We start from the raw sequence: 218,232 nt of genomic DNA, 5'->3' as shown, positions 1-218,232 counted from the left end.
GCGGTGGCGTAGGAGGCGATGCGCGCCAAAGGCTCGATCCCGCGCTTGGACGCCGCGTCGGCGGACATCAGCAGCGTGGCGGCGGCGCCGTCGTTCAATCCGCTCGCGTTGGCCGCCGTGACGGTCCCGTCCTTGGTGAAGGCGGGGCGCAGGCCGGACATCTTGTCGATGGTGGCGCCGTGGCGGATGTACTCGTCGTCCTCGACCACGGTTTCGCCCTTGCGGCCCTTCACGGTGAAGGCGGCGATCTCGTCGCGGAACTTCCCGGACTTCTGCGCGGCCTCGGCCTTGTTCTGAGAGCCCACGGCGAACTCGTCCTGCGCCTCGCGGGTGATCTGCCACTGCTCGGCCACGTTCTCGGCGGTCTGGCCCATGTGGTAGCCGTTGAACGCGTCCCACAGCCCGTCGCGGATCATCGTGTCCACGAGCTTGAGGTCGCCCATCTTCTGGCCGCCGCGGATCGCCTGCGCGTGGGGCGACAGCGACATGCTCTCCTGCCCGCCGGCCACGACGATGGCCGCGTCGCCCAGTTGGATGTGCTGGGCGCCCAGCGCCACGGCGCGCAGGCCGGAGCCGCAGACCTGGTTGATGCCCCACGCCGACGCTTCCTTGGGAAGGCCCGCGTTGATCGCCGCCTGGCGGGCCGGGTTCTGGCCCTGCGCGGCGGTCAGCACCTGACCGAGGATCGTCTCGGACACCTCCGCCTTGTCCACGCCCGCGCGCTCGACCACCGCCTCGATCACGGCGGTGCCGAGGTCGTGGGCGGGGGTGTTGGCGAAGCTGCCGAGGAAACTGCCCACGGGGGTGCGGGCGGCGGAGGCGATCACGACGTTGGTCATTCCCGGTCCTTTCGGTTCGCGCCGGGATCGTGTCGTCGGGCAAGGGCCCACACCGGCGTTCGCCCGGGCGGATAGCGCGGGCGGGCGGCACAGTCCAATGCGCGGTTCGGCGCAAGGCGGGTTCGCGGGAACCCCGGCGGCGTCAGGCGGCCCCCGTCCAGTCCGGGCGCAGGCTCGGGCCGCCGCAGTGCCAGCCCTGCATCCCGTCGACGCCGGCCCGCGTCAGGACGGCCGCCTCGGCCCCGCGCTCGACGCCTTGGGCGACGACGTGGGCGTCGAGATGGGTGCCGAGCGAGACCATGATGTCGATCAGGCACTGGGCGTCGGCGTCCGCGTCGCAGCCCGCCACGAGGCTGCCGTCGATCTTGAGGATGTCGAACAGGAACGCGCGCAGGTGGCGGAAGGAGGTCATCCCCGCCCCGAGGTGGTCGAGCGCGAAGGAGACGCCGCGCGGGGACAGGTCGCGCATGAAGGCGAGGGTGATCTCGGGCACCTGCATGGCCGACGGCTCCGAGATCTCGAGGATCAGCCGCTCGCCCGGCGCGTCCCGCCCCTCCAGCCCCTCGTGCAGCAGCCGCCGCCACGGGCCGTAGCCGATGGACCGCGCCGACATGTTCACCGACAGGCGCAGGCCGGGCGTGCGGCGCAGCGCGCGCAGCGCGAGGCGCAGGGCCGCGCAGTCGATCTCCCGCCCGAGGTCCAGCCCCTCGACCGCGCCGATGAACTGGGCGGCGGGGATGACGCGCCCGGTCCCGTCCGTCAGCCGGACGAGCGACTCGTGGAAGGCGGTCTCGCCGCCCGCCGCCACGACCGGCTGGAACGCGAGGGTGACGTCGTCGCGGGCGAGCGCGGCGCGGACCATGTCCAGCACGTCGCGGTCGCGGGACCGGGTGGCGTAGTCGAACGGGCTGGGCGCGTCCGGGTCGATCCCGGGCGCGCCGTCGTCGGGCAGTTCGGGGGCGGGGGTGATGTCCTTCATGGGCGGTCCTCCGCCCCCGCCCTTGGCATGCCGCGGGTTGCCAGACCGTTAAGCGGCGGCACGCCCCGCGCCGGTCAGCGCGCGCGCGATGGCGTCGACGAAGGCGTCGAGGTCGTCGGGGTTGCGCGCGGTGACGATGTTGCCGTCGGTGACCACCTCGTCCACCACCTCGGCGCCCGCGTTGCGCAGGTCGGTGCGGATCGAGGTGTAGGACGTCATGCGCCGCCCCTCGGCCAGCCCCGCCTCGATCAGGAGCCACGGCGCGTGGCAGATCGCGGCGACGGGCTTGCCCGCCGCGTGCACCGCGCGGATCAGGGCGAGCGCGGCCTCCTCCGTGCGCAGCACGTCGGGGTTGATCTGCCCGCCCGGCAGCACGAGCGCGTCGTATTCGCCGGCCCCCGCCTCGGCGAGGTCGACGTCCACGGGGACCGCATCGCCCCAGTCGTCCTCGTCCCAGCCGCGGATCGACTCGACGCCGCCGGGCGCGACGACGTCCACGGTCGCGCCCATCCCGCGGAGCTTCTCGAGGGGGGTCTCCAGCTCGGACTGCTCGAAGCCGTCGGTCGAGAGGATGGCGATGCGGGTGCCGGTGAGGTCGGTCATGGGGAACTCCGTTTGCAGGTCTCGGCGCCGCAACGCGCCGCGCCCGCCGCCGTTCCGTCACAGGCCCGGCGGCCCCTTCAGCTCCAGCCGGTTGCCCCACGGGTCGTGGATGTAGACCGCCCGCCCCACGCCCCGCGCGCCGACCTGCACCTCCTCCTTGTGGACGGGGACGCCGTGGGCGGCGAGATGGGCCATCAGCGCGCCGCGCTCGAACGGTCCCACCGCGAGGGCCAGATGATCGACGTTGGTGCCGCCCCGCACCTTCGGCAGGGCGTAGGCCGCGCGGGGGTCGTCCGCGTCCCACAACCCGAGGATGATCCCCCCGAACCACAGATGCGCCATCCCGATCTCCGGGTAGTCGAAGGCCGGGACGCAGCCCAGCACGTCGCGATACCACGCGACCGCGCGGGGCAGGTCGCGGACCCACAGCACGGCGTGGTCGAGGCCCAAGGGGCGGATCGGGTTCGGCATACCGGGACCTCCGGTCGCGGGGGGGGGATCGGAACGCCACCCCCGGGGGAGCGGGTTCGTCGGGTGACCTAGCTCATCCCGTGGAGGCCCAAATGGCCGAGATCATCGTCGCCCTCAACATCGCGCTCACCTTCGGCGTGGTCCTGTTCTTCCTGTTCCGCTCCAAGAAGCGGACGAAGGACCGGCTGGACCACGAGACGCCCAAGTCGGCCTTGGCCAAGGACGGCCCCACCGGCGACGTGGAGGACCGGGCGCGGGTCTGACCGCTAGCCCCGCTCGTCCTTGGGCGAGCCCATGACCACGTAGGTCGTCAGCCGCGCTACCTGCGGCAGCACGCCCAGCACGTCGGTATGGAAGCGCTTGTAGTCGGCGAGGTCGCGTGCCTCGATGCGCAGCAGGTACTCCACCGTGCCCGTGATGTTGTGGCACTCCCGCACCTCGTCTGAGCGCGCCACGGCGCGCTCGAAGGCTTCCTGGCCGTGCTTGGTGTGGTCGTTGAGCCCGACCGCGATGTAGGCGGTGAAGCCCACCCCCGTCGCCTCGGGCCCCAGCACCGCGCGGTAGCCGCGGATCGCGCCCGTCGCCTCCAGCCGCTGGACCCGGCGCAGGGTGGCGGAGGGGGACAGCCCGACCTTGGCGGCGAGCGACTGGTTGCTCAGCCGCCCGTCGGCGGCCAGCTCGCGCAAGATGCTGCGGTCGAAAGGGTCGAGATCAGGCATTCCTTGCGGAGGTTGGCGGGTAGGCGCGCCGTTCGCAAGCACCTTGCGCGCCGGATGGGGCAATCCTGCGGCCATGACCATCGAGATGCTCCTCGCCCTCGCGGGCTTCGCCTTCGTCACCTCGATCACGCCGGGGCCGAACAATCTGATGCTGATGGCCTCGGGGGTGAACTTCGGGCTGCGGCGGACGGTGCCGCACATGCTGGGCGTGGGTCTGGGCTTCGGGTTCATGGTGGTCTGCGTCGGCATGGGGCTGGCCGCGCTGTTCGACCTCTACCCCCCGCTCAAGGTCGCGCTGGCGGTCGTCGCGGTGGCCTACCTGCTGTGGCTCGCGTGGCGGATCGCCAACGCGGGGGCGCCGAAGGGGGCCGAGGCGGGGGCGCGGCCGATGACCTTCCTCGAGGCGGCGGCCTTCCAGTGGGTGAACCCGAAGGCGTGGACGATGGCGCTGGGGGCGGTGTCGGTCTACTCGACCGGGTCGCTCGGATCGGTGGTCGCGGTGGCGGCGGTGTTCACGGCGGTCAACATCCCCTCCGTCGGCTCGTGGACGCTGCTCGGGCAGGAGATGCGGCACGTGCTGACCTCGCCCGCCCGCCTGCGCGCCTTCAACTGGACGATGGCGGCCCTGCTGGTCGCGACGCTCTGGCCGACGGTGGCGGGGCTCGTCTGACGGGTGCCTCCGGCGGGAGTATTTCGGGGAACATCGAGGGCACGCGTCCCCGGAAGAGTGGGCTCCTCCGGTGCACCGATGGTCCGCCAGCGACCGGGGACGCGCCGTTCATCGACGTTCACTGCCATCGGCTCTCCAGCCTGTACCGCGCCCATTGGGTAGGAGGCGACCGATTAAGGCCGGGTGAAGGGCCCCCTCGATGTTCCCCGAAATACTCCCGCCGGAGGCACCCGTCACTGCAGGTCGCCGAACGCCTCCGCGAGGCGGGCCACGGCGGTCTCCACGTTGGCGCGGGGCGTGGCCATGTTGAACCGCAGGAAGCTGTCGCCGCCCTTGCCGAAGGTGGGGCCGTGGTTGACGGCGATGCGGGCGTCGCCCTCGACCCGGCGGGTGAACTCCGCGCGGTCCATGCCCGTCCCTGAGAAGTCGACCCACGCGAGGTAGGTGGCCTGCATCGGCACGCTCCGCAGGCCGGGGATCGCGTCCACCGCCTCGTCGAAGAGGCGCCGGTTGCCGTCGAGGTACCGCATCAGGTCGTCCACCCACGCCGCGCCCTCGGGTGAGTAGGCGGCGGTGGTCATGTGCAGGCCGAAGGAGTTGGGCGAGAGCCCCAGCCCCAGCATCCGGGCGCCGAACTGGGCGCGGAGCCCCTCGTCCTCGACGATGACGTTGCCGGTATGCGCCCCCGCGATGTTGAAGGTCTTGGTGGGCGCCGTCATCATCACGAGGCGGGCCGGGTCCATGACCTTGGACATCGGCACGTGCGTCTCGCCCGGATAGACGAGGTCGTGGTGGATCTCGTCGGACACCAGCAGCAGGCCGTGGCGCTCGGCCAAGGCGGCGAAGCCCTCCAGCTCCTCGCGCGTCCAGACCCGCCCGTTCGGGTTGTGGGGCGAGCAGAGGATGGCCATCGTCGCCCCCTCGCGCGCGATCACCGCGTCCCACGCGTCCCAGTCGGGCGTGTAGCGCCCGTCCTCGTAGGCCAATTCGCATTCGACCACGCGGCGCCCGTTGCCGCGGATCACCTTGGCGAAGGCGTGGTAGACCGGGGTGAACAGCACGACCCCGTCGCCGGGCGCGGTCCACGTGTCGACGCACAGCGCGGTGCCGTTCACGAGGCCGTGGGTCGTGAAGATCGCGCCCGGGTCCACCTCCCAGCCGTGCCGCTCGGCCATCCACCAGCGGATCGCGTCGCGGTAGGGGCCGTCGTTGCCGAAGTAGCCGTAGACGTTGTGGGAGGTCATCGCGCGCAGGGCGTCCGTCACCACCGCCGGCGGCTCGAAGTCCATGTCGGCGACCCACATGGCGAGCCCGTCCGAGGCCGGTACCCCGTAGATCGCCTCCATCATGTCCCACTTCATGCAGTGCGTGCCACGGCGGTCGATCTCGGCATCGAAGCGGGGGTCGAGGTCGCGGGGCATGGGCGTCTCCGGGCGTTGGGTCCGGGGCGTTCCTCGCAAGGGGCGCGGGGCGGGGCAAGGCGCGGTTGCGCCGCAGGCGCCGCAAATCCATATGCGGGGGCATGAAACGGCCGATCCTGCTCCACCCCGACCCGCGCCTGAAGAAGGTCTGCGACCCCGTCGCCGACCTGTCGGACGACCTCCGCGCCTTGGCCGACGACATGCTCGAGACGATGTACGACGCGCCGGGCATCGGGCTGGCCGCGCCGCAGGTGGGGGTGAACGCGCGCCTGCTGGTGATGGACTGCGTCAAGGACGAGGAGGAGGCGCCCCGCCCCCTCGTGATGTTCAACCCCGAGATCGTGGCCGCCTCCGACGAGACCAGCGTCTACGAGGAGGGCTGCCTGTCGATCCCCGAGCAGTATGCCGACGTGACCCGCCCCGCCGAGGTGACCGTGCGGTGGATGGACCGGGACGGCAACGCGGTGCAGGAGGACATGGCCGGCCTCTGGGCCACCTGCGTGCAGCACGAGGTGGACCATCTCGACGGCACGCTCTTCATCGACCGCATCGGGCCGATGAAGCGGCAGATGATCACCCGGCGCATGGTCAAGCTGAAGCGCGAGCGGGCCAAGGAGCGCGCGCGCGCGTGACCGGGGGGCGCCGCATCTGGTCCGACGGGCCGATGTGGGCCGAGCACTCCCCCGCGCGGCGCGCCCGCGCGGCGGGCGATCGGGGGAGTGGCGGGCCGGTCGAGGGTCTGCCCCCGCTCGCCGTGTGCTTCACCGTGGACGCGTCGAACGCGTTCGGGCGCGACTTCCTCCTCGGACTCGGCTGGGAGGTGATCCTCGTCCGGCACCGGCCCCGCACGTGGCCGCGCCACCCGCCGCCGGGCCTCGCCGAGGCGCTGCGCCCGCGCCTCGCGGGGCGCGGCGCGGTGACCTACGGCTCGTCGCAGGGCGCGACGGCGGCGCTGCTCTACGCGCGTGCGCTCGGGGCCGCGCGGGTCGTGGCGATCTCCCCGCGGGCCAGCCGCACGGTGACGGGCGGCCCGGCGGGCACGGGGCGCTGGGCGGAGGCCGCGCCCGAGGTGGACTGGCGCTACGCCGCCACGCCCGAGGAGGTGGCCGCGCCGCTGCGGGTGGCGCTGCTCTACGACGACGCCAACCCGCTGGACGCGCCCATCGCGGACCAGATCGCGGAGGCGATGGGCGACCCCGCGCGCCTGACGCGGGTCCGCGTGCCGCTGGCGGGGCACCCGGCGGGCCGGTTCCTCAAGGAGACGGGGCAGCTCGCCCCCGTGGCCCGCGCGCTGCTGGAGCAGGCCCCCGTGCCGCCGGTGCGGACCGGGTGGAGCGTCGGGCGGCGGTCCTCGGCATGGCTGACGGCGGTCGCGCAGGTCGCGCTGGGGCGGGGGCGGCTCGACCTGTCGGAGCGTCTGCTACGCCGCAGCATCGCGCTGGGGCCGGACGCGCCGCTCCCCTACGTCCGGATGGTGCAGGTCCTGCTGGCCAAGGGGGAGACGGGCGCGGCGGTCGAGATGGCGCGGCGCGTGCGGCGCGACTGGCCCCGCCACCAAGGCGGCGCGGACCTCTTGGAGCGGGCGCTCGCGGCGGACGCGCGGGCGCGGGGGCGGTCATGGGCCGGACGCCTGCTCCGGGGCCTGCGCGGCGGCGGGGCGGCGAAAGGCCCGTCCTGACCCGCGGCGCGACCCCCGTCGGGGTCAGCGCGCCGAGGCGGGGAGCGGCGGCAGTTCGCCGGGATCGATCCGGCGGTGGCTCTCGTCGCGCCACTCGCTCCATCGCGAATCGCCGAGCCTGTAGACCACGCGCGTCCACGTGGACCCGTCGCTCATGGCGAAGCGGCTCTGGCGGGCGGTGAGCACGTCCGCGCAGGGCGGCGCCACGCAGGTGCCGCTCAGCGCGAAGGTGGCGTGGGTGGGCGGCACGGGGGCGAAGGCCATGGCGCCCTCGTCCCCGCGCGCCGCGCTCCCCGAGCGGTAGGCCCCGGCGCAGGCGGTCGCGGCCGAGAGCGCGAGCGGCAGGAGCCACCGGACGCGGGCGCGCGCGGCGCGCGGCACGGCGGCCGCGTCGGGGGCGTCGATCAGCGGGGCGGGAGTGGCGGTCGGGGTCATGGGGGCACCTCTTGGCGGGCTTGGTCTGGGCTCGATCTGCCCGTCCGAGGGTGCGCCGCTTCTGGACCGGAAAGCGTCCGGAATGCGGCATCCGCGGGGAGGCCCTGTTGAGACGCCGTTGCGCGATCGCGCGGGAACCTTTCGATCCCGCCCGGCCTGTCCCGCCTCCGCCCTTGACCCGTCGGGACAGGCATGGTGGCGACGGCCATGGCCCTCTCGATCCGCCTCCACCCCGACCCCGTGCTGCGCGCGGCCTGCGCGCCCTTCGCCGGCGACGCGACGCCGCTCGCGCGCGCCATGCTGGACGCGATGTACGCCGCGCCCGGGCGGGGCCTCGCCGCCCCGCAGGTGGGCGAGGCCGTGCGCCTCTTCGTGATGGACGCGACGTGGAAGGACGGGCTGCCGGATCCGCGCGTGTTCGTGAACCCCGAGGTGACGTGGACCGCTCCCGAGACGGCGGTGGTGGAGGAGGCATGCCTCTCGATCCCGGGGCGCCCGCGCCGGGTGCGCCGTCCGGTGGCCTGCCGCCTCGCCTTCGACGGCCCGGAAGGGCGGCGCGAGGAGACGTTCGAGGGCGGGGCCGCCCGCTGCGCGCTGCACGAGATGGACCATCTCGACGGGATCCTCATCCTCGACCACCCCGAACCCGGCCCGGAGGCGGCATGACCCATCGACCCTTCCTCATGTGGCCGGACAGGCGGCTGCGGACCTCGGCCGCCCCGGTGGGCGAGATCGACGACGCGGTGCGCGCGATCTGGGAGGAGATGCTGGAGGCGATGTACGCGATGCCGGGCGTGGGGCTCGCGGCGCCGCAATTGGGGATCATGAGGCGGCTGGCCGTGGTGGACGCGGGCGACGGGTCGGGGCCGGTCCGGCTGGCCGACCCGGTGATCGTCGCGGCGTCCGAGATCCCGTCCGAATGGGACGAGGGCTCGCCCAACCTGCCGGGCGTGCGCGCCACGATCACGCGGCCCCGCGCGGTGACGGTCGCCTACACCGACCATCACGGGATGCGGGTGCGGGGCGAGTTCGTGAAGCTGCGCGCGACGAGCGTCCAGCACCAGATCGACCATCTCGACGGCAGGATGTTCTTCGACCGGCTGTCCAAGACGAAGCGCGACATGCTGCTGCGGCGCGCGCGGAAGCGGGCGTGAGCGGGGCGATGAGGGTCGTGTTCATGGGCACGCCGGACTTCGCGGTCCCCGTCCTCGACGCGCTGGTCGCCGCGGGCCACGACGTCGCCTGCGCCTACACCCAGCCGCCGCGCCCGGCGGGGCGGGGCAAGAAGGACCGCCCCTCCCCGGTGCAAGTGCGCGCGGAGGCGCTGGGGGTGGACGTGCGCGCCCCCCGGTCGCTGAGGGGCGAGGCGGAGCAGGCGGCCTTCGCGGCGCTGGGCGCGGACGTGGCGGTGGTCGTGGCCTACGGGCTGATCCTGCCGGTCCCGGTGCTGGAGGCGCCGCGCCACGGCTGCCTGAACGTCCACGCCTCGCTGCTGCCGCGCTGGCGCGGGGCGGCGCCGATCCACCGGGCGGTGATGGCGGGCGACGCCGAGACGGGCGTGTGCATCATGGAGATGGAGGCGGGGCTCGACACCGGCCCGGTCCTCTTGCGCGAGGCGGTGCCGATCGGGCCGACCGACACGACGGGGGACCTGCACGACCGGCTGGCGGCGCTGGGCGCGCGGCTGGCGGTGGAGGCGCTGTCCCGGCTCGACGCCCTCGCCCCCGAGCCGCAGCCGGAGGCGGGCGTCACCTACGCCGCCAAGATCGACAAGGCGGAGGCGGCGGTCGACTGGACCCGCCCCGCCGCCGAGGTCGCGCGCCACGTCAACGGCCTGTCGCCGTTCCCCGGCGCCTTCCTCGAGATCGCCGGGGGCCGCCTGAAGCTGCTGCGCGCGCGGGCCGTTGACGGGGCGGGGGTGCCCGGCGCGGTCACCGGGGCCGAGGGCCTGACCGTCGCGGCGGGGCAGGGCCTCGTGGAGGTGCTGGAGGTGCAGCCGGCGGGCAAGCGGGCGATGTCCGCCGCCGACTGGCGGCGTGGCGCGGGGCTGGCCGAAGGGGCGGTCGTCTGATGTTCCCGACCCTGATCGGCACGGTCGTGATCGCGGGGATCGTCGGCTACGCCTCCGAGCGGTCGGGCTTCACCCACAACGGCTACGTGCCGTCGATCGTCATCGCGGTGGGCGGCGCGTTCCTGTTCTACTTCGTGTCGATCATGTTCGGCATCGGCTTCCGCTGGCAGGGGTGGAACGCGATCCTCTCCGCTGCAGGTGCACTGGTCCTCGTGCCGACGCACTGGCGGAAATGACGTACAGAATGTGAAGATCGGCCTCCGGGCTTCGTACGAAACGTGAAGAAGGACCCCCGGATGGACGCGGACATCGCCATCGTGGGCGCGGGCACCGCCGGGTGCCTGCTGGCCAACCGGCTGTCGGCGGACCCGGCCACGCGTGTCGTGCTGATGGAGGCGGGGGGCCGCGACTCGTGGCACTGGATCCACGTTCCGGCCGGATACCTCTACACCATGGGCGACCCGCGCACCGACTGGGGCTTCCGCACGGAGGCGGTGCCGGGGCTGGCGGGCCGGTCGCTCAAGTATCCGCGGGGCCGGGTGCTGGGCGGCTGCTCCAGCATCAACGGCATGATCTACATGCGCGGGCAGGCCGCCGACTGGGACGGCTGGGCGCAGATGGGCCACCGGGGCTGGGGCTGGGACGACATGCTGCCCCGGTTCAAGCGGCACGAGGCGTTCGCGGGCGGCGCGGACGACGCGCATGGGGCGGAGGGCGAAGTTTCGGTGGGGCCGCAGCGACTTAGCTGGCCCGTCCTCGACGCGGTGCGGGATGCGATGGTGGCCTCGGGCGTGCCCGCCACGTCCGACTTCAACCGCGGCGACAACGAGGGCGTCGGCTACTACCACGTCACCCAGCGGCGGGGGCGCAGGCTCTCGGCGGCGGGGGCGTTCCTGCGGCCCGCGCTGCGGCGGGCGAACCTGCGGGTGGAGGTGGGCGCGCCGGTGGCGCGGGTGCTGATCGAGGGCGGGCGGGCCGTGGGCGTGGCGCGGGTGGACGGCACGGCGGTGCGGGCGCGGCGCGTGATCCTCTGCGCGGGGTCCATCGGCTCGCCGCACCTGCTGGAGCTGTCGGGCGTGGGCGATCCTGCGCGGCTGCGGCGGCTCGGCGTGGAGGTGGCGCATGCGAATCCCGACGTGGGCGAGCACATGCAGGACCACCTGCAGATGCGGCCCGTCTTCCGGGTCGACGCGCTCACGCTGAACCGGCTTGCGGCGACGTGGCACGGCAAGGCGCGGATCGGCCTCGACTACCTGCTCCGGCGGCGCGGGCCGCTGACGATGGCGCCGTCGCAGCTGGGCGCCTTCGTGCGGTCCGGCGACCACGTGGCGACGCCCGACCTGCAGTATCACTTCCAGCCCCTCTCGCTGGAGCAGTTCGGCGAGCCGCTGGACCGATTCGACGCGGTCACCGCCAGCGTCTGCAACCTGCGCCCACAGTCGCGCGGCGCGGTCCACGCCGCGTCGCCCGACCCCCGCGCGGCGCCCTCGATCCAGCCGAACTACCTCGCCGCCGAGGCGGACCGCGCGACGGCGCTCCGCGCGATGGAGACGACGCGCGCGCTGTTCCGCCGGCCCGAGCTGGCGGCGCTCTCGCCCGAGGAGGTGCGGCCCGGCGACGTCCACACGGACCGCGAGGCACTGCTGGCCGAGGTGGCGCGCAACGCGTCGAGCATCTTCCACCCCACGGGCACCTGCGGGATGGGACGCGTGGTGGACGACCGCCTGCGCGTGAAGGGGGTCGAGGGGCTGCGCGTGGTGGACGCGAGCGTCATGCCGTCGATCACCAGCGGGAACACCAACGCGCCGGTCATGGCCATCGCGGAGAAGGCGGCGGAGATGGTGCTGGAGGACGGGTAGGGGGCTTCGCTGACCGGAGTAATTCGGGACCATCGAAGGGCCCGGGCTGGACGGGGTGGGGGCCGCCTCATAGGTCAGGCGGGACGGAGGGACGCGCCCATGACCAGCACGACCGACACCAAGCCGCCGCTCACCATCCTGCGCGCCGCCCCGCGCGGCTTCTGCGCGGGCGTGGACCGGGCGATCAAGATCGTGGAGATGGCGCTCGAGAAGTGGGGGGCGCCCGTCTACGTCCGCCACGAGATCGTCCACAACAAATACGTCGTCGACGGGCTGCGCGAGAAGGGCGCGGTCTTCGTCGAGGAGCTGGACGAGTGCCCGCCCGACCGGCCGGTGATCTTCTCGGCCCACGGCGTGCCCAAGTCGGTGCCAAAGGCGGCGCAGGCCCGCGAGATGACCTTCGTGGACGCGACCTGCCCGCTGGTCTCGAAGGTCCATATCGAGGCGGCGCGCCATCACGAGAACGGGCTGCAGATGGTGATGATCGGCCATGCGGGCCACCCCGAGACCGTGGGCACGATGGGCCAGCTCCCCGAGGGCGAGGTGCTGCTGGTGGAGGAGCCGGAGGACGTGGCCACGCTGCAGGTGCGCGACCCCGGGCGGCTGGCCTTCGTCACCCAGACGACGCTGTCGGTGGACGACACGGCGGCGGTGGTGGAGGCGCTCAAGGCGCGGTTCCCGGCGATCGTGGGGCCGCACAAGGAGGACATCTGCTACGCCACCACCAACCGGCAGGAGGCCGTGAAGGCGATGGCGCCCCGCGCCGACGCGATCCTCGTGGTGGGGGCGCCCAACAGCAGCAACTCCAAGCGGCTGGTCGAGGTGGGGGCGGCCAACGGCTGCGCCTACGCGCAGTTGGTGCGCGACGCCTCCGACATCGACTGGCGCGCGCTGGAGGGGGTGCGGGTGCTCGCCCTCACCGCCGGGGCCTCGGCGCCCGAGGTGCTGGTCGAGGGAGTGGTCGACGCGTTCCGCGCCCGCTTCGACGTGACCGTCGAGGATGTCGTGACGGCGGAGGAGAACGTCGAGTTCAAGGTGCCCCGCGTCCTGCGGGTGCCCGCCTGACCGGCCCGCTCCGCCTGATCGGGCACGCGCCCAGCATCTACACGTGGACGGCGCGGCTGGTTCTGGCGCATCTGCGCCTGCCCTACGCCTACGCCGAGGCCGACCCCTTCGCGGGCGACCCCGTGCCGCATCCGATGGGGCGCGTGCCGGTGCTGCGGTGCGGCGAGCGGGTGCTCTACGAGACGGGGGCGATCACGCGCCATCTCGACCGGCGGGCGGGCGGGACGATGACGCCCGCCGATCCGTGGGCGGCGGCGCGGATGGATCAGGTGATCGGGATCGTGGACGCCTACGCCTACTGGCCCATGGTCCGGCAGGTCTACGCCCACGCGGTGTTCCGCCCCGCCCACGGCGAGGCGGGCGACCCGGAGGCGGTGGCTGCCGGGCTGGCGGCGGCGGGGCCGGTGCTCGACATGCTGGAGGAGATCGCCGCCGAGGGGGCGGCGCTCGGGGCGGAGCGGACGCTGGCCTGCGCGCATCTGGCGCCGGTGCTGGCGGCGTTCGGCACCGCGCCGACAGGCGGGGCGATGATCGCGGCGCGGCCCGCCTTGGCGCGCTGGGCGGGGGGGCTGCGCGGCTGGCCCGCCTTCGCGGCGACGGTGGACGCGGCGCTGCCCCGGCGAGGATCGACCTAGGATCCCGCCGCCCCGCGCCGCCGCCGGGCCCGGGATCGCGGATCGGGCGTTGCACGGCGCCGCGCGGCGGGCCACGGTCCGCCGATGATCTCCGCGCAGTTCCTCCTCACCGCCCTCGTCGTCGTGATCGCGCCGGGCACGGGCGTCGTCTACACGCTGGCCCTCGGCCTCGGGCGGGGGCGCCGCGCCGCGCTCGCCGCCGCGACGGGCTGCACCTTCGGGATCGTGCCGCACCTCGCCGCCGCGACCTTGGGGCTGGCCGCCGTCCTCCACACCTCCGCGGTGCTGTTCAATGCGGTGAAGTGGGCGGGCGTGGCCTACCTGCTGTGGATGGCGTGGGGCGCGCTGCGCCAGACCGGCGCGCTGGCCGTGAAGCCCGCCGCGCCGTCCGCCGACGGCCTGATCCGCATCGCGGTGCGCGGCGCACTGATCAACGTGCTGAACCCGAAGCTCTCGATCTTCTTCCTCGCCCTCCTGCCTCCCTTCCTGTCGGGCGACCCGGCCACCGCGACCTTGGAGATGGCCGGCTTGGGCGCGGTGTTCATGGCGATGACGTGGGGGGTGTTCGTCCTCTACGGCCTCTTCGCGAGCGCGTTCCGCGACCGCGTCCTGTCGTCGGCCCGCGCGATGGCGTGGCTGAACCGCGCCTTCGCCGGGGTGTTCGCGGCCTTGGCCGTGCGGCTTGCGACCGAGCGTGCGTGACGGGCTGGGTCGCGTTCGAGGGCGCGGTCGTGCCGATGGAATGGGGGCGCAGCACCTACACCGTGCTCCCGGTGCCGGACGCGGTCATGGCCGCGCTGGGCGAGCCGAGGCGCGTCGAGGGCGAGATCGCGGACCACCCCGTCAACCTCGCCCCGACCCGTGCCCCGGTGCGCGACGGGGCGTTCCTGTGGACGGGCAAGGCGCTGCTGGCCGAGATCGGGATCGCGCCGGGCGAGGTGGTCGAGGTGCGCCTGCGGCCCGCCGATCCCTCCGAGGTCGAGGTGCCGGACGACGTGGCCGCCGCCCTGCGCGCGGCGGACCGGACGGCGGCGTGGGAGGCGACGACGCCGGGCCGCCGCCGGGGGATGCTGCAGGCGGTGGCGACGGCCAAGCGGGCGGAGACGCGGGCCAAGCGGATCGCGGCGCTGGTGGCGGGGCTCTAGAGCCGACGCAAGCGCATCGCCGTGCCGTGGGAACGGCCCGGCGATGCGCGGCTCGCTGGCGCTCGCGTTCCGCGCGGGCGCTCCGCTCGACCGGACCTTCACCCCCTTCCCCCCACGGCCCCGGCGGGGCATGACCGCCCCCATGTTCGACGCCCCCATCCCCCGCAGCGCGCTGCTCCTCGGCCTCGCCGGGCTGCTGCCCTTCGCGTGGGGCGCCGTCACGATCTGGTCGCCGCAGGCCGCGCTCTACACGACGGCCTATGTCGGACCGCGCTTCATCGGCCCCTATGTCGGCCTGTTCTACGGCGCGATCATCCTGTCGTTCATGTCCGGCGTGCTCTGGGGTTTCGCCACCAAGGCGGAGGGGCAGGTCGCCGCCTCCGGCTACGCGCTCTCCACGCTGCCCGCCCTGTGGGCCTTCTTCACCACCGGCGGCGGGTCGGAGGCGGCGGCGGTCGCGCTGATCGCGGGCTTCGTGGGGCTGCTCGGCCTCGACTGGCTGTTCTGGCGCCACGGGCTCGCGCCGCCGTGGTGGATGAAGCTGCGCCTGATCCTCACGGCCGGGGTCGTCCTCTGCTTGGCTCCGGTGGCCCTGTGACCGATCGCGAGACCCTCTCCGTCTACGACGCGCAGGCCGACCGCTACGCCCGCGACCACGGCCACGTGCCGCCCGACCTCGCGCCCTTCGCCGCGCTGCTGCCCGAGGGCGGGCGCGTCCTCGACCTCGGCTGCGGGCCGGGCCACTGCGCCGGCTGGCTGGCGGAGCAGGGGTTCGAGGCGCACGCGTGGGACGCCGCGCCCGCGATGGTCGCCCATGCCGCCGCCCGTCCGGGCGTCCACGCCCGGCGCGCCACCTTCGACGAGGTGGAGGACGGCTGGGACGGCGTGTGGGCGTCGTTCTCCTTCCTCCACGCGCCCCGCGCCGAGGTCGGCGACCTGATCCGCCGCTGGGCCGGGACGCTGCGGCCCGGGGGGGCGTTCTTCGTCGGCATGAAGACGGGCGAGGGCGAGGCGCGCGACACGCTCGGGCGGCGCTATTCCTACGTCACCGAGGCGGAGCTGCGCGACTATCTCGAGCGCGCGGGCCTGCGCATCCACGCGGTGCGCCGGGGCCGCGAGCCGGGCCTGTCGGGCGAGGCGGCGGACTACGCCTGCCTGACGGCGGTGGCGCCCGGGGGGACGGCATGACGGACCTCGTCGCCTACACCGACGGCGCGTGCAGCGGGAATCCCGGCCCCGGCGGCTGGGGCGCGCTCTTGCAGGCCACCCGCGACGGGAAGGTGCTGAAGGAGCGCGAGCTCTGCGGGGGCGAGCCCGACACCACCAACAACCGCATGGAGCTGATGGCCGCGATCTCCGCCTTGGAGGCGCTGGAGCGGCCCTCGACCCTGACCGTCGTCACCGACAGCGCCTACGTGAAGGGCGGGATCACCGCGTGGCTGCGCGGGTGGAAGCGCAACGGCTGGCGGACCTCGACCAAGAAGCCCGTCAAGAACGAGGATCTCTGGCGCCGGTTGGACGAGGCGCAGGCCCGCCACGACGTCCGCTGGGAATGGGTCAAGGGCCACGCCGGCCACCCCGGCAACGAGGCGGCGGACCGGCTGGCCAACGAGGGCATGGCCCCGTTCAAGCCCAAGAAGCGATGACCGGGATCGTCGCGCCCATCGTCTCCGTCGTGGCGATGCGCCCCGGCGCGGACGGGCCGGAGGTGCTGCTGCTGCGCCGCGTCCATCCCCCCGTCGGCGCGTGGTGCCAGGTCGCGGGCAAGGTCGAGCCGGGCGAGACCGCGTGGGCCGCCGCCCTGCGCGAGCTGCGCGAGGAGACGGGCCTCGTGCCCAAGCGGTTCTGGTCCGCCGACGTGCTGGAGCAGTTCTACGAGGCCCGCCGCGACGCCATCGTCATGGCCCCGGTCTTCCTCGCCGAGGTGGGGGAGGGGGCCGAGCCGACGCTCGACCCCGAGCACGACGCCCATCGCTGGCTCGCGTTCGGCGCGGCCGCGGACGCCGTCTCCTTCCCCGGCCAGCGCCGGATGCTGCGCGAGATCGAGGACACCTTCGTGCGCCGCGCCCCGCATCCCGACCTGCTGATCGTCCCGTGACCGCGCCGCGCGCCATGCCCGTGCTGCGCCGCGACGGACGGGTCCTCGCCTTCCGCCACCCGCAGGCGGGGCTGCAGCTGCCCAAGGGACGGATCGAGCCGCGCGAGCGGCCCGTCGACGCCGCCATCCGCGAGCTGCACGAGGAGGCGGGAATCTTCGCCCGCGCCGTGCGGGCGCGGGGGCGCGTCCCCGGCCTCGGCTGGCACCTCGTGGAGATGGAGGCGGGGCCGCTCCCGCCGCGCTGGACGCACCGCTGCGCGGACGACGGCGGCCACCTGTTCGCCTACTTCTGGCACCCGCTCGACGCCCCGCCGCGGGGCTTCGCCGCCCCCTACCGCCGGGCCCTCGCCGCGATCGCCCGCTGGACCTGAGCCGATGGACCTGAGCGCCGCGCTCCTCCTCGACCTCGCCTCCGTCGCGGTCTTCGCCGTCACCGGCGCGCTGGTGGCCGCGCGCGCGCAGCTCGACCCGGTCGGGTTCGTCTTCGTCGCCTGCCTCACGGCGGTGGGCGGCGGCACCGTGCGCGACCTGCTGCTCGACCGCCCGGTCTTCTGGCTGGCCGACCCGCGCCCGGTGGCCCTCGCGGGGGCACTCGCCATGGCGGTGTTCTTCACCCACCACCTGCTCGCCAGCCGCATCCGCGTGATCGTCTGGCTCGACGCGCTGGCCCTCGCGGTCGCGGTGGCGGCGGGCGTGGCGGCGGCGCACGGGACGGGCGCCGCCCCGTGGGCGCAGGTGGTGATGGGCGTGGTGACCGGCTGCCTCGGCGGGCTGATGCGCGACGTGGTGGTGGGCGAGGTGCCGCTCGTGCTGCGGCAGGGCGAGCTCTACGTGACCGCCGCCTTGGCCGGGGCGGTGGCCGCCGTGGCGGCGCGGACCGTCCTGGGCGACGGCTGGCCCCCCGCGCTGGCCTGCGCGGCGACCACCTTCGCGCTGCGGGCGGGATCGATCCGTCTGGGCTGGCGCCTGCCGGGCTTCAGGCCCCGGCCGCCACGCTGACGTCGCGCCGACCGTCGGTCGCGTCCTCCTCGCGCGCCGCGCGGGGCGGGCGCCCGATCACGTCGCGCAGGTCGTCGAGGTCGATAAAGTTGTCCGCTTGGCGCCGGAGCTCGTCGGAGACCATGGAGGGCTGCGAGCGGATCGTGGAGGCCACCGACACCCGCACGCCCCGGCGCTGCAGCGCCTCGACCAGGGCGCGGAAGTCGCCGTCGCCCGAGAACAGGACCACGTGGTCCACGTGCTGCGCCGCCTCGAGGGCGTCGACGCAGAGCTCGATGTCCATGTTGCCCTTCACGCGGCGGCGGCCCTCGCGGTCGATGAACTCGCGCGCGGGCTTCGTCACGATCGAGAAGCCGTTGTACTGCAGCCAGTCGACCAGTGGACGGAGGGGCGAGTATTCCTCGTTCTCGAGGATCGCGGTGTAGTAGGAGGCCCGCAGGAGCTTGCCGCGGCGGGCGAACTCGGCGCGCAGGAGCTTGTAGTCGACGTCGAATTGAAGCGCTTTGGCCGCCGCGTGGAGGTTGGCGCCGTCGATGAAGAGCGCGAGGCGCTCGTCGCGATAGAACATTATCGAACAACCTTCCGCGGGCTGGTATGCTCGTCGGAGTGCGGATCCCGGAGCACAATCTGTTTCCCCCATTTCGGCTTCTTCCCCCTTTATCGCAAGGGCCCGGCGCAGGCGACGCCGCGAAGGCGGGCTTTCGCCACCTGCGGTTGAGGGGGTCGGCGGCCTCTCGCGCGGTCACGGCGCTCGTCGCGCTCGGGGGGAACGCGGGCGGGCCCGAGGCGGCGGCGGCGCGGCTCCGCCGGGCGATGGGGGCGCTGGAGCGGCTCGGCGCCGTGCGCCGGTCGCGGATCTGGCGGTCGGCCGCCTTCCCGCCGGGCAGCGGGCCGGACTACGCCAACGCGGCCTGCGCGGTGACGACCGGCCTCGGGCCCGACGCGCTGCTGCGCGCGCTCCATGCCATCGAGCGGAGGGCCGGGCGCGGGCGGACGCGGCGCTGGGGGGTGCGGACGCTCGACCTCGACCTCGTCGCGTGGGGCGGCGCGATCGCGCCGGACCGGGGCACGCTGCGCGCGTGGATCGACCTCCCGGCCCCGGCCCAGGGCAGGCGCGCCCCGCGGCGCCTGATCCTGCCGCACCCGCGGATGCAGGACCGGCCCTTCGTGCTGCGCCCCTTGGCCGAGGTCGCCCCCGGCTGGCGGCACCCGCTGCTGGGCCGGACGGTGGCAGAGATGGCCGCCGCGCGACCGTCCGGTCCGGACCTGCGCCCCTTGGGGTGACGGCCCGTCCCGGCGGCCCGCACCGCCTTGTCTTTGCCTAGGTCGATGCGTAAGTGAACGCTCTCCCCACCCGCCCGGAGGATGCCCCATGGCCCGCGTCACCGTCGAGGATTGCGTCGACAAGGTTCCCAACCGCTTCGAGTTGGTCCTGCTCGCCGCCCACCGCGCCCGCGAGATCGCCACCGGCGGCGCGCCCACCGTGGACCGCGACAACGACAAGAACCCGGTCGTCGCCCTGCGCGAGATCGCCGAGGAGACGCAGTCCGCCGACGACCTGCGCGAGCGCCTGATCGAGTCGAACCAGACCCAGATCGAGGTCGACGAGCCGGAGGAGGACAAGATGGCCCTCCTGATGGGCGTCGAGAAGGACGCGCCCGCCGAGGACGACATGAACGAGGAGAAGCTGCTCCGCGCCCTCATGGAGGCCCAGAGCCAGCGCTGACGCGATGATGGACGAAGGCGCCCCCCGCAGCGCGGCGGCCCCTTCGGACCTGCCGCAGGCCGACCCGCCCGCCCCCGCGCGGGCGTCCCTGCCGCGCGAGCGTCCCGCCGCCTTGCGCGGCCCCGACGACCTCATCGCCCTCGTGCGCGGCTACAACCCGCGCACCGACGAGGGGCTGCTGCGCCGCGCGTGGTCCTACGGCGAGGCGATGCACGCGGGCCAGATGCGCCGCTCGGGCGAGCCCTACTTCACCCATCCCGTCGAGGTGGCGCGCCTGCTGGCGCAGCAGCATCTCGACGACGCCACCCTCGTGACCGCGCTGCTCCACGACACCGTCGAGGACACCCGCGCGTCCCGCGACGAGGTGGAGGCGGGGTTCGGGCGCGAGGTGGCCGACCTCGTGGACGGGGTCACCAAGCTGACGAAGATGGAGCTCGCGGGCGGCGGCGACGAGCAGGCCGAGAACTTCCGCAAGCTCTTCATGGCGATGTCGCGCGACCTGCGCGTCATCCTCGTGAAGCTGACGGACCGGCTGCACAACATGCGCACGCTGCGCCACATGCCGCCCGAGAAGCAGGCCAAGAAGGCCCGCGAGACCATGGAGATCTACGCGCCGCTCGCGGGCCGCATGGGCATGCAGTGGATGCGCGAGGAACTGGAGGACCTCTGCTTCGCGGTCCTCAACCCCGTCGCCCGCCGCTCCATCCTGCGCCGCTTCGCCACGCTGGAGGCCGCGTCGGGCGACGTGATCGCCCGGATCGGCGAGGACATCGAGACGGTGCTCGCCCGCGCGGGCATCGCCGCCGAGGTGTCCGGCCGGATCAAGCGGCCCTTCTCCGTCTGGCGCAAGATGGAGCAGAAGGAGATCGGCTTCTCGCGGCTTTCGGACATCTACGGATTCCGCATCGTGACGCGCGGCGCGGCGGCGACCGACGACTGCTACCGCGCGCTGGGCGCCGTGCACCGCCGCTGGAAGGCCGTGCCGGGCCGGTTCAAGGACTACATCAGCCAGCCCAAGTCGAACGGCTACCGCTCGCTCCACACCACCGTGTCGGGCCGCGACGGCAAGATCGTCGAGGTGCAGATCCGCACCCAGGAGATGCACGAGGTCGCCGAGAGCGGCGTCGCCGCCCACTGGGCCTACCGCGACGGGGTGCGCGCGGGGAACCGCTTCGCGGTCGATCCGACCGAATGGGTGGCGCAGGTCTCCAAGGCCTTCGACGAGGCCTCCTCCCACGAGGAGTTCCTCGAGGCGGTGAAGCTGGAGATGTACGTCGACCAGGTCTTCTGCTTCACGCCGAAGGGCGACGTCATCAAGCTGCCGCGCGGGGCCACCCCGCTCGACTTCGCCTACGCCATCCACACCCGCATCGGCCACCGCACCGTGGGCGCCAAGGTCGACGGGATGCGCGCGCCGCTCTGGACGCGCCTGCGCAACGGCCAGCAGGTCGAGATCGTCACCGCCGAGGCCTCGGCCCCGCAGGCCACGTGGATCGACATCGTCGCCACGGGCCGCGCCAAGGCCGCCATCCGTCGCGCCCTCAAGGCCGAGCGGCGCGCGGGCCACGTGCGCCTCGGGCGGGAGCTGGCCCGCGTCGCCTTCGCCGCCGCCGGGCGCAACGCCACGGAGAAGGCGTTCCGCGCCGCCGCGCGCCCCTTGGGCTACGACGACGCCGAGCACCTGCTCGCCGCGATCGGCGCCTCGGAGGTCGCCGCGTCGCGCGTGATCGAGGCCCTCTGGCCCGAGGCCGCGGACGGCGCCGCCGACGCCGAGGCCCCCGTCGCCGCCGCCGAGGCCATCATCGGCCCCGAGGCCGGAACGGAGTTCACCCGCGCGCCCTGCTGCTGCCCGGTGCCGGGCGAGCGGATCGTCGGCATCACCTACCGGGGCGACGGGGTCGTGGCCCACGCCATCGACTGCCCCCGCCTCGCGGACTTCGCCGAGCAGACCGAGCGCTGGGTCGACCTCCACTGGCACCCCGGCCGCCACCCGGCCCGCTACGCGGTCCCCTTGGAGATGACGATCGCCAACGACGCGGGCGTGCTGGGCCGGATCTGCACCTCCATCGGCCTCGCCGGGGCGAACATCGCGGACCTGCGCTTCGAGGACACCAAGCCCGACTTCTTCCGCATCGCCGCCGACGTCGAGGTGCGGGACGTCGAGCACCTCCATGCCGTCATGCAGGCGGTCGAGATCGACGCCGACGTGGCCGCCCTGCGGCGGATCCGGGCGGCGGAATAGGGTGTTCAAGCGCCGGGACACCCTTCCCGTCTGGGAGCGCGCCGCGCGGATGCTCTGGCCCAAGGGGGGCTGGCACCGCGCCGCGCTCTACGTGAAGCACCGCCTCCGCCGCCTGCCCGACACGCCGCGCAAGATCGCGCGGGGGATCATGGCGGGCGTGATGACCACCTTCACCCCGTTCTACGGCCTCCACTTCGTGATGGCCGCCGCCCTCGCCGTGGTGATGCGCGGCAACGTCATGGCGGCGCTGCTCGGGACGTTCTTCGGCAACCCGCTGACCTACGTGCCGATCGCGGTGGTCTCGCTCAACTTCGGGCACTGGATGCTCGGCACGGAGATGCGCGGCGAGGTGGACGAGGGGCTGACCGCCAAGTTCTTCGACGCCAGCGGCGACCTGCTCTGGAACAGCTGGGCGGCGCTGCGCGGGCAGGACGTGGACTGGACCGCCACGGCGGTGTTCTGGAACGACGTCGTCTGGCCGTGGACCGTGGGCGGCATCGTGCCGGGGATCGTCACCGGCATCGCGGCCTACGCGGTCTCGCTGCCGCTGATCGAGGCCTACCAGCGCCGCCGCCGCGGCATCCTCGCCAAGCGGCTGGAGACGATCCGCGCCAAGGCCGCCCAGCGCGCCGCGGGCCGGGCCGAGGCGAAGGCGGCCCGCAAGGACGCCAAGCGCGGGGCGGGGGACGCGGCCTCCTAGCGCCCCGCCACCCGTCCGGCCCCGTCCGGTCCGGCCCTCCGGGGTGGAGCCCCACCCGCACCTCCGCTATCGCTTCCCCACGGGAGGATCCGCCATGCACCGCCTTCGCCTCGGGGTGAACATCGACCACGTCGCCACGCTGCGGAACGCCCGCGGCGGGCGCGACCCCGACCCCGTCCGCGCCGCGCTCCTCGCCCAGTCCGCCGGGGCGGACGGCATCACCGCGCACCTGCGCGAGGACCGGCGCCACATCCGCGACGCCGACATCCCCGCGATCATGGCCGCCATCCGCATCCCGCTGAACTTCGAGATGGCCGCGACCGAGGAGATGCGCGACCTCGCCGTCGCCTACTGCCCCCACGCCGTCTGCCTCGTGCCCGAGCGCCGCGAGGAGCGCACGACCGAGGGCGGGCTGGACGTGGCCGGGTCCAACGTGCTGGCGGACATGGTGCCCGTGCTGGCCCGGAGCAGCCGCGTCTCCCTCTTCATCGCCGCCGACCCGGCGCAGGTCGAGGCGTCCGCCTCCGTCGGCGCGCAGGTCGTCGAGCTCCACACCGGCGCCTTCTGCGACGCCGTCGCGGACGGGCACGAGGCCGAGGCCGCGGAGGAGCTGGAGCGTCTCCGCGCCGCCGCCGCCCAAGCGCACGGCCTCGGGCTGGAGGTCCATCTCGGCCACGGCATCGCCTTCGACAGCGTGGCGCCGCTGGCCGCGATACCCGAGGCGGTGGAACTGAACATCGGCCACTTCCTGATGGGGGAGGCGCTGTTCGTCGGCCTCCCCGCCGCCTTGGCCGAGATGCGCCGCCGCATGGACGACGCGCGGCGGGCGGCGTGATGGACGTGCTGCTGATCGGGCTGGCGACCTTCTCGGTCGTCTGCGCCACGCCCGGTCCCGCCATCCTGACGGTGATCGGCACCGCGATGGCCCAAGGCCTCGGCACCGCCTTGCGCCTGTCGCTCGGCCTCTCGCTCGCGCTGGGGCTCTGGGGCGTGCTCGCGGCGGCGGGCTTCGGCGCGCTCCTCGCCGCCGCGCCCACCGCGCTGGCCGTCCTCAAGGCCGGGGGCGGCGTCTACCTCCTTTGGCTGGCGTGGAGCGCGGGACGGGCCGCGCTGCGCGTGCGCGCGGGGACGGCCGCGGGGGGCGGGGGCTTCCGGGCGGGCCTCCTGCTCAACCTGTCGAATCCCAAGTCGGTCTTCGCGTGGACCGCCGCCATCGCCGTGGGCACCCCGCCCGAGGCGCCGGCGCTCGCGTGGCTGCTCGTGCCGATGGCGACCGTCGCGGCGGTGGCGATCAATGGCACCTACGCGGTCGTGTTCTCCCGCCCGGCCTTCCGGACCGCCTACGCCCGTGCCCGCCGCTGGCTCGACGGGATCGCCGCCACCGTGTTCGCCGCCTTCGGGGCGGGCCTCCTCTCCGAAGGACTCCGCAGATGATCCGCATCCGCCTCGGCGCGCTCGCCCTCGCCGCCTCCGCCATCCCCGCCGCCGCGCAGGAGGTCACGGACTGCGACGGCTTCCGCGGCTCCGCGCGGAACGTGGACTGGACCTACCCGACGCGCACCTACGCGAACGGGGACGTCCGCCTCGTCGCCCTCGACGTGGGCGAGCCCGCGCTGGCCGCCCGCCACCTCATGGTGCTGCTCCCGGATCCCGAGATGGGCTTCCAGACCTGCGCCCTCGTCAGCCGGTTCCGAGGGTCGGGCTGGGCGGGCATGGCGCTGCGCGACGCCACGGCCGCCTACGACCCCGCCACGGGCCTCGTGATCCGCGTCCCCGTCACCACGGGCGAGGACGGCACGTTCCGCGGCGAGACGCTCACCGTGACCGTGAACCAGCAGTCGGGCGTGGTGACGGCGGAATGATCCTCGGGATCGGCACCGACCTCGCCAACATCGAGCGGATCGAGGGCGTCCTCGACCGCTTCGGCGACCGCTTCCGTGACCGCGTCTTCACCGAGCGCGAGAAGCGCCGCGCCCTTCGGCGGGTGGACGACGAGGCCGCGACGCTGGCCAAGCGGTGGGCCGCCAAGGAGGCCTGCTCGAAGGCGCTCGGCACCGGGCTCAGGATGGGCATCGCGTGGCGCGACATGGCGGTCGCCAACCTCCACACCGGCCAGCCGGTGATGCACCTGACGGGCTGGGCGGCCGAGCGGCTGGAGCGGATGACCCCGGACGGCCACGAGGCGACGGTCCACGTGTCGCTGACCGACGACCACCCGTGGGCCCATGCGATGGTCGTGATCGAGGCGAGGCCCTTCGCCTGAGCGGGCGGGGGCCGCGCGGCCCCGGAGGGCGTGCGGCGGTGCACGGGGGGCGCCCCCCACGGGAACTCGCGCGACGCGCGCCCGCTCACCCTCGTCCGTCGGCGCGCGCCCCCGTTGACCCCGCGCCCCCCCACGGGCAGGGAGGCGCCCGAACCGGGCGGGGACAGGCCCGGCGGAGGGGTGCGGATGGCGATCTTCTCGAAGTCGAAGCAGAAGGAGGAGGGCCTCTTGGAGACCCTCAAGACCGTGCTCTGGGCGCTGGTCATCGCCGGCCTCTTTCGCACCCTCCTGTTCCAGCCGTTCTGGATCCCCTCGGGGTCGATGAAGGACACGCTGCTGATCGGCGACTTCCTGTTCGTCAACAAGATGGCCTACGGCTACTCCCGCCATTCCTGCCCGTTCTCGATGTGCCCCTTCTCGGGCCGCCTCCTCGGCTCCGAGCCCGAGCGCGGCGACGTCATCGTGTTCCGGCATCCGGGCAACGGGCAGGACTTCATCAAGCGCGTCGTCGGCCTGCCGGGCGAGACGGTCCAGCTCAAGGACGGCGTCCTGTTCATCGACGGCGTCGCCGCCCCGCAGGAGGCCGTGGAGCCCTTCGCCGAGATCAAGGAGCCGCAGGGCCCGCAGGGCCGCCTGCCGGCCTGCGCCAACGAGCCCGTGGGCCTCGGCGGCACCTGCCTCAAGGCCCGCTTCATCGAGACCCTGCCCAACGGCCTCTCCCACTCCATCCTCGACATCCGCGACAACCGCTCCGATCCCCGCGCGGACAACACGCCGCTCTACACGGTGCCGGAGGGGCATTACTTCTTCCTCGGCGACAACCGCGACAACTCGGGCGACAGCCGGGTGCAGGGCGGCGGGGGCGTGGGCTTCGTGCCCTACGAGAACCTCATCGGACGCGCCGACCGGGTGATCTTCTCCTCCGCGGGCAGCCGCATGATCTACTTCTGGACGTGGCGCCTCGACCGCTTCTTCGAGGAGATCGTCTGAGCGTGAAGCTCTCCGCCGACCTCGCCGCCTTCCAAGACCGGATCGGGCACGACTTCGCGGACCCGGACCTCCTCGTGCGGGCGATGACCCACTCCTCCTTCGCGGGCGGCGCGCGCCCGTCGAACGAGCGGCTGGAGTTCCTCGGGGACCGGGTGCTGGGCCTCGTGATGGCCCAGCGCCTGATGGCCGACGACCGCGACGCCGCCGAGGGGCAGCTGGCGCCCCGCTTCAACGCGCTGGTGCGCAAGGAGGCCTGCGCCGACGTGGCGGGACAGATCGACCTCGGCGCCGTGCTCAAGCTGGGGCGGTCCGAGCGGATGTCGGGCGGGCGGCGCAAGGCGGCGCTCTTGGCGGACGGGATGGAGGCGCTGATCGCCGCCGTCTACCTCGACGCCGGGCTGGAGGCGGCGCGCGACCTGATCCTGCGGCTCTGGGGCGACCGGGTCGACGGCGTGGCCGAGGACGCGCGCGACGCCAAGACGACGCTGCAGGAATGGGCGCAGGGGCGGAAGATGGCCCCCCCGTCCTACGCGGTGGTGGACCGGACCGGGCCGGACCACGCGCCCTGCTTCGTGATCGAGGCCAAGCTGCAGGACGGGCGCGCGGCGCGGGGCGAGGCCACGTCCAAGCGCGCGGCCGAGCAGGCGGCGGCGCAGGCGCTGCTGGACGACCTGTAGGGCGGGCGCCCTACACACGCCCCGCGACCTCGCCTATGTGGCGCCCATGACAGACGCCCCCACCCGCGCCGGCTTCGCCGCGCTCATCGGCGAGCCCAACGCGGGCAAGTCCACGCTGCTCAACGCGATGGTGGGGGCCAAGGTCTCCATCGTCACCCACAAGGTCCAGACCACCCGCGCCCGCATCCGCGGCGTCGCGATGGAGGGCCGCTCCCAGATCGTCTTCGTCGACACGCCCGGCCTGTTCCGCCCGCGCCGCCGCCTCGACCGCGCGATGGTCGCGGCCGCGTGGGGCGGGGCGGCGGACGCCGACGTGATCGTCCTGATGGTCGAGGCGCATCGCGGCGTGACCGAGGGCGTGGAGGCGATCCTCGACGGCTTGGACGAGCGGGCGGGCGACACCCCCGTCTGGCTGGCCATCAACAAGATCGACCGCGTGAAGTCCGAGGTGCTGCTCGGCCTGACGGCGGACCTCAACGCCCGCCGCCCCTTCGCGCAGACGTTCATGATCTCCGCCGAGAAGGGCCATGGCGTGCCCGCGCTCAAGGCCGCGCTGGCCGAGGCGATGCCCGAGGGCCCCTACCTCTACCCCGAGGACCAGATCGCGGACCTGCCCACCCGCATGATCGCCGCCGAGATCACGCGCGAGAAGCTGACGCTGCGCCTGCATCAGGAATTGCCCTACCAGCTGACCGTCGAGACGGAGGGTTGGGAGGAGCGCAAGGACGGGTCCGTCCGGATCGACCAGCTGATCTACGTCCAGCGCGACGGTCACAAGGGCATCGTGCTGGGCAACAAGGGCGAGACGGTGAAGGCCGTGGGCAAGGCCGCGCGCGAGGAGCTCGAGGGCTTCCTCGACCGGCGGGTCCACCTCTTCCTGCAGGTGAAGGTCCGCCCGAACTGGCTGGACGAGGCCGAGCGGTTCGACGCGATGGGCCTCGATTTCAAGGACGGCGCTTGAGCCTCGCCACCTCCCTCTGGGTCGACGCCTACCGCCGCCGGATCGAGCAGGAAGGCGCCTTCGCCCATGTCGTCCGCCGCGGCGACGCGGAGAACGGCGCCGTCCTCGTGACCGTGGCGACGATGGATGGGCGGGCCACGCTCTACCAGCGGTCGTTCGACCTGATGACCGGGGACCGCCGCTGGGTCGTGCTGGCCGAGGGGACCGAGGCCGAGGCAGCCGACGCCGTCCGGCGGCAGGCGGGGTTCGACCCCGACCTCTGGGTCGTCGAGGTGGAGGATCCCAAGGGGCGGCACCTGCTGGACGACGAGTCCTTGGCCTGAGGGGGCGCTGCCCCCGGCCCCGCGGACCTCCCCCCGGGATATTTCCCGCCGGACGAGGCCGCGATCCCGTGCGCGGCGCAGCCGCGATCCCTATATTCCCCGCATGGATTGGCGTGACGAAGGCACCGTTCTGGCCGCCCGCCCCCACGGGGAGACGGCGGCCATCGTGGACGTGCTGACCCCCGCGCGGGGGCGGTGGACGGCCGTGGTGCATGGCGGCATCTCGCGGCGCATGAAACCCGTGCTGCTGCCGGGCAACCGCGTCTCCGTCGCATGGCGCGCGCGGCTGGAGGGGCACATGGGCTCCTTCGCCTTGGAGCTGGTGAAGGGCCGCGCCGGGGTGGTGATGGGCGACCCGCTCCGCCTCGCCGCCTTGTCCTCCACCTGCGCGCTCACCGCCTACGCCCTGCCGGAACGGGAGGCGGTGCCGTCGCTCGCCACGCTGACCGACGAGTTGTGCGACGCGATCGCGGCGAACGAGGGGTGGCTGCCCGGCTACGTGGCCTTCGAGGTGGCGCTGCTGGAGGCGGCGGGCTTCGGGATGGACCTGTCCACCTGCGCGGCGGGCGGGCAGGGGGCGCTGACCCACGTGTCCCCGCGCACGGGGCGCGCGGTCAGCGCGGGCGCGGCGGTGGGCTACGAGGACCGGCTGCTTCCGCTGCCGGAGGTGCTGGCCGGGGGCGAGGCGACGCTGGAGGGCGTGGCGGCCGCGCTCAGGACGACGGGTCACTTCCTCGAGCGGATCGCCGAGCAGATGGGCCGTCCGGTCCCGGCGGCGCGGGACCGCTTCGTCCGGGCGGTGGGGCGCGAGGCGAAGATGGGGTGAAACCCCATCCTACATCGCCGCGAGGGCGCGCCGGTAGGATGGGGTTCTACCCCATCACGCCAGCAGGCGGCGGGCGATGACCTGCGCTTGGATCTCGGCGGCGCCCTCGAAGATCGACAGGATGCGCGCGTCGCAGAGCACCCGGCTGATCGGATATTCGAGCGCGAACCCGTTGCCGCCGTGGATCTGCAGCGCCGCATCCGCCGCCGACCACGCCACGCGGGCGGCCAGCAGCTTGGCCATCCCCGCCTCGAGGTCGCAGCGCCGCCCCTCGTCCTTCTCGCGGGCCGAGAAGTAGGTGATCTGGCGCGCCACCGCGATCTCGACGGCCATCATGGCGATCTTGTCGGCCACGCGCGGGAACTCCGCGATGGGCTTGCCGAAGGCGGCGCGGTCCTCGGCATAGGCGAGGCTGAGATCCAGCGCGTTCTGCGCCACGCCCACGGCGCGGGCGGCGGTCTGGATGCGGGCGGACTCGAAGGTCTGCATGAGCTGCTTGAAGCCTTGGCCCGTCTCGCCGCCCAGCAGGTTGTCCCCATCGACGCGGAAGCCGTCGAAGGAGAGCGTGTACTCCTTCATCCCCCGGTAGCCGAGCACCTCGATCTCGCCGCCCGAAAGCCCCTCGTCCGGGAAGGGCGCGGCGTCGGTGCCCGGCGTCTTCTCGGCGAGGAACATGGACAGGCCGCGCCAGTCCTCCGTCCCCGGCTCGGTCCGGGCCAGAACGGTCATCACGTGGGTCCGCGCGGCATGGGTGATCCACGTCTTGGCCCCGGTGACGGACCAGTCGCCCCCGTCGCGCACCGCGCGGGTCTTGAGCGCGCCGAGGTCGGAGCCGGTGTTCGGCTCGGTGAACACGGCGGTGGGCAGCGTCTCGCCGGAGGCGAGGCGCGGCAGCCACTTGGCCTTCTGCGCCTCCGTCCCGCCCGCGAGCACCAGCTCGGCCGCGATCTCGGACCGGGTGCCGAGGCTCCCCACGCCGATATAGGCGCGCGACAGTTCCTCGGAGACCACGCACATCGCCGCCTTGGGCAGGCCGAGGCCCCCGTGCTCCTCGGGGATGGTCAGGCCGAACACGCCCAACTCCGCCATCTCGTCGATGACGTCCATCGGGATCAGCTCGTCCTTGAGGTGCCATTCGTGGGCGTGGGGCGTGACCTTGTCGGCGGCCCAGCGGGCGAACTGGTCGCGGATCATCTCCATCTCGTCGTCCAGCCCCGTGGCGGGGGTCGCCCCGTCGCGGATCAGGCGGGCGAGGCGGGCGCGGGCGGCGGGGGTGTTGCCCTCCTGGGTCAGGCGCATGACCTCCGGCGCCATCAGCGCGCGCTGGTCCTCTTGGCTCAGCCCCATGTCCTGCGGGCGGACGATCTCGGACTGGCCCATCGGCAGGCCGCCGTAGAGCTGCCAGAGGTACTCGCCGAACGCGACCTGCAGGATCAGCGCCTCGACCTCGCCGAAGGCGTCCTCCGCCTCCAGCCGCGTCGCCCAGCCGTCGAGCTGGCGCAGCGCCTCCACGTAGGTGGCCGTCCATGCAAGGGCGTGGGCGGCGGTCTGGTGGCGGTCCAGCAGGGCCGGATCGACGCCGCCGTCGGGGCGGACGAGGGCCGAGACCGAGGCTCGGCAGGCGGCGAGATGGGCCTCGGCCGCGGCGACGGCCGGACCGGTCAGGGCGCGCAGGTCGGCGAGGAGGGGCGCGTCGGCGAAGGCGGGCATGGCGCCGTCATGGGGCATCGGAGGGTCTCCTGTCGAATCGCCGAGACGTGGGACGGCCTGTTTGCAGTTGCAGCGAAACTTAGTTGCGCACCTTAGGTCAGACAAGCCGCAATCGTGTCGCGCGCGATTTCCGTCGCGGGGCGGCGGGGAGGCGGGTAGGGGAGGGCGGATGGACGCGCTCACCCCCCTCGACTGGACCCTCGCGCTGGGTCTCGCGCTGGCGGCGGGGACGATCAAGGGGGCCATCGGCTTCGCGCTGCCCCTGATCATGGTCTCGGGCCTGTCCTCCTTCCTGCCCCCGCCCGTCGCGCTGGCCGGCCTGCTGATCCCGGTGCTGGTCACGAACGGCATGCAGGTGCTGCGGCAGGGCGTGCGCCCCGCGCTGGACGCCTCGCGGCACCACTGGCGCTACATCGTCACGGTCGTGGTGGCGATCTTCGTGACGGCGCAGTTCGTCGCCTACCTGTCCCCGCGGGCCTTCTACTTCGTGCTGGGAGTGCCGGTGGTGCTCCTGTCGGTGATCCAGCTGACGGGCGTCCGCCTCTCGATCCCGCGCCGCCTGCACGTGGCGGCGGAATGGGGCATCGGCCTGATCTCCGGCATCCTCGGGGGGCTGGCGGGGACGTGGGGGCCGACGACGGTGCTCTACCTCTTGGCCATCGACACCCCCAAGGCGCGGCAGATGGTGGTGCAGGGCGTGATCTACGGCGCGGGGTCGGTGGCGCTCGTGGCGGGGCACCTCCGCTCGGGGCTGCTCAACGCGGAGACGGCGCCGTTCTCGGCGGCGCTGCTGGTCCCGGCGGTGATCGGCATGTGGATCGGCTTCAGGCTGCAGGACCGCATGAACCAAGACCTGTTCCGCCGGGTCACGCTCGTGGTCCTCGTGATCGCGGGGGTGAACCTGATCCGCAAGGGGATCATGGGCTAGGACGACAGGTTCCCGAGGCAGACGGCGTCCACCCGCGCGTTGCCGAACCGGCCCACCACGTCGAACGGCACCTCGAGCAGCACGTCGCCGGACAGCGCCTCGATGGCGAAGGTCCAGCGGCCCTCGACCATCTCGTAGCCGTGGTCGAACGTGTAGATGCGCAGCGACGCCGCGCCGGGGGCGAGGTCGCTCTCGTAGGTCTGCCGGGTGACGCCGCGCGGCCCCATCGGCGGATGCGTCGTCACCACGCGGATCGGCAGGAGCGGCGCGCCGTCCTTGAGGCCCACCCGGATGCCGAAGGACAGCTTCTCCATCACCGGCACGACGCGATCGGGCAGGTCGAAGGCGATCCCCTCTTCGATGGAGGTGATGAACCCCGCCTCCGTGCCGGGGGCCGCCGTGGGGACGCCGTCCCGCTCGCCGGGACAGACGACCCCCGCCTCGACCAGGCGGACCTGGGCCGCGGCGGGCAGGCCCGCGAGGCAGAGCAGGAGGGTGAGGGCGCGCATCTTCGCACCCTCGCCCCCGGCCCAGAGCGTGTCCAGTCAGCCGAGCGCGGCTTGGCGGGTCTCCGCGTCGAGCGCGTGCTCGTACTGGGCGAAGTTCTCTGTGAACATGGCTACGAGCTTGGCGGCCTGCGCGTCGTAGGCGTCCTTGTCGGCCCACGTCCCGCGGGGATCGAGCAGGGCGTCGTCGACGCCGGGGCAGGCGGTGGGCACGTCGAAGCCGAAGTTCGGGTCCCTGCGGAAGCGTCCCTTCGACAGCGTCCCGTCGAGCGCGGCCCGGAGCAGCGCGCGGGTCGCCTTGATCGGCATCCGTTCCCCGGTGCCGTAGGCGCCGCCGGTCCAGCCGGTGTTGACCAGCCAGCACTCCGACCCGTGCTGCGCGATCTTCTCGCGGAGCAGGTTGCCGTAGACCTCGGGGCGGCGCGGCAGGAAGGGCGCCCCGAAGCAGGTGGAGAAGGTGGGCGTCGGCTCCGTCACGCCGCGCTCGGTCCCCGCGACCTTGGAGGTGAAGCCCGACAGGAAGTGATACATCGCCTGCGCGTCGCTGAGCCGGGCGATCGGGGGCAGCACCCCGAACGCGTCGCAGGTCAGCATGACCACGTGGGTCGGGTGGCCGCCGCGCCCGCTCTCGGAGGCGGTCTTGATTGCCTTGAGCGGATAGGCGCACCGCATGTTCGCGGTCAGCGAGTCGTCCTCGAAGTCGAGGGCGCGGGTCTCGGGGTCGAAGACCATGTTCTCGATCACGGTGCCGAACATCTCGCAGGTGTCGAAGATGTCCGGCTCCGCCTCGCGGGTGAGGCCGATCGTCTTGGCGTAGCAGCCGCCCTCGAAGTTGAATGCGCCGTCGTCGGACCAGCCGTGCTCGTCGTCGCCGATCAGGACGCGGTCGGGATCGGCGGACAGCGTGGTCTTGCCGGTGCCCGACAGGCCGAAGAACACGGCCGTGTTGGACGTGTCGTCGGGGGCGTGGTTGGCCGAGCAGTGCATCGGCATGACGCCCTTCTCGGGGAGCAGCCAGTTCAGCAGGGTGAAGACCGACTTCTTGTTCTCGCCCGCATACTCGGTGCCCGCGATGAGGATCGTCTTGGCGTCGATGTTGATCGCGATGACCGTGTCGGAGCGGCAGCCGTGGCGCTCCGGGTCGGCCTTGAAGGACGGGCAGTTGAGGATCGTGAACTCGGGCACGAAGCCGTCCAGCTCGGCGCGCTCGGGACGGCGCAGGAGGTGGCGGATGAACAGGGAGTGCCATGCCAGCTCAGTGATGACCCGGACGTCGAGGCGGTGGGACGGGTCCGCGCCGCCGTAGAGATCCTGCACGTAGAGCTCGCGGCCCTTCACGTGCGCGCGCATGTCGGCATGGAGGCGGTCGAAGGCGTCCGGCTCCATCGCCGCGTTGGTCTCCCACCAGACGTGGTCCTCGGTCGAGGGGGTGCGCACGACGTGCTTGTCCTTGGGGGAGCGGCCGGTGAACTTGCCGGTCTCCACGAGCAGCGTGCCGCCTTGGCCGAGCGTGCCCTCCCCGCCGCAGATCGCGTTCTGGATCAGGGCCGGCTCCAGCAGGTTGTAGTGCACCGCCCCGAGGTCGGAGAAGCCTTGGTGGGCCAAGGTATGGTCGGGGTTCACCCGCCCCGTGGGGGTCGTCGCGTCGAGGGCCATCGCCTGTCTCCTCCGGTGCCGGATCGTCGTCCGGATGCAGGACGCACGATCTGCGGGTCCGGTTCGGCCGGACCACCTTCTGGTTGCGCTAACGGAAAGATGTTTACGCTAACGAGTGACCGGTGGAGCTTCGTGAGCGGACCGGTGCGCGCCCCGACGTTAACGGTTGAGCAATGCAGGAACGCCACAGTTCGGCCCATCGGCCGGGTGATTCGCGATAACGCTTGCCCGGTCGGGTCCGATTGGAAAGGATACGCCCAAAAATAGGCGTCGCCCCAAGGCGGCCGGGCAGCACAGAAGGAAACAGGCGATGTCCAAGATCGCGCTCGTCGATGACGACCGGAATATCCTGACCTCCGTCTCCATGACGCTGGAAGCCGAGGGCTTCGAGGTCTCGACCTACAACGACGGCCAGTCGGCGCTCGACGCCTTCTCCCGCGACATGCCGGACCTCGGCGTGTTCGACATCAAGATGCCCCGCATGGACGGCATGGACCTGCTCCAGCGGCTCCGCCAGAAGTCCTCGGTGCCGGTCATCTTCCTGACCTCCAAGGACGACGAGATCGACGAGGTGCTCGGCCTGCGGATGGGCGCGGACGACTACGTCCGCAAGCCGTTCTCCCAGCGCCTCCTCGTCGAGCGCATCCGCGCCATCCTCCGCCGTCAGGAGGCCGTCGCCTCCGACGCGACGGAGACCCCCGAGGAGACGCAGGCGATGGTCCGCGGCTCGCTCTCGATGGACCCGCTGCGCCACGCGGTGAAGTGGAAGGGCGACGACGTCACCCTCACCGTGACCGAGTTCCTGCTGCTGCAGGCGCTCGCCCAGCGTCCCGGCTTCGTGAAGTCGCGCGACCAGCTGATGGACGTGGCCTACGACGATCAGGTCTACGTCGACGACCGCACGATCGACAGCCACATCAAGCGCCTGCGCAAGAAGATGCGCTCCGTCGACCCCGAGTTCTCGGCCATCGAGACGCTCTACGGCATCGGCTACCGCTACAACGAGGAATGACGTGAACGCCTTGGCGGACATGGACGGACCCGTGGAGGCCGCGCCGACGCGGCGGCCCCGCCGGCGCTCCACCGACGTGGTGGAGGGCGGCGAGGTCGTGCTCGGCGAGGACTGGGAGGCCCCCGAGGGCACCGTCGAGGCGGAGCTCGCCCATGCCCGCCGCCGCCGCGGCCTGATCTCGCTCGACCGCTCGCCGCTGGCGCGCAAGATCATCCTGTTCAACCTGCTCGCCATCCTGCTCCTCGTGGTCGGGGTGCTGTTCCTGAACCCGTCGCGCGACAGCCTCGTGCACCAGCGCGAGCTCGCCCTCGTCAGCGAGGCCCAGCTCGTCGCCGACGTGTTCGAGGCCTCGCTGCCGGCGGGCGCCCCGGTCTCGCTCGCCTCCGGCGACGGGGTGGACGCGCGCGAGGTCCTCGCGGGCGTGGACCTGCCCGCTGGGGCCGAGGTCCACGTGTTCGACACCGGCGGCACCCTCGTGGCGCAGGCCTCGGGCGTCGGCGACCCGCCCGCCGTGGCGGGGCTCGACGCGCCCGTCGCGCGCACGACCTTCATCACCAGCTTCCTCGCGGGCGTCTGGGAGGCGTTGGCCGGATGGATCGCCACCGACGCGCCCGCCACCCCCGTGGCCGAGGTCGCCGCCGCGGCGGCCGCGGCCGCCGGGCCGGGCGGGATGGCGATCCGCAAGGACGTCGTCGACGGCGGTCCCGCCCATACCGTCGCCACCCCGATCGAGGCCGGCGGCACCGTGCTCGGCATGATCGCGGTGACCACGGGCGCGGGCGAGATCGACGCGCTGGTCCGCGCCGAGCGCGAGCAGCTCCTGCAGATGTTCGTGATCGCGATCCTGATCTCGACCGGCCTGTCGCTGCTCCTCGCGTCGACCATCGCGAACCCGCTGGCCGACCTCGCCCAAGCCGCCGAACTGGGGCGGGACAAGAACGCCCGCAAGATGTCGCCCCAACGGGTGCGCATCCCCGACCTGACGGCCCGCCCCGACGAGATCGGGCGCCTGTCGGGCGCGCTGCGCGGCATGGTCGGCGCGCTCTACGACCGGATCGACTCGAACGAGCAGTTCGCGGCGGACGTGGCCCACGAGATCAAGAACCCGCTGGCTAGCCTGCGCTCCGCCGTGGGGACGATGCGGCTCGCCAAGACGGAGGAGCAGCGCGGGCGCCTGCTCGACGTGATCGAGCACGACGTGCGTCGCCTCGACCGCCTCGTCTCTGACATCTCCAACGCCTCCCGCCTCGACAGCGAGCTGGTCAAGGAGGAGGAGGAGCCCTTCGACCTCGTGAAGCTGGTCCGCAACCTCGCGGTCTACCATGCCGAGGAGGCGTCGGCGCAGGGCGTGGACTTCATCACGGACCTGCCCGAGGTGCCGGTGCAGATCATGGGCCTCGAGGCGAGGCTCGCGCAGGTCTTCGTCAACCTCATCACCAACGCCCTGTCCTTCAGCCAAGAGGGCGACGCCGTCCGCGTGTGGATGCGCCGCCGCGACAACCGCGTCCTCGTCGTGGTCGAGGACACGGGCCCCGGCATCCCCGACAGCGCGCTGCACAAGATCTTCAACCGCTTCTACTCCGAGCGCCCCGAGCAGCAGTTCGGCGACCATTCCGGCCTCGGCCTCGCGATCTCCAAGCAGATCGTGGAGGCGCATGGCGGCGTGATCTGGGCCGAGAACATCCGCCCGACCGAGGTGGACGCGGCCTCCGACCCCTTGGGTGCGCGCTTCGTGGTGGGCCTCCCACTCTGATCCTCTCCGGACCGGGCCCGGACGGGTCCGACCGCCTGACGGGCCGTCCTCCGGGGCGGCCCGTCCGCGTTCGCGGGAGCGAGGGTCCGGCGCGGACGGACCGGCCCCCGCGCGGTCGCGGGCGCGAGCAACAGCGCGGCGCGGTCCGGCCGGTGCATCCGAGCCGCGATCGGCGGACGCCGCCCCGGCCACCCCGCCTTCACCGCCGTCCGGTCCGGCCCCCCGCCGGGCCTCGGCGCCAGCCGAGGCGCGCGGACGGGGCCGCATCGCCCCGCGCGACCGCCCCGCCTCTTCCCGCCGCCTCGGGCTTCCGTGCCTCCCCCCCGCCCGCTAGTCCGTCGCCATGCCGTCCGCCTCCCTCCACGCCACCGCCGTCGCCGCCTCGGGCCGCGCCCTCCTGATCGTGGGGCCGAGCGGGAGCGGGAAGTCCTCCGTCGCGGCCGGCATGGTGGCGTTGGGGGCGGGGCTGATCGCGGACGACCTCGTCGTGGTCGAGGCGGACGGCGCCGGGGTCGTGGCCGCCGCCCTGCCCGCCGCGATCGCGGGGATCGAGGTGCGGGGGTGGGGCGTCGTTCCGGTCCCGCTCGCGGCGGCCGCGCCCGTGGCCGGGATCCTGCGCCTCGAGCCCGCGCCCGCGCGGATGCCGCCGGACGCGACGGAGCCGCTCCTCGGACGCCCCGTCCCGCTCCTGCGCCACCCGGCGACGCCGGATCTGGCGGCCAAGGCGCTGCTCTGGCTGCGCGCACAAGCCCGTGATCCCCTTCCCGCGCCGCCCCGCGCACCCTAGCTGCGGGCCATGGGCGCGGTGGAGATCACGGGCACGACGGCGGCGGACGGGGAAACCGGCCGCAGGGACGACGTCGTGCTCGTGACCGGCCCCTCCGGCGCGGGCCGCACGACGGCGATCCACGCGCTGGAGGATCTCGGCTTCGAGGCCATCGACAACATGCCCTTGGGCCTCCTCGGTCGCGTGGTGGAGCCGGAGGCGGGCACGCCGCGCCGCGTGGCGTTGGGCTTCGCCCTCTCGACCCGGGGGGTCACGGCGGACGCGCTCGGCGCGGCGGTCGGCGACCTGCGGGCCGGGGGGGCGACCGTGCGGCTCGTCTATCTCGACGCCGACCCCGAGGTGCTGCTGCGCCGCTTCTCCGAGTCGCGGCGGCGCCACCCCCTGTCTCCCGGCGGCGACCCGGAGCGGGGCATCGCGCGCGAGCGGGCACTCCTCGCCCCGCTGATGGACCGCGCCGACGACATCGTGGACACGTCGCGTCTCTCGCCGCACGACCTCAAGGCGCGCCTGGGCGAGATGTTCGGGCAGGCGGGGCAGGGCCTGTCGCTTCAGGTCGAGAGCTTCAGCTACAAGCGCGGCGCGCCGCGCGGGCTCGACATGATGATCGACCTGCGGTTCCTGTCGAACCCGCACTGGGTCGAGGCGCTGCGCCCGCTCACGGGGCTGGACGCCCCCGTCCGCGCGCACGTGGCCGCCGATCCCCGCTTCGCCCCGTTCTTCGAGAAGCTCGTCGCCCTCGTGCGGGAGGTGCTGCCCGCGCACCGGGCCGAGGGGCGGGCCTACCTGACGCTGGGGCTCGGCTGCACCGGCGGACGTCACAGGTCCGTTGCCGTTGCGGAAACGCTCGGCGCCGCCCTTGCGGCGGACGGGTGGCGGGTGTCTATTCGTCATCGTGACCTGGAGCGGGCCGTCGGGGGGACGGGGCGCGCGCCGGGCCGGAAGGGGACGAGATGATCGGCATCGTGATCGTGGCCCACGGGGGCCTCGCCGAGGAATACCGTCGCGCCGTGGAGCACGTGATCGGGCCCCAGGACGGGGTACGCGCCATCTCGGTGGGCGCCTCGTGCGACCGCGCCGCCAAGGAGCGCGAGATCTGCGGGGCCGCCGACGCGGTCGACCAAGGCGACGGCGTGGTGGTGGTGACCGACATCTTCGGCGGCTCGCCCTCGAACCTCTCGCTGCCCGCCTGCGCGGCGCGCGACCGGGTGATCTTCTTCGGGGCCAACCTGCCCGCGCTCATTAAGCTGGCACGCTCCCGCGCCAAGCCGGTGGCGGAGGCCGTGGCGTTGGCCAAGGCCGCCGGAACCCGTTACATGGACGTCGCGCAAGGGCCCGCGCCCGCCGCGTGAACCCGTGCGGGGAGGCACGGGCGGGGGAGGGGACATGGCGCGCAGGGTGCTTCAGATCGTCAACGAGAAGGGCCTGCACGCGCGCGCGTCGGCCAAGTTCGCCGAGTGCGTCGAGCGGTTCGACGCCACCGCCACCGTGCGCAAGGACGGGCTGGACGCGGCGGGGGATTCGATCATGGGCCTGCTGATGCTCGCCGCCCACAAGGGCACCGAGATCGAGGTCGAGACCGCCGGCCCCGACGCGGAGCCCGCGATGGAGGCGCTCGCCGCGCTGGTGGCCGACCGCTTCGGCGAGGGGATGTGACGATGAACGCGCCCCGCACCGTCGCGCCGCCCGACCTGCCGGAGGCCGTCCCGGGCTACGTGCCCTACGACGTGAAGCGGCTGTCCTACGCCTCGACCTTCGACGACCCGCTGCGCGCCCGCGTGATCCGGGGGATGGAGTGGGCGACGGGGAAGGTGCGGCTCCTGCGCCTGATCCGCCGGTTCGAGAGCGAGGGCGTGGAGCACGGGCAGGGCTTCTTCGACCACGCCTTCCGGGTGATGGGCATCGACCTGCGGACCCCGGCGGACCGGATCGCGCGCATCCCGGCGCGCGGGCCCGTGATCGTGGTGGCGAACCATCCCCACGGGCTGGTGGACGGGATGGCGCTCGCCAACCTGATCGGGCGGGTGCGGACGGACTACCGGATCATGACGCGGTCCCTGCTGACCGGCATCCCCGAGATCGAGCGGTTCATGATCCCCGTGCCCTTCGCCCACGAGGCGGAGGCGCTGCGCGGCAACCTCGCGGCGCGGGACATGGCGCGCGCGCAGCTCGCGGCGGGCGGCGTGGTGGCCCTGTTCCCGTCGGGGGCCGTGGCGGCGGCGCGGACGCCCTTCGGCGCGGCCGAGGAGGGGGCGTGGTCGCCCTTCACCGCCAAGCTGATCCGCTCGTCCGGGGCGACGGTCGTGCCGATCCGCTTCACGGGGCAGAACAGCCGCGCCTACCAGATCGCCAACCTCGTCTCGGCGACGCTGCGGCAGGGGCTCCTGCTGCACGAGGTGGTGCACGCGCTGGACAAGGCGCAGGCGCCCGTGGTGGGCGAGCCGATCCCGCCGTCGGCCTGGGCGGAGCGGGCCGGCGACCCGCGCGCGTTCATGGCGTGGCTCCGGGCGCGGACGCTGGCGCTCTAGCGGGTCGGGACCGGGTCGCCCTCGCCCCGGTAGTCGTAGAACCCGCGCCCCGCCTTGCGGCCCAGCCAGCCGGCCTCGACGTACTTCACGAGGAGCGGGCAGGGCCGGTACTTGGTGTCCGCCAGCCCGTCGTGCAGCACGTTCATGATGGCGAGGCAGGTGTCGAGCCCGATGAAGTCGGCCAGCTCCAAGGGCCCCATCGGGTGGTTCGCGCCCAGCTTCAGCGCCTTGTCGATGGAGGCCACGTTGCCCACGCCCTCGTAGAGCGTGTAGCAGGCCTCGTTGATCATCGGGATCAGGACGCGGTTGACGATGAAGGCGGGGTAGTCCTCGGCCACGGCGGCCGTCTTGTTCAGCCGGTCCACCACGCCGCGGCAGGCCTCGTAGGTCTCGTCGGAGGTGGCGATCCCCCGGATCAGCTCGACCAGCTGCATCACCGGCACGGGGTTCATGAAGTGGAAGCCCATGAACCGCTCGGGCCGGTCCGTCGCGGCCGCGAGGCGGGTGATCGAGATCGACGACGTGTTCGACGTCAGGATCGTGTCCGGCCCCAGCGCGGGCACGAGCTCGGCGAAGATCGCGTGCTTGATCGCCTCCTTCTCCGTCGCCGCCTCGATCACGAGGTCGGCCGAGGCGAGGTCTGTCAGGGTGCCCGTGCCGGTGATCCGCGCGAGCGCCGCGTCGCGGTCGGCCTCGGGCACGCGGCCCTTCTCGACCTGCCGGGCCATGTTGCGCTCGATCGTAGCCCGCGCGGCCGCCAGCGCGTCCGCGCTCACGTCCGTCAGCACCACGTCGTAGCCCGCCAAGGCGCAGACATGGGCGATGCCGTTGCCCATCTGGCCGGCGCCCACGACGCCGATCGTGCGGATGTCCATGGGATCCTCCGGTCCGGTCGACCCTTGCATGACAGGGGCGCGGGGCATCCGCAATTAGGTGGCATTCGAGCATTGAGGATTTGGCAAGGCGGCGGCGCGCAGCGTGGCGGGGACCAGACGAATCAGGGGGTCCGCATGAGTTTCGAGCCGTCCGACCTGCCGGGGGAGGAGACCTTCGGCCACGTCCTGCCGGGGACGGCGCTCCGGCTGCGCGCGCCGCTGCCCGATCCGGACGCGCCCCACGTCGCGGTGATCGGCGGGGCGGAGGTGCGGGGCCGCTTCGCGCCCGAGCCGTTCTGCGACCGCCTCGCCGGGCGGCTGAGGATGCCGGTGGCCAACCTCGGCGTGCAGAACGCGGGCCTCGACGTCTTCGTGCAGGACGAGGCGGTGCTCGACCACGTGGCCCGCGCCTCGGCCAGCGTGGTGCAGGTGATGGGCGCGCATCTGCTGTCGAACCGCTTCTACACCGTGCATCCCCGCCGGAACGACCGCTTCCTGCGCCACTCCAAGGTTCTGGGGAACCTCTACGGCGACATCGACTTCACCGAGTTCGCCTTCGTCCGCCACATGCTGCTCGACCTGTCCCGCGCGGCGCCGGGCAAGTTCCCCCTCGTCATCCGCGAGCTCGAGGCGGCGTGGGTCGCGCGGATGCGGCTGATGCTCCACCGCCTCCCCGGCCCGCGCGTCCTGCTCTGGACCACGGGCTACGCGCCGGGCTCGTGCGCCGACCTCGGGACGGAGCCGCTCTTCGTGACGCGCGCCATGGTGGACCGCGTCGCGCAGATGGCGGATGCCGTGGTCGAGGTCGACCTCTCGGGGCGCTACGGGCGCGACGATCCCCTCGGGCTGGACGTGCCGCCGGGCGGTGAGGCCGCCGCCGAGGAGATGCTGGGCGCGGCGGGCCACGCCTTGGTGGCCGCCCGGCTCGGCGAGGCGCTGGAGGGCTTGGGCGTCGGGATGCGGACGGGCCGCGCCGCCTAGCGCGGGCGCGGACGGACCGGGCCGCCCGGGCGGGGCGGAGGGCGCGCGGCCGCCCGACGCGAACGGCAGGACGGCGGAAGGCCCGCCACGGGGGCGGGCCTTCGCATCTCGTCCGTCGCCATGCCCGCGCGCGCGGGTCAGAGCTTGCTTGTCAGCTCCGGCACGGCGGTGAAGAGGTCCGCCACGAGGCCGTAATCGGCCACTTGGAAGATCGGGGCCTCCTCGTCCTTGTTGATCGCGACGATCACCTTCGAGTCCTTCATCCCCGCGAGGTGCTGGATCGCCCCCGAGATGCCGACCGCGATGTAGAGGTCCGGCGCCACGACCTTGCCGGTCTGGCCGACCTGCCAGTCGTTGGGCGCGTAGCCCGAGTCGACCGCCGCGCGCGACGCGCCGACGGCCGCGCCCAGCTTGTCGGCCAGCGCCTCGACGATCTTGAAGTCGTCCTCCGACCCGATCCCGCGCCCGCCCGAGACCACGATCCCGGCGGAGGTCAGCTCCGGCCGGTCGCTCTCGGCCACCTTGTCCTCGACCCACGAGGACAGGCCCGGATTCTCGCCCACGGCCACGGTCTCGACAGCCGCCGACCCGCCCTCGGGGGCGGCGTCGAAGGTCGAGGTGCGGATCGTCATCACCTTGGTGGCGTCCGAGGACTTCACCGTCTGGACCGCGTTGCCCGCGTAGATCGGGCGCTCGAACGTGTCGGCGTCCACGATGCCGGTCACGTCCGACAGCACCATCACGTCGAGCAGCGCGGCCACGCGGGGCATCACGTTCTTGGCGTCCGTCGTCGCGGGCGCGACGATGTGGCCGTAGTCGCCCGCCATCCCCGCGATCAGCGCGGCGGTCGGCTCGGCGAGGCGGTGGCCCAGCGAGGCGTCCTCGGCGACCAGCACCTTGGCCACGCCGTCCAGCTTCGACGCCGCCTCGCCCGCGGCCGACGCGTTGGCGCCCGCGCAGAGCACGTGCACGTCGCCCAGTTGCTTGGCCGCCGTCAGCGCCTTTGCCGTCGCGTCCATGTTGAGTTCGCCGTTCGAGACCTCGGCGACGAGAAGAACCGCCATCAGACCGCCCCCGCTTCCTTGAGTTTCGTGACCAGCTCGTCGACCGAGGCGACCATCTCGCCCGCCTTGCGCGACTCCGGCTCGGAGGTCTTCACGATCTCCAGCCGGGGCGCGACGTCGACGCCCAGATCGGCCGCCGTCTTGGTGTCGAGCGGCTTCTTCTTGGCCTTCATGATGTTGGGCAGCGAGGCGTAGCGCGGCTCGTTGAGGCGCAGGTCCACGGTCACGATGGCGGGCATCTTCACCTCGATGGTCTGCAGGCCGCCGTCGACCTCGCGCGTGACCTTGGCCGATCCGTCCCCGATCTCCACCTCCGAGGCGAAGGTCGCCTGCGACCAGCCGAGCAGCGCGGCCAGCATCTGGCCGGTCGCGTTCATGTCGTTGTCGATGGCCTGCTTGCCCGCGATCACGAGGCCCGGCTGCTCCTCGTCGATGACGGCCTTGAGCAGCTTGGCCACCGCCAGCGGCTCGATGTCCAAGTGCACGTCGTCCGTGGCCTCGATCAGGATGGCGCGGTCCGCGCCCATCGCCAGCGCCGTGCGCAGCGTCTCCTGGTTCTTGGCGGTGCCGATCGAGACGGCGACCACCTCCTCGGCGGCGCCCTTCTCCTTGAGGCGGATGGCCTCCTCGACGGCGATCTCGTCGAAGGGGTTCATGGACATCTTGACGTTGGCGAGGTCCACGCCCGACCCGTCGGCCTTCACGCGCACCTTCACGTTGTAGTCGATGACCCGCTTGACGGGCACGAGCACCTTCATGGCGGACTCCTCCATTCGTTCGCGCCGGGTCTAGCGCGGGCGCGCGCGGCGAGACAGGCGGAAAACGACGCAGGGGCGGCCGCCGACGCAACGTTTGACGTGAACGTCACCGGCTGGCGAAGCCTTCGGATGGATCTGCGGGCCCTAGCGGTTCGCGCCCGGCACCCAGAGCACGTCCGCCCGCCCGTCGTCGTTGGCGATGCGCGAGGCCACGAAGAACCAGTCCGAAAGCCGGTTGAGGTAGCGCACGGCGGGCTCGGTCACGTCCTCGCGCACGGCCAGTTCCGTCGCAAGCCGCTCGGCCCGCCGCGTCACCGTGCGGCACAGGTGCAGGTGCGCCGCCAGCGCCGATCCGCCCGGCAGCACGAAGGACCGGAGCGGCTCCAGCGCCTCGTTCATCGCGTCGATCTCGGCCTCCAGCCGCTCGACCTGCGCCTCCACCATGCGGAGCGGCGCGTACTCGGCCTCGGCGTCCTTCGACGGGTCCGGGCGGCAGAGGTCCGCGCCGAGGTCGAACATGTCGTTCTGGATGCGGGCGAGGGCCGCGTCCATGTCGCCCTCCGCATGGAGGCGGGCCAGCCCGACGGTGGCGTTCGCCTCGTCCACCGTGCCGTAGGCCTCGACCCGCTGCGCGCCCTTGGCCACCCGGCTCCCGTCGCCCAGGGCGGTCGTGCCCTTGTCGCCGGTGCGCGTGTAGATCTTCGACAGCACGACCATCAGGTGCGGCCCCGCAGCCAGACGAAGCCGAGCAGCAGCAGCACGGCGACGAACTGCGCGACGATCCGCCAGCGCATCAGGCGGTTGGCGTGCTTGCGGTTGAACTCGCCGCCCTTGGCGAAGCCGCCGATGCCGGTCATCAGGATGACCACCACCACGAGGCAGGCGCCCGCCACGACGTAGAAGAGGGGATCGTCGGCCATGTCGTCTCCGTTGGTCGCGTGCGGGGCGACCTAGCGCGCCGCCCTCAGGATGACGACAGGATTCGGTCCAGCAGGCGGTCGGGCAGGGCGCGGCGCATCCACGCAGCGCCGTGGGCGGGCACGGTGACGCGGTAGCGGGTGCGCGGGCGCGGCGCCTCGACGGCGTGGACCACCGCCGCCGTCACGGCCTCGGGGCCGAGCTCCCACCGGTCCTGCGCGTCCGAGCTCTGACGCTCTAGCAGGCGATCGTAGGTGGCGCGGTTGGGCGAGGTCTCCCAGTCGATCCAGCGGCGGAACTGCGCGAGCGCGTTGCGCCGGAACGCCGTGCGGATCGGGCCGGGCTCGACGAGCGACACGTGGATGCCGTGGGGCGCCACCTCCATCCGCAGCGCGTCCGAGTAGCCCTCCAGCGCGAACTTGGTCGAGACGTAGGCCCCCCGCCACGGCGTCGCGGCGTAGCCCAGCACCGACGAGCATTGCACGATCCGCCCCGCGCCCCCTGCCCGCATCACCGGGATCGCCCGACGCGTCAGGTCGTGCCAGCCGAGGAAGTTGGCCTCCATGATCGCGCGGAGCGCCTCGACCGGCAGGTCCTCCACCAGCGAGGGGATCGCGTAGGCCCCGTTGTTTAACAGCGCGTCGAGCGTCCCGCCGGTGGCCTCCATCGCCTCGGCCCAGCCGCTCTCGATCGAGGCCGCGTCCTCGTAGTCGATCCGGGGCGCGGCGAACCCCTCGCCCGCCAGCCGCGCGCAGTCCTCAGCCTTCCGGCACGACGCGAGCACCGTCCAGCCGCGGTCCCGCAGCGAGCGCGCGGCGTCGAGGCCGATGCCCGAGGAGCAGCCGGTGATCAGGATCGAGCGCATGGGGGTCTCCGACACGAAAAGGGCGCGCCCTGCGGCGCGCCCGGATGCGGGAAGGGGATCGGCCTAGGCCGGTTCGAGGAAGTTCGACGACATGAACCCGGTCAGGCCCGATTCGACGTCGCGGATCTCCTGCCAGCCGCTGACCGGCTCGCCGATCGCCTCGGCCACGGTGCCGCGCGGCAGGCTGTCGACCACGCCGTTGGCCACGCCCGGCCCGGAGCGCATGTTCACCCGGCTGCCCGTGACGCGGACGAGGGGTCCGGTCGCGTCGAGCGCGGCGGGCGTCTCGGCGGGGGCGGCGGCGGGCTGCACCAGCGAGACGGTCACCGGCTCGCCCACGAGGCGCGGCTGCGTGGAGAAGGTGGCCCCGGACGCGGTCGACGCGGCGGCGAGGAGCGCGGTGTCAGGCTCGGCCCGCGTCACGGCGGGGGCGGAGGGCTGCGCGGTCAGGATGACGGGGCGGTCCTGCGCGTCCTGCGCGGTCGTCGCGGCGGCCACCGGCAGGGCGGCGTTGGCCTCGCCCAGCCCGTCCACCGGCTGGCCGTAGATGACGAAGCCGGCATAGAGCCCGGCCGCCAGGGTAAAGACCCATTTGAACATTTCGATCCCCCAATCGTCACGCGGTGCAGGTTGCAGACACAACCTCCCACCTGCCTCTGCAGTTCCCCGGCGCCGTCCCCACGGCACGGGCGAGTCCCCCACGCCACAGCCCTAGCCGAAACCCGCCCTTCGGCCTACCCCGTATCCTTGTGGGGAACGGTCCGCGAACATACACCATCTGGCATGAGTGACATGGACGACACGCGGGGCGACCCGAACGATGGCCTCGTCGTGGCGGAGCCGCTGCGCCGCGCGATCGGCGCGCGCTACCTGACCTACGCGCTGAGCACGATCATGCACCGCGCGCTGCCCGACGCGCGCGACGGGCTGAAGCCCGTGCACCGCCGCATTCTCTACGCGATGCGCGAACTGGGGCTGCGCTCGAACGGCGCCTTCCGCAAGTCGGCCAAGATCACCGGCGACGTGATGGGCAACTACCACCCCCACGGCGACGCCGCGATCTACGACGCGATGGCCCGTCTCGCGCAGGACTTCACCATCCGCACGCCGCTCGTGGACGGGCAGGGGAACTTCGGGAACGTCGACGGCGACAACCCGGCGGCGGCCCGCTACACCGAGGCCCGCCCCACGCTCGCGGCCGAGGCGCTGCTCGACGGGCTGGCCGAGGATGCGGTCGACTTCCGCGACAACTACGACGGCACCCTGCAGGAGCCGGTCGTCCTTCCGGCTGCCTTCCCCAACCTACTCGCCAACGGCGCGGCGGGCATCGCGGTGGGCATGGCGACCTCGATCCCGCCCCATAACGTCGACGAGCTGATCGCGGCCTGCCTACATCTCATCAAGGCGCCGAACGCCCGCGACGAGACCCTCTTGGAGCACGTCCCCGGCCCCGACTTCCCGACCGGCGGCGTCATGGTCGAGCCGTCCGGGAGCATCCTCGACGCCTACCGCACCGGGCGCGGCGGCTTCCGCCTGCGCGCGCGCTGGGAGACGGAGGATCTGGGCAAGGGCCAGTGGCAGGTCGTCGTCACCGAGATCCCGTATCAGGTGCCGAAGTCCAAGCTGATCGAGAAGCTGGCCGAGCTGATCACCGCCAAGAAGGTGCCGATCCTCGCCGACGTCCGCGACGAGAGCGCCGACGACATCCGCATCGTGCTCGAGCCGCGCTCGCGCAACGTGGACCCGGCGACGCTCATGGCGACGCTGTTCCGCACCTCCGACCTCGAGGTGCGCGTACCGCTCAACATGAACGTGCTGATCGACGGCGTGACGCCGAAGGTCTGCTCGCTCCGCGAGGTGCTGCAGGCCTTCCTCGACCACCGCCGCGAGGTGCTGGTCCGCCGCTCCAAGCATCGGCTGGGCAAGATCGACCACCGGCTGGAGGTCTTGGAGGGCTTCATCCTCGCCTACCTGAACCTCGACCGCGTGATCGACGTGATCCGCTACGACGACGCGCCGAAGGCCGCGCTGATGGCCGCCCCGTGGGGCGAGCCGTACCGTCGCGCCACGGACGAATCCGACTACGTTTCGCCCTTGCCCCACGACGGCGACGAGACGCTGTCCGAGGTGCAGGCCGAGGCCATCCTCAACATGCGCCTGCGCGCCCTGCGCCGGCTGGAGGAGATGGCCCTCATCCGCGAGCGCGACGCGCTCATGGAGGAGCGCGCGGGCCTCGAGGACCTGCTGGAGTCGGGCGACAACCAGTGGAAGGCCATCGCCGCCGAACTCCGCGAGACGCGCAAGGCCTTCGGCAAGGCCACCGAGGCGGGCCGCCGCCGCACCCTCATCGAGGAGGCGGGCGCCGTCGAGGAGGTGCCCTTGGAGGCGATGATCGACCGCGAGCCGGTCACCGTCGTCGTCTCCCAGATGGGCTGGGTCCGCGCGATGAACGGGCATCAGCCGCTCGACAAGCAGCTCAAGTTCAAGGACGGCGACGGCCCGCACCTCGCCTTCCACGCCCACACCACCGACCAGCTGATCCTCTGGGGCTCGAACGGGCGCGCCTACGGGCTTCGCGCCTCGGACCTGCCCGGCGGGCGCGGCATGGGCGAGCCGCTGCGCCTCATGCTGGACCTGCCGCAGGAGGCGTCGGTCGTGGACATGTTCGTCCACCAGCCGGGCCGCCGCCACGTGCTCGCCTCCTCGGCGGGCGACGGGTTCGTCGTCCCGGAGGAGGAGTTCCTGTCGAACCGCCGCGCGGGCAAGGCCGTGCTGACCCTGCGCGACGGCGTGACCGCGCTGGCCCCGGTCCCCGTGACCGAGGGGGCCGACCACGTCGCCTGCGTCGGCGAGAACCGCAAGATGCTGGTCTTCCCGCTGACGGACCTGCCCGAGATGCCACGCGGCAAGGGCGTGCGCCTGCAGAAGTACAAGGACGGCGGGCTGTCGGACCTCTGCGTGCTGCGCTTCGAGGACGGCCTGAGATGGCTCGAGAGCGGGGGGCGCACCCGCCACCAGCAGGACCTCCTCGACTGGAAGGGGATGCGCGGCCAGACCGGGCGCATGGCGCCCCGCGGCTTCCCCCGCGACAACCGGTTCGCCCCGCCGCCGGAGGCCTGAGCGGGGCGGCGACCTTGTCCGCCCCGGACCCCTCGGCTAGCCCTCTGGCCGAGGGAGGGACGCCATGACCATCATCACCCGCAGGCGCCTCGGCGCGATGCTCGGCGGCGCGGCCCTCGTCGCGGGGTGCTCCAACGCGAGCGACCCGTCCATCGCCGGGACGGAGCTTCCGGGCATGGGCGACTTCCGCCTCGGCTTCAACGTCGTCGTCACCGACAAGATCAAGCGGATCCCCCCCTCCCGCCCGGCCGAGCCGGCGGACTGGGAGCGGGTAATGAAGTCCGAGGTCCAGAAGCGCTTCGGCGTCTACCAGGGGACCGAGACGTTCCACGTGGCGCTCGCCCTCGACGGCTACGCGCTCGCGCCCCCGGGCATCCCCGTCGTGCTGACGCCCAAGTCGATCCTCGTGGCGACGGCCAACCTCTGGTCCGAGCGCGAGGGCCGCAAGGTCCTCGGCCCCGAGCAGCTCTCGGTCTTCGAGGGCGCGGAATCGCTTCTGCTCGGGACGGGCCTGATCAAGGGCGCCGACGAGCAGATGGTGACGCTCGCCCGGAACATGGCCGCGAAGGTCCAGCGCTGGATCCTCAGGGAGGGCCGCGACCTGCTGGACGCGCCCCCGGCCTGACGCCGCCGTCTTGCCATCGCCCCCCGCCGTGCGTATGTGCGCCCGCGAGATGGAACCGGGGCCCCAGCATGTGAACGGCGGGGCCCCTTCAACATGGGGCCGAGGCTATGGCGAAGGCGAAATTCGAGCGGACGAAGCCGCACGTGAACATTGGCACGATTGGTCACGTGGACCATGGCAAGACGACGCTGACGGCGGCGATCACGAAGTACTTTGGTGACTTCAAGGCCTATGACCAGATCGACGGGGCGCCCGAGGAGAAGGCGCGGGGGATCACGATCTCGACGGCGCACGTTGAGTACGAGACGGACGCGCGCCACTACGCGCACGTGGACTGCCCCGGCCACGCCGACTACGTGAAGAACATGATCACGGGTGCGGCGCAGATGGACGGCGCGATCCTCGTGGTGAACGCGGCCGACGGCCCGATGCCGCAGACGCGCGAGCACATCCTTCTGGGGCGCCAGGTGGGCATCCCGAAGATGGTGGTGTTCATGAACAAGGTGGACCAGGTCGACGACGAGGAGCTGCTCGAGCTCGTCGAGATGGAGATCCGCGAGCTTCTGTCCTCCTACGAGTATCCGGGCGACGACATCCCGATCGTGGCGGGCTCGGCCTTGGCGGCGATGGAGGGCAACAACCCCGAGATCGGCGAGGAGAAGATCAAGGAGCTGATGGCGGCGGTCGACGAGTACATCGACACGCCCGAGCGTGCGGTGGACCAGCCGTTCCTGATGCCGATCGAGGACGTGTTCTCGATTTCGGGCCGGGGCACGGTGGTGACGGGGCGCGTGGAGCGCGGCGTGATCAACGTGGGCGACGAGATCGAGATCGTGGGCATCCGCGACACGACCAAGACGACCTGCACGGGCGTGGAGATGTTCCGCAAGCTGCTCGACCGCGGCGAGGCGGGCGACAACATCGGCGCGCTCTTGCGCGGCGTGGACCGCGAGGGCGTGGAGCGCGGGCAGGTCCTGTGCAAGCCCGGCTCGGTGAAGCCGCACACGAAGTTCGAGGCCGAGGCCTACATCCTGACCAAGGAGGAGGGCGGGCGCCACACGCCGTTCTTCGCGAACTACCGGCCGCAGTTCTACTTCCGCACGACGGACGTGACGGGGACGGTGAACCTCGCGGAGGGCACGGAGATGGTGATGCCCGGCGACAACGTGGCCTTCGGCGTCGAACTGATCGCGCCCATCGCCATGGAGCAGGGCCTGCGCTTCGCCATCCGCGAAGGCGGACGTACCGTCGGCGCAGGCGTGGTGTCGAAAATCATCGAGTGACCTGCGATCCCCGTCAGGGGATCGTCAGGCTCCGGCAGCGCAAGGGCCCCCACGGGGGCCTTTGTCACGCGAGGGGGATGGGTCCGCCGCCCGCCGTCCCGTGGTCCGGGCGCGCGTTGCCGGCGGCGCGTCGCACGACCGACGTCCGAAGGGCCTCCCGCGGGGGGCCCTTTGCATGTCCGCGCCCTTCGCATCGCCCGACGGGGAGCGTAGCCTCGGCCCCATGGCCTTCCCGTCCCCCGACACCCGGAACCCCGTCATCCTGCCCGACGGCACGACGCATGCGGGCACCGTCTTCCTGTCCGCCGCCATCGACCATCCCCGCTGGGAGGTGGGCGCCTACAGCTACGCCTCAGCGCACCGCCCGCCGGAGGACTGGGCCGCCCATCTCGCCCCCTACCTCCACGCCCACGCGCCGGAGCGCCTCCGGATCGGGCGGTTCTGCCAGATCGCGGACGGCGCGCTCTTCGTGACGGCCAGCGCCAACCACCGCCGCGACGGCGCCTCGACCTACCCCTTCGCCATCTTCGACGGCATGGACCCGGCCCGCCCCTCGCTCCGGGTGGGGCCGACGCCCGACACGGTGATCGGCCACGACGTCTGGATCGGGGCGCGCGCCACCATCCTGCCGGGCGCGCGGATCGGGTCGGGGGCGATCGTGGGGGCGGGGGCCGTCGTGGGCGGGGCCGTGCCGGCCTACGCGGTGGTGGCGGGCAACCCGGCGCGCGTGGTCCGGGGCCGCTTCGACGCGGCGGCGGTCGCCCGGCTGCTGGAGGTCGCGTGGTGGGACTGGCCCATCGACGCGGTGCTCGCCGCCGAGGCGGAGATCTGCAGCGGCGACGTCGCAGCGCTCGCGGCGCGGACGCCCCCCTAGGACGCGAGAAGGGCGGCCCGAGGGCCGCCCTTCCCGTGTCGAACGAAGTGGTCCGGATCAGTCGGCGAGGATCGCCTCGATCTGGCCCTTCTTCTGGTTGTCGCCATCCTGCGACTCGATGATGTTCTTGATGGCGGCCAGCTCGCCCAGCGTCAGGGCGTCCATGCCGTCGGTGTCCATCTCGATGCCGAGGCGCTGGAAGTCGTCGGCGAGGGCGGCCGACAGCATGTCGAAGCCTTCGCCCATCGACCCGGCGAGGTGGCCGTCGGCGAACGCGGCGGGCGCGAGGGCGAGGGTGGCGGCGGTGGTCAGGGCGGCAAGAGTGCGGTTCATTGTGGTTCGCTCCTTAGCGGTAGTGCGGTTGTGTTCCGACACCAGTCGATTGGCCGGTATCGGGTCTACAACTCGACCATACCGAAAGGGTTCCACGCCGCGGCGAAGCTTGGCCGTGCCCGCGGCGCGCGGGTCGCGGCGATCCTCCGGCCCCCGTCGCCCGCCTACGCCGTGTTCAGGGACGTCCCGTTGATGCAGTGGAGGCTGCGCCCGTCCACGGGGAGGTAGTGGCCCAGATGGCTGCCGCAGCGGCGGCAGTGCACCTCGACCAGGGCGATCCGCATCTCCTCGCGCATCCCGTACTGCCGCACCGGCCCATCGACGCCCAGCATCACCGCGTTGGGGATCGAGTGCTCGAAGAACACCCACCCCTTGTCGAGCGGCACGAACCACTGCCCGTCGTAGACCGGCAGGTCGCAGCCGCGGCAGGCGTACTCCCCGTCATGGGCGCTCTCCCACAGGTCCGTGGTCGCGGGCCATTCCGTGTTCGACAGCCGCAGCACCCCGTAGGCCTCCTCGTCGCCGTCCAGCAGGGCCAGCCACTCCTCCTCCGTGCGCTGCACCTCGTAGGGGAAGGTCGACTCCGCCGGCACGTACTTTGCGAGGACCGCGCCGTCGTCGAGCCGCTCCTCGCCCTCGCGCAGGGCCTCGCCCATGCCGGGCGGGGCGGCGCGCTCCTCGGCGCGGGCGGCGAGCGGCGAGAGGGCGAGCAGGGCGGCCCCGCCCATCAGGCGGCGGCGGGTCGGCGCGGGGATCGGGGCGGGCATGGTCGGTCTCCTTGGCTTGGCGGGAGCATAGACCCCCGGCCCGTCCTGCGCCAAACCACCTTAACGTGACGTGTCCGAGAGCCAGCCGCCCCATGACCTTCCACCCCTTCGCCGTCGAGCGGTTCCTGTCCGAGATGGAGCACGGCGTGCGCTTCAACTTCTCGGAGTCGGGCGTCCACCCGATGCGCTACGCCGACCTGCTCGACCTCGCGGGGATCGACCCGGCCGACCTCCTGGACGCGCGCGCCGACTACCCGCAGGTCGAGGGCACGACGCTGCTCCGGGAGCGCATCGCCGCGATGTACGGCGCCGCCCCCGACGAGGTGCTCGTCACCGTCGGCGCGACCGAGGCCAACACCCTCGCCGCCCAGACGCTGCTGGGGCCCGGCGACGCGGTGGTCCGCCTCGTGCCGACCTACGCGCAGCTGCCCGGCGTGGCGGCCAACCTCGGCCACGCGGTGCGCGACGTCCCCCTGACGCCCGGCGACTGGCGCCTCGACGCCGCCGCGCTCGACGCGGCCTGCGGCCCGGACACCAAGCTGATCCACGTGGTCGACCCCAACAACCCCACGGGCCGCATCCTGTCGGAGGGCGAGCGCGACGCCATCCGCGCCGCCGCCGCGCGCACAGGCGCGTGGATCGTGGCCGACGAGGTCTACGCGGGCACCGAGCGCACGGGCAACGCCGACACCCCCTCCTTCTGGGGCACCCACGACCGGGTGGTGGCGATCAACTCCATGTCCAAGGCCTACGGGCTGCCCGGCCTGCGCCTCGGCTGGGTCGTGGCCCCCGCCGACACGATCCGCGCGATGTGGCGCCGGCACGAATACGCTTCCATCGCCGCCCCCGACCTGTCTATGCGCTTGGCCGAGGCGGCGTTGGAGCCGACGGTGCGCGAGGCGTTGCGGGGGCGGGCCCGGCGGCTGATCCGGCGGGGGTTCGACGTGCTGCGCGACGTGCTGGCCACCCGTCCGGGCCGGTTCTCCGTGGCCGAGCCCGACGCCTCGGCGATGTCGTTCGTGGGCTACGACCTGCCCATCGGATCGGAGGCGCTGGCCGCCCGCCTGAAGGCCCGCCGGGACGTGCTCGTGATCCCCGGCGCGCTCTTCGGGGTGGAGAAAAGGTTCAGGTTCTCCAGTGCCTTGCCGGAGGACCACCTGCGCGAGGGGCTGGCCCGCCTGATCGCCGAGACCGACGAGATCGCGGCGGGGCGGTGACGTGCGCGCGCCCCCTTGCGGGCCGGGGCGGCGGCGCGTATCCCGCAGGCCGACCGCAGGGGTATAGCTCAGTTGGTAGAGCAACGGATTCCAAATCCGTAGGTCGCGGGTTCGAATCCTGCTGCCCCTGCCAGGTCGACTTCCTCACATTCCGTACGACCCCTGCGGGCCGGTCTTCACGGAATCCGTGGAGAATGCACAAAATATCCTGGCCGGTCTCGCTGCGGCGCGGCAGGAACGGGGCCATGAGCACCGCCCGAGTCCGCCACGCCCCCGCCGAACCCCCCTTCGAGACCGCCGAGACCGCCGCCCTCCCGCGAGGCGAGGGCGGGTCCATCCCTCGCCGGATGGAGGACCGCCCGTGACGCCGGACGCGTTCATCGGCACATGGTCGGACAACCCGCTGTCGGAGCGGGCCTCGGCGCAGAGCCATTTCATCGCGCTCTGCGGCCTCCTCGGGGTGGAGCCGCCATCCCCCGCCACGGCCGGGACCTTCGAGTTCGAGAAGGGCGCCGCCAAGACCACGGGCGGGGACGGATGGGCCGACGTGTGGCGCCGGGGCGCCTTCGCGTGGGAATACAAGAAGGCCAAGGCCGACCTCGACCGCGCCTACGAGCAGGTGCAGCGCTACGCCCCCGCGCTCGACAACCCGCCGCTGCTGATCGCCTCGGACACGCAAGCGATCGTCATCCGCACCGCCTTCACGGGCGCCGTGCAGGAGCGCCACGACATCGCGATCGAGGACCTGCGCGATGCCGGCACGCGCGACCTTCTGCGCCGCGCCTTCGAGGAGCCGGAGAGCTTCCGCCCGAGGAAGACCCGCGCCGACCTGACCGAGGATGCGGCGGCGACCTTCGCCGACCTCGCGCTGCGGCTGCGCCAAGCGGGGCACGACGCGCCCACCGTGGCCCATTTCGTCAACCGCCTCGTGTTCTGCATGTTCGCCGAGGACGTGCGCCTGCTGCCCGAGAAGATGTTCGAGAAGATGGTGTTCGCCTCGGACGTCGATGAGTTTCAGGACAACTGTCGACGGCTCTTCGCCGCGATGGCGACCCGTGGCAGCAAGCTCGACTTCACACGCATCCCTTGGTTCAACGGCGGGCTCTTCGACGACGACGCGGCGCTGCCGGTCGATGCGGACGACATCGCGATGCTCCGCCGGGCGGCGCGGATGGACTGGAGCCAGATCGACGCCTCACTTCTGGGCACGCTGTTCGAGCGGGGCCTCGACCCCGACAAGCGCAGCCAGCTGGGCGCGCACTACACCGACGCGGCCAAGATCATGCAGATCGTGGAGCCGGTGGTCCTGCGCCCGCTGCGCGCGGAGTGGGACGCGGCCCGCGCGGTCATCGAGACCGCGCTGGAGGAGGAGCGGGAGGCCAAGCGGGAGGCCGCGACCACCCGCGCGGCGGCCAAGGCGGGGGCCGCGACGCGCCGCGCCAACCGGGCGCACGAGCGCGCGGTGAAGGCGCATCTGGGCTTCCTCGAGCGGCTGCGCGGGGTGCGCGTGCTGGACCCTGCCTGCGGGTCGGGCAACTTCCTGAACCTGACGCTGACGGCGCTGAAGGACCTCGAGCATCGGGCCAACCTCGACGCCGAGGCGCTGGAGCTGCCGCGTCCGGCGCCGTCCGTCGGTCCCGAATGCGTGCTGGGAATCGAGCTGAGCCCCTACGCGGCCGAGCTGGCCCGCGTATCCACGTGGATCGCCGAGATCCAGTGGATGCGCCGCAACGGGTTCGAGGCGTCCAAGGACCCGATCCTGAAGCCGCTGGGCACGATCGAGTGCCGCGACGCGGTGCTGGCCGACGACGGCACGGCGGCGGAGTGGCCCGAGGCGGAGTTCATCGTCGGCAACCCGCCGTTCCTCGGCAACAAGCGCATGATCGCGGAACTGGGCGAGGACTACGCGCCCGCCCTGCGCGCCGCATACCCGGACGTGCCCGGCGGCGTGGACCTCGTGGCCTACTGGGTCGCGGCGGCGTGGCGCGCGGTGGAGGCGGGGCGGACGGCGCGGGTGGGGCTGGTGACGACCAACTCGATCAGGGGCGGGGCGAACCGCGCGGTGCTGGCGGGGCCTGCGGAGGCGGGCGCGATCTTCGAGGCGTGGTCGGACGAGCCGTGGACGGTGGCGGGCGCGGCGGTGCGCGTGTCGATGGTGATGTTCGGGGCAGGGGAGGCGGAGGCGCCCCGGCTGGACGGGGAGGAGGTGGGGCGGATCGCGGCGGATTTGACGGCGGGGTTGGACATGACCGGGGCTGAGCCGCTGAGAGAAAACGCCGATATCGCGTTCATCGGCGATCAGAAAAGCGGGCCTTTCGAGCTAAGCGGGGATCGGGCGCGTGACTTTTTGCGGCAACCGACGAACCCCAACGGAAGGAACAATTCTACTGTCCTTCGCCCGTGGCTGAATGGAAGGGCCATTACAAGACGGCCATCTGATGAATGGATCATTGATTTCGGACCCCATATGCCGAAGGACGAGGCTGCCTACTTTGAGGGACCGTTTGAGTATGTGCGAAACGAAGTGAAGCCAAAGAGAGATGGACTTCGCAGGGACAATCACAGGGAGCTTTGGTGGATACATGGAGAGGCTAGGCCGGGGATGCGAAAGGCCACCGGTAGTCTCGACGCAATGATCTTGACGCCTCGCGTATCAAAACATCGCTTTTTTGTGCTTAAGGCGGCGGTCTATCTTCCAGATAGCCGTCTAGTCGTGATTGCTCGACAAGACCTAACTGCATTCGGCATCCTCTCGTCACGAATTCACGAAAAATGGTCTTTAGCGACGTGCAGTTGGCACGGAGTAGGAAACGATCCGACCTACAACGCAAAGAGTTGTTTCGAGACCTTCCCCTTCCCCGAGGGCCTCACCCCCGACATCCCCGCCGCCGCCTACGCCGACGACCCCCGCGCCGAGGCCATCGCCGCGGCCGCGCGCGACTTGGACGCCAAGCGCGAGGCGTGGCTGAACCCGCCCGACCTCGTGCGCCGCGAGCCGGAGGTGGTGGCGGGCTATCCCGACCGCCTGCTCCCCGTGGACGACGCCGCCGCGACCGAGTTGAAGAAGCGCACCCTCACCAACCTCTACAACGCGCGGCCCGCATGGCTCGACGGCCTCCACCGCCGCCTCGACGCCGCCGTGGCCGCCGCCTACGGCTGGCCCGCGGACATCGCGGCGGACGACGCGCTCGCGCGGCTGCTGGCGCTGAACCGGGCGCGGGCGGGCGGCTAGGGGCCCCCGCGCCGCCGCCGCGACCCTCCGGCCCCCCGCGCGGGGCGACCGTGTCGGTCGGGACGCAGCGGATCGTCGCCATGCCGGGCGCCGCGTCGGGCGTGGCGGGGGGCGGTTGAACCCCGCCGCCTGCGCCGCTATCTCGGCCTGCGTCGAGAGGGACCCGTCATGGCCACCAGCCCCGCCAAGTTTATCCAGCAGACCCGCGCCGAGATCGGCAAGATCACGTGGCCGGGGCGCCGCGAGGTCGCGCTGACCTCCGTGATGGTGTTCCTGCTCGCGGTGGTCGCGGCCACGTTCTTCTTCTTCGTGGACCTGATCATCCGCACCGGCCTGACGACGCTGCTCCAGTCCTTCTGAGCGGGGCTTGCGGGGCGCGGCCCCAGCGGCTAGACCGCGCGGGATTTCCGGACATCGGTAGCACGGACGCGGGCCCCGGCCCGCCCGGCGCCGTTCCCCGGCGGACCACGACCTCAGAGGGGTATCGGAGAGATGGCCAAGCGTTGGTATTCCGTGAGCGTGCTCTCGAACTTCGAGAAGCGCATCGCCGAGCAGATCCGCACCGCCGTCGAGGAGCAGGGCCTGCAGGAGCAGATCGAGGAGGTGCTCGTCCCCACGGAGGAGGTCATCGAGGTCCGCCGCGGCAAGAAGGTCACGAGCGAGCGGCGCTTCATGCCGGGCTACGTGCTGGTGAAGATGGAGATGTCCGACGAGGGGTATCACCTGATCAACTCGATCAACCGGGTGACGGGGTTCCTCGGGCCGCAGGGGCGCCCCATGCCCATGCGCGACGCGGAGGTCGAGGGCATCCTCGGGCGCGTCGAGGAGGGGCAGGACGCGCCGCGCTCGCTGATCACCTACGACATCGGCGAGAAGGTGAAGGTCACGGACGGGCCGTTCGAGGGCTTCGACGGCGAGGTCGAGGAGGTCGACGACGAGGCGCAGCTGCTGAAGGTGTCGGTCTCGATCTTCGGGCGCGCCACCCCGGTCGAGCTGAAGTACACGCAGGTCTCGAAGGCGGGTTGATCCGCGCGCCCGTCCCGCGTATCCGCGCGCCTCGCGGACGTGGGAGGGCGACCCCCGAACCACGGCAAGCCGCGCCCCTCCCGGGCGCGGGCGCACTTGTAGGGCGGGACGCATCCCGCCGCCGAACAGGAGGCATCCGATGGCCAAGAAGCTCGTCGGCACGATGAAGCTGCAGATCCCTGCGGGCAAGGCGAACCCTTCGCCCCCCGTCGGTCCGGCGCTGGGTCAGCGCGGGATCAACATCATGGAGTTCTGCAAGGCGTTCAACGCCAAGACCCAGGAGATGGAGCCGGGCGCGCCGTGCCCGACGGTGATCTCCTACTACCAGGACAAGTCCTTCACGATGGACATCAAGACGCCCCCGGCGTCGTACTACCTGAAGAAGGCGGCGGGCCTGAAGCCCGTGGGCAAGCGCAACCGTCCGCGCGGCGCCGAGAACCCCGGCAAGGAGACGGTGGCCACCGTGACCACCAAGCAGCTCCGCGAGATCGCCGAGGCGAAGATGAAGGACCTGTCGGCCAACGACGTCGATCAGGCGATGAAGATCATCCTTGGCTCCGCCAAGTCGATGGGCATCGAGGTGAAGTGATGGCCAAGCTCAGCAAGCGTACCCGCGCCGCGCGCGGCGCCTTCGAAGGCAAGTCGGACGTCTCCGTCGAGGAGGCCGTGGCCCTCGTGAAGGACAACGCCACCGCGAAGTTCGACGAGACCGTCGACATCGCCATGAACCTCGGCGTCGATCCCCGCCACGCGGACCAGATGGTGCGCGGCGTGGTCTCGCTGCCGAACGGCACGGGCAAGACCGTCCGCGTCGCCGTCTTCGCGCGCGGCGCGAAGGCCGACGAGGCCCGCGAGGCGGGCGCCGACATCGTGGGCGCCGAGGACCTGATGGAGACCGTCCAGGGCGGCACCATTGAGTTCGACCGCTGCATCGCCACCCCGGACATGATGCCGATCGTCGGCCGTCTGGGGAAGGTGCTGGGCCCGCGCAACCTGATGCCGAACCCCAAGGTCGGCACGGTGACGATGGACGTGGCGCAGGCGGTCAAGGACGCCAAGGGCGGCCAGGTGCAGTTCCGCGCCGAGAAGGCGGGCGTCGTGCACGGCCCCGTCGGCAAGGCGTCGTTCGGCGCCGAGCAGCTGGCCGAGAACGTGAAGGCGTTCGTCGACGCCGTCTCCAAGGCGAAGCCCACGGGCGCCAAGGGCACCTACATGAAGAAGGTGGTGCTCTCGTCCTCCATGGGGCCGTCGGTCACCGTGTCGGTGGACTCGGCCACCGGCAACGAGGCGACCCCCGCGGAGTGATCCGCGCCGGCACCTGATCGGGGAGGGGGCGGGTCCGCGAGGGTCCGCCCCCTCGCCGTTCCGGCCCCCCCCCGCGCGGGCGACGGGGGATTCGGATCCGCCCCGGCGCGGTCCGCGGACGGCCCGCGCCCGGCGGCGAAGGCGGGGACGGGAACGGTCCGACATCCACGCGCGCATTGTCGCGCAGGGCGACACGCCGGAGGGCCGACCTCCGCCGAGGGGCGCGCCCGCGGGCCGCGAGGCTTGCTCCGCTCCGCCCGCCCGCCTGTCGTCGGGGACGCGGCGTGCCGCGCGGGTCGCCCCGACCCGCGGCGCCGCGGACGCGGGGAGAGCGCCATGCCGACGACCTTCAACGTCTTCTTCCTCGGGACGACCGGCGACCTCGACCCGGTCGAGGGGAACTTCACCGCCGAGAACGCGGGCGCCCTCGTCGGCGCGACGGCCGGCAGCGCGGCGGAGCCCCTCGCGGGGCGGGTGCAGGAGCTCACGCCCGGCACGCCCGGCCCGACCGCGGACGGGAACGCCGTCTACAACCAGAACAACGCCGCCGGGTCCGACACCTTCCGGATCGACGGCGGCCCGCAGCTGACCTTCGACAGCACGGTCAACTACGACGCGACGATCACCTATCTCGACGGCACCACGGCGGACGTCACGGCGGTGCTGTTCCAAGCCACCAACGGCCAGGTCTGGCTGGCCCCGGAGTTCAGCGCGAACGCCGACCAGGCGGCGCTGGAGGCCGGGCCGATCCAGTCGATCACCCTGAACGGCGTGGCGGGCGCGCGGTTCTCCGGACTGTTCGCGGACCGCCAGGCGGGCGACTACGTGCCGTGCTTCGCCGCCGGGACGCGGATCGAGACGCCCTACGGCCCGCGCGACGTGGCGGGTCTGCGGGCGGGATCGCTCGTGCGGACGGCGGACCGGGGGTGGGAGGCGGTGCGCTGGCTCGGGCGGACCCGGACCCGCGCCACCGCGCGCACCCGTCCGGTCCGCTTCCGCGCCGGGGCCTTGGGCGCGGGGCTGCCGCGCCGCGACCTGCTGGTCTCGCCGCAGCACCGGATGCTCGTGCGCTCGCCCATCGCGCGGCGGATGACGGAGGCGCCCGAGATCCTCGTGCGGGCCAAGAAGCTCGTCGGGCTGCCCGGCATCGCGCGGGCGGAGGAGGTGGACGAGGTGGAGTACCTGCACCTCATGCTCGACCGTCACGAGGTGGTCTACGCGGAGGGCGCCCCGTGCGAGAGCTTCCTGCCGGGGCCGATGGGCCTCGCCGCGCTGGGGCCGCAGGCGCGGGCGGAGGTGCTGGCGCTGTTCCCGGAGGTCGCGGACGCGCGCCCGGCGCCGGTCCGCCCGATCCTCGAGGGCGGGGCGCAGGCGCGGCTCGTCGCGCGCCACGCGCGCAACCGCAAGCCGCTGCTCCGCGCCTGACGCCGCGGGGGTTGCGCCCCGCGCCCCCGTTCGGCATAGGGCGCGTCGCACGGCGCCTCCGGCGTCGCGCGTTCGTCCGAGACGGTGGGCGGGGGGCGACCCCGGAAGTCCTGCCCGAGACGGGAGTGACCGGACCACTCGGGCGTGCCATGCGCGCCCATGCCGGCTCGTGCCCCGTACATGCGGACCGAAAAGGTGGTCGCCCGGCCTTGGGCGTCCGCGACATGAGCCGGGTGTCCGACGAGGGCGCCCAAGTACTTGGAGAGACCCGTGGATAGAGCCCAGAAGGAGAAGGTGGTCGAGGAACTCGGCCAGATCTTCGCCGACTCCGGCGTCGTGGTGGTGAGCCACTACGAGGGCATGACGGTCGCCGAGATGCAGGACCTCCGCACGCGCATGCGCGATGCGGGCGGCTCCGTGCGCGTTGCCAAGAACAAGCTCGCCAAGATCGCCCTGGACGGGACCGATGCCGCCGGCATCGCGCCCTACCTCACGGGCATGACCGTGCTCGGCTACTCCGAGGACCCCGTCGCCGCGGCGAAGGTGTTCGACGAGTACGCCAAGGAGAACCAGAAGCTGGTGATCCTCGGCGGCGCGATGGGGGGCACCGCCCTCGATCCCGCCGGCGTCGGCACGGTCGCGAAGATGCCCAGCCGCGAGGAGCTCATCGCTTCCATCGTGGGCTGCATCGGCGCGCCGGCGAGCAACATCGCGGGGGCCATCGGCGCTCCGGCGAGCAACATCGCGAGCATCCTCTCGACCATCGAGGAGAAGGGCGAAGCCGCCTGACCCTCGACGCCTCCGGCGGCAGGCGCCGCCGGTCCGGACCCACTCACACGTTTAACTTAGGACCAGACACATGGCCGACCTGAAAGCGCTCGCCGAGAGCATCGTGAACCTGACCCTCCTCGAGGCGCAGGAACTGAAGACCATCCTGAAGGACGAGTACGGCATCGAGCCCGCCGCCGGCGGCGCGGTGATGATGGCCGGGCCCGCCGACGGGGCCGGCGGCGCCGCCGCCGAGGAGCAGACCGAGTTCGACGTCATCCTGAAGTCGGCCGGCGCCTCCAAGATCAACGTGATCAAGGAAGTCCGCGGCATCACGGGCCTCGGCCTGAAGGAAGCCAAGGAACTCGTCGAGGCCGGCGGCAAGGCCGTCAAGGAAGGCGTCGACAAGGCCGAGGCCGAGGACATCAAGGGCAAGCTGGAAGCGGCTGGCGCCGAGGTGGAGCTCAAGTGATCGGCATCCGCTGATCGCTCCGGACGACGTCCGGTGCATTGGGGGGCGCGTCCGCGAGGGCGCGCCCCTTCTTCGTCGGCGGCGCTCCCGTTGACCGCGGGGCGGCGGGGCGTGAGGAGGCGGGATGACCCGCCTGCGCCTCCTCCTCGCCATCCTCGCCGCGTCGTCCGCCCCGCTCTCCGCGCAGGAGGTCGCGACGTCGGGCCTCGCGCGGATCGCCCCGGACGAGCAGGGGGTGCACCTCCGCGGCGACGCGGTGGTCGGGGTGATGGAGGCGGGGCTCAACCCGTTCGTGCCCCTCTTGGAGCGGGTGGTGATCTACCCGGTCCACGCCGAGCGGACGCTCCTGCTGGACGCGCGCGTCGCGGTGGGCGGGTGCCCCGTCGGGCTGGAGGCGGCTTGGAGCGTGGACGACGTGCTCGCGTTCCACGCGCTCGGCGGCGAGGCGGCGGCGGTCGCCGCGATGCGGGCGGCCGCCGACGGGGCGCTCGCCGACCTGTCCTTCGAGCCGGGCGTCGCGCGCGGGGTCGTCGCGGGGGAGGCGCGGGCGCGGCTCTCGCCCGCGTGGCCCGACGGCGTCCGCCTCGCCGGCGTGACCCTGCGGCCCGGCGGCTGCGGGTCGGTCCTGGACCGATACCGCCTGCGGGAGGAGGCCGACCCGGCGGCGCTGCCGGACCTGCCCGGCGCGGGCGCGCACCGGGCCCCCTTGGGGGATCTGCGCCTCGTGGCCGGGGACGGGTCGCAGGCCGTGCTGCGCGGGGCGGTCGCGGGGTTCGACGTGACGGACGCGGCGGCGCTGCGGGCCTGCGCCGGCGACGGGGGCGTCGCGCTGATCGGACCGCGCGTCGCCTCGGCGGTGGCGGGCGACCTGCGGGTGGCGGTGGGCGCGGCCCCGCGGGAGGACCTCCCGGCGGCGCTGGCGCCCGCGTTGCCCGGCCCCGCGACCGGGTGGCTGGCGGAGTGCGGGGTCGCGGTGCGGGGCGTGACCTACGGCGACGCGCGCCTGTCCCGCCTCGTGGAGGTGGACTGCTTCGAGACCCCCGGCGCGGCCGTCTGCGCCCGCGACTGATCCGCGGGTTCCCGCCTGCGACGCGAAGGCGCGCTTTGGCCCTTGACCTGTGGCCGCTCTGCCCCGATATGGCGGACTTGCCCCGCCACACGTGAGTCATATCCAAACATTCGAAGCCCGACCGGCGCACCCGCCGCTCGGGCCGTTTCCGCCTCGGAAAGCCCTGACGCGCAGGGCTTTCCCGGTCGGAACGGGGGACGGGTGGCGCGCCGGTGGGACGGCGTGCCGGAATGGTCCCCCTCCGCACCCCATCCCTTGCGCGGCGTCCGGTGCCCGACGGACGCGGCGCGGATGAATCGAAGGTACATTCATGGCCCAGACGCTCGCGTCCTCCCGCCGGATCCGCCGCACCTACGGCAAGATCCGCGAAGTCCTCTCCATGCCCAACCTCATCGAGGTGCAGAAGTCGTCCTACGACCTGTTCCTCTCCTCCGGGGGTCAGGAGACCCCGCAGGAGGGCGAGGGCCTGATGGGCACGTTCCAGTCGGTCTTCCCGATCAAGGACTTCAACGAGACCGCGACGCTGGAGTTCGTGAAGTACGAGCTTGAGAAGCCGAAGTACGACGTCGAGGAGTGCATGCAGCGCGACATGACGTATGCCGCGCCGCTCAAGGTCACGCTCCGGCTGATCGTGATGGACATCGACGAGGACACGGGCGCCAAGTCGGTCAAGGACATCAAGGAGCAGGACGTCTTCATGGGCGACATGCCCCTGATGACGCCCAACGGCACGTTCATCGTCAACGGCACCGAGCGGGTCATCGTCTCGCAGATGCACCGCTCCCCGGGCGTGTTCTTCGACCACGACAAGGGCAAGACGCACTCGTCGGGCAAGCTGCTCTTCGCGTGCCGGATCATCCCCTACCGCGGTAGCTGGCTCGACTTCGAGTTCGACGCCAAGGACCTCGTGTTCTGCCGCATCGACCGGCGCCGCAAGCTGCCGGTCACGACGCTGCTCTACGCGCTGGGCCTCGACCAGGAGGGCATCGTCAACGCCTACTACGACACCGTCACCTACGAGGAGCGGCGCGGGCAGGGCTGGGCCACCAAGTTCTTCCCCGAGCGGCTGGCGGGCACGCGGCCCGCGATGGACGTGATCGACGCTGAGACCGGCGAGGTCGTGTTCGAGGCGGGCAAGAAGGTCACCCCGCGCCAGGTGAAGAAGGTGCGCGAGGAGGGATCGGTCGAGAACATCCTCGTCCCGTTCGAGGGAATCATCGGCCGCTTCGCCGCGCGCGACATCATCGACGAGACCACCGGCGCCATCTTCGTGGAGGCGGGCGACGAGCTGACGTGGGAGCTCGACAAGCAGGGCGAGGTGTCGGGCGGCACGCTCAAGGAGTTGCTGGACGCGGGCGTCACGGAGATCCCGGTCCTCGACATCGATAACGTCAACGTCGGCCCCTACATCCGCAACACGCTCGCGGCGGACAAGAACTGGAACCGCGAGCAGGCGCTCATGGACATCTACCGGGTCATGCGCCCGGGCGAGCCGCCCACCGTGGAGGCCGCGCAGACCCTGTTCGACCAGCTGTTCCGCGACAGCGAGCGCTACGACCTGTCCGCCGTGGGCCGGGTCAAGATGAACATGCGCCTCGACCTCGACGCCGAGGACACCGTCCGCACGCTGCGCGACGAGGACATCATGGCCTGCATCAAGGGCCTCGTGGAGCTGCGCGACGGGCGCGGCGAGATCGACGACATTGACCACCTCGGCAACCGCCGGGTGCGCTCGGTCGGCGAGCTCATGGAGAACCAGTACCGCGTCGGCCTCCTGCGGATGGAGCGCGCGATCAAGGAGCGCATGTCGTCGGTCGAGATCGACACGGTGATGCCGCAGGACCTGATCAACGCGAAGCCCGCCGCCGCCGCCGTGCGCGAGTTCTTCGGCTCCTCCCAGCTGTCGCAGTTTATGGACCAGACGAACCCGCTGTCGGAGGTGACGCACAAGCGCCGCCTGTCGGCGCTCGGGCCGGGCGGCCTGACGCGCGAGCGCGCGGGCTTCGAGGTGCGCGACGTGCACCCGACCCACTACGGCCGCATGTGCCCGATCGAGACGCCGGAAGGGCCGAACATCGGCCTGATCAACTCGCTCGCCACCTTCGCGCGGGTGAACAAGTACGGCTTCATCGAGACGCCCTACCGCCGCGTCGAGGACGCCAAGGTCACCGACGAGGTGGTCTACATGTCCGCCACCGAGGAGATGCGGCACACCGTGGCGCAGGCCAACGCCGCGCTCGACGGCGAGGGCCGCTTCCAGAACGAGCTGGTCTCGACCCGCAAGTCGGGCGACTACACGCTCGGCCCGCGCGAGAGCGTGGACCTGATCGACGTGTCGCCCAAGCAGCTGGTCTCCGTCGCCGCCGCGCTGATCCCGTTCCTCGAGAACGACGACGCGAACCGCGCGCTCATGGGCTCGAACATGCAGCGGCAGGCCGTGCCGCTCCTGCAGGCCGACGCGCCCTTCGTGGGCACGGGGATGGAGGCCGTGGTGGCCCGCGACTCCGGTGCCTCGATCATGGCCAAGCGCGGCGGGATCATCGACCAGGTGGACGCGCAGCGGATCGTGGTCCGGGCGACCGAGGATCTGGAGCTGGGCGACGCGGGCGTGGACATCTACCGCCTGCGGAAGTTCCAGCGCTCGAACCAGAACACCTGCATCAACCAGCGCCCGCTGGTGAAGGTCGGCGACACGGTCGCCAAGGACCAGGTGCTGGCGGACGGCCCGTCCACGGACATGGGCGAGCTGGCGCTCGGCAAGAACGTGGTCGTCGCGTTCATGCCGTGGAACGGCTACAACTACGAGGACTCGATCCTGATCTCCGAGCGGGTCGCCCGCGACGACGTGTTCACCTCGATCCACATCGAGGAGTTCGAGGTCGCCGCGCGTGACACCAAGCTCGGGCCGGAGGAGATCACCCGCGACATCCCGAACGTGGGCGAGGAGGCGCTGCGCAACCTCGACGAGGCGGGCATCGTCTACATCGGCGCCGACGTGGAGCCGGGCGACATCCTCGTGGGCAAGATCACCCCCAAGGGCGAGTCCCCGATGACGCCGGAGGAGAAGCTGCTCCGCGCCATCTTCGGCGAGAAGGCGTCGGACGTGCGCGACACGTCGCTGCGGGTGAAGCCGGGCGACTACGGCACCGTCGTCGAGGTCCGGGTGTTCAACCGCCACGGCATCGAGAAGGACGAGCGCGCGCTGCAGATCGAACGCGAGGAGATCGAGCGCCTGGCCCGCGACCGGGACGACGAGCGCGAGATCCTCGACCGCAACATCTACGCCCGCCTGCGCGGCATGATCGAGGGCAAGACGGCCGTGAAGGGCCCCAAGGGCGTGAAGTCCGGGACCAAGATCGACGCCGCCCTGCTCGACGACACGCTGGGCCGGGGCCATTGGTGGCAACTGGCGCTGGAGGACGAGCAGGAGGCCCGCGAGGTCGAGGCGCTCAACGACCAGTACGAGATCCAGAAGCGGGCCATCGAGGCGCGGTTCGAGGACAAGGTCGAGAAGGTCCGCCGGGGCGACGACCTGCCGCCGGGCGTGATGAAGATGGTCAAGGTCTTCATCGCGGTGAAGCGGAAGCTGCAGCCGGGCGACAAGATGGCCGGCCGTCACGGCAACAAGGGCGTCATCTCCAAGGTCGTGCCGATGGAGGACATGCCGTTCCTCGCCGACGGCACGCCGGTCGACTTCGTGCTCAACCCGCTGGGCGTGCCGTCGCGCATGAACGTGGGCCAGATCCTCGAGACGCACATGGGCTGGGCCGCGCGCGGCCTCGGCCTTGAGATCGACGAGGCGCTGGACGCGTATCGCCGCGAGGGCGACCTGACGCCGGTGCGCGACGCCATGCGCATCGCCTATGGCGACGAGGCCTACGAGGAGGCGATGGCGTCGATGTCGGACGAGGACCTGATCGCCTCGGCCGAGACGGTGACCAAGGGCGTGCCGATCGCCACCCCGGTCTTCGACGGGGCGAAGGAGGCGGACGTGAACGACATGCTCACGCGCGCCGGCTTCGACACGAGCGGCCAGAGCGACCTGTTCGACGGGCGCTCGGGCGAGCGGTTCTCGCGCCAGGTGACGGTGGGGGTGAAGTACCTGCTGAAGCTGCACCACCTCGTGGACGACAAGATCCACGCGCGGAGCACGGGGCCGTACTCGCTCGTCACGCAGCAACCCTTGGGCGGCAAGGCGCAGTTCGGCGGCCAGCGCTTCGGCGAGATGGAGGTCTGGGCGCTGGAGGCCTACGGCGCGGCCTACACCCTGCAGGAGATGCTGACGGTGAAGTCCGACGACGTGGCGGGCCGGACCAAGGTCTACGAGTCGATCGTCAAGGGCGAGGACAACTTCGAGGCCGGCGTGCCGGAATCGTTCAACGTGCTCGTCAAGGAAGTGCGGGGCCTCGGCCTCAACATGGAGCTCCTGGATGCGGAGGGCGGCGAGGACGAGTGAGGCCCCGGCCTCCCGTCCCGGCGGGCGCCCCGGCGCCCGCGCCCTCCGCGCATCCCCTTATCTGTAAGGACCTGACATGAACCAGGAACTGACCAACAACCCGTTCAACCCCGTCGCGCCGCAGAAGGTGTTCGACGAGATCAAGGTGTCTCTGGCCTCGCCCGAGCGGATCCTCTCGTGGTCCTACGGCGAGATCAAGAAGCCCGAGACCATCAACTATCGGACGTTCAAGCCGGAGCGTGACGGCCTGTTCTGCGCGCGCATCTTCGGTCCGATCAAGGACTACGAGTGCCTGTGCGGCAAGTACAAGCGCATGAAGTATCGCGGCGTCGTCTGCGAGAAGTGCGGCGTCGAGGTGACGCTGCAGAAGGTCCGGCGCGAGCGCATGGGCCACATTGAGCTGGCCTCGCCCGTCGCGCACATCTGGTTCCTGAAGTCGCTGCCGTCGCGCATCGGCCTGATGCTGGACATGACGCTGCGCGACCTCGAGCGGATCCTCTACTTCGAGAACTACGTCGTCATCGAGCCGGGCCTGACCGACCTCCAGTACGGGCAGCTGATGTCCGAGGAGGAGTTCATGGACGCGCAGGACGCCTACGGCGCCGACGCGTTCTCCGCGAACATCGGGGCAGAGGCCATCCGCGAGATGCTCTCGAACATCGACCTGGAGGCCGAGGCCGCGAACCTGCGCGAGGAGCTCAAGGAGGCCACCGGCGAGTTGAAGCCCAAGAAGATCATCAAGCGGCTCAAGATCGTCGAGAACTTCATCGACTCGGGCAACCGCCCCGAGTGGATGATCCTGACCGTCGTGCCGGTCATCCCGCCCGAGCTGCGCCCGCTGGTGCCGTTGGACGGCGGCCGCTTCGCGACGTCGGACCTTAACGACCTCTACCGCCGGGTCATCAACCGCAACAACCGCCTCAAGCGGCTGATCGAGCTGCGCGCGCCCGACATCATCGTGCGCAACGAGAAGCGGATGCTGCAGGAGTCGGTGGACGCGCTGTTCGACAACGGCCGCCGCGGCCGCGTCATCACGGGCGCCAACAAGCGCCCGCTGAAGTCGCTGTCCGACATGCTCAAGGGCAAGCAGGGGCGCTTCCGCCAGAACCTGCTGGGCAAGCGCGTCGACTTCTCGGGCCGCTCGGTCATCGTGACCGGGCCGGAGCTCAAGCTGCACCAGTGCGGCCTGCCCAAGAAGATGGCGCTCGAGCTGTTCAAGCCGTTCATCTACTCGCGGCTCGAGGCGAAGGGCTACTCGTCCACCGTCAAGCAGGCCAAGAAGCTGGTCGAGAAGGAGCGTCCCGAGGTGTGGGACATCCTCGACGAGGTGATCCGCGAGCACCCGGTCCTGCTGAACCGGGCGCCCACGCTGCACCGCCTCGGCATCCAGGCGTTCGAGCCCGTGCTGATCGAGGGCAAGGCGATCCAGCTGCACCCGCTGGTCTGCTCGGCCTTCAACGCCGACTTCGACGGCGACCAGATGGCCGTCCACGTGCCCCTGTCGCTGGAGGCGCAGCTGGAAGCGCGCGTCCTGATGATGTCGACCAACAACGTGCTGTCGCCCGCCAACGGCGCGCCGATCATCGTGCCGTCGCAGGACATGGTCCTCGGCCTCTACTACGTGACGATGGAGCGGCAGGGCATGCAGGGCGAGGGCATGGTCTTCTCGTCGCCCGAGGAGGTGGAGCAGGCGCTCGTCAACGGGCAGGTCCACCTGCACGCCAAGGTGAAGGTGCGGATGCCGCAGATCGACGAGGACGGGCAGGAGGTCATGCAGACCTTCGAGACGACGCCCGGCCGCGCGCGGCTCGGTTCCATGCTGCCCCTGAACGCCAAGGCGCCGTTCGACCTCGTGAACCGCCTGCTGCGCAAGAAGGAGGTGCAGCAGGTCATCGACACCGTCTACCGCTACTGCGGCCAGAAGGAGTCGGTCATCTTCTGCGACCAGATCATGACGCTGGGCTTCCGCGAGGCGTTCAAGGCGGGCATCTCGTTCGGCAAGGACGACATGGTCATCCCGGACGCCAAGTGGCCGATCGTCGAGGAGACCCGCGAGCAGGTCGCCTCGTTCGAGCAGCAGTACATGGACGGCCTGATCACGCAGGGCGAGAAGTACAACAAGGTCGTCGACGCGTGGTCGAAGTGCAACGACAAGGTCACGGACGCGATGATGTCCACGATCTCGACGTCGGGCACCAACGAGGACGGGTCCGAGGCGGAGCCGAACTCGGTCTACATGATGGCCCACTCGGGCGCCCGTGGCTCGGTCACGCAGATGAAGCAGCTGGGCGGGATGCGCGGCCTGATGGCGAAGCCGAACGGCGACATCATCGAGACGCCGATCATCTCGAACTTCAAGGAAGGCCTGACCGTGCTGGAGTACTTCAACTCCACCCACGGCGCGCGGAAGGGCCTGTCGGACACGGCGCTCAAGACGGCGAACTCGGGCTACCTGACCCGCCGCCTGGTCGACGTGGCGCAGGACTGCATCGTCCGCATGGACGACTGCGGCACCGAGACCGCGATCACCATCCAAGCCGCCGTCAACGACGGCGAGGTGGTGGCCTCCATCGGCGAGCGCGCCCTCGGGCGCGTGGCGGCCGAGGACCTGCACGTGCCGGGCACCGAGGACGTGCTCGTCCGCGCGGGCGAGCTGATCGACGAGCGGATGGCCGACCGGATCGAGCAGGCGGGCGTGGCCTCCATGCGCGTCCGCTCGCCGCTGACCTGCGAGGCGGAGGAGGGCGTCTGCGCCCAGTGCTACGGGCGCGACCTCGCGCGGGGCACCCGCGTCAACATCGGCGAGGCGGTGGGCATCATCGCCGCCCAGTCGATCGGCGAGCCGGGCACCCAGCTGACGATGCGGACCTTCCACATCGGCGGCGTCGCGCAGGGCGGGCAGCAGTCCTTCCTCGAGGCCTCGGCCCCGGGCAAGATCGAGTTCCGCAACGCCAACACGCTGGTCGACTCCAACGGCTCCACGCTGGTCATGGGGCGCAACATGTCGCTGGCCATCATGGACGCCGACACGGGCGAGGAGCGCGTGGTCCACAAGCTGGGCTACGGCACCACGCTGTTCGTGAAGGACGGGCAGGACGTGGCGCGCGGCGACAAGCTGTTCGAGTGGGACCCGTTCACCCTGCCGATCATCGCCGAGGCCGACGGCAAGACGAAGTTCGTGGACCTGTTCGACGGCGTGTCCGTCCGGCAGGAGACGGACGACGCCACCGGCATGACCCAGAAGATCGTGGCCGACTGGCGCTCCGTCCCCAAGGGCGGCGACCTCAAGCCGGAGATCATCCTCGTGGGCGCGGACGGCGAGCCGCTCCGCAACGAGGCGGGCAACCCGATCACCTACGCCATGTCGGTGGACGCCATCCTGTCGGTCGAGGACCAGCAGGACCTCAAGGCGGGCGACGTCGTGGCGCGGATCCCGCGCGAGGGCGCCAAGACCAAGGACATCACGGGCGGCCTGCCGCGCGTGGCGGAGCTGTTCGAGGCGCGTCGTCCGAAGGACCACGCGATCATCGCCGAGCAGGACGGCACGGTGAAGTTCGGCAAGGACTACAAGAACAAGCGCCGGATCACCGTGGTGCCGTCGGACGACGCGATGGAGCCGATCGACTACATGGTGCCCAAGGGCAAGCACATCCCGGTGGCCGAGGGCGACTTCGTCCAGCGCGGCGACTACATCATGGATGGCAACCCCGCCCCGCACGACATCCTGCGGATCATGGGCATCGAGGCGCTGGCCGACTACCTGATCGACGAGGTGCAGGACGTCTACCGGCTGCAGGGCGTGAAGATCAACGACAAGCACATCGAGGTCATCGTCCGGCAGATGCTGCAGAAGTATGAGGTCCTCGAGTCGGGGGACACCACGCTTCTGAAGGGCGAGCACATCGACAAGGCCGAGTTGGTCGAGGCGAACGAGAAGGCCGAGAAGCGGGGCGACCGTCCCGCGCGGGCGGAGCCGATCCTGCTCGGGATCACCAAGGCGAGCTTGCAGACCCGGTCCTTCATCTCGGCGGCGTCCTTCCAGGAGACGACGCGCGTGCTCACCGAGGCCTCGGTGCAGGGCAAGCGCGACAAGCTTGTGGGCCTCAAGGAGAACGTCATCGTGGGCCGCCTGATCCCGGCGGGCACCGGCGGCGCGACCCAGCGGGTTGAGCGGATCGCCCAAGGCCGCGACGACGTCGTGATCGAGGAGCGCCGCGAGGCCGCCGAGGAGGCCGCGCGTCTGGCCGCCCCGGAGGAGACGGCCGACGACGTGTTCGGCGGCGAGGCCGAGGCGGTGGAGGCCACTTCGGAGGAGTGATCGCGCCTCCCGCGCGACGAGACCGGCCCCCGGCGGAGCGATCCGCCGGGGGCTTTCCGTTGCGCCTTGCCGGACGCGCCCCCCCGTGCCACGCCGCCCCCATGACCACGGCCAACGCGATCGTCGGCGTCCTGCGCTTCTCCTATCCGGCCAAGGAAGGGTTCTCCGTCTCCTGCTTGGACGAGGCGGAGCTCGAGGCCCATCTCTACGCGCCCGAGCGGATGCAGGCGCGGTTCGAGTATCTCGAGCGCATCGCGCTGCCGTCGCTGGCGGCGCAGACGGACATGGGCTTCGCCTGCGTGATCCTCGCGGGGAAGACGCTGCCGTGGCGGTTCAAGGCGCGGCTGCGGGCGCTGGAGGAGCGGCATCCGTTCCTCAGGGTCGCGTTCATGGAGCGCATGGGCGCGCTCGCCGCCGCGAAGCGCTCGTTCCGCCGGGGGCTGGAGATGCTGGAGCAGGCGAGCGGCAGCGCGGCGACCCACTGCACCGGCTTCCGCATGGACGACGACGACGCGGTGGCCGTCGACTACGTGGCCAAGACGCGCGCGCGGGCCGACGCGCTGCTCGGCGCGGGGCTGGCCGACGCGCCGACCGTGGTGGCCTTCGCGCGCGGCATCTACTGGGACCTGCACGAGCCCGCGCTGCCCTATGCCGACTTCCGCGAGCCGCAGCCCTTGGGCCTCGCCTGCGCGATGATCACCACCGCGGACCTGCCGACCTGCGTCTACCGCTACAACCACCGCAAGCTGCCGGGGCAGGTGCCGACCTTCATGGACCCCGAAGGCTTCATGTTCCTGCGAACGCTGCACGGCCACAACGACAGCGGCCGCTCCATCCCGCCCCATGCCAAGCCACTGCCGCTCGGGCGGGCGCGCGGGCTGATCCGGGAGCGGTTCGCGCTCGACCCCGCCGACCTCGAGGCGCTGATGCCCGACCCGCCGCTGGAGGCGTCGTGACCCCGAACCTGCGCGGTGGCGTCATCATGATGGGGTCGATGGCGGCGTTCACGCTGAACGACGCGTCGCTCAAGTGGCTGGCGGACGACCTGCCGACCTTTCAGGTCGTGGTGCTGCGCGGGCTGCTCGCCTCCGCCCTGATCGCGGGGCTGGCCCACGCGACCGGCGCGCTCGCCAAGCCGATCCCCGCCGCCGAGCGCGGCAAGGTCGCGCTGCGGGTCGGCGCCGAGGTCGCGGCCTTCCTGCCCTTCGTCCTCGCGCTCACGCACATGCCCTTGGCCAACATCACGGCGATCCTGCAGGCGCTGCCGCTCACGATCACCGCCGCCGGCGCGCTGCTCTTGGGCGAGCGGGTGGGCGCGCGGCGCTGGGCCGCCATCGCCGTCGGGCTGCTCGGCGTCCTGCTGATCGTGCGGCCGGGCACGGAGGGGTGGAACGGCTGGGCCGCCGTGGCCTGCCTGACGGTCGTCATCATCACCGTCCGCGACCTCGTGACCCGGAGGCTCTCCGCCGAGGTGCCCAGCCTCAAGGTCGCGCTCTTCACCGCGATCGGCGTGACCGTGCTCGGCGCGGTCCTGTCGCTGCGCGAGCCGTGGCAGCCCGTCGCCCCGGACCAGTGGGGGGTGGTGGGCCTCGCCGGGGTATTCATCATCGGCGGCTACCTGTTCTCGGTGATGGCCATGCGGGTGGGCGAGGTCGCCGTGGTCACGCCCTTCCGCTACACCGCGATGCTCTGGGGCCTCGCGCTGGGTTGGCTGGTGTTCGGGGAGTGGCCCCGCCCGCTCTCGCTCGTGGGCGCGGGGCTGGTGGTCGCCGCGGGCCTCTACACCCTCTGGCGCGAGACGCGGCCCGCGCCGATGCCGCGCGCGGTCGCGCCGCGCTAGGCCAGCGCGCCGAGGTCCAGCCCGAACCGCCGCTCGAGGTCGGCCCGCTCCTCCGTCGTGGGCGGGGCGAGGGCGCGGGCCTGCGCCGAGGTGTCGCTGTCGTTGCCGCCGATCCCGCGCAGCCACATCGGCGCGTCGGGCAGGGTGACGGTGGGCATCAGGTGGCCGACCCGGTGGTGGGGGAAGTGCACGGCCGTGCGGCGGATCGACGGCGCGAGCATCAGCGCGTGCGCCACGCCGAGATGGTGGCGGAAGGTGCGGTGCACCCGCAGCGGGCCGGGGGCGTAGGCGTAGCCCACGGGGAAGTCGATGCAGAGCCGCCCATGCTGCGCGTGCAGCGCGCGGCACTGCCCGGCCGTGCGGCGGACCCGCTCGACGAAGCGCAGGCCGACGCCGTCGTCGTCGTCCTGCCGGAACTGCACGACGGGCGGGCCGTCGGGATCGACGCGGGCGGCGACGATGCGCTCCATCGCGTCGCGGGGGTTCTCGGGCGGGTGGTGGACCACCTCGGCCCCGTCCACGGACGCGACGAGGGCGTGGAGGCGCGACCGCCACGGCTCGGGCAGGGCGTCGCCGGTGACGATGAGGGTGCGGAAGCCGCCGTCGGTCTGCTCGGCCAGCGTGCGCAGGCACACGTGCTCCAGCGTGCGGAGCCGCGCCTCCATGCGCTCGGGCGCCCAGAGGTGGGCCTGCCGCGCGGCGACGGTGGAATGCTCCGTCTGGAAGCCGCCGAGGCCCGGGTAGGCGAAGCGGACGAGGGCGAGGATCTGGAGGTCCATGGGGTTGGACGAGACGCCGGAACGCCCATATCCGCAAGGGCGGAGACGCCGTGCCCCCTTCGGTTGACACCGCATGGGGCCGCCGATACACGCCGCGCCACATAGGCCTCCGGGCCGTTCCATTCAGCACGACCCATGCGCCAGGCCTACTGCTGGTCCGCGCCTCTGGATCACCGCTCCCGTCCAGGTCGGAATCCGGGCGAGAGCGGCCGAACGCGTTTGGGGCATTCGGAGCGCGCGAGAGACACGAGACGAAACCAGATCGGGGACACCGAATGCCCACCATCCAGCAGCTGATCCGCAAGCCGCGGCAGCCCAAAGTGAAGCGCTCCAAGTCGCTCCACCTCCAGGAATGCCCGCAGAAGCGCGGCGTCTGCACGCGCGTCTACACGACGACGCCGAAGAAGCCGAACTCGGCCATGCGGAAGGTCGCGAAGGTGCGCCTGACCAACGGGTTCGAGGTGATCTCCTACATCCCCGGCGAGAGCCACAACCTGCAGGAGCACTCGGTCGTGCTGATCCGCGGGGGCCGGGTGAAGGACCTTCCGGGCGTGCGCTACCACATCCTGCGCGGCGTGCTCGACACGCAGGGCGTCAAGGACCGCCGTCAGCGCCGCTCCAAGTACGGCGCCAAGAAGCCGAAGTGATCGCCGCGATGGGGTGAAACCCCATCCTACGTGCCGACCCAACTGTAGGATGGGGTTCCACCCCATCCTCCCGAATTCCAGAGGATACAGAGATGTCCCGCCGCCACGCAGCCGAGAAGCGCGAGGTCCTGCCCGACGCCAAGTTCGGCGACAAGGTCCTGACCAAGTTCATGAACAACCTCATGCTCGACGGTAAGAAGTCCACCGCCGAGAAGATCGTCTACAACGCGATGGATCGCGTCGAGAGCAAGATCAAGCGCTCGCCCATCGAGGTCTTCACCGAGGCCCTCGACAACGTGAAGCCCTCGGTCGAGGTCCGCTCCCGCCGGGTCGGCGGCGCGACCTACCAGGTGCCCGTCGAGGTCCGCCCCGAGCGCCGCGAGGCGCTGGCGATCCGCTGGCTGATCACCGCCGCGCGCAACCGCAACGAGAACACGATGGAGGAGCGTCTGGCCGCCGAGCTGATCGACGCCGTCCAGAACCGCGGGACCGCCGTGAAGAAGCGCGAGGACACCCACAAGATGGCCGACGCCAACAAGGCGTTCAGCCACTACCGCTGGTGACACTCGGCCCCCATATGGGGGCCGATCCCATTCCCAGACATACTCCCGAAGGACGAGCCCCATGGCCCGCGACTATCCGCTAGAGCGTTACCGCAACTTCGGCATCATGGCCCACATCGATGCCGGCAAGACGACCTGTTCCGAGCGCATCCTCTACTACACCGGCAAGTCCCACAACATCGGCGAGGTGCATGACGGCGCCGCGACGATGGACTGGATGGAGCAGGAGCAGGAGCGCGGCATCACCATCACGTCGGCCGCGACCACGACCTTCTGGGAGCGGACCGAGGACGGCCAGACCGCCGACACGCCCAAGCACCGCCTGAACATCATCGACACGCCCGGCCACGTCGACTTCACCATTGAGGTGGAGCGCTCGCTCGCCGTGCTCGACGGCGCGGTCTGCGTGCTCGACGCCAACGCGGGCGTGGAGCCCCAGACCGAGACGGTGTGGCGCCAGGCCGACCGCTACAAGGTCCCGCGCATGGTGTTCGTCAACAAGATGGACAAGATCGGCGCGGACTTCTTCAACTGCGTCCGCATGATCGAGGACCGCACCGGCGCCAAGGCCGTGCCCGTGGGCATCCCGATCGGCGCCGAGACCGAGCTCGAGGGCCTCATCGACCTCGTGACCATGGAGGAGTGGCTCTGGCAGGGCGAGGATCTGGGCGCGTCCTGGATCAAGGCCCCGATCCGCGACTCGCTCAAGGACATGGCCGACGAGTGGCGCGAGAAGATGGTCGAGGCCGCCGTCGAGATGGACGACGACGCCATGGAGGCCTACCTCGACTCCGGCGAGGCGCCCGACGTGCCGACCCTGCGCAAGCTGCTGCGCAAGGGCACGCTGTCGCTGTCCTTCGTCCCGGTGCTCGGCGGCTCGGCGTTCAAGAACAAGGGCGTGCAGCCCCTGCTGAACGCGGTCATCGACTACCTGCCGTCCCCGCTCGACGTCGTCGACTACATGGGCTTCAAGCCCGGCGACGAGAACGAGGAGCGCAACATCGCGCGCCGCGCGGACGACGACATGCCGTTCGCGGGCCTCGCCTTCAAGATCATGAACGACCCGTTCGTCGGCTCGCTGACGTTCGTGCGCATCTACTCCGGCAAGCTGGAGAAGGGCGACAACATGATCAACTCGACCAAGGGCAACAACGAGCGCGTCGGTCGGATGATGATGATGCACTCGAACAACCGCGAGGAGATCACCGAGGCGTTCGCGGGCGACATCATCGCGCTGGGCGGGCTGAAGAACACGACGACGGGCGACACGCTCTGCGACAAGCAGGATCCGGTCGTGCTGGAGACGATGACCTTCCCCGATCCCGTCATCGAGATCGCGGTCGAGCCCAAGACCAAGGCCGACCAGGAGAAGATGGCGACCGCGCTGCAGCGCCTCGCGGCCGAGGACCCGTCCTTCCGCGTGGAGACCGACCTCGAGTCGGGCCAGACGATCATGAAGGGGATGGGCGAGCTCCACCTCGACATCCTCGTCGACCGCATGAAGCGCGAGTTCAAGGTCGAGGCCAACATCGGCGCCCCGCAGGTGGCCTACCGCGAGACCATCGGTCACGAGGTCGAGCACACCTACACGCACAAGAAGCAGACGGGCGGCACCGGCCAGTTCGCCGAGGTGAAGCTGATCATCACGCCCACCGAGGCGGGCGAGGGCTACTCGTTCGAGTCCCGCATCGTCGGCGGCGTCGTCCCGAAGGAGTACATCCCGGGCGTCGAGAAGGGCATCAAGTCGGTGATGGACAGCGGCCCGCTCGCGGGCTTCCCGGTGATCGACTTCAAGGTCGCGCTGGTCGACGGCAAGTTCCACGACGTGGACTCGTCGGTCCTCGCCTTCGAGATCGCCTCGCGGATGTGCATGCGCGAGGGGATGAAGAAGGCGGGCGCCAAGCTGCTCGAGCCGATCATGAAGGTCGAGGTCATCACCCCGGACGAGTACACCGGCGGGATCATCGGGGACCTGACGTCGCGGCGCGGGCAGGTGCAGGGGCAGGACACGCGGGGCAACGCCATCGCGATCGACGCCTTCGTGCCGCTGGCCAACATGTTCGGCTACATCAACACGCTGCGCTCCATGTCCTCGGGCCGCGCGCAGTTCACGATGCAGTTCGACCACTATGACCCGGTCCCGCAGAACATCGCGGAAGAGATCCAGGCGAAGTACGCCTGATGCTCCGACGCGGGTTCCTGACCCTCGGCGCGGCCGCCTTGCTGGGCGGCTGCGTGGCCTCGCAGGACCAGGTGTTCGCGCCCGGTTCGACGGCGCCGCTGCGGGTGGTCGACGTGCGCGTCGACGCCACCCGCGCGGCGGCGCGCGACCCCCGCGGGTTCGACGCGCCGGTGCCGGAGGTGAACCGCACGATCCGCGGGGCGGCGCTGCCGGTCCTGCAGCAGGCGAACGCGTCGGGCACCCGCCCGGTCGTCGTGGAGCTGACGGTGACGCAGATCCTCGTGACCAACGCGGCGCTCGCGTCGATCGGCTCGTCGAGCAGCACCATGGCCGCCACGGCCGTGCTGCGCGACGCGCGGACCGACGCGGCGATCGGGCAGCCCTTCGGGGTGACCGGGTCGACCGAGTTCCGCGCGGGCGGCCTGCTCGGCGCGGCGATCACGGCAGGCGCGCTGGCCCAGCGGGGCGAGCGCGGCGAATTGGCCAAGGCGGCGCAGAACATGGGGCGGCGCGTCGCGCTGGCCGTGTTCGGCGCGGACCCCTTGGCGAACTGAACAGATCAGAGAAGGAGACTTCGCATGGCGAAGGCGAAATTCGAGCGGACGAAGCCGCACGTGAACATTGGCACGATTGGTCACGTGGACCATGGCAAGACGACGCTGACGGCGGCGATCACGAAGTACTTTGGTGACTTCAAGGCCTATGACCAGATCGACGGGGCGCCCGAGGAGAAGGCGCGGGGGATCACGATCTCGACGGCGCACGTTGAGTACGAGACGGACGCGCGCCACTACGCGCACGTGGACTGCCCCGGCCACGCCGACTACGTGAAGAACATGATCACGGGTGCGGCGCAGATGGACGGCGCGATCCTCGTGGTGAACGCGGCCGACGGCCCGATGCCGCAGACGCGCGAGCACATCCTTCTGGGGCGCCAGGTGGGCATCCCGAAGATGGTGGTGTTCATGAACAAGGTGGACCAGGTCGACGACGAGGAGCTGCTCGAGCTCGTCGAGATGGAGATCCGCGAGCTTCTGTCCTCCTACGAGTATCCGGGCGACGACATCCCGATCGTGGCGGGCTCGGCCTTGGCGGCGATGGAGGGCAACAACCCCGAGATCGGCGAGGAGAAGATCAAGGAGCTGATGGCGGCGGTCGACGAGTACATCGACACGCCCGAGCGTGCGGTGGACCAGCCGTTCCTGATGCCGATCGAGGACGTGTTCTCGATTTCGGGCCGGGGCACGGTGGTGACGGGGCGCGTGGAGCGCGGCGTGATCAACGTGGGCGACGAGATCGAGATCGTGGGCATCCGCGACACGACCAAGACGACCTGCACGGGCGTGGAGATGTTCCGCAAGCTGCTCGACCGCGGCGAGGCGGGCGACAACATCGGCGCGCTCTTGCGCGGCGTGGACCGCGAGGGCGTGGAGCGCGGGCAGGTCCTGTGCAAGCCCGGCTCGGTGAAGCCGCACACGAAGTTCGAGGCCGAGGCCTACATCCTGACCAAGGAGGAGGGCGGGCGCCACACGCCGTTCTTCGCGAACTACCGGCCGCAGTTCTACTTCCGCACGACGGACGTGACGGGGACGGTGAACCTCGCGGAGGGCACGGAGATGGTGATGCCCGGCGACAACGTGGCCTTCGGCGTCGAACTGATCGCGCCCATCGCCATGGAGCAGGGCCTGCGCTTCGCCATCCGCGAAGGCGGACGTACCGTCGGCGCAGGCGTGGTAAGCAAAATCATCGAGTGAGGGGCATCCGGGGCGGTCCGGCAGGGCCGCCTCACCCTGACGCACCCGAAGGCCCCCGCCCGTGCGGGGGCCTTTCGCGTTCTACGGGTCCGCGTGCGCCCGCAGCGCCGCCGTGAGACGGGCGGACTCCGCCGCCGGATCGAAGGCCGCCCGCCGCGCCAGCGGCTCCGGCCCCCTCGCGTAGCGCACCGTCATCGGGCCGCCGCGCGGCCAGATCAGCCGGTCCCACGTCCCCAGCCGCCGCGCGCCGGGCGCGTCGAAGGCGGCGAGCCAGACCTGCGCCTCCGCCGCCTGTGCCAGCCGCATCGCGGCGGGCCGGGCGACGTGGGCGGGCCCCGAGGGGCCGTCGACGGCGAAGGTCAGGACGCCGCCGCCCCGGAGGTGGCGCAGCGCCTCGCGGTTGCCCACGACCGCGTCCCCGGGCCGGGCCTCCAGCGGCACGAGGCCGAAGCGGCGGACGTGGCGGCTGCCGACGCGCCCGATGGGGCGGGGGGAATGGACGGAGGCCACGGCGCCGGGGAGCCGCGCCAGCGCCCCCGGCGCGACGAGCAGCGCCTCGTGCCACAGCGCCAGCACGACGGGGCCCGCCGCGATGGCCGCGTCGAGCCCGCCGCGCCCCTCCTCGGACCACTCGATCCTCGACATGGGCCGCGCCGCGAGGGCCGAGGCGGCGCGCGCGAACCCTTCGACCACGCCGTCGCGCAGGCCAGGCGCGTTGCGCTTGAGGTAGCGGCGGAGGGATTTCGGCAGGGGCGCGCGCATGCCGGCCCTAGAGCCACCTCGGCGCGCGCAAGGCAAGGCCGACGTCGCCGTCGGCCCTGCCGGTCGGGGGCCGGCGGCCCCGGGGGTCAGTCGGCGAGGATCGCCTCGATCTGGCCCTTCTTCTGGTTGTCGCTCTCGGACGAGTTCAGGACGTTGCGGACGGCGGCCAGCTCTCCGAGCGTGACGTCGTCGAGCAGGCCCAGCGAGATGCCCATCCGGGTGAAGTCGTTCACCAGCGCCGAGGTGAGCATGTCGAAGCCTTGGCCCATGGACTGGGCGGAGGCCGCGCCCGGCAGGGCGAGCATGGCGACGGTGGCGAGGGTGGCGATGCGGTTCATGATGGTCTTCCTTGGTCGGCGCCGCCGGGACGTCCGGTGCGGCTGGGGACCGTGTGGCGCGCCGGTCCGGTCACGGTCGACGCACGGGCGCGTGACCGCACGCCCGCGTGAAGGCGCGTGACGGGCCGGGCGGCCAACCGGTTGATCGCCGCCCGAATGTTTCATGCCGCGGCGCGCCCGCTGAAACATGCCGCCCGGCGCGGGATGGGGTTGCGCGGTCGCGGGGCGTGGGCTAGGCGCGCGCATCCGACGAACGGCCCCCCTGCGGGGCCGCTTGCGTCATGGGTCCGACGAGGGCGCCGGATGAGCCGCCGTCCTCCTCTCGACTCGAACGCTCGGGGTCCCCGCCGTGGTGACCCCGCGCCTCATTGGACGAGCCAATGAAAAGCCAGAACATCCGAATCCGGCTCAAGGCGTTCGACTACCGAGTGCTGGACGCCAGCACGCAGGAGATCGTGAACACCGCCAAGCGGACCGGCGCGCAGGTGCGCGGCCCGATCCCGCTGCCGAACAAGATCGAGCGCTTCACCGTGCTGCGCGGCCCCCACGTCGACAAGAAGTCACGCGACCAGTGGGAGATCCGCACGCACAAGCGCATGCTCGACATCGTCGATCCGACCCCGCAGACCGTGGACGCGCTGATGAAGCTCGACCTCGCGGCCGGCGTGGACGTCGAGATCAAGGTCTGAGGGGAGGGTTCGCCATGACGCTCCGTTCGGGAGTCATCGCCAAGAAGGTGGGCATGACCCGCCTCTTCCAAGAGGACGGCCGCCAGGTGCCCGTCACCGTGCTGCAGCTCGACGCCCTCCAGGTCGTCGGCCAGCGCACGGACGACAAGCACGGCTACACCTCCGTCCAGTTGGGCGCGGGCACGGCCAAGGCCAAGCGCACGTCCAAGGCCATGCGCGGCGTCTTCTCCGCCGCCGGGGTCGAGCCCAAGCGCAAGATCGTGGAGTTCCGCGTCGACGCGGACGCCCTGATCCCCGTGGGCGAGGAGATCATCGCCGACCACTACTTCGAGGGCCAGTTCGTCGACGTGACGGGCACCTCGATCGGCAAGGGCTTCGCCGGTGCCATGAAGCGGCACAACTTCGGCGGCCTGCGCGCCTCGCACGGCGTGTCGATCTCGCACCGCTCGCACGGCTCGACAGGCCAGTGCCAAGACCCGGGCCGCGTGTTCAAGGGCAAGAAGATGGCCGGCCACATGGGCGCCGCCCGCGTGACGACGCAGAACCTGCAGGTCGTCAAGACCGACACCGACCGCGGCCTGATCATGGTCAAGGGCTCGGTGCCGGGCTCCAAGGGCGGCTGGGTGACGATGAAGGACGCGGTCAAGAAGCCGTTCCCCGAGAACGCCATCCTGCCCGCCGCGCTGATGTCCGCGCGCCGCGAGGCCGAGCGCGCCGCCGCCGAGGCCGCGGCCCAAGCGGAAGCCGAGGCCAAGGCCGCCGAGGAGGCGCTCGCCGCCGAGCAGGCCGCCGCCGAGGAAGCCGCGCTCAAGGAAGCCGAGGCGTCCATCGCCGAGGAATCCGCGACCACCGACAACTCCGACGCCAAGCCGGAGGGGGATCAATGAAACTGAACGTCATCAATCTCGACGGCTCTGCCGCGGGCGAGATCGACCTCGCGGACGAGACCTTCGGCGTCGAGCCGCGGGCCGACATCCTGCACCGCGTCGTGCGCTGGCAGCGCAACAAGGCGCAGCAGGGCACGCACAAGGTCAAGACGCGCTCCGAGGTCAGCTACTCGACCAAGAAGATCGTCCGCCAGAAGGGGTCGGGCGGCGCCCGCCACGGCTCGCGCAAGGCGCCGATCTTCCGCAAGGGCGGCGTCTACAAGGGCCCGACCCCGCGGAGCCACGCCCACGACCTGCCCAAGAAGGTCCGCAAGCTGGGCCTGCGCATGGCGCTCAGCGACAAGGCGTCGTCGGGCAACCTCGTGGTGATCGAGACCGCCTCGGCCGAGGGCAAGACCGCCGGTCTGGCCAAGCAGGTCAAGGATCTCGGCTGGAAGCGCGCGCTGGTCATCGACGGCGCGTCGGTCGACGAGAACTTCGCGCAGGCCGCGCGGAACCTCGACGGCGTCGACGTGCTGCCGACGATGGGCGCCAACGTCTACGACATCCTCAAGCGGGACACGCTCGTGCTGACCCGCGCCGGTGTCGAAGCCCTGCAGGAGCGTCTGAAATGAACACCTACGACGTGATCCGGAAGCCGATCATCACCGAGAAGGCGACGCTCGCCTCCGAGCAGAACGCGGTGGTCTTCGAGGTGGCGATGGATGCGGCCAAGCCGCAGATCAAGGCCGCCGTCGAGGAGCTGTTCGGCGTGAAGGTCAAGGCGGTGAACACCTCCGTCGCCAAGGGCAAGGTCAAGCGCTTCCGCGGCCAGAAGGGCCGCCGCGCCGACACCAAGAAGGCCTACGTGACCCTCGTCGAGGGCAACACGATCGACGTGTCGACCGGGCTCTGAGGCCAGTCGCCTCCAAGGCATCCGGAAGGCCCCCGCCAGCGCGGGGGCCTTTCGCGTTCCGGGTTGCCGCGTCGCCGGATCGGACTTAGCTATGGCTAAGCCATACCCGGAGGGTGCGATGGAAGCCTCGGTTCACGAAGCGAAGACCAACCTGTCCAAACTCCTGAAGGCTGTGGAGGCGGGCGAGCGCGTGATTATCACGCGGCATGGCCGGCCTGCGGCGGAACTCGTACCGCCTCAGACGCGTCGGAAAGTCGTGTTCGGCAGCCTCAAGGGCTTGGTGGGCGAGCCGCCCGAGGGGTTCTTCGACCCCCTGTCCGAGGAGGAATTGAAGGAGTGGGAGGGCGACTGACCGTGGTCCTCGTCGACACGAACGCCCTCGCCTATGTTCTGCTAGACGATTCCCGTCTCTCGTCGCGCGCAGCGGAGGCCATTGCATCCGCCGCGACCGCATACGTCTCCGTCGCCTCGTTCTACGAGATTGGCCAGAAGGTTCGGCAGCGCAAATGGGACGCGATGGCTCCCTATGCTGCTGACATAGCGGACCGGGTGACGCGGGACGGGTTCGTCTCGCTCGACCTCGGCGCGGGGGTGATGACCAAAGCATCCCTGATGGACTGGCCCCACCGCGACCCCTTCGACCGCATGATCGCGGCACAAGCCCTCGTCCTCGGCGTCCCCCTCGTCTCCGCCGACCGCGCCTTCGACGTCCTCCCGCTCACCCGCATCTGGGACTAGCGCGGCCAGAGCCGCGGGAAGAACGCCCCATCGATCCGGTCCCCCTCGCCGTAGTCCGCCGCCTCGAAATGCGCCCGCTCGCCCGCCGCCCAGTCGCCGCGATAGCGGATCATCCCGGCCGGGCCGGTCATCCGCAACGTGAACCGGCGCACGGTCTCGGTCGGCGTCGTCGCCGCCAGCCCGCCGTGCAGCGTCGCCATGTCGAAGAAGATGCAGTCCCCGACGTCGAGGTCCCAGCGCAGCAGGGCCAGCCAGTGGGGGTCGAAGGCCCCGCGCAGCGCCACCGCGCCGTCGCGGCGGAAGGCGGCGCGGTCGGCGCCGCTGACGTGGCCGAGGGGCATCGGCATCCTCCGGTCCGTGGGCCGCGGCGAGCCTGCGCCGATCCCGCCCGCCGGGCAAGCGATCCGGCGGCACGGCCCCTTGACCCCATCCCGCCACCCGCGTAGGCGCCCCCATCCGCCCAGCCCCGGCCCTGCCGGGGCTTCGTCGTCATGTGCGGCGGGGCGGGACGACCGGGCACCTACGGGGGCCTACACACCGGCGGCGCCATCTGCGTCGTCACAGACAACGGAAGACAGTCAAATGGCACTCAAGTCGTACAAGCCGACGACGCCGGGCCAGCGTGGGCTGGTGCTGATCGACCGTTCGGAGCTGTGGAAGGGACGCCCCGTGAAGGCCCTCGTCGAGGGTCTCACGAAGAAGGCGGGCCGGAACAACACCGGACGGATCACCATGCGTCGTCGTGGTGGGGGGGCGAAGCGCCTCTACCGGATCGTGGACTTCAAGCGCACCAAGCGCGACCAGACGGCGGTCGTGGAGCGGATCGAGTACGATCCCAACCGCACGGCCTTCATCGCCCTCGTGCGCTACGAGGACGGCGAGCGGACCTACATCCTCGCGCCCCAGCGCCTCGCGGTGGGCGACCAGGTGGTCGCGTCGGACCGCGCGGACATCAAGCCGGGCAACGCCATGCCGTTCCAAGGCATGCCGATCGGCACGATCGTCCACAACGTCGAGCTCAAGCCCGGCAAGGGCGGCCAGATCGCGCGCGCGGCGGGCACCTACGCCCAGTTCGTGGGCCGGGACGGCGGCTACGCCCAGTTGCGCCTGTCGTCGGGCGAGCTCCGCCTCGTGCGGCAGGAGTGCATGGCGACGGTGGGCGCGGTCTCGAACCCCGACAACTCGAACCAGAACCTCGGCAAGGCCGGCCGCGTCCGCCACATGGGCAAGCGCCCGTCGGTCCGCGGCGTGGTCATGAACCCAATCGACCACCCGCACGGCGGCGGCGAGGGCCGCACCTCGGGCGGCCGTCACCCGGTGACGCCGTGGGGCAAGCCCACCAAGGGCGCGCGCACCCGCAACAAGAACAAGGCGTCCAGCCGACTGATCATCCGGTCGCGCCACGCCAAGAAGAAGGGCCGCTGACATGAGCCGCTCCGTTTGGAAGGGTCCGTTCGTCGACGCCCACGTGCTCCGCAAGGCTGAGAAGGCCCGCGAGTCCGGGCGCTCGGACGTGATCAAGATCTGGTCGCGCCGCTCGACCATCCTGCCCCAGTTCGTAGGTCTCACCTTCGGCGTGTACAACGGCCGCAAGCACGTCCCCGTGCAGGTCTCGGAAGAGATGATCGGCCAGAAGTTCGGTGAGTACTCGCCGACGCGGACCTACTACGGTCACGCCGCCGACAAGAAGGCGAAGCGCAAATGAGCAAGGACAAGAACCCCCGCCGCGTCGCCGACAACGAGGCGATGGCCAAGCTGCGGATGCTCAAGACGAGCCCGCAGAAGCTGAACCTCGTGGCCGGCATGATCCGCGGCAAGTCCGTCGAGAAGGCGCTCGCCGATCTCACCTTCTCCAAGAAGAAGGTCTCGCTGGACGTCAAGAAGTGCCTCCAGTCGGCGATCGCCAACGCGGAGAACAACCACAACCTGGACGTCGACGAGCTCGTCGTGGCCGAGGCGTGGGTCGGCAAGAACCTCACCATGAAGCGCGGGCGTCCCCGGGCCCGTGGCCGGTTCGGGCGGATCATCAAGCCGTTCGCCGAGATCACGATCGTCGTGCGTCAGCAGGAAGGAGCGGCCTGATGGGTCACAAGGTCAACCCGATCGGCATGCGCCTCCAAGTGAACCGCACTTGGGATTCGCGCTGGTACGCCGACACCAAGGACTACGGCGACCTCCTGCTCGAGGATCTGCGCATCCGCGAGTTCATCGAGAAGGAAGCCAAGCAGGCGGGCATCTCCCGGATCATCATCGAGCGGCCGCACAAGAAGTGCCGCGTGACGATCCACACCGCCCGTCCCGGCGTCATAATCGGCAAGAAGGGCGCGGACATCGAGACGCTTCGCCGCAAGCTGTCGAAGCTGACGGACAGCGAGCTGCACCTCAACATTGTCGAGGTCCGCAAGCCCGAGCTCGACGCCGCGCTGGTGGGCGAGTCCATCGCCCAGCAGCTGGAGCGCCGGGTCTCGTTCCGCCGCGCCATGAAGCGGGCCGTGCAGAACGCGATGCGCATGGGCGCGCTCGGCATCCGGGTGAACCTCGCCGGCCGCCTCGGCGGCGCCGAGATCGCCCGGACCGAGTGGTACCGCGAGGGCCGCGTGCCCCTGCACACGCTGCGCGCCGACATCGACTACGCCGGCATCGAGGCGCAGACGCCCTACGGGATCATCGGGATCAAGGTCTGGATCTTCCGGGGCGAGATCATGGAGCACGATCCCCAAGCCCGCGACCGCCGCGCGCAGGAGATCATGGACAGCCCCGCCCCCCGCGGCGCCCGCCCCGAGCGGCGCGGCCCGCGGCGCTGAGGAGGATCGTTAGATGCTGCAACCGAAGCGCACCAAGTACCGCAAGGCCCACAAGGGCCGCATCCACGGCAACGCCAAGGGCGGCGAGACGCTGAACTTCGGCACCTACGGCCTCAAGGCCACGGAGCCGGAGCGCGTTACCGCGCGCCAGATCGAGGCCGCCCGCCGGGCCATGACGCGCCATATGAAGCGTCAGGGCCGGGTCTGGATCCGGATCTTCCCGGACCTGCCGGTCACGTCCAAGCCCACCGAGGTGCGGATGGGTAAAGGCAAGGGCTCGGTCGACTACTGGGCCTGCAAGGTGAAGCCGGGCCGCGTGATGTTCGAGATCGACGGCGTCTCCGACGCCGTCGCCCGCGAGGCGCTGCGCCTCGCCGCCATGAAGCTGCCGGTGAAGACCCGCACCGTCATGCGCGAGGACTGGCACGTCACCCAGTAAGGTCGCGGCCTTTGGCGCGACCGGCGCGGTGGAGGCGATCCCGCAGGGATCGTCCGGGCCGCGCTCCGGATGGATCGGGGCGCCTTCGGGCGCCCCTTTCCTTTACGGACGGAGGGCGGACGTGCCGCCCTCCGTCCCGGCGTCAGGCCGCGAGGCCCAGCTTGTAGACGTGGATCTCGAAGGTCGGGTGCTGCTCCGCGCCCACCAGCCCGGGGCGGAAGTGCCGGAAGGTCGAGCGCCAGTAGGGCTGGATGACCACCCCCTCCTCCTGCATGATCGCCTGCAGCCGCGCCGACAGGTCCCGCCGCGCGTCGGCGTCCGCGATCGACAGCGCCTCCTGCAGCGTCTGGTCGAACTCCGCGTTGGCGAACCCGCTCTCGTTCCACGCCTCGCCCGAGCGGTACGCCAAGGCCAGCACCTGCACGCCCAAGGGCCGCTGCGCCCAGTCGGTGGCCGAGAACGGGTACTTCGCCCAGTCGTTCCAGAACGTGGAGCCCGGCAGCACCGTGCGGCGCACCGCGATCCCCGCGTCGCGCAGCTGCGCGGCCGCCGCGTCGCAGGTGTCGCGACGCCAGTTATCCTCGATCGAGATTAGGTCGTGCTCGAAGTCGCTCAAGCCCGCCTCTTCCAGCAGCGCGAGGGCGCGGGCGGGGTCGTACACCGGCGCGGGCAGTTCGGCGTATTCGGGATGGATCGGGCAGACGTGGTGGTTCTCCGCCACCGTGCCGAGGCCCGCGTAGCCCAGCTCCAGAAGCACGTCGTTCGACACCGCGAGCGCCAGCGCCCGGCGCACGCGCGCGTCCGCGTAGGGGCGCATGCCGTCCACCTCGGCCTGTTGATTGGGGCGGATGCAGATGGTGTTGGCCGTGACCACCTCCGAGCGCTCCCAGCCGATCGTGTCGAACAGCTCCACGAACTCGCCCAAGGACTCGTAGGTCATGTCGACCTCCTCGGACTCGGCGGCCGCGAAGTGGGCGGACTGGTCGGTCCCGTAGTCGACGTAGACGATGCGGTCGGCATAGGGGCCGCCGAAGACCTCCGTGCCCCACCACGCGTGGTCGCCGCGGACCATGGACGCCTCGACGCCGACCTCCAGCGCCTCGGGCACGTAGGGGCCGGTGCCCTTGGACGTCATCGGGTCGCCCGAGAAGTCCTGCGGCACGATCGCCGCCGGGTAGTCCGAGAAGCCCGCGATCAGCGTGATGTCCGGGTTGCCCAAGGCCAGCGCCACCGTGGTGTCGTCCACGACCGTGATCGCGCCCTCGCGCGCCTCGTTCGTGCCCTCGTCGATCAGCGCGGCCATGCGCGCGGCCATGGAGTTGCCCTCGACCCCGCCCTCGCACCAGCGGCGGATGTTGTGGGCCACGTCCTCGGCGGTGAAGGGCTCTCCGTCGGACCACGTCACGCCGGGCCGGACGTTCAGCGTGTAGGCGGTGGCGTCCTCGTTGATCTCCCACGACTCCAGCAGCATCGGCGCGAAGGAGCCGTCGCGCTGATACTCCACGAGGTATTCCAGCCAGCCGCGCGAGTAGTTGGACATCTGCGGCCAGTCGTAGGTGCGCGGGTCCTTCAGCGGGCGCACGTCCGACTGGATGCGAATGGTGCCGCCCTCTTGGGCTTGGGCATGGGCCGCCGTCGGGACCGCCGCGCCGATCAGGCCGTAGGCCGCCGCCGCCGTCAGGCCGAGCGAGGTGCTGCGCGTCAGGAACTCGCGCCGGGACAGCTTGCCCGCCAGATGCTCCGCGGCGAGTTGCGTGGCGTGGGGGGGGATCGAGGGCGTGCGCATGGGGCAGCTCCTATCGGTCTGGATCTGGGGGAGGGGCGGGCCGTGCCATCCGGTGTCTCGCAAGGCTCGCTGCGATGAGACCCAGGTCCACAGTAACGGCCCCGCGCGGGTTGGAAAGGGCGCAGCCCGCCGCCCGCGCGGGTCGCGATGTCGCGCCCGGGGCCGGGGGCGGGCGCCCGGCGCGCCGGGACGGGACGCGGCGGGTGGTCGACGCCGCAGGCGCGATCGCGGGCCGGCGGGCGGCTTTCGTGTCAGGGATGGGTATACCTCAGAGGACGTCCTGCGCGGCGACCCTAGCGTGCGGCGATTGTCCCTGCCGCTCCGACCATCGCCGTCGCTGACCCGCGATTTAGCCACCGCTGCGCGCGCGGCGTCTGGATTACCCGGCTCGCCCGGTCTGCGAGGGCCGCGTAGCCCGCCAACGTCGCCGTCCAGACCATAGCGATGATCGCCCCGATCGTCAGCACGGCGGTCGCCGAGAGGGTAGAGACGTCCATCACCGTGGGCAGGATCGCCACGTAGAAACCGATGGCCTTCGGATTGCCGAGTGGAAGGAGCGTGCCGAGGCCGATGAGCCGTAGTCCTTCGCCGTCCGGGGCTGTCCTCGACATGGCGACAGGTTCCGCCATCCACATGCGCCAGGCGAGGAACAGCAGATAGCCGACGCCCACCCATTTGATGAGCCCGAAGAGCGGTCCGAGAGCGGCAGCAAGCGCCGCGAGGCCCGCGACGGCGAGCGCGAACAGGATCAGGTCGCCCAACACGAGCCCTCCGATGAACGGCATCGTCCGCCAGAAACCGTCGTCGCCCCCTTCGCCACCACGGCGGCGGTCGCCGGGCCGGGCGTGACTGAGTCGATGGTGAAGATCAGCGAGAAAGCGATTAGAAGGCTGAGGTCCATCTTTGCAGTCCATCCGTGTGGCAGCGTCCATCAGGAACGTAAGTCGATTGTCGTGGACCACGAGGGTTCGAATGGGTGCGGTCGTCCGACACGTTTCGAGACGGCGCGACGGGCGTCTCGATCAGGTGCGATCCAGTCATGCGGAACACGGGCGAGGCCGGGTCCGAACCCGACCGCCACGGGTGCATCTCGAACCGGGTTGATCCGCCCTCCGCTCCGCCTCCCGTGATCCCCCGAAACGGTGGTTAACGCCGCCCCCGTATGTACGCGCGTATGTACGGGGGGTGTACAGGGGATGCACGGGGGGCGCACCTCACCCGCCCCCCGGCCCGAGTCGGCCCAACCCCCTGACCGGAGGTCGGATTCCGCCCTCCGCCCGCCCCGCGTTAACCTTTCGCTGCCCTCCGGCGGATTGCGTCCCCCGCCGCCCCTCGCCTAGAGGCCCCCCATGTCACCCGCGCCCGACCTCCTCGACCTCTTCGCCACCCGCCTCTACCGCCGCCCGGTGGGCGATCTCGACCTCGCCGAACTGCTCGCCACCTGCCTTTCCGTCATGGAGGACGACGAGGCGGGCCACGAATGGTCCGAGGCCAACGGCTACCCCGGCTACACCTCCTACGCCTCGCTGACGGACCTGCCGTGGCGGATGCCGATCTTCGCCACGCTGGTGGAGCGGCTCGATGCCCACGTCGCCCGGTTCGCCGAGGCGCTGACCTTCGAGCTTGAGGACAAGCCCCTGATCCTGGAGGACATCTGGATCAACGTCCTCCCCGAGGGCGGCTCGCATTCGGGGCACATCCACCCGCACTCGGTCGTCTCCGGTACCATCTACGTGGCCCTGCCGGAGGGCGCCTCCCCCATCCGCTTCGAGGACCCGCGCCTGCCCATGATGATGGCCGCGCCCCCCCGCCGGGAGGGCAAGCCGTTCGCCTACGTGACCCCGGCGGTGGGGGACGTGCTCCTGTGGGAGTCGTGGCTGCGCCACGAGGTGCCGATGAACATGGCCGAGGAGGAGCGGGTCTCGGTGAGCTTCAACTATCGTTGGACGTGAGGGGCATACGGACGTATATCCCCTTGCGACCTGCAACGGCGGAGCGATCCCATGTCCATGCGCGCGAAGATCAGGAAGGTCGGCAACTCGGCCGTCATGACGCTGACCTCCGAGATGCTGGCGCTCCTCGACGCCAAGGAAGGCGACACGCTGCACGTTGTGCGGGGCGACGACGGGTCGCTCAGGCTGATGGCCCACGACCCGGAGTTCGCGGAGGCCATGGCCGCCGCCGAGATCGTGATGGATGAGAACCGGGACGCGCTTCAGGCGCTGGCGTGACCGGGCCGCGCTGGATCCCGCTTCGCGCCATCGTCGCCATCCACGACCGTCAGATCGCCCGCCACGGCGGAACGCCGGGGATGCGCGACCAGACGCTTCTGGAGGCGGGCGTGGCACGACCGATGAACCGTCATGCCTACGGCGAGGCCGACCTCCCGGTGCTCGCCGCGGCCTACGCGTTCGGGATCGCGAAGGCGCACGCCTTCGTGGACGGCAACAAGCGCTCCGCGTTCGTGACCGCCGCAACCTTCCTGCGGATCAACGGAACGGAGCGAACCTTCGACCAGGCGGAGATCGTGCGGATGATGGAGGGGTTGGCGGACGGGTCCGTCGGGGAGGACGCGTTCGCGGACTGGCTGCGGGGGCAGGGGGGTGCGCCGCAGGGGAGGTGACGGCGCGTCGTGCCGGAAGGCCCCCCCGTCCCGACCCCCTTGCGCCCGCTTCCGACCTGCGCGATAGGGCGCGCCTCACCACTCCATCGGCGCAGCGGTGACCCCTCTGGGGGGCCGGCCGGTGATGTTGCACAGGAGAGGGCGCATGAACGCCACCGAACTGCGGGGCAAGACCCCCGACGAGCTGCGCACGCAGCTCAACGACCTGAAGAAGGAGGCGTTCAACCTCCGCTTCCAGCAGGCCACGAACCAGTTGGAGAACACCGCCCGGATGCGGACCGTGAAGCGGGACGTGGCGCGCGTGATGACGATCCTGAACGAGAAGGCCCGCGACGCGGCCTCGCAGCCGGAGGCCTGAGATGCCCAAGCGTATCCTCAACGGCACCGTGGTGTCGGACCAGAACAGCCAGACCGTGACCGTGCTGGTGGAGCGCCGCTTCAAGCACCCGCTGCTCCAGAAGACCGTGCGCCGCACCAAGAAGTACCGCGCCCACGACGAGCAGGACCAGTTCAAGGTCGGCGACAAGGTCCGCATCCAGGAATGCGCGCCGAAGTCCAAGACCAAGCGCTGGGAGATCCTGACCTCCGAGGCCGCGGCCGCCGAGTAAGGCTTGACGAACCGGGGTCGGCCCTTCATGGGCCGTCCTTCGACATGAGAAACCACGGGGACGACGGGTCTGCACCCGCCCCGAAGGTCGGGAGAAACCAATGATCCAGATGCAGACGAATCTGGATGTCGCTGACAACTCCGGCGCGCGCCGGGTGCAGTGCATCAAGGTTCTGGGCGGATCCAAGCGGAAGTACGCCTCCGTGGGCGACATCATCGTGGTGTCGGTCAAGGAGGCCATCCCGCGTGGCCGCGTGAAGAAGGGGGACGTCCGCAAGGCGGTCGTCGTCCGCACGGCGAAGGAAGTGCGCCGCGACGATGGCACCGCCATCCGCTTCGACCGCAACGCCGCCGTGATCCTCAACAACAACAACGAGCCCATCGGCACCCGCATCTTCGGGCCGGTGGTGCGTGAGCTTCGTGGCAAGAACTTCATGAAGATCATCTCGCTCGCGCCGGAGGTGCTGTGATGGCCGCCAAGCTCCGCAAGGGTGACACGGTCGTGGTCCTGTCCGGCAAGGACAAGGGCAAGACCGGCGAGATCACCTCCGTCGACCCGAAGGCCGGCAAGGCCGTGGTCGACGGGATCAACATGGCGATCCGGCACACCCGGCAGTCGCAGGCCAGCCAAGGGGGCCGCATCCCCAAGGCGATGCCGATCGACCTGTCGAACCTCGCCGTCCAGGACGCCAACGGCAAGGCCACCCGCGTCGGCTTCCGCATGGAGGACGGCAAGAAGGTGCGCTTCGCCAAGACCACGGGGGACGCGATCTGATGCTCGATCAGGCTGACTACACGCCCCGTCTCAAGGCGCAGTACGCCGAGACGATCAAGCCGGCCCTCATGGAGGAGTTTGGCTACAAGAACGCCATGCAGGCGCCCAAGCTGACCAAGATCGTGCTGAACATCGGCGCGGGCACCGAGGCCGTGCGCGACAGCAAGAAGGCCAAGTCGGCGCAGGACGACCTGACCGCCATCGCGGGCCAGCGCGCCGTCGTGACGAAGGCCAAGAAGTCGATCGCCGGCTTCCGGGTCCGCGAGGGGATGCCGCTGGGTGCCAAGGTCACGCTGCGCGGCGACCGCATGTACGAGTTCCTCGACCGTCTGGTGACGATCGCCCTGCCGCGCGTCCGCGACTTCCGCGGCGTCTCGGCCAACGGCTTTGACGGGCGCGGGAACTACAACATGGGCCTCAAGGAGCACCTCGTGTTCCCCGAGATCAACTTCGACCAGATCGACGAGAACTGGGGCATGGACATCGCGTTCGTGACCACGGCCTCGACCGATGCCGAGGCGAAGTCGCTGCTCAAGCACTTCAACCTTCCGTTCGCTGCCTGAGGAGCTGAGAGATGGCGAAAGAATCCATGATCCAGCGTCAGAAGAAGCGCGAACGTCTGGTGGCGAAGTATGCCGACAAGCGCGCCTCCCTGAAGGAGATCGCGAACGACGAGTCCAAGCCGATGGAGGAGCGCTTCAAGGCGCGCCTGAAGCTGGCCGAGCTGCCCCGCAACTCGTCCGCGACCCGTCTCAACAACCGCTGCCAGCTGACCGGTCGCCCCCGTGGCTACTACCGCAAGCTGAAGCTGTCCCGCATCATGCTGCGCGAGTTGGCCTCCGAGGGTAAGATCCCCGGGATGGTCAAGTCGAGCTGGTGAGGAGGATCCAAGAATGAACGATCCCATCGGCGATATGCTGACCCGCATCCGCAACGCCTCCATGCGGGGCAAGTCGACCGTCCGCACCCCGGCCTCCAAGCTGCGGGCGTGGGTGCTCGACGTGATGGCGGACGAGGGCTACATCCGCGGCTACGAGTCCGGCACGGACGAGCGTGGCCACCCCGAGATCGAGATCTCGCTCAAGTACTACGAGGGCGCCCCGGTGATCCGGGAACTCAAGCGCGTCTCCAAGCCCGGCCGCCGGGTGTACGTGGGCGCCTCCGACCTGCCGTCGGTCCGTCAGGGCCTCGGCGTCTCGATCGTCTCCACCCCCAAGGGTGTCATGACCGATGCCACCGCGCGTTCCCAGAACGTCGGCGGCGAGGTCCTCTGCACCGTCTTCTGAGGAGAGGGAAATGTCTCGTATCGGCAAGAAGCCCGTGGAGCTGCCCTCCGGCGTGGAGGCGTCCCTCTCGGGCCAGACCATCAACGTGAAGGGGCCGAAGGGCACCCTCTCGTTCACGGCGACGGACGACGTGACGCTCAACGTGGACGGCCAGACCGTCACCGTCGAGCCGCGCGGCAAGTCCAAGCGCGCCCGCCAGCAGTGGGGGATGTCCCGCACAGTGGTGGCGAACCTCGTGCAGGGCGTGACCCAAGGCTTCAAGAAGGAGCTGGAGATCACGGGCGTCGGCTACCGCGCGCAGATGCAGGGCAACGTCCTGAAGCTGTCGCTCGGCTACAGCCACGACGTGAACTTCGAGGTGCCCCAAGGCGTCACCGTGACCGCGCCCAAGCCCACGGAGATCGTGGTCGAGGGCAACGATGCGCAGCAGGTCGGCCAAGTGGCCGCCAACATCCGCGAGTGGCGGCCGCCGGAGCCCTACAAGGGCAAGGGCATCCGCTACAAAGGCGAGTACATCTTCCGCAAGGAGGGTAAGAAGAAGTAATGGCCCTGACCAAGCGACAGCTCTTCCTGCGGCGGCGCTCGCGCACCCGCAACCGCCTGCGGGCCTTGGGCGGCGGCAAGCCCCGCCTGTCGGTGCACCGCTCGAACAAGAACATCTCGGTCCAGCTGATCGACGACGCGCAGGGGCGGACCATCGCCTCGGCCTCGTCGCTCGAGAAGGATCTGGGGATCGTCGGCAAGAACAACGTGGAGGCCGCCGCCAAGGTGGGCGCCGCGATCGCCGAGCGGGCCAAGTCGGCCGGCGTCACCGAGGTGACGTTTGACCGGGGCGGGTTCATCTACCACGGGAAGGTCAAGGCGCTCGCCGACGCCGCCCGCGAGGGTGGCCTGACGTTCTGACCGGGAAGATGGGGTACAACCCCATCCTACCCCGCAGCCGTAGGATGTGGTTCCACCCCATCATGCGCCTGAGGGGGGCCACGCGGCCCTCCCGATGATCCGGGGCCATGCCGGCCACTTGGATCGACACCACCGGGCCGCAGCGCCCGCCAATCACGGAGGTCCTCATGGCAGGACGTGACGACAACCGCGGCCGCGGCCGCGGACGGGACCGGGACGAGAACCCGGAATTCGCCGACCGCTTGGTCGCCATCAACCGCGTCTCCAAGACGGTGAAGGGCGGCAAGCGCTTCGGCTTCGCGGCGCTTGTGGTCGTGGGCGACCAGAAGGGCCGCGTGGGCTTCGGCAAGGGCAAGGCCAAGGAGGTCCCCGAGGCCATCCGCAAGGCCACCGAGCAGGCCCGCCGCCAGATGATCCGCGTCGCCCTGAAGGACGGGCGCACGCTGCACCACGACATCGACGGGCGCCACGGTGCCGGCCGCGTCGTCATGCGGACCGCCCCCGAGGGCACCGGAATCATCGCCGGTGGTCCGATGCGCGCTGTGTTCGAGATGCTGGGCGTGGGCGACGTCGTCGCCAAGTCGCTGGGCTCCCAGAACCCCTACAACATGATCCGCGCCACCATGGACGGCCTGAGCAAGCAGCAGTCGCCCCGCAACGTCGCGGCCCGCCGCGGCAAGAAGGTGGCTGACATCCTGCGCCGCGAGCCCGACGCCCCGATGGTGGACGGCGAGCAGGCGCCCGTCGCCGAGGAGGCCTGATCCATGGCTACGATCGTCGTCAAGCAGGTGGGCTCGCCCATCCGCCGCCCCGCCGAGCAGCGCGCCACGCTGATCGGGCTGGGCCTGAACAAGATGCACAAGACCCGCGAGCTGGAGGACACCCCCTCCGTGCGCGGCATGATCAACAAGATCCCGCATCTGGTGGAGATCGTGGAGGAGCGGGGCTGACGGCTCCGCGTGGGCTCTCGCCCACCCTACGGGTTCTCGAGACGCCCCGGCCGGAAGCGGTCGGGGCGTTAGTCGTTCAGCGCACCCAGCCCTCCGTCGCCATGATCGCGTGCGCCTCGTCGGTGACGAGGAAGTCGAGGAACGTCTGGGCCTCCGCGTCGGCCTCGGGCGACAGGACGACGTTGACGTCGCGGTGGATCACCCGGTCGGGGGCCAGTTCGACCATCTCGATGTCGTCCTTCGTGAGCGGCCAGTTCGGCCACGTGATCCACGCATCCGCGTCCCCGCCCGAGATCACGCCGTAGGACGCGCCGGACCCGAGCGCGTAGGCCACGATGTTCGCGCGCAGGCCTGCCACATCGTCGAGCCGCCCGAGGCGGCCGGCCACGTCCTCCCACGTGCCGGTGCCGGAGGTGTTGTAGACGCCGGCGCCCTCGGTGACGACGACGCGCACGCCGTCCGCGAGGAGGTCGTCGAAGCCTTCGATGCCCAGCGGGTTCCCGGCGGCGACCGCGATCACGGTGGGGCGCAGGTAGATCGGCTCGACCTCCGCCGGGTCGAAGGCCGTGTAGGTCAGCAGGAAGGCGGTCATGGACTGCTCGGACGTGCCCCACAGGATGTCGGCCTGCGCCTGCGCTTCGCCGGTCCAGTCGCTTTCGGGGCCGGCGACGACCTCGACCTCCGTGCCCGTCCGCTCGGTCCAGACGTCCGCGACCTTTCGGAACGCGGTGTGCGGCCCACCCGCGCCGTAGAGGCGCACGACGCCGTCGGCGGGATCGTGAGCTATCGACGGGTCGTGGAAGTCGGTGGTGCCCGCACGGTCGGCCGCGACGTCCGCGAACGCGGGGGCGGCCGCGAGCGTGGCCAAGGCGATGGATCTGATCATTGGCTCCTCCTATACGAGCCAACCGGCGCCGGGTGGCGATGTTCCTACAACGCCGTCCGCGTCACCTGCCCGAAGAACCGCTCCGTGTCCGCCTTCTGACAAAGCCGCGTCCCCACCTCGCGCACCGCGCTCGCCGCCGCCGCCGTGCCCCACGCGCAGGCCGTGACCGGATCGTCGCCGCGGGCCAGGGCCATCGCGAAGGCGCCGACGAACGAGTCGCCCGCGCCGATCTTAGAATGCGCCACCACCACCGGCGGGCGGCAGAGGCCGCGCCAATCGCCCGTATCGATGACGTTGCCGTCGGCGCCGGCGGCGACCATCACGATCTCGGCCGCGCCCGCGTTCCGGATGTCGCTCGTCACCTCGGCGATCTCCTCGACGCTCGTGAGGTGGCGCCCGCAGAGCTCCTCGGCCTCCACCGTGTCCATCCGCAGGACGTGCAGCCCGGCCTTGGCCCGGGCGGCCTGGATCAGCGCGTCGCCAGAGGTGTCGAGGATCATGCGCCCGCCCTTGGCGGCGATGAGCGGGACGAGGTCGAGGAAGAACTCCACCCCCAGCCCCGGCGGCAACGAGCCCGAGGGGATCACCAATGCGCCGGGCTTCACCGCCGCCAGCAGCGCCGCCCGCGCGGCGTCGGCGTCGAGGTCGGACCACGGCGGGCCGGGCAGCATGAAGCGGTATTGCAGCCCCGTCGCGGCGTCGCGCACGGAGACGGACTGGCGCGTGGGATGGGCGACGCCCAAGGGCTCGGGGGTGAGGCCCTCGGCGCGGATCAGGTCGACCAGCGCTTGGCCCGTCGGACCGCCGAAGGCGAGCAGCGCGCGGGAGCGTCCGCCGAGGTTGTGGATCGCGCGGGAGACGTTCACGCCGCCCCCGCCCGGATGGACCAAGGGCTCCGAGCAGCGCAGCTTGCGGTCGGGGACGACGGCGGGCGCCTCGGTCGAGAGGTCCAGCGCGGGGTTCACGGTGACGGTGAGGATCGACATGGCGCCGTTTCACCCCATCCCGCGCCCGAGGGGAAGCGGGATGGCCCCGATGACGCAGCCCAGCGTCGCGTTGAGCGCGGCCACTAGCTCGTCCACCGTGTCGGCGTCGACGAAGAGGCCGCCGGTGCGGTCGCTCAGACACTTGGCGACGGTGTCGCCCGCGTAAATCTGCTGGTCGGGGTTGTCCCACGAGAAGAAGTCGCGCGTGGCCTTGAAGCCGATCACGTGAATCGTCAGGTCCGCCGCCTCGGCGGCCAGCCGGGCGCCGAGGGCGCAGGGCGTGCCGCCGCAGGTCTCGTTGCCATCGGTGACGAGGACGACCGTGGCGGGCTCGGTCCGGTGGGAGAGCAGCGCTGCGGCGCGCTCGACGGAGCGCGAGAGGGGCGTGAGGCCGCCGGGGTCCAGCCCCTCGGCGGCGGCGATGGCCGGGGCGGCGCTGGCCTCCACCGGCGGGAAGTGCAGCGTGATGCCGTCGCACGACCCCGCGCCGCCCGGCCCGTAGGCGATGAGGCCGATGCGGCGGAACGGCTCGACCTGCGGCATGGCGCGGCGGAGCGCGGCGCGGGCGTCCTCGATCCGCGTGGCCGCGCCGGTGTCGTAGCCGATCTCCGCCATGCTGCCCGATCCGTCCAGCACGAGCATCGCGTCGTGGGTGCAGGGCATCGCGGGGGTGGCCAGCAGGGCCAGCAGCGCGGCCCTCACCCGACCGGCCCCGTCCGGGCCCGTCCGCCGAGGACGCAGCCCAACGTCCGCGACAGCGCGTCCACAAGCCCGTCCGCGTCCCGCGCGGTGACGTACTGCCCGCCGGTCCGCACCGCGAGGCAGCGCGCGACGCTGTCGTAGGAGATGCCGTTGCTGGAGCGGTCGATGAAGGACAGGTGGCGCGCGTAGTGGAAGCCGATCACGTGCACCGTCAGGTCCGCCCCCTCCGCCGCGAGCCGCGTCCCCGCCGCGCAGGGCGTGCCGCCGCAGGTGTCGTTGCCGTCCGTCACCAGCACGATCGTCGCGGCCTCGGTCCGGTAGCGCAGCGCCTCGGCCGCGTGCTGGACCGCGGAGACGAGCGGGGTGGAGCCACCGGGCTCCGTCTCGGCGATCACGGCGAGGAGGGGGGCCGGGTCCGTGGTGGGCGGGACGCGCAGCGCGACGCTGTCGCAGGACTGGCTGCCGCCGGGGCCGTAGGTCACGAGGCCGATGCGGCGCGTCTCGGTCAGGCGGGGCAGGGCGCGGCGCATCGCGGCGCGCCCGTCCTCCATCCGGGTGACGTCGGTGCCGTAGACCAGCCGCTCCATCGAGGCGGAGGCGTCCATCACCACCATCGCGTCGTGCAGGCACGCCTGCGCCGGGGCGGCGAGGCCGAGCGAGAGGGCGAGGGCGGCGCGGAGCATGGGTGGAGGGTAGCGCGGGCGCGGCGATCCGGCGAGTGCGCCCTTGAACCCCCCGCGGCGGGGCGCTATCGCCCGCCGGTCCGCATCGGACACCCACGAAACCGCGTCCGGCCCCACCTCGCTTCGGGGGCCGCGTCCGGAAAGGAGAAGCGACATGAAACTCAACGAACTCCGGGACAACCCCGGCGCCACCCACAAGCCCAAGCGCGTGGGCCGCGGCCCCGGCTCCGGCCTCGGCAAGACCGGCGGGCGCGGCATCAAGGGGCAGAAGTCCCGCTCGGGCGTGGCCATCAAGGGCTACGAGGGCGGCCAGATGCCGATCTACCAGCGTCTGCCCAAGCGCGGCTTCACCAAGCCGAACCGCAAGTCCTACGCCGTCGTGAACCTCGGCCTGATCCAGAAGTTCATCGACGCGGGCAAGCTGGGCACCGAGATCACCGAGACGGAGCTGGTCGACTCGGGCCTCGTGCGCCGCAGGCTCGACGGCGTCCGCGTGCTGGGCAAGGGCGAGATCACCTCGAAGGTCACGCTCACCGTCACCGGCGCGTCCAAGGGCGCGGTCGAGGCGGTCGAGAAGGCCGGCGGCTCGCTGACCGTGACCCAGACGCCCAAGTCGGAAGACGCGGCGTCCGCCTGACGGTTGTGGCGCCCGACGGCGCCGCCTACATCACCTGACGACAGCGACGCCGCCCCGCACCCTACGGGGCGGCGTTCGTGCGTAGAGGGAAGCACATCATGGCATCAGCTGCGGAGCAGATGGCCGCGAACATGAGCTGGGGCGCCTTCGGCAAGGCCAAGGAGCTGCGCGCCCGCATCCTGTTCACGATCGGCCTGCTGATCATCTACCGGCTCGGGACCTACATCCCCGTCCCCGGCATCGACGCGCAGGAGCTGCGCCAGTTCGTGGAGCAGGCGGCGGCGGGCCTCGGCGGCGTGCTCAACATGTTCACCGGCGGCGCGATCGGCCGGATGGGCATCTTCGCGCTGGGCATCATGCCCTACATCTCGGCCTCGATCATCGTGCAGCTGATGACCGCGATGGTCCCGCAGCTGGAGCAGCTCAAGAAAGAGGGCGAGCAGGGCCGCAAGAAGATCAACCAGTACACGCGCTACGGCACCGTGGCGCTGGCCACGCTGCAGGCCTACGGCCTCGCCGTGTCTCTGGAGTCCGGCGGGCTCGTGACCGATCCGGGCTGGTTCTTCCGCGCGGCCTGCGTGATCACGCTGGTCGGCGGCACCATGTTCCTGATGTGGCTGGGCGAGCAGATCACCGCGCGCGGCATCGGAAACGGCATCTCGCTCATCATCTTCGTGGGCATCGTGGCCGAGCTCCCGGCCGCCTTGGCGCAGTTCTTCGAGAGCGGGCGGACCGGCGCGCTGTCGACGCCGGTGATCCTCGGCGTGACGCTGATGCTGATCGGGACGCTGATCTTCGTGGTGTTCATGGAGCGGTCCCTGCGGAAGATCCACATCCAGTACCCGCGCCGCCAGGTGGGGATGAAGGTCTATGACGGCGGGTCCAGCCACCTGCCGATCAAGGTGAACCCGGCGGGCGTGATCCCGGCGATCTTCGCCTCGTCGCTGCTGCTGCTGCCGACGACGATCTCCACCTTCTCGGGCCAGAACAGCGGGCCGATCATGTCGACGATCCTCGCCTATTTCGGGCCGGGACAGCCGCTCTACCTGCTGTTCTTCGCGGGCATGATCGTGTTCTTCACGTACTTCTACACCCACAACGTGTCCTTCAAGACGGAGGACGTGGCCGACAACCTGAAGAACCAGAACGGCTTCATCCAAGGGATCCGGCCGGGCGCGCGCACGGCGCAGTACCTCGAATACGTGGTCAACCGCATCCTCGTGCTCGGCGCGGGCTACCTCGCCCTCGTTTGCATGATCCCCGAGATCGTGCGCAACGAGCTGGCCATCACGGCCTATTTCGGGGGCACTTCGATCCTGATCATCGTGTCGGTGGGGATGGACACCATCCAGCAGGTGCAGTCCCATCTGCTCGCCCACCAGTACGAGGGGCTGATCGAGAAGTCGCAGCTGCGCGGCAAGCGCCGCGGCCAGCGCGGCAAGGGCAAGGCCGGGTCCGCGCGCCGCTGAGGCGGCGCGCCCGCACGGTCGGGTCGAAGGGTCGGGGAGGGACCGCCATGAACATCATCCTGTTGGGGCCGCCGGGCGCGGGCAAGGGGACGCAGGCGGGCCGCCTCGTCGAGACGCGCGGCATGGTCCAGCTCTCGACCGGGGACATGCTGCGCGCCGCGCGGACCTCCGGGACGGAGATGGGCAACCGGGTCGCGGCCGTGATGGACGCGGGCCAGCTCGTGACCGACGAGATCGTCATCGGGCTGATCGAGGAGCAGCTCGACACCCGCACGGGGCATGGCGGCTTCATCTTCGACGGCTTCCCGCGGACGCTGGCGCAGGCCGACGCCTTGGGCGAGCTGCTGGCGCGCAAGGGGCAGGCGCTGGACGCGGTGATCGAGCTGGAGGTCGTGGACGACGTGCTCGTGGACCGGATCGTGGGCCGGGCGGCCGAGGCGGCGGCGGCGGGCCAGCCCGTGCGCGCCGACGACAACGCCGAGAGCCTGAAGGTCCGGCTGCTGGAGTACTACAAGAAGACCTCGCCGCTGATCGGGTACTACCATGCGAAGGGCGCGCTCACGAAGGTGGACGGGCTGGGCCCGATGGACGCGGTCGAGGACGAGATCGCGGCGGTGCTGGACGGCGTCCGGACGCCCGCGCGAGAAAATGCTTGACAGGACGCGCGCCCGCGCTTGACGCGCGGGAAGGCCCATCATAGGTGGCAGCCCTCGCCGGGAATCTTCGGGTTCCCGGTTTCGCTTTGCGCCTGTTCCGCCCGAGCTTGGATGGACCGGCCCGCGTTGTGAAAAAAGGACCTGGCGCTACGGGTCCGCAACCGAACGAAGGAACGTCATTTGGCACGTATCGCCGGGGTCAACATCCCCACCGCCAAGCGGGTTCCGATCGCCCTGACCTACATCACGGGCATCGGCCGCTCCTCCGCCGACCAGATCGTCGAGGCCGTGGGCATCGACCCGACCCGCCGCGTCAACGAGCTGTCGGACGCCGAGGTGCTGCAGATCCGCGAGCACATCGACGCCAACTTCACCGTCGAGGGCGACCTGCGCCGCGACACGCAGATGAACGTGAAGCGCTTGATGGACCTCGGCTGCTACCGCGGCCTGCGTCATCGCCGCAACCTGCCGGTGCGCGGCCAGCGCACCCACACCAACGCACGCACGCGCAAGGGCCCCGCGAAGCCTATCGCCGGCAAGAAGAAGTGAGGGCAGGATAGATGGCACGCGATACCCGCCGTGGCGCTGGCAAGCGCAAGGAACGCAAGAACATCGCGACCGGCGTCGCGCATGTGAACTCGTCGTTCAACAACACCAAGATCCTGATCTCCGACGTGCAGGGCAACGCGATCTCGTGGTCGTCCGCTGGCACGATGGGCTTCAAGGGCTCGCGCAAGTCGACGCCCTACGCCGCCCAGATGGCCGCCGACGACGCGGGCAAGAAGGCGCAGGAGCACGGGATGAAGTCTCTCGAGGTCGAGGTGCAGGGTCCCGGCTCGGGCCGCGAGTCCGCGCTGCGCGCGCTCGCCGCGCTGGGCCTGCAGATCACCTCGATCCGCGACGTGACGCCGATCGCGCACAACGGCACCCGCCCGCCGAAGCGCCGTCGGGTCTGACCCGCTCGCAGGGAATTCCGGACGGGGGCCGATCGCGGCCCCCCTCCGCATTGAGACGACCGCCAACGATAAACCTCGAGCGTGCGCCCACGCCGCCCCGGGACGCACAAGGATGGAGGGATAGGGCATGATCCACAAGAACTGGCAGGAACTGATCAAGCCGGGACAGCTTGAGACCCGCCCGGGGACCAACCCCGCCCGTCAGGCCACCGTCGTGGCCGAGCCGCTGGAGCGGGGCTTCGGCCTGACGCTCGGCAACGCGCTGCGCCGCGTGCTGCTCTCGTCGCTCCAAGGCGCCGCGATCACCAGCGTCCAGATCGACAACGTCCTGCACGAGTTCTCCTCGGTGTCCGGCGTCCGCGAGGACGTGACCGACATCGTGCTGAACCTGAAGGGCGTGTCCCTGCGGATGGAAGTGGAGGGGCCCAAGCGCCTGACCATCTCCGCCAAGGGGCCGATGGTCGTCACCGCCGGCGACATCTCGGAGTCGGCGGGCATCGAGGTGCTCAACCGCGACCACGTGATCTGCCACCTCGACGACGGGGCGGACCTCTACATGGAGCTGACGGTCAACACCGGTAAGGGCTACGTCCCCGCCGACCGCAACAAGCCCGAGGACGCGCCCATCGGCCTGATCCCGATCGACGCGATCTACTCGCCGGTCAAGAAGGTCTCCTACGAGGTGCAGCCGACCCGCGAGGGGCAGGTGCTGGACTACGACAAGCTGACGCTGAAGCTGGAGACGGACGGCAGCCTCGCCCCCGACGACGCGGTCGCCTACGCGGCCCGCATCCTGCAGGACCAGCTGCAGATCTTCGTCAACTTCGAGGAGCCCGAGAGCGCCGGGTCCGGCTCGGACGCCGACGACCTCGAGTTCAACCCGCTGCTGCTGAAGAAGGTGGACGAGCTGGAGCTGTCGGTGCGGTCGGCCAACTGCCTGAAGAACGACAATATCGTCTACATCGGCGACCTCATCCAGAAGACCGAGGCCGAGATGCTGCGGACGCCCAACTTCGGGCGGAAGTCCCTCAACGAGATCAAGGAGGTGCTCTCGGGCATGGGCCTGCACCTCGGGATGGACATCGTCGACTGGCCGCCGGAGAACATCGAGGAGCTGTCCAAGAAGTTCGACAGCGACTTCTGATCGATGGGGTGAAACCCCATCCTACGCGCACCTGTAGGATGGGGTTCTACCCCATCGCCGCCGCCCTCTCGGTGGAACCCGGGCTTCGCCCGGAACCCACCTGCCGGGCAACGCGCCCCCGGACGGGGGCACTTGGGCAATCCCGCCCCAATAGGAGAGGGATCGGCACGCACCGGTCCCCGGACAAAGCATAAAACCGGAGTAACACCATGCGCCACGCCCGCGGATACCGCCGCCTCAACCGGACCCACGAGCATCGCAAGTCGATGTTCAAGAACATGGCTGGCTCGCTCATCGTGCACGAGCAGATCAAGACGACCCTGCCCAAGGCCAAGGAACTGCGCCCGATCGTCGAGAAGATGATCACGCTCGCCCGCCGCGGCGACCTGCACGCGCGCCGCCTGCTGGCCTCGCGGCTGCACGACGACGCCGCCGTCGCCAAGCTGATGGACGTGCTGGCCGAGCGCTACAAGGACCGGCAAGGCGGCTACGTCCGCGTCCTGAAGGCAGGCTTCCGCACCGGCGACATGGCCCCCATGGCGATCATCGAGCTGGTCGACCGGGACGTGGACGCCAAGGGCGCCGCCGACCGCGCCCGGCTCGAGGCCGAGGACGCCGCGCTCGACGCCTGAGCCGCGGTCGCGACGACATGGCAGGCCCCGCTCCCGGCGCGTCCGGGGGCGGGGCCTTTCGTTTCCGGGAGCGCGGGTTTGTGATATTTCGCAGGCAGGCCCGTTCGTTCACGTCCTGTTAACCATTGTGGCCATTCAATGGCCGCGTGGAGTGGGGATTGACCGGAGCCGGGGCGGGTGCCCACGGTCCGGTCCATGAGCGAGAGACGCCGCCTGATGGTTCAGTATTGCCGAGAGCTCGACGCCTTGGGGCCGGAAGGCTCCATCGTCGGCCTCCACATCAGGTTCGCGGCTCCGGCCTTCGTCCGCAGCACCTATCCGCAGGAGTGGAAGGACACCTATCTCGACCGGGCCTACGGGATGCGCGATCCGCTCGTCCTGTGGGGCGTCGCCAACAAGGGCGTCTCCCGGTGGAGCGAGATCGGCGTCCCCGACCCGTTCGGCGTCTTGGAGGAGGCCGCGAAGCACGGCCTCCGCTACGGCGCCGTCGCCTCCTGCGGCCACATCACGTCCCGCAGCATGGCAGGCGTGGCGCGCGGGGACCGCGAGTTCACGACTGACGAGATGGCCGAACTGGAGCGCCTGACGCACGCGCTCCACGAGCTGGGCGAGCCGTTGTCCGACCTCCCCCCCGACGTGCTGGAGGCCCTGCGCCTCGAGGCGCGGCGGCGGGACGGGGCGGCGGAGGCTCCGGGACCCGAAGATCTCCCCGCCGGGCATGAGGGCCGGCTGGGGGACGCCCGGGACATCCTGGGCACCCGAACCACGGCCGAGGCGATCCGGATGGCACGCTACCACCGCCTGATCTAGGCGGCGCTCCCCCGACATCGCGAGAACCAACAACCGGCCGGGGCCACGTTTCGCCACCGGACAGAGGGACCTTGTCTGCCATGCAAGCCGATATCAAAGCCACGACGCTGTCGTTCTCCAACCTCCACGCCCACGGGCCGCTCATGGCGGACCTGCTGCGCGCCCGTCACCGCACCTTCGTGGAGCGCGCCGGCTGGGACCTGCCCTCCGCGGACGGGATGGAGTTCGACCAGTACGACACCCCCGCCAGCCGCTGGGTCGTCGTCCACGAGAACGGGCGCGTCCGCGCGGGCGTGCGCCTCACGCCCACGACGCACCGCTGCGGCATCTACACCTACATGATCCGCGACGCGCAGCTGGGCCTGCTCGACACGATCCCGCAGGATCTCCTGTTCGAGGAGGCCCCCGTGGCCGAGACGATCTGGGAATCGTCCCGCGTGTTCGTCTGCGACGACTGCTCGGCGCGGGAGCGGATGCGCGTGCACCGTCAGCTCAACGAGGAGATGATCAAGTCCGCCCGCGAGGTCGGGGCCACCTCGATCATCGGCATGATCCCCGAGCATTCGCTGCGCCTCTGCCGCCGCTACGGCCTCGACGTCCGGCCCGCCGGGCGGGTGGTCGACTTCGGCGACTTCCAGTCCGTCGCAGTCGTCATCGACATGGTGAACAAGCTGCACTGATCGCCTACCCGACCCCGGCCATGCCCCTTATATGCAGGGGCATGGCCGACCTCTTCGACGCATCCCCCGCCGAGACCGTCCCCGCGGACGCGCCCTTGGCCGAGCGCCTGCGCCCCGCCACGCTGGAGGAGGTGATCGGGCAGAGCCAACTGCTCGGCCCCGAGGGCGCGCTGACGGTGATGCTGCGCGGGCACCTGCCTTCGCTGATCCTCTGGGGGCCGCCCGGCGTGGGCAAGACGACGATCGCGCGGCTGCTGGCGCGGCGGACGGGGCTGCGCTTCGTGCAGATCAGCGCGATCTTCACGGGGGTGGCCGACCTCAAGAAGGTCTTCGCCGAGGCCGCGATGCACCGCGCGCAGGGGCAGGGGACGCTGCTCTTCGTCGACGAGATCCACCGCTTCAACAAGGCGCAGCAGGACGGCTTCCTGCCGCACATGGAGGACGGGACCGTGACCCTCGTGGGGGCCACGACGGAGAACCCGTCCTTCGAGCTGAACGCCGCGCTGATGAGCCGCGCGCAGGTGCTGGTGCTCCAGCGCCTGACGCTGCGCGACCTCGAGTTGATGACCCAGCGGGCGGAGAAGGCGCTTGGCCGCAAGCTGCCGCTCGACGGGCCGGCGCGCGAGGCGATGCTGGAGATGGCCGACGGAGACGGGCGCGCGCTGCTGAACCTCGTGGAGCAGGTGGCGGCGTGGGCGCCCAAGGACGTGGTGGACCGCGACGCGCTGGCCGCCCGCCTGCAACGTCGCGCACCGCAGCACGACAAGTCCGGCGACGGGCACTTCAACCTGATCTCCGCACTGCACAAGTCGGTGCGCGGCTCCGACCCGGACGCGGCGCTCTACTGGCTGGCGCGGATGCTGCGCGCGGGCGAGGACCCGCGCTACCTCGCGCGGCGCGTGACGCGCATGGCCGTCGAGGACATCGGGCTGGCCGACCCGCAGGCGCAGGGAATCTGCTTGGAGGCGTGGAACACCTACGAGCGGCTGGGCAGCCCCGAGGGGGAGCAGGCCATCGCCAACGCCGTCGTCTACCTCGCGCTCGCGCCGAAGTCGAACGCGGGCTACGCGGCCTACAAGGCGGCGATGAAGTCCGCGGGCACGACCGGGTCCGAGCCGCCGCCCAAGCACATCCTCAATGCGCCGACCAAGCTGATGAAGGAGCAGGGCTACGGCGCGGGCTACGCCTACGACCACGACGCGGCCGAGGGCTTCTCGGGGCAGAACTACTTCCCGGAGGGGATGAAGCGGCCCGTCTTCTACATCCCCGTGGATCGCGGCTTCGAGCGCGAGCTGGGCCGCCGCCTCGACTGGTTCGTGGAGCAGCGGGCCAAGCGGGGGCGGTCCTGACGCGCGGTCGATCGGGCGGTGACGCGCGCTCCGCGTTGACAGGCCCCGCCGCCTCCGCCTAACGCCCGCCGCGATGTGGACCGCCACAATCCAAGTCGCCCTCGGCGGCGCGATCGGGGCCGCCGCGCGCTTCGCGCTGGGCGCCGCCCTGCTTCGTCCGGGATTCCCGGTGGCGATCCTCGCCTGCAACGTGCTCGGCAGCCTCCTGATGGGGCTCGCCGTCGTCTGGCTCGGCCAGCGCGGCCTCGACCGGTGGACGCCCTTCCTGCTGACGGGCGTGCTGGGCGGGTTCACGACCTTCTCGGCCTTCTCGCTGGAGACGGTCACGCTGATCGAGCGGGGCGCCGTGGCGCAGGCCGCGCTCTACGTCTGCGCCTCCGTGGGCCTGTCGGTCGCGGCCTTGGCGATGGGCGTCGCCCTGATGCGGGCCGCCTCGTGAGCGGAGTCCGCCAGATCGAGGTTGGCCCCGACGAGGGCGACCAGCGCATCGACCGCTGGCTGCGGCGGCGGTTCCCGCAACTGGGGCAGGGCCGCATCGAGAAGATGTGCCGCAAGGGGGAACTGCGCGTCGACGGGGGCCGGGTGAAGCCCGCGACCCGCGTGGAGGTCGGCCAGACCGTGCGCGTGCCGCCGATCCCCGATGCGGCCCCCGCCGCCCCGAAGGCGCGGCCCGAGGTCTCCGGCGCCGACGCCGAGATGCTCCGGTCCCGCGTGCTCTGGCGCGACGACCACCTGCTCGCGCTCGACAAGCCCGCGGGCCTCGCGGTGCAGGGCGGCTCGGGGCAGGACCGGCATGTCGACGGCATGGCCGAGGCTTTGCGCTTCGACGCCGACGCGCCCCCGCGGCTCGTGCACCGGCTGGACCGCGAGACCTCGGGGGTGCTGCTGATGGCGCGCACCCGCTCGGCCGCCGCCGCCGCCACGGCGGCCTTCCGGGCGCGCGAGACGCGCAAGATCTACTGGGCCGCCGTCGCGGGCACGCCCACGCCCCGCATGGGGACGATCAAGTACGGGCTGGTGAAGGGGCAGGGCGAGCGGATGGAGACCGTGCACCCGCAGCAGGTCGAGGCCACGCCGGGCGCGAAGCGCGCCCTGAGCGACTACGCCGTGCTCGACGACGCGGGCGGGCGGGTCTCGTGGGCGGCGCTGGTGCCGGTCACGGGGCGGACGCACCAGCTGCGCGCGCACATGGCGGCGCTGGGCCATCCCATCGTGGGCGACGGGCGCTACGGCGGGCGGGGGCAGGAGAACCTCGGCGACGGCTGGGGCGCGATGCTGGGCGGCGCCGTCAGCCGGAAGATGCACCTCCACGCGCGGTCATTGTCCTTCGATCACCCCGTCACTGGGCGACGTGTGACCATCACCGCGCCGCTTCCGGAGCACATGCAGGCGACGTGGGACCTGTTGGGCTGGCGCCCCGAGGACGTCCCCGCCGACCCGTTCGAGGAGATGGATCCATGACCGCGCTCGTCCTCCTCGACGTCGACGGCACCCTGCAGGACAGCCAAGCCGTCATCGTCGAGACCGTCCGCGTCGCCTTCGCCGAGAGCGACATGACCCCGCCCCTGCGCGAGACGATCCTGCGCACCGTGGGCCTGTCGCTGCCCCGCATGATCGAGGCCTTGGCCCCCGGCGCCAGCGACGAGCGCATGACCGCGCTGGTGGCGTCCTACCGGCTCGCCTTCGCCAAGTCGGTCGCCGAGGCCCAGCCGCCGCTCTTCGCGGGGGTGGCCGAGGGGCTGGACCGGATGGAGGCGGCGGGCCTCGCGCTCGGGCTGGCGACGGGCAAGTCGGGGCGGGGCGTCCGCGCCTTCCTCGCGGACCAAGGATGGGAGCGCCGCTTCGCCACGGCGCAGCACGCCGACCTCAACCCCTCCAAGCCCCACCCCTCCATGATCCGGAACGCCCTCGCGGAGGCCGACGCCCCCGCCGCGCGCTGCGTCATGGTCGGGGACACGGCATTCGACATGGAGATGGCGCGCGCCGCCGGGGTGGGGGCGATCGGCGTCTCCTACGGCTACCACGACGCCGAGACTCTGCGCCGCGCGGGCGCCGACGCGGTGGCCGACAGCTTCCTCGGGGCGGTGGACGCCGTCTTGGAGCGCCTCGCGTGAGCGACTGGGCTCCGAAGCGGTTCTGGACCGACGCCACCGTCGAGGCGGTGCCGGGGGGCTGGGCCGTGCGCCTCGACGGGCGCCCCGTGCGCACCCCGCTCAAGACCGAGGTGGTCGTGCCCACCCGCGCGTTGGCCGAGGGCATGGCCGCCGAGTGGCGGGCGCAGGAGGAGCGGATCGACCCGCTCTCGATGCCGCTCACCCGCGCTGCGAACGCCACGCTCGACAAGGTCGTCCCGCAGCGCGCCGAGGTGGCCGCGATGCTGGCGGAGTATGGCGGCTCGGACCTCGTCTCCTACCGCGCGGCCGCGCCCGCCGGGCTGGTCGCGCGGCAGACGGGGACGTGGGATCCGGTGGTCGAGTGGATGGCCGGGCGCGGGATGCCGATGGCCTTGGCGGAAGGCGTGATGCCGGTCGCCCAGCCCGCGGCCACGCTCGCCGCGATGCGCGCGGAGGTGGACGCGGTCGACCCTTGGACGCTGACCGCGCTGCACGAGTTCGTGACCCTGTCCGGCAGCCTCGCGCTGGGCCTCGCCGTCCTGCACGGTCGCCTCGCCCCCGAGGCGGCGTGGGAGGCGAGCCGCCTCGACGAGACGTGGCAGGCCGAGCAGTGGGGCGAGGACGAGGAGGAGGCGGCCCGCGTCGCGCGCAAGCGGGCGGAGTTCCTGCAGGCGTGGACGTGGCTCGGGCTGGTCCGGTCCGGGGGCGGCCCGGATTCGCGCGCCGCCCATTAGACGGGCACCTCCGGCGTTTGTCCGATGCCCTCGCGGAATGCCCTGATTTTCAGGGGTTGACGGCGGATGGGTCCGTTTCGCGCCCTTGACCTCCCGCCGCCCATCTGCCCTCTTCCTGGGCAGTGAGGGGGGGGACACTCCCACACGAACCAACTCGGGCCGCCCTCGGGCGGACCGTCATCGCGTGGGCAAGCCGCGCGGTGAACGAACAGGAAGAGGTAAATCCATGCAAAAGACCGTATTCCTCGGCACCCTCGCCGCGGCGGTCGGCACGGCGGGCTTCGCGCTCGCCGACGCCCACGAAGGCTCCACGCTGGCCCAGGTTCAGGAGCGCGGCTCCCTGAACTGCGGCGTGACCACCGGCGTTCCCGGCTTCGCCGAGCCCGACGCCGACGGCGTCTGGCAGGGCTTCGACGTGGCCGTGTGCCGTGCCGTCGCCGCCGCCGTCCTCGGCGACCCGAACGCCGTGACCTTCGTTCCCACCACGGGCAAGACGCGCTTCACCGCGCTGGCCTCCGGCGAGATCGACATGCTGGCGCGGAACACGACCTGGACCTTCTCGCGCGACACCGACCTGTCGTTCGACTTCGTCGGCGTGAACTACTACGACGGCCAAGGCTTCATGGTCCCCGCCGACCTCGGCGTGTCCTCGGCCACCGAGCTGGACGGCGCGACGGTCTGCATCCAGACCGGCACCACGACCGAGCTGAACCTCGCGGACTTCTTCCGCGTGAACGGCATGTCCTACGAGCCCGTGCCGATCGAGACCGGCGCCGAGGCCGTGCAGCAGTACCTCGCGGGCGCCTGCGACGTGTACACGACCGACCGCTCGGCGCTCGCCGCCCAGCGCGCCGGCTTCGAGGATCCCGACGCGTCGGTCATCCTGCCGGAAGTGGTCTCCAAGGAGCCGCTCGGCCCGCTCGTGCGCCACGGCGACAACGAGTGGGGCGACATCGTCCGCTGGACGCTGAACGCGCTGATCTCGGCCGAGGAGCTGGGCATCACCCAAGGCAACGTCGAGGAGATGGCGGCGTCGGCGGGCGACAACCCGGAGATCAACCGCATCCTCGGCACCGAGGGCGACCTCGCGGCCATGGTCGGCCTCGAGGCGGACGCGTTCAAGAACGCCATCGCCGCCGTGGGCAACTACGGCGAGGTGTTCGACACGAACATCGGTGAGTCGACGGCCATCGGCCTCGCGCGCGGGCTCAACGCCCAGTACACCGATGGCGGCCTGATCTACTCGCCGCCGTTCCGGTAAGCACACCACCGGGAAGGGCGCGGGAAACCGCGCCCTTCCTGCATCTAGACGACCGAAACGACCCAATCGCGGGCCAGGCCCCTTGGCAGACTGGCGGGGGATCGGCGACGAACGTCGACGAACGCGCGCTCCGGGGCAGGGTCCCCGTGGAGCGGCCCGATGGGGATACGGGGGGCGACGCCGATGGCGACCACGACCGAACAGGCACCGGACGCGGGGGGCGGCTTCCGCCTGTCGCAGCTCTGGTACGACACGAGATACCGCAGCTACACGTTCCAGCTCATCGCGCTGGTCCTGCTGATCCTCGCCTTCGCTTGGCTCATCAACAACGCCTTCAACAACCCGGTGCTGCAGGAGGCGGGCATCAGCTTCGAGTTCCTCGGCGCGCCGGCCGGCTACGACATCAACCAGCAGCCGATCCCCTACACCTCGCAGGACACCCACCTGCGCGCGACGGTCATCGGGGCGATCAACACGCTGATCGTGGCGTTCCTCGCCTGCGTGACGGCGACGGTCTTCGGGGTGATCGCGGGCGTGCTGCGCCTGTCGAAGAACTGGATCGTCTCCAAGCTGATGGCCGTCTACGTCGAGATGTTCCGCAACATCCCGGTGCTGATCTGGATCCTCATCATCTTCACGGTCGCGGCCAACGTCTTCCCGGCGATGGCCGACTTCCGCATCCCGCGCGACGGCTCGGACCCGACGCGCACGCCGGTGCTGGGCATGTTCGCCTTCACCAACCAAGGCGTGTTCATCCCGCGTCTGACCTTCGACGGGCAGGGCTGGCTGTTCCTCGCGATCTTCGCGGCCTCCGTCCTCGGGGTGTTCGGCTGGCGCCGCTACGCCCGCAACGAGCTCTACTCAAAGGGGCGCGAGGTGCCGGTGTGGTGGCCCTCGCTGCTGATCCTCTTCGTCCCGGTCATCGTCGCGCAGTTCGCGCTGGGCCAGCCCGTCGGGCTCGAGAACCCGGAGATGGGGCGCTTCCGCTTCGACGGCGGGTTCCTGCTGCGGCCCTCGCTGATCGCGCTGTGGTTCGCGCTGTCGATCTACACCGGCGCCTTCATCGCCGAGAACGTGCGCGCGGGCATCCTCGCCGTCTCCAAGGGCCAGACCGAGGCGGCCGCCGCCCTCGGCCTGCGACCGGGCCGGATCATGTCGCTGGTGGTGCTGCCGCAGGCGCTGCGGGTGATCATCCCGCCGCTGATCTCGCAGTACCTCAACATCACCAAGAACACGTCGCTCGCCATCGCGGTGGGCTACATGGACCTGACCGGGACGCTGGGGGGCATCACGCTCAACCAGACGGGCCGGGCGCTGGAGTGCATCCTGCTGCTCATGGCCTTCTACCTGAGCTTCTCGCTGGCGATCTCCGCCATCATGAACGTCTACAACCGCAGCGTCGCGTTGAAGGAGCGCTGATCCCATGTCCGACGCGCACGCCCACTCCGTCGCCTTCGTCCGCGAGAGCGAGATCCCCCCCGCGCCGCCGCCCGCGCGCGAGACGGGGGCCGTGAAATGGATGCGGGAGAACCTGTTCTCCGGCGTCTTCAACACGATCATGACCGTGCTGGCCCTGATCGTGGTCGTCTACCTGCTGTCCGGCGTGATCCCGTGGATCGTGAACGGCACGTGGGAGGGCGGGGACATCCGCGAATGCCGCGCCATCCTGATGGGCAACGGCGGCGGCTGCTTCGCCGTGATCGCCGAGCGGTGGCCGCAGCTCCTGTTCGGCTTCGAGTATCCGGCGGACCTGCGGTGGCGCCCGACGGTGGCGTTCCTGCTCCTGTTCGTCGCCGTGCCGCCCGCGCTGTTCCCGATGTACCTGCCGCGCTGGTCGCTGGCGCTGACGGGGCTTTACCCGTTCGTGGCCTTCTGGCTGATCTGGGGCGGCTCGATCCTGAAGCCGCTCGTGGCCTTGGCCGGCGTGGCGCTGGGCTACGCGGCCTACAAGGTGGTCGAGAAGCGCGGCTTCGTGCTCGCCCTCGCCGTCGGCGTGGTGGCGGCGGCCATCGCGTGGTGGCTGCTTGGCACCGTCGCGGGGGAGTTCCCGCGCGTCCTGCGGCTGGAGGCGGTCGAGAGCCGCAACCTCGGGGGGTTCATGCTCAACATGATCCTCGGCGTGGTCTGCGTGTCGCTCTCGCTGCCCCTCGGGATCGTTCTGGCGCTCGGACGGCAGTCGCGCCTGCCGTTCATCAAGTACGCCTGCGTGATCTTCATCGAGTTCGTCCGCGGCGTGCCGCTGATCACGCTGCTCTTCGTGGCGAACGTGGTGCTGGCCTTCTTCCTGCCGCCCGAGTCCAACCTCGACCTGATCGTCCGCGTGGTGATCATGATCACGATGTTCTCTGCGGCCTACATCGCCGAGGTGATCCGCGGCGGCCTCGCCGCGCTGCCGCGGGGGCAGTACGAGGCGGCCGACTCCCTCGGGCTGGACTACGCGCAGGCGATGCGGCTCATCATCCTGCCGCAGGCGCTGAAGATATCGATCCCCGGCATCGTCAACGTGGCGGTGGGTCTCTTCAAGGACACGACGCTGGTGTCGGTCATCTCCATGTTCGACCTCGTCGGCATGATCCGGGGGCCGATCCTGTCCTCGACCGACTGGGCGGGCGTCTACTGGGAGCTGTGGGCCTTCGCCTGCGTCCTGTTCTTCGTCGTCTGCTACGGCATCTCGCAATACTCGCAGTGGCTGGAACGCCAGCTCGCGACCGACCACCGCTGAGGGGGAACCTATGGCTGCTCTGGACACGAACACCGGGCCCGACCGGACCGCGATGACGGTGAGCGACGAGGTCGCCATCGAGATCCGCAAGATGAACAAGTGGTACGGCTCGTTCCACGTTCTGCGCGACATCGACCTGACGGTGAACCGCGGCGAGCGGATCGTGATCTGCGGGCCCTCGGGCTCCGGCAAGTCGACGCTGATCCGCTGCATCAACGCGCTGGAGGAGCATCAGGAGGGGTCGATCGTCGTGGACGGCACGCCGCTGTCCTCGGACCTCAAGAACATCGACAAGATCCGCTCCGAGGTCGGGATGTGCTTCCAGCACTTCAACCTGTTCCCGCACCTGACCATCCTCGAGAACTGCACCCTCGCGCCGATCTGGGTCCGCAAGGAGCCGCGCCGCGAGGCGGAGGAGCGGGCGATGCACTTCCTCGAGAAGGTGAAGATCCCCGAGCAGGCGGACAAGTATCCCGGCCAGCTGTCCGGCGGGCAGCAGCAGCGCGTCGCGATCGCGCGCTCGCTGACGATGCGCCCGCGCATCATGCTCTTCGACGAGCCGACCTCGGCGCTCGACCCCGAGATGATCAAGGAGGTGCTGGATACGATGATCCAGCTCGCCGAGGAGGGGATGACGATGCTCTGCGTGACCCACGAGATGGGCTTCGCCCGTCAGGTGGCGAACCGCGTGATCTTCATGGATGCCGGGCAGATCGTGGAGCAGAACGAGCCCGAGGCGTTCTTCAACAACCCGCAGAACGACCGGACCAAGCTCTTCCTGAGCCAGATCCTCGGGCACTGACGCGGGGGCCGAGAGGCTCCTCCGTCAACCCCGTTCCGCGCCCCACCCGGTCGCCTCCCGTGCATGCGGGGGGGTGATCGCGTCCGGGGGCGACGTCTCGCGGGGTGACCGCGCGGGTCGGGGGGCTCCGCCCCTGCCCCCCTGCGGTCGGCTCCCCCGAGGTATTTCCAGCAAGGTGAGAGGCCGGTCAGTCCGTCAGGTCGCGGGGGACGGCGAAGGCGGCGACGCGGCCCGCGCCCCATGCGGGCGGCCCGTCGAAGTCGAGGACGGCGCAGGCGCAGGTCGGGAAGCGGTGGAAGTCGGGATGGTCCGGCGCCTCGGCGGCGAGCCGCGCGGCCGCGTCCCCGATCCCGCCGTTGTGCCCGACGAGCAGGGCGGTCCCCCCGGGCGGCAGCGCGGCGAGGATCGTGTCCGCGCTGGCGTGGTAGAGGTCCGGTCGCAGGTCGGGCGCGCCCGGCAGGCCCGTCCGCTCCCACGTCTCGACGGTCCGCGCGGCATCGCTGACGAAGATGCGGTCGAGGGGGCCGAAGGGGGCGATCCACTGGCCCATGGCCGCGGCGGCCCGCCGCCCGCGCGCGGTGAGGACGCGGGCGTGGTCGCCGGCGAGGGGGTCGTCCCACGCGGACTTGGCGTGACGCAGGAGGATCGCCCTCATTGTCGTTCGACCTGGTGGAAGTGGGCCATGTGGTGCGCCGACTGCGCGGCGGGCCGCGCCGGGGAGGCGGGGCAGGCGCGGCGGACGAGGCAGCCGCCGGAGAGGCAGGCCTCGCCCGCGGGCGTGTCGAGGAAGGCGTGGCAGGCGGGGACGTCGTAGGGATGCGCGTCCGAGAGCGCGCCGACCGGGCAGGCGGTCGTGCAAGGCGCCGTGCAGCCGCGGCAGGGCGAGGGCGACGGGGCCGGGATCGCGATCCGGCGGGGCAGGTGGAGCGCGCCCCGGAAGCTGACCATCAGCCCCAGCGCGTCGTGGACCAGCGGGCCGACCGGCGAGGGGTGGCAGCGGCCCGAGGCGGTGGCCCAGCGGAGGAACGGCTCCCACGGCGGGCCGCCGAAGGGGAAGCGGGCGGTGGCGCCGATCTCGGTCGCCCACGCCCCGATCACGCGGGCCGACCAGCGATCGACCGGGTCCGGCGCGCCCCATTCGGGGGCGGCGGTTAGGATCGGCCAGAAGCGGTCCGGGTCGGGGCCGAGGAGGACGACCGTGCCGTCCTCGTGGAGCGCGCCGAGCACGGTGAGCCCGAGGCCGGGCGCATGGGCGGCGAGGTCGTCGTAGGTCGCGCCGACCGCCGCGTCAGCCACCCGTATGGCTCATGTGGCGCGACATCTGGCCGTCCGCGCGGCTCCGCGAGTAGTCGAAGTCGTGGCCCTTGGGCTTGCGCGCGATGGCGTCGCGGATGGCCCGCTCCAGCACGTCGTCGTCCTGCGAGCCGCGCAGCACGGCGCGGAGGTCCGCGTTGTCCTCCTGCCCGAGGCACATGAACAGTTCGCCCGTGCAGGTCAGGCGGACGCGGTTGCACGATTCGCAGAAGTTGTGCGTGAGCGGCGTGATGAAGCCCACCTGCTGGCCGGTCTCCTCCAGCCGGACGTAGCGGGCCGGGCCGCCGGTCTTGAGCGGCAGGTCCGTCAGCGTGAACCGCTCGGCCAGCCGGGCGCGCAGGTCCTCCAGCGGCCAGTACTGGTCGAGGCGGAGCGTGCCGTCCGCGCCGTCCGCCCCCGCGTCCCCCATGTCCCCCATCGGCATGACCTCGATGAAGGTGAGGTCCATGTCGCCCCGCGCGCACCACTCCACGAGGTCGAACAGCTCGTCCTCGTTGAAGCCCTTGAGCGCCACCGCGTTGATCTTGACCCGCAGCCCCGCCGCCTGCGCCGCGTCGATGCCGCGGCGGACCTTCTCCAAGCTGCCCCAGCGGGTGATCGCCTTGAACTTGTCCGGGTCCAGCGTGTCGAGCGAGACGTTCACCCGGCGCACGCCCGCGTCCCACAGGGACCGGGCGAAGCGGTCGAGCTGCGAGCCGTTCGTGGTCAGCGTGATCTCGTGCAGGCCCTGTCCCAGATGCCGCGACATCCCCTCGAAGAACCCCATGATCCCGCGCCGGACCAGCGGCTCGCCGCCGGTGATGCGCAGCTTGCGGACCCCGAGGCGCACGAAGGCGGTGCAGAGCCGGTCCAGCTCCTCCAAGGTCAGCAGCTGCTTCTTCGGCAGGAACGTCATGTTCTCGGACATGCAGTAGGCGCAGCGGAAGTCGCAGCGGTCCGTGACCGAGACGCGCAGGTACTCGATGGCGCGCGCGAAGGGGTCGATGAGGGGCGGGGTCATGCGCGGGACGCTACGCCCCCGGCGCGGGCGTCACAACCGGGGCTGACAGCGGGTCGCGGGCCGCGCTAACGGTGGGGCGCGCGACCGAGGGGGGACCGACATGCGCCTTGCCACCACCGCCACCGTGACGGCGCTGCTCCTTTCGGGCTGCGCGCAAGTGCAGGACCGGCTCTCGGGCCTGCGCGCGGGCCAGCAGGAGGAGCCGGTCGCGGTCGCCCCCGGGGCCGACCCGAACGCGCCGCTGCCGCTGCCCGAGGGCGCCGTCGAGACCGTGACGCTGCCGACGCCGGACGCCGCGCCCAACGTCGCGGCCCCGCCGTCCTCGGTGACGGCCAGCGCCGCCGCGCTCGACACCGTGTCCGAGGAGGAGAAGCAGGAGGCCGTGGCCGCCGCCGCGGCGCCCGCCGCGGGCGGCCCCTTGGGCGAGACCGTCGTGTCGCTCGGCGATCCGGCGGATGCGGGGCTGTGGGTGAAGACCTCGCTCGTGACGTCCGACACGCCGGGCACCGTGACCACCTCGGGCGGCAAGTCCGCGGCGATCACGCTGCGTCCGCTCGACGGGGCGGGGGGCGCGCAGATCAGCCTGTCGGCCCTTCAGACGCTGGGCCTGCCGCTGGTCGGCCTCCACCCGGTGACGCTGGCCCGCCGCTGATGGACCGGCCCTGATGCGGCGCGCGGTGGTCGGCCCGCCCGTCCCCGGCCCGTCGGGCTGGGACGCGATGCGGGATCGGCACCGCTGGACGATCCCGGACCGCTTCAACCTCGCCCGCGCCTGCGTCACAGACTGGGCCGAGGCCACGCCGGACGCGCCCGCCGTGATCGACCTGCGCGGCGCCCGCCGCGTCTGGACCTTCGCCGACCTGGAGCGGGCGAGCGCCCGCCTCGCCGGGTGGCTCGCGGGGCGGGGGGTCGGGCGGGGCGACCGGGTCGCCCTCCTCATGCCGCAGCGCGCCGAGGTGATCGTGGCGCATGCCGCGATCCACCGCCTCGGCGCCGTGTCGCTGCCGCTCTTCGCGCTGTTCGGCCCGGACGCGCTGGCCTACCGGCTGCGGGACGCGGGCGCGGTCGCGGTGATCGGCGAGGCGGAGGGGCTCTCCAAGCTCGACGGGCTGGACCTGCCGGACCTGCGCGTCGCGGTGGACGTGGACGGCGGCCTGCCTGAGGGCGACCCGCGCCCCGTCGCGGACACCGCCGCCGAGGATCCGGCGATGATGATCTACACCTCGGGGACGACCGGCGACCCGAAGGGCGTCCTGCATGCGCACCGCTTCCTGTGGGGCCACCTGCCCTGCATCGAGACCGCCTACGACGGCTTCCCCCGGCCCGGCGACGTCGGCTGGACCCCGGCCGACTGGGCGTGGATCGGCGGGCTGATGGACCTCGCGCTGCCCTGCCTGTTCCACGGCGTCCCGGTGGTCGCGCACCGGATGGCGAAGTTCGACGCGGGCGCGGCATGGGCGCTGATGGCGCGAGAGCGGGTGACCTGCGCCTTCGTGCCGCCCGCCGCGCTGCGCGCGATGCGGCGGGTGGACGTGCCGGACGGCTTGGCGCTGCGCGCGGTCATCTCCGGGGGCGAGGCGTTGGGGGCGGACCTGCTCCACTGGGCGCGCGGGTCGCTGGGGGTGCCGCTCAACGAGATCTACGGCCAGACCGAGGCCAACCTCGTCCTCGCCGCCTGCGACGGCACGCAGGACCGGGCGCCCGGCACGCTGGGCCGCGCGGTGCCGGGGGTGGAGGTCGAGGTGATGGGGCCGGACGGCCCCGTGGCCGACGGCGCGGTGGGCGAGATCGCGGTGCGCGGCTCGCCGGCGGCCTTCCTGCGCTACTGGGGCAAGCCGGAGGAGACGGCGGGTAAGTGGCGCGGCGGCTGGCTGATGACGGGCGACCTCGGCGAGCGGCTCGGCGGCCCGCCGGGCAGCCCCGCGATCCGCTTCCACGCGCGCGACGACGACGTCATCAACTCGTCCGGCTACCGGATCGGGCCGTCGGAGATCGAGGCCTGCCTGTGCGCGCACCCGGCGGTCCACGCCGCCGCCGTGGTCGGCCTGCCGGACGAACGCCGGGGCGAGGCGGTGACGGCCTTCGTGGTCGCGGAGGCGGTGGGGGCGGACGAGCTGATCGAGTGGGTCCGCGCGCGGCTGTCGCCGCACATGGCGCCGAGGGCGGTCCACTTCCGCGACAGCCTGCCGACCACCGCGACGGGCAAGGTGATGCGCAGGGCGTTGCGGGGCTAGGGGGCGGGATCCTCGACGGGAGGGGACGCGTTCCGCCCGCGTGCCATGCGCGGGCGTCCGCCCTCCGGTCGCGGGCTTTCCGACCGGACCGCAGGGCCGCCTCGCCGGGCGCCGGTCGACGCGGGGTCCGCGCCCCGCGACCCGGTCGAAGCCTTTGGGGGGCTAGGGCCCCCCCCTCTCCTCACCCGGTCGCGGGCGCGGCCGCCAGCCGCCGCTCCGCGATCTCGACCCACCACGAGCAGCCCGCCGGGATGGCGTCGTCGTTGAAGTCGTATTCGGGGTGGTGGACGGGCGCCGAGTCGCCGTTGCCCACGAGGATGTAGGCGCCGGGGCGCTCCTCCAGCATGAAGGCGAAGTCCTCGCCGCCCATGACGAGGGGCGCGTCCTCGCACTGGCCGGACACGGCGCGGGCGGCGTCGCGGGCGAACTCGGTCTCGGCGTCGTGGTTCACCATGACGGGGTAGGAGCGGCGGTAGTCGACCTCCGCCGTGCCGCCGAAGGCCGCCGCGATGCCCTGCGCGATCTCCTTGATGCGCGTCTCGGCGAGGTCGCGGTGCGCGGCGTCCATGGTCCGGACCGTCCCCTTGATGTGGACCCGCTGCGGGATGACGTTGAACGCCTTGGACGAGGTCTCGAAGGAGGTGATCGAGACCACGATGTTCTTCACCGGGTCCGCGTTGCGCGAGACGATCTGCTGCACGGCGGTGACGAGCTGCGCGCCCATCAGGGTCGTGTCCACGGCCTCCTGCGGCTTGGCGGCGTGGCCGCCCTTGCCCTCGAGGTGGATGTCGAACTGGTCCGTGGCCGCGAAGAACGCGCCCGCGCGGATCGCGAACTCGCCGGTCCGGCGGCCCGGCCAGTTGTGCATGCCGTAGACCTCCTGGATGCCCCAGCGGTCCATCATGCCGTCGTCGCACATCTCCTTGCCGCCGCCGCCGCCCTCCTCGGCGGGCTGGAAGATGACGACCACGGTGCCGTCGAAGTTGCGCGTCTCGGTCAGGTACTTCGCCGCGCCGAGCAGCATCGCGGTGTGGCCGTCATGGCCGCAGGCGTGCATCGCGCCGGGCGTCTTGGAGGCGTAGGGCACGCCCGTCTGCTCGGGGATCGGCAGCGCGTCCATGTCCGCGCGCAGGCCGATCACGCGCCCGTTGTCGCCCTTGCCCTTGATGACGCCGACGACGCCGGTGCGCCCGATCCCCTCGACCACCTCGTCGCAGCCGAAGGCGCGCAGCTTGTCGGCCACGACCTTGGAGGTGCGGTGCGTCTCGAACAGGATCTCGGGGTTCTCGTGGAGGTCGCGCCGCCACGCGGTGATCTCGGGCAGCATCTCGGCGAAGCGGTTGCGGGTGGGCATGGGGGCGTCTCCTGTTTGCCCCCGAGCCTACGCCCCCGTGCCCGCGCCGCAAGGCGCGCCCGTGCGAGGGCGCCTATCCGTCGCGGTCCCCCCCGAGCCGCCCGTCCACGTGCAGCGTCTGGGTCGGGAAGGGGATGTCGATCCCGTTGGCCGCGAAGGCGTCCTCGACGGCGAGCATCACGTCCGAGGTCAGGTGGATCACCTCCTTGCGGGTCGAGTCGGTCCACCAGCGCAGGCGCACCACCTTCGAGAAGTCGCCGAGGTTCAGCGACAGCGCGTCGGGGGCGGGGTCGGTCGCCACGCCCTCGACCCCGCGCACCGCCTCGAGGGCCACGCGCATCGCGGTCTTGGTGTCGGCGTCGTAGTGGATGCCGAAGTCGTACTCGCTGCGGCGCAGGTCGAAGGCCGTGTTGACGATCACGGCGTTGGTGTAGACGTCCGAGTTCGGGATCACCACGCGGCGCCCGTCGTAGGTCTTGAGCAGCGTGGCGCGGGTCTCGATGTGCTCGACCGTCCCCTCGTGGCCGTTCACCACGATCTGGTCGCCCACTTGGAACGGCTGGCGGATCAGGATGAGGATGCCCGCCAAGAGGTTCTGCAGGATGTCCTTGAAGGCGAAGCCGATGGCGACGGATCCGATGCCGAGCCCCGCGATGAGGTTCCCCGGCTGGAGCGACGGGATCACGATCGTGGCCGCGAGCAGGAAGCCGATGGCCCAGACCACCCACTTCGCCACCGACCCCAGCACTTGGCCGAGGTCGCCGCGATGGGCGCGCGTGCCGCCGCGGCGGATCGACCACGCCACCGCCGCGCCGATGGCGAGGAAGATCAGCAGCACCACCGCCGCGACGGCGAGGTTGGGCAGCAGGCGGAAAAAGCCGTCCACCCATGCGTCGATCTTGTCGAAGATCAGCGAAGGGTCCGCGTCGACCGACGCCATCCCCTCCGCTTCGTCGTCCTGGTCCATCCGGTCCCCCGCGTCTCCGGTCGAGAACGGGGGAGGGGGGCCGGGGTTCCCTACTCGGCGAGCGTGGCGACCATGCGACGGAGCAGCGCCTCGCCCGCCTCGAACTGGGCCACGCTGATCCACTCGTCGGGCTGGTGGGCCTGCGCGATGTCGCCGGGGCCGCAGACGACCGCCGAGTAGCCGCGCTCTTGGAACTGGCCCGCCTCGGTGCCGTAGGTGACGACGTGGGTGCCGTTGTCGCCGGTCAGGCGGCGGACGAGGGCCTCGGCCGCGCCGTCCGTCTCGGGCTTGAGGCCGGGGACGCCGAAGGAGCGGGACCATGTGATACCGGCGTTCGGGTGGCGGGCCTTCATGGCGGCGTCGAGCTCGGCGAGGAACGCCTCCAGCGGCGCGGCGTGGCGGTCGGGGTCGTCGCCGGCGGGGGCGCGGACGCCCACGGCGAGGCGGCAGTCCTTGGCGGTGATGTTGTGGGCGGTGCCGCCGTGGATCTGGCCCACGTGGACCGTCGCATGGGGCGGGTCGAAGAGGGCGGAGACGGCGTCGGGCGTCTCGGACCGGATAAGGTCGTTGCGGTCGTTGACCCATTGCAGGATGCGCCCCGCCTCGTGGACAGCCGAGACGCCCTCGGGCAGCTTGGAGGAGTGGACCTCGTAGCCCTTCACGTGGATGTCGACCATGACGGAGGCGTTGTGGCCGGTGACGGCGCGCAGGCCGGTCGGCTCGCCGATCACGGCGGCGGCGGCGCGGGGCAGGTGGGCCACCATGTCGTCGATCATCGGGGGCGCGCCGACGCAGCCCACCTCCTCGTCGTAGGACAGGGCGATCTGGAGCGGGCGCTTGAGGTCGAGCGCGAGCGCGTGGGGCACCATGGCGAGGGCCAGCGCGTCGAAGCCCTTCATGTCGACGCAGCCGCGCCCGAAGAGCTTGCCGTCCTTCTCGGTCACGGTCCACGGGTCGGTGGACCAGTCCTGCCCGTCGACGGGCACCACGTCGGTGTGGCCCGACAGGACGAGGCCGCCCTCCACCTCGGGGCCGACATTGGCATAGAGCGCGGCCTTGGTGCCCGTGGCGTCGTAGACCCGGCGGGCCGTCACGCCATGGTCCGCGAGGTAGCCCTCGACCCAGTCGATCAGGTCGAGGTTCGAGTCGCGGCTGACCGTCGGGAACGCCACGAGGCGGTCGAGGATGGCGCGGGCGGAGAGGTCGGATCGGTCCAGCATGCTCCTCGCGTGGCCCGTCCGCCGGGCGGGGGTCAAGCCCGGTCGCCTCAATTCCGGGCATCCGGCATGACGTGCCGTCGAATTGGGCAGACCCCTTGCGCCATGCCCCCCATCGGATAGCGTGACGCGGTGAGCCCCGGGGGGACATCGGGGCCTAAGGACAGGGAGCGGGAATGCCCGAAGGCGACCGCAGCGTGTTGGAGGTCCGCGACCTCAACACGGTTTTCAGGACCCGTGGCGGCGAGGTGCACGCCGTCAACTCCGTGAGCTTCGACGTGGAGCGGGGCGAGTTGCTGGGCGTGGTGGGGGAGTCCGGCTCGGGCAAGTCGGTGACGATGATGTCGCTGATCGGCCTGCTGCCGATGCCGCCCGCCGAGATCCGCTCGGGCGAGGTGCTGCTCGACGGGGAGGACCTGCTGAAGGTCTCGCCCAAGCGGCTGCGCGAGGTTCGCGGCGGCGAAGTGGGCTTCGTGTTCCAAGACCCGATGACGTCGCTGAACCCCGTCTTCCCGGTAGGCTTCCAGATCGCCGAGCCGCTCCGGCGGCACATGGGGATGACCAAGGCGCAGGCGCGCGAGCGCAGCGTGGAGCTCTTGGAGCTGGTCGGCATACCCGGCGCGCGGGGGCGGCTGGACGACTATCCGCACCAGTTCTCGGGGGGCATGCGCCAGCGGGTGATGATCGCCATCGCGCTCGCCTGCGAGCCGAAGCTGCTGATCGCGGACGAGCCGACGACCGCGCTGGACGTGACGATCCAAGCGCAGATCCTCGAGCTGGTGCACGACCTGCGCGACCGGCTGGGCATGTCGATCGTGTGGATCACCCACGACCTCGGGGTGATCGCGCAGATCGCGGACCGGGTGCTGGTGATGTATGGCGGGCAGGTGGTCGAGAAGGCGCCGGTCAAGCCGCTCTTCAACGATCCGCGCCATCCCTACACCCGCGCCCTGCTCAAGACGATCCCGTCGGTGACGGGCGCGCGTCAGCCCAAGCTGGAGACGATCGAGGGGCAGCCCCCGATCCTCGGCGCCGCGCCCTCGGCCTGCCCGTTCCGCGACCGCTGCCCGCTGGCCTTCGACCGGTGCCACCGCGAGAACCCGGCGCGGGAGGTCGTGGCGCCGCGCCACGACGTGGCCTGCTTCCACCCGTCCGCCCACGACCCGTCCAAGATCGGCGCGGAGGTGGCGGCATGACCGCTCTCGTGGAGGTCCGCGACCTCAAGATGCACTTCCCGATCCACACGGGGCTGCTGCGCCGCCAGACCGGCGCGGTGAAGGCGGTGGACGGCATCTCCTTCGACATCCGGGAGGGCGAGACGCTCGGGCTGGTGGGCGAATCGGGCTGCGGCAAGTCCACGGCGGGCCGCGCGATCCTGCGCCTCTACGACATCACCGAGGGCGAGATCGTCATCGACGGGCGCGAGATCGGGAGCGTGACGCAGGCGTCACTCCGCAAGGTCCGGCCCACCATGCAGATGGTGTTCCAAGACCCGCAGGCGTCGCTGAACCCGCGCATGACGGTGGCCTCGATCATCTCGGAGCCGCTCGACGAGCACACGTCCATGTCCCGCGCCGAGAAGCGTGAGCGGGTCTACGACCTGATGGACAAGGTCGGGCTGAACCGGCGCTTCGCCAACCGCTACCCGCACGAGTTCTCGGGCGGGCAGCGGCAGCGGATCGGCATCGCCCGCGCCTTGGCGCTGAACCCCAAGTTCATCGTCTGCGACGAGCCGATCGCGGCCCTCGACGTGTCGATCCAAGCGCAGGTGGTGAACCTGCTGGAGGAGCTGCAGGACGAGCTGGGGCTGACCTACCTGTTCATCTCCCACGACCTGTCGATGGTGCGGCACATCGCCGACCGGGTGGCGGTGATGTATCTCGGCAAGGTGGTGGAGCTGGCCTCGCGCGACGATCTCTACGCCCGTCCGCAGCACCCCTACACCGAGGCGCTGCTCTCCGCGGTGCCCGAGCCCGACCCCGCGCAGGCCGAGCGGCAGGGGAGCCGGATCGTCCTGCAGGGCGACGTGCCGAGCCCCGCGAACCCGCCCGAGGGCTGCAACTTCTGCACCCGCTGCCCCAAGGTGATGGACGTTTGCCGCCGCGTCGACCCCGCCTTCCGCGAGGTGGCGCCCGAGCAGTGGGTGGCCTGCCACCTGCACGACCCCGAACACGCGCCCGCGGGCGCGCCATGAGACGCCCCTCGGGAGGGGGGACCAAGCGGCCCGCCAGAGGCCGCGTCACGAGGCTCAACGAGCGACCAACTGGGAGAGACCACATCATGAAACTCACGACGGCACTCATGGCGACCGCCGCCGCCGTCCTGCCGCTTTCCGCGATGGCCGACGGCCACGAGGGCGAGCGCGGGCGCGACGGGCAGGTCAACATCATCTACTGGCAGGCGCCCTCGACGCTGAACCCGTTCCTGTCGGGCGGCACCAAGGACGTGGAATCGGCCTCGCTGATTGTCGAGCCGCTGGCCCGCTTCGACGAGACCGGCACGATCCAGCCGTGGCTGGCCGCCGAGATCCCGACCGTGGACAACGGCGGCATCTCCGAGGACCTGACGCAGGTGACGTGGAAGCTGCGCGACGACGTCGTTTGGTCTGACGGCACGCCCTTCACCTCCGCCGACGTCGCGTTCACCTACGAGTACTGCACCGACCCCGAGGGCGGCTGCGCGCAGGCGACCAAGTTCGAGAACATCGAGTCGGTCGAGACGCCGGACGACTTCACCGTGGTCGTGAACTTCGACACGGCGGTGCCCTATCCCTACACCGCCTTCGTCGGCGGCGAGTCCCCGATCCTGCAGAAGGCGCAGTTCGAGAACTGCGTGGGCGCGGCGGCCTCGACCTGCACCGAGGAGAACTTCGGCCCCATCGGCACCGGCCCGTTCGTGGTGGACGAGTTCCGCACCAACGACGTCATCACGCTTTCGGCGAACCCGAACTACCGCGAGGAGGGCAAGCCCGCCTTCCAGACCGTGAACTTCAAGGGCGGCGGCGACGCCGAGGCGGCGGGCCGCGCGGTCATGCAGACCGGCGAGTTCGACTACGCGTGGAACCTGCAGCTGGCCCCCGAGGTCATCGAGCAGATGGAGGCCGGCGGCCTCGGCACGCCCGTGGCGGGCTTCGGCCCCCTCGTCGAGCGCATCATGCTCAACTGGACCAACCCCGACCCGTCGCTCGGGCCGGACGAGCGCTCCGTCGTGCGCCCGCACCCGTTCCTGCAGGATCCGGCCGTCTACCAGGCCATGTCCATGGCCATCGACCGGCCGCTGCTGGTCGAGATCGGCTACGGGCAGGCGGGCCGCGTGACCTGCAACTGGGTGCCCGCGCCCGAGGCGTTCTCGTCGACCTCCATGGACTGCGACACGCAGGACCTCGAGGGCGCCAAGGCCATGCTCGAGGAGGCCGGCTGGGTCGACTCGAACGGCGACGGCGTGCGCGAGAAGGACGGCGTGGAGCTGCGCATCCTCTACCAGACCTCGACCAACGCCGTCCGCCAGGACTTCCAGGCGCTGATCAAGGAGTGGTTCGAGGAGATCGGCATCGCGACCGAGCTGCGCAACGTGAACTCGTCGGTGTTCTTCGGCGGGGACGCGGGGAGCCCCGACACGTTCCAGAAGTTCTACGCGGACGTGGAGATGTACGCGAACACCTTCAACGGGACCGACCCGCAGGCCTACCTGGGCAACGCGCTGTGCGACAAGGCGCCGACGCCCGCGACCCAGTGGCAGGGCGAGAACATCTCGCGCTTCTGCATGGAGGAGTACGACGCGCTCTGGCAGACCCTGTCCGAGACGGCGGACCTCTCCGAGCGCCAGCGCATCGCCAAGGAGCTCAACGACATGGCGGTGATGAACGGCGCCATGATCCCGCTGGTGCACCGCGGTCGCCTCTCGGCCCACGCCAACTCGCTGGGCGGCGTGAAGCTGAACGTCTGGGACTCCGAGCTGTGGAACATCGCCGACTGGTACCGGATCGGCGAGTGACCTGACCCCCGGGCGGCCCCTTCGCGGGGCCGCCCTACCTCCGCGTGGGCTTTCGCCCACCCTACGGACGGGGCGTAGGGTAGGCGAAAGCCCACGCCTCCCAACGGGACGCGTGGACCATGCTCACCTACACCATCCGACGCCTGATCTTCGCGGTGCCGACGCTGCTGATCATCGCCGCGATCATCTTCTTCCTGCTGGAGCTCGCCCCCGGCGACCCGATGGCGAACGTGCCGCTGACGGTGCCGTCCGAGGTGAAGGAGCAGATGCGCCAAGCCCTCGGCCTCGGCGAGCCCGCGCCCATCCGCTTCGTGCTCTGGCTGCGGCAGTTCTTCTGGATCGAGCCGCTCAACGTCGTCGACGCGCTGGTCGGCACCTCCTTCGCCGAGGGCGAGCTGCGCATCATCTCGTGGCAGAACCGCTCGCCGGTCTTCATCACCATCGCCGAGCGCATCCCCCAGACGCTCTGGGTGGTCGGCACCTCCTACCTCGTGGCGATCGCCATCGCGATCCCGATCGGCATCTACTCGGCCTACCGGCAATACTCGATGTTCGACCAAGCGGGCACGTTCGTCACGATGATCGGCTTCTCGGTGCCGCCCTTCTTCTCGGGCGTGCTCGTGATCCTCATCTTCGCGGTGCAGCTGAGGTGGTTCCCCTCGATCTACGACACCACGCTGGTGGTGAACTCGTGGGACGCCTTCGTGATGCAGCTCAAGCAGATGTTCCTGCCGGTCATGGTGCTGGCGCTGCAGATCACCTCGCAGCTGTCGCGCTTCCAGCGCGCCTCGGTCCTCGACAACCTCGGGCAGGACTACGTGCGGACGGCCCGCGCCGTGGGCCTGCCGGAGAAGCGGGTGATCCTCGTCCACGTGCTGCGCAACTCGCTCCTGCCGGTGGTGACGGTCATCGCGCTCTACGTGCCCGCCATCTTCTCGGGCGCGATCATCACAGAGCAGATCTTCAAGGTGAACGGGATCGGGCAGCTGCTGATCACCGCGCTGCAGGCCAACGACTTGCCGATGGTGCAGACGCTGACCTTCATCTTCGCCGTGCTCATCGTGGTGTTCAACCTGCTCGCCGACCTCGCCTACGGCATCCTGGACCCGAGGATCCGCTATGACTGATCCCCACGCCACCGAGCCCCTCACGCCGCAGGGCACCGGCGCGGCCGTCGTCACCGGCCCCGGCGCCGTCGGCTCGACCGAGGCCATGGCCGTCCCCGTCGCCGCGCGCAGCCAGTGGTGGGACGTCTGGGACCAGTTCCGCACCCACAAGGGGGCGCTGTTCGGGGCGGCCGTGTTCCTCGGCATCTGCCTGATGGTGATCGTCGGCCCCATGCTCTGGCCGCTCGACCCGACAGCGACGAACATGCGCGCCCGATACGAGCCGATCTCGTGGGCGCATCCGATGGGCACGGACCGGCTGGGCCGCGACACCTTCGCGCGCGTGATGGCGGGGGGGCGCATCTCGCTCGGCGTGGGCATGACGGCGATGCTGCTTAGCCTCGTGCTGGGTACGCTGATCGGAATGATGGCGGGCTACTTCAAGCGGCTCGACGGGCCGCTGATGCGGTTCACCGACCTGTTCCTCGCGCTGCCGCTGCTGCCGCTGCTGCTGGTGATGGTCATCCTGTTCCGGGAGCCGCTGGCCGCGCGGTTCGGGATCGAGACGGGCATCTTCATCCTCGTGGTCTCGGCCATCGGGGTGACGTCGTGGATGCAGACCGCGCGGATCGTGCGGGGCGACGTGCTGACGCTCAAGGAGCGGGAGTTCGTGCTGGCCGCGCGCTCCATCGGCACGCCGTCGGGCCGCATCATCGCGCGCCACATCCTGCCCAACGTGCTGTCGCCCGTGATGGTGTCGGCCACGCTGGGAATCGCCACGGCGATCATCACCGAATCGACGCTGTCCTTCCTGGGCCTCGGCTTCCCGCCCGACTTTCCCACGTGGGGCCGCCTGCTGTTCGACGGCGTGCCGCTGCTCGAGCGGAACCCGGGGCTGGCCGTCTGGCCGGGCCTGTTCATCAGCCTCGTGGTGCTGTCGATCAACTACGTGGGCGACGGGCTGCGCGACGCGCTGGACCCGCGGATCCGCGGGCGCTGAGCTAGAGCCAGCGCAACGCGTGGCGCAGGGCGTCGCGCGCGCCGGTCTCCAGCACCGGGCCGTGGGCCAGCACGAGGCGCTCGGCCTCCCAGCCGAGGATGCGGTCGCGCGCGGCCTTGGCGGCCACGCGGTCGCGGGTCGCCACGCGGAACTTGCGCGGCACCTCGGGGCGCGGGGCGGTCATCAGGTCGGCGCGGGCGACCCAGCGGCGCCAGCCCTCGAACCAGCGGGGCGAGAGCTGCTGGATCAGGTCGGCCACGAGCACCGTGCCGGAACGGCGGTGCAGCACCACGGCCTCGCGGGCGATGAGGGTAGGCCAGAGGGCGACCCCGAAGGCTTCGGGCAGGGCGGTGACGCCGTCGTCCACCCGCACCCCGTCGCCCCCCACCCCCGGCGCGGCCCAGAGGCGGGCGCGGGGGAAGAGGCGCTGCCAGTCGGCGAGCCACGTGTCGTGCAGGCGGGTGGGCGCGATCAGCCCGACCACCGGCCCCTCGGCCGCGACCATCCCGTCGAGCGCCTCCTCGACGGCGGGGGTCGGGTCGGTGGGGGACCAGACGACCAGCCCGCCCGCCGCGCGCAGCACGGCCATGCGGGTCGGGTAGGGGAACCCCGCCGCCGCGCGGACGGTCGGCCCCTCGTGGAGCCAGACCCCCTCGGCCAGCCGCCGCATCAGCCGGCGAGCTTGCCCAGCCGCGCCATCAGCGACGACGTGTCCCAGCGCCCGCCGCCCATCGCCTGCACGTCCTTGTAGAATTGGTCGATCAGCGCGGTCGCGGGCAGCGGCGCGCCGAGGTCCTCGCCGGCGGCGAGGCAGATGGCGAGGTCCTTGCGCATCCAGTCGACCGCGAAGCCGTGCTCGTACTCGCCCGCCAGCATCGTCTTGTGGCGGTTGACCATCTGCCACGACCCGGCGGCGCCGCCTTGGATCACGTCGATCACGGCCTCGCCGTCGAGGCCCGCCTTCTCGGCGAGGGTGAGGCCCTCGGAGAGGCCCTGCAGCAGTCCCGCGATGCAGATCTGGTTCACCATCTTGGTCAGCTGGCCGGCGCCCACCTCGCCCATGCGGCGGCAGGCCTTGGCGTAGGCCGCGATGACCCCTTCGGCGCGGTCGTAGTCGGCCTGCGCGCCCCCGCACATCACGACGAGCTGGCCGTTCTCGGCCCCCGCCTGCCCGCCGGAGACCGGCGCGTCGACATAGGCGATGCCACGCTCGGCCGCGGCCTCGGCCAGCTCCTTCGTCACCTGCGCCGAGACGGTCGTGTGGTCGACGAAGAGCGTGCCCGCCTCCATCCCCGCGAAGGCGCCATGCTCGCCGAGGCAGACCGAGCGCAGGTCGTCGTCGTTGCCGACGCAGGCGAACACGATCTCGTTGCCCTTGGCCGCCGTCTTGGGCGTGTCGCCGTGGGTGCCGCCATGCGCGTCGCACCACGCCTTCGCCTTCGCCTCGGTGCGGTTGAACACCGTCACGTCGTGGCCCTTGGCCGCGAGGTGGCCCGCCATCGGGTAGCCCATCACCCCGAGCCCGAGGAACGCAACTCTCGCCATGACGGCCTCCCTTCATTCTGCTGCCCTGCGGGGTTAGACCCCCCGCCGGGGTAGGGGTCAACCGAAGGGGCGCCGATGGCTGCGCTGTTCCGCTGGAGCTTCCGGATCGTCGTCGCGGTGCTGTCGCTGGCGGCCCTCGCCGGCGTGGCCGCGCTGTGGCTCGCGACGCGGTCCCTGCCGGACTACGACGCGTCCGTCGAGGTGGGCGGGATTGCCGCGCCGGTCGAGATCGTGCGCAACACCCACGACGTGCCCCACATCTTCGGCGAGTCGGAGGCGGACGTGTTCTTCGGCCTCGGCTACGCCCACGCGCAGGACCGGCTGTGGCAGATGACGCTGCTGCGCCGCACGGCGCAGGGGCGGCTGTCGGAGGTGTTCGGCGACGCCACCATCCGCACCGACGAGCTGCTCCGGCGGCTGGGCCTCTACCGCGCGGCGCAGGCCAGCGTGGCGGCGCAGGATCCGCAGACGATGGCGATGCTGCGCGCCTATGCCGACGGGGTGAACGCCCGCCTGCGCGTGGTGAACGAGGGCGCGGAGGGGCGCGGCGCGCCGGAGTTCTTCCTGTTCGAGCCGTCCATCGCGCCGTGGACGCCCGCCGACTCGATCGCCGTGGTCAAGCTGATGGCGCTGCAGCTGTCGGGCCACGCCTCCGAGGAGGTGCGGCGCGCGCGCGCCGCGATCGCGCTGGGCGAGGACGCGGACACGCGGCTGCAGGACCTGCACCCCGACATCCCCGGCGACGGTGTGGTGGAGATGGCCGCGCATCTGGCCGACGCGCCGACGCGGTTCGCCCGGGCGGAGCCGGACCCGATGCTCTGGCCGATCCGGCCCGCCGGCCTCGCGGGGGCGTCGAACTCCTTCGCGGTGGCCGCCGAGCGGTCGGCGATGGGCGGCGCGATCCTCGCCAACGACCCGCACCTGTCGCTGACGGCGCCCTCGATCTGGTACCTCGCGCGGCTGCAGCTCTCGACCGGGGGCGCGATCGGGGGGACCATTCCGGGGATGCCGATCCTGCTCGTGGGGCGGAACGAGCATGTCGGCTGGGGCCTGACGTCGAGCTACCTCGACGACCAGGACATCCTGATGGAGGAGCTGAACCCCGAGGATCCGACCCGCTATCGCACGCCCGACGGGTGGGCCGAGTTCGAGACCGAGCGGTCCATCCTCCTCGTGAAGGACCGCGACCCGGTGACGCTGACCCTGCGGCGGACGGTCAACGGGCCGGTCCTGTCGGGCTCGCAGTTCGACGTCGGCGCCGTGACGCCCCCGCGCCACGTCGCAGCGCTCTCGTGGACGGGGCTGTCGCGCGAGGACACCTCGCTGCGGACGGGGCTCGACCTGATGCGGGCCACCACGCTGGAGGAGGCGCGCGCGGCGGGCGAGCACTTCGTGGCGCCGTCGCAGAACCTCATGCTCGCCGATGCCGAGGGCGTCTCGATGCAGCTGATCGGGGCGATTCCCGACCGCGACGCGGCCCATGCCACCGAGGGCCGCATCCCCGCGCTCGGCTGGGAGGCGGCGAACCGCTGGCGGGGGACGAAGCCCTACGACGCCAACCCGACGTGGTCCGAGGGCGAGGACATGCTGGGCAACACCAACAACAAGCTGCTCGACGCGCCCTTCCCGGACCATCTGTCCCACCACTGGGGCGACAGCCAGCGGGTCCAGCGGATGCAGGCGATGATGGAGGCGCGCGCCGTGCACACCCGCGACAGCCTGATCGAGATGCAGCAGGACAGCGTCTCCGTCACGGCGCGCGCGCTGCTGCCGCTGGTGGGCGCGGACCTGTGGTTCACCGGCGAGGCGGCGGCGGCGGGGACGCCGGAGCGGCGGCGGCAGGACGCGCTGCGCATCCTCGGCGAGTGGAACGGCGACATGTCCGAGCACCTGCCCGAGCCGCTGATCTACGCGGCGTGGATGCGGGCGCTGCAGGACCGCCTGATCCGCGACGACCTCGGGCCGCTCGCGGACGAGTACCCGCGCCCCGAGCCGCTCTTCCTCGAACGGGTGTTCCGCGACATCGAAGGGGCCGGGGCGTGGTGCGACGTGGTGCAGTCGTCGCGGGTGGAGACCTGCACCGACATCGCGCGGCTGGCGCTGGACGACGCCCTGCAGGAACTGGAGGACGCCTACGGCGGCGACCCGCGCTCGTGGCGCTGGGGCGACGCGCACGAGGCGCGCCACGACCACCCGGTCCTCGGCGACCAGCCGGGGCTCGGCCTGATCGTGAATATCCGGCAGTCCACGAGCGGCGGGGACCACACGCTGCAGCGCGCGCGCACGAGCGGGGAGGGGGACGCGCCCTACGCCAACGTGCACGCGGCCGGGTATCGGGGCGTCTACGACTTCGCGGACCCGGAGAGCAGCGTGTTCATCATCTCGACGGGCCAGTCGGGGCACCCGCTCTCGCGGCACTACGATGATCTGGGCGAGCTCTGGCGGCGCGGGGAGTACATCCCGATGACGCTGGACCCGGACCTCGCGCGCGCGGGCGCGGTGGGCGTCACGACGCTCCGGCCCGCCGAGTAGCGGTCACTCCGCCGCCCGCGGCGTGCCCCGGTGCCCGTCGTCGACCGCGTCCTCGTGCTCGTGCGACGGGTGGACCTCGCCGATCGTGTCGTCCTCGTCGCCGAGCAGGAAGTTGGCCGCGTAGCCGTGGATCAGGATCGAAAGGACGATGGTGACGGCGGCGATGCGCCAGATCGCGTCGATGTCGGCGAACTCGGCGTGGTTCTGCGCGTAGGCGATGTAGAACACCGAGCCCATCCCGCGGATGCCGAAGAAGGCGACGGCCCGGCGGCTCATGTCGGTGCAGTCCAGCCGCCACAGCCCGATCATCCCGGCGACCGGGCGGAGCACGAGGATCATGGCGAACGCGAAGGCCACCTCCTGCCAGCGCAGGCCCGCCAGCGCCCCGGAGCCGACGAAGGTGCCGAGCCAGAGGAGCAGGAGCGCGAGCAGGATCGCCTCCAGCTGGTCCGCGCCGTGGTGGACGAACTTGGTGTAATCGTCCTCGGCCTTGCCGCGCGACCGCGCCCGTCCCGCGCGGGCGGCGAAGAAGGCCGCGAGGAAGCCGTAGCCGTCCACCGCCTCCGTGATGCCGTAGGCCAGCAGGGTGACCGCGAGGACGGTGACGACGGCGTTCCACGCGCCTTGGCCGCCGTCGCCCAAGGGGGACAGAACGATCTTCGAGAAGAGCCAGCCCACCGCCCAGCCGACGGCGATGCCCATGACGATGCGGTAGGCGAAGTCGAAGCCGAGCCATCCCCAGAGCCACGCCTCGCCCTCGGTGGCCTGCGCGACGCCGTAGGTGGCGGCGTGGATGGCGAGGTAGACGAAGGGGAAGGCGAGGCCGTCGTTCATGCCCGCCTCGGCGGTGAGCGCCACCTCCATCGGCTCCTCGGCCTCGCCCGGCGGCGAGACCTGCACCGAGCGGGCGAGCACGGGGTCCGTCGGCGCGAGGCAGGCGGCGAGCAGGAGCGCGCCGGGGATCGTCAGCCCGAGCCAGTGGTCGCCCAGCAGGTACACGGCCACCATGGTGAGCGGCATGGTGATCCCGAGCAGTCGCCACGCCGCGTTCCAGTTGCGCCAGTTGCCGACCGTGTCGATCGCCAGCCCCGCGCCCGCGAGGCTGATGATGACGATGAGTTCGGAGGCGTGCTCGATCACGAGGGTCTGGAGGCCGCCGTCCAGCGGATCGATCACCGCCATGGCGACGCCGCCGAAGAAGGTGCCGACGATCACGTAGATGAGGGGCAGGTTGAACAGCTTGTAGCGCCCCAGCGCCGGCTGGAGCGTGAGGCCGAACAGGGCGAGCCCGATCACGGTGTAGAAGGCGTCCCTCGGGTCGAGGGTCGGGATCAGGTCGGTCACGTGCGGCCCTCCGGCGTCGGTGGGACAACGGGGGAGGGACTCGCGGGTTCCGTGGGGCTCTCGCGGTGGTCCCCCGTGGGGGAAGGAAGATCGGCGCCGCGTCCCGTCGGGTTTTCCCCGGGAGGGACGGACGAACCTTGCTGCCCTGCCACGCTGGGGTGGCCTGGTCGTCTTCGAGGCCGGCCGACGAGGCGACTCCCGTGGAAGCCCGTCGGGGTCCGTCATGATCCTGTCCAGGGTCTCCCCCGGTGCGCGCAGGAAGGGTGATCGGGGCGAGCAGCTAACAATGGGTTAACGCCACGGGGCGTGCGAAGGGATGACGTAGGGTGGGCGACAGCCCACGCGTCCTGTGGGTCTCCCCCGACACAACGCCGTCCGGCGAGGGGCGACGCGTGGGCTTTCGCCCACCCTACGAGGGAGGTCCTTGGACCGAGCCCGAAGGCGACGGAGCGCGAAAGGCCGACGACAGGCGCGACTAGAGCGTCCGGCGCGGCTCGCCCGTCAGGTGGCGCATCCGGGCCATCACGTCGACGCCCATCTGCTCCAGCAGGCCGACCGTGTCGTTCGGCAGCCAGTTCTCCGCGATTAGGCCCTTCTCGAACCGGTAGAAATCCATCACCCGGAACCGCAGCCGCCGCCCCGTCGCCGCGACGCCCATGTAGTCCGCCCCCGTGTGCGTCAGCCCGACGTCGCCCCCGGTCACCGCGAAGGGGCCGCAGCCGGCGCGGACGAAGTGGCCCAGCCCCTCGCGGTCGGGGAAGGCCCGCAGGAAGGGAATCTGGTGATGGGCGCGGAACCCGTCGACGCCCCGGCTCGCGCCGATGTTGCCGGCGGCCCAGTACATGAAGTCCGGCGCCCAGTGGCGCATGTCGATGCTTTCCAGCGTCCCGTCGAACGCGTGGAACGCCTCGTGCATCTCGAGCACGCGGGCGAGGTTGGCCGCGCCGGCCTCGGGGTTCGCGCGCAGGCGCAGGCCGCGCCCCCCGGACGGCGCGGGCCACATCCTCGGCGTCCCCGTGGACGGCCCGAGGGGCCAGCAGCCGGCCTGCCGCATGAGGCCCGCCACGTCCCACACCAGCCACGAGCGGACGAGGCGCCCGCGCTCGAAGGCGTGGGCCTCGCCATAGGTCAGCTCGACCACGCCGCGGGTGGGCGGGATCCCCGCCAAGGGCTCCCGGAAGGTGCCGACGTAGCGGCCGAGCGCGGCCACCACGCGGGGCGCGCGCGGGCCGTCGACGCGGGCGTCGGGCGCGTTCGCGCCTTCCAGCAGGATGTCGTCGCGGCGCTCGCCGTCGGGCAGGGCGCGGCGCAGCCCGTGCCAGACGCCCGCCGCGCCCATCCCGGACAGGGTGCCCCACGGGGCCGAGGCCTCGGCCGCGTAGCCCGGCGCGAGGACGGAGAGGTCCCCGCGCGCCAGTCGCTCGAGGAGGGTCTTGGCGGCTGCGGCGTCCGTGACGGCGGGAGGGCCGTCGCTCGCGGCGGCGGCCTCGTCTGTGCGGTCCATGTCGTTTCCTCCCCGCCCCCGCTTGCCGCTGCGACCCGCCCCTGTCTAGGGTGCCCCGAGACCGGGAGGGACCATGGCGGAAATCCGATTGAAGCGCGTGACGAAGCGGTGGGGCGACTTCGTCGGCGTGCAGGAGTTCGACCTGACCATCGCGGACCGCGAGTTCCTCGTGCTGCTCGGGCCGTCGGGTTGCGGCAAGACCACGACCATGCGGATGATCGCGGGGCTGGAGGATCCCTCCTCGGGCGAGATCTGGATCGGCGACCGGGAGGTGACCGACCTCGACCCCAAGGACCGGGACGTGGCGATGGTGTTCCAGTCCTACGGCCTCTACCCGAACATGAACGTCAAGGAGAACATCCGCTTCCCCCTGAAGGTGCGGAAGGTGCCCGAGTCCGAGCACGAGGCGCGCATCGCCAAGGCCGTGGCCACCACCGAGCTGGAGCCGTTCCTCCACCGCAAGCCCGCCGCGCTCTCGGGCGGTCAGCGCCAGCGCGTGGCCTTGGCCCGCGCCATCGTGCGCGAGCCGCAGGTCTTCCTGATGGACGAGCCGCTGTCGAACCTCGACGCGAAGCTGCGCGTCTCGACGCGGGCGCAGATCAAGAACCTCAGCCACGAGCTGCAGGTCACGACGATCTACGTGACCCACGACCAGATCGAGGCGATGACCCTCGCCGACCGCGTGGTCGTGATGGAGAAGGGCGTGGTCCAGCAGGTCGGCACGCCGACGGACATCTACGACCACCCGGCCAACACCTTCGTCGCCTCGTTCATCGGCAGCCCCGCGATGAACCTGATGGAGGGCGAGATCGTCGACGGGACGTTCCGCGCGGACGGCGTGGCGATCCCCGGCTTCTCCGGCCACGCAGGCAAGGTCGTCTGCGGCTTCCGGGCCGAGGACGCCTCCGTCGCGGCGGACGGGGCGGGCGAGGTGTCGGCGCCGGTCTACACCATGGAGCTCTTGGGCGACTCGACGATGGTGACGGTAAAGGCGGGGGGCGCCTTGGTCGCGGTCAAGGCCGACAAGGAGTTCCGCGCGCCCATCGGCGCGCCGTTCTCGGCCCGCGTGCCCGCCTCGATCTGTCACCTGTTCAGCGCCGAGGACGGCGCCCGCATCGACGGGCGCGGCGCCCCGGTGCCGCAGGACGCCGCCGATCCGGGCGTGGGCCACGCGCCCCGCGCGCTGGGCGTGCCGACGGGGAACTAGGGCGGGGCCTCGCGCCGCTCATAGCGCAGCACGCCCGCCTCTCCGCCGCCGCCGTCCGACGGATGGTCGATCCCGTCGTTGACGATCACCGCGTCGAGGTCGAATGGCGAGCACCCTTCGAGGCATGCGAGGTTGACGCCCAGCTCGTGGGGGTTCGAGCGGCGCCGGTGATGGGTGTAGATGCCGCAGGTGGCGCAGAAGTAGTGCCGCGCCGTCCCGGTCCCCCAGCGATACTCCGTCAGGTTCGCCTCGCCTTCGACGAAGGTGACCCCGTCCAGCGGCGCGGTGACCGCGACGGCCCCCCGCGCGGCGCAGAAGGAGCAGTCGCAGCGGCGCGCGGTCCTCAGCCCGTCCGACAGGCGGACGACGAAGCGGACGGCGCCGCAGTGGCAGGCGGCTTGGATCGGGTCGGACATGGCGGCAGGGTAGCCCGTCGGGGCGGCGGTGTCGCGGGAGGGGACGCATGGAAGTGACCGCGGACGTGGTGGTGGTCGGCGCGGGCGCGGCGGGGGCCGTCCTGGCGGGGCGCCTCCGGGCGCTGCGCCCCGACCTCGACGTGCTGGTGCTGGAGGCCGGGCCGACGGACCGCCACCCGCTGGTGGCGGTGCCGTTCGGCCTCGTCTGGCTGATGGGGTCGCGGCGGGACTGGCGCTACCGCACGGTGCCGCAGGCGGGCCTCGGCGGGCGGCGGGTCAAGGTTCCGCGCGGCAAGGGGCTGGGCGGGTCGGCCTCGATCAACTCGATGGTCTGGTTCCGCGGGCGGCGCGACGACTTCGACCATTGGGGGCCGGGCTGGGGCTGGTCCGACGTGGAGGGCGCGTTCGAGGCGGTGGAGGCGGCCCTGCGCCCCGCCCGCCTGCCGGACCCGCACCCCCTGTCGGAGGCGCTCGAGCGGGTCCATGGCGGCCCCGTCGATCCTGAGCGCGTGTCGTCGGGCGTGTTACGGACCAACATGGCGCGGGGACGGCGGCATTCGCCGGTGCGGGCCTTCCTGCGCGGCTCCGGCGCGCGGGTGCTGACCGGGGCGGAGGTCGAGCGCGTCGAGATCGCCGAAGGGCGCGCGCGGGCCGTCCTCCTGTCGGACGGACGACGGGTGGGCGCGCGGGCGGGGGTGGTCCTCGCGGGCGGCGCGATCGGGTCGCCCGCCATCCTGATGCGCTCGGGCGTCGGGCCGCGGGCGCAGCTGGCGCGGCACGGGATCGGCGTGGCGGCGCAGGCGGAGGGCGTCGGGGCGAACCTGCACGACCACCCGGCGGTGGCGGTGCATCACGAGGGACCGGGGTCCGGCTACGGGCTGACATGGGGCCAGATGCCGGGCTGGGCGATGGCGCCGCTGGCGCTGGCCCTCGGCCGCGGGCGGCTGACGTCGAACACCGTCGAGGCGGGGGCCTTCCTCGGGGAAGGCGATCGCCCCTTCGCGCAGATCCACTTCATCCCCGCGCGGCTGGGCCATGAGGCCGCCATCGGCTGGGGCGCGGGCTACTACGCGGACGTGTGCCTGATGCAGCCGCGGTCGCGCGGGCGGCTGACGCTGTCGGGGCCGCGGGCGTCCGACGCGCCGGAGATCGACTTCGGGCTGCTCGCCGACGCGCGGGACCGGGCCGACCTCAAGCGGGCGCTGGGCCTGCTGCGGGGGATGCTGGACGGGGCCCCGTTCGGGCGTCGGCGGGCGCCGGAGGTGTTCCCCGGGGCCGGGGCCGACCTCGACGCCCATCTCGATGCGCGGGTCGGGACGGCCTACCACCCGGTCGGCACCGTCGCGCTGCAAGGGCCGCTCGACGATCGCCTCGCGGTGCGGGGGGTCGACCGGCTTTGGGTCGCGGACGCGAGCGTGATGCCGCGCATCACCTCGGCCAACACGAACGCGCCGTCGATGATGATCGGCTACCGCGGCGCGGGGATGGTCGCCGAGGGCCTCGGCGACCGCTGATCGTCAGCGCCGCTTGAGGACGACGAGGCCGCTCGCCTCGCGCGGGCGGCCCGCGGTCACGGCGTGCCACGCGGCGGCCCGGGCGTGGGCCTCGGCCCGGTGGACCGGCATCCGGAAGGCGGCGCGCGTCAGCGCCCGGTCGTAGGCGCGCTCGTAGCGATACGCCTGGTCGAGGGAGAGCAGCGCCGTCTCGCCCCCGTGGCGGACCATGCGCACCCGACCCTCGCCCGGCGGGGGCGCGTCGAAGGGGCGCGTGACCTGCGCGATCGGCGGCGTGTGGGTGAGGACCGGCACGTCGGCGGCGGCGGGCGCGACGGGCAGCGCGAGGGCGAGGGCGGCGGCGGCGAGCCCCCTCACGACGAGCGGTCCCGCCCGATCGGGTTCTCGATCTTGTCGTCGTCCCCGAAGCGGCGGTCGTCGGTAAGCGCGTCCTCGCCCTCCGGGATGTAGCGCTCGGACTGCATCACGGCCGCGTTGTCGTTGACCGGCTCGGCGTAGGCGTCGGCGGGCAGGGGGCCGTCGAGGAACTCGTGCAGGGTCTGCTGCGCCTCGGCGGGGGTCGTGCCCTCGCCCTCGGCGATGCGCTTGGCCAGCGCGGCGGTCGAGCCGTCCGCGTCCTCGAGGTCGCCATCCGTGAGCGAGGGGAAGCGGTCCATCAGCGGGTCGCGGTAGGGCACCCAGTTCTGGCTGAAGTCCTGTCGGGTCATGCGCGGTCTCCTTCGGGGATCGAACGCCCCGGCGGGGGGGCGGTTCCGAGGGCGGCGACCATCGCGGGGGCCTCCGCCGCGCGGTCGAGCGGCAGCACGCGGGCGACGTGATCGTCGGGTCGGATCAGCACCGCGCAGCCGACCCGCGCGAGGCCCCGGCGCTCGAAGATGTCGTCGCCGGGATCGGCGGCGTAGACCCGGTGCGGATCGGCGAGGCCGTGGGGGCCGGTCCGCGGGCGCAGCAGGGCGGGCAGCGCGGGGTCGTCCCCCGGCGCGGCGAGGAGCGCGTGCACGTCGATGCCCGGCGTCGTGGACAGCGCGGCGCAGGGGGCCGTGAGGGCCTCGGCGTTGGGCGCCACGAGCAGGAGGCGCCAGCGCCCGTCCGCCCCCCACCCGTGCGCGAGGGACATCGGGCGGGAGTCGGCGAGGCGGATCACGGGGGCGGAGTGGAGGCGCATCCCCTCGACCCAGCCGCGCGCGAGGTCCGCATGCGCCCCGTCCCCCGTCAGCGCGGAGGGGGCGTAGCGGGTTTCGACCCCGGCGGCGTAGCGGACGTGGCGCTTGAAGTAGGCGCCGAAGGTGGCCGCCTCCTCCGCCGTGCGGGCGGGGGTGGAGAAGAGGCGCGCCATCTCCTCGTCGAAGGCGATGAGGTCGGCGGCGACCGCGCGGCGCTCGGCCTCGTAGCTGCGCAGGAGGGCGGGGCGGGCGCGGCCCTCGAGCACGTGGGCGAGCTTCCAGCCGAGGTTGAAGGCGTCGGCCATCGAGACGTTCATCCCTTGGCCGGCCTTGGGCGAGTGGGTGTGGCAGGCGTCGCCCGCGATGAACGCGCGCGGATGGCCGCGGCCGTCGTCGAACCCGTCCGCGAGGCGCTGGCCGATCTCGTAGGCGGACCACCAGACGACCTCGCGCACCTCGAACCCGTGGGGGTCGAGCACGCGGGCGGCGTGGGCGGCGATGGCCTCGGGGGTGACGCCCCGGTCGGCGGCCCGCTCGCCCTCGGCCAGCGGCCCGAGGTCGACGTAGACGCGGGTCATGAACCCGCCCTCGCGCGGGATGATCAGGACCGAGCCCGCCTCGGACTGCACGGCGGCCTTGCGGCGGATGTCGGGGAAGTCGGTCTCGGCGAGCACGTCCATCACGCCCCAGAGCTGGCGGGCCGCGCGCCCGTGGAGGGTGCGCCCGATCGCGCCGCGCACGGCGGAGCGCGCGCCGTCGCAGCCGACGACGTACTTCGCCCGGAGGGCGCGCGGGCCGTCCGGCGCGTCGAAGAAGGCGTCGACGTGGTCCTCGGCGCGGTCGAGCCCGGTCAGGGTCCAGCCGTAGTCCGGCACCACGCGCGGGGCGGCCGCCTCGGCCAGCAACTCCTGAAGGCGGGCTTGGCCAAGGATGACATGGGGCATCTCGGACAGGTCGTCGGGCACGTCCGGCATCCGCTCGGCGCGGGCGATGCCGCCGCCGGGGGCGGGGCGCCAGAAGCAGACCTCCTCGACGTGGTAGGCCTCGTGCGCGACGCGGTGCGCGAGCCCGAGGCCGCGCAGCATCTCCATGCTGCGGCAGGCGATGCCGTCGGCGCGTCCCAGCGCGAGGGGGCCGTCCGCGCGCTCGGCGAGGCGGACGGACAGGCGGGGGAAGGCGGCGAGCTGCGCGGCGAGCACGAGGCCGGCCGGGCCGGCCCCGACGATCAGGACGTCGCAGGCCTCGGGCGGGGGCGTCATGCTTCCGCCTCAGGCGAACATCGCGCGCAGGTCCACCGTGGACCGCGCGCCGAGGTCGTCGAAATGCGCCGACAGGAACCGCTCCGCCGCCCCGCGCCCGGCGGCGCGGAGCTGGTGGATCACGGCGGGGTTGGGGACGATCTTCGTGGCGACGGAGAGCTGCCGCATCAGGCCGTCATCCGCCACCATGTGCACGAGGACGTCCTTCATCGCGCCCTCCGGAATCGTGCCCTCGTGGATCAGGCGCTGGACGAAGTCGATCGCGCGCAGCTCCCGCAGGAGCGAGGTGTTGAAGCTGATCTCGTTGATGCGGTTCTGGATGTCGGCGGCGGTCGTCGGCACCTCCGCACGCTCGAGCGGGTTGATGTTCACCACGAGAACGTCGCGCGGCAAGTCGTTGACGAACAAGGGGAAGAGGGCCGGATTCCCGGTGTAGCCGCCGTCCCAGTAGGCCTCGCCGTCGATCTCGACCGCCGGGAACAGCGTGGGCAGGCAGGCCGAGGCGAGGATGGCGTCGGACGAGATCTCCCCGTCCTCGAACACCCGGATCTTGCCGGTGCGGACGGAGGTCGCGCAGACATGGAGGCGCGGCCCCCCCTCCGGCGTGCAGACGTCGTCGAAGTCGAACCGCTCCACGATGCGGCGCAGGGCCTGGGACGTGAACTCCGGCGTGGAGTAGGGCGAGATCCCGCGCGAGAGCATGTCCCAGATCATGTAGGGCGGCGACATCTCGATGGCCTTGGACACGGCGCGGGGGGACCATGCCTCCAGCCAGCCGTCCCAGTGGCCGTCCTCCTGCGCGCCGACCTGGTCCCAGAGCCATGCGAGGTTCTCGCGCGCCCCGTCCCGCCCGCCCTTCACCAGCCCCGCCTTGAGCGCGGCCCCGTTGAGCGCGCCCGCCGAGGTGCCCGAGATGGCGGCGACCTCGATCCGCTCGTCGTCGAGGATCGCGTCGAGCGCCCCCCACGTGAACGCGCCATGCGCGCCGCCTCCCTGCAGGGCGAGGTTGATCCGCTTGGTCATGGGGCGGCCTTCGACTGGTTGACGCGCGCCGACAGCGCCTCGGGCGGCTCCTCGCGCTCGGAGTAGCGGTCCAGCAGCACGCCGTGCAGGTCGCGGGTGAGCCACGTGAAGCGCACCAGCTCCTCCATCACGTCCGCGATGCGGCGCTTGAGGGGGCCGTCGGCCAGTCGCCCGGCCTCGTCGAACTCGTCCCACGCGCGGGGCAGGGAGGACTGGTTGGGGATCGTCAGCAGCCGCATCCAGCGCCCGAGGATGCGGAGCTGGTTGACGGTGTTGAACGACTGCGACCCGCCGGAGACCTGCATCACGGCCAGCGTCTTGCCCTGCGTCGGGCGCACGCCGCCCAGCGAGAGCGGGATCCAGTCGATCTGGCTCTTCATGATGCCGGTCATCGCGCCGTGCCGCTCGGGCGAGGACCAGACCATGCCCTCGCACCACGTCGCCGCCTCGCGCAGCTCCGCCACCTTGGGATGGTCGGCCTCGGCCCCGTCGGGCTGGGGCAGGCCGCGGGGGTCGTAGAACCGCACCTCCGCCCCGAGCCCCACGAGCATCCGCGCGCCCTCCTCGGCGGCGAGGCGGGAGAACGAGCGCTCCCGCAGGCTGCCGTAGAGGATCAGGATGCGCGGCCTGTGGCTCGACCGGATCGGCGCGCGGAGGTCGTCCGGGTCGACGGCGCGGTAGCCCGCCAGCCCGTGATCCGCGTCGGTCCAAGGGCTCACAGCGCGGTCCAGCCGCCGTCCACGCTGATCGTCGTGCCGGTGATCTGCGCGGCGTGGTCCGAGCACAGGAACACCGCCGTGCCGCCGAGCTGCTCGGTGGTGGCGAACTCCTTGGACGGCTGGCGGGTCAGCAGCACCTCGCGCACGGCTGTCTCGCGGTCCATGCCGTACTTCTCCATGGTGTCGGGGATCTGCGACTCGACCAGCGGGGTGAGGACGTAGCCGGGGCAGATCGCGTTTGCGGTGATCGGCTCCTCCGCCGTCTCCAGCGCGATCACCTTGGTCAGGCCCACGACCCCGTGCTTCGCCGCGACGTAGGCGGACTTGTAGGGCGAGGCGGTGAGCCCGTGGGCGGAGGCCACGTTGATGACCCGGCCCCAGCCCGCCGCGCGCATCGTGGGCACCGCGACCGCCGCCGTGTGGAAGGCCGAGGAGAGGTTGATGGCGAGGATCGCGTCCCACTTCGCGGTCGGGAACTCCTCGATGCCCGCGACGTGCTGGATGCCCGCGTTGTTCACGAGGATGTCGCAGGCGCCCGCCTGCTCGACGAGGCCGCGCGCCGCCGCCCCGTCCGACAGGTCCGCCGCGATGTAGCGCGCCTTCGTCCCGGTCTCCGCCGCGATCTCCTCGGCCAACGCGTGGTCCTCGTCGCGGTCCGTGTAGGAGTTGAGCACGACGTCCGCGCCGGCGCGGGCCAGCTCGCGGGCCATGCCCAGCCCGATGCCGGAGTTGGAGCCGGTGACGATGGCCGTGCGGCCGGAGAGGGGAGCGGTCATGGAGGCACCTGTGCGTGTCGCGGACGGAAGGGGAATGCCCCGTCCCGGTGCCGCGTTCCAGAGGCGCCGGACCTTCCGCCCCGTGCCCGTTTCCAGTGCAGGCCTGCCGCGCCCGCAGGCGGACGCGACGTCCTGCCGCCCCCGCGCTTGATGGCGAATCGGCTCTTTGCTAGCTCATCGGCGAGGGTGATTCGCGCATAGGTTGACGACCCGATCCGCTCCGGCGGCCTGGGGGCGAAGTCCGCCGATCAGAGCGGGCGCGACGACCGGCGCGGGCATGTCGAGCGGATGGGAGATTCGCGAGAAAACGCAAGCATCGTTGGGTTTCGGGGCGATCCGGGACATCTCCGGGATGCCGCGCAACTGCCGTCGCCTCCAAAGAAAAAGACGCCGACACGAGGTCGGCGTCCAGTCATTGAGGCAGGTTTCATACAGGCAAGAAACCTATCGAGCAGTGGGTCAAACATAGACGTTCACGTCATAGAGTCCAAGCACAAACTCGCGCGCCGGATTCACGGGGTTTTGAAGGGCTTGCCCGCCCCGGTTAACGCGGCTTCAACGATCCCCAAACGAGGGGAGAGGATCGAGCCATGCAACCCACCACGACGACCCTGCGCGCCGCGACCGCCGCGCTCCTGCTGGCGGGGGCCGCGGGCGCCCCGGCTTGGGCCGACGGGCACGGCATCGCGCTCTACGGCGAGCCCGAGATGGAGCCCGGCTTCGCGCACCTGCCGCACGTGAACCCGGACGCCCCCAAGGGCGGCGCGTTCTCGGACGGGCAGGTCGGCAGCTTCGACAGCCTCAACCCCCACATCCAGAAGGGCCGGGTGCCGTGGCAGCTCCGGTTCCTCGCCTACGAGACGCTGATGCACCGCTCCTACGGGGAGCCGTTCACCAACTACGCGCTGCTCGCGGAGTCGGTCGAGGTCTCCGAGGACGAGACGCAGGTGACCTACACGCTCGACGCGGACGCGCGCTTCTCGGACGGCACCCCCGTCACGCCGCAGGACGTGATCTGGTCGTTCAACATCCTCGGGCAGGAGGGCGCCCACGGGCGCTACCGCGGCGCGTTCAACCGGGTCACGGCGCTGGAGCAGGTCGGCGAGCGCGGCGTGCGCTTCACCATCGACTCGCCCGACCGCGAGCTGCTGATGATCCTCGGGATGCGCCCCGTGATGAAGGCCGCGCAGTGGGAGGGCCGCGAGGAGGCCTTCTTCGAGAGCGGGCTGGACGAGGTGCCGATCACCTCCGCCCCCTACGTGATCACCGACGTCGACGCCGGCCGCTTCGTGGAGTTGTCGCGGAACGAGGGCTACTGGGGCGCGGACCTGCCCGTGCGGGTCGGGACCAACAACGTCGACACGATCCGCATGGAGTTCTTCGGCGACGCCACCGCGCATTTCGAGGCGTTCAAGGCGGGCGAGCTCTCCACCTTCCGCGAGACGAACGCCGCGAAGTGGAACCGCGACTACGACTTCCCCGCCGTGCAGTCGGGCGACGTGGTCCTGTCCGAGATCCCGCACCAGCGGCCCACGGGCATGACCGGCCTCGTGATGAACACGCGCCGCGCGCCCTTCGACGACTGGCGCGTGCGGCAGGCGATGATCGAGGCCTACAACTTCGAGTACATGAACGCGGTGCTCAACGACGGCGCGCTGCCGCGGATCACCTCCTACTTCGCGAACTCGCCGCTCGGGATGCAGGACGGCCCGGCCGAGGGGCGCGTGGCCGAGCTGCTGGCGCCCTACGCCGACGACCTGCTGCCCGGCACGCTGGAGGGCTACGCGCTGCCCGAGACGAACGGCGAGGTCGCCAACCGGGGCGGCCTGCGCCGCGCCACGGCCCTCCTCGAGGAGGCGGGCTACGTGATCGGCGACGACGGCGCCCTGCGGGGGCCGGACGGCGCGGTCGTGACCTTCGAGATCATGCTGCCGCAGGGCTCGTCCGAGGTGGCGTCCATCGTCGACATCTACACCGAGGCGCTCAAGCGGCTCGGGATCGAGCCGACGGTGACGTCCATCGACTCCGCCCAGTTCAAGGAGCGGACCACGGCCTTCGACTTCGACATGACGTGGAACGTCTGGGGCGTGTCGCTGTCGCCCGGCAACGAGCAGCTCGCCTACTGGGGGTCCGAGGCGGCCGGCCAGGAGGGCAGCCGCAACTGGATGGGCGCGACCGACCCGGCCATCGACGGCATGGTCGAGGCGATGCTCTCGGCGGACACCCAAGAGGACTACGTCGCCGCCGTGCGCGCGCTGGACCGGGTGCTGACGGCGGGGCGCTACGTGATCCCCACCTCGCACAACCCGATCAGCTACCTCGCCCACGCGGACGAGCTGCAATATCCCGAGACGCTGCCGATCTACGGCGACTGGATCGGGTTCCAGCCGGACGTGTGGTGGATGACCGAGTGAGCTTGGGGGCGGGCGGTCACGTCCAGTGGACGTGGTCGCCCCCCGGCAGCGCCGCCCGCGCCCGCACCAGATCCTCGGCGGCGAGGCCGTTCTCCTCGCAGAAGGCGCGCGCCGCCGCGTCGTCCGACATCACGAAGTCGAGCACCGCGCCGAGGAACGCCGGATCGGCGGCCCCGGCCCTCACCGTGTCGAGGTCGGCCCCCGTCGCGCCCGCGAAGGCGCCGAGGCGGTCCGTCTCCGCCAGCCAGCCGAGCGCCTGCAGCCCCAGCATCTCGGCGCGATCCTGCCCATGGTTCCCCTGCATGCGTCTCCCTTTCGTCACGAATGCGAAACAGTAACGGTCCGTTAACGACTGTGGCCCCATGCCGGTGTCATATCGCCCCATTGGCGGGGCGGAGAACGGGTTTCGAATGACAGGCCGCATTCTCGTCGTCGACGACGTGGCGACGAACAGAGCGATCCTCAAGGTCAAGCTGACCGCCGCGCGCTACGACGTGCTCATGGCGGCGTCCGGCGCGGAGGCGCTGGAGGTCGCGGCGGCCGAGCAGCCGGACATCGTCATCCTCGACATGGTCATGCCGGGCCTGTCGGGGGCGGACACCTGCCGGGCGCTGCGCGCGGATCCCGCGCTGGCCTCCATCCCGGTCATCATCGTCACCGCCTCGCCCGAGGCGGACGCCCGCATCGACGGGCTGTCGGCGGGGGCGGACGACTACCTCTGCAAGCCCGTCGAGGAGGTCGCGCTGCTCGCGCGGGTCCGCTCCCTGCTGCGCGCGCGCGGCGAGGAGCGGGAGTACGAGAGCCGCGGCGCCCTGTTCGGGTGGGACGCGGTCGAGGCCCCCCGCCCGATGGGCTTCGGCGAGCGCGGGCAGGCCGCCTTCGCGTCCCCCGCGCCCGCCGAGCCCGAGGGTCGCATCGCGCTGATCGCGCCGCCGACGGCCGCCGCCGAGGGGCTGCGCCGGGCGCTGGGCCAGCGCTTCCGCGGCGGCGTCGCCGCGCTCGACCCGGACGCGGCGCTCGACCTTGCCCCCGAGACCATGCCGGACGTGGTGGTGATCGACGACGACGCCGCGCAGCCGGGGACCGGCCTGCGCCTGATGAGCGAGATGCGCGCGCGCCCCGCCTCGCGGCATGCGGCCTACGTCGCGCTCCTGCCCGAAGCGGGCGGCGAGCGCGCGGCGACCGCGCTCGACCTCGGGGCCGCCGACGCGGTGGCGCGCGACGTCCCGCCCGACGAGTTGGCCGCCCGCATCCGCACCCATCTCGCGCGCAAGCTGCGCGGGGACCGGATGCGCCGCAACCTCGACACCGGGCTGCAGATGGCCGTGACGGACCCGCTGACGGGCCTCCACAACCGGCGCTACGCCCTCGCCCACCTGCGCCGCGTGGCCGAGCGCTGCCGCCGCGAGGGGGGGCGCGTGGGGGTGGCCATGGTGGACATCGACCACTTCAAGGCGGTCAACGACCGCTGGGGCCATGCGGCCGGGGACCTCGTGCTGACGCGGGTGGCGCAGGTCATGCGGCTGAACCTGCGGACGGAGGACCTCGTGGCGCGGCTGGGCGGCGAGGAGTTCCTCGTGATCCTGCCCGACACGGACGCCGAGGCGACCCGCGCCGTGGCCGAGCGCCTGCGCCGCGCCGTCGAGGCGAGCGCCATCGCGCTGGAGGACGGCGTGGAGGTGCGCGTGACCCTGTCCCTTGGGACCGCCGTGATGGACGACGCGGGCGAGGACGCGGCCCTGCGCGTGGCCGACCGCGCGCTCTACTCCGCCAAGGAGGGCGGGCGGAACCGCGTGGCCCACATCACCTGAGGCGCGTCCGCCGCCCGATCGCCTCGACCAGCGCGGCCCGCTCCTCCGGGGCCAGCCGCCCGACGGCGGCGGCGATGGCGGCGGCCGCCTCGGCGCGCGGCGCGCGCTGGCGCTCGACCGCCTCCACCAGCGCGAGCTCCAGCGCCGCCGCGTCGAACGGCTCCGCCCGCAGCGCCGCCACCACGGCGTCGCGGGTCCGGGTCCGGTCGCCTCGCCGCACCGCAGCATCGCGCAACGCCTCCCGCAAGCGCGCCCGCTCCTCCTTCGGGAGCGCGCGGGCGAGGGCCAGCTCGGGCGGCCCGCCGAAGCCGCGCGCCCGGTCCCCGCCGCCCATCGCCATCGCGCCGACCACCGCGCCGGCGACCAGGAGGTTCACCGCCAGCGAGGCGGCCAAGGCCCAGGGCACCCAGCGTCTCATTCGAGGTCCTCCCACGACAGCACGGCGAGGTCCGCGAACTCGGCCTCCCCGCCGGAGAGCGGCGCGATCACCGCCACGGGGTCCAGCATTCCGATCGCCAGCCCGGCGGCGAGCGCGGCGGGCAGGCCCACCCACGCGAGGCGGGGCAGGGGGCGAGGACGGGGCAGGCCGCCCACGATCCGCCCGCGCAGGTGGGGCGGCAACGGCGCCTCGGCGCGTGACAGGGCGCGCAGGTCGCGGTCGAGGTCATCCATGGCCCAACTCCTCCTTGCGTGGCCCGAGCAGCGCCGCCAGCCGCCGCCTGCCACGGGACGTCAGGCTCTCCACCGCCTCGACGCCCACGTCCATCATGGCCGCGATCTCGGGATTGGCGTAGCCCTCCACGTGGCGCAGCACGACCGCGACGCGCTGCCGCTCGGGCAGGGCGGCGAGCGCCGCCTCCAGCGCCTCGACGCGCTCGCCCGCCATCAGGCGCGCCTCCGCGCCCGGCGCGTCGTCGGCATGGGCGTCGTCCAGCTCGTCCCACCGCGCGCCGGCCCGGCGGCGGCGGTCCAGCGCGAGGTTCGCGGCCACCCGGTGGAGCCACGTCCCCGGCGCGGCGGCGCCGCCCGCGTCCCAGTCGGCCCCCTTGCGCCACAGGCGCAGGAACGCCTCCTGCACGACGTCCTCGGCCTCGGCCCGGTCCCCGCCGAGGAGGCGCGCGACCGAGGCGAGGAGGCGGGGGCCGAGCCGCTCGACGAGCACGCCCGCCGCCCGCCCGTCCCCCTCGGCCGCGCGGCGGAGGAGGGCGTGGTCGTCGAGGTCCGACAGGTCATCGCGCCGCCCCCGCCACACGGGGTCAGTTCTTCGCCCGGCCGCGGCGCGGCTCGAAGGCGTCCCACTCGGCGGCGCTCACGCGGCCGTCGCCGTCCGCGTCGAGCCGTCCGAACATCCGGCCCCCGCCGCGCCGCCCGTCCTGGTCGCCGCGCGCGGCCTCTAGTTCCGCGCGGCTCAGCGCACCGTCGCCGTCCGTGTCCGCGCGCTCCAGCATCCGCTCGATGCGCGACGCGGCGCGGGTCTGCCCGGCCGCCTCCAGTTCCGCGCGGCTCAGGCTCCCGTCCCCGTCCATGTCGACGCGGGCGAAGCGGGCTTGGCCACGGGTCGCGCCGTAGGCGCGCAGTTCCGCCTCGGTCACGGCGCCGTCGCCGTCCGCGTCCACCTCGGTGAAGGCGGGCTTGGTGCGCGGGCCGTCCGCCAGAAGCGGGGTCGCGAGGCTGGCGGCCCCCGCGAGGGCGATCAGGGCGAGGGGGATGGGGCGCATGGTCATGGTCGCTGTCCTTCGTTGTCGCGCGGTCCCGTCGACCGCGTCCACGTCTGTCACGACCGGGCGGGCGGTTTCCGTCGCCCGCCCGCGACAATTTTCGCGTCCGCCGGACGAACCCCGGCGGTGCGGGCGAGTTGGGGAGGATGACCGACTCGACCGACCGTCCCGTCTGGCCCGCCGTGTGGAACGGCTGGCGCCGCACCTGCCCCCGCTGCGGGGAGGGCGCGCTGATGGTGAAGTACCTCAAGACGCGCGACCACTGCGACGCGTGCGGGCAGGCGTTCCACCACCACCGAGCCGACGACGGCCCGCCCTACCTGACGCTGCTGATCGTGGGGCACGTCGTCGGGCCAGCGATGCTCTGGTACTACGTCGCCCGCGAGCCTTCGCCGTGGGAGTTCATGGCGATCTTCGGGATCGGCAGCGTGCTTATGTCCCTCTGGTTCCTGCCGCGCCTCAAGGGCGCGCTCGTGGGCGTGCAGTGGGCCAACCGGATGCACGGGTTCGGCCACGAGACCGACCCGCCCGCGTGGCCCGACCGCGCCCCCGCCGCCGAGTGAGCCCGCCCCTCCGAGACGCGGCCACGGTGATCCTGCTGCGCGACGGTGCGGCGGGCCCGTCCGTGCTGATGGGCCAGCGGGGGGCGAGGGCCGCGTTCATGCCGTCCAAGTTCGTGTTCCCCGGCGGCGCGGTCGAGGAGGGCGACGCGGCGGTCCCGTTCGGCGCCCCGCTGCGCGCGGGGATGCGGAACGCCCTCTCCACCGAGTCCGACCGCCCGCCCGAGGCGCTCGTCGCGGCCGCGCTCCGCGAACTGGCCGAGGAGACGGGCCAGCGGCTGTCGCGTCCGGGCGACGGCTGCGGCTGGCCCGGCTGGGCGGCGCGCCGCCCGGACCCCTCGGCGCTCTCCTTCGTGTTCCGGGCGGTGACGCCGCCCGGGCGTCCCCGCCGCTTCGATGCGCGTTTCTTCCTCGCCGACGCGGCGGCGCTGGAGACCGATCCGGACGACTTCAGCCACGCCGAGGACGAGTTGAGCCACCTGCACTGGGTCCCCTTGGCGGAGGCGCGGGCCCTCGACGTGCCCTTCGTGACGGAGGTGGTGCTGGGCGAGGTGGTCGCCCATGCCGAGGGGCGGGCCGCGCCGGGGGTGCCGTTCCTCGACAACCGCGGTGCGGGATCGCGGATGGCGAGGCTTTAGCGCGGCTCGATCACCCCGATCGCGTCCATCATCGCCTCGAACGCGGCCGCGTCGGCGTCGCGCGGACGGCTGCGGGCCACGACGGCGTCGAACCGGGCGCGCAGCGCGGCCTTCTCCTCGCCCCTGCAGTCGTTCCACGGACGCCCCTGCAGGCCCATCTCCAAGGCGTAGTATCCGATGAAGTGCGGGCGCGCGCCCGCCTCGACGAGCCGTCCGTAGGCGGCATCCGTGCCGAGGGCGCGCAGCGCGACGGCATCGGCGATCCCGGCGGATCGCAGCGCCCCCGCGAGGGCGGGGCCGACGTTCCGGACGGTCTCGAGTTCGGCCATGGGCCGAAGCTTGTCTCAGGCGCCGGGGCCGCGTCGAGTCAGATCGACGCCCAGTCGGTGAAGCGCACCGGCTTGGGCCGCGGCTTGCGCGGGGCGGGGTCGGCGGGGGAGCGCGGGACGGGCTGGGGGCGGGTCATCCGTCGGATCCTTTGCTGTCGAGTCCCTAGAGTCGGGACCCGAACGTCAGGATCGCGCGGATTGTTGCAAAATCGAGGACGGAATTGGGGCGGAACTGCGGCCCCGCCCAGGGAGGAGGAGAGGGCGGGGCCGCGACGTTCTCCGGATCGGCGCAAAAGGGAGGAGAAGCGCCGCTCCGATGCGTTCCAGATTATGCTGCGCGGCAGCATGGTCAACTGTGCAATTGCAGAAACGACGCTGCGTCGCGGCGTGCGCCTATTCTTCGCGCAGGGCGGCGCGGGATCGGGCGGCGCGCCAAGCGAGGGCCGCGAGGAACATCGCGGTGAGCAGGACGACGATGGTCGCGGCGGGCGCGCTGTCAAGGAAGACCGAGGCCCAGACCCCGCCGATCGCCGCGAGCGCCGCGCTCGACGCGGAGACGAGCAGCATGGTGCCGAAGCTCCGCGTCAGGAGGCTTCCGATGGCGCCCGGCGTGACGAGCAGGGCGATCACCAGCACGATCCCCACCGCGCCGAGCGCGGCGACCACGCAGGCCGCCACGAGCGCGATCAGCCCATGGTGCAGGAGGGCGACGTTGAGGCCCGCGGCCCGCGCGTGGGCGGGGTCGAAGGCGTGGAGCAGCAGGTCCCGCCAGCGCAGCGCGACCGTGCCCACCACGATCGCGGCGACGACGAGCGCGGTCCGCAGCTCGTGCGGCTCCACGCCGAGGAGGTTGCCGAACAGGATGTGGTCGAGATGCACGCCCGCGCCCATCCCCGCGATCATCACGAGCCCGATCGCGAACATGCCGGCGAAGACCACGCCCATCAGGGTGTCGCGCTTGATTCGGCTCCGCGTGTCGAGCCAGCCGGTGAGCCAAGCGGAGCCCATCCCCGCGGCGAAGGCCCCGAGGATGAGGGGCAGGCCGAGGATGTAGGCCAGCGCGACGCCCGGCAGGACGGCGTGGCTGATCGCGTCGCCGATCAGGCCCCAGCCCTTGAGCACGAGGTAGGGCGACAGCAGCCCGCAGGGCAGCGCGACCAGCACCGCGGCGAGCAGCGCGTCGCGCAGGAAGGGCAGCTGCAGGGGCAGGAGGAGGTCCATCAGGCCGCGCGCCTCCGGGCGAGGAGGCCGTGGGTCGGCGCGAAGGCGAAGGCCAGCGCGAAGAGCAGCGTCTGGAGCGTCACGATCACCCCGCCGGTGGCGCCGTTGAGGAAGTAGGAGAGGTAGGCACCGACCGCGCAGGACAGGGTGCCGAAGGAGACGGCCAGCGCGAGGAGTGGCCCGAAGCGGTCGGTCAGCAGGTAGGCGGTCGCGCCGGGCGTGACGACCATGGCCACCACGAGGAAGGCGCCCACGGTCTGCATCGCGGCCACGGCGCACGCGGCGAGGAGCGCGAAGAGCAGGGCCTTCCATGCCTTGGGCCGCAGGCCGATCGCGCGGGCGTGCGCCTCGTCGAAGAACACGATGAGGAGCGTCCGCCACGTCAGCAGGAGCGTCGCCAAGGTGACGGTCGAGATGATCACCACCTGCATGCGGTCCCCGGGCGTGATGGCGAGGATGTTGCCCAGCACGATGGTCTGCAGGTCGACGGGGGCGGGGGAGAGCGATGAGATGAAGAGGCCGAGCCCGAAGAACCCGGTGAAGATCACGCCGATCACGGTGTCGGTCTTGAGGCCGGTCCGCTCGGTCAGGAGCAGCATCGCCGCGGCCGCCAGCCCGCCCGACAGGAACGCGCCGAGCGCGAAGGGCAGGCCCAGCAGGTAGGCCCCCGCGACGCCGGGGACGACGGCATGGGAGAGGGCGTCGCCGATGAGGCTCCAGCCCTTGAGCATCAGGAAGGCCGACAGGAACGCGCAGGTCGCCCCCACGAGGGCGGAGACCCAGATCGCGTCGCGCATGTAGGCATAGGCGAAGGGCTCGAGCAGGACGTCCATCAGGCGGGCGCCTCCCGGCCGCGCTCAGTCATGGTCGTCGCCGTAGATGACGAAGGGCCGCTCGTCGTCGGTCAGAACCGTGACCTTGCGCGCGTCGTCCGCATGGTCGTCGTGGAGGTCGGATCCGCCCAGCTCGTAGCGGCGGAGCACGCCCCCGAAGGCGCGCTTGAGGTTGGCCGGGGTGAAGACCTCCGCCGTGGGGCCGTGGTCGAGGACGGTGCCCTTCACAAGCACCGTGCGGTCGCAGAACCGCGGGACCGACCCGAGGTTGTGCGTCGAGACCAGCATCACGCGGCCCTCGTCCCGCATCTCGCGCAGCAGCGTCACGATGGCGTCCTCCGTGGCGACGTCGACGCCGGTGAACGGCTCGTCGAGCAGGATGACCCGGCCCTCCTGCGCGAGGGCGCGGGCGAGGAACACGCGCTTGCGCTGCCCGCCCGAGAGGGCGCCGATCTGGCGGTCGGCGAAGTCGGACATGCCGACGCGGGCGAGCGACTCGGCGACGATGCGGCGGTCCTCGGCGGAGGCGCGCCGCAGCAGGCCCATGCGCCCGTAGCGGCCCATGGTGACGACGTCGCGGACGAGGACGGGGAAGGACCAGTCCACCTCCTCGGCTTGGGGGACGTAGGCCACGAGGTTGTCGCGCAGCGCGTCCGCCACGGGCCGCCCGAGGATGCGGACGGTGCCGCGGCGCGCGGGGAGGAAGCCCATCAGGGCCTTGAAGAGCGTGGACTTGCCCGCCCCGTTCACGCCGACGAGGCCGGCGATGGTGCCGGTGGGCAGGGCGAAGGTGGCGTCGCGCAGCGCGGTGACGCCACCGGGATAGGTCACGGTCAGCCCCTCGGCGGCGATGCCCGCGCCGAGGGCCTCGGTCGCGGGGGCCGGCGCGAGGGGCGAGGCCTCATTCACCGGCGAGGCCCCGCAGGATGGTCTCGGAGGTGACGCGCAGCAGGTCGAGGTAGGTCGGGACCGGCCCGTCCGCCGCCGAGAGGCTGTCGACGTAGAGCACGCCGCCGTAGCGGGCGCCGGTCTCGCGGGCGACTTGGTTCGCGGGGTCGGGGGAGACGGTGGATTCGCTGAACACGACCGGGATGCCCTCGGACCGGACGGTGTCGATCACCGTGCGGACCTGCTGCGGCGTCCCCTGCGCGTCGGAGTTCATCGGCCAGAGGAACAGCTCCTTCAGCCCGAAGTCGCGGGCGAGGTAGCTGAACGCGCCCTCCGAGGTCACGAGCCAGCGGTCCTCCTCGGGGAGGGCGCGGATGGCGTCGCGGAGCGGGCCGATGGTGGCCTCGATCTCCGCCTTGTAGGCCGCCGCGTTGGCCGCGTAGAGGCCCGCGTTCTCCGGGTCGTGCTCGGACAGGGCGGCCGCGATGTTGTCCACGTAGGTCAGCGCGGGCTTCAGCCCCATCCAGCCGTGGGGGTTGGGCCGCCCGTCGTAGTCGCCGCCCGCCACGGGGATCGGGTCGATCCCCTCGGACACCGTGGCGGAGGGGACGTCGCGCAGGCGGGTGAAGAACTGCTCGAACCAGAGCTCGAGGTTCAGGCCGTTCCACAGGATCAGGTCGGCGTCCTGCGCGGCGAGGATGTCGCGGGGCGTGGGCTGGTAGCCGTGCACCTCGGCGCCGGGCTTCGTGATCGAGACCACCTCGGCCGCGTCGCCCGCCACGTTGCGGGCCATGTCGGCGAGGATGGTGAAGGTGGTGGCGACCTTGAGCTCGTCGGCGGAGGAGGCCGCGGGGGCCGCGAGGAGGGCGAGGGCCAGCAGGATGCGTCTCATGCGAGCCAATGTGGGTGAGGCGCGTGCGTTGTCAATGCGAAGCATTCGCAAGTCCTGCGGCGGGGCGTGGCCCGCCTGCGGGAAGGTCCGTCCCGGCCCCGGCGGCCATGCCCCCCGGACCGCGGGCCGGGGGGGCGGGGCTCACTCCGCGGCGCGGAGCGGCGGATGGGGCAGGGTCGGGTCGCGGTCCTCGTCCTCGACGACGACGGCGGCGGTCGGGACCTGCGCGGGGGGCGCGACCTCCGAGGCGGTCGCGGCATCCGTCACCGTCTCCTCCTCGGCCCAGAGCAGCGTGGGCGACTTCACCTTGCGCGCCTGCCGCCGCAGCGCCCAGTCCTGGCCGCGGCGCGACAGCTTGGAGGCCCCGAGCCGGGCGACGGAGCGGAAGATCATCGCGGCGATGGTCCAGAACCACACCCGGAGCGCCAGCATCGAGGGCGTGAAGAGGAGCGTCAGCACCGTCGCCACCCCGAGGCCCCACACCACCGCCGTCGCCAGCTGGATCCACCACAGCGCCGTGGGCGAGCCGATCGAGTAGCCGCCGCCGACGAAGTCGAGGCTGAGGCCCAGCATCATCGGCGCGAGGCCCGCCATCGTCGTCAGCGTCGTCAGCAGGACGGGGCGGATGCGGTCCTCGGCGGTGCGCACGATCGCCTCGATCCGGGGCATGGTGCGAGAGTATTCCTGGTAGGTGTCGATCAGGACGATATTGTTGTTCACCACGATCCCCGCGAGCGCGACGATCCCGGTGCCCGTCATGATGATCGAGAAGGGCTGGCCCATCACGAGCATCCCGATCAGCACGCCGGTCACCGACAGCACCACGGCCAGCAGCACGAGCACGGCGTTGTAGACCGAGTTGAACTGCGCCAGCAGGATGATGAACATCAGCCCCAGCGCGCCCATGAACGCGGTCTGCAGGAAGGCCTGGGACTCGGCCTGCTCCTCTTGGTCGCCGGTCCACTCCCACGAGACGGAGGCGGGCAGCAGGTCGTCGAGCTGCTCCGTCAGGACGCCGATCCGCTCGTTCGGGGTGACAGGCGCGCCCTCGGCCCGGTCGGCGGGCAGGACGTCGCCGTCGGGCGTCACGACGAGGCCCGGCGCCACGTCCGCCTTCACGTCGAAGTAGCGCTCCTGCTCGACCCGGTCGATCTGGGCGAGCCGCGGGACGGGGCGGCGCTCGATGAAGTTGGCGAGCGGGATGAGGCCGTTGGGCGTGCGGACCTTGAGGCTGTCGAGGGTGGACAGCACGCGGTCCTCCTCGGGGAGGCGGACGCGGATGTCGATCTCCTCGTCGGAGCTGTCCACGCGCATCGTGTCGAGCAGGATGCCGCGCGTCACGAGCTGCACCATCGCGCCCACGGTCGCGACGTCGGCGCCGAAGCGGCCCGCGCTCTCGAGGTCGACGTCGATCTCCCAGTCGATGCCGGGCAGGGGGCGCGAGTCCTCGACGTCGATCAGGCCGGGGGTCGCGTCGAAGGTGGCGGCCATGATCGTCGCCGCCTCCTGCAGCTCGATCCAGTCGTCGCCGGTCAGGCGCAGGTGGACGGGCTTGCCCTGCGCGGGGCCGCCGTCGTTGGCCGCGAGGTCGAAGCGCAGGCCGGGCAGGGTGCGCAGCCGCTCCAGCATGGCGTCGGCCACGGTGTTGCCGTCGTAGGCGGGGTCCACGACGGTCTGGTTCACGGTGCCGATCAGCGGGATGTCGAACCACGGGATCGAGACGGTGGGCCGCTCCTCCCACGGGATCATCTCGAACTGGACCTGCCCGATCGTGTCGCGCGGCGCGCCGCCGCCGCCGGGGCCGCCCGTCGAGAGGCCGCCGTCGCCCGCGAAGGCGAAGGCGGACTGGATGCCGGGCGTGTCGAGCACGATGGCCTCGGCCTCGCGCAGCAAGGCGTCCTTCTCCGCGAGCGAGAGGTTGCCGCGGGCGCGGACGTAGACGTTGGCCTGCTCGAGCTCGGATTCGACGAAGAACTCGACGCCGTTGTTGTTGGCCGCGAAGTAGGTGAACGTCGAGACGACCACGAAGCCCACGACCCCGATCGAGACCAGCGGGCCGATCGGGTTCGCCACCAGCAGCGCGACGAAGTGGCCGAAGGCCGAGCGCCGGTAGCCCGAGCGGACCCGGCGCGCGCGCCGCTCCCAGCGGACCGAGTGGATCGCCGACGACAGCAGGAAGGCCGACCCCACGAAGAGCGCGGCCCCCGCGGCGGAGCCGGCGGCGGCGGGCGCCGCCGCGAGGAGGTAGGCCGGCTCGATCGTCTGGAGGATGCCCTGCACCATGAGGAACCCGCCGAGCGCCACGAGGGCCACGCGGATCGCCCAGTGGAGGTTGGCGCGCATGGCGTCGCCGACGTTCTCCAGCACCCGCGAGAGCCGCCCTGCCACGCCGCCCATGACCGGCAGGTAGACGAGCGCGACCACCAGCGAGGCCGACAGCACGAAGATCAGGGTGACGGGCAGCATCCCCATGAACTCGCCGGGGATGCCCGGCCAGAACAGCATCGGCAGGAACGCGCAGAGCGTCGTCGCGGTCGACGACACGACGGGCCAGAACATCCGCTTGGCGGCCTCGACGTAGGCCTGCATCGGGCCCTTGCCCTCTTGGATGCGCTTGTCGGCGTATTCGGTAACGACGATGGCGCCGTCCACGAGCATCCCCACCGCGAGGATCAGGCCGAACATCACGATGTTCGAGATCGTCAGCCCCGCCGCGCCCATGTTCGCGAAGCACAGAAGGAACGAGGTCGGGATCGCGAAGCCCACGAGCAGCGCGGAGCGGGTGCCGAGCGCGGCCAGCACCACCACCATGACCAGCGCGATGGCCGTGAGCACGGAGCCCTCGAGCTGGGAGACCATCGACTCCACGGTGCGCGACTGGTCGAGGGTGATCGTCACCTCGACGCTGTCCTGCAGCTCCGTGGGCCACATGGCGACCTCGGCGGCGACCTCCTGCTCGACGAGCGCGGCGGTGTCGATGATGTTGAAGCCCTTCCGCTTCACCACCTGCAGCGCGACCGTGGTCTCGCCGTTGTAGCGCGCGGTCCCTTGGCGGTCCTCGAAGGTCAGGTTGATGGCGGCGAGGTCGCCCAAGGTGACGATGCGGTCGCCGTTGGTCTTCACCGGCAGCGCGTAGACGTCCTGCACGCTGTCGAAGGAGCCGGGGATCTTGACCGGGAACGCGCCGGACCCGGTCTCGACCTCGCCGGTGGCGACCAGCAGGTTGTTCTGCGTCACCACGTTGAGCAGCTCGGCGGCGGTGACGTTGTAGGCCTCCAGCGCGAGCGGGTCGATCAGCACCTCGACCATCTCGTCGCGATGCCCCGCGAGCCCCGCCTCGAGGACCGGCGTGAGCGACTCGAGGCGGTCCTGCATGTCCTTGGCCAGCCGCAGCAGCGTGCGCTCGGGCGCGATGCCCGAGAGGCTGACGATCTGGATCGGGAACTCGGAGAAGTTGATCTCCGAGATGGTGTACTGGTCCGCGCCGGACGGGAAGTCGGCCTCGGCCCGGTTCATGGCGTCGCGGGCGTCGGCGATGGTCTCGCCTTTGTCCCAGCCGAACTCGAACTCGAGGAACATCAGCGCCACGCCCTCCGCGGCGGTGGCGGTGATCTCCTTGAGGCCGTCCAGCTCGGACAGTTCCGTCTCCATCGGCTTGACCAGCAGCTTCTCGGAATCGGAGGCGCTGATGCCCGGGAAGGGGACGGTGATGGCGAGGACCGGCACGTCGATGTCCGGCTCGCCCTCCTTGGGGAGGGTCACGTAGGCGAGCGTCCCCGCGAGCACCGAGAGCACGATGAACGCGAGGACCATCCGCGCGCGGGCGGCGGCCCAGTCGACGATTCCGGTCATTGCGTCACCTCCGGGATGATCAGGGGATCGTCCGTCGCGGCCTCCGCCGCCGACGGGGCCTCACCCACGGGCGCGTCGCGGTAGGCGACCTCCACCTCGACGCCCTCGGTCACGTATTCCTGGCCCACGACGATCACGTCCGCCGTGTCGGGCAGCCCGGCCAGCAGGACGCCGTCGGGCGTGTCGCGGACCAGTTCGGTCGGTACGAAGGTGACGCGGCCGTCCTCCACGATCCGCACGCCGAGGCGCCCCGCGTCGTCCAGCGTCAGCGCGGAGGCGGGGATCAGGTGGGCACGGGTGGGCTGGGTCTCGATCAGCATCTCGACGGTCTGGCCGTCGCGGATGCGCAGGTCGGGGTTGGGCACCTCGACCTCGACGCGGAAGGTGCGGGTCACGGGGTCGGCCTGACGCCCGAGGAAGCGCACGGTGCCGGTCACCTCGCGCCCGGTGAGCAGCTGCGCCCCCGCGCGCGCCCCGACCTCGACCCGGTCCACGTCGCCCTCGGCCACGAAGCCCACGAGCTCGATCGGGTCGAGCTGCAGGATCGTGGCGCAGGCGGTGCCCGGCTGCAGGAGGGTGCCGAGCTCGGCGGTGTCCGACTCCAGCACGCCGCCGAACGGGGCCGTGATCGTCAGGCGGTCGATCTCGGCCTGCGCGGCCTCGACGCCCGCCTCCGCGGCTTGGATGCCCGCCGTGCTGCCCTCGATGCCCGCGCGCGCGCTCTCGACGCCCGCCTCGGCGCCTGTCACGCCCGCGCGCGCGTTCTCGATGGCCGCCTCGGCGCCCGCGACCTGGCTGCGGGCCGATTCCAGCGCGGCCTCCGCCCCCGAGACCTGGCTGCGGGCGTTCTCGATGCCCGCCCGGGCGCCTTCCACCGCGGCGCGGGCCGCCTCGATGTCCGCCTCGACCGAGTCGACGCCGGTCAGCGCGGCCGTCAGCCCGGCCTCGGCGGCGCGGAAGGCGGCCTGCGCGTTGGCGACGCGCGTCTGCGAGGCGAAGCCGTCCTCGCCCAGCCGCTCGGCGGCGTTGAGGTTGATGCGCGCTTCCTCCAGCCGCGCCTCCGCCTCGGCCACGCGGGCTTGGGCATCGGCGCGCGACGCCTCCGCCACGGCCACGCGGGCCTGCATCTCGGGCAGGCGCGCCTCCGCCTCGCGCAGGCGGGCGGCGGCGGCAGGGATGGCGGCCTCCGCCTCGGCCACGCGGGCGCGGGCGGCGGGGAGCGCGGCGGCGGCCTCGGCCACGCGCGCGTCGGACTCGGGGCGGCGGGCGATGGCCTCCGCCACCCGCGCCTCCGCCTCGGGGACGCGGGCGCGCGCCTCGGCCAAGCGCGCCTGCGCCTCGGCGAGGACGGCGACGCGGGTTCCGGGGTCCAGCTCGCACAGGAGCTGCCCCGCCTCGACGCGGGTGCCGCGGGGCAGGGGCTCGGACACCACGAGGCCGGAGGTCTCCGCTGCGACCGTCACTTGGCGGGCCGCCTCGGTCTGACCGCGCAGCAGCACCACGTCGGGGACCACCTGCGCCGCGCTGGCGAGGGCCACGACGGAGGGCAGGACGCGCGCCTCCGCATCCCCGGCAGCGGTGATCGAGACGGGCTCGGCCTCGGACACGACCTCGACCTCGGGCGCCTCCTCCCCCGTGACCTCGGCGACGAAGCCCAGCAGAACGTCGCGCTGGAGCACCGCGTAGAACAGGACGACGCAGACGATGATCGCGGTGAGGACGGGGAAAAGGCGCATGGCGGGTCCGGGTGCGGGGACCGACTCGGGGGCCGGCATGTGAACTGATCGGTTCAGAACTAGGGGGCGGGCGGGCCCAAGGCAAGGTGCCGCAGCGCAGAAACCGCCCCTTCCCGCCCCATCCGCCGTCCCGGCCTTCCGTTCGCGGCGGGCGCGGGCTAGACGCGCGCCGACCGACGCGGGGACGGGGCGAGGGGCGGGCATGTCGAATCCGGACAGCTTCATCGACGAGGTGACCGAGGAGTTGCGGCGCGACCGCATGTCCATGCTCCTGCGGCGCTGGGGCTGGGTCGCGGTGCTCGCCGTGGCGCTGCTGGTCGGCGGCGCGGCGTTCAACGAGTGGCGCAAGGCACGCGACGCGGCGCGGGCGCAGGCCTTCGGCGACGCGGTGCTGGCGGCGCTGGAGCTGCCCGACGCCGAGGCGCGCAGCGCGGCGCTCGCGGCGCTGGAGCCCGCGGTTCCCGAGCAGCGCGTCGTGCTGGAGATGGCGCGGGCGGGCAGCCTCGCGGAGGCGGACCCGGCGGCGGCGGCCGCGGCGCTGATCGCGCTGGGCGACGACGCGGGCGTGGCGCCGGAATACCGCGACCTCGCCCTGCTCAAGGCGATCTGGTTGGGCGGGTCTGGCGACGCGGCACGCGACGCCGCGATCCTCGCGGACCTTGCGACGCCGGGACGGCCCTTCCGGACCCTCGCGGTGGAGCAGCAGGCCTTCGCGGCCATCGCGGCGGGCGATCCGGCCACGGCGGCGACGTTGCTGCGCGTCCTCACGGAGGACGCCGAGGCGAGCCAAGCCTTGCGCCAGCGCGCCCGGCAGACCATCGTCGCGCTCGGATTGGAGGCGGAGCCCGCGTGAGACGGGACGCGCCGGACGGGACAGTCGAAAGGGGTCTCCCCATGCGGTTCACGGCACTGCTTCTTGGCGCGTCCCTGGCCCTCGGGGCCTGCAGCGAGCGCGAGGTCCTGCTGCCCGGCGAGCGGATCGACGTCCGCCCGCAGGACGCGCTGCCGGTCGTCGCCTCCGCCGACGGGGCGGTCGGGCCGGTCCCGATCTCGCTGCCCGCGCAGGTCAGCCGCGCCGCGTGGCCCATGCGGGTCGGCGACGCCGACAACGACCCCGGGCACGCGCGGCTGTCGGGCGCGCCGCAGCCGCTCTTCGCGACCCGGATCGGATCGGGCGACTCGCGCCGCCAGCGGATCGCCACGGACCCCGTGAGCGACGGGCGGCTGGTCTTCACGATGGACAGCCAGTCGATGGTCACCGCCACCTCCGCCGGCGGGGGCAAGGTGTGGTCCGCTTCGCTCGTGCCGTCGGGCGACAAGGCGCGGGATGCCGCGGGCGGCGGCCTCGCGGTGGTGGACGGCACGCTTTTCGCCACCACGGGCTACGGGCGCCTGCATGCGCTGGACGCGGCCACGGGGGCGCGCCGCTGGACCCAGCGGCTGGACGCGCCCGTTACCGCGCCCAAGGCGCAGGGGGGCCGCGTCTACGTGGTCAGCCGCGACAACCGCGCGTGGTCGCTGGACGCGGACACGGGCCGCATCCGCTGGGACGTGTCCGCCACCCCCGCGACGCAGGCGATGGCCACCGCGCCCGCCCCGGCGCTGACGGGCCGCCTCGCCATCCTGCCCTTCGCCTCGGCCGAGGTGGTGGGGGCCTTGGCCGACAGCGGGCTGCGCGCGTGGGGCGCGGCGATCTCGGGCGAGCGGGCGGGCGTGGCCTACAACGACGTGGGCGACATCACGGGCGACCCGGTCGTCGCGAACGGCACGGTCTACGCCGGCACGGCGGGCGGGCGCATCGTCGCCATCGACCCCCAGTCGGGCGAGCGGGTCTGGACCGCGCGCGAGGGCGCCATCAGCCCGATGGCGGTCGCGGGCGGCGCGGTCTTCGCGGTCACCGACCGGGCGCAGCTCGTCCGCATGGACGCCGCCACCGGCGAGGTCGTCTGGCGCGCCGACCTGCCGTTCTTCCGCAACGACCGGCTGCGGCGGCGCAAGGGCATCTACGGCCATCACGGCCCGGTGCTGGCCGGCGGGCGCCTTTGGGTCGCGTCCGGGGACGGGCAGGTCCGGGGCTTCGACCCCGCGTCGGGCGCGGTGAGCGCGAGCCTGCCCATCGCGGGCGGCGCGGCGTCGCGGCCCATCGTGGTGGGCGACGTCATGTACGTGGTGTCGCGCAAGGGGCTGCTCCACGCCTACCGCTGAGCGGGACGGCGCGGTCGGCGGACGGGCCCGACGGGACGTCGGCCGCGGCGGGGCGAACGCCGCCCTACACCTTTTCCGCCGCCTCCCCTATGTGGGCCGCCTGACCTCCGGAGGCCCTCCATGTTCACCCTCGCCATCGTCGGCCGCCCCAACGTGGGCAAGTCCACGCTGTTCAACCGGCTGGTCGGCAAGCGGCTCGCGCTCGTGGACGACCGCCCCGGCGTGACGCGCGACCTGCGCGAGGGCGAGGCGCGGCTGGCGGGGATGCGGTTCACCGTCGTGGACACGGCCGGCCTGGAGGACGCCACGGACGACAGCCTCGAGGGGCGGATGCGGCGCCTGACCGAGAGGGCGGTGGGCATGGCGGACGCCTGCCTGTTCCTCGTGGACGCGCGCACGGGGCTGACGCCGGTGGACCGGGACTTCGCGGACCTGCTGCGCAAGCGAGACGTCGAGGTGATCCTCGCCGCCAACAAGGCCGAGGGCCGCGCGGGCGAGGCGGGGCTGATCGAGGCGTGGGAGCTGGGGCTCGGCGAGCCGGTGCCGCTCTCGGCCGAGCACGGCGAGGGGATGGCCGACCTCGTGGCCCGGCTCGCGCCCCTGTTCGACGCGTGGGAGGCCGCGAACCCCGCCGAGGAGGCCGAGGTGGAGGTCGCCGTCGAGGATGCCGAGGAATGGCGCCCGACCGCGAAGAAGCCGCTGCAGGTGGCCGTCGTGGGGCGGCCCAACGCGGGGAAGTCGACGCTCATCAACGCGATCCTCGGGACCGACCGGCTTCTGACGGGGCCGGAGGCGGGGATCACGCGGGACGCCATCGCGCTGTCGCTGGACTGGAACGGGACGCCCACGCGCATCTTCGACACCGCCGGGATGCGGAAGAAGGCGAAGGTGCAGGAGAAGCTGGAGAAGCTCTCGGTCTCGGACGGGCTGCGCGCGGTGAAGTTCGCCGAGGTGGTGATCGTCCTGCTCGACGCCGCGATCCCCTTCGAGCAGCAGGACCTGCGCATCGCCGACCTCGCCGCGCGAGAGGGGCGGGCGGTGGTCGTGGCCGTGAACAAGTGGGACGTCGAGGAGGACCGGCAGGGCAAGCTCGCCGCGCTGAAGGAGGCGTTCGAGCGCCTGCTGCCGCAGCTGCGGGGCGCGCCGCTCGTGACGGTGTCCGCGCGGACGGGGCGGGGGCTGGACCGGCTGCACGCCGCCGTCGTGCGCGCGCACGAGACGTGGAACCGCCGGGTGCCCACGGCGAAGCTGAACCGCTGGCTGGAGGGCATGGTCGCGGCGCACCCGCCCCCCGCGCCGGGCGGGCGGCGCATCAAGATGCGCTACATGACGCAGGCCAAGACGCGTCCGCCGGGCTTCGTGGTGATGTGCTCGATCCCCGACGGGGTGCCGGAGGCGTACTCGCGCTACCTCGTCAACGGGCTGCGCGAGGATTTCGACATGCCCGGCACGCCGATCCGCCTGCACCTGCGGGGGCAGGGGGACGCGAACCCCTACAAGGACCGCAAGAAGGCGGGGCCGTCCAAGCTGCGCAAGCATATCGAGGGGCGGCGCTGATCGCGCCGAACTCCCGCCCCGCCCGCGCCCGAATCATCCCTTAGAGTCGATCCGTTGGTTGACGAAGGATGGACCGATGGAGCGGTTCCTTTACGACGAGAGCGGCGCGACGCGCGAATGGGTGTCCTCCACCGCGATGTTCCTGACGGCGGTGACCGTCATCCTCGTGATGGCGGGCAGCGAGGAGGTGAACCTGTCGGCGCGGGTCGTGCAGGGCAAGGCGCAGCTCGCCCAGACGTGGATCACGATCCGGTCGGTGGTCGGGCTCTAGGTCCCGGCCCCCGGCCCCTCAGGCGTTGTGCTCGCGGATGCGGTCGGCGGCCTGCTTGTCGAAGGCCACGCCCTTGGCGGCCAGCATGTCATCCAGCTCGCCCGACAGGACCATCTCGGTGACGATGTCGCAGCCGCCCACGAACTCGCCCTTCACGTAGAGCTGCGGGATGGTCGGCCAGTCGGAGAAGTCCTTGATCCCTTGCCGGATATCGGCGTCCTCGAGCACGTTCACGTCGCCGTACTCGACCTCCATGTAGTTCAGCACGCCCGCCACCTTGGCGGAGAAGCCGCATTGCGGCATCGCCTTGGTGCCCTTCATGAAGAGGACGACGTCGCTCGCCTTCACCATGTCCTCGATGCGGGTCGCGGCATCCGTGGTCGTGTTCATCGTCTCTCCTTCCGGGGCACGAAGGCCCGCGCGTAGGCGTCGGGGTCGCGGGGGACCCGGGTTATCAGGCGCTCGCCGCCGCCCACGCCCGAGGAGTACTCGGACAGGATCTTGGTGTAGCCCTCGCCCGGCTCGACGCCGCGCGGGCGGTCGGGCTCGGACCGGACGACGAAGACGGCCCGCACCGCCAGCACCACGAGGATGCCTCCAGCGATCAGGGCGGAGAGCGCGAACTCCATGGTCAGGTGGGCAGGGGCGCGCGGGTGGTCAAGGCGAGGGCGTGCAGCTCGCCGGAGGGACCGTCCATCTTGCCCTTGAGCGCGGCGTAGACGGCGCGCTGCTGCGCCACGCGGGTGAGGCCCCGGAAGCTGTCGTCGATGACCTCCGCGGCATAGTGGTTCCCGTCGCCGGCGAGGTCGGTGATGGTGATCTGCGCCTCCGGGAAGGCGTCGCGGATCAGCGCCTCGATCTCGTGGGCCTGCATCGCCATGGGGGTCCTCCGCGCGTGGGGTCGGGTGAGGATACAGCCCGGGCCGCGGGGGCGCCAGAGGGGGCGGCCTCAGGCCACGGCATCCGCCAGCGCGCCGCGATAGGTCGCCGACAGGTCCGCCATCTGGCCGACCGCCCGCCCCAAGCGCACCTCGGCGCCGCCGAACTGCCCGACCATCGATAGTGGCACGTCCGCCGCGCCCGCCTTCTCCATCAGCGTCTCGGCGGCCGCCATCGTGCAGGCGATCACGTAGCGGCCTTGGTCCTCGCCGAAGAGGGCGGGAAGGCCCTCGAGGTCGAGCGTCAGGCCGACGCCCCCCTCCTCCGCCAGCTGGAACGCCGCCAAGGCGAGGCCGCCGTCGGACACGTCGGCGCACGCGGCGATCAGGGCGACGTTGTCGAGGACGAACCGGCCGTGCCGGCCCTCCGCGTCGAGATCGACCGGCGGCGGCGCGCCATCCTCGAAGCCCGTCTCGGCGAGGAGCGCGGACCGTCCCAGATGGGTACCCTCGCCGCCAAGCAGGAGGGCCACGTGGCCGGTGCGGGCGCGCCCGTCGATGGCGTGGGACAGCTGATCGATGAGGCCCACCGCGCCGATGGTCGGCGTGGGGTCGATGCCGGTGCCGTCCGTCTCGTTGTAGAGGCTGACGTTGCCCGACACGATCGGCATGTCGAGGGCGCGGCAGGCTTCGCCGATGCCCCGGATCGCGCCGACGAACTGGCCCATGATCTCGGGCTTCTCGGGGTTGCCGAAGTTGAGGTTGTCGGTCGTGGCCAAGGGCCGCGCGCCGCGCGCCACGAGGTTGCGATAGGCCTCGGCCACCGCCTGCCGCCCGCCCGCCTCGGGGTCGGCCAGCACGTAGCGGGGCGTGACGTCCGCGGTGAAGGCGAGGCCGCGGTCGGTGCCGTGGATGCGGATCACGCCCGCGTCGCGACCGGGCAGCACGACCGTGTCCGCCATCACCTGGGTGTCGTATTGCCGCACGACCCAGTCGCGGGCGCAGTGGTTCGGCCCGCCGATCAGCGCGCGCAGCGCGTCTAGCGGGTCCATCTCGGGGACGGTGCCCAGCGGCGCGGGCGGCGGCGTGGGGGTCCACGGGCGGTCGTATTCCGGCGCCTCGGACGACAGCTTCGAGAGCGGGAGGTCGGCCTTGGTCTCGCCGCGGTGCAGCACGACGAAGCGGTCCTCGGGGATGGTCTCGCCGACGATGGCGAAGTCGAGGTCCCACTTGTCGAACACGGCGCGCGCCTCGGCCTCGAGCGCGGGGTCGAGGACCATGAGCATCCGCTCCTGGCTCTCGGACAGCATCATCTCGTAGGCGGTCATCGCCGCCTCGCGCTGGGGCACGTCGTCGAGGTTGAGGCGGATGCCGAGGCCGCCCTTGTCCCCCATCTCGACGGCCGAGCAGGTCAGGCCGGCGGCGCCCATGTCCTGGATCGCGACGACGGCGCCCGTGGCCATCAGCTCCAGCGTCGCCTCCATCAGCCGCTTCTCGGTGAAGGGGTCGCCCACCTGCACGGTGGGCCGCTTCTCCTCGATGGTGTCGTCGAACTCGGCCGACGCCATCGTCGCCCCGCCCACGCCGTCGCGGCCCGTCTTGGCGCCGAGATAGACGACCGGGCGTCCCACGCCCGCCGCGGCGGAGGTGAAGATCGCGTCGCGCCGGGCGATCCCGGCGGCGAAGGCGTTCACGAGGCAGTTGCCGTCGTAGGAGCGGTGGAAGCGCAGCTCGCCCCCCACGGTGGGAACGCCGAAGGCGTTGCCGTAGCCGCCCACGCCCGCCACGACCCCGTGGACGAGGCGGCGGGTCTTGGGGTGGTCGATCCGCCCGAAGCTGAGCGCGTTCATCGCCGCCACGGGGCGCGCGCCCATGGTGAACACGTCGCGCAGGATGCCGCCCACGCCCGTCGCCGCCCCTTGGTAGGGCTCGATGTAGGAGGGGTGGTTGTGGCTCTCCATCTTGAAGACGCAGACCAGCTCGTTGCCGTCCGCGTCCGGCCCGATGGCGACCACGCCCGCGTTCTCGCCCGGCCCGATCACGACCTGCGGCCCTTCGGTGGGCAGGGTGCGGAGCCACTTCTTCGACGATTTGTAGGAGCAGTGCTCGTTCCACATCGCCGAGACGATGCCGAGTTCGGTGAAGGACGGCGCGCGCCCGTCCAGCATCGCGAGGAGGCGGTCGTACTCGTCGGGCGTGATGCCGTGGGCGGCGATCAGGTCGGGCGTGATGGCGGGCTCGGTCATGGGGCGCGCCTTACCGTGGCGGCGGGGAGGGGGGAAGGCACGGCGGGCCCCGGCCGCGTCCTAAAGGGCCGCCACCGCCGCCCCCAGCGCCCCGAACCCGGTGCGCCGCCGCTCGTAGGCCAGCCCCAGCGTCGCGGCGGCCGCCTCGGCCTTCGCGTCCAGCGCCGGGTCGTCCGTCTGCGCGAGGTAGACGAGCGCGCGGTAGTTTCCGAAATACGCGTCCCGCAGCTCCGGGTGGCGGTCGAGGCCCAGTGGCTGCGTGACGAAGGCGTCGAACTGCGCCGCGAGGAAGTCCGTGAGGTAGAACGCCGCCCCGTCGTCGCGGGCGGCGAAGGCCTCGATGCCCTCGAAGAAGGCGTAGCAATGCGCGCCGGGCAGCATCTCCACCCCGCGCGCGGTGCAGAGCGCGGCCAATGCGCCCCCGGTGCCGCAATCGCCATAGGCCACGAACACGCGGTCGTAGGCGGTGGCCGCGTCCAGCGCGTTCGACACGGCGGGGGCGATGCGCTCGGGGCGGTTGTGCAGGATCGCGGGCAGGCAGTGGAGGTCGACATGCCCAAGCCCCGCCTGCCGCTTCACGGCCAGCACCTCGCGCGCCAGCGCCCCGCAGGCGATCACCAGCACCGACCCTGCGCCCGAGGGCAGAAGCGGCGCGCGGAGCGTCGGCGCCTCGGCGGTGTCGGGACGGGCCGTCGCCTGCCGTCCCGCGCGTCCGCCGCGTCGTCTGGGGGGCTGGTCCATCGGGGTCCTTGCGCGCGCTGCGGGCGGCGGCCTACCCCCGGAGCGGGAGGGCCGCGCATGAAGGTCATCGTGATGGGCGTCACGTCCACGGGCAAGAGCCTGACGGGCGCGATGCTGGCCGAGGCGCTCGGCGGTAGGTTCGTGGACGGCGACGACCTGCACCCGGAGGCGAACCGTGCGAAGATGGCCCGTGGCACGCCGCTTACGGACGCGGACCGCTGGCCGTGGCTGGACGCCATTGGGGCGGAGATGGCGCGGGCGGAGGGGCCGGTGGTGGTCGCGTGCTCCGCGCTGAAGGCGGCCTACCGGCGGCGGATCGAGGCGGCGGCGGGCGCCGTGGCGTTCGTCCACCTGCATGGCCCCAAGGCGGTGATCGCCGCGCGCATGGCGGCGCGGGAAGGGCATTTCATGCCGGTCTCCCTGCTCGACAGCCAGTTGGAGACGCTGGAGATGCCGGGGCCGGACGAGTGCGCCCGGACGTTCGATCTGCGCGAGCCGCCGGAGGTGATCGTGCGGCAGGCGGCGGCGTGGGTGCGGACCGTCGGCTAGCGGCGCGGCGCGGCTCAGCCGTGCATCGCCTCGGCCCGCGCCACGCCCGGCACCTCCCGCATCCGCGACATGTGCGCCGCCACGCCCGGCACCGCCGAGAGGTCGACGCCGTCGCCCTCCAGCCAGCGGGCGATGGCGAACCAGTGCAGGTCCGCGACCGTGGGCGCGTCCCCGAGAAGGAACGCCCCCTCCATGCCCGCCTCGGCAAATCGTGCGGTCTCCAGCATCGTCTGCGGCACCTTCGCCGTCATGGCCGCCCACGCGGCCTCGTCGTCGGCCCAGCGCGCGCCGCGCATCTTGTGGGCGTGGTTCACGTGGGCCGTCGAGGCGCACCACGCCATCCATGCCCGCGCCTTGGCCGCCTGCCACGGGTCGGCGGGCATCAGGCCCGCATCCGGCGCCGCCTGCGCGATCCATTCGAGGATCGCGGGCGTCTCGGTCAGGATGCCGCGATCGGTCTCCAGCGCGGGCACGCGGCCCTTCGGGTTCACCCGCGCGTAGGCCTCGCCCCGCTGCTCGGCGGCGCGGAAGTCGACCCATGCGAGGCGGTGGTCGAGCCCCGTGACCTCCAAGGCGGCGTGGGCGGCGAGGGCGATGGTCCCCCGGGCGAGGTGCAGCGTGATCATGCGCCCACCCTGTCGCGGGCGGGCGCCGGAGGGCAAGCGTCAGTCGTTCTCGAGCACGGAGCAGGCGATCCGGTCGCCCGCGTCGCCCGATGGCTGGGAGACGTAGTCGTCGGGCCCGGAATGCACGATCAGCGCCGCGCCGTCCGCGTCGAGCAGCTGTTCGAAGGAGATGCGCTCGTTGAACGATTCGTAGTTCAGCGCCGTCGCGCCCTCGGGGACGAAGCCGTTCGGGTTGTCGCCCGCATGCGGCCCGCCTGCGACGAGGCCGTGGTTCGAGTCGCCCTCGCCGATATGGCCGCCCGCCGAGGAGAAGTCGCCCTCGCAGACCCCGGTCTCGTGGAAGTGGATGCCGTAGGCGCCCGGCTCCATGTCGATGCCCGCCACGGTCAGGCGCACGATCCCGGACGCGGTCTGCAGCACGGCGACCGAGCCGATGTTGTTGCCCTCGCGGTCGAGGAGCGTGCCCGACAGGTTCTCGATCACGTGCCCGTCCGCGAAGGCGGGGGCGGCGAGCAGGACGGCGGCGGCGAAGGGGGCGAGGCGCATCTGTGGGTCTCCCTGAGGTTGCCCGAAGATACGCGCGGGCGCCCTAGCGGTTCCCCCGCCCCGCGAAGCGACCGGCCTCGGCCGCCGCCGCGCGGATGGCGTTGGACTTGTTCACCGTCTCCTGGAACTCGGCCTCGGGGTCGCTGTCCCAGACGACGCCGCCGCCCGCCTGCACGTAGAGCTTGCGGTCCTTCACCACCGCCGTCCGCAGGGCGATGCACATGTCCATGTCGCCGTTCGCCCCGAAGTAGCCGCAGCCCCCGCCGTAAACGCCGCGCTTCTCGGGCTCCAGTTCCTCGATGATCTCCATCGCGCGGACCTTAGGGGCGCCCGACACGGTCCCCGCGGGCAGGCCCGCGAGCAGGGCCGAGAGCGCGTCGTGCTCCTCCGCCAGCTCGCCCACCACGTTGGACACGATGTGCATGACGTGGCTGTAGCGCTCGACGATGAACTCCTCGGTCGGGCGCACGGTGCCGATCTTGGCGACCCGGCCCACGTCGTTGCGCCCGAGGTCCAGCAGCATCAGGTGCTCGGCCCGCTCCTTCTCGTCCGACAGCAGGTCGGCCTCCAGCGCGCGGTCCTCCTCGGGGGTGGCGCCGCGCCTGCGGGTGCCCGCGATGGGCCGGATCGTGACCTCGCCGTCGAAGGCGCGCACGAGGATCTCGGGGGAGGCGCCGACGATCTGGAAGCCGCCCATGTCGAGGTAGAACATGAAGGGCGAGGGGTTCGTCCGCCGCAAGGCGCGGTAGAGCGCGAAGGGGGGCAGCGGGAAGTCGTGCGTCCAGCGCTGCGACGGCACCACCTGGAAGATGTCGCCCGCCGCGATGTAGTCGCGCGCGCGCTCCACGGCGGCGTGGTAGCCGGCGCGCGTGAAGTTCGAGACGCCTTCGCCGGGGTCGTAGGGCTCGGCCCCGGCCCCGAACACGTCGCGCGTCTCGGGGATGGCGCGGTCGAGGGAGGCGAGCGCGTCCTGCAGCCGCTCGGCGGCCTGCGCATAGGCGGCGCGGGCGCTGCCCGACCCGGCCCAGACCGGCGCCACCAGCGTCACCTCGCCCTTCACGCCGTCCAGCACCGCGACGACGGAGGGGCGCACCAGCGTGGCGTCGGGCAGGTCCAGCGGGTCGGGGTTCGTCTGGGGCAGCCGCTCCACCAGCCGGATCATGTCGTAGCCAAGATAGCCGAAGAGGCCCGCGCTGGCCGCCGGCAGGCCCTCGGGCAGGTCGACTCGGCTCTCCGCGATGAGCGCGCGCAGGGCCTCCAGGGGCGCGCCCGTGTCCTCCCACGCGTCAGGGTCCCAGCGGGCCGAGCGGTTGACGCGCGAGGTCTCGCCCCGGCACTGCCAGATCAGGTCGGGGCGCATCCCCACGATGGAGTAGCGGCCGCGCACCTCGCCGCCCGTGACCGACTCCAGCACGAAGGACCACGGCGCGGCCTCGGCCAGCTTCAGGAACAGGGATACCGGCGTGTCGAGGTCGGCGGGCAGCGTCGTCCACAGGACCTGGTTCTCGCCCCGCTCGAAGGCGGGGGCGAACGCGTCGAAGGCGGGCTGCATCAGAGGCCGCCGAGCTGGGACAGCACCGCGTTCACCGCCGCTTGGTTCACCTGCACGCCCGCGCCCTGCTGGACCGCGCGGCCATAGGCCTCGAACAGGTCCTCGGCATAGCCGCGCGTCAGCTGGGCGCGTACCGTGTCGACCAGCGCGGCGGCCTCGCCCTCGCCGAGGTCGGGCACGTCGATGGCGTCCAGCCGGACGATCGTCGCGGACAGGTCGTCGCCTGCGAGCGCCGCCACCTCGCCCGGCTCCGACAGCTCGAACAGGGCGTCGGTCACCGCGGGGGCGCGGCCCGGCAGGGGCGTGGCCCGCTCGGCGTCCTCGGCAGGGACGGGCGTCAGGCCCAGCTCCTCGAACGTGGCCCCGTCGCGCAGTTGCCCGGCGAGGGCGCGGGCGCGGTCCTCCAGCCGCTCGCGCGTGGAGGCAGCCGTCCACACGGCGGCCACCTCGTCGCGGATCTCGTCGAGCGCGGGCAGTTCGGCGGGCAGGGTCTCGTCAAGGCGGATGGCGATCAGGCCCCCGTCGTCGAGGTCGATCACCTCGGGGAAGTCGCCCTCCTGGACCTCGGACGCAGCTTGCCGCAGCGCGGCATAGCCCGCCGGCCCCTCGGAGGCGCCGTCGAACCAGTCGAGCGTGGCGACCGTGGCGCCGATCTCGGCCTCCAGCTCCTCCAGCGTGGCCCCGCCCGCGAGCAGGTCGTCCATCGTGTCGCGCAGGCCCTCGATCTCGCGCTCGGCGCGCTCGGCGGCGATCTCGAGTCGCAGCTCGTCCTCGACCTCCGCAAGCGGTGTCTCGGAGGCGTCGAGCACGGCGTTGACGCGGAAGAGCGCGGGCCCCAGCGGCGTCTCGACGGGACCGGCGAGGCCGGGCTCGGTGAGCGCGAAGACGGCCGCGGCGGCGGCGTCCGAGAGGTCGTCGGCGGAGAGCTCGCCTTGGTCCACGTCCTCCAAGGTCAGGCCGCGGGCCTCCACGAGGGCGTCGAAGGTGCTCTCGCCCGCCTCGATCTCGGCGCGGGCCGCGGCGGCGGCCTCGGCGTCGGCGAAGGCGAGCCGCTCGGCGAGGACGCGGGCGGGGCGGCGGAACTCGTCGGCGCGGGCCTCGTAGGCCGCCGTCAGGTCCTCGGCGGAGACATCCATGCCGCGCGCCACGGTGGCGGGATCGAGCCATGCGTAGGTGAGGCGCTTGCGCTCGGGGGTGCGGAACCGGTCGGCCTCGGCCTCGAGGAACGTGGCGAGGTCGTCGTCGGAGGGCGCGAGGGGGCCGCCCTCCAGCATCGAGACGGTGACGTCCGCGAGGGTGGCGTCCCGGGATTCCGAGAGCCACGCGGCGAAGAACTCGGCCTGCGCGTCGGGCGCGCGGATGCCCCCGAGGACGGCGTCCTGCAGCACGGAGGAGGCGAGGTCGGAGCGGGTGCGGGCCTCGAACTGGCGCTCGGTCAGGCCGTTCTGGCGGAGAACGGCGGCATAGCCCTCGCGGTCGAACCTGCCGGAGACCCCGCCGAAGGCGCCGTTCTCGCGGATGGCCCGCGCCACCTCGGCGTCGCCCACGGAGATGGCGAGGTCGTCGGCCTCGTCCTCCAAGGCGGCGGCGGCGAGGAGGCGCTGCAGGACCTGCGCGTCGAGGCCCAAGGCCCGCATCTCGGGGACGCCGATCGCGCCGCCGGTGGCCTGCGCCAGCCGGCGCTGCTCGGACTGGAGGGCGCGGGCGTAGGTGGTGGCGTCGACCTCCACGTCGCCGACCTCGGCGACGGAGCGGACGGTTCCCCCGAAGCCGCCGATCCCGAAGCCGCCGAGGGCGAGGATCAGGAGCGCGAGGATCGCCCAGACGAGGGCGTTGGACGCCTTGCGCTTCTTGCGCTTCTCGTGCCGCTCTTCGTCTTGGCTGGCCATCTGTCCGCGTCCCCCTCGGTGTTCCGGGCGACGGGATAGGGGCGTGCGGGGGCGGGGGCAAGACGGGGGCCGGAGGGCGGCGCCCCCCGTGCACCCCCCTGGTTCATCCCCGAGGCGGACGCGCCGCGCCGGGGCGGGGTCCGGGCCGGGCGTCAGAGACCGGCGGCCGTGACCTCGCGCAGGCGGTCGAAGAGGACGGCGATGCCGTCGCGGTCGGCGTTGGCGAAGGCGATGCGCAGGGTGACTTCGGCGCGGCCCGTCCCGCCCTCGGCGCGGAGGGGGCCGAACATGGTGCCCGGCAGCGTCAGCAGCGCGGCGCGGTCGACGAGGGCCTTGGCCACCTCGGTCGAGGACGCGTCCCAAGGGTGGCGGACATAGGCGAAGTAGGCGCCGCAGCCGAGCAGGCGCCATTCCGGCAGGCCGGCGAACCCGTCCTCCATCGCGTCGCGGCGGGAGAGGATCTCGCGGCGCTCGCCCGCGAGCCAGCCGGAGAGGTTCTCCATCCCCCAGAGCGCGGCGCGCTGGCCGAGGCCGTTGGGGCAGATGGTCACCGTGTCGAGCCACTTCTCGACCTGCGCGAGCCGGTCCTCGGACGCGCAGACGGCGCCGACGCGGTGGCCGGTCAGGCGGTAGGCCTTGGAGAAGGAATAGAGGTGCACGACCGTGTCGTCCCAGTCCGGGTCGGCGAAGAGGTCATGAGGCGCAGCGTCCCGCGCGTCGAAGTCGCGGTAGGTCTCGTCGATCACGAGGGCGAGGCCGTGGCGCCGGGCGAGGTCGCGGAAGGCGGCGACCGTCGCGGCGGGGTATTCCACGCCGCCGGGATTGTTGGGCGTCACGAGGACGATGGCGCGGGTCTTGGGCGTGACGAGCGCCTCCGCCGCCTCCGGGTCGGGCAGGAGGTCGGGGCTGGTCTCCAAGGGGCGGGTGGTGACGCCCTGCATGTCGAGCCACATCTTGTGGTTGAAGTACCACGGCGTCGGCAGGATCACCTCGTCCCCGCGCGCGGCGAGCGTGGCCATGATCGCGGTGAAGGCTTGGTTGCAGCCCGAGGTGATGGCGACCTGCTCGGGCCGGACCGCGCCGCCATAGGCCGCCGTCCAGTCGGCCGCGACGCGGGCGCGCAGGGCGGGCAGGCCGAGGACGGGGCCGTAGAGGTGGGGCTCCGTCTCCTCGACGAGGATGCGCGCCATCTCGGTGCGCAGGGCGTCGGGCGGCGGGTCCGCGGGCGCGGCTTGGGACAGGTTGAGGAGCGGGCGGTCGGCGGAGAACGTGGTGGCCTCGATCCAGCGCCGCGCCTCCATCACCGGGGGCGGGGTGGTGGCGGCGACGTCCGGGTTGGTGGGGATCATGCGGCGATGGACTCCTCGGGGTCGGTCTCGGGCGCGCGGGCGGCCGCGATCCAGATGCAGGCGAGGGCGACGGAGAACATCGCGTTCCAGCCCGCCATGGAGAGGCCCGCGAAGGACCAGGCGATCTCGTCGCACATGACGACGGCGTCGGTGACTGCGGTCGACAGCAGGTCGGCCCCGGACAGGCCGCCGATGCCGTCCCCCCCGCCCGTGCAGGACGACGGGCCGTCCCACCAGCCCTGCTCGACGCCCGCGTGGAACGCGCCGATGGCGGCCGTCGTCGCGGCGGCGAGGGCGGCGAGCCCGGCCATCAGGCGCGGCATCCCGGTGGACAGCGCGAGGATGCCCAGCAGGATCGCCGCCGCGTGGGGCCAGCGCTGCCAGAGGCACATCGCGCAGGGGGCGTAGCCCGCGAGCTGGAACAGGAAGGCCCCGCCGAGCAGGGCGGCGTGGCCGGTCGTCGCGGTGGCGAGCAGCGGTCTCACAGGAAACGGATCCCCCAGATGCCCCCGATCAGGACCACGAGGGCGGCGGCGAAGACAAGGGCGAGGTGGCGCTCGATGAAATGACGCGCCGGATCGCCGACCTTCCACAGGATCGCGGCGACCACGAAGAACCGCAGCCCGCGGGCGACCAGCGAGGAGGCGACGAAGGCGGCGAGCGACATGCCGAGGGCGCCGGACAGGATCGTGATGACCTTGAAGGGGAAGGGCGTGAGGCCGGCGACGAGGACCGCCCACAGGCCCCAGTCGTCGTAGGTCGCGCGGAAGGTGTCGAAGCTGTCCCCCTTGCCGAGCCACGTCAGGACCGGCTGGCCCACCGCCTCCCATGCGAAGGCGCCGATGGCGTAGCCGAGGAGCGCCCCCGCCACGGAGGCGATCGTGCAGACGCCCGCGGTCAGCCACGCCCGGCCCGGGCGCGCGAGGACCATCGGGATCAGGAGCACGTCGGGCGGGATCGGGAAGACGGAGGATTCCGCGAACGATACGACGGCCAGCACCCAGAGCGCCCGGGGATGGGCGGCCCATGAGAGGGTCCAGTCGTAGAGGCGGCGCAGCATGGGCGGGGCGTGACCACGAGCCGGGGGAGGGGTCAAGGCGGGGGAGGGAACCGGCCCGCCGGGGTGTGCGCTAGGGTGACGCACAGCCGGAAGGAGGGCGCCATGCGCTGGAGAGGTCGCCGCGGGAGCCGCAACATCGAGGACCGGCGGGGGCGCGGCGGCTTCGGGGGGCGGACGGTGCGGATCGGCGGCGGGCGCGCGGGCGGGACGGCCAAGCTCGGCGGGTTCGGCCTGATCATCGTGCTGGCGCTGGGCTGGTTCCTCGGGATCGACGTGACGCCGCTCCTTTCGGGGGGCGGGCAGGTCGTGTCGGGCGTGCCGACGCAGACGCGCCCCATCTCGGAGGCCGAGCAGCAGGAGGCGCAGTTCGTTTCCGTCGTGCTGGCGGACACGGAGGAGGTCTGGGCTGACCTGTTCCAGCGGCAGGTCGGGCGGGCCTACGACCCGGCGACGCTCGTGCTCTATTCCGGTGTGACCCAGTCGCCCTGTGGCGGGGCCTCGGGGGCGACGGGGCCGTTCTACTGCCCCGCGGACGGGAAGATCTACCTCGACACGGAGTTCTTCACGACGATGGAGCGGCAGCTGGGCGCGCGGGGCGACTTCGCCGCCGCCTACGTGGTCGCGCACGAGGTGGCCCATCACGTGCAGCAGGAGCTGGGCTTCCTCGGCGAGGCCAACGCGATCCGGCGGCGGGTGTCGGAGGGCGAGTCGAACGCGATCTCCGTGCGGATCGAGCTTCAGGCGGACTGCTACTCCGGCATCTGGGCGCGGGCGGCGCAGCAGCGGTTCGGCACCTTGGAGCCGGGCGACGTGGACGAGGCCGTGAACGCGGCCCGCCGGATCGGGGACGACCACCTCGCGGAGCGGGCCGGGCGGGTGCCGATGCCGCACACCTTCACCCACGGCACCTCGGAGCAGCGCTCGCGCTGGTTCACGACCGGATGGGAGACGGGGGACATGGCGGCCTGCGACACGTTCGGCACCGACCGGCTGTGATTGACGCGGGCGACGGCCCGGCATAGGCGGCCCGCACTCGTCCCGTGCCCGCGTGGCGGAATTGGTAGACGCAGCGGATTCAAAATCCGCCGCCGCAAGGCTTGCCGGTTCGAGTCCGGCCGCGGGTACCAAGACGGCCCCCCCGCCGCGCCGTCCCCGTCCAGCCGCGGGCGAAATGGGGCGGGAATCCGGCCCCGATCGTCTCCCGCTGGAAAACAGACAATTCGTCGCGCTCGGCGCATTGCCGTTTCCCCAGCCGATCCAATCCCCTGCACGAAATCTAGGCAGTCGTCCGTGGGCGGACCTCCGATGACGGCTACGTTGGGGTTTACCCTGCGTAATCCATGTGCGCTCGCGGGGGATCGTTTCGTCGTTGGAAACGAAAACACGCACGAACGGCCCGTTTCGGGCCACATTCCGACCGCGGGCCCGCGCGATCGGGCGAGTTGCGTCGCGACGTCGTCGTCAAACCGCTTCCAGCACAACGAGAAACCCGCTAGGCGTTTATCCGCTCCCGGAGGGGGCGATGTCTGCCGACCATGGGGGTGGTCGCGTCAATCGGGATCGGGGTCCGCCACCGCGGATCGCGCGGGTCGCGTCCGGTGGGGGCCGGAGGGGGCCGCGACGGGGCGTCGCCCCGGCTCTTCCCGCGACGCGTGCCGCCCGCCCCGCGACCCTGGCCGCCATCGTCCTGCCCGCACGGGGGCGTTTAGAGGACGAGGAACGACCGTATGAACACCACCCTTGCGACAGCCGGGCGCCCGCTGCCCGTCATGTCCTCGTCCGTTTTTCGCGTCACGACCGTGGCGACCGCAAACACATGCCCGACCGCCGTGTCGTCAACGCGCTCCGGCGCGGCTTGAGGTAAGGACCGTATCGCCATGACCAAGACCACGCTCGACTTCAACGCCCTTCACACCGGCGCGATCGTCTCGAACCAGTTCCCCGGCGTCACGATCTCCTCGGGCAACCCGCACAACCCCGTCATGGTGTTCGACTCGAACAAGCCGACGGGCGGCGACCACGACCTCGCCTACAAGGACCAGGGCAAGATCCTGATCCTGTCCGAGGACGGCGACCAGGGCGACCCCGACGACAACGCGGGCGGCGGCAAGTTCGTCTTCGACTTCGACGGGGAGGTCGACCTCCACTCCCTCACCGTGCTGGACGTCGAGGAGGGGGCTTGGATTAAGCTCTACGACGAGGACGGCAAGTTCATCCGCCAGATCGACGTGGCGACGACGAACAACGGGGCCAAGGACGTCCACATCGACACGGACGGCGTGGGCCGCATGGAGGTGATCCTCGGCGGCTCCGGCGCGATCGACGACCTCAAGTTCACGCCGGCCCCGGCGCTGGACGGCATCGTCGAGGGCACCTCGGCGGGCGAGGTGATCGACGCGCACTACACCGGCGACCCGGAGGGCGACCGCATCGACAACGGCGACGCGCTGGGCGGCGCGTCGGGCCGCGTCGGCTCGGACGACGACAGCGTGCGCGCGGGCGCGGGCGACGACACCATCCGCTCCGGCGCGGGCGACGACACCGTCGACGGCGGCACCGGCAACGACCAGATCGACGGCGGGTCGGGCGACGACTCGCTGCTGGGCAACGAGGGCAACGACTCGATCTACGGCGGAGCGGGCCGCGACACGATCGATGGCGGCGCGGGCCACGACCGGATCGAGGGGCGCAACGGCGCGGACTCCATCCGCGGCGGGGACGGCGACGACACGATCGTCGGCTACGACTCCTCCAACATCAACGGCGGCGGGCTCGGCGTGGCCGAGGACGACGGCGCGAACGACACGCTGCACGGCGGCGCGGGCGACGACCTCGTGGCGGGCGGGAAGGGCGACGACCGTCTGTCCGGCGACGCCGGCAAGGACACCCTGCTCGGCGGCGACGGCGACGACACGCTGCTCGGCGGGGCGGACGACGACAAGGCCGAGGGCGGCGCGGGCCGCGACGAGATCTGGATGGGCTCGGGCGACGACCACGCCACCGGCGGCGACGGCGCCGACTGGATGCACGGCCAGGACGGCGACGACACGCTGAAGGGCGACGGCGGCGACGACATGCTGTTCGGCGAGGGCGGCGACGACTCCCTCGTGGGCGGCGCGGGCGACGACGCCATCAAGGGCGGGGACGGCGACGACAAGCTCAACGGCGGCGACGGGCGCGACACCCTGATGGGCGAGGACGGCGACGACACCATCGTCGGCGGCGCCGGCGACGATTCCGCCTCGGGCGGCGCGGGCCGTGACGAGATTTGGATGGGGTCGGGCGACGACTCGGCCGCAGGCGGCGACGGCGCCGACTGGATGCACGGCCAGGACGGCGACGACACGCTCGACGGGAACGCCGGCGACGACATGCTGTTCGGCGAGGGCGGGGACGACTTTCTCGACGGCGGCGACGGCGACGACGCCATCAAGGGTGGCGCGGGCAACGACACGCTGGAAGGTGATGGCGGCGCGGATACGATGGAGGGCGGCGACGACCGCGATCTCTTTATCGACATCACCGCGGGCGACGTGATCGACGGCGGCGAGGGCGGCGACGACTTCGACGCGCTCGACCTGACGGGCCTGAACGTCCAGGTGGAGCTGTCGGACGACAACCCCGAGAACGGCACGATCTTCTTCCTCGACGACGCGGGCGTCCGCACCGGCGAGACCGCGTCCTTCGTCAACATCGAGACGATCATCGGCGTCGAGCCGGAGCCGAAGCTCGACGGCATCGTCGAGGGCAACGACGACGGCCAGCTGATCGACGCGGACTACGACGAGCGCGACATCGGCGAGGAAGGCGACCGCATCGACAACAACGACGCCTTGGGCGGCGAGTCGGGCGATCTCGGCTCCAACGACGACAGCGTCCGCGCGGGCGGCGGCGACGACACCGTCTTCACCGGCGACGGCGACGACACCGTGGACGGCGGCGCGGGCGACGACTTGATCGACGACGCGCCTGGCGCGGACCAAGGCGCGGGCGACGACCTGTTCGACGGCGGCGCGGGCGACGACACCCTCTACGGCGGCGTGGGCGACGACACGCTCCGAGGCTCCGAGGGCGACGACAAGCTGTTCGGCGAGGAGGACGACGACCTCCTGCAGGGCGGCGACGGCGAGGACACCATCGTCGGCGGGTCGGGCGCCGACACCGCCGAGGGCGGGGCCGACGACGACGAGATCTGGATGGGCGCGGGCAACGACTCCGTCGACGGCGGCACCGGCGACGACTGGGTCCACGGCCAGGACGGCGAGGACACGCTGAACGGCGGCGACGGCGACGACATGCTGTTCGGCGAGGGCGGCGACGACACGCTCGACGGCGGGGCCGGGAACGACGCGCTGAAGGGCGGGGACGGCGACGACCTCGTGCTGGGCGGCGACGGGTCCGACACCGCGATCGGCGGCGAGGGCGACGACTTCCTCGACGGCCAAGGCGGCGACGACGAGCTCTTGGGCAACGCGGGCGACGATTCGCTGCGGGGCCGCGACGGCGACGACACGCTGATCGGCGGCGACGGCCGCGACTCGATCGAGGGCAACGAGGGCGACGACCTGATCGATGGGGGCGCGGGCGACGACAAGATCGACGCCGGCGAAGGCAACGATACCGTCGACGCGGGCGCGGGCGACGACACCGTCATCGGCGGCTCGGGCGACGACTCGCTGTCGGGCGGCGAAGGCGACGACCGGATCGTCGGCAACGGCGGCAGCGACACGCTCGACGGCGGTGCCGGCGCGGACACGCTGCTCGGCTCCAGCCAGGACGACTCGATCCTCGGCGGCGACGGGGACGACCTCATCGAGGGCGGCTCCGGTGCGGACACCCTGGATGGCGGCGCGGGTGCGGACACCATCAAGGGCGGCGGCACGGCCGACTCGATTCTTGGCGGCGACGGCGACGACGACATCATGGCCGGCGGCGGCGCCGACACGGTCGAGGGCGGCGAAGGCGACGACCTGATCGACGGGGGCGCGCAGAGCGACTCCCTCGACGGCGGCGCGGGCGACGACACCATCGAGGGCGGCGACGGCGACGACACCATCGTCGGCGGCGCGGGCATGGACATGCTCTCGGGCGGCGATGACCGCGACACCTTCGTGGGCATCACGCCGGGCGACATGATCGACGGCGGCGAGGGCGGCGACGACTTCGACGCCCTGGACCTGACCGGTCTGGACGTCGAGGTGGAGCTCGAGCGCGACAACCCGGAGAACGGGGTGGTCTTCTTCCTCGACGATGCGGGCGAGCGGACGGGCGAGACCGCCAAGTTCGTGAACATCGAGACCATCATCGGCGTCGAGCCGGAGCCGTTCCCGGACGGGATCGTCGAAGGCTCCGACGACGGCGAGCTGATCGACGCGGACTACGAGGGCGACCCGAACGGCGACTTCGTGGACAACCACGACGCGCTGGGCGGTGAGTCGGGCGAGCTGGGCTCGAACGACGACAGCATCCGCGCGGGCGGCGGGGACGACACCGTGCGCGCCGGCGAGGGCGACGACACCGTGGATGCCGGGACGGGCGACGACTCCGTCGAAGGCGGCATCGGGTCCGACAGCCTCGTCGGGGGCGCGGGCGACGACACGATTGACGCGGGCGTCATCGGCCTGCCGGATCGCGGCTTCCCGACCGATCCCATCGTCGGCGTGGACGGCGACCCGGAGGACGACCGCGACTTCGTGGACGGGGGCGACGGCGACGACTCGATCTCGACCGGCGACGACCGCGACACGATCCTCGGCGGCACCGGCGACGACACGATCGACGCGGGCTTCGACGACGACGAGATCACCGCCGGCGACGGCGACGACTCGGTCATCGCGGGCGAGGGCTCGGACACCGTGACCGGCGACGATGGCGACGACGTCATCTACGGCGGGCTCGGGCCGAACCCGGATCTCGATCCGGCGAACATCATGGATAACATGGACCCGATCCTCGACAACGGGGACGACCTCCTCGACGGGGGCGCGGGCGACGACCAGCTGTTCGGCCAGGACGACAACGACACCCTGATCGGCGGCGAGGGGAACGACACCCTCGACGGCGGGATCGACAACGACACGCTGCTGGGCGGCGCGGGCGACGACTCGCTCCTCGGCGGCAAGGGCGACGACTCGATCCTCGGCGGGCCGGGTCAGGACACGCTCGACGGCGGCGTGGGCGACGACACCCTCCGCGGCGGCGGCGACGACGACCTGATCACGGGCGGCGACGGCGACGACTCGATCAACGGCAACGGCGGCGAGGACACGCTCGACGGCGGGGCCGGGGACGACGAGATCACCGGTGGCCAGGACGCCGACACGATCACCGGCGGGACCGGCGACGACCGGATCGCGGGCAACGGCGGCGCCGACGAGATCGACGGCGGTGCGGGGTCGGACACGGTGACGGGCGGGTCGGGCGCCGACACGATCCTGAACACCGACGACGACGCCGACATGATCGATGGCGGCGACGACCGCGACGTGATCATCGGCGGCTCGGCCGACGACATGATCGACGGCGGCTCGGGCGGGGACGACTTCGACATCCTCGACCTGACGGGCGAGGGGGTCGACTCGATCCTCTACACCTCGGACGATCGCGAGGACGGGATCGTCGCCTTCGAGAACGGCGACACCCTGAAGTTCGAGGAGATCGAGCAGGTCATCCCGTGCTTCACGCCCGGCACGCTGATCGCGACGCCGCGCGGCGAGGTGTCCGTCGAGACGCTGGAGGTCGGCGACCGGGTCATCACCCGCGACAACGGCATCCAGGTGATCCGCTGGACGGGCCGCAGGGACGTGGAGGCCGCCGAGATGGAGGCCGATCCGGCGCTGCGCCCGGTCAGGATCGCCAAGGGCGCATTGGGCCACGGCCTGCCGGAGCGGGACATGGTCGTCTCGCCCCAGCACCGGGTGCTCATCACCGGCGAGGAGACGATGCTCTACTTCGACGAGCGCGAGGTCTTGGTCGCGGCCAAGCATCTGGTCGGGCGTCCGGGGATCGAGCGGATGGACGCGGTTGAGACGGCCTACATCCACGTCATGTTCGACAACCACGAGGTTATCCTGTCGGACGGCGCGTGGACGGAGAGCTTCCAGCCCGGCGACCACTCGCTGGCGGGCATCGGCAAGGCGCAGCGCGAGGAGATCCTCAAGCTGTTCCCCGAACTGCGTACGGTCGAGGGCCGGGCGGGCTACACCGCCGCGCGCCGGCTGCTCAAGCGGGTCGAGGCGGAGCTGTTGCTGGCCTCCTGACCGGGGCCGAGGATATCGGGGAAGGGGCGCCGCGGGCGCCCCTTTTCGCATGTAAGGGGGCGGCGGGCCGTGCTATCCGGCGCTCCACGCAGGACGGAGGAGGACCCGGATGGGCCGCGCGCATCTCTACATCATGTCGCTCATCGCGGTGGTCTGGGGCCTCGTGGTGATGGCCGAATACGTGCTGGTCGCCTACGGGCTGCGGATCGGCTGGCTCGCCGACTACCCGCCCGCGCAGATCGAGTGGCTGACGACCTTGCCGGGCTGGGCGCATGGCGCGTTCGGCGTGTGGGCGACGCTCGCCTTGGTGGGGGCCCTCTGCCTCGCCGCGCGGGTGGCGGCGGCGGCGTGGATGCTCGGCATCGCGGCCATCGCGCAGGGGGCGTTGACGGTCTGGGCGCTGCTGCTCGCCGCGCCCCCGGTGCAGACCCTGACGGACGGGCCGGTGACGGCGATCGCGCTTCTGACCTTGGCGCTGTCGCTCCTGCTCTGGGCCTACGCGCGGGGCGAGCGCCGGCGGGCCGAGGGCGTGCTCTGACGCGGTTGCGGCGCGTGGGGCCCCCGTCTATCTCCGCCTGACGGAAACCGTCGGGAATTGTCCATGTCCACCGAGGATCCTGCGCTGGAGGTGCGGGGCCTGACCCGCGTGCTCGGCGGGCGGCCCGTGGTGGACGGCGTGGACCTGACCGTGGCGGCGGGGCAGGTGACGTGCCTGCTCGGCCCGTCGGGCTGCGGCAAGTCGACGACGCTGCGACTAATCGCGGGGCTGGACCGGGCCGACGATGGCGAGATCCGCCTGTCGGGACGCACGGTCGAGGGACCGGGCGTCCACCTGCCGCCGGAGGAGCGGGGCGTCGGGCTGATGTTCCAGGACTTCGCACTGTTCCCCCACCTGACGGTCGCGCAGAACGTCGGGTTCGGGCTCGCCGGGTCGCGCGCGGAGAAGGCGGCGCGCGTGGCCGAGCTGCTGGAGCGGGTCGCGCTGTCGGGCTACGGCGACATGCATCCGCACCAGCTGTCGGGCGGCGAGCAGCAACGCGTCGCGCTCGCGCGGGCCTTGGCCCCGCGGCCTAAGGTCCTGCTGATGGACGAGCCGTTCTCCGGGTTGGACAACCGGCTGCGCGACGGGATCCGCGACGACACGCTCGCAGTGCTCAAGGCGGAGGGCACGGCCGTCCTGCTCGTGACCCACGAGCCAGACGAGGCGATGCGGATGGCCGACTCCATCGCGCTGATGCGGGGCGGGCGGATCGTGCAGATGGCCGCGCCCTACAACCTCTACACCGCGCCAGCGGATCGGGACGCGGCGGCCTTCTTCAGCGACGTCAACCAGCTGGCCGCGACGGTGGAGGGCGCGCTCTGCGACACGCCGTTCGGCCAGTTCCTCGCGCCGGGCCTCGCGGACGGGACGGAGGTGGAGATCGTGTTCCGGCCCCAGCACGTGCGCCTCGACTTCGACCGGGAGGGGCGGGGGCCTGCGCCGACGCCCGCCGAGGGGGTGCCCGCGCGGGGCGTGGTGGAGCGGGCGCGGTTCATGGGGCGCGAGAGCTTGGTCGAGTTCACCATGGCCGACGGTTCGACGCGGGTGACGGCGACCGTGCCCGCGATCTTCCTGCCCAAGCCGGGCACGCCCCTGTGGCTCTCGATCCGCCGGGACCGCTGCTTTGTCTTCCCGAAGGCGCGCGACGCGTAGGACCGGCCCCCGGAACGAGAGACGGCCCGGCGTGCGGTGCGCCGGGCCGTCCGTCGAGTGGAGCTGCGGGCGGTTTGTCCGCCTCTCGCCCCGTCCCTCGTCCTAGGTCAGCTCCCCCACGCGCGGACGGTGCCGCAGTCGACATGGGTGAAGTTGGAGCGGGAGTACTTGCCCACGCCGCCCGCGCGGCAGGCGGCGGCGGCGCGTGCTACTTGGCGCGGCGTGCGCGACGACAGCCGGAGGTCGGCGGCCTGGCCCTTGAGGTGGAGCGAGTTCTTGGCGACCCCGCCGGAGCGGCGGCGCAGCATCTGGTTGGTCGCCGGCGAGCGGTAGCCCGACAGGAGCAGGAACGGCTCCGAGGCATCCACGAGGTTGTGGGTCGCGGCGATGATGTCGACCGTGCGGTTGTCGATCTGCTTCACCTCGTTCCGGCGCCAGTCGCGGAAGAAGAAGTTGATCTCGCGCAGCGCGTCCCGGACGTAGCGGCCCTCGATCCAGTAGATCGTGTCGATCGCCTCGCCCGTCCGGGCGTTGGTCATCCGCAACCTGCGGATGTCTCCGCCGCCCCGAAGGAAGCCGGCGGCGTTGGCGTAGTGGGGTGCCGCGGCGACCGCCGTGGCTGCGAATGCACCGAGGATGCCACGGCGCGTCGGGGCGAAAGCCCCCGAACTGATCGGTTGCGTCACGTTGTTCTGTCCCGTGCCCTGCGGGTCGGTTAATCCGACCTCGCTGTGTGTCATCCCCCAGATGACGCATGACTTGTGGCATATTTGAGGCGCATTCACAGCGATTCGGCCCATCCGGTTTTGCGTGAGCGGTAATCTGCCACGCTTCGGAAACGACCGACTCGCATGGCCCGCGATTCGACATGGGGTGTACCGGTTTCGTTCTTACGAATTCGTGAACGCTCCCTCGGCGTGGCGAATTGCTATACCGGTGGTTGAACGACCGAGGGAATCCCCATGCGCCCGACCCGTCTCCTGTCCGCCGCGGCGCTGGCCGCCGCCTTGGCCTTCGCCGTGCCCGCCGGCGCCACGACGATCACCCCCTTCGCCGCCGCCATGGCGGCCGCGATCGCGGACGGGGACGCGGACGGGGCGGTCGCCGCGTTCTACCGCGAGCGCGACTTCGCGCCGGTCTGGTCGGGCGAGGGCGCGGAGGCGCGGCGGGCGGCGTTCCTGTCGGCGCTCGCGCGGACGCCGCTGCATGCGCTGCCGGCCCGGGGCCTGACGGTCGACGGGCTGCGCGCCGAGTTCGCCGCCGCCGCCACCCCCGCGGCCCGCGCCGAGCTGGACGTGGCGATGACGCGCCGCTTCCTGCGGCTCGCGCACGACATCTCGTCCGGGGTGCTGGACCCGAAGACCGTGGACCGGACCCTCGTGCTGGAGGTCCCGCGCCGCGACGAGGCAGCGCTCCTCGACGCGTGGGCCGGGGGGGATCCGGCCGCGGTGATGCACGACCTGTGGCCCGCGACCCCGCGATACGCCCGCCTGCTTCGCGAGAAGCTGCGGCTGGAGGAGATGGCCGCGCGGGGCGGCTGGGGGCCCGAGGTGCCCGGCGGAAGGCTGGTGCCGGGCGCGTCCGGCGCGGCGGTGGTCGCGCTGCGCGACCGGCTGGTGCGGATGGGCTATGCGGAGCGGTCGGCCACCGCGACCTACGACGACGCGCTGACCGAGGCGGTGCGGGCGTTCCAAGGGGACCACGGGCTCGCCGCCGACGGCGTCGCGGGGACGGGGACGATCCGGGCGCTCAACGTGCCCGTGACGCGCCGCCTGCAGCAGGTGGCGGTGGGCCTGGAGCGGCAGCGCTGGATGAACAAGCCGCTGGAGCCGCGCCACATCCTCGTGAACCTCGCCGAGCAGCACGCCTACGTGGTGGACGACGGCAAGGTCACCTTCGACACGGTGGTGGTGGTCGGGCACCCCGACGCGGACCGGCGCACCCCCGAGTTCAGCCACACCATGACCCACATGGTGGTGAACCCGACGTGGCACGTGCCGCGCTCGATCACCGTGAACGAATACCTCCCCGCCCTGCGCCGGGGCGGCGCGCGGCACCTGCGCATCTACCGCAACGGGCGCGAGGTGAGCCGGTCGTCGATCAACTTCAGCCGCTACACCGCGCGCAACTTCCCCTACTCGCTCAAGCAGCCGCCGGGGAACGGGAATGCCTTGGGGCGGGTGAAGTTCATGTTCCCGAACCCGTGGAACATCTACCTCCACGACACGCAGGCCAAGTCGCTCTTCGGGCGCGACGTCCGCGCGTTCAGCCACGGATGCGTCCGGGTGGGCGACCCGTTCGGGCTGGCCTACCACCTGCTCGCCCCGCAGGAGGCGGACAGCCGAGCCTTCTTCGACGGCATCCTGCGCACCCGGCGGGAGCGCCGCGTCGACATCGCCGCGCCGGTCGGCGTGCATCTCGTGCACTGGTCCGCGTGGGTCGATGCCGAAGGGCGGGCGCAGTATCGCGGGGACGTCTACGGGCGTGACGCCGCGATCCTCGAGGCGCTGCGGGCGGCCGGGGTGGAAACGGCGGCGCGCCGCAGCTAGGTGCGGCGGGCATCGGAGGACGCCCGTCATGCTCACGCTCGACCAGATCGCGGAGGCGCTGGGCCGCCCCGTCCTCGGGGACGGCGCGGTCGAGATATCGGGCGCGGCCGAGCCGTCGGAGGCCGGCCCCCGGGACATCGCGCTCGCCATGTCGCCCGCCTACGCCGCGGGGCTTTCCGCGGGGCGCGCGCGCGCGGCCATCCTGTGGGAGGGCGCCGACTGGGAGGCGATGGGGCTCGAGGCCGCCGTCACCGTGCCCCGCGCGCGGCTCGCCATGGCGACGGTGACGCGGGCGCTGGACGAGGGCCCGGAGATCGAGCCCGGCATCCACCCGACCGCCGTCGTGCACCCGACCGCGTCGATCGGGGCGGACCCACGGATCGGACCCTTCGTGACGGTCGGGCGGGACGCCGTGATCGGCGACAGGGCGCGGATCATGGCGCGGGTCTCCGTGGACGCGGGGGCGGCGGTCGGGGACGACGCGCTGCTGATGACGAGCGCCGTGATCTCCCACCGGGTGCGGATCGGGCACCGCTTCGTCGGCCAAGCCGGCTGCGTCGTGGGCGGGGACGGCCTGTCCTTCGTGACCCCCGAGGAATCGACCGTCGAGCGGGCGCGCCGCTCGCTGGGCGGGGACGCGCGCGCACCTGTGGCGCAGGGCTGGACCCGCATCCACTCGCTGGGGACGGTCGAGATCGGCGACGACGTGGAGGTGGGCTGCAACTCGACCATCGACCGGGGCACCGTGGCGTCCACGGTAATCGGGCGGGGCACCAAGATCGATAACCTCGTGCATGTCGGCCACAACGTCCGCATCGGCGAGGACTGCCTCCTGTGCGGCTGCGTCGGCGTCGCGGGCTCGGCGCGGATCGGAAGCCGCGTGGTGCTGGCGGGGCAGGTCGGCGTCGCGGACAACATCGAGATCGGGGACGACGTGGTGACGGGAGCGGGGACCTTGATCGTGACGCGGGTGCCAGCGGGCAAGGTCCTCTGGGGCTCACCCGCGCTGGAGATGAAGACGCGGATCAGCCTCGACAAGCATGTCCGCCGCCTGCCGCGCCTCGCCGCGCAGGTGGCGGCGCTGCGCGCGGCCGCCGCGGGGGAGGCCACCGGTGACTGACGCGCGCAAGGACGTCGCCACGACGGTGCGCGCCATCGTGGCCGAGCAGGCGATGGTGCCCGAGGAGACCGTGACGCCGGAGACCGTGCCCGCCGAGATCGGCGTGGATTCCATGGGGCTTGTCGAGGCGATCTTCGCCATCGAGGAGGCGTTCGACATCCGCGTGCCGTTCAACGCGAACGCCCCCGCGGAGAGCGCGTTCGACATCTCCTCCGTGGCGGCCATCACCGCGGCCGTCGAGCGGCTGATCGCGGAGCAGAAGCGCACATGAGCGCCGGGCGGCGCGTCGTGATCACCGGCGCGGGCACGATCAACGCCTTGGGCGGGGACGTCGCGGCGACGCGGGCGGCGATGAAGGCGGGGCGCTCCGCCATCGGGCCACTCCGGGTGCGGGACGCGGACCGCCTCTCCATCGCGGTGGGGGCGCAGGTCGAGGGCTACGACCCGGCGGCGCGGTTCTCGCGGCAGGAGCTGACGCTCTACGATCCCGTCACGCAGTTCGCCCTGATCGCCGCGGCGGAAGCGATGGCGCAGGCCGGGCTGGCCGAGGGCGGGGTCGAGCCGTCGCGCGCGGGCGTCATCCTCGGCACCTCGGGCGGCGGGCTGCAGACGCAGGACGAGAACTTCCGCCTCGTCTACGAGGAGCAGCGCAACCGGGTGCACCCCTTCGTCGTGCCGCGCCTGATGAACAACGCGCCGCCCGCGCACGTCTCGATGCGCTACGGCCTGACCGGCCCGTCGATGACGGTGTCCTCCGCCTGCGCCTCGTCGAACCATGCCATCGCGCAGGCGGTGATGACGATCCGCGCGGGGATGGCCGACGTGATGGTGTCGGGCGGGACCGAGGCGATGCTCTGCTTCGGGGGCGTGAAGGCATGGGAAGGGCTGCGCGTGATGTCGTCGGACACCTGCCGCCCGTTCTGCGCGACCCGCTCGGGCATGGTGCAGGGCGAGGGGGCGGCGGTGGTCGTCCTCGAGGAGGAGGCACATGCGCGCGCGCGGGGGGCCCCGATCCTCGGCGAGATCGCGGGCATCGCGATGACCTCGGACGCCGCCGACATCGTGCAGCCCGACCGCGCGGGCGCGGTGGCCGCGATGACGGGGGCGCTGCGCGACGCGGGGCTCGACCCGTCCGACATCGGCTACGTCAACGCCCACGGGACGGGAACGGCGGCGAACGACCGGACGGAGTCGGCGGCGCTGGGGGACGTGTTCGGATCGGTCCCCCCGGTCTCGTCGACCAAGGCGATGCACGGGCACTGCATCGGCGCGACGGGGGCGATCGAGCTGCTCGCGGTGCTGATGGCCTTGGAGGAGGGCGTGATCGCGCCCACCGCCAACTGGCGGGAGGCGGACCCGGACTGCCCGGTGGACTGCGTGCCGAACGCGGCCCGGCCCGCGACCGTGAGGGCGGCCCTCTCGAACGCCTTCGCCTTCGGCGGGCAGAACGCCGTGCTGGCGGTGACGGCGGCCTAGGCCGCCGTCCGCCGCGTCACTGGTTCGCCACCTCGACGGCCGCGAGGCCGGCGGTGAAGCCGGTCAGCGACATGGTCAGTTCGGCCGGCTGGTCGGGCGCGAGCGCGGGCACCACCACCACCGTGGCCGAGGCGCCCCGGCGGAAGCGCTGCAGGTCCTCGGCGGTGAAGCCCAGCCGGGCATAGCAGCCGCCCGCGTCGCAGAACGAGTAGGGGTAGCGGCGCGGCTGGCCGCCATCGATGGTGATCGTCACCTGCGCCGTGAGCAGCGTGCGCAGCGGCGTCAGGATCGTCGCGCCGCCGGCCACCTGCCCGCCGTCCGGCAGGTCGAAGAAGTTCACGTCCGCCGTCGGGTTGCCCTCCTGGTCCGAGAGCCGCTGGTAGAGCTGGCAGGGATCCTCCTGACCCTCGGGCGCGTCGAGGCAGCGCACCTCCCAGTCCCCGTGCTCCTCGCGGACGTAGATCTGCGGCCCCGTCTGGACGGCGGTCTCCGGAGCGCCCGCGGCGGGCGCCCCCGTCGACAGCTCGGTGTTCGGGATCTGCGTCGCGCCGGGGGCGGCCCCTTCTCCCGCCGTGCCGTCGGCCTCGGCCTCGGCGGCGCCTGCGGTGGTCTCGGCGGTCGTCTCTTGGGCGACGCCCGGCGCTGCGGCGAGCGCGAGCCAGAGCGCGGCGGCGAGGGGGGCGCGAAGGGTCATGCGGCGGGTCTCCCGGTCTGATGTCGATCGTCGCCTAGCATGGGGCGGCGCGGGACGGCAGGGGGGATGAGCGGCGCGGCGCCTCCGGTATTCCGCAGGTCCGGGACCGGGGGGCAATGCGAAAAGGGGCCCGCAGAACGAACCCCCTTCCGGTCTTCTTCTCCCCGTCGGACTGGCCGACTTATTGGGGACGGACCTTACCCACGGGCGGGGGGGCGTCAACAGGAAGATCGGCCCGAATGGCGTCGTTTCCGAGCCGGCGACGATGCGCCCGTGCCGCGACGCCGTCCCCTGCGTGGCAACGCCCTGTGCGGCGGCGCGCGCCTTTGCTACGCCCGCCCGCGAGAGGGAGGATCACATGACCGACGGGACCATCTTCGTGGGCGGCGGCGGCCCGGACCACGGCGCCCCCCAGCACTTGCGCCTGGACTACGCGAACCGGCACGGCCTCGTGGCGGGCGCGACGGGCACCGGCAAGACCGTGACCCTGCAGATCCTCGCCCAGGGCTTCTCGGACGCGGGCGTCCCGGTGATCCTGTCGGACGTGAAGGGCGACCTGTCCGGGATGGCCGCGCCGGGGTCCGAGGGCCACAAGCTGCACGGCCCGTTCATGGAGCGCGCGGGCAAGATCGGCCTCGACCTAGAGTATCGCGCGGCCCCCGTGACCTTCTGGGACGTCTGGGGGGAGCAGGGGCATCCGATCCGCACCACGGTGGCCGAGATGGGGCCCCTGCTGCTGGCGCGCCTCTTGGAGCTGTCGGAGGCGCAGGAGGGCGTGCTCAACGTCGCCTTCCGCGTCGCCGACGAGGAGGGACTCGCGCTCTTGGACCTCAAGGACCTGCAGGCGCTGCTGACGTGGGTGGGCGAGAACCGCAAGACGCTGTCCCTGCGCTACGGCAACGTCTCGACGGCGAGCGTGGGCGCGATCCAGCGGCGGCTGCTGGTGCTGGAAGGGCAGGGGGGGACCAACCTGTTCGGCGAGCCCGCGCTGGAGCTGACGGACCTGATCCGCACGGACGCGGACGGGCGCGGCATGGTCAACATCCTCGCTGCCGACCGCCTCATGCAGAGCCCGCGCCTCTACGCGACGCTGCTGCTGTGGCTGCTCTCCGAACTGTTCGAGACGCTGCCCGAGGTCGGCGACCCGGACAAGCCGAAGCTCGTGTTCTTCTTCGACGAGGCGCACCTCCTGTTCGACGGGGCGCCTCGCGCGCTGGTCGAGAAGGTGGAGCAGGTGGCGCGCCTGATCCGGTCCAAGGGGGTGGGCGTCTACTTCGTCACGCAGAACCCCGAAGACGTGCCCGAGGACATCCTCGGGCAGTTGGGCAACCGCGTGCAGCACGCGCTGCGCGCCTACACCGCGAAGGACCGCAAGGCGTTGCGGCAGGCGGCGATGAACTACCGCGAGAACCCCGACTTCGACGTGGAGGACGCGATCCGCGAAGTCGGCGTCGGCGAGGCGGTGACCTCGCTGTTGGAGCGCAAGGGCATTCCCGGGGTGGCGCAGCGCACCCTGATCCGGCCCCCGTCCTCGCGGCTGGGGCCGCTGACCGAGGCCGAGCGGCGGGACGTGATGGCGGGCAGCACCGTCGGCGCGCGCTACGCCGAGGCGGTGGATCGCGATTCGGCCTTCGAGAAGCTCCAGCGCCGGGCCGACGAGGCCGCGAAGGCCGCCGCCGAGGCCGAGGCCGAGGAGGAGCGCGCCGAGGCGCGGGAGCGGGAGTACCGCACCGGGCGGCGCTACTCCGGCGGCAAGGTCGGACGCTCCACGTCCAGGCCGCGCACGCGCTCCAGCCGCAGCGACACCATCGGCGAGGCCTTCGCCAAGTCCGTCGCCCGCCAGATGGGGACCCGGGTCGGCAAGTCCATCGTGCGCGGCGTCCTCGGCGGGCTCTTCCGCGGGCGATGATCGTCCGGTCCGCCCGTCCCTCGGACGCCTTCGAGGCGGGTGCCGTCCACGCCGAGGGGCTGGCCACGGGGCACGCGTCGTTCCGGGACGTGCCGCTCGACGCCGACGACTGGGCGGCGTTCCCGCTCTGCCTCGTGGCGGAGGACCGGGGGCTGGTCGCCGGCTGGGCCGCCGTCGCGCCGTCATCGTCGCGCGAGACCTACCGCGGGGTGGGGGAGGTGAGCCTGTACGTCGCGTCCCGAGTGCGGGGGCGGGGCGTCGGCGCGCGCCTCTTGGCGGAGTTGGTCGACGCATCCGAGATGGCGGGGTGGTGGACGCTGGCGGCATCGATCTTCCCCGAGAACGAGGGCTCGTTGAAGGTGTTCGGCGCGGCGGGCTTCCGCGAGGTGGGGCGGCGCGCGCGCATCGGGCGGATGGCGCACGGGCCGTTCGCCGGGCGGTGGCGGGACACGGTGCTGCTGGAACGGCGGAGCGGGGTGGTGGGGCGCTGATCCCGACGCCGCAGGGTGGGCGATAGCCCACCCGACCGACGCTTGGGCATAGCGCGTGCGTAGGGCTTCGCCCATCCCTTGGGGCGCGGCGGATGGGGTGCGCCGAGGGTTGAGAGGGGGTGAGCGTCACGTTCGCTGCGCGAACATGCGCTTGCCTACTGGGATCGCGCGACGGTGCGCGCGATTCATCACTCCCACTCGATGGTGCCGGGGGGTTTGCTCGTGATGTCGTAGGTCACGCGATTGATGCCGCGCACCTCGTTGATCATCCGCGTCGACGTCTCCAGCAGGAACTCGTGGCTGAACGGATAGACGTCCGCCGTCATCCCGTCGACGCTGGTGACCGCGCGGATCGCGCAGGCCCAGTCGTAGGTCCGCCCGTCGCCCATCACGCCCACGGTGCGGACGGGCAGGATCGCGGCGAAGGCCTGCCAGATGTCGTCGTAGAGGCCGTGGCGGCGGATCTGGTCGATGAACACCGCGTCCGCCTCGCGCAGGATGTCGAGCTTCTCGCGCGTGATCTCGCCCGGGCAGCGGATGGCGAGGCCGGGGCCGGGGAAGGGGTGGCGCCCGATGAAGTGGGCGGGCAGGCCCAGTTCCCGTCCCAGCGCGCGGACCTCGTCCTTGAAGAGCTCGCGCAGCGGCTCGACGAGGGTGAGGCCCATCTTCTCCGGTAGGCCGCCGACGTTGTGGTGGGACTTGATGGTGACCGAGGGGCCGCCGCTGAATGAGACGGATTCGATGACGTCCGGGTAGAGCGTGCCCTGGGCGAGGAACTTGGCGCCCTCGATCCGGTCCGCCTGCTCTTGGAACACGTCGATGAAGAGGCGCCCGATGATCTTGCGCTTGGTCTCGGGGTCGGAGACGCCCTCCAGCTCGCCGAGGAAGCGGTCCTCCTCGCGGGCGTGGATGACCTGCAGGTTCATGTGGTCGCGGAACATCGCCACGACCTCCTTCCCCTCGTCCTTCCGCAGCAGGCCGTGATCCACGAACACGCAGGTGAGCTGGTCGCCCACCGCCTCGTGGATGAGGGCGGCGGCGACCGACGAATCGACCCCGCCGGACAGCGCGCAGATCACCTTGGCGTCGCCCACCTGCGCGCGGATCGCCTCGATCGCCTGCTCGCGGTAGGCGCCCATCGTCCAGTCGCGCGCGAAGCCCGCCGCCTTCACGAAGTTCTCGTAGAGCGTCCGGCCCTTGGGCGTGTGGTGCACCTCCGGATGGAACTGGACGGCGTAGAACCCGCGGTCCGTGTCGGCGGTGATGGCGTAGGGCGCGCCCGGCGAGGTGCCGAACACCTCGAACCCCGGCGCCAGCGCGGCGACGTGGTCGCCGTGGGACATCCACACCTGCTCGCGGTCGTCCCAGCCGTCCGTCAGGGGCAGGGGACGGCTCCGCTCCACGTAGGCGCGCCCGAACTCGGCCGTGCCCTCGCCGCGCCGCACCTCGCCGCCCAGCATGTGCTGCATGACCTGCTGGCCGTAGCAGATGCCGAGGACGGGGACGCCCAGCCCGAACACCTCCGCCGGCGGGCGGGGCGAGCCCGCGTCGGGCACCGAGGCCGGGCCGCCCGACAGGATCACCGCCTTGGGCGCGAAGGCGCGCAGGAAGGCGGCGTCGACCTTCTGGAACGGGTGGATCTCGCAATAGACGCTCAGTTCCCGAAGGCGGCGGGCGATGAGCTGCGTCACCTGAGAGCCGAAATCGACGATCAGCAGGCGTTCGTGGTCGGAGGGATCGGGAGTCGCGGGCGGGTGCTGCATGGGCGGGGGATAGGGCCGCCGGGACGGGGCGGCAAGGTCGCGTTCCGCCCCCATGCGGCGCGGACTGGCCGGGGCGTCCGCGCGCCGCGCGCTATGTCCACGCGCGAGAGCACGGGGGAGCGGGCATGGACGGGACCGAGGGGCGCAGACGGCGGAGCGGGGGCGGCGCGGCGCGGCGCGCGGCACGGACCTCCGGCGCGGTGGAGCAGGCGGGCAAGATCACCCGCGCGATCCCCGACTTCGAGGTGCTGGACGAGGAAGCCCTCCAGATCATCGAGCACAACGCCGAGACCGTGCTGGAGGAGATCGGCGTCGCCTTCGTCGAGAACCCCGCCGCGCTGAAGCGGTGGAAGGAGGCGGGCGCCGACGTGGACGGCGAGCGGGTGCGCATCCCGCGCGGCCTCGCCCGCACGCTCTGCGCGACCGCGCCCGCGACCTTCACCCAACATGCCCGGAACCCCGAGCGCAGCGTCGAGATCGGCGGTCGCAACCTCGTCCTCGCGCCGGTCTACGGCCCGCCCTTCGTGCGCGACGGCGACGGGCGCCGCTACGCCACGATGGCCGACTTCGAGAAGTTCGTGAAGCTGGGCTACATGTCCAAGTGGCTGCAGCATTCCGGCGGCACGGTCTGCGAGCCGACGGACGTGGCCGTCAACAAGCGCCACTTCGACATGCTGCGCGCGCACATGGTCCTGTCGGACAAGCCCTACATGGGATCGGTGACCGAGCCGGTCCGCGCCCTCGATTCGATCGAGATGTCGGACATCCTGTTCGGGGGCCTCGACGACCGGACGGTGATGACGTCGCTGGTCAACATCAACTCGCCGCTGACCTTCGACAACGTGATGATGGGCGCGCTGGAGCACTACGCGGCGGCCAACCAAGCCTGCATCGTGTCGCCCTTCATCGTGGGCGGCGCGATGGCGCCGGTCTCCGTGGCCGGCACGCTGACGCAGGTGCTGGCCGAGGTGCTGGCGGGCGTGGCCTACGCCCAGCTCGTTCGCCTTGGCGCGCCGGTCATCTTCGGGGCCTTCGTCACCTCCATCGACATGGGGTCCGGCGCGCCCACCTTCGGCACGCCCGAGGCCTCGCTCGTCACCTACGGCGCGGGGCAGCTGGCGCGCCGCCTGAACCTGCCGTTCCGGTCGGCGGGGTCGTTCTGCGGCTCAAAGCTGCCCGACGCGCAGGCGGCCTACGAGACGGCCAACTCGCTCAACATGGGGCTGCTGTCGGGCGTGAACTTCATGCTCCACGCCTGCGGCTGGCTGGAGGGCGGGCTGGTGGCGGACTTCGAGAAGTTCGTGATGGACGCCGACCAGTTGGGCGTCCTGCACCGGCTCGCCAAGGGCGTGCAGGTGGACGAGGAGGCGCAGGCGATGGACGCGCTGCACGAGGTGGGGCCCGGCGGGCATTACCTCGGGGCGGGGCACACGCAACGCCACTACGAGACGGCGTTCTGGCGCTCGGAGCTCCTCGACTACAAGCCGTTCGAGACATGGGCCGACGAGGGCGCGCGCGACACGCGGGCCTTGGCGGCGGCGCGGGTTGAGAAGCTGCTTGCGGCCTACGAGCAGCCGCCGCTCGATCCCGCGATCCGCGAGGCGTTGGACGAGTACGTCGCCAAGAAGAAGGCGTCGATGCCGGATGCCTTCTCCTGATCGGGCACGGGGCCGCCCTCGGCCCCGCCGTTCATCCGTAGGGAAGCACTCCCCCTCAGGCCCGCAGTGCGCGCCCCTCCGCCATCAGCGCGATGAGGATGTCGACGTGGCGGGTGATCGAGTACTTCGTGTCCCCGTCGCGCCGCCGCTTCTCCAGCGCGGCCTCGATCGGCAGCAGCGCCTCCAGCGCGGCGCGCGGCGTCGCCGGGATTGCGGCGCGTAGCATGCGGCGCAGGTCGCGGCGTCGCTCGTACGTGGGCTGCCCGGCGGCGGCGGCCTTCACCAAGGTATCCGGGCGGGACAGGGCGGCGACGTCTTGAGTGAGCTTGCACATGGAAGGGCCTCCGAGGGTTCGATTCGGCGGCCATCGTGAACTGTGGCGGAAGGGTGTTGCGTTTGAGGCGGGACCAGCGTTCGGCGCGTCCTTGCCGTTTACGATCCGTAAACGGTCTGCGCTCTGAACCGGGACTATTAACTTCTCGGTAACCGTTCGCCGAGTTCGTGGGCCGCGTCATCCACAGCGCACCGCCCCACCGCCATGCCTGCAATCGCCGCCTCCGCCACCGATTTTCCCGACTGGGTCCCGCGCCCGGCCCGCCTCTACGTGGGCCATGCCTGCGCCGGGCGGTCCCTCCGCGACCTCGCGCGGGCGGAGCGCTGCGCGCCGTCCACCGTGCTGCGGCACGTCCGGCGGCTGGAGGCACGACGGGACGATCCGCTGCTCGACGACGCCCTCGATCGCCTCGCCGAGGCGGTCGCCCCACTCGATCCCACCGAAGAGGATGGTTCCATGTCAGCTCCCACCTTGCGCTCAGATCTGGTCGACGACGCCACCCTCGCCCGCGAGGGGCGCCGCATCCTGCGCCGCCTCACCGAACCCGGCGCCTTCCTCGCCGTCGGGCGCGGCCTCCACCAAGCGGTGGTCATGCGCGAGACGGAGGCCGGGCTCGCGCGGATCGCCACGCTGCCCCGCGCCGTCGCGCAGGCTTTCGTCCTCAAGGACTGGGTCCGCTGCACCCATGCGGGCACCGTCACGCGCTACGCGCTGACCGAGCCGGGGCGGGCGGCGCTGGCCCGCATGCTGTCGGACAAGCTGCGCGCCAAGGCCGCCGCGCGCGGGATGGCCGAGGCCGCCTCGCCCTTCCTTCACCAGCAGGGCGAGCGCGTCGCCGCGACCATCGACGGGCCCGACGGGGCGATGGAGGCGCAGGTGAACCTGTCCGAGTCGCCCCTCGGCGGCCTCGCCCGCAAGCGGGACCGGGACGGCAAGCCGTTCCTGCCCCTCGACCTCGTGGTCGCGGGCGAGCGGCTGCGCGAGGAGTACGAGCGCGCGCAGATGGGCCCGCGGGTCGGCCAGAACTGGGAGCGGTTCCTGACCGCGGGCTGCGATGCCGCGCCGTCGGGACGCGGCCCCTGCGAGGGGCCGTCGGACGCCCGCCGCCGCGTGTCCGAGGCGCTGCGCGCGCTGGGTCCCGGCCTCGCGGACGTGGCGCTCCGCGTCTGTTGCCTCCTCGAAGGCCTCGAGACCGCGGAGAAGCGGATGGGCTGGTCCGCCCGGTCGGGCAAGATCGTCCTGCGGATCGCGCTCCAGCGCCTGCGCGACCACTACGACGGGCCGCGGACCGCCTAGGTCGCCGCCAAGAGCCGCGCCTCGCGCCCCGAGAGCAGCGGACGTGCGGGCCGGCGGGCGGGGCGGGGGCGGGCGAGGTCGGGGAACAGCGCGAGCACCTCGTCCCGCGCCGCCGCCTCCATCGCCGGCAGCACGGTCGCGCCCGGATGGAAGCTCTCGGTCGGCGCGCCGTCGGACAGCACGATCTCGTGGCGGTCGAAGAGCAGGTGGACGTACTCCACCACGCCGCCCTCCAGACGCTGGACCCCCGGACGGTCGAGGAGCGCGGCGGCTGGCGCCAGCACCTCCTCCACCCCGAACAGGAGCGCGGCGTGGGCCGAGCGCAGCAGCACCCGGTGCTGCGGCGAGACCACGAGCGGGGCGACGTTCCCGAGCACGCCCGTCTCGAAGCGGATCGGCGCCAGAGCCCCCTGTGCGGCCACCACCCGGCGCCCGACCCACGCCAGAGGGCGCAGGCCGCGGTCCAGCGTCATCACGAGGTCGCCCGCGCGCAGGTCCTCGACCCGCCGCTTCCCCCGCGCCGCCAGGATCCGCGTCCCCGCGGCGAAGCAGGGTGCCACGCGCACCTCCTCGAAGCCGACGTAGCGGGTCTCGGACCCGTCGGCCCAGCGGACGATGCCGTTCGAGCCGGAGGCGTTGACCGGGATCACCTCGACCACGTCGCCGGACAGCTGCAGCACGTCCGTGCCGCCGCCGCCGCCGACGGCCTGCCGCAGGCCAGGCCCCTCGAGCGAGAGGGTGTCGTCCCCTTGGGCTAGCCGCACGATGTCGGCGGTGGCGTCCGGCCCGAGCGAGACCGAGTCGTCCCCTCGCCCGCCGTCGATCCGGCCCGCCGCCGCCCGCCCGTCCAACGTGATCGCGTCGTCCCCGTCGCCCCCGTCAATCCGGTCGCTCCGCGCGAGGTCGGACAGCCCGATCGAATCGTCCCCGCCGCCGCCGTCGATCCGGTCGGCCCGCGCGGTGCCCGACAACCGGATCGTGTCGTCGCCGTCGCCCGTGTCGATCCGGCGGACCGAGCCGGACCCCTGCACCACCTCGTCGTCGCCATCGGCCATCCGCACCGCCCCGACCTGGCTCCCGCCGGTCAGGGAGAGCGCGTCGTCGCCCGAACCGAGGGCCACGCGGTCGATCTGGGCCGAGACGAGCGACACGTCGTCGTCCCGCCCGTCGCCCGCCATGTCCTCCATCGGCACGAGGGCGCGCGCCCCCATCAGGAAGGGATCGTCCTGCAGGTGATCGACATGGGTGTTCCGCAGGATCACGTCCGCGAGCCCGCCCGCCCGCGCGTCGGCGATGATCTCCGCCCCCAGCGCGGGGTCGAGGGCGAGGAAGGTCTCGTCCGCCGTGGCGGTGCGCACGAACTGGTCCGCGATGATATGGGTGAAGAGCGGACCCGCCATCGAGCCGGGGAGGTGGTCCTCGGCCAAGCCGCCGACCCACAGGTCGACCTGGTGGACGTCGTCGTAGGCCGCGGCCAGCTCCGCCTGCAGCGCCGGGTCGTCCGTGATGATCGAGAAGTCCTGCGGGTCCAGCGTCGCGGGGTCGATGTCGCCGAGCAGTTGCGCGCGGACGTCCACGTAGGAGCCGATGCCATGATCGGCGGCGCGCATCAGGTTCAGCGCGGGCAGGGAGAAGCCCGACACCCCCTCCGGCGTGGCGAGGAAGAAGTTCAGCGCGTCGACGACCTTCGTGTCCAGCTCCTCCGCCGACTGGCCCGCCATGCCGCGCAGGAAGTCGTCGATGCCGCCCTCGCGGACGTGGGACGGGTCGAAGAACGCGTCCATGAGCGACAGCGAGCCCGTGTCCGCGCCCGCGTCGCCCACCCGGAGGAGGTGGTCGGCCACCATCGTGTGCCCGAACCGGAAGGCCGCGGTGGAGAACTCGAGCGCCACCTCGCCCACCGCGTCCGGGTCGTGCGCCAGACCCTCCGGATCGCCCACCGCATTGCCCACGAGGAGCGGGAGCCATTCCTCGTAGGTGATCTTCTGGATCTGGAACTCGACGATCTGACGTGCGCCCTGGAACAGCTGCTCGTCGTCCCAGTCGGGATGCGCCTCGGCCAGCCGCTCCGCCCAGTGGTTGTGCTCGCGGGCCATCAGCGTGTGGAGCGACAGCAGGTTCGGGTTTTCGTTCGCCCGCACGTCGCCCGCGAGGAAGACGGCGTCCTCGCCCTCGGTGTCGCCCGCCATGACCACGTCCGGCGTGGCGGTCGGCAGCAGCCCGAACATGGAGTTCGGATCCTCGTCCATCCGCAGCCGACCGCCCTCGAAGGCGCGGAGGTCGGCCTCGCGCCCCTCGTTGGAGCCGTAGACCATCGAGCCATCGATCTGCCACGAGATCGCGTTCCCGAACTGCAGCGGGCCGGTCCCGCCGCTTCCTTCCATCGCCTCCGACCGGGTCACGTCGTGGTCCCCGAAGGCGCCCGCGAACATCACGTCCTCGCCATCCGGCGTCAGCGACAGGTCGTGGTCGAGGAACTGGCCCCACGTCGTGAAGAGCGCCGAGGCCCCGGAGGCCGCCTCGGTCGGGCCGTCCTGATCGAAGAGCGTGCGCGCCACCTCCAGCGGGTCGGCGCCCTCGTGCATCTCCGACACGCCGTCGGCGTAGCGGGCCTCCGTGAGGCGCGGCATCTCGGACAGCTGCGCGAGGAACGGGCAGCGGGCGGCGGCGGACTCGGTCGGATCGGAGGTCATGGCATCGTCACGCGGGGCAGGGGCTCACGCGGTCGTGACCGAGGAAAGCGGCATCGGCGGGGCGATGCGGGGGCGGAGGCGGCGCGGACCGCTCGGGTCCGCGCCGCGAGGGTCAGCGGTTCTCGACGTCGACGTAGTCGCGCTGCGAGGGGCCGGTGTAGAGCTGGCGCGGGCGCCCGATCTTCATCGCCGGATCGGAGAGCTGCTCCTTCCACTGCGAGATCCAGCCCACCGTGCGCGACAGCGCGAAGATCGGCGTGAACATCGAGGTCGGGAAGCCCATCGCCTCGAGGATGATGCCCGAGTAGAAGTCGACGTTCGGGAACAGCTTCTTCTCGGCGAAGTACGGATCGTCGAGCGCCTGCTTCTCCAGCTCCTTGGCGACCTTGAGCGTGTCGTTGTCCTCGACGCCCAGCAGGTCCAGAACCTCGTCCGCGCTCTCCTTCATCACGGTCGCGCGGGGGTCGAAGTTCTTGTAGACCCGGTGACCGAACCCCATCAGGCGGAACGGGTCGTTCTTGTCCTTCGCCCGGGCGATGAACTCGGGGATGCGGTCCACGGTGCCGATCTCGCGCAGCATCTCGAGGCAGGCCTGGTTCGCGCCGCCATGGGCCGGCCCCCACAGGCACGCGATGCCGGCGGCGATGCAGGCGAAGGGGTTCGCGCCCGACGACGAGGCCAGCCGCACCGTCGAGGTGGAGGCGTTCTGCTCGTGATCCGCGTGAAGGGTGAAGATGCGGTCCATCGCGCGGGCGAGGATCGGATCGACCTGATACTGCGCCGAGGGGACCGAGAAGCACATCTGCAGGAAGTTAGACGCGTAATCGAGGTCGTTCTGCGGGTACACGAAGGGCTGGCCGATCGAGTACTTGTAGGCCATCGCCGCGATGGTCGGCATCTTGGCGATCATGCGGATCGAGGCGACCTCGCGCTGCCACGGGTCGTTGATGTCCGTCGAGTCGTGGTAGAACGCGGCCATGGCGCCGACCACGCCGACCATGATCGCCATCGGGTGCGCGTCGCGGCGGAAGCCCCGGAAGAAGTAGTGCATCTGCTCGTGCAGCATCGTGTGCATCGTCACGCGCTGGGTGAAATCCTCCAACTGCGCGCCGGTCGGCAGCTCACCGTAGAGCAGCAGGTAGCACACCTCGAGGTAGTGCGACTTCTGGGCGAGCTGATCGATGGGATAGCCGCGGTGCAGCAAGACGCCTGCGTCGCCGTCGATGTAGGTGATCGCGGAATCGCACGAGGCGGTGGAGGTGAAGCCCGGATCGTAGGTGAAGACGCCCGCCTGCGCGTAGAGCTTGCGGATGTCGACCACGTCGGGTCCTTCGGAGGGCGAGTGGATCGGCAGGTCGTAGGACTCCCCGCCGATCTCGAGATGGGCCTTGCGGGTGTCGTCGGTGCGGCTGCCGTCCATGGGCGATCCCTCGTATTGGCCTGAACGTCACCGCGCAGGACTTTGTTTTATCAGCGAAACACCGTTCCGCGGGGCGGGCCGCGCGGTCAGGCCGTCGCGGCGTCCGAAAGGCGCGCGAGGGTCTCCTCCCGACCCAAGGCGACCATCATGTCGAAGACGCTCGGCGTCGCGGTCCGCCCGGCGAGGGCGGCGCGCAGCGGGGCCGCGACCTTGCCCAGGCCGACCCCCCGCGCTTCGGCCACCCGGCCGGCGGCCGCCTCCAAGGCGTCGCGGTCCCAATTTGCATTTTGCAGGTGCGGCGTCAATTCGGCGAGCACCTCCGCCCCCTCGCCGGCCAAGGCCTTGGCGGCCTTGTCATCGGGCGCGACCGGGCGGTCCACCAAGGCGAAGCGCGCCTTCTCCACGACCTGCGGCAGGGTTCGCGCGCCCTCCTTCACCAAGGGCACCGCGACGGCCAGCCGGGCGGGGTCCAGCGGCGGCTCCCCGGCCCGCCGCGCCCAGTCGAGCGCCGCGTCCACCACCGCCGCGTCCTCCATCGCGGACAGGTGCTGCCCCGAGAGGTTCTCCAGCTTCTTCAGGTCCAGCCGCGCGGGCGCCCGGCCGATCCCCTCCAGCCCGAACAACGCACGGGCCTGCGCATCGTCGAAATACTCCGCGTCCCCGTGGCTCCATCCCAGCCGCGCGAGGTAGTTGCGCATCGCCCGCGCGGGGTAGCCCATCACGGCGTACTCGCCCACCGCCGTCGCCCCGTGGCGCTTGGACAGCTTCTTGCCGTCCGCCCCGTGGATCAGCGGGATGTGCGCCCAGACCGGCTCGTCCCACCCCATCGCGCGGTAGATCTGCGCCTGCCGCGCCGCGTTGTTGAGATGGTCGTCGCCGCGGATCACGTGGCTCACGCCCATGTCGTGGTCGTCCACCACGACGGCCAGCATGTAGGTCGGCGTCCCGTCGGCCCGCAGCAGCACCATGTCGTCGAGCTGCGCGTTGCGCGTGGTGACGTCGCCCTGCACGGCATCGCGGATCACGGTCTCGCCCTCGCGCGGGGCCTTCAGGCGGATCACGGACGGCCCCTCGCCGGGGGCCTCGGCCTCCCGCCACGGGGACTGGAACAGGGTCGCGCGTCCCTCGGCCTTGGCCGCCTCGCGCGCGGCGGCGATCTCGTCCTGCGACGACCAGCAGCGATAGGCGTGGCCCGCCTCCAGCATCGACTGGGCCACCTCGGCGTGGCGGGCGGCCCGCGACGCTTGGGACACCGCCTCGCCGTCCCAGTCGAGGCCGAGCCACGCCAGCCCCTCGAAGATCGCGTCCGTCGCCGCCTGCGTCGAGCGCGCTTTGTCCGTGTCCTCGATCCGCAGCACGAACCGCCCGCCGTTCGCCCGCGCGAAGAGCCAGTTGAACAGCGCCGTGCGCGCCCCCCCGATATGAAGGTCGCCGGTGGGCGAGGGGGCGAAGCGGGTGACGATGTCGGGCATGACGGCTCCTGCGGTGCGGCGCGGGCCGTTAACGCGCGGTTAACGCGGCCCTGCGAGGGTCGCGGCGCTCCTACCGGGGGGGGCGTTGCGCGGCAAGGCGGGGTCCATGACCGAGACGGCCACCGGCATGGTCCACGGGCGCGCGACGCTCGCGGACCGCATCGAGGCGTGGGGCGGCGCGATGCGCGGGCGCCGCCTGCCGTGGTGCGCGACCGCCTTCGGGACCGGCGTCGGCGCCTACTTCGCCCTCCCGGCCGAGCCGCCCGACGCCGCGCCCCTCCTCCTCGGCCTCCTGTGCGCGACGCTCGGCTGGGCGGCGTGGTCCGGGCGCGCGGGCCGGGGATGGCCCGCCCTCGTCCTGCTCTTCACCCTCGCCGGCCTCGCGGCGGCCCAGACGCGCACGATGTCGGTCGCGGGCCCGGTCCTCGAATGGCGCAGCTACGGCCCGGTCGAGGGCCGCGTGATCAAGGTCGACCGCTCCGCCTCCGACAAGCCGCGCATCACCCTCGACCGCGTGCGCCTCGACATGGACCCGGCCCGCACCCCGGAGCGCGTCCGGCTCTCGCTGCACGGCGACGACCCGTGGGTGCCCCCCATCGGCGCGCGGGTGATGACGACGGCCCACCTCGCGCCCCCCGCCGGGCCGACCGAGCCGGGCGGCTTCGACTTCCAGCGCCACGCGTGGTTCCTGCGGCTGGGCGCGGTCGGCTACACTCGCGTCCCCGTCCTGCTCGCCGCGCCGGAGAGCCGCGCGGGCCCCGTCGCCCGCGTCCGCGCCGCGCTGACCGACCATCTCCGGACGTCCATGCCGGGGCAGGGCGGCGCGGTCGCCGCCGCGATCGTCACCGGCGACCGCGCCGCGCTGGACCCCGCGACCGTGCAGGCGCTGCGCGACTCGAACCTCGCCCACCTGCTCGCGATCTCGGGCCTGCACATGGGACTCCTCGCGGGGCTCGTGTTCTGGGTCGTGCGCGCGTCTCTCTCGCTCTGGCCCCATGCCGCGCTGCGGTGGCCGGTGAAGGGCATCGCGGCGGCGGTCGCGCTGCCCGTCGCCTTCGCCTACCTCCACGTCTCCGGCATGGGCGTGGCCACCCAGCGGGCCTTCGTGATGACGGCCGTGGTGCTGGGCGCCGTCCTCTTGGGCCGCCGCGCGCTGACCCTGCGCGGCGTGGCCCTCGCCGCGCTGATCGTGCTCGCCCTCATGCCGGAGGCCCTGACCGGTCCCGGCTTCCAGATGTCGTTCGCCGCCACCGCCGCGCTCGTCCTCGCGTTCCGCGCCCTCGGACGGCGCGGCCCCCGCTGGGCAGGCCCGGTGATCGGCCTCGTGGTCGCCTCGGCCGTGGCGGGCGCGGCGACGGGGCCGTTCGCCGCCGCGCATTTCAACCGGATGGTGCCGTGGGGGCTCGTGGCCAACCTCGCCGCCGTGCCCGCCATGGGGCTCTTGGTGATGCCCGCGCTGCTGGCGGGGCTGATCCTCTCGCCCGTGGGGCTCGAGGCGATCCCGTTCGCCCTCGCCGAATGGGGCATCGCGTGGATCGCGGGCGTGGCGGCCACCGTCGCCGACTGGCCGGGCGCGGTGCGCCCGGTCCCGGCGCCGGGCGCGTGGGTGCTGCCGCTGCTGGGGTTCGGCGCGGCGGCCTTCGCCTGCGCCGGCGGCGCCCGGCGCGGGGCGGGGGCCGCGATCTTCGCCGCGGGCCTCGCGCTCTGGGCGCAGGCCGAGCGGCCCCCGGTGCTCGTCTCGGCGGACGGTCGCCTGATCGGCTGGATGGGGCCGGAGGGCCGCGCGCTCTCCAAGCCGAAGGGCGCGGGCTTCGCCGCGGCCCGCTGGCTGGAGGACGACGGCGACGTCGCCGACCAGCCCGCCGCCGCCATGCGGGGCAGCCCCCTCGCGCGGTCCGTCGCAAGCGTGCCGAAGGACGCCGAGGTGCCATGCGACGGCACGCTCTGGGTTCAGCCGCTCCCCGAGGGCGCCCGCCCGCCCTGTCCGGTCATCGACGCCGACCTGCTGGCGAAGGGCGGCGCGCTCGCGCTGTGGCCGGACGGGGCGGGGTGGCGCACGGTGACCACGCGGGAGGTGCAGGGACGGCGCCCGTGGGTGCCTCGCTAGACGGGGCGGACCCGCGCCCCGGTCGACTACCGTTTCGCGCGTCAAGGCCGCGACGAAGGAGGGCCGCACCTCGCCGGCGCGGCCCTCGAACGTCCGGCGGTCCCAGCGGACGTCCCGGGGACGAAGCCGTCAGTAGGTGCGGATCAGCCCCACGAGGCGGCCCTGCACCGCGACCTGGTCGTCGCGGAAGCGGCGGTCCTCGAAGGCGGGGTTGGCAGCCTCCAGCACGATCTCGCCCTTGTTGCGGCGGAAGGTCTTCAGCGTCGCCTCGTGCCCCTCGACAAGGGCCACCACGATGTCGCCGTCGCGCGCGTCCCGCTGCTCCCGGATCACGACGACGTCGCCGTCGTTGATGCCCGCCTCGATCATCGACTCGCCCTGCACCTCCAAGGCGAAGTGGTCGGCGTTGCCCACGACCATGGAGCCGGGGACGGGCAGGTGGCGGGCGACCTCGCTGATCGCCTCGATCGGAACGCCCGCCGCGATGCGGCCCATGACCGGTAGGTCGACCGCCTCGGCCACCTGGAACGCGGCCGTCGGCGCCTTCGCCTTGGGCATCGGCACGACGGTGTCGTCGGGCATGCGCACGATCTCGATGGCGCGGGCCCGGTGCGCGAGGCGGCGGATGAAGCCGCGCTCCTCGAGGGCCGTGATCAGGCGGTGGATGCCCGACTTGGACCGCAGGTCCAGCGCGTCCTTCATCTCGTCGAAGGACGGCGGCACGCCGTCCTTGGACATGCGCGCGTGGATGAATTCGAGGAGGTCGCGCTGCTTCCGCGTCAACATGTTTCGGTCCTGCCCTGCCGTATCGATGCGCTTTCGTTCTAGAAAGGTTCTCGTTTTGTGTCAACGCGGTCGGTCGAACGCGAGATGTTGGGGGTCAGCCGGGCAGCGGGATCGTCTCCACCACCTCGCCGGGCGCGGCGGGCGGGGCGTGCGGCGGGCGGACGACGAGGCGGTCGGCGAAGGCCAAGTCCCTCAGGAGGTTGGAGTCCTGCCGTGCGAACGCGGTGACGCCGTCCGGCCCGGTCGTCGCGCGCATGTAGTGGCGGCGGGGGCCGTTCGCGGGCAGCGGCGCCGCCAAGGGGAGGGGTTCAGGTGCGACGACGGGGTCGAGGCCCTGCATCCGCCGGAGCATGGGGAGGATGAACACCACCCCGCAAACCATCGTGGAGACGGGGTTTCCGGGCAGGCCGACCATCACCTGCGACGCGGAGGGCCCGGCCATGACCGGCTTGCCGGGACGCATCGCGACCGTCTCGAAGCGGAGGTCGAACCCCGCCGTGCGGGCCGCGTCGGCGACGAGGTCGTGGTCCCCGACGGAGGCGCCGCCGAGCGTGATCACGAGGTCGGTCGATGCTGCGAGTGCGAAGGCCTGCGCCAAGCTCTCCGGCGTGTCTCGGGCGGTGGGCAGCTGGTGGCAGGTGGCGCCCGCCGCCGCTAGCATCGCGGCGAGGGCGGGCCCGTTGGAGGCGGGGATCTCGCCGGGGGCGAGGGGGGCTCCGGGCGGGCGGAGCTCGTCGCCGGACATGACGAGGGCGACGGCGGGGCGCCGGGCGACCTCGACCTCGGCGGCGCCCATCGCGGCGAGGAGCGCGACGTCGCGGGCGCCCAGCGCGCGGGGCGGGGCGAGGGTGAAGCCGGCCTCGAAGTCCATCCCCGCGGGCCGGACGTAGCGGGACGCTTCGGGGGCGGGGCCGACGGTGATGCGGGCGCCGTCGCGGGTCACGTCCTCTTGGATGACGACGCGGTCGGTCCCGGGCGGCAAGACCGCCCCGGTGAAGATGCGGACGGCCCGTCCGGGACCGACGCGGCCCGCGAAGGGCGACCCGGCGGCGGCCTCGCCGATCACCTCGAAGGACGCGCCGGGCCGCGCGTCGCCCGCGACCGCGTAGCCGTCCATCGCGGAGGCGTCGAAGGGGGGCATCGGATGCGCCGCGACCACCGGCGCCGCGAGGACGCGGCCCGCCGCGCGGCGGAGGGGGACGGGCTCGGACGGCAGGGGCGAGACCAGCGAGAGCAGGCGCTCGGTCGCCGCCTCGACGGAGATCATGCGCGGTAGGGGCCGGACGTGCCGCCGTCCTTCGACAGCAGGCGCAGGCCCCCGATCTCCATGTCCTTCTGCACCGCCTTCACCATGTCGTAGACCGTGAGGCAGCCCACGGAGACGGCGGTGAGCGCCTCCATCTCGACGCCGGTGCGGCCGGTGGTGGCGACCGTGGCGGTGAGGCGGAGGCCCGGCAGCGCCTCGTCCGGCTCGACGTCGAGCGCGACCCTCGACAGCGGGAGGGGATGGCAGAGCGGGATCAGGTCGGCGGTGCGCTTGGCCCCCATGATGCCCGCGAGGCGCGCCACGCCCGCCACGTCGCCCTTGGCCGCGCCGCCGGAGCGGATCAGCGCGAGCGTGTCCCCGGACATGCGGACCCAGCCTTCGGCGACGGCCACGCGCTTGGTCACGTCCTTGTCGGACACGTCCACCATGTGCGCCGCGCCCGCGCCGTCGAAATGGGTCAGCCCGCTCATCGGCCGGCGGTCAGCGGGTTGGCGAGCAGCGCGCGGGTCGCGGCGGCCACGTCGTCCTGTCGCATCAGGCTTTCGCCGACGAGGAAGCAGCGCGCGCCGTAGCGGGCGAGGTCCGCGAGATCCTCCGGCGCGAAGAGCCCGGACTCGGAGATCAGCACGCGGTCGGCGGGGGCCATCCGCGCGAGGCGGCGCGACGTGTCGAGCGAGGTCTCGAAGCTGTGCAGGTCGCGGTTGTTGATGCCCAGCAGGGGGGAGGAGAGGGCTGTCGCGCGCTCCAGTTCGGCGGCGTCGTGCACCTCGATCAGCGCGTCCATCCCCCACGCGGTCGCGGCCTCCTCCAGTTCCTGCGCCTGCGCGTCCGAGACGGAGGCCATGATGACGAGGATGCAGTCCGCGCCCAAGGCGCGCGCCTCCGCCACCTGGTAGGTGTCGTACATGAAGTCCTTGCGCAGCACCGGCAGGGCGCAGGCGGCGCGGGCGGCCACGAGGTAGTCCTCGTGGCCTTGGAAGCTGGGCGCGTCCGTCAGGACGGACAGGCACGCGGCGCCCCCGTCCTCGTAGGCGGCGGCGATGGCGGCGGGGTCGAAGTCGGCGCGGATCAGGCCCTTGGAGGGGCTGGCCTTCTTGACCTCCGCGATCAGGCCGTAGCCCTCGATGGAGGCGCGCCGCAGCGCTTCGCCGAAGGGGCGGACGGGGTCGGCGGCGCGCGCGGCGTCCTCCACGTCCGACAGCGGGCGCGCGGCCTTGCGGGCGGCGACCTCCTCGAGCTTGTAGGCCTTGATGCGTTGAAGCGCGGTCGGTTCGGTCATGCGTCGGCGGCCATGCGTTGGGTCAGTTCGGCCAAGGCCTCGACGCGGGCGCGGGCGGCCCCGTCGTCGATGGCGTTGGCGGCGGTGGCGACCCCGTCGGACAGGTCGTTCGCCATGTCGGCGACCACCAGCGCGGCGGCGGAATTGAGCAGCACCGCGTCGCGGTAGGCCGACGGCTCGCCGTCGAGGAGCGCATGGAAGGCGTGGGCGTTGGCCGCGGGCTCGCCGCCGACGATGGCCTCGAACGGGTGCGTCGGGAGGCCCGCGTCCGAGGGCGTCACCTCGAACTCGCGCACGGCGCCGTGCTCCAGCGCCGCGACGCGGGAGGGGGCCGCGATGGACAGCTCGTCCGTCCCGTCGCCCCCGTGGACGAGCCACGCCCGCTCGGAGCCCAGCGCGCCCAGCACCTCCGCCATCGGGCGGATGAGGTCGGGCGAGTAGGCGCCGGTCAGCTGGCGGCGGACCCCGGCCGGGTTCGTGAGCGGGCCGAGCGCGTTGAACACGGTGCGGGTGCCCAGCTCGCCGCGCACGGGCATGACGTGGCGCGTGGCGGGATGGTGCATCGGCGCCATCATGAAGCAGATGCCCACCTCGCGCAGGGCGTGGGTCGCGGCGTCCGGGCCGAGCATCACCTCGATCCCCATCTGGCCGAGCAGGTCGGCGGCGCCGGACTTGGACGACAGGTTGCGGTTGCCGTGCTTGGCGACCGGCACGCCGCAGGCCGCGACGACGAAGGCCGCGGCGGTCGAGATGTTGAGCGTGCCCTTGCCGTCGCCGCCGGTGCCCACGATGTCGATGGCCCCCTCGGGCGCCTCGACCCGGTTCATCCGGGCGCGCATGGCGCTCGCGGCGGCGGCGATCTCGTCCACGGTCTCGCCGCGCGTGCGCAGCGCCATGAGGAAGCCGCCGATCTGGGCGGGGGTGGCCTCGCCCTCGAAGAAGGCGGCGAAGGCCTCCTCGGCCTCGGCGCGGGTCAGCGCGCGCTCGGCGGCGGCGTGGATCAGGGGCTTGAGGTCGCTCATGCCGGGACCGGCAGGAGGTCGAGGAACGACCGGAGCATCGCGTGCCCGTGCTCGGAGCGGATCGACTCGGGGTGGAACTGGACGCCGTGGATGGGCAGGTCGCGGTGGCGCAGGCCCATGATCGTGCCGTCCTCCAGCGCCGCGTTGGGGACGAGCGCGTCCGGCAGGGTCGCACGCTCGACGATCAGCGAGTGGTAGCGCGTCGCCTGCAGCGGCGAGGGCAGGCCCGCGAAGACGCCGGTGGCGTCGTGGTGCATGGTGCCGAGCTTTCCGTGCACGATCTCGCCCGCGCGGACGACCTTGCCGCCGAAGGCCTGCCCGATGGACTGGTGCCCGAGGCAGACGCCGAGGAGCGGCGTGCGGGTCTCGGCGCAGGCCTCGACCATGGCGAGGCAGATGCCCGCCTCGTTGGGCGAGCAGGGGCCGGGCGACAGCAGGACGCCGGCGGGGCGCAGGGCCATGGCCTGCTGCACGTCGAGCGCGTCGTTGCGCACCACGCGGACATCCGCCCCCAACTCCCCGCAGTAATGCACGAGGTTGAAGGTGAAGCTGTCGTAGTTGTCGATGAGCAGCAGCACGTGCCCCGATCCCCCTCTGCCGTGCCCGCGCGGCGGGGCGAGGGGGTGCCTCGGGCCGGGGGGCGGGGTATAGATGCGCGCGACGGCGGGGCGGGGTCAAGCGCCCCCGCGACAGGCAGGGGGCGGGCGATGCTGGTGCGATTCGGAGCGGGGCTTCTGTGCGGCGTGGCGGCGGGCGCGATCGCCATCGGCGCGGTGTCGCTCGTGGCGCCGCTGGCGGGCGAGGAGGCGGTCGTCCGGCCCGCGTCCCCCGTGCGGCCCGCCGCCCCCGAGGGCGGGGGGCTCCTGCCGGCCCAGCCCGCGCCCCTGCCGGATCGCGCCGAGGTCGCCGTGCCCGCGCCGGAGGCGGCGGTGCGCGCCACGGCGCCGCGGGCCCCCGCCGCGCCCGCGCCGGACGCGGGGGCCAGGGAGGCCGTCCCGGTCGCGTCGGCCCCCCGTCCCGTCGTGGTCGACGCCGTCCCCCCGGCGGCTGCGCGGTCGGAGACGGAGACGGAGACGGAGACGCAGGCGGACGCCGGAACGGTCACCCGGACGGTCGTGCCGATCGTGCCGGCGGAGGAGGCGGTCGCGCCCGAGCCGGAGGCCGTCGCGCCGCCCGCGCCCGCCACCGGGGTCGCGCTCCCCGCCGGCAGCGAGTTCGCCCGCGCGCCCGACGACGTGGCCCCCGACGCGCCGCTGGGGGCCGACCGACCGGTGACCCGCGGGGGCGAGACCGACCTCGCCGCGCCGACGCCGGACGCGCTGGGGGCCGCGCTGCCCGCGCGGGGGATCGACGCGACGCCCGCGCCCGCGCCGGGGCTCTCGGTGCCGTCGCCGCTCGGCCCGCCGCCGGAGCCCGTCGCCGCGCCGGGCGTGGTGGCGCGGGGTCCCGAGGGCCCGCCCGCGACCTTCACGGAGCTCGCGCCCGCCGAGGAGGAGGCGCCCGCGGTCGAGGCGGCGCTGGCGCCGCAGGAGCAGGCTCCGGAGCCGGTCGAGGCCGAGCCGGTCGAGGCGGCGGCAGAGCCCTCGGGCGGATCGCAGGCGGCGGCCGCGGACGGGGCCCCCGCGGCGGCGCCCGTCGAGACCGTCCGCGCCGCCCCTCCGGGCCCGGAGGCGGACGCGGCGGCCTCCCCCGCCGCCGCCGACGCCGACGCCGACGCGCCCTCGGTGGAGCCGGACTCCTTCGACGTCGCGCAGGCGATCATCGACACGACCCGGGCGCCGAGCCGGTTCACGCTCCAGTCCGAGCAGGCCCCCGCCGCCGCCCCGGCGACCGCGACCGCCGCGCCCGCCGCCCTGCGCGCCATCGAGGCGAACGCCATGCCCGCCCCGCCGGGCACCGCGCCGCTCTTCTCGATCGTGTTGGTGGACGCTCCGGGCGGCGTCCCGCTGGAGGAGGTCGTCGCGCTGCCGCTGCCGGTCGCCGTGGCCTTGGACCCGACCGCGCCGGACGCGGGCGCGCGGGCCGCGATGGTCCGCGCGGCGGGCCGGGAGGTGCTGTGGACGACCGCCGCGCTGCCCGCCCGGGGCACGGCCTCGGACGTCGAGGTCGCGCTGGCCGCCGCGGCCGCCGCGATCCCGGATGCGGTCGCCCTGACGGACGCGCCGGACGGGCGCTTGGGCGGCAGCCGGACCCGCACCGCCGCCGCCGCGCCCGCGCTGGCCGAGACGGGGCACGGGTTCCTGACGGTGGCGGGCGGCCTCGGATCGGGGGTGGCCGAGGCCCGGCGCGCGGGCGTGCCCGCGGCGTCCGCCTACCGGGTGCTCGACGACGCGGGGCAGCGGGCGCCGGTTATCGCGCGCTTCCTCGACCGCGCGACCTTCGAGGCGCAGCGCGACGGGGCGACGGTGGTGGTGGGGCGCACGCTGCCCGACACGGTCGAGGCGGTGCGCCGCTGGGCCGTGGACGGGCGGCGGGGCGACGTGCGCGTCGCGCCGGTCAGCCACGCGATCCGGGCGCTCTCGGGCGGATAGGGGCGGCCGCGCGCGGCTCAGTCCTGCGGCAGCTCGATCCGTGCGACCTGCTCGGCGATCGGCTCGACGGCGAGGGGATGGGTCTCGCCGAGGTGGTCCGTCTCCTCGCCCAAGGGCTGCCAGCGGCGGTTCTTGTAGATCTCCAGCCCGTCGAAGGCGGCCTTGTAGCCCATCTTGGGCGAGCCGGGGACCCAGTAGCCGAGGTAGACGTAGGGCAGGCCCGCCTCGCGCGCGAGGGCGACGTGGTCGAGGATCACGTGGGTGCCGAGCGACTGCTTGGGCAGGTCGGGGTCGTAGAAGGAGTAGACGAGGCTCAGCCCGTCATCGAGCACGTCCGTCAGGCAGACGCCGGTGAGCGCCGGGACGTCGCGGCGGTCCCAGTACTCGATCACCCGGGTGCGGATCGGCGTCTCCTCGATCATCGCGGCGAACTCGAAGATGTCCATGTCGGCCATGCCGCCGTCGGCGTGGCGCGCGGCGAGGTAGCGCTGGAACAGCGCGAACTGGTCCTCGGTGGCCCACGGGCTCGTGACCTCGCGCTCGAGATGGGCGTTGCGGGCCAGCGTCCGCCGCTGGGTCCGGCCGGGCGCGAAGGCGTCGACCCGGATCCGCGCCGAGAGGCAGGCCGAGCAGTCGGCGCAGGACGGGCGGTAGAGCACGTTCTGCGAGCGGCGGAACCCCTGCTTGGAGAGCTTGTCGTTCAGCTCGGAGGCGCCGGAGCCCTGCAGGGCGGTGAACAGCTTCCGCTCGCGCCGCCCGTCCAGGTAGGGACAGGGCTGCGGCGCAGTCACGTAGAACTGCGGCGTGAGCGGCAGGCTGTGGCGCATGGGGTCATCTCGGCAGAACGGTGCCGGGCGAGGTTAGACGCGGCATCGCGGGGGGGGCAAACGAAAACGGCCCTCCGCCCCGGGGAATGGGCGGAGGGCCGCGTGTCGGCGCGCGCCGGGCGCGTCAGCCGGGCCGGTTGATGGCGGCCGTGCCGAGCACGAGGTCGGTGAGGCCCTGCTTGCGCTCGGTCACGAGCATGGCGACCGCCGAGGCGAGCGCGGGGAGCAGCGCGAAGGTGATGGAGGCGTAGTAGCCGAGCACGTGCAGCGCGGCGGTCGGGCCGTCGAGGCGCTGCCCGCCCCCGTCGCGCAGCTCGATCCCGAAGAGGCACATGCCCCACGTCGCCGAGCGGGAGGCGAGGGTGGCGACCCGGTAGACCAGCCCGATCCCCATCGCGACGAACGGCCAGAGCCACCACGCGAGGGTGAGGGTCAGGATGCCCGCGACGAAGGTGGCCGCGTGGATCAGCGCGACGTCCACGACCCACGCGAGGCCGCGCTTGACGACGACGCCGTCGTAGAACTCGGCCTCGGCGTGGGGGTCGGGCAGTCCGGGAAGATGCGCGGCGGGGTGGAGCATGGCGGTCATGTCGGGTCCTTCCGTGGCGGTGCAAGGGGGCCGGACCCCGCGGGCGGGATCCGGCGGGGGGATCAGGCCTCGGTGCCCTTCGGCTCGGGGGCGCGATCCTCGCGGTCCTTCATGAACTGGTCGAACTCGGCCTTGTCCTTGGCCTCGCGAAGGCGCTGCAGGAACTCCTCGAAGGCTTGGCTCTCCTCCTCCAGCTTGCGGATCGTGTCGTCGCGGTAGGCGTCGAAGGCGGCGTTGCCCGTGGAGCGGCGCATGCTCACGCCGCCGCGTCCGGCGCAGCCCTGCCAGCGGCCCATCCGGACCGAGCCGTCGCGGCGCAGCGCCCATTTGCCGGTCAGCGACATGTAGAGCACGAGCGCGAGGCCGACGGGCCAGAAGGCGATGAAGCCGAGGATCATGGCGGCGATCCACGCGCCCTTGCCGCGGGCGTCGAGCCACGCTTCGGCGCGGGAGAGCGCGCCCATCGGCGCGGCGGCGGGGGAGACGGTGGCGGCGGGGGTCATGGGACGTCCTTTCGGTCTGGGTGGCTCCGCCGGGACGGGCGGGATGTGAAGGGCTTTCACATCACAGGAGATGGGGGTGCGGGGGGCAGGGACAAGAGGGCCGCGCCAAAAAAGTTAAGAGGCTTCACATGAGGGCGGAGCGGCATGTTCGTACGTTCCGTACAGGGCCGGGGGGCCGTCCTTCACGGAACGTACGGAGATTTCAGGGCGTTCGGCGCGTCGGATGCCGCGGTGCGGCATGGACCGGCGACCCCCCGACGGCGCCGCGCGGTCGCGGCTCGAACCGACGGGCGGCCGGAGGGACCGATGCAGAGGGCGGGGGCGGCGCCGCGCACCTACTCCGCGGCGGCGAGGGCCGCGCCTTGGGGGTCGCGCATCACGTAGCCCCGGCCCCACACCGTCTCGATGTGGCTGTCGCCGCCCGTGGCCGTCGCCAGCTTCTTGCGGAGCTTGCAGATGAACACGTCGATGATCTTGAGCTCCGGCTCGTCCATGCCGCCGTAGAGATGGTTGAGGAACATCTCCTTGGTCAGGGTCGTGCCCTTCCGCAGCGAGAGCAGTTCGAGGATCTGGTATTCCTTGCCGGTCAGGTGGACGGCCCGCCCGTCGACCTCGACGGACTTGGAGTCGAGGTTCACCTCGACGCGGCCGGTGCGGATCACGGACTGGGAATGGCCCTTGGACCGGCGGACGATGGCATGGATGCGCGCCACCAGCTCGTCGCGGTGGAACGGCTTGGTCATGTAGTCGTCGGCGCCCACCCCGAAGCCCTTGATCTTCGAGGCGGTGTCGTCGGCGCCCGAGAGGATCAGGATCGGCGTCTCGATCCGGGCGAGGCGGAGCTGCTTGAGCACCTCGTGCCCGTCCATGTCCGGCAGGTTCAGGTCGAGGACGATCAGGTCGTAGTCGTAGAGCTTGGCGAGATCGATCCCCTCCTCGCCGAGATCGGTCGAGTAGACGTTGAGCGACGCCGAGGCGAGCATCATCTCGATCGAGCGGGAGGTGGTGGGGTCGTCTTCGACGAGCAGAATGCGCATTGCTAACCTCTGGGCCAACCTATGGTGGTCTCTTCCGGCCAACCTTCGCCTTAAAGGTTAATACCGCGTTACTCTCCCAAAAGCTGTTCAGAAACAGGGGCCTCGCGCAAGGAGGGGGGCAGAATCACTTTCCCCCTGCGGCATCGGCATCGACGGCGGGGACGGGGCCCGGCGTCGGCGCGGCGGGCATCCGCCGGGTCGCGCGCAGCCCCTCGGCCCCGTGGGTCGAGGCGCCGTGCACCCATTGCGCGTACTCCTCCTCCGACAGGTCGTAGCGGAGGAAGGCCTCGTCGCGGGACAGCAGGCCCGCCTCGACGCCGAGGACGACGGCCGCCTTGCGGCTGGCGACCCAGCGCCGTTCGCCCGCCGGGGGAAGGTCGTCGCGCGTCATCGGGCGCCCGTCGGGCAGGGTGACGACGCGGGGACGGTCGTCGCGTCTGAGGAACATCGGGCACCTCCTTCGGTCGTGCACGGCCGTCATGCGCCCCACTCCTTAACCGCCGCTGAACCCGCCGCTTGAGAATGCGGGGCATTTTGCCCATATGCGCGAGGCTCAGGAGGCCGCGATGCTGGACGCCGAACTCAACTCCCTCGGGCTGCCCAAGGCCCCCGCCGACACCCGCGTGGTGGTCGCCATGTCGGGCGGCGTGGACAGCTCCGTCGTCGCCGCCGAGCTCGCGGCGGAGGGCTACGACGTGGTGGGCGTCACCCTGCAGCTCTACGACCACGGCGCGGCCTTGGCGAAGAAGGGCGCCTGCTGCGCGGGGCGCGACATCCACGACGCCCGCCGCGTGGCCGAATCCATGGGCTTCCCGCACTACGTGCTCGACTACGAGAACACGTTCCGCGCGGCGGTGATCGACGAGTTCGCGGACAGCTACCTCGCCGGGGCGACGCCGGTGCCGTGCATCCGCTGCAACGAGCGGGTGAAGTTCCGCGACCTCCTCGAGACCGCGAAGGACCTCGACGCCGACTGCATGGCGACGGGGCACTACATCCGCCGCGAGGCGGGCGCGCGCGGCGCGGAGCTGCACCGCGCGGCGGACCCCGTGCGCGACCAGTCCTACTTCCTGTTCTCGACGACGCAGGAGCAGCTCGACTACCTGCGCTTCCCGCTGGGCGGGCTGGCGACCAAGGCGGAGACCCGCGCGCTCGCGGCCAAGCACGGGCTGCCCGTGGCGGACAAGCCGGACAGCCAGGACATCTGCTTCGTGCCGGACGGCGACTACGCCGCCGTCATCGAGAAGCTGCGCCCCGGCGCGGGCGAGCCGGGCGAGATCGTGCACATGGACGGGCGCGTGCTGGGCCGCCACGAGGGCGTCATCCGCTACACGGTCGGCCAGCGGAAGGGCCTCGGCATCGGAGGGCTGTCCGAGCCGCTCTACGTGGTGCGGCTGGACGCGGAGGCGTGCCACGTGGTCGTCGGGCCGCGCGCCGCGCTGGCCACGCGCACGGTGCCGGTGGCGGAGGTGAACTGGCTGGGCGACGAGCCCTTCGACGCCCGGCCCGAACGGCCGCTCGCCGTTAAGGTCCGCTCGACCAAGCCGCCCCTCGACGCGGTGATCCGGCCCACGGGGCCGCGCACGGCGGAGGTGGAGCTGCTCGCGCCCGAGATGGGCGTGTCGCCGGGGCAGGCCTGCGTGTTCTACGATCCCGAAGGGACGCGGGTGTTCGGCGGCGGCTGGATCGTCCGCTAGGGCCGCTCGAACACGGCCCGCGCGGCGTCCCAGCGCAGCCCCGTCCGCTTGGCGATCCGGCGCATGCCCTCGTCCACGCGGCGGCGGTTGAGCGCGGGGATCCACTCGCGGAGCGGGATCAGGGTCTTCTCGCCGTAGCCGTCGATCATCACGAAGCGCCCCGCCGCCCCGTCCCAGACCACGTTGGTCAGGCTGAGGTCCGGCGCGTTCACCCCGAGCCGCACGAGCGCGTGGGCGAAGGTCGAGAGGGCGTCGAGCGCCGCGTCGTCCAGCGGCCCGGCCTTGGCGAGGGCCTTGAGCGGTCGCCCGAGGCCGTCCGCCCCGTCGCCGACCCGCTCCACCTCCAGGGCGAGGCCGCGGGTGGTGGGGACGAGGCCCCCCACGCGGGCCAGCGGCATGGGCAGGCCCCGCCGCTCCGCGCGGACCTGCGCCCGCAACGCGGCGCGCCACTCCCGCAGGGTGCCGACATGGAGGCCGAGCGTCCGCTCGCGCCGCACCCGCGCGAGCCAGCCGGGCTTGGTCTCGAACGCCTCGACCTTGGCGGGGCGCCAGACCTTCAGGAGCAGGTCGCCGCGCAGGGGGTGGGCGAACACGTCGCGCACCGCGCCGCTCGCCAAGGGGGCCGCGCCGCGCAGGTCGATCCCCCCGGGGCGCGGGGCGGCGTGGGCGGGGTCGGGGCGGACGTCCATGGATCCCCCCATCCCGGCGCATGGCGCGCG

230 protein-coding genes and 2 tRNA genes (1 of these 232 running past the window's edge) are annotated in these 218,232 nt (G+C 72.2%); 142 read left to right on the top strand and 90 right to left on the bottom strand.

Annotation, left to right across the window (positions count from 1 at the left end):
- The 4 genes from JQC91_RS13065 to JQC91_RS13050 form a co-directional block, all read right to left on the bottom strand.
- Positions 1-839: the 5' portion of an acetyl-CoA C-acetyltransferase gene (locus JQC91_RS13065; RefSeq protein ID WP_203287259.1), read on the bottom strand. Its footprint begins 337 nt before the window's first position; only the first 839 of its 1,176 coding nucleotides appear in the window; it begins with the start codon at positions 837-839; its stop codon lies off the left edge, out of view.
- Positions 840-981: 142 nt separating this feature from the next.
- Positions 982-1,818: an EAL domain-containing protein gene (locus tag JQC91_RS13060; protein WP_203287257.1), complete on the bottom strand. Its 837-nt coding sequence runs from the start codon at positions 1,816-1,818 to the stop codon at positions 982-984.
- Positions 1,819-1,866: 48 nt separating this feature from the next.
- A complete protein-coding gene (locus tag JQC91_RS13055; RefSeq protein ID WP_203287255.1) occupies positions 1,867-2,421 on the bottom strand; it encodes a type 1 glutamine amidotransferase domain-containing protein in 555 nt (184 codons plus the stop codon).
- 57 nt (positions 2,422-2,478) lie between these two features.
- Positions 2,479-2,892 (bottom strand): VOC family protein, encoded by a 414-nt coding sequence (locus tag JQC91_RS13050; protein WP_203287254.1) that lies wholly within the window; start codon positions 2,890-2,892, stop codon positions 2,479-2,481.
- Between the two features lie 92 nt (positions 2,893-2,984).
- On the opposite strand from JQC91_RS13050, the gene JQC91_RS13045 reads away from it, so the two are divergent.
- The gene (locus tag JQC91_RS13045; protein WP_203287252.1) at positions 2,985-3,155 is read left to right on the top strand and encodes a hypothetical protein; all 171 of its coding nucleotides are present in this window, start codon (positions 2,985-2,987) and stop codon (positions 3,153-3,155) included.
- A 3-nt stretch (positions 3,156-3,158) separates the two neighbouring features.
- Here the strand turns inward: JQC91_RS13045 and JQC91_RS13040 are convergent, their stop codons facing one another.
- Positions 3,159-3,611: an Lrp/AsnC family transcriptional regulator gene (locus tag JQC91_RS13040; protein ID WP_203287250.1), complete on the bottom strand. Its 453-nt coding sequence runs from the start codon at positions 3,609-3,611 to the stop codon at positions 3,159-3,161.
- Between the two features lie 73 nt (positions 3,612-3,684).
- On the opposite strand from JQC91_RS13040, the gene JQC91_RS13035 reads away from it, so the two are divergent.
- Complete coding sequence (locus JQC91_RS13035; RefSeq protein ID WP_203287248.1) at positions 3,685-4,281, top strand: LysE family translocator; 597 nt, start codon at positions 3,685-3,687, stop codon at positions 4,279-4,281.
- 233 nt (positions 4,282-4,514) lie between these two features.
- Here the strand turns inward: JQC91_RS13035 and JQC91_RS13030 are convergent, their stop codons facing one another.
- Positions 4,515-5,702 carry a MalY/PatB family protein gene (locus tag JQC91_RS13030; RefSeq protein ID WP_203287246.1) on the bottom strand — a complete coding sequence of 396 codons (1,188 nt, stop codon included), beginning with the start codon at positions 5,700-5,702 and terminating at the stop codon, positions 4,515-4,517.
- A 101-nt stretch (positions 5,703-5,803) separates the two neighbouring features.
- On the opposite strand from JQC91_RS13030, the gene def (JQC91_RS13025) reads away from it, so the two are divergent.
- On the top strand, positions 5,804-6,334 hold the full coding sequence (gene def, locus JQC91_RS13025) for a peptide deformylase (RefSeq protein WP_203287244.1): 531 nt from the start codon (positions 5,804-5,806) through the stop codon (positions 6,332-6,334).
- A complete protein-coding gene (locus JQC91_RS13020) occupies positions 6,331-7,380 on the top strand; it encodes a hypothetical protein (protein ID WP_203287241.1) in 1,050 nt (349 codons plus the stop codon). Before def (JQC91_RS13025) ends, JQC91_RS13020 begins: the two co-directional genes overlap by 4 nt.
- Before the next feature lie 24 nt (positions 7,381-7,404).
- Here JQC91_RS13020 and JQC91_RS13015 read toward each other — a convergent pair whose 3' ends face one another.
- A complete protein-coding gene (locus tag JQC91_RS13015; RefSeq protein ID WP_203287239.1) occupies positions 7,405-7,815 on the bottom strand; it encodes a hypothetical protein in 411 nt (136 codons plus the stop codon).
- A gap of 207 nt (positions 7,816-8,022) precedes the next feature.
- Here JQC91_RS13015 and JQC91_RS13010 point away from each other — a divergent pair, with 207 nt between their 5' ends.
- The 15 genes from JQC91_RS13010 to JQC91_RS12940 all read left to right on the top strand — a co-directional run bounded on the left by JQC91_RS13010 (position 8,023) and on the right by JQC91_RS12940 (position 17,687).
- Complete coding sequence (locus tag JQC91_RS13010) at positions 8,023-8,481, top strand: peptide deformylase (RefSeq protein WP_203287237.1); 459 nt, start codon at positions 8,023-8,025, stop codon at positions 8,479-8,481.
- Complete coding sequence (gene def / locus JQC91_RS13005) at positions 8,478-8,969, top strand: peptide deformylase (RefSeq protein WP_203287235.1); 492 nt, start codon at positions 8,478-8,480, stop codon at positions 8,967-8,969. Before JQC91_RS13010 ends, def (JQC91_RS13005) begins: the two co-directional genes overlap by 4 nt.
- A gap of 8 nt (positions 8,970-8,977) precedes the next feature.
- Entirely contained in the window at positions 8,978-9,886 is a 909-nt protein-coding gene (fmt, locus tag JQC91_RS13000; protein ID WP_203287233.1) for a methionyl-tRNA formyltransferase, read from the top strand.
- A complete protein-coding gene (locus JQC91_RS12995; RefSeq protein ID WP_203287230.1) occupies positions 9,886-10,122 on the top strand; it encodes a hypothetical protein in 237 nt (78 codons plus the stop codon). The genes fmt and JQC91_RS12995 overlap by 1 nt, the downstream gene beginning before the upstream one ends.
- A gap of 60 nt (positions 10,123-10,182) precedes the next feature.
- Entirely contained in the window at positions 10,183-11,745 is a 1,563-nt protein-coding gene (locus JQC91_RS12990) for a GMC family oxidoreductase N-terminal domain-containing protein (protein ID WP_203287595.1), read from the top strand.
- A gap of 99 nt (positions 11,746-11,844) precedes the next feature.
- The gene (gene ispH, locus JQC91_RS12985; RefSeq protein ID WP_203287228.1) at positions 11,845-12,810 is read left to right on the top strand and encodes a 4-hydroxy-3-methylbut-2-enyl diphosphate reductase; all 966 of its coding nucleotides are present in this window, start codon (positions 11,845-11,847) and stop codon (positions 12,808-12,810) included.
- Positions 12,807-13,445 carry a glutathione S-transferase family protein gene (locus tag JQC91_RS12980; RefSeq protein WP_203287593.1) on the top strand — a complete coding sequence of 213 codons (639 nt, stop codon included), beginning with the start codon at positions 12,807-12,809 and terminating at the stop codon, positions 13,443-13,445. The genes ispH and JQC91_RS12980 overlap by 4 nt, the downstream gene beginning before the upstream one ends.
- An 84-nt stretch (positions 13,446-13,529) precedes the next feature.
- Positions 13,530-14,147 (top strand): LysE family translocator, encoded by a 618-nt coding sequence (locus tag JQC91_RS12975; protein WP_203287226.1) that lies wholly within the window; start codon positions 13,530-13,532, stop codon positions 14,145-14,147.
- On the top strand, positions 14,144-14,590 hold the full coding sequence (locus tag JQC91_RS12970) for a YdeI/OmpD-associated family protein (RefSeq protein ID WP_203287224.1): 447 nt from the start codon (positions 14,144-14,146) through the stop codon (positions 14,588-14,590). The genes JQC91_RS12975 and JQC91_RS12970 overlap by 4 nt, the downstream gene beginning before the upstream one ends.
- Positions 14,591-14,720: 130 nt before the next feature.
- Complete coding sequence (locus JQC91_RS12965; RefSeq protein WP_238941488.1) at positions 14,721-15,188, top strand: DUF3429 domain-containing protein; 468 nt, start codon at positions 14,721-14,723, stop codon at positions 15,186-15,188.
- Positions 15,185-15,778, top strand: coding sequence for a methyltransferase domain-containing protein (locus tag JQC91_RS12960; protein WP_203287222.1), 594 nt, complete (start codon positions 15,185-15,187; stop codon positions 15,776-15,778). The genes JQC91_RS12965 and JQC91_RS12960 overlap by 4 nt, the downstream gene beginning before the upstream one ends.
- Positions 15,775-16,236, top strand: coding sequence for a ribonuclease HI (gene rnhA / locus JQC91_RS12955; RefSeq protein ID WP_203287220.1), 462 nt, complete (start codon positions 15,775-15,777; stop codon positions 16,234-16,236). Before JQC91_RS12960 ends, rnhA begins: the two co-directional genes overlap by 4 nt.
- Positions 16,233-16,688 carry an NUDIX domain-containing protein gene (locus tag JQC91_RS12950; protein WP_203287218.1) on the top strand — a complete coding sequence of 152 codons (456 nt, stop codon included), beginning with the start codon at positions 16,233-16,235 and terminating at the stop codon, positions 16,686-16,688. The genes rnhA and JQC91_RS12950 overlap by 4 nt, the downstream gene beginning before the upstream one ends.
- Positions 16,685-17,059, top strand: coding sequence for an NUDIX domain-containing protein (locus JQC91_RS12945; protein WP_203287216.1), 375 nt, complete (start codon positions 16,685-16,687; stop codon positions 17,057-17,059). The genes JQC91_RS12950 and JQC91_RS12945 overlap by 4 nt, the downstream gene beginning before the upstream one ends.
- A 10-nt stretch (positions 17,060-17,069) precedes the next feature.
- Positions 17,070-17,687: a TRIC cation channel family protein gene (locus JQC91_RS12940; protein ID WP_203287590.1), complete on the top strand. Its 618-nt coding sequence runs from the start codon at positions 17,070-17,072 to the stop codon at positions 17,685-17,687.
- Here the strand turns inward: JQC91_RS12940 and JQC91_RS12935 are convergent.
- Positions 17,665-18,255, bottom strand: coding sequence for an NYN domain-containing protein (locus tag JQC91_RS12935; protein ID WP_203287214.1), 591 nt, complete (start codon positions 18,253-18,255; stop codon positions 17,665-17,667). The genes JQC91_RS12940 and JQC91_RS12935 overlap by 23 nt on opposite strands.
- A gap of 146 nt (positions 18,256-18,401) precedes the next feature.
- Between JQC91_RS12935 and folK the strand changes: the two genes are divergently transcribed.
- The 13 genes from folK (at position 18,402) to recO (ending at position 28,395) form a co-directional block, all read left to right on the top strand.
- Positions 18,402-18,971 (top strand): 2-amino-4-hydroxy-6-hydroxymethyldihydropteridine diphosphokinase, encoded by a 570-nt coding sequence (gene folK, locus JQC91_RS12930; protein ID WP_238941487.1) that lies wholly within the window; start codon positions 18,402-18,404, stop codon positions 18,969-18,971.
- Between the two features lie 88 nt (positions 18,972-19,059).
- Positions 19,060-19,413 (top strand): DNA-directed RNA polymerase subunit omega, encoded by a 354-nt coding sequence (rpoZ, locus tag JQC91_RS12925; RefSeq protein WP_203287210.1) that lies wholly within the window; start codon positions 19,060-19,062, stop codon positions 19,411-19,413.
- 112 nt (positions 19,414-19,525) lie between these two features.
- Positions 19,526-21,655 (top strand): bifunctional (p)ppGpp synthetase/guanosine-3',5'-bis(diphosphate) 3'-pyrophosphohydrolase, encoded by a 2,130-nt coding sequence (locus JQC91_RS12920; protein ID WP_203287589.1) that lies wholly within the window; start codon positions 19,526-19,528, stop codon positions 21,653-21,655.
- A gap of 1 nt (position 21,656) precedes the next feature.
- Positions 21,657-22,355: a DUF2062 domain-containing protein gene (locus JQC91_RS12915; RefSeq protein ID WP_343069970.1), complete on the top strand. Its 699-nt coding sequence runs from the start codon at positions 21,657-21,659 to the stop codon at positions 22,353-22,355.
- Positions 22,356-22,449: 94 nt separating this feature from the next.
- Entirely contained in the window at positions 22,450-23,190 is a 741-nt protein-coding gene (locus JQC91_RS12910) for a pyridoxine 5'-phosphate synthase (RefSeq protein WP_203287209.1), read from the top strand.
- Positions 23,190-23,789 (top strand): LysE family transporter, encoded by a 600-nt coding sequence (locus tag JQC91_RS12905; RefSeq protein WP_203287208.1) that lies wholly within the window; start codon positions 23,190-23,192, stop codon positions 23,787-23,789. The genes JQC91_RS12910 and JQC91_RS12905 overlap by 1 nt, the downstream gene beginning before the upstream one ends.
- Positions 23,786-24,217, top strand: coding sequence for a hypothetical protein (locus JQC91_RS12900; protein WP_203287207.1), 432 nt, complete (start codon positions 23,786-23,788; stop codon positions 24,215-24,217). The genes JQC91_RS12905 and JQC91_RS12900 overlap by 4 nt, the downstream gene beginning before the upstream one ends.
- Entirely contained in the window at positions 24,214-24,618 is a 405-nt protein-coding gene (gene acpS / locus JQC91_RS12895; RefSeq protein ID WP_203287206.1) for a holo-ACP synthase, read from the top strand. The genes JQC91_RS12900 and acpS overlap by 4 nt, the downstream gene beginning before the upstream one ends.
- A gap of 186 nt (positions 24,619-24,804) precedes the next feature.
- The gene (gene lepB / locus JQC91_RS12890) at positions 24,805-25,608 is read left to right on the top strand and encodes a signal peptidase I (protein WP_203287205.1); all 804 of its coding nucleotides are present in this window, start codon (positions 24,805-24,807) and stop codon (positions 25,606-25,608) included.
- Between the two features lie 2 nt (positions 25,609-25,610).
- Complete coding sequence (gene rnc / locus JQC91_RS12885) at positions 25,611-26,285, top strand: ribonuclease III (RefSeq protein ID WP_203287204.1); 675 nt, start codon at positions 25,611-25,613, stop codon at positions 26,283-26,285.
- A 46-nt stretch (positions 26,286-26,331) separates the two neighbouring features.
- Complete coding sequence (era, locus tag JQC91_RS12880; RefSeq protein WP_203287203.1) at positions 26,332-27,246, top strand: GTPase Era; 915 nt, start codon at positions 26,332-26,334, stop codon at positions 27,244-27,246.
- Positions 27,243-27,569, top strand: a complete 327-nt coding sequence (locus tag JQC91_RS12875; protein ID WP_203287202.1) for a DUF1491 family protein — start codon at positions 27,243-27,245, stop codon at positions 27,567-27,569. The genes era and JQC91_RS12875 overlap by 4 nt, the downstream gene beginning before the upstream one ends.
- Before the next feature lie 103 nt (positions 27,570-27,672).
- On the top strand, positions 27,673-28,395 hold the full coding sequence (gene recO, locus JQC91_RS12870; protein ID WP_203287201.1) for a DNA repair protein RecO: 723 nt from the start codon (positions 27,673-27,675) through the stop codon (positions 28,393-28,395).
- A gap of 54 nt (positions 28,396-28,449) precedes the next feature.
- Here recO and JQC91_RS12865 read toward each other — a convergent pair whose 3' ends face one another.
- On the bottom strand, positions 28,450-30,123 hold the full coding sequence (locus tag JQC91_RS12865; RefSeq protein WP_203287200.1) for an acyl-CoA dehydrogenase family protein: 1,674 nt from the start codon (positions 30,121-30,123) through the stop codon (positions 28,450-28,452).
- 151 nt (positions 30,124-30,274) lie between these two features.
- On the opposite strand from JQC91_RS12865, the gene JQC91_RS12860 reads away from it, so the two are divergent.
- Positions 30,275-31,033, top strand: coding sequence for a sulfite exporter TauE/SafE family protein (locus JQC91_RS12860; protein WP_203287199.1), 759 nt, complete (start codon positions 30,275-30,277; stop codon positions 31,031-31,033).
- Here the strand turns inward: JQC91_RS12860 and JQC91_RS12855 are convergent.
- Together JQC91_RS12855 and JQC91_RS12850 are read right to left on the bottom strand one after the other, a co-directional pair.
- Positions 31,030-31,542 carry a DUF3859 domain-containing protein gene (locus JQC91_RS12855; RefSeq protein ID WP_203287198.1) on the bottom strand — a complete coding sequence of 171 codons (513 nt, stop codon included), beginning with the start codon at positions 31,540-31,542 and terminating at the stop codon, positions 31,030-31,032. The two genes, JQC91_RS12860 and JQC91_RS12855, sit on opposite strands and share 4 nt — an antisense overlap.
- A 36-nt stretch (positions 31,543-31,578) precedes the next feature.
- Positions 31,579-33,195: a phosphoenolpyruvate carboxykinase gene (locus JQC91_RS12850; protein ID WP_203287197.1), complete on the bottom strand. Its 1,617-nt coding sequence runs from the start codon at positions 33,193-33,195 to the stop codon at positions 31,579-31,581.
- A gap of 310 nt (positions 33,196-33,505) precedes the next feature.
- Between JQC91_RS12850 and JQC91_RS12845 the strand changes: the two genes are divergently transcribed.
- From JQC91_RS12845 to JQC91_RS12815, 7 genes are all read left to right on the top strand, one after another.
- Positions 33,506-34,207, top strand: coding sequence for a response regulator transcription factor (locus JQC91_RS12845; RefSeq protein WP_203287196.1), 702 nt, complete (start codon positions 33,506-33,508; stop codon positions 34,205-34,207).
- 19 nt (positions 34,208-34,226) lie between these two features.
- Positions 34,227-35,960: a sensor N-terminal transmembrane domain-containing protein gene (locus tag JQC91_RS12840; RefSeq protein ID WP_203287195.1), complete on the top strand. Its 1,734-nt coding sequence runs from the start codon at positions 34,227-34,229 to the stop codon at positions 35,958-35,960.
- Positions 35,961-36,303: 343 nt separating this feature from the next.
- The gene (locus JQC91_RS12835; RefSeq protein WP_203287194.1) at positions 36,304-36,747 is read left to right on the top strand and encodes a serine kinase; all 444 of its coding nucleotides are present in this window, start codon (positions 36,304-36,306) and stop codon (positions 36,745-36,747) included.
- A gap of 9 nt (positions 36,748-36,756) precedes the next feature.
- Complete coding sequence (gene rapZ / locus JQC91_RS12830; protein WP_203287193.1) at positions 36,757-37,701, top strand: RNase adapter RapZ; 945 nt, start codon at positions 36,757-36,759, stop codon at positions 37,699-37,701.
- On the top strand, positions 37,698-38,096 hold the full coding sequence (locus JQC91_RS12825; protein WP_203287192.1) for a PTS fructose transporter subunit IIA: 399 nt from the start codon (positions 37,698-37,700) through the stop codon (positions 38,094-38,096). The genes rapZ and JQC91_RS12825 overlap by 4 nt, the downstream gene beginning before the upstream one ends.
- Positions 38,097-38,130: 34 nt before the next feature.
- A complete protein-coding gene (locus JQC91_RS12820; RefSeq protein ID WP_203287191.1) occupies positions 38,131-38,400 on the top strand; it encodes an HPr family phosphocarrier protein in 270 nt (89 codons plus the stop codon).
- Between the two features lie 2 nt (positions 38,401-38,402).
- Positions 38,403-39,272, top strand: a complete 870-nt coding sequence (locus JQC91_RS12815) for a lysophospholipid acyltransferase family protein (RefSeq protein WP_203287190.1) — start codon at positions 38,403-38,405, stop codon at positions 39,270-39,272.
- Here the strand turns inward: JQC91_RS12815 and JQC91_RS12810 are convergent.
- Positions 39,269-40,147: a 3-hydroxybutyryl-CoA dehydrogenase gene (locus JQC91_RS12810; protein WP_203287189.1), complete on the bottom strand. Its 879-nt coding sequence runs from the start codon at positions 40,145-40,147 to the stop codon at positions 39,269-39,271. The genes JQC91_RS12815 and JQC91_RS12810 overlap by 4 nt on opposite strands.
- 135 nt (positions 40,148-40,282) lie before the next feature.
- Here JQC91_RS12810 and JQC91_RS12805 point away from each other — a divergent pair, with 135 nt between their 5' ends.
- On the top strand, positions 40,283-41,128 hold the full coding sequence (locus JQC91_RS12805; protein WP_203287188.1) for a DUF6473 family protein: 846 nt from the start codon (positions 40,283-40,285) through the stop codon (positions 41,126-41,128).
- A 137-nt stretch (positions 41,129-41,265) separates the two neighbouring features.
- On the opposite strand, the gene JQC91_RS12800 is transcribed toward JQC91_RS12805, so the two are convergent.
- From JQC91_RS12800 to JQC91_RS12775, 6 genes are all read right to left on the bottom strand, one after another.
- Positions 41,266-42,192, bottom strand: coding sequence for an FAD-binding protein (locus JQC91_RS12800; protein WP_203287187.1), 927 nt, complete (start codon positions 42,190-42,192; stop codon positions 41,266-41,268).
- Positions 42,192-42,950 carry an electron transfer flavoprotein subunit beta/FixA family protein gene (locus JQC91_RS12795; RefSeq protein WP_203287186.1) on the bottom strand — a complete coding sequence of 253 codons (759 nt, stop codon included), beginning with the start codon at positions 42,948-42,950 and terminating at the stop codon, positions 42,192-42,194. Before JQC91_RS12795 ends, JQC91_RS12800 begins: the two co-directional genes overlap by 1 nt.
- Positions 42,951-43,094: 144 nt before the next feature.
- Entirely contained in the window at positions 43,095-43,667 is a 573-nt protein-coding gene (locus tag JQC91_RS12790) for a cob(I)yrinic acid a,c-diamide adenosyltransferase (RefSeq protein WP_203287185.1), read from the bottom strand.
- Positions 43,667-43,870: a twin transmembrane helix small protein gene (locus JQC91_RS12785; protein WP_203287184.1), complete on the bottom strand. Its 204-nt coding sequence runs from the start codon at positions 43,868-43,870 to the stop codon at positions 43,667-43,669. The genes JQC91_RS12790 and JQC91_RS12785 overlap by 1 nt, the downstream gene beginning before the upstream one ends.
- Positions 43,871-43,914: 44 nt before the next feature.
- The gene (locus JQC91_RS12780) at positions 43,915-44,733 is read right to left on the bottom strand and encodes an SDR family NAD(P)-dependent oxidoreductase (RefSeq protein WP_203287183.1); all 819 of its coding nucleotides are present in this window, start codon (positions 44,731-44,733) and stop codon (positions 43,915-43,917) included.
- A gap of 63 nt (positions 44,734-44,796) precedes the next feature.
- Entirely contained in the window at positions 44,797-45,333 is a 537-nt protein-coding gene (locus JQC91_RS12775) for an SH3 domain-containing protein (RefSeq protein ID WP_203287182.1), read from the bottom strand.
- A gap of 183 nt (positions 45,334-45,516) precedes the next feature.
- On the opposite strand from JQC91_RS12775, the gene JQC91_RS12770 reads away from it, so the two are divergent.
- From JQC91_RS12770 to JQC91_RS12755, 4 genes are all read left to right on the top strand, one after another.
- On the top strand, positions 45,517-47,853 hold the full coding sequence (locus JQC91_RS12770; RefSeq protein WP_203287181.1) for a DNA topoisomerase IV subunit A: 2,337 nt from the start codon (positions 45,517-45,519) through the stop codon (positions 47,851-47,853).
- A 64-nt stretch (positions 47,854-47,917) separates the two neighbouring features.
- Positions 47,918-48,478 (top strand): hypothetical protein, encoded by a 561-nt coding sequence (locus JQC91_RS12765; RefSeq protein WP_203287180.1) that lies wholly within the window; start codon positions 47,918-47,920, stop codon positions 48,476-48,478.
- A gap of 107 nt (positions 48,479-48,585) precedes the next feature.
- A complete protein-coding gene (gene tuf / locus JQC91_RS12760) occupies positions 48,586-49,761 on the top strand; it encodes an elongation factor Tu (protein WP_203287157.1) in 1,176 nt (391 codons plus the stop codon).
- Positions 49,762-49,984: 223 nt separating this feature from the next.
- Complete coding sequence (locus JQC91_RS12755) at positions 49,985-50,635, top strand: CatB-related O-acetyltransferase (RefSeq protein WP_203287179.1); 651 nt, start codon at positions 49,985-49,987, stop codon at positions 50,633-50,635.
- 57 nt (positions 50,636-50,692) lie between these two features.
- Here JQC91_RS12755 and JQC91_RS12750 read toward each other — a convergent pair whose 3' ends face one another.
- Positions 50,693-50,968 (bottom strand): hypothetical protein, encoded by a 276-nt coding sequence (locus tag JQC91_RS12750; protein ID WP_203287178.1) that lies wholly within the window; start codon positions 50,966-50,968, stop codon positions 50,693-50,695.
- Positions 50,969-51,132: 164 nt separating this feature from the next.
- Entirely contained in the window at positions 51,133-51,735 is a 603-nt protein-coding gene (locus tag JQC91_RS12745) for a peptide-methionine (R)-S-oxide reductase (RefSeq protein ID WP_203287177.1), read from the bottom strand.
- A 92-nt stretch (positions 51,736-51,827) separates the two neighbouring features.
- Here JQC91_RS12745 and JQC91_RS12740 point away from each other — a divergent pair, with 92 nt between their 5' ends.
- From JQC91_RS12740 to JQC91_RS12670, 15 genes are all read left to right on the top strand, one after another.
- Complete coding sequence (locus JQC91_RS12740) at positions 51,828-52,952, top strand: aminotransferase class I/II-fold pyridoxal phosphate-dependent enzyme (protein WP_203287176.1); 1,125 nt, start codon at positions 51,828-51,830, stop codon at positions 52,950-52,952.
- 57 nt (positions 52,953-53,009) lie between these two features.
- A tRNA-Trp gene (locus tag JQC91_RS12735) sits at positions 53,010-53,085 on the top strand.
- A 228-nt stretch (positions 53,086-53,313) separates the two neighbouring features.
- Positions 53,314-56,184: a class I SAM-dependent DNA methyltransferase gene (locus tag JQC91_RS12730; protein ID WP_203287175.1), complete on the top strand. Its 2,871-nt coding sequence runs from the start codon at positions 53,314-53,316 to the stop codon at positions 56,182-56,184.
- Positions 56,185-56,352: 168 nt separating this feature from the next.
- Positions 56,353-56,544, top strand: a complete 192-nt coding sequence (gene secE / locus JQC91_RS12725) for a preprotein translocase subunit SecE (RefSeq protein ID WP_203287174.1) — start codon at positions 56,353-56,355, stop codon at positions 56,542-56,544.
- A gap of 132 nt (positions 56,545-56,676) precedes the next feature.
- Entirely contained in the window at positions 56,677-57,210 is a 534-nt protein-coding gene (gene nusG, locus JQC91_RS12720) for a transcription termination/antitermination protein NusG (RefSeq protein ID WP_203287173.1), read from the top strand.
- Positions 57,211-57,349: 139 nt separating this feature from the next.
- Positions 57,350-57,799, top strand: coding sequence for a 50S ribosomal protein L11 (gene rplK, locus JQC91_RS12715; protein ID WP_203287172.1), 450 nt, complete (start codon positions 57,350-57,352; stop codon positions 57,797-57,799).
- Complete coding sequence (rplA, locus tag JQC91_RS12710; RefSeq protein ID WP_203287171.1) at positions 57,799-58,515, top strand: 50S ribosomal protein L1; 717 nt, start codon at positions 57,799-57,801, stop codon at positions 58,513-58,515. The genes rplK and rplA overlap by 1 nt, the downstream gene beginning before the upstream one ends.
- A 336-nt stretch (positions 58,516-58,851) precedes the next feature.
- The gene (locus JQC91_RS12705; RefSeq protein WP_203287170.1) at positions 58,852-59,940 is read left to right on the top strand and encodes a Hint domain-containing protein; all 1,089 of its coding nucleotides are present in this window, start codon (positions 58,852-58,854) and stop codon (positions 59,938-59,940) included.
- Between the two features lie 270 nt (positions 59,941-60,210).
- Positions 60,211-60,729 carry a 50S ribosomal protein L10 gene (rplJ, locus tag JQC91_RS12700; protein WP_203287169.1) on the top strand — a complete coding sequence of 173 codons (519 nt, stop codon included), beginning with the start codon at positions 60,211-60,213 and terminating at the stop codon, positions 60,727-60,729.
- Between the two features lie 70 nt (positions 60,730-60,799).
- Entirely contained in the window at positions 60,800-61,180 is a 381-nt protein-coding gene (gene rplL / locus JQC91_RS12695) for a 50S ribosomal protein L7/L12 (RefSeq protein ID WP_203287168.1), read from the top strand.
- Positions 61,181-61,304: 124 nt separating this feature from the next.
- Positions 61,305-62,249 carry a hypothetical protein gene (locus tag JQC91_RS12690; RefSeq protein ID WP_203287167.1) on the top strand — a complete coding sequence of 315 codons (945 nt, stop codon included), beginning with the start codon at positions 61,305-61,307 and terminating at the stop codon, positions 62,247-62,249.
- A 310-nt stretch (positions 62,250-62,559) separates the two neighbouring features.
- The gene (gene rpoB, locus JQC91_RS12685; protein ID WP_203287166.1) at positions 62,560-66,705 is read left to right on the top strand and encodes a DNA-directed RNA polymerase subunit beta; all 4,146 of its coding nucleotides are present in this window, start codon (positions 62,560-62,562) and stop codon (positions 66,703-66,705) included.
- 76 nt (positions 66,706-66,781) lie between these two features.
- Positions 66,782-71,023: a DNA-directed RNA polymerase subunit beta' gene (gene rpoC / locus JQC91_RS12680; protein ID WP_203287165.1), complete on the top strand. Its 4,242-nt coding sequence runs from the start codon at positions 66,782-66,784 to the stop codon at positions 71,021-71,023.
- 101 nt (positions 71,024-71,124) lie between these two features.
- Positions 71,125-71,979 (top strand): glycosyltransferase, encoded by an 855-nt coding sequence (locus JQC91_RS12675; RefSeq protein ID WP_203287164.1) that lies wholly within the window; start codon positions 71,125-71,127, stop codon positions 71,977-71,979.
- The gene (locus JQC91_RS12670) at positions 71,976-72,863 is read left to right on the top strand and encodes a DMT family transporter (protein WP_203287163.1); all 888 of its coding nucleotides are present in this window, start codon (positions 71,976-71,978) and stop codon (positions 72,861-72,863) included. The genes JQC91_RS12675 and JQC91_RS12670 overlap by 4 nt, the downstream gene beginning before the upstream one ends.
- Here JQC91_RS12670 and JQC91_RS12665 read toward each other — a convergent pair.
- Positions 72,860-73,642, bottom strand: a complete 783-nt coding sequence (locus tag JQC91_RS12665; RefSeq protein WP_203287162.1) for a glycosyltransferase — start codon at positions 73,640-73,642, stop codon at positions 72,860-72,862. The genes JQC91_RS12670 and JQC91_RS12665 overlap by 4 nt on opposite strands.
- A 275-nt stretch (positions 73,643-73,917) precedes the next feature.
- On the opposite strand from JQC91_RS12665, the gene rpsL reads away from it, so the two are divergent.
- The 5 genes from rpsL (at position 73,918) to tuf (JQC91_RS12640) (ending at position 78,788) form a co-directional block, all read left to right on the top strand.
- Positions 73,918-74,289: a 30S ribosomal protein S12 gene (rpsL, locus tag JQC91_RS12660; RefSeq protein ID WP_203287161.1), complete on the top strand. Its 372-nt coding sequence runs from the start codon at positions 73,918-73,920 to the stop codon at positions 74,287-74,289.
- A gap of 92 nt (positions 74,290-74,381) precedes the next feature.
- Entirely contained in the window at positions 74,382-74,852 is a 471-nt protein-coding gene (rpsG, locus tag JQC91_RS12655) for a 30S ribosomal protein S7 (protein WP_203287160.1), read from the top strand.
- A gap of 61 nt (positions 74,853-74,913) precedes the next feature.
- Complete coding sequence (gene fusA / locus JQC91_RS12650) at positions 74,914-77,034, top strand: elongation factor G (RefSeq protein ID WP_203287159.1); 2,121 nt, start codon at positions 74,914-74,916, stop codon at positions 77,032-77,034.
- Positions 77,034-77,588 (top strand): hypothetical protein, encoded by a 555-nt coding sequence (locus JQC91_RS12645; RefSeq protein ID WP_203287158.1) that lies wholly within the window; start codon positions 77,034-77,036, stop codon positions 77,586-77,588. The genes fusA and JQC91_RS12645 overlap by 1 nt, the downstream gene beginning before the upstream one ends.
- Positions 77,589-77,612: 24 nt before the next feature.
- Positions 77,613-78,788, top strand: a complete 1,176-nt coding sequence (gene tuf / locus JQC91_RS12640) for an elongation factor Tu (RefSeq protein ID WP_203287157.1) — start codon at positions 77,613-77,615, stop codon at positions 78,786-78,788.
- Positions 78,789-78,869: 81 nt separating this feature from the next.
- Here tuf (JQC91_RS12640) and JQC91_RS12635 read toward each other — a convergent pair whose 3' ends face one another.
- Together JQC91_RS12635 and JQC91_RS12630 are read right to left on the bottom strand one after the other, a co-directional pair.
- Positions 78,870-79,550 carry a hypothetical protein gene (locus JQC91_RS12635; protein WP_203287156.1) on the bottom strand — a complete coding sequence of 227 codons (681 nt, stop codon included), beginning with the start codon at positions 79,548-79,550 and terminating at the stop codon, positions 78,870-78,872.
- 86 nt (positions 79,551-79,636) lie between these two features.
- Positions 79,637-79,888, bottom strand: coding sequence for a hypothetical protein (locus JQC91_RS12630; protein ID WP_203287155.1), 252 nt, complete (start codon positions 79,886-79,888; stop codon positions 79,637-79,639).
- A gap of 380 nt (positions 79,889-80,268) precedes the next feature.
- Between JQC91_RS12630 and rpsJ the strand changes: the two genes are divergently transcribed.
- The 5 genes from rpsJ to JQC91_RS12600 all read left to right on the top strand — a co-directional run bounded on the left by rpsJ (position 80,269) and on the right by JQC91_RS12600 (position 83,097).
- On the top strand, positions 80,269-80,577 hold the full coding sequence (gene rpsJ / locus JQC91_RS12625; RefSeq protein ID WP_203287154.1) for a 30S ribosomal protein S10: 309 nt from the start codon (positions 80,269-80,271) through the stop codon (positions 80,575-80,577).
- A gap of 14 nt (positions 80,578-80,591) precedes the next feature.
- Positions 80,592-81,464 (top strand): 50S ribosomal protein L3, encoded by an 873-nt coding sequence (gene rplC / locus JQC91_RS12620; protein WP_203287153.1) that lies wholly within the window; start codon positions 80,592-80,594, stop codon positions 81,462-81,464.
- On the top strand, positions 81,461-82,078 hold the full coding sequence (gene rplD / locus JQC91_RS12615; RefSeq protein WP_203287152.1) for a 50S ribosomal protein L4: 618 nt from the start codon (positions 81,461-81,463) through the stop codon (positions 82,076-82,078). Before rplC ends, rplD begins: the two co-directional genes overlap by 4 nt.
- Positions 82,075-82,359, top strand: a complete 285-nt coding sequence (locus JQC91_RS12610) for a 50S ribosomal protein L23 (RefSeq protein ID WP_203287151.1) — start codon at positions 82,075-82,077, stop codon at positions 82,357-82,359. The genes rplD and JQC91_RS12610 overlap by 4 nt, the downstream gene beginning before the upstream one ends.
- Positions 82,360-82,695: 336 nt before the next feature.
- Positions 82,696-83,097 (top strand): type II toxin-antitoxin system VapC family toxin, encoded by a 402-nt coding sequence (locus JQC91_RS12600; RefSeq protein WP_203287149.1) that lies wholly within the window; start codon positions 82,696-82,698, stop codon positions 83,095-83,097.
- Here the strand turns inward: JQC91_RS12600 and JQC91_RS12595 are convergent.
- Complete coding sequence (locus JQC91_RS12595; RefSeq protein WP_203287148.1) at positions 83,094-83,444, bottom strand: hypothetical protein; 351 nt, start codon at positions 83,442-83,444, stop codon at positions 83,094-83,096. The two genes, JQC91_RS12600 and JQC91_RS12595, sit on opposite strands and share 4 nt — an antisense overlap.
- A gap of 235 nt (positions 83,445-83,679) precedes the next feature.
- Here JQC91_RS12595 and rplB point away from each other — a divergent pair, with 235 nt between their 5' ends.
- From rplB to rplP, 5 genes are read left to right on the top strand one after another with little or no spacing between them, the layout of a single operon-like run.
- The gene (rplB, locus tag JQC91_RS12590; RefSeq protein WP_203287147.1) at positions 83,680-84,522 is read left to right on the top strand and encodes a 50S ribosomal protein L2; all 843 of its coding nucleotides are present in this window, start codon (positions 83,680-83,682) and stop codon (positions 84,520-84,522) included.
- 1 nt (position 84,523) lies between these two features.
- Positions 84,524-84,802: a 30S ribosomal protein S19 gene (rpsS, locus tag JQC91_RS12585; protein WP_203287146.1), complete on the top strand. Its 279-nt coding sequence runs from the start codon at positions 84,524-84,526 to the stop codon at positions 84,800-84,802.
- Positions 84,799-85,179, top strand: coding sequence for a 50S ribosomal protein L22 (gene rplV, locus JQC91_RS12580; protein ID WP_203287145.1), 381 nt, complete (start codon positions 84,799-84,801; stop codon positions 85,177-85,179). Before rpsS ends, rplV begins: the two co-directional genes overlap by 4 nt.
- Positions 85,179-85,901, top strand: a complete 723-nt coding sequence (rpsC, locus tag JQC91_RS12575) for a 30S ribosomal protein S3 (RefSeq protein WP_203287144.1) — start codon at positions 85,179-85,181, stop codon at positions 85,899-85,901. Before rplV ends, rpsC begins: the two co-directional genes overlap by 1 nt.
- A 13-nt stretch (positions 85,902-85,914) precedes the next feature.
- Positions 85,915-86,340, top strand: a complete 426-nt coding sequence (rplP, locus tag JQC91_RS12570; RefSeq protein ID WP_203287143.1) for a 50S ribosomal protein L16 — start codon at positions 85,915-85,917, stop codon at positions 86,338-86,340.
- A gap of 142 nt (positions 86,341-86,482) precedes the next feature.
- Here the strand turns inward: rplP and JQC91_RS12565 are convergent, their stop codons facing one another.
- Together JQC91_RS12565 and JQC91_RS12560 are read right to left on the bottom strand one after the other, a co-directional pair.
- Positions 86,483-88,126, bottom strand: coding sequence for an ABC transporter substrate-binding protein (locus tag JQC91_RS12565; RefSeq protein WP_203287142.1), 1,644 nt, complete (start codon positions 88,124-88,126; stop codon positions 86,483-86,485).
- A gap of 293 nt (positions 88,127-88,419) precedes the next feature.
- Positions 88,420-89,040 carry a LysE family translocator gene (locus tag JQC91_RS12560; protein ID WP_275297004.1) on the bottom strand — a complete coding sequence of 207 codons (621 nt, stop codon included), beginning with the start codon at positions 89,038-89,040 and terminating at the stop codon, positions 88,420-88,422.
- Positions 89,041-89,475: 435 nt separating this feature from the next.
- Between JQC91_RS12560 and JQC91_RS12555 the strand changes: the two genes are divergently transcribed.
- The 14 genes from JQC91_RS12555 (at position 89,476) to rpmD (ending at position 95,270) form a co-directional block, all read left to right on the top strand.
- Complete coding sequence (locus JQC91_RS12555; RefSeq protein ID WP_203287140.1) at positions 89,476-90,078, top strand: TIGR02466 family protein; 603 nt, start codon at positions 89,476-89,478, stop codon at positions 90,076-90,078.
- A gap of 57 nt (positions 90,079-90,135) precedes the next feature.
- Positions 90,136-90,357 carry a transcriptional regulator/antitoxin MazE gene (locus JQC91_RS12550; protein WP_203287139.1) on the top strand — a complete coding sequence of 74 codons (222 nt, stop codon included), beginning with the start codon at positions 90,136-90,138 and terminating at the stop codon, positions 90,355-90,357.
- Positions 90,354-90,749: a type II toxin-antitoxin system death-on-curing family toxin gene (locus tag JQC91_RS12545; protein WP_203287138.1), complete on the top strand. Its 396-nt coding sequence runs from the start codon at positions 90,354-90,356 to the stop codon at positions 90,747-90,749. Before JQC91_RS12550 ends, JQC91_RS12545 begins: the two co-directional genes overlap by 4 nt.
- Before the next feature lie 145 nt (positions 90,750-90,894).
- A complete protein-coding gene (gene rpmC / locus JQC91_RS12540; protein ID WP_203287137.1) occupies positions 90,895-91,107 on the top strand; it encodes a 50S ribosomal protein L29 in 213 nt (70 codons plus the stop codon).
- A 1-nt stretch (position 91,108) separates the two neighbouring features.
- Entirely contained in the window at positions 91,109-91,357 is a 249-nt protein-coding gene (rpsQ, locus tag JQC91_RS12535) for a 30S ribosomal protein S17 (RefSeq protein ID WP_203287136.1), read from the top strand.
- A 100-nt stretch (positions 91,358-91,457) separates the two neighbouring features.
- Positions 91,458-91,826 carry a 50S ribosomal protein L14 gene (gene rplN / locus JQC91_RS12530; RefSeq protein WP_067296687.1) on the top strand — a complete coding sequence of 123 codons (369 nt, stop codon included), beginning with the start codon at positions 91,458-91,460 and terminating at the stop codon, positions 91,824-91,826.
- Positions 91,826-92,131 (top strand): 50S ribosomal protein L24, encoded by a 306-nt coding sequence (gene rplX, locus JQC91_RS12525; protein ID WP_203287135.1) that lies wholly within the window; start codon positions 91,826-91,828, stop codon positions 92,129-92,131. Before rplN ends, rplX begins: the two co-directional genes overlap by 1 nt.
- Positions 92,131-92,694: a 50S ribosomal protein L5 gene (gene rplE, locus JQC91_RS12520; RefSeq protein ID WP_203287134.1), complete on the top strand. Its 564-nt coding sequence runs from the start codon at positions 92,131-92,133 to the stop codon at positions 92,692-92,694. Before rplX ends, rplE begins: the two co-directional genes overlap by 1 nt.
- Positions 92,695-92,705: 11 nt before the next feature.
- The gene (rpsN, locus tag JQC91_RS12515; protein ID WP_203287133.1) at positions 92,706-93,011 is read left to right on the top strand and encodes a 30S ribosomal protein S14; all 306 of its coding nucleotides are present in this window, start codon (positions 92,706-92,708) and stop codon (positions 93,009-93,011) included.
- Between the two features lie 13 nt (positions 93,012-93,024).
- Positions 93,025-93,417, top strand: a complete 393-nt coding sequence (gene rpsH, locus JQC91_RS12510) for a 30S ribosomal protein S8 (RefSeq protein WP_203287132.1) — start codon at positions 93,025-93,027, stop codon at positions 93,415-93,417.
- A 10-nt stretch (positions 93,418-93,427) separates the two neighbouring features.
- Positions 93,428-93,961 carry a 50S ribosomal protein L6 gene (rplF, locus tag JQC91_RS12505; RefSeq protein WP_203287131.1) on the top strand — a complete coding sequence of 178 codons (534 nt, stop codon included), beginning with the start codon at positions 93,428-93,430 and terminating at the stop codon, positions 93,959-93,961.
- Entirely contained in the window at positions 93,961-94,320 is a 360-nt protein-coding gene (rplR, locus tag JQC91_RS12500; protein WP_203287130.1) for a 50S ribosomal protein L18, read from the top strand. Before rplF ends, rplR begins: the two co-directional genes overlap by 1 nt.
- A gap of 167 nt (positions 94,321-94,487) precedes the next feature.
- Positions 94,488-95,081: a 30S ribosomal protein S5 gene (gene rpsE, locus JQC91_RS12495; protein WP_203287129.1), complete on the top strand. Its 594-nt coding sequence runs from the start codon at positions 94,488-94,490 to the stop codon at positions 95,079-95,081.
- 3 nt (positions 95,082-95,084) lie between these two features.
- Positions 95,085-95,270 carry a 50S ribosomal protein L30 gene (gene rpmD, locus JQC91_RS12490; protein WP_043920694.1) on the top strand — a complete coding sequence of 62 codons (186 nt, stop codon included), beginning with the start codon at positions 95,085-95,087 and terminating at the stop codon, positions 95,268-95,270.
- A 76-nt stretch (positions 95,271-95,346) separates the two neighbouring features.
- On the opposite strand, the gene JQC91_RS12485 is transcribed toward rpmD, so the two are convergent.
- The 4 genes from JQC91_RS12485 to JQC91_RS12470 are packed head-to-tail and all read right to left on the bottom strand — an operon-like array spanning position 95,347 to position 98,527.
- Entirely contained in the window at positions 95,347-96,156 is an 810-nt protein-coding gene (locus JQC91_RS12485; protein WP_203287128.1) for a substrate-binding domain-containing protein, read from the bottom strand.
- A 44-nt stretch (positions 96,157-96,200) separates the two neighbouring features.
- On the bottom strand, positions 96,201-97,142 hold the full coding sequence (locus JQC91_RS12480) for a hexose kinase (protein ID WP_203287127.1): 942 nt from the start codon (positions 97,140-97,142) through the stop codon (positions 96,201-96,203).
- A 9-nt stretch (positions 97,143-97,151) separates the two neighbouring features.
- Positions 97,152-97,844: a VWA domain-containing protein gene (locus tag JQC91_RS12475; RefSeq protein WP_343069969.1), complete on the bottom strand. Its 693-nt coding sequence runs from the start codon at positions 97,842-97,844 to the stop codon at positions 97,152-97,154.
- On the bottom strand, positions 97,841-98,527 hold the full coding sequence (locus JQC91_RS12470) for a VWA domain-containing protein (protein WP_203287126.1): 687 nt from the start codon (positions 98,525-98,527) through the stop codon (positions 97,841-97,843). The genes JQC91_RS12475 and JQC91_RS12470 overlap by 4 nt, the downstream gene beginning before the upstream one ends.
- Positions 98,528-98,681: 154 nt before the next feature.
- On the opposite strand from JQC91_RS12470, the gene rplO reads away from it, so the two are divergent.
- The 18 genes from rplO (at position 98,682) to JQC91_RS12380 (ending at position 114,493) form a co-directional block, all read left to right on the top strand.
- Positions 98,682-99,164 (top strand): 50S ribosomal protein L15, encoded by a 483-nt coding sequence (gene rplO / locus JQC91_RS12465; protein ID WP_203287125.1) that lies wholly within the window; start codon positions 98,682-98,684, stop codon positions 99,162-99,164.
- Positions 99,165-99,262: 98 nt separating this feature from the next.
- Complete coding sequence (gene secY, locus JQC91_RS12460) at positions 99,263-100,633, top strand: preprotein translocase subunit SecY (RefSeq protein WP_203287124.1); 1,371 nt, start codon at positions 99,263-99,265, stop codon at positions 100,631-100,633.
- A gap of 47 nt (positions 100,634-100,680) precedes the next feature.
- Positions 100,681-101,289: an adenylate kinase gene (locus tag JQC91_RS12455; RefSeq protein ID WP_203287123.1), complete on the top strand. Its 609-nt coding sequence runs from the start codon at positions 100,681-100,683 to the stop codon at positions 101,287-101,289.
- A 180-nt stretch (positions 101,290-101,469) separates the two neighbouring features.
- A complete protein-coding gene (gene rpsM / locus JQC91_RS12450) occupies positions 101,470-101,838 on the top strand; it encodes a 30S ribosomal protein S13 (RefSeq protein WP_203287122.1) in 369 nt (122 codons plus the stop codon).
- A gap of 11 nt (positions 101,839-101,849) precedes the next feature.
- On the top strand, positions 101,850-102,245 hold the full coding sequence (gene rpsK, locus JQC91_RS12445) for a 30S ribosomal protein S11 (RefSeq protein WP_203287121.1): 396 nt from the start codon (positions 101,850-101,852) through the stop codon (positions 102,243-102,245).
- 127 nt (positions 102,246-102,372) lie between these two features.
- Positions 102,373-103,389, top strand: a complete 1,017-nt coding sequence (locus JQC91_RS12440; RefSeq protein WP_203287120.1) for a DNA-directed RNA polymerase subunit alpha — start codon at positions 102,373-102,375, stop codon at positions 103,387-103,389.
- Positions 103,390-103,598: 209 nt separating this feature from the next.
- On the top strand, positions 103,599-104,021 hold the full coding sequence (gene rplQ, locus JQC91_RS12435) for a 50S ribosomal protein L17 (RefSeq protein ID WP_203287119.1): 423 nt from the start codon (positions 103,599-103,601) through the stop codon (positions 104,019-104,021).
- A 195-nt stretch (positions 104,022-104,216) separates the two neighbouring features.
- Positions 104,217-104,831 (top strand): autoinducer binding domain-containing protein, encoded by a 615-nt coding sequence (locus JQC91_RS12430; protein WP_203287118.1) that lies wholly within the window; start codon positions 104,217-104,219, stop codon positions 104,829-104,831.
- A 92-nt stretch (positions 104,832-104,923) separates the two neighbouring features.
- A complete protein-coding gene (locus JQC91_RS12425; RefSeq protein WP_203287586.1) occupies positions 104,924-105,511 on the top strand; it encodes an acyl-homoserine-lactone synthase in 588 nt (195 codons plus the stop codon).
- A 41-nt stretch (positions 105,512-105,552) separates the two neighbouring features.
- Complete coding sequence (locus JQC91_RS12420; RefSeq protein ID WP_203287117.1) at positions 105,553-106,860, top strand: replication-associated recombination protein A; 1,308 nt, start codon at positions 105,553-105,555, stop codon at positions 106,858-106,860.
- Between the two features lie 73 nt (positions 106,861-106,933).
- Positions 106,934-107,299 carry a fluoride efflux transporter CrcB gene (crcB, locus tag JQC91_RS12415; protein WP_203287116.1) on the top strand — a complete coding sequence of 122 codons (366 nt, stop codon included), beginning with the start codon at positions 106,934-106,936 and terminating at the stop codon, positions 107,297-107,299.
- Positions 107,296-108,321: an RluA family pseudouridine synthase gene (locus tag JQC91_RS12410; RefSeq protein WP_203287115.1), complete on the top strand. Its 1,026-nt coding sequence runs from the start codon at positions 107,296-107,298 to the stop codon at positions 108,319-108,321. The genes crcB and JQC91_RS12410 overlap by 4 nt, the downstream gene beginning before the upstream one ends.
- On the top strand, positions 108,318-108,974 hold the full coding sequence (locus tag JQC91_RS12405) for an HAD-IA family hydrolase (protein ID WP_203287114.1): 657 nt from the start codon (positions 108,318-108,320) through the stop codon (positions 108,972-108,974). The genes JQC91_RS12410 and JQC91_RS12405 overlap by 4 nt, the downstream gene beginning before the upstream one ends.
- On the top strand, positions 108,971-109,708 hold the full coding sequence (locus tag JQC91_RS12400) for an ATP12 family protein (RefSeq protein ID WP_203287113.1): 738 nt from the start codon (positions 108,971-108,973) through the stop codon (positions 109,706-109,708). Before JQC91_RS12405 ends, JQC91_RS12400 begins: the two co-directional genes overlap by 4 nt.
- A gap of 226 nt (positions 109,709-109,934) precedes the next feature.
- Entirely contained in the window at positions 109,935-110,969 is a 1,035-nt protein-coding gene (locus JQC91_RS12395) for an amino acid ABC transporter substrate-binding protein (RefSeq protein WP_203287112.1), read from the top strand.
- Between the two features lie 183 nt (positions 110,970-111,152).
- Complete coding sequence (locus tag JQC91_RS12390; protein ID WP_203287111.1) at positions 111,153-112,388, top strand: ABC transporter permease subunit; 1,236 nt, start codon at positions 111,153-111,155, stop codon at positions 112,386-112,388.
- 4 nt (positions 112,389-112,392) lie between these two features.
- Positions 112,393-113,691, top strand: coding sequence for an amino acid ABC transporter permease (locus JQC91_RS12385; protein WP_203287110.1), 1,299 nt, complete (start codon positions 112,393-112,395; stop codon positions 113,689-113,691).
- Between the two features lie 10 nt (positions 113,692-113,701).
- A complete protein-coding gene (locus tag JQC91_RS12380; protein WP_275297003.1) occupies positions 113,702-114,493 on the top strand; it encodes an amino acid ABC transporter ATP-binding protein in 792 nt (263 codons plus the stop codon).
- A 187-nt stretch (positions 114,494-114,680) separates the two neighbouring features.
- Here JQC91_RS12380 and JQC91_RS12375 read toward each other — a convergent pair whose 3' ends face one another.
- Genes JQC91_RS12375 through moaA form a run of 3 tightly spaced genes read right to left on the bottom strand, consistent with a single transcriptional unit; the run spans position 114,681 to position 116,807 of the window.
- Positions 114,681-115,148, bottom strand: a complete 468-nt coding sequence (locus JQC91_RS12375) for a histidine phosphatase family protein (RefSeq protein WP_203287109.1) — start codon at positions 115,146-115,148, stop codon at positions 114,681-114,683.
- Entirely contained in the window at positions 115,145-115,789 is a 645-nt protein-coding gene (locus JQC91_RS12370; RefSeq protein WP_343069968.1) for a ferredoxin, read from the bottom strand. Before JQC91_RS12370 ends, JQC91_RS12375 begins: the two co-directional genes overlap by 4 nt.
- On the bottom strand, positions 115,782-116,807 hold the full coding sequence (moaA, locus tag JQC91_RS12365) for a GTP 3',8-cyclase MoaA (protein ID WP_203287108.1): 1,026 nt from the start codon (positions 116,805-116,807) through the stop codon (positions 115,782-115,784). Before moaA ends, JQC91_RS12370 begins: the two co-directional genes overlap by 8 nt.
- Before the next feature lie 100 nt (positions 116,808-116,907).
- On the opposite strand from moaA, the gene JQC91_RS12360 reads away from it, so the two are divergent.
- Together JQC91_RS12360 and JQC91_RS12355 are read left to right on the top strand one after the other, a co-directional pair.
- On the top strand, positions 116,908-117,459 hold the full coding sequence (locus JQC91_RS12360) for a hypothetical protein (protein ID WP_203287107.1): 552 nt from the start codon (positions 116,908-116,910) through the stop codon (positions 117,457-117,459).
- Between the two features lie 13 nt (positions 117,460-117,472).
- Positions 117,473-119,041, top strand: a complete 1,569-nt coding sequence (locus tag JQC91_RS12355; RefSeq protein WP_238941484.1) for an AMP-binding protein — start codon at positions 117,473-117,475, stop codon at positions 119,039-119,041.
- 181 nt (positions 119,042-119,222) lie between these two features.
- Here JQC91_RS12355 and JQC91_RS12350 read toward each other — a convergent pair whose 3' ends face one another.
- From JQC91_RS12350 to argE, 3 genes are all read right to left on the bottom strand, one after another.
- Complete coding sequence (locus tag JQC91_RS12350; RefSeq protein WP_203287106.1) at positions 119,223-120,395, bottom strand: M20 aminoacylase family protein; 1,173 nt, start codon at positions 120,393-120,395, stop codon at positions 119,223-119,225.
- Positions 120,396-120,468: 73 nt separating this feature from the next.
- A complete protein-coding gene (locus tag JQC91_RS12345; protein ID WP_238941483.1) occupies positions 120,469-121,362 on the bottom strand; it encodes a mechanosensitive ion channel family protein in 894 nt (297 codons plus the stop codon).
- Positions 121,363-121,412: 50 nt separating this feature from the next.
- Entirely contained in the window at positions 121,413-122,582 is a 1,170-nt protein-coding gene (gene argE / locus JQC91_RS12340; protein ID WP_203287105.1) for an acetylornithine deacetylase, read from the bottom strand.
- A gap of 173 nt (positions 122,583-122,755) precedes the next feature.
- Between argE and JQC91_RS12335 the strand changes: the two genes are divergently transcribed.
- The 5 genes from JQC91_RS12335 to JQC91_RS12315 all read left to right on the top strand — a co-directional run bounded on the left by JQC91_RS12335 (position 122,756) and on the right by JQC91_RS12315 (position 128,678).
- On the top strand, positions 122,756-123,775 hold the full coding sequence (locus JQC91_RS12335; RefSeq protein ID WP_203287104.1) for an ABC transporter ATP-binding protein: 1,020 nt from the start codon (positions 122,756-122,758) through the stop codon (positions 123,773-123,775).
- The gene (locus JQC91_RS12330; RefSeq protein ID WP_203287103.1) at positions 123,772-124,773 is read left to right on the top strand and encodes a dipeptide ABC transporter ATP-binding protein; all 1,002 of its coding nucleotides are present in this window, start codon (positions 123,772-123,774) and stop codon (positions 124,771-124,773) included. Before JQC91_RS12335 ends, JQC91_RS12330 begins: the two co-directional genes overlap by 4 nt.
- 86 nt (positions 124,774-124,859) lie before the next feature.
- Positions 124,860-126,572, top strand: coding sequence for a peptide ABC transporter substrate-binding protein (locus JQC91_RS12325; RefSeq protein ID WP_203287102.1), 1,713 nt, complete (start codon positions 124,860-124,862; stop codon positions 126,570-126,572).
- 119 nt (positions 126,573-126,691) lie between these two features.
- Complete coding sequence (locus JQC91_RS12320; protein WP_203287101.1) at positions 126,692-127,699, top strand: ABC transporter permease; 1,008 nt, start codon at positions 126,692-126,694, stop codon at positions 127,697-127,699.
- Between the two features lie 85 nt (positions 127,700-127,784).
- Positions 127,785-128,678: an ABC transporter permease gene (locus JQC91_RS12315; RefSeq protein ID WP_238941544.1), complete on the top strand. Its 894-nt coding sequence runs from the start codon at positions 127,785-127,787 to the stop codon at positions 128,676-128,678.
- A 1-nt stretch (position 128,679) separates the two neighbouring features.
- Here the strand turns inward: JQC91_RS12315 and JQC91_RS12310 are convergent, their stop codons facing one another.
- Complete coding sequence (locus tag JQC91_RS12310; protein WP_203287099.1) at positions 128,680-129,348, bottom strand: DUF4336 domain-containing protein; 669 nt, start codon at positions 129,346-129,348, stop codon at positions 128,680-128,682.
- Positions 129,348-130,223 (bottom strand): NAD(P)-dependent oxidoreductase, encoded by an 876-nt coding sequence (locus JQC91_RS12305; RefSeq protein ID WP_203287098.1) that lies wholly within the window; start codon positions 130,221-130,223, stop codon positions 129,348-129,350. Before JQC91_RS12305 ends, JQC91_RS12310 begins: the two co-directional genes overlap by 1 nt.
- A gap of 75 nt (positions 130,224-130,298) precedes the next feature.
- Between JQC91_RS12305 and JQC91_RS12300 the strand changes: the two genes are divergently transcribed.
- Positions 130,299-132,755: a penicillin acylase family protein gene (locus tag JQC91_RS12300; RefSeq protein ID WP_203287097.1), complete on the top strand. Its 2,457-nt coding sequence runs from the start codon at positions 130,299-130,301 to the stop codon at positions 132,753-132,755.
- Between the two features lie 3 nt (positions 132,756-132,758).
- On the opposite strand, the gene JQC91_RS12295 is transcribed toward JQC91_RS12300, so the two are convergent.
- Both JQC91_RS12295 and JQC91_RS12290 read right to left on the bottom strand, forming a co-directional pair.
- On the bottom strand, positions 132,759-134,099 hold the full coding sequence (locus JQC91_RS12295) for a cation:proton antiporter (RefSeq protein WP_203287096.1): 1,341 nt from the start codon (positions 134,097-134,099) through the stop codon (positions 132,759-132,761).
- A gap of 475 nt (positions 134,100-134,574) precedes the next feature.
- Positions 134,575-135,603, bottom strand: coding sequence for an ester cyclase (locus JQC91_RS12290; RefSeq protein ID WP_203287095.1), 1,029 nt, complete (start codon positions 135,601-135,603; stop codon positions 134,575-134,577).
- Positions 135,604-135,676: 73 nt separating this feature from the next.
- Here JQC91_RS12290 and JQC91_RS12285 point away from each other — a divergent pair, with 73 nt between their 5' ends.
- Complete coding sequence (locus JQC91_RS12285) at positions 135,677-136,810, top strand: ABC transporter ATP-binding protein (RefSeq protein ID WP_203287094.1); 1,134 nt, start codon at positions 135,677-135,679, stop codon at positions 136,808-136,810.
- Here the strand turns inward: JQC91_RS12285 and JQC91_RS12280 are convergent.
- On the bottom strand, positions 136,807-137,226 hold the full coding sequence (locus tag JQC91_RS12280) for a GFA family protein (RefSeq protein WP_203287093.1): 420 nt from the start codon (positions 137,224-137,226) through the stop codon (positions 136,807-136,809). The two genes, JQC91_RS12285 and JQC91_RS12280, sit on opposite strands and share 4 nt — an antisense overlap.
- 47 nt (positions 137,227-137,273) lie before the next feature.
- Here JQC91_RS12280 and JQC91_RS12275 point away from each other — a divergent pair, with 47 nt between their 5' ends.
- Positions 137,274-138,740, top strand: coding sequence for a GMC family oxidoreductase N-terminal domain-containing protein (locus tag JQC91_RS12275; RefSeq protein ID WP_203287092.1), 1,467 nt, complete (start codon positions 137,274-137,276; stop codon positions 138,738-138,740).
- A gap of 3 nt (positions 138,741-138,743) precedes the next feature.
- On the opposite strand, the gene JQC91_RS12270 is transcribed toward JQC91_RS12275, so the two are convergent.
- From JQC91_RS12270 to JQC91_RS12245, 6 genes are read right to left on the bottom strand one after another with little or no spacing between them, the layout of a single operon-like run.
- Positions 138,744-139,097: a hypothetical protein gene (locus JQC91_RS12270; RefSeq protein WP_203287091.1), complete on the bottom strand. Its 354-nt coding sequence runs from the start codon at positions 139,095-139,097 to the stop codon at positions 138,744-138,746.
- On the bottom strand, positions 139,094-139,447 hold the full coding sequence (locus JQC91_RS12265; RefSeq protein ID WP_203287090.1) for a hypothetical protein: 354 nt from the start codon (positions 139,445-139,447) through the stop codon (positions 139,094-139,096). The genes JQC91_RS12270 and JQC91_RS12265 overlap by 4 nt, the downstream gene beginning before the upstream one ends.
- The gene (locus JQC91_RS12260) at positions 139,444-141,162 is read right to left on the bottom strand and encodes an FAD-dependent monooxygenase (protein WP_203287089.1); all 1,719 of its coding nucleotides are present in this window, start codon (positions 141,160-141,162) and stop codon (positions 139,444-139,446) included. The genes JQC91_RS12265 and JQC91_RS12260 overlap by 4 nt, the downstream gene beginning before the upstream one ends.
- 9 nt (positions 141,163-141,171) lie before the next feature.
- A complete protein-coding gene (locus tag JQC91_RS12255) occupies positions 141,172-142,185 on the bottom strand; it encodes a patatin-like phospholipase family protein (RefSeq protein WP_203287088.1) in 1,014 nt (337 codons plus the stop codon).
- Positions 142,182-142,874 (bottom strand): arsenical resistance protein ArsH, encoded by a 693-nt coding sequence (arsH, locus tag JQC91_RS12250; protein ID WP_203287579.1) that lies wholly within the window; start codon positions 142,872-142,874, stop codon positions 142,182-142,184. Before arsH ends, JQC91_RS12255 begins: the two co-directional genes overlap by 4 nt.
- 26 nt (positions 142,875-142,900) lie before the next feature.
- Positions 142,901-143,680, bottom strand: a complete 780-nt coding sequence (locus tag JQC91_RS12245; protein WP_203287087.1) for a 3-hydroxybutyrate dehydrogenase — start codon at positions 143,678-143,680, stop codon at positions 142,901-142,903.
- Positions 143,681-144,270: 590 nt separating this feature from the next.
- On the opposite strand from JQC91_RS12245, the gene JQC91_RS12240 reads away from it, so the two are divergent.
- On the top strand, positions 144,271-146,094 hold the full coding sequence (locus tag JQC91_RS12240) for an extracellular solute-binding protein (protein ID WP_203287086.1): 1,824 nt from the start codon (positions 144,271-144,273) through the stop codon (positions 146,092-146,094).
- A gap of 16 nt (positions 146,095-146,110) precedes the next feature.
- On the opposite strand, the gene JQC91_RS12235 is transcribed toward JQC91_RS12240, so the two are convergent.
- Entirely contained in the window at positions 146,111-146,398 is a 288-nt protein-coding gene (locus JQC91_RS12235) for a DUF3572 domain-containing protein (protein ID WP_203287085.1), read from the bottom strand.
- Positions 146,399-146,504: 106 nt separating this feature from the next.
- Between JQC91_RS12235 and JQC91_RS12230 the strand changes: the two genes are divergently transcribed.
- Positions 146,505-147,905, top strand: a complete 1,401-nt coding sequence (locus JQC91_RS12230; protein WP_203287084.1) for a diguanylate cyclase — start codon at positions 146,505-146,507, stop codon at positions 147,903-147,905.
- Here JQC91_RS12230 and JQC91_RS12225 read toward each other — a convergent pair.
- The 4 genes from JQC91_RS12225 to JQC91_RS12210 are packed head-to-tail and all read right to left on the bottom strand — an operon-like array spanning position 147,898 to position 149,629.
- The gene (locus tag JQC91_RS12225; protein WP_203287083.1) at positions 147,898-148,323 is read right to left on the bottom strand and encodes a periplasmic heavy metal sensor; all 426 of its coding nucleotides are present in this window, start codon (positions 148,321-148,323) and stop codon (positions 147,898-147,900) included. The two genes, JQC91_RS12230 and JQC91_RS12225, sit on opposite strands and share 8 nt — an antisense overlap.
- Complete coding sequence (locus tag JQC91_RS12220; protein WP_203287082.1) at positions 148,320-148,577, bottom strand: hypothetical protein; 258 nt, start codon at positions 148,575-148,577, stop codon at positions 148,320-148,322. The genes JQC91_RS12225 and JQC91_RS12220 overlap by 4 nt, the downstream gene beginning before the upstream one ends.
- Complete coding sequence (locus JQC91_RS12215) at positions 148,570-149,157, bottom strand: sigma-70 family RNA polymerase sigma factor (protein WP_203287081.1); 588 nt, start codon at positions 149,155-149,157, stop codon at positions 148,570-148,572. Before JQC91_RS12215 ends, JQC91_RS12220 begins: the two co-directional genes overlap by 8 nt.
- Positions 149,158-149,161: 4 nt before the next feature.
- Positions 149,162-149,629 carry an EF-hand domain-containing protein gene (locus JQC91_RS12210; protein WP_203287080.1) on the bottom strand — a complete coding sequence of 156 codons (468 nt, stop codon included), beginning with the start codon at positions 149,627-149,629 and terminating at the stop codon, positions 149,162-149,164.
- 140 nt (positions 149,630-149,769) lie between these two features.
- Between JQC91_RS12210 and JQC91_RS12205 the strand changes: the two genes are divergently transcribed.
- Both JQC91_RS12205 and JQC91_RS12200 read left to right on the top strand, forming a co-directional pair.
- Positions 149,770-150,186, top strand: a complete 417-nt coding sequence (locus tag JQC91_RS12205; protein WP_203287079.1) for a DUF983 domain-containing protein — start codon at positions 149,770-149,772, stop codon at positions 150,184-150,186.
- Positions 150,183-150,821, top strand: a complete 639-nt coding sequence (locus tag JQC91_RS12200; RefSeq protein WP_343069967.1) for an NUDIX hydrolase — start codon at positions 150,183-150,185, stop codon at positions 150,819-150,821. The genes JQC91_RS12205 and JQC91_RS12200 overlap by 4 nt, the downstream gene beginning before the upstream one ends.
- Here the strand turns inward: JQC91_RS12200 and JQC91_RS12195 are convergent.
- The 7 genes from JQC91_RS12195 to JQC91_RS12165 all read right to left on the bottom strand — a co-directional run bounded on the left by JQC91_RS12195 (position 150,818) and on the right by JQC91_RS12165 (position 160,572).
- Positions 150,818-151,150 carry a TfoX/Sxy family DNA transformation protein gene (locus tag JQC91_RS12195; protein WP_203287077.1) on the bottom strand — a complete coding sequence of 111 codons (333 nt, stop codon included), beginning with the start codon at positions 151,148-151,150 and terminating at the stop codon, positions 150,818-150,820. The two genes, JQC91_RS12200 and JQC91_RS12195, sit on opposite strands and share 4 nt — an antisense overlap.
- A 393-nt stretch (positions 151,151-151,543) precedes the next feature.
- Positions 151,544-152,371: a metal ABC transporter permease gene (locus tag JQC91_RS12190; protein WP_203287076.1), complete on the bottom strand. Its 828-nt coding sequence runs from the start codon at positions 152,369-152,371 to the stop codon at positions 151,544-151,546.
- Positions 152,371-153,204, bottom strand: coding sequence for a metal ABC transporter permease (locus JQC91_RS12185; RefSeq protein WP_203287075.1), 834 nt, complete (start codon positions 153,202-153,204; stop codon positions 152,371-152,373). The genes JQC91_RS12190 and JQC91_RS12185 overlap by 1 nt, the downstream gene beginning before the upstream one ends.
- 24 nt (positions 153,205-153,228) lie before the next feature.
- Complete coding sequence (locus tag JQC91_RS12180; RefSeq protein ID WP_343069966.1) at positions 153,229-154,113, bottom strand: manganese/iron ABC transporter ATP-binding protein; 885 nt, start codon at positions 154,111-154,113, stop codon at positions 153,229-153,231.
- The gene (locus JQC91_RS12175; protein ID WP_203287074.1) at positions 154,106-154,984 is read right to left on the bottom strand and encodes a metal ABC transporter substrate-binding protein; all 879 of its coding nucleotides are present in this window, start codon (positions 154,982-154,984) and stop codon (positions 154,106-154,108) included. The genes JQC91_RS12180 and JQC91_RS12175 overlap by 8 nt, the downstream gene beginning before the upstream one ends.
- A gap of 141 nt (positions 154,985-155,125) precedes the next feature.
- The gene (locus JQC91_RS12170) at positions 155,126-158,836 is read right to left on the bottom strand and encodes an efflux RND transporter permease subunit (protein WP_203287073.1); all 3,711 of its coding nucleotides are present in this window, start codon (positions 158,834-158,836) and stop codon (positions 155,126-155,128) included.
- The gene (locus JQC91_RS12165; protein WP_203287072.1) at positions 158,833-160,572 is read right to left on the bottom strand and encodes an efflux RND transporter periplasmic adaptor subunit; all 1,740 of its coding nucleotides are present in this window, start codon (positions 160,570-160,572) and stop codon (positions 158,833-158,835) included. The genes JQC91_RS12170 and JQC91_RS12165 overlap by 4 nt, the downstream gene beginning before the upstream one ends.
- A 202-nt stretch (positions 160,573-160,774) precedes the next feature.
- On the opposite strand from JQC91_RS12165, the gene JQC91_RS12160 reads away from it, so the two are divergent.
- The 4 genes from JQC91_RS12160 to JQC91_RS12145 all read left to right on the top strand — a co-directional run bounded on the left by JQC91_RS12160 (position 160,775) and on the right by JQC91_RS12145 (position 164,605).
- A complete protein-coding gene (locus JQC91_RS12160) occupies positions 160,775-161,425 on the top strand; it encodes a hypothetical protein (protein WP_203287071.1) in 651 nt (216 codons plus the stop codon).
- A gap of 41 nt (positions 161,426-161,466) precedes the next feature.
- Positions 161,467-162,777, top strand: a complete 1,311-nt coding sequence (locus JQC91_RS12155) for a PQQ-like beta-propeller repeat protein (RefSeq protein ID WP_203287070.1) — start codon at positions 161,467-161,469, stop codon at positions 162,775-162,777.
- Between the two features lie 120 nt (positions 162,778-162,897).
- The gene (gene der, locus JQC91_RS12150; protein WP_203287069.1) at positions 162,898-164,334 is read left to right on the top strand and encodes a ribosome biogenesis GTPase Der; all 1,437 of its coding nucleotides are present in this window, start codon (positions 162,898-162,900) and stop codon (positions 164,332-164,334) included.
- A gap of 76 nt (positions 164,335-164,410) precedes the next feature.
- Positions 164,411-164,605, top strand: a complete 195-nt coding sequence (locus JQC91_RS12145; protein WP_203287068.1) for a hypothetical protein — start codon at positions 164,411-164,413, stop codon at positions 164,603-164,605.
- An 18-nt stretch (positions 164,606-164,623) separates the two neighbouring features.
- Here JQC91_RS12145 and grxD read toward each other — a convergent pair whose 3' ends face one another.
- The 5 genes from grxD to JQC91_RS12120 form a co-directional block, all read right to left on the bottom strand.
- The gene (gene grxD, locus JQC91_RS12140; RefSeq protein ID WP_203287067.1) at positions 164,624-164,995 is read right to left on the bottom strand and encodes a Grx4 family monothiol glutaredoxin; all 372 of its coding nucleotides are present in this window, start codon (positions 164,993-164,995) and stop codon (positions 164,624-164,626) included.
- Positions 164,992-165,234: a hypothetical protein gene (locus JQC91_RS12135; RefSeq protein WP_203287066.1), complete on the bottom strand. Its 243-nt coding sequence runs from the start codon at positions 165,232-165,234 to the stop codon at positions 164,992-164,994. The genes grxD and JQC91_RS12135 overlap by 4 nt, the downstream gene beginning before the upstream one ends.
- Positions 165,235-165,236: 2 nt before the next feature.
- Positions 165,237-165,485, bottom strand: coding sequence for a BolA family transcriptional regulator (locus JQC91_RS12130; protein ID WP_203287065.1), 249 nt, complete (start codon positions 165,483-165,485; stop codon positions 165,237-165,239).
- Positions 165,486-165,554: 69 nt separating this feature from the next.
- A complete protein-coding gene (gene purL, locus JQC91_RS12125) occupies positions 165,555-167,729 on the bottom strand; it encodes a phosphoribosylformylglycinamidine synthase subunit PurL (protein WP_203287064.1) in 2,175 nt (724 codons plus the stop codon).
- A gap of 60 nt (positions 167,730-167,789) precedes the next feature.
- Complete coding sequence (locus JQC91_RS12120) at positions 167,790-168,470, bottom strand: DUF1638 domain-containing protein (protein WP_203287063.1); 681 nt, start codon at positions 168,468-168,470, stop codon at positions 167,790-167,792.
- A 57-nt stretch (positions 168,471-168,527) separates the two neighbouring features.
- Here JQC91_RS12120 and JQC91_RS12115 point away from each other — a divergent pair, with 57 nt between their 5' ends.
- A complete protein-coding gene (locus tag JQC91_RS12115; RefSeq protein ID WP_203287062.1) occupies positions 168,528-169,019 on the top strand; it encodes a gluconokinase in 492 nt (163 codons plus the stop codon).
- 14 nt (positions 169,020-169,033) lie between these two features.
- On the opposite strand, the gene JQC91_RS12110 is transcribed toward JQC91_RS12115, so the two are convergent.
- From JQC91_RS12110 to JQC91_RS12080, 7 genes are all read right to left on the bottom strand, one after another.
- Positions 169,034-169,645 (bottom strand): glutathione S-transferase, encoded by a 612-nt coding sequence (locus JQC91_RS12110; RefSeq protein ID WP_238941482.1) that lies wholly within the window; start codon positions 169,643-169,645, stop codon positions 169,034-169,036.
- 39 nt (positions 169,646-169,684) lie between these two features.
- Entirely contained in the window at positions 169,685-170,191 is a 507-nt protein-coding gene (locus JQC91_RS12105; RefSeq protein WP_203287061.1) for a superoxide dismutase family protein, read from the bottom strand.
- 43 nt (positions 170,192-170,234) lie between these two features.
- A complete protein-coding gene (gene trpE / locus JQC91_RS12100) occupies positions 170,235-171,743 on the bottom strand; it encodes an anthranilate synthase component I (RefSeq protein WP_203287060.1) in 1,509 nt (502 codons plus the stop codon).
- Positions 171,743-173,632, bottom strand: a complete 1,890-nt coding sequence (locus JQC91_RS12095; protein WP_203287059.1) for a SurA N-terminal domain-containing protein — start codon at positions 173,630-173,632, stop codon at positions 171,743-171,745. The genes trpE and JQC91_RS12095 overlap by 1 nt, the downstream gene beginning before the upstream one ends.
- Positions 173,633-173,784: 152 nt before the next feature.
- Positions 173,785-174,981, bottom strand: coding sequence for an aminotransferase (locus tag JQC91_RS12090; RefSeq protein ID WP_203287058.1), 1,197 nt, complete (start codon positions 174,979-174,981; stop codon positions 173,785-173,787).
- Entirely contained in the window at positions 174,978-175,466 is a 489-nt protein-coding gene (locus JQC91_RS12085; RefSeq protein WP_203287057.1) for a disulfide bond formation protein B, read from the bottom strand. The genes JQC91_RS12090 and JQC91_RS12085 overlap by 4 nt, the downstream gene beginning before the upstream one ends.
- Complete coding sequence (locus JQC91_RS12080) at positions 175,463-176,041, bottom strand: YqaA family protein (RefSeq protein ID WP_203287056.1); 579 nt, start codon at positions 176,039-176,041, stop codon at positions 175,463-175,465. Before JQC91_RS12080 ends, JQC91_RS12085 begins: the two co-directional genes overlap by 4 nt.
- 102 nt (positions 176,042-176,143) lie before the next feature.
- On the opposite strand from JQC91_RS12080, the gene JQC91_RS12075 reads away from it, so the two are divergent.
- The 5 genes from JQC91_RS12075 to JQC91_RS12055 all read left to right on the top strand — a co-directional run bounded on the left by JQC91_RS12075 (position 176,144) and on the right by JQC91_RS12055 (position 184,993).
- A complete protein-coding gene (locus JQC91_RS12075; RefSeq protein ID WP_203287055.1) occupies positions 176,144-177,037 on the top strand; it encodes a neutral zinc metallopeptidase in 894 nt (297 codons plus the stop codon).
- Between the two features lie 46 nt (positions 177,038-177,083).
- Positions 177,084-177,168: transfer RNA gene (locus JQC91_RS12070), tRNA-Leu, on the top strand.
- A 750-nt stretch (positions 177,169-177,918) separates the two neighbouring features.
- Positions 177,919-183,300: a Hint domain-containing protein gene (locus JQC91_RS12065; RefSeq protein ID WP_203287054.1), complete on the top strand. Its 5,382-nt coding sequence runs from the start codon at positions 177,919-177,921 to the stop codon at positions 183,298-183,300.
- Between the two features lie 109 nt (positions 183,301-183,409).
- A complete protein-coding gene (locus JQC91_RS12060; protein WP_203287053.1) occupies positions 183,410-183,838 on the top strand; it encodes a hypothetical protein in 429 nt (142 codons plus the stop codon).
- Positions 183,839-183,901: 63 nt separating this feature from the next.
- A complete protein-coding gene (locus JQC91_RS12055) occupies positions 183,902-184,993 on the top strand; it encodes an ABC transporter ATP-binding protein (RefSeq protein ID WP_203287052.1) in 1,092 nt (363 codons plus the stop codon).
- A 107-nt stretch (positions 184,994-185,100) separates the two neighbouring features.
- Here the strand turns inward: JQC91_RS12055 and JQC91_RS12050 are convergent, their stop codons facing one another.
- On the bottom strand, positions 185,101-185,679 hold the full coding sequence (locus JQC91_RS12050) for a DUF882 domain-containing protein (protein ID WP_343069965.1): 579 nt from the start codon (positions 185,677-185,679) through the stop codon (positions 185,101-185,103).
- A 276-nt stretch (positions 185,680-185,955) separates the two neighbouring features.
- On the opposite strand from JQC91_RS12050, the gene JQC91_RS12045 reads away from it, so the two are divergent.
- From JQC91_RS12045 to JQC91_RS12030, 4 genes are read left to right on the top strand one after another with little or no spacing between them, the layout of a single operon-like run.
- On the top strand, positions 185,956-187,542 hold the full coding sequence (locus JQC91_RS12045) for a L,D-transpeptidase family protein (protein WP_203287050.1): 1,587 nt from the start codon (positions 185,956-185,958) through the stop codon (positions 187,540-187,542).
- Positions 187,543-187,570: 28 nt separating this feature from the next.
- On the top strand, positions 187,571-188,662 hold the full coding sequence (locus tag JQC91_RS12040) for a UDP-3-O-(3-hydroxymyristoyl)glucosamine N-acyltransferase (protein ID WP_203287049.1): 1,092 nt from the start codon (positions 187,571-187,573) through the stop codon (positions 188,660-188,662).
- Complete coding sequence (locus JQC91_RS18020; RefSeq protein WP_343069964.1) at positions 188,655-188,933, top strand: acyl carrier protein; 279 nt, start codon at positions 188,655-188,657, stop codon at positions 188,931-188,933. The genes JQC91_RS12040 and JQC91_RS18020 overlap by 8 nt, the downstream gene beginning before the upstream one ends.
- Positions 188,930-190,138 (top strand): beta-ketoacyl-[acyl-carrier-protein] synthase family protein, encoded by a 1,209-nt coding sequence (locus tag JQC91_RS12030; RefSeq protein WP_203287047.1) that lies wholly within the window; start codon positions 188,930-188,932, stop codon positions 190,136-190,138. Before JQC91_RS18020 ends, JQC91_RS12030 begins: the two co-directional genes overlap by 4 nt.
- A 16-nt stretch (positions 190,139-190,154) precedes the next feature.
- On the opposite strand, the gene JQC91_RS12025 is transcribed toward JQC91_RS12030, so the two are convergent.
- Positions 190,155-190,832 (bottom strand): invasion associated locus B family protein, encoded by a 678-nt coding sequence (locus JQC91_RS12025; protein ID WP_203287046.1) that lies wholly within the window; start codon positions 190,830-190,832, stop codon positions 190,155-190,157.
- Between the two features lie 358 nt (positions 190,833-191,190).
- On the opposite strand from JQC91_RS12025, the gene JQC91_RS12020 reads away from it, so the two are divergent.
- A complete protein-coding gene (locus JQC91_RS12020; RefSeq protein ID WP_203287045.1) occupies positions 191,191-192,741 on the top strand; it encodes a helicase HerA-like domain-containing protein in 1,551 nt (516 codons plus the stop codon).
- Entirely contained in the window at positions 192,738-193,232 is a 495-nt protein-coding gene (locus JQC91_RS12015) for a GNAT family N-acetyltransferase (RefSeq protein ID WP_203287044.1), read from the top strand. Before JQC91_RS12020 ends, JQC91_RS12015 begins: the two co-directional genes overlap by 4 nt.
- A 188-nt stretch (positions 193,233-193,420) precedes the next feature.
- Here the strand turns inward: JQC91_RS12015 and guaA are convergent, their stop codons facing one another.
- Positions 193,421-194,995, bottom strand: a complete 1,575-nt coding sequence (gene guaA / locus JQC91_RS12010; RefSeq protein WP_203287043.1) for a glutamine-hydrolyzing GMP synthase — start codon at positions 194,993-194,995, stop codon at positions 193,421-193,423.
- A gap of 125 nt (positions 194,996-195,120) precedes the next feature.
- Between guaA and JQC91_RS12005 the strand changes: the two genes are divergently transcribed.
- Positions 195,121-196,653, top strand: coding sequence for a trimethylamine methyltransferase family protein (locus JQC91_RS12005; protein WP_203287042.1), 1,533 nt, complete (start codon positions 195,121-195,123; stop codon positions 196,651-196,653).
- Positions 196,654-196,708: 55 nt separating this feature from the next.
- Here the strand turns inward: JQC91_RS12005 and JQC91_RS12000 are convergent, their stop codons facing one another.
- Positions 196,709-196,987 (bottom strand): DUF6477 family protein, encoded by a 279-nt coding sequence (locus JQC91_RS12000; RefSeq protein ID WP_203287041.1) that lies wholly within the window; start codon positions 196,985-196,987, stop codon positions 196,709-196,711.
- 204 nt (positions 196,988-197,191) lie between these two features.
- Between JQC91_RS12000 and JQC91_RS11995 the strand changes: the two genes are divergently transcribed.
- Positions 197,192-198,283, top strand: coding sequence for a DUF6456 domain-containing protein (locus JQC91_RS11995; protein WP_203287040.1), 1,092 nt, complete (start codon positions 197,192-197,194; stop codon positions 198,281-198,283).
- On the opposite strand, the gene JQC91_RS11990 is transcribed toward JQC91_RS11995, so the two are convergent.
- The 3 genes from JQC91_RS11990 to gltX form a co-directional block, all read right to left on the bottom strand.
- A complete protein-coding gene (locus JQC91_RS11990; protein ID WP_203287039.1) occupies positions 198,280-200,976 on the bottom strand; it encodes a peroxidase family protein in 2,697 nt (898 codons plus the stop codon). The genes JQC91_RS11995 and JQC91_RS11990 overlap by 4 nt on opposite strands.
- Positions 200,977-201,088: 112 nt before the next feature.
- Positions 201,089-202,396, bottom strand: coding sequence for a citrate synthase (gene gltA, locus JQC91_RS11985; protein WP_203287038.1), 1,308 nt, complete (start codon positions 202,394-202,396; stop codon positions 201,089-201,091).
- An 86-nt stretch (positions 202,397-202,482) separates the two neighbouring features.
- Complete coding sequence (gene gltX, locus JQC91_RS11980; RefSeq protein ID WP_203287037.1) at positions 202,483-203,868, bottom strand: glutamate--tRNA ligase; 1,386 nt, start codon at positions 203,866-203,868, stop codon at positions 202,483-202,485.
- A gap of 106 nt (positions 203,869-203,974) precedes the next feature.
- Here gltX and JQC91_RS11975 point away from each other — a divergent pair, with 106 nt between their 5' ends.
- Positions 203,975-205,975, top strand: coding sequence for a ComEC/Rec2 family competence protein (locus JQC91_RS11975; RefSeq protein ID WP_203287036.1), 2,001 nt, complete (start codon positions 203,975-203,977; stop codon positions 205,973-205,975).
- Positions 205,976-206,104: 129 nt separating this feature from the next.
- On the opposite strand, the gene lexA is transcribed toward JQC91_RS11975, so the two are convergent.
- The 6 genes from lexA to JQC91_RS11945 all read right to left on the bottom strand — a co-directional run bounded on the left by lexA (position 206,105) and on the right by JQC91_RS11945 (position 210,907).
- Positions 206,105-206,761, bottom strand: coding sequence for a transcriptional repressor LexA (gene lexA / locus JQC91_RS11970; protein WP_203287035.1), 657 nt, complete (start codon positions 206,759-206,761; stop codon positions 206,105-206,107).
- Between the two features lie 94 nt (positions 206,762-206,855).
- Positions 206,856-208,028, bottom strand: coding sequence for a molybdopterin molybdotransferase MoeA (locus JQC91_RS11965; protein WP_203287034.1), 1,173 nt, complete (start codon positions 208,026-208,028; stop codon positions 206,856-206,858).
- Positions 208,025-208,498, bottom strand: coding sequence for a cyclic pyranopterin monophosphate synthase MoaC (gene moaC / locus JQC91_RS11960; protein ID WP_203287033.1), 474 nt, complete (start codon positions 208,496-208,498; stop codon positions 208,025-208,027). Before moaC ends, JQC91_RS11965 begins: the two co-directional genes overlap by 4 nt.
- On the bottom strand, positions 208,495-209,307 hold the full coding sequence (gene trpC, locus JQC91_RS11955) for an indole-3-glycerol phosphate synthase TrpC (RefSeq protein WP_203287032.1): 813 nt from the start codon (positions 209,305-209,307) through the stop codon (positions 208,495-208,497). The genes moaC and trpC overlap by 4 nt, the downstream gene beginning before the upstream one ends.
- Positions 209,304-210,329 carry an anthranilate phosphoribosyltransferase gene (gene trpD, locus JQC91_RS11950; RefSeq protein ID WP_203287031.1) on the bottom strand — a complete coding sequence of 342 codons (1,026 nt, stop codon included), beginning with the start codon at positions 210,327-210,329 and terminating at the stop codon, positions 209,304-209,306. The genes trpC and trpD overlap by 4 nt, the downstream gene beginning before the upstream one ends.
- A complete protein-coding gene (locus JQC91_RS11945) occupies positions 210,326-210,907 on the bottom strand; it encodes an aminodeoxychorismate/anthranilate synthase component II (protein ID WP_203287030.1) in 582 nt (193 codons plus the stop codon). Before JQC91_RS11945 ends, trpD begins: the two co-directional genes overlap by 4 nt.
- Before the next feature lie 129 nt (positions 210,908-211,036).
- On the opposite strand from JQC91_RS11945, the gene JQC91_RS11940 reads away from it, so the two are divergent.
- Complete coding sequence (locus tag JQC91_RS11940; protein WP_203287029.1) at positions 211,037-212,860, top strand: divergent polysaccharide deacetylase family protein; 1,824 nt, start codon at positions 211,037-211,039, stop codon at positions 212,858-212,860.
- A 17-nt stretch (positions 212,861-212,877) separates the two neighbouring features.
- Here JQC91_RS11940 and JQC91_RS11935 read toward each other — a convergent pair whose 3' ends face one another.
- The 5 genes from JQC91_RS11935 to JQC91_RS11915 all read right to left on the bottom strand — a co-directional run bounded on the left by JQC91_RS11935 (position 212,878) and on the right by JQC91_RS11915 (position 216,264).
- Complete coding sequence (locus JQC91_RS11935) at positions 212,878-213,687, bottom strand: arginyltransferase (RefSeq protein ID WP_203287028.1); 810 nt, start codon at positions 213,685-213,687, stop codon at positions 212,878-212,880.
- 124 nt (positions 213,688-213,811) lie between these two features.
- Positions 213,812-214,276, bottom strand: a complete 465-nt coding sequence (locus JQC91_RS11930) for an RDD family protein (protein ID WP_238941481.1) — start codon at positions 214,274-214,276, stop codon at positions 213,812-213,814.
- A gap of 62 nt (positions 214,277-214,338) precedes the next feature.
- Positions 214,339-214,779 carry a DUF2852 domain-containing protein gene (locus JQC91_RS11925; RefSeq protein ID WP_203287027.1) on the bottom strand — a complete coding sequence of 147 codons (441 nt, stop codon included), beginning with the start codon at positions 214,777-214,779 and terminating at the stop codon, positions 214,339-214,341.
- A gap of 335 nt (positions 214,780-215,114) precedes the next feature.
- Positions 215,115-215,816 carry a response regulator transcription factor gene (locus tag JQC91_RS11920; RefSeq protein ID WP_203287026.1) on the bottom strand — a complete coding sequence of 234 codons (702 nt, stop codon included), beginning with the start codon at positions 215,814-215,816 and terminating at the stop codon, positions 215,115-215,117.
- A gap of 124 nt (positions 215,817-215,940) precedes the next feature.
- Positions 215,941-216,264, bottom strand: coding sequence for a DUF1153 domain-containing protein (locus JQC91_RS11915; protein ID WP_203287025.1), 324 nt, complete (start codon positions 216,262-216,264; stop codon positions 215,941-215,943).
- 118 nt (positions 216,265-216,382) lie between these two features.
- Between JQC91_RS11915 and mnmA the strand changes: the two genes are divergently transcribed.
- Positions 216,383-217,513, top strand: a complete 1,131-nt coding sequence (mnmA, locus tag JQC91_RS11910) for a tRNA 2-thiouridine(34) synthase MnmA (RefSeq protein WP_203287024.1) — start codon at positions 216,383-216,385, stop codon at positions 217,511-217,513.
- Here mnmA and JQC91_RS11905 read toward each other — a convergent pair.
- Complete coding sequence (locus JQC91_RS11905; protein WP_203287023.1) at positions 217,510-218,202, bottom strand: YrbL family protein; 693 nt, start codon at positions 218,200-218,202, stop codon at positions 217,510-217,512. The two genes, mnmA and JQC91_RS11905, sit on opposite strands and share 4 nt — an antisense overlap.
- Positions 218,203-218,232 lie beyond the last annotated feature (30 nt).

This window comes from Jannaschia sp. Os4 (assembly GCF_016820245.1).
GTDB lineage: Bacteria > Pseudomonadota > Alphaproteobacteria > Rhodobacterales > Rhodobacteraceae > Jannaschia.
The sequence above is the reverse complement of the archived record's forward strand: the minus strand, read 5'-3'. Positions and strand labels throughout refer to the sequence as shown.

Coding starts and splice junctions, on each gene's coding strand:
- JQC91_RS13060 (WP_203287257.1), bottom strand. CDS start 1,818: ATGAAGGACATCACCCCCGCCCCCGAACTGCCCGACGACGGCGCGCCC.
- JQC91_RS13055 (WP_203287255.1), bottom strand. CDS start 2,421: ATGACCGACCTCACCGGCACCCGCATCGCCATCCTCTCGACCGACGGC.
- JQC91_RS13050 (WP_203287254.1), bottom strand. CDS start 2,892: ATGCCGAACCCGATCCGCCCCTTGGGCCTCGACCACGCCGTGCTGTGG.
- JQC91_RS13045 (WP_203287252.1), top strand. CDS start 2,985: ATGGCCGAGATCATCGTCGCCCTCAACATCGCGCTCACCTTCGGCGTG.
- JQC91_RS13040 (WP_203287250.1), bottom strand. CDS start 3,611: ATGCCTGATCTCGACCCTTTCGACCGCAGCATCTTGCGCGAGCTGGCC.
- JQC91_RS13035 (WP_203287248.1), top strand. CDS start 3,685: ATGACCATCGAGATGCTCCTCGCCCTCGCGGGCTTCGCCTTCGTCACC.
- JQC91_RS13030 (WP_203287246.1), bottom strand. CDS start 5,702: ATGCCCCGCGACCTCGACCCCCGCTTCGATGCCGAGATCGACCGCCGT.
- def (WP_203287244.1), top strand. CDS start 5,804: ATGAAACGGCCGATCCTGCTCCACCCCGACCCGCGCCTGAAGAAGGTC.
- JQC91_RS13015 (WP_203287239.1), bottom strand. CDS start 7,815: ATGACCCCGACCGCCACTCCCGCCCCGCTGATCGACGCCCCCGACGCG.
- JQC91_RS13010 (WP_203287237.1), top strand. CDS start 8,023: ATGGCCCTCTCGATCCGCCTCCACCCCGACCCCGTGCTGCGCGCGGCC.
- def (WP_203287235.1), top strand. CDS start 8,478: ATGACCCATCGACCCTTCCTCATGTGGCCGGACAGGCGGCTGCGGACC.
- fmt (WP_203287233.1), top strand. CDS start 8,978: ATGAGGGTCGTGTTCATGGGCACGCCGGACTTCGCGGTCCCCGTCCTC.
- JQC91_RS12995 (WP_203287230.1), top strand. CDS start 9,886: ATGTTCCCGACCCTGATCGGCACGGTCGTGATCGCGGGGATCGTCGGC.
- JQC91_RS12990 (WP_203287595.1), top strand. CDS start 10,183: ATGGACGCGGACATCGCCATCGTGGGCGCGGGCACCGCCGGGTGCCTG.
- ispH (WP_203287228.1), top strand. CDS start 11,845: ATGACCAGCACGACCGACACCAAGCCGCCGCTCACCATCCTGCGCGCC.
- JQC91_RS12975 (WP_203287226.1), top strand. CDS start 13,530: ATGATCTCCGCGCAGTTCCTCCTCACCGCCCTCGTCGTCGTGATCGCG.
- JQC91_RS12965 (WP_238941488.1), top strand. CDS start 14,721: ATGACCGCCCCCATGTTCGACGCCCCCATCCCCCGCAGCGCGCTGCTC.
- rnhA (WP_203287220.1), top strand. CDS start 15,775: ATGACGGACCTCGTCGCCTACACCGACGGCGCGTGCAGCGGGAATCCC.
- JQC91_RS12950 (WP_203287218.1), top strand. CDS start 16,233: ATGACCGGGATCGTCGCGCCCATCGTCTCCGTCGTGGCGATGCGCCCC.
- JQC91_RS12935 (WP_203287214.1), bottom strand. CDS start 18,255: ATGTTCTATCGCGACGAGCGCCTCGCGCTCTTCATCGACGGCGCCAAC.
- rpoZ (WP_203287210.1), top strand. CDS start 19,060: ATGGCCCGCGTCACCGTCGAGGATTGCGTCGACAAGGTTCCCAACCGC.
- JQC91_RS12910 (WP_203287209.1), top strand. CDS start 22,450: ATGCACCGCCTTCGCCTCGGGGTGAACATCGACCACGTCGCCACGCTG.
- JQC91_RS12905 (WP_203287208.1), top strand. CDS start 23,190: ATGGACGTGCTGCTGATCGGGCTGGCGACCTTCTCGGTCGTCTGCGCC.
- JQC91_RS12900 (WP_203287207.1), top strand. CDS start 23,786: ATGATCCGCATCCGCCTCGGCGCGCTCGCCCTCGCCGCCTCCGCCATC.
- acpS (WP_203287206.1), top strand. CDS start 24,214: ATGATCCTCGGGATCGGCACCGACCTCGCCAACATCGAGCGGATCGAG.
- lepB (WP_203287205.1), top strand. CDS start 24,805: ATGGCGATCTTCTCGAAGTCGAAGCAGAAGGAGGAGGGCCTCTTGGAG.
- era (WP_203287203.1), top strand. CDS start 26,332: ATGACAGACGCCCCCACCCGCGCCGGCTTCGCCGCGCTCATCGGCGAG.
- recO (WP_203287201.1), top strand. CDS start 27,673: ATGGATTGGCGTGACGAAGGCACCGTTCTGGCCGCCCGCCCCCACGGG.
- JQC91_RS12865 (WP_203287200.1), bottom strand. CDS start 30,123: ATGCCCCATGACGGCGCCATGCCCGCCTTCGCCGACGCGCCCCTCCTC.
- JQC91_RS12860 (WP_203287199.1), top strand. CDS start 30,275: ATGGACGCGCTCACCCCCCTCGACTGGACCCTCGCGCTGGGTCTCGCG.
- JQC91_RS12855 (WP_203287198.1), bottom strand. CDS start 31,542: ATGCGCGCCCTCACCCTCCTGCTCTGCCTCGCGGGCCTGCCCGCCGCG.
- JQC91_RS12850 (WP_203287197.1), bottom strand. CDS start 33,195: ATGGCCCTCGACGCGACGACCCCCACGGGGCGGGTGAACCCCGACCAT.
- JQC91_RS12845 (WP_203287196.1), top strand. CDS start 33,506: ATGTCCAAGATCGCGCTCGTCGATGACGACCGGAATATCCTGACCTCC.
- JQC91_RS12840 (WP_203287195.1), top strand. CDS start 34,227: ATGGACGGACCCGTGGAGGCCGCGCCGACGCGGCGGCCCCGCCGGCGC.
- JQC91_RS12835 (WP_203287194.1), top strand. CDS start 36,304: ATGCCGTCCGCCTCCCTCCACGCCACCGCCGTCGCCGCCTCGGGCCGC.
- rapZ (WP_203287193.1), top strand. CDS start 36,757: ATGGGCGCGGTGGAGATCACGGGCACGACGGCGGCGGACGGGGAAACC.
- JQC91_RS12825 (WP_203287192.1), top strand. CDS start 37,698: ATGATCGGCATCGTGATCGTGGCCCACGGGGGCCTCGCCGAGGAATAC.
- JQC91_RS12820 (WP_203287191.1), top strand. CDS start 38,131: ATGGCGCGCAGGGTGCTTCAGATCGTCAACGAGAAGGGCCTGCACGCG.
- JQC91_RS12815 (WP_203287190.1), top strand. CDS start 38,403: ATGAACGCGCCCCGCACCGTCGCGCCGCCCGACCTGCCGGAGGCCGTC.
- JQC91_RS12810 (WP_203287189.1), bottom strand. CDS start 40,147: ATGGACATCCGCACGATCGGCGTCGTGGGCGCCGGCCAGATGGGCAAC.
- JQC91_RS12805 (WP_203287188.1), top strand. CDS start 40,283: ATGAGTTTCGAGCCGTCCGACCTGCCGGGGGAGGAGACCTTCGGCCAC.
- JQC91_RS12800 (WP_203287187.1), bottom strand. CDS start 42,192: ATGGCGGTTCTTCTCGTCGCCGAGGTCTCGAACGGCGAACTCAACATG.
- JQC91_RS12795 (WP_203287186.1), bottom strand. CDS start 42,950: ATGAAGGTGCTCGTGCCCGTCAAGCGGGTCATCGACTACAACGTGAAG.
- JQC91_RS12790 (WP_203287185.1), bottom strand. CDS start 43,667: ATGGTCGTGCTGTCGAAGATCTACACGCGCACCGGCGACAAGGGCACG.
- JQC91_RS12785 (WP_203287184.1), bottom strand. CDS start 43,870: ATGGCCGACGATCCCCTCTTCTACGTCGTGGCGGGCGCCTGCCTCGTG.
- JQC91_RS12780 (WP_203287183.1), bottom strand. CDS start 44,733: ATGCGCTCGATCCTGATCACCGGCTGCTCCTCGGGCATCGGCCTCGAC.
- JQC91_RS12775 (WP_203287182.1), bottom strand. CDS start 45,333: ATGTTCAAATGGGTCTTTACCCTGGCGGCCGGGCTCTATGCCGGCTTC.
- JQC91_RS12770 (WP_203287181.1), top strand. CDS start 45,517: ATGAGTGACATGGACGACACGCGGGGCGACCCGAACGATGGCCTCGTC.
- JQC91_RS12765 (WP_203287180.1), top strand. CDS start 47,918: ATGACCATCATCACCCGCAGGCGCCTCGGCGCGATGCTCGGCGGCGCG.
- tuf (WP_203287157.1), top strand. CDS start 48,586: ATGGCGAAGGCGAAATTCGAGCGGACGAAGCCGCACGTGAACATTGGC.
- JQC91_RS12755 (WP_203287179.1), top strand. CDS start 49,985: ATGGCCTTCCCGTCCCCCGACACCCGGAACCCCGTCATCCTGCCCGAC.
- JQC91_RS12750 (WP_203287178.1), bottom strand. CDS start 50,968: ATGAACCGCACTCTTGCCGCCCTGACCACCGCCGCCACCCTCGCCCTC.
- JQC91_RS12745 (WP_203287177.1), bottom strand. CDS start 51,735: ATGCCCGCCCCGATCCCCGCGCCGACCCGCCGCCGCCTGATGGGCGGG.
- JQC91_RS12740 (WP_203287176.1), top strand. CDS start 51,828: ATGACCTTCCACCCCTTCGCCGTCGAGCGGTTCCTGTCCGAGATGGAG.
- secE (WP_203287174.1), top strand. CDS start 56,353: ATGGCCACCAGCCCCGCCAAGTTTATCCAGCAGACCCGCGCCGAGATC.
- nusG (WP_203287173.1), top strand. CDS start 56,677: ATGGCCAAGCGTTGGTATTCCGTGAGCGTGCTCTCGAACTTCGAGAAG.
- rplK (WP_203287172.1), top strand. CDS start 57,350: ATGGCCAAGAAGCTCGTCGGCACGATGAAGCTGCAGATCCCTGCGGGC.
- rplA (WP_203287171.1), top strand. CDS start 57,799: ATGGCCAAGCTCAGCAAGCGTACCCGCGCCGCGCGCGGCGCCTTCGAA.
- JQC91_RS12705 (WP_203287170.1), top strand. CDS start 58,852: ATGCCGACGACCTTCAACGTCTTCTTCCTCGGGACGACCGGCGACCTC.
- rplL (WP_203287168.1), top strand. CDS start 60,800: ATGGCCGACCTGAAAGCGCTCGCCGAGAGCATCGTGAACCTGACCCTC.
- JQC91_RS12690 (WP_203287167.1), top strand. CDS start 61,305: ATGACCCGCCTGCGCCTCCTCCTCGCCATCCTCGCCGCGTCGTCCGCC.
- rpoB (WP_203287166.1), top strand. CDS start 62,560: ATGGCCCAGACGCTCGCGTCCTCCCGCCGGATCCGCCGCACCTACGGC.
- rpoC (WP_203287165.1), top strand. CDS start 66,782: ATGAACCAGGAACTGACCAACAACCCGTTCAACCCCGTCGCGCCGCAG.
- JQC91_RS12675 (WP_203287164.1), top strand. CDS start 71,125: ATGACCACGGCCAACGCGATCGTCGGCGTCCTGCGCTTCTCCTATCCG.
- JQC91_RS12665 (WP_203287162.1), bottom strand. CDS start 73,642: ATGGACCTCCAGATCCTCGCCCTCGTCCGCTTCGCCTACCCGGGCCTC.
- rpsL (WP_203287161.1), top strand. CDS start 73,918: ATGCCCACCATCCAGCAGCTGATCCGCAAGCCGCGGCAGCCCAAAGTG.
- rpsG (WP_203287160.1), top strand. CDS start 74,382: ATGTCCCGCCGCCACGCAGCCGAGAAGCGCGAGGTCCTGCCCGACGCC.
- fusA (WP_203287159.1), top strand. CDS start 74,914: ATGGCCCGCGACTATCCGCTAGAGCGTTACCGCAACTTCGGCATCATG.
- JQC91_RS12645 (WP_203287158.1), top strand. CDS start 77,034: ATGCTCCGACGCGGGTTCCTGACCCTCGGCGCGGCCGCCTTGCTGGGC.
- tuf (WP_203287157.1), top strand. CDS start 77,613: ATGGCGAAGGCGAAATTCGAGCGGACGAAGCCGCACGTGAACATTGGC.
- JQC91_RS12635 (WP_203287156.1), bottom strand. CDS start 79,550: ATGCGCGCGCCCCTGCCGAAATCCCTCCGCCGCTACCTCAAGCGCAAC.
- JQC91_RS12630 (WP_203287155.1), bottom strand. CDS start 79,888: ATGAACCGCATCGCCACCCTCGCCACCGTCGCCATGCTCGCCCTGCCG.
- rpsJ (WP_203287154.1), top strand. CDS start 80,269: ATGAAAAGCCAGAACATCCGAATCCGGCTCAAGGCGTTCGACTACCGA.
- rplC (WP_203287153.1), top strand. CDS start 80,592: ATGACGCTCCGTTCGGGAGTCATCGCCAAGAAGGTGGGCATGACCCGC.
- rplD (WP_203287152.1), top strand. CDS start 81,461: ATGAAACTGAACGTCATCAATCTCGACGGCTCTGCCGCGGGCGAGATC.
- JQC91_RS12610 (WP_203287151.1), top strand. CDS start 82,075: ATGAACACCTACGACGTGATCCGGAAGCCGATCATCACCGAGAAGGCG.
- JQC91_RS12595 (WP_203287148.1), bottom strand. CDS start 83,444: ATGCCGATGCCCCTCGGCCACGTCAGCGGCGCCGACCGCGCCGCCTTC.
- rplB (WP_203287147.1), top strand. CDS start 83,680: ATGGCACTCAAGTCGTACAAGCCGACGACGCCGGGCCAGCGTGGGCTG.
- rpsS (WP_203287146.1), top strand. CDS start 84,524: ATGAGCCGCTCCGTTTGGAAGGGTCCGTTCGTCGACGCCCACGTGCTC.
- rplV (WP_203287145.1), top strand. CDS start 84,799: ATGAGCAAGGACAAGAACCCCCGCCGCGTCGCCGACAACGAGGCGATG.
- rpsC (WP_203287144.1), top strand. CDS start 85,179: ATGGGTCACAAGGTCAACCCGATCGGCATGCGCCTCCAAGTGAACCGC.
- rplP (WP_203287143.1), top strand. CDS start 85,915: ATGCTGCAACCGAAGCGCACCAAGTACCGCAAGGCCCACAAGGGCCGC.
- JQC91_RS12565 (WP_203287142.1), bottom strand. CDS start 88,126: ATGCGCACGCCCTCGATCCCCCCCCACGCCACGCAACTCGCCGCGGAG.
- JQC91_RS12560 (WP_275297004.1), bottom strand. CDS start 89,040: ATGGACTGCAAAGATGGACCTCAGCCTTCTAATCGCTTTCTCGCTGAT.
- JQC91_RS12555 (WP_203287140.1), top strand. CDS start 89,476: ATGTCACCCGCGCCCGACCTCCTCGACCTCTTCGCCACCCGCCTCTAC.
- JQC91_RS12550 (WP_203287139.1), top strand. CDS start 90,136: ATGCGCGCGAAGATCAGGAAGGTCGGCAACTCGGCCGTCATGACGCTG.
- rpmC (WP_203287137.1), top strand. CDS start 90,895: ATGAACGCCACCGAACTGCGGGGCAAGACCCCCGACGAGCTGCGCACG.
- rpsQ (WP_203287136.1), top strand. CDS start 91,109: ATGCCCAAGCGTATCCTCAACGGCACCGTGGTGTCGGACCAGAACAGC.
- rplN (WP_067296687.1), top strand. CDS start 91,458: ATGATCCAGATGCAGACGAATCTGGATGTCGCTGACAACTCCGGCGCG.
- rplX (WP_203287135.1), top strand. CDS start 91,826: ATGGCCGCCAAGCTCCGCAAGGGTGACACGGTCGTGGTCCTGTCCGGC.
- rplE (WP_203287134.1), top strand. CDS start 92,131: ATGCTCGATCAGGCTGACTACACGCCCCGTCTCAAGGCGCAGTACGCC.
- rpsN (WP_203287133.1), top strand. CDS start 92,706: ATGGCGAAAGAATCCATGATCCAGCGTCAGAAGAAGCGCGAACGTCTG.
- rpsH (WP_203287132.1), top strand. CDS start 93,025: ATGAACGATCCCATCGGCGATATGCTGACCCGCATCCGCAACGCCTCC.
- rplF (WP_203287131.1), top strand. CDS start 93,428: ATGTCTCGTATCGGCAAGAAGCCCGTGGAGCTGCCCTCCGGCGTGGAG.
- rplR (WP_203287130.1), top strand. CDS start 93,961: ATGGCCCTGACCAAGCGACAGCTCTTCCTGCGGCGGCGCTCGCGCACC.
- rpsE (WP_203287129.1), top strand. CDS start 94,488: ATGGCAGGACGTGACGACAACCGCGGCCGCGGCCGCGGACGGGACCGG.
- rpmD (WP_043920694.1), top strand. CDS start 95,085: ATGGCTACGATCGTCGTCAAGCAGGTGGGCTCGCCCATCCGCCGCCCC.
- JQC91_RS12485 (WP_203287128.1), bottom strand. CDS start 96,156: ATGATCAGATCCATCGCCTTGGCCACGCTCGCGGCCGCCCCCGCGTTC.
- JQC91_RS12480 (WP_203287127.1), bottom strand. CDS start 97,142: ATGTCGATCCTCACCGTCACCGTGAACCCCGCGCTGGACCTCTCGACC.
- JQC91_RS12470 (WP_203287126.1), bottom strand. CDS start 98,527: ATGCTCCGCGCCGCCCTCGCCCTCTCGCTCGGCCTCGCCGCCCCGGCG.
- rplO (WP_203287125.1), top strand. CDS start 98,682: ATGAAACTCAACGAACTCCGGGACAACCCCGGCGCCACCCACAAGCCC.
- secY (WP_203287124.1), top strand. CDS start 99,263: ATGGCATCAGCTGCGGAGCAGATGGCCGCGAACATGAGCTGGGGCGCC.
- JQC91_RS12455 (WP_203287123.1), top strand. CDS start 100,681: ATGAACATCATCCTGTTGGGGCCGCCGGGCGCGGGCAAGGGGACGCAG.
- rpsK (WP_203287121.1), top strand. CDS start 101,850: ATGGCACGCGATACCCGCCGTGGCGCTGGCAAGCGCAAGGAACGCAAG.
- JQC91_RS12440 (WP_203287120.1), top strand. CDS start 102,373: ATGATCCACAAGAACTGGCAGGAACTGATCAAGCCGGGACAGCTTGAG.
- rplQ (WP_203287119.1), top strand. CDS start 103,599: ATGCGCCACGCCCGCGGATACCGCCGCCTCAACCGGACCCACGAGCAT.
- JQC91_RS12430 (WP_203287118.1), top strand. CDS start 104,217: ATGAGCGAGAGACGCCGCCTGATGGTTCAGTATTGCCGAGAGCTCGAC.
- JQC91_RS12420 (WP_203287117.1), top strand. CDS start 105,553: ATGGCCGACCTCTTCGACGCATCCCCCGCCGAGACCGTCCCCGCGGAC.
- crcB (WP_203287116.1), top strand. CDS start 106,934: ATGTGGACCGCCACAATCCAAGTCGCCCTCGGCGGCGCGATCGGGGCC.
- JQC91_RS12405 (WP_203287114.1), top strand. CDS start 108,318: ATGACCGCGCTCGTCCTCCTCGACGTCGACGGCACCCTGCAGGACAGC.
- JQC91_RS12395 (WP_203287112.1), top strand. CDS start 109,935: ATGCAAAAGACCGTATTCCTCGGCACCCTCGCCGCGGCGGTCGGCACG.
- JQC91_RS12390 (WP_203287111.1), top strand. CDS start 111,153: ATGGCGACCACGACCGAACAGGCACCGGACGCGGGGGGCGGCTTCCGC.
- JQC91_RS12385 (WP_203287110.1), top strand. CDS start 112,393: ATGTCCGACGCGCACGCCCACTCCGTCGCCTTCGTCCGCGAGAGCGAG.
- JQC91_RS12380 (WP_275297003.1), top strand. CDS start 113,702: ATGGCTGCTCTGGACACGAACACCGGGCCCGACCGGACCGCGATGACG.
- JQC91_RS12375 (WP_203287109.1), bottom strand. CDS start 115,148: ATGAGGGCGATCCTCCTGCGTCACGCCAAGTCCGCGTGGGACGACCCC.
- moaA (WP_203287108.1), bottom strand. CDS start 116,807: ATGACCCCGCCCCTCATCGACCCCTTCGCGCGCGCCATCGAGTACCTG.
- JQC91_RS12360 (WP_203287107.1), top strand. CDS start 116,908: ATGCGCCTTGCCACCACCGCCACCGTGACGGCGCTGCTCCTTTCGGGC.
- JQC91_RS12355 (WP_238941484.1), top strand. CDS start 117,473: ATGCGGCGCGCGGTGGTCGGCCCGCCCGTCCCCGGCCCGTCGGGCTGG.
- JQC91_RS12350 (WP_203287106.1), bottom strand. CDS start 120,395: ATGCCCACCCGCAACCGCTTCGCCGAGATGCTGCCCGAGATCACCGCG.
- JQC91_RS12345 (WP_238941483.1), bottom strand. CDS start 121,362: ATGGACCAGGACGACGAAGCGGAGGGGATGGCGTCGGTCGACGCGGAC.
- argE (WP_203287105.1), bottom strand. CDS start 122,582: ATGCTGGACCGATCCGACCTCTCCGCCCGCGCCATCCTCGACCGCCTC.
- JQC91_RS12335 (WP_203287104.1), top strand. CDS start 122,756: ATGCCCGAAGGCGACCGCAGCGTGTTGGAGGTCCGCGACCTCAACACG.
- JQC91_RS12330 (WP_203287103.1), top strand. CDS start 123,772: ATGACCGCTCTCGTGGAGGTCCGCGACCTCAAGATGCACTTCCCGATC.
- JQC91_RS12325 (WP_203287102.1), top strand. CDS start 124,860: ATGAAACTCACGACGGCACTCATGGCGACCGCCGCCGCCGTCCTGCCG.
- JQC91_RS12320 (WP_203287101.1), top strand. CDS start 126,692: ATGCTCACCTACACCATCCGACGCCTGATCTTCGCGGTGCCGACGCTG.
- JQC91_RS12315 (WP_238941544.1), top strand. CDS start 127,785: ATGGCCGTCCCCGTCGCCGCGCGCAGCCAGTGGTGGGACGTCTGGGAC.
- JQC91_RS12310 (WP_203287099.1), bottom strand. CDS start 129,348: ATGCGGCGGCTGGCCGAGGGGGTCTGGCTCCACGAGGGGCCGACCGTC.
- JQC91_RS12305 (WP_203287098.1), bottom strand. CDS start 130,223: ATGGCGAGAGTTGCGTTCCTCGGGCTCGGGGTGATGGGCTACCCGATG.
- JQC91_RS12300 (WP_203287097.1), top strand. CDS start 130,299: ATGGCTGCGCTGTTCCGCTGGAGCTTCCGGATCGTCGTCGCGGTGCTG.
- JQC91_RS12290 (WP_203287095.1), bottom strand. CDS start 135,603: ATGGACCGCACAGACGAGGCCGCCGCCGCGAGCGACGGCCCTCCCGCC.
- JQC91_RS12285 (WP_203287094.1), top strand. CDS start 135,677: ATGGCGGAAATCCGATTGAAGCGCGTGACGAAGCGGTGGGGCGACTTC.
- JQC91_RS12280 (WP_203287093.1), bottom strand. CDS start 137,226: ATGTCCGACCCGATCCAAGCCGCCTGCCACTGCGGCGCCGTCCGCTTC.
- JQC91_RS12275 (WP_203287092.1), top strand. CDS start 137,274: ATGGAAGTGACCGCGGACGTGGTGGTGGTCGGCGCGGGCGCGGCGGGG.
- JQC91_RS12265 (WP_203287090.1), bottom strand. CDS start 139,447: ATGACCCGACAGGACTTCAGCCAGAACTGGGTGCCCTACCGCGACCCG.
- JQC91_RS12260 (WP_203287089.1), bottom strand. CDS start 141,162: ATGACGCCCCCGCCCGAGGCCTGCGACGTCCTGATCGTCGGGGCCGGC.
- JQC91_RS12255 (WP_203287088.1), bottom strand. CDS start 142,185: ATGACCAAGCGGATCAACCTCGCCCTGCAGGGAGGCGGCGCGCATGGC.
- JQC91_RS12245 (WP_203287087.1), bottom strand. CDS start 143,680: ATGACCGCTCCCCTCTCCGGCCGCACGGCCATCGTCACCGGCTCCAAC.
- JQC91_RS12240 (WP_203287086.1), top strand. CDS start 144,271: ATGCAACCCACCACGACGACCCTGCGCGCCGCGACCGCCGCGCTCCTG.
- JQC91_RS12235 (WP_203287085.1), bottom strand. CDS start 146,398: ATGCAGGGGAACCATGGGCAGGATCGCGCCGAGATGCTGGGGCTGCAG.
- JQC91_RS12230 (WP_203287084.1), top strand. CDS start 146,505: ATGACAGGCCGCATTCTCGTCGTCGACGACGTGGCGACGAACAGAGCG.
- JQC91_RS12225 (WP_203287083.1), bottom strand. CDS start 148,323: ATGAGACGCTGGGTGCCCTGGGCCTTGGCCGCCTCGCTGGCGGTGAAC.
- JQC91_RS12220 (WP_203287082.1), bottom strand. CDS start 148,577: ATGGATGACCTCGACCGCGACCTGCGCGCCCTGTCACGCGCCGAGGCG.
- JQC91_RS12210 (WP_203287080.1), bottom strand. CDS start 149,629: ATGACCATGCGCCCCATCCCCCTCGCCCTGATCGCCCTCGCGGGGGCC.
- JQC91_RS12205 (WP_203287079.1), top strand. CDS start 149,770: ATGACCGACTCGACCGACCGTCCCGTCTGGCCCGCCGTGTGGAACGGC.
- JQC91_RS12195 (WP_203287077.1), bottom strand. CDS start 151,150: ATGGCCGAACTCGAGACCGTCCGGAACGTCGGCCCCGCCCTCGCGGGG.
- JQC91_RS12190 (WP_203287076.1), bottom strand. CDS start 152,371: ATGGACCTCCTCCTGCCCCTGCAGCTGCCCTTCCTGCGCGACGCGCTG.
- JQC91_RS12185 (WP_203287075.1), bottom strand. CDS start 153,204: ATGGACGTCCTGCTCGAGCCCTTCGCCTATGCCTACATGCGCGACGCG.
- JQC91_RS12175 (WP_203287074.1), bottom strand. CDS start 154,984: ATGAGACGCATCCTGCTGGCCCTCGCCCTCCTCGCGGCCCCCGCGGCC.
- JQC91_RS12170 (WP_203287073.1), bottom strand. CDS start 158,836: ATGACCGGAATCGTCGACTGGGCCGCCGCCCGCGCGCGGATGGTCCTC.
- JQC91_RS12165 (WP_203287072.1), bottom strand. CDS start 160,572: ATGCGCCTTTTCCCCGTCCTCACCGCGATCATCGTCTGCGTCGTCCTG.
- JQC91_RS12160 (WP_203287071.1), top strand. CDS start 160,775: ATGTCGAATCCGGACAGCTTCATCGACGAGGTGACCGAGGAGTTGCGG.
- JQC91_RS12155 (WP_203287070.1), top strand. CDS start 161,467: ATGCGGTTCACGGCACTGCTTCTTGGCGCGTCCCTGGCCCTCGGGGCC.
- der (WP_203287069.1), top strand. CDS start 162,898: ATGTTCACCCTCGCCATCGTCGGCCGCCCCAACGTGGGCAAGTCCACG.
- JQC91_RS12145 (WP_203287068.1), top strand. CDS start 164,411: ATGGAGCGGTTCCTTTACGACGAGAGCGGCGCGACGCGCGAATGGGTG.
- grxD (WP_203287067.1), bottom strand. CDS start 164,995: ATGAACACGACCACGGATGCCGCGACCCGCATCGAGGACATGGTGAAG.
- JQC91_RS12135 (WP_203287066.1), bottom strand. CDS start 165,234: ATGGAGTTCGCGCTCTCCGCCCTGATCGCTGGAGGCATCCTCGTGGTG.
- JQC91_RS12130 (WP_203287065.1), bottom strand. CDS start 165,485: ATGGCGATGCAGGCCCACGAGATCGAGGCGCTGATCCGCGACGCCTTC.
- purL (WP_203287064.1), bottom strand. CDS start 167,729: ATGACCGAGCCCGCCATCACGCCCGACCTGATCGCCGCCCACGGCATC.
- JQC91_RS12120 (WP_203287063.1), bottom strand. CDS start 168,470: ATGGACCAGCCCCCCAGACGACGCGGCGGACGCGCGGGACGGCAGGCG.
- JQC91_RS12115 (WP_203287062.1), top strand. CDS start 168,528: ATGAAGGTCATCGTGATGGGCGTCACGTCCACGGGCAAGAGCCTGACG.
- JQC91_RS12110 (WP_238941482.1), bottom strand. CDS start 169,645: ATGATCACGCTGCACCTCGCCCGGGGGACCATCGCCCTCGCCGCCCAC.
- JQC91_RS12105 (WP_203287061.1), bottom strand. CDS start 170,191: ATGCGCCTCGCCCCCTTCGCCGCCGCCGTCCTGCTCGCCGCCCCCGCC.
- trpE (WP_203287060.1), bottom strand. CDS start 171,743: ATGCAGCCCGCCTTCGACGCGTTCGCCCCCGCCTTCGAGCGGGGCGAG.
- JQC91_RS12095 (WP_203287059.1), bottom strand. CDS start 173,632: ATGGCCAGCCAAGACGAAGAGCGGCACGAGAAGCGCAAGAAGCGCAAG.
- JQC91_RS12090 (WP_203287058.1), bottom strand. CDS start 174,981: ATGATCCCCACCAACCCGGACGTCGCCGCCACCACCCCGCCCCCGGTG.
- JQC91_RS12080 (WP_203287056.1), bottom strand. CDS start 176,041: ATGCTGCGCCGCCTCTACGACTGGACCCTCTCATGGGCCGCCCATCCC.
- JQC91_RS12075 (WP_203287055.1), top strand. CDS start 176,144: ATGCGCTGGAGAGGTCGCCGCGGGAGCCGCAACATCGAGGACCGGCGG.
- JQC91_RS12065 (WP_203287054.1), top strand. CDS start 177,919: ATGACCAAGACCACGCTCGACTTCAACGCCCTTCACACCGGCGCGATC.
- JQC91_RS12060 (WP_203287053.1), top strand. CDS start 183,410: ATGGGCCGCGCGCATCTCTACATCATGTCGCTCATCGCGGTGGTCTGG.
- JQC91_RS12055 (WP_203287052.1), top strand. CDS start 183,902: ATGTCCACCGAGGATCCTGCGCTGGAGGTGCGGGGCCTGACCCGCGTG.
- JQC91_RS12045 (WP_203287050.1), top strand. CDS start 185,956: ATGCGCCCGACCCGTCTCCTGTCCGCCGCGGCGCTGGCCGCCGCCTTG.
- JQC91_RS12040 (WP_203287049.1), top strand. CDS start 187,571: ATGCTCACGCTCGACCAGATCGCGGAGGCGCTGGGCCGCCCCGTCCTC.
- JQC91_RS12030 (WP_203287047.1), top strand. CDS start 188,930: ATGAGCGCCGGGCGGCGCGTCGTGATCACCGGCGCGGGCACGATCAAC.
- JQC91_RS12025 (WP_203287046.1), bottom strand. CDS start 190,832: ATGACCCTTCGCGCCCCCCTCGCCGCCGCGCTCTGGCTCGCGCTCGCC.
- JQC91_RS12020 (WP_203287045.1), top strand. CDS start 191,191: ATGACCGACGGGACCATCTTCGTGGGCGGCGGCGGCCCGGACCACGGC.
- JQC91_RS12015 (WP_203287044.1), top strand. CDS start 192,738: ATGATCGTCCGGTCCGCCCGTCCCTCGGACGCCTTCGAGGCGGGTGCC.
- guaA (WP_203287043.1), bottom strand. CDS start 194,995: ATGCAGCACCCGCCCGCGACTCCCGATCCCTCCGACCACGAACGCCTG.
- JQC91_RS12005 (WP_203287042.1), top strand. CDS start 195,121: ATGGACGGGACCGAGGGGCGCAGACGGCGGAGCGGGGGCGGCGCGGCG.
- JQC91_RS12000 (WP_203287041.1), bottom strand. CDS start 196,987: ATGTGCAAGCTCACTCAAGACGTCGCCGCCCTGTCCCGCCCGGATACC.
- JQC91_RS11995 (WP_203287040.1), top strand. CDS start 197,192: ATGCCTGCAATCGCCGCCTCCGCCACCGATTTTCCCGACTGGGTCCCG.
- JQC91_RS11990 (WP_203287039.1), bottom strand. CDS start 200,976: ATGACCTCCGATCCGACCGAGTCCGCCGCCGCCCGCTGCCCGTTCCTC.
- gltA (WP_203287038.1), bottom strand. CDS start 202,396: ATGGACGGCAGCCGCACCGACGACACCCGCAAGGCCCATCTCGAGATC.
- gltX (WP_203287037.1), bottom strand. CDS start 203,868: ATGCCCGACATCGTCACCCGCTTCGCCCCCTCGCCCACCGGCGACCTT.
- JQC91_RS11975 (WP_203287036.1), top strand. CDS start 203,975: ATGACCGAGACGGCCACCGGCATGGTCCACGGGCGCGCGACGCTCGCG.
- lexA (WP_203287035.1), bottom strand. CDS start 206,761: ATGTTGACGCGGAAGCAGCGCGACCTCCTCGAATTCATCCACGCGCGC.
- JQC91_RS11965 (WP_203287034.1), bottom strand. CDS start 208,028: ATGATCTCCGTCGAGGCGGCGACCGAGCGCCTGCTCTCGCTGGTCTCG.
- moaC (WP_203287033.1), bottom strand. CDS start 208,498: ATGAGCGGGCTGACCCATTTCGACGGCGCGGGCGCGGCGCACATGGTG.
- trpC (WP_203287032.1), bottom strand. CDS start 209,307: ATGACCGAACCGACCGCGCTTCAACGCATCAAGGCCTACAAGCTCGAG.
- trpD (WP_203287031.1), bottom strand. CDS start 210,329: ATGAGCGACCTCAAGCCCCTGATCCACGCCGCCGCCGAGCGCGCGCTG.
- JQC91_RS11940 (WP_203287029.1), top strand. CDS start 211,037: ATGCTGGTGCGATTCGGAGCGGGGCTTCTGTGCGGCGTGGCGGCGGGC.
- JQC91_RS11935 (WP_203287028.1), bottom strand. CDS start 213,687: ATGCGCCACAGCCTGCCGCTCACGCCGCAGTTCTACGTGACTGCGCCG.
- JQC91_RS11930 (WP_238941481.1), bottom strand. CDS start 214,276: ATGACCGCCATGCTCCACCCCGCCGCGCATCTTCCCGGACTGCCCGAC.
- JQC91_RS11925 (WP_203287027.1), bottom strand. CDS start 214,779: ATGACCCCCGCCGCCACCGTCTCCCCCGCCGCCGCGCCGATGGGCGCG.
- JQC91_RS11920 (WP_203287026.1), bottom strand. CDS start 215,816: ATGCGCATTCTGCTCGTCGAAGACGACCCCACCACCTCCCGCTCGATC.
- JQC91_RS11915 (WP_203287025.1), bottom strand. CDS start 216,264: ATGTTCCTCAGACGCGACGACCGTCCCCGCGTCGTCACCCTGCCCGAC.
- mnmA (WP_203287024.1), top strand. CDS start 216,383: ATGCTGGACGCCGAACTCAACTCCCTCGGGCTGCCCAAGGCCCCCGCC.
- JQC91_RS11905 (WP_203287023.1), bottom strand. CDS start 218,202: ATGGACGTCCGCCCCGACCCCGCCCACGCCGCCCCGCGCCCCGGGGGG.